Annotated in this window: 145 protein-coding genes and 1 tRNA gene; 72 read left to right on the forward strand and 74 right to left on the reverse strand. The window is 38.6% G+C overall.

The window, feature by feature from the left end; translation table 11 throughout:
* Positions 1–46 precede the first annotated feature (46 nt).
* The 5 genes from A7A78_RS11985 to A7A78_RS12005 all read left to right on the forward strand — a co-directional run bounded on the left by A7A78_RS11985 (position 47) and on the right by A7A78_RS12005 (position 3,653).
* A complete protein-coding gene (locus A7A78_RS11985; RefSeq protein ID WP_068762703.1) occupies positions 47–1,105 on the forward strand; it encodes an endonuclease/exonuclease/phosphatase family protein in 1,059 nt (352 codons plus the stop codon).
* Between the two features lie 148 nt (positions 1,106–1,253).
* Positions 1,254–1,556, forward strand: coding sequence for a hypothetical protein (locus tag A7A78_RS11990; protein WP_131811145.1), 303 nt, complete (start codon positions 1,254–1,256; stop codon positions 1,554–1,556).
* Between the two features lie 68 nt (positions 1,557–1,624).
* Entirely contained in the window at positions 1,625–2,077 is a 453-nt protein-coding gene (locus A7A78_RS11995; RefSeq protein WP_068762705.1) for a PepSY-like domain-containing protein, read from the forward strand.
* Positions 2,078–2,135: 58 nt separating this feature from the next.
* Positions 2,136–2,900, forward strand: coding sequence for a phosphatase PAP2 family protein (locus A7A78_RS12000; protein ID WP_068762706.1), 765 nt, complete (start codon positions 2,136–2,138; stop codon positions 2,898–2,900).
* Between the two features lie 9 nt (positions 2,901–2,909).
* Complete coding sequence (locus tag A7A78_RS12005) at positions 2,910–3,653, forward strand: COG4705 family protein (protein ID WP_068762707.1); 744 nt, start codon at positions 2,910–2,912, stop codon at positions 3,651–3,653.
* Positions 3,654–3,717: 64 nt separating this feature from the next.
* Here A7A78_RS12005 and A7A78_RS12010 read toward each other — a convergent pair whose 3' ends face one another.
* The 10 genes from A7A78_RS12010 to uvrC all read right to left on the reverse strand — a co-directional run bounded on the left by A7A78_RS12010 (position 3,718) and on the right by uvrC (position 16,300).
* Complete coding sequence (locus A7A78_RS12010) at positions 3,718–4,158, reverse strand: COX15/CtaA family protein (RefSeq protein WP_068762708.1); 441 nt, start codon at positions 4,156–4,158, stop codon at positions 3,718–3,720.
* Between the two features lie 96 nt (positions 4,159–4,254).
* Positions 4,255–6,879, reverse strand: coding sequence for a TonB-dependent receptor (locus A7A78_RS12015; RefSeq protein ID WP_068762709.1), 2,625 nt, complete (start codon positions 6,877–6,879; stop codon positions 4,255–4,257).
* 187 nt (positions 6,880–7,066) lie between these two features.
* Positions 7,067–8,290: a M23 family metallopeptidase gene (locus tag A7A78_RS12020; RefSeq protein ID WP_068762710.1), complete on the reverse strand. Its 1,224-nt coding sequence runs from the start codon at positions 8,288–8,290 to the stop codon at positions 7,067–7,069.
* A 27-nt stretch (positions 8,291–8,317) separates the two neighbouring features.
* The gene (locus tag A7A78_RS12025) at positions 8,318–9,094 is read right to left on the reverse strand and encodes a DUF3108 domain-containing protein (protein ID WP_068762711.1); all 777 of its coding nucleotides are present in this window, start codon (positions 9,092–9,094) and stop codon (positions 8,318–8,320) included.
* A 106-nt stretch (positions 9,095–9,200) separates the two neighbouring features.
* Complete coding sequence (gene hppD, locus A7A78_RS12030) at positions 9,201–10,361, reverse strand: 4-hydroxyphenylpyruvate dioxygenase (RefSeq protein WP_068762712.1); 1,161 nt, start codon at positions 10,359–10,361, stop codon at positions 9,201–9,203.
* Between the two features lie 130 nt (positions 10,362–10,491).
* Positions 10,492–10,668 carry a hypothetical protein gene (locus tag A7A78_RS15155; protein ID WP_165593569.1) on the reverse strand — a complete coding sequence of 59 codons (177 nt, stop codon included), beginning with the start codon at positions 10,666–10,668 and terminating at the stop codon, positions 10,492–10,494.
* Positions 10,638–10,880 carry a hypothetical protein gene (locus A7A78_RS12035; RefSeq protein WP_068762713.1) on the reverse strand — a complete coding sequence of 81 codons (243 nt, stop codon included), beginning with the start codon at positions 10,878–10,880 and terminating at the stop codon, positions 10,638–10,640. The genes A7A78_RS15155 and A7A78_RS12035 overlap by 31 nt, the downstream gene beginning before the upstream one ends.
* A gap of 24 nt (positions 10,881–10,904) precedes the next feature.
* Positions 10,905–12,065, reverse strand: a complete 1,161-nt coding sequence (locus A7A78_RS12040; RefSeq protein WP_068762714.1) for a homogentisate 1,2-dioxygenase — start codon at positions 12,063–12,065, stop codon at positions 10,905–10,907.
* Positions 12,066–12,210: 145 nt separating this feature from the next.
* Positions 12,211–14,445 (reverse strand): patatin-like phospholipase family protein, encoded by a 2,235-nt coding sequence (locus A7A78_RS12045; RefSeq protein ID WP_068762715.1) that lies wholly within the window; start codon positions 14,443–14,445, stop codon positions 12,211–12,213.
* A 58-nt stretch (positions 14,446–14,503) separates the two neighbouring features.
* Positions 14,504–16,300 (reverse strand): excinuclease ABC subunit UvrC, encoded by a 1,797-nt coding sequence (uvrC, locus tag A7A78_RS12050; RefSeq protein WP_068762831.1) that lies wholly within the window; start codon positions 16,298–16,300, stop codon positions 14,504–14,506.
* Positions 16,301–16,436: 136 nt separating this feature from the next.
* On the opposite strand from uvrC, the gene A7A78_RS12055 reads away from it, so the two are divergent.
* The 9 genes from A7A78_RS12055 to A7A78_RS15380 all read left to right on the forward strand — a co-directional run bounded on the left by A7A78_RS12055 (position 16,437) and on the right by A7A78_RS15380 (position 23,887).
* Positions 16,437–16,853 (forward strand): hypothetical protein, encoded by a 417-nt coding sequence (locus A7A78_RS12055; RefSeq protein ID WP_068762716.1) that lies wholly within the window; start codon positions 16,437–16,439, stop codon positions 16,851–16,853.
* A gap of 155 nt (positions 16,854–17,008) precedes the next feature.
* Complete coding sequence (locus A7A78_RS12060) at positions 17,009–19,231, forward strand: TonB-dependent receptor (RefSeq protein WP_068762717.1); 2,223 nt, start codon at positions 17,009–17,011, stop codon at positions 19,229–19,231.
* A 57-nt stretch (positions 19,232–19,288) separates the two neighbouring features.
* Entirely contained in the window at positions 19,289–20,158 is an 870-nt protein-coding gene (locus tag A7A78_RS12065) for an ATP-grasp domain-containing protein (RefSeq protein WP_068762718.1), read from the forward strand.
* 122 nt (positions 20,159–20,280) lie between these two features.
* Positions 20,281–20,706 (forward strand): ATP-dependent zinc protease family protein, encoded by a 426-nt coding sequence (locus A7A78_RS12070; protein WP_068762832.1) that lies wholly within the window; start codon positions 20,281–20,283, stop codon positions 20,704–20,706.
* Positions 20,703–21,575, forward strand: a complete 873-nt coding sequence (rimK, locus tag A7A78_RS12075) for a 30S ribosomal protein S6--L-glutamate ligase (RefSeq protein WP_068762719.1) — start codon at positions 20,703–20,705, stop codon at positions 21,573–21,575. Before A7A78_RS12070 ends, rimK begins: the two co-directional genes overlap by 4 nt.
* 2 nt (positions 21,576–21,577) lie before the next feature.
* Complete coding sequence (locus A7A78_RS12080) at positions 21,578–22,579, forward strand: succinylglutamate desuccinylase/aspartoacylase family protein (protein ID WP_068762720.1); 1,002 nt, start codon at positions 21,578–21,580, stop codon at positions 22,577–22,579.
* A 4-nt stretch (positions 22,580–22,583) separates the two neighbouring features.
* Positions 22,584–23,144 carry a 5-formyltetrahydrofolate cyclo-ligase gene (locus A7A78_RS12085; RefSeq protein WP_068762721.1) on the forward strand — a complete coding sequence of 187 codons (561 nt, stop codon included), beginning with the start codon at positions 22,584–22,586 and terminating at the stop codon, positions 23,142–23,144.
* Positions 23,145–23,199: 55 nt separating this feature from the next.
* Positions 23,200–23,487, forward strand: coding sequence for a CD225/dispanin family protein (locus A7A78_RS12090; RefSeq protein ID WP_068762722.1), 288 nt, complete (start codon positions 23,200–23,202; stop codon positions 23,485–23,487).
* 46 nt (positions 23,488–23,533) lie between these two features.
* Positions 23,534–23,887 carry a DUF2752 domain-containing protein gene (locus A7A78_RS15380; RefSeq protein ID WP_068762833.1) on the forward strand — a complete coding sequence of 118 codons (354 nt, stop codon included), beginning with the start codon at positions 23,534–23,536 and terminating at the stop codon, positions 23,885–23,887.
* Positions 23,888–23,889: 2 nt separating this feature from the next.
* On the opposite strand, the gene A7A78_RS12100 is transcribed toward A7A78_RS15380, so the two are convergent.
* From A7A78_RS12100 to ileS, 4 genes are all read right to left on the reverse strand, one after another.
* A complete protein-coding gene (locus A7A78_RS12100) occupies positions 23,890–24,543 on the reverse strand; it encodes a lipoprotein signal peptidase (RefSeq protein ID WP_068762723.1) in 654 nt (217 codons plus the stop codon).
* 63 nt (positions 24,544–24,606) lie between these two features.
* Positions 24,607–25,236, reverse strand: coding sequence for a DUF4097 family beta strand repeat-containing protein (locus A7A78_RS12105; protein ID WP_131811146.1), 630 nt, complete (start codon positions 25,234–25,236; stop codon positions 24,607–24,609).
* 114 nt (positions 25,237–25,350) lie between these two features.
* Positions 25,351–25,734 (reverse strand): TraR/DksA family transcriptional regulator, encoded by a 384-nt coding sequence (locus A7A78_RS12110; protein ID WP_068762725.1) that lies wholly within the window; start codon positions 25,732–25,734, stop codon positions 25,351–25,353.
* A gap of 3 nt (positions 25,735–25,737) precedes the next feature.
* Entirely contained in the window at positions 25,738–29,142 is a 3,405-nt protein-coding gene (ileS, locus tag A7A78_RS12115; RefSeq protein WP_068762726.1) for an isoleucine--tRNA ligase, read from the reverse strand.
* A gap of 232 nt (positions 29,143–29,374) precedes the next feature.
* On the opposite strand from ileS, the gene A7A78_RS12120 reads away from it, so the two are divergent.
* From A7A78_RS12120 to A7A78_RS12140, 5 genes are all read left to right on the forward strand, one after another.
* Complete coding sequence (locus A7A78_RS12120; protein WP_068762727.1) at positions 29,375–31,459, forward strand: protein-disulfide reductase DsbD family protein; 2,085 nt, start codon at positions 29,375–29,377, stop codon at positions 31,457–31,459.
* 65 nt (positions 31,460–31,524) lie between these two features.
* Positions 31,525–33,015, forward strand: a complete 1,491-nt coding sequence (locus A7A78_RS12125) for an aminotransferase class V-fold PLP-dependent enzyme (RefSeq protein ID WP_068762728.1) — start codon at positions 31,525–31,527, stop codon at positions 33,013–33,015.
* A gap of 27 nt (positions 33,016–33,042) precedes the next feature.
* Entirely contained in the window at positions 33,043–33,966 is a 924-nt protein-coding gene (locus A7A78_RS12130; RefSeq protein ID WP_068762729.1) for a DUF6268 family outer membrane beta-barrel protein, read from the forward strand.
* 82 nt (positions 33,967–34,048) lie between these two features.
* A complete protein-coding gene (locus tag A7A78_RS12135; protein ID WP_068762730.1) occupies positions 34,049–34,402 on the forward strand; it encodes a DNA gyrase inhibitor YacG in 354 nt (117 codons plus the stop codon).
* 147 nt (positions 34,403–34,549) lie between these two features.
* The gene (locus A7A78_RS12140; RefSeq protein WP_068762731.1) at positions 34,550–35,083 is read left to right on the forward strand and encodes a lipid-binding SYLF domain-containing protein; all 534 of its coding nucleotides are present in this window, start codon (positions 34,550–34,552) and stop codon (positions 35,081–35,083) included.
* 128 nt (positions 35,084–35,211) lie between these two features.
* Here the strand turns inward: A7A78_RS12140 and A7A78_RS12145 are convergent, their stop codons facing one another.
* From A7A78_RS12145 to A7A78_RS12155, 3 genes are all read right to left on the reverse strand, one after another.
* Positions 35,212–40,506, reverse strand: coding sequence for an HYR domain-containing protein (locus A7A78_RS12145; protein ID WP_068762732.1), 5,295 nt, complete (start codon positions 40,504–40,506; stop codon positions 35,212–35,214).
* Between the two features lie 64 nt (positions 40,507–40,570).
* A complete protein-coding gene (locus A7A78_RS12150) occupies positions 40,571–41,083 on the reverse strand; it encodes a phage tail protein (protein ID WP_207489372.1) in 513 nt (170 codons plus the stop codon).
* 23 nt (positions 41,084–41,106) lie between these two features.
* Positions 41,107–41,658 (reverse strand): peptidase associated/transthyretin-like domain-containing protein, encoded by a 552-nt coding sequence (locus A7A78_RS12155; RefSeq protein WP_131811147.1) that lies wholly within the window; start codon positions 41,656–41,658, stop codon positions 41,107–41,109.
* Between the two features lie 239 nt (positions 41,659–41,897).
* Here A7A78_RS12155 and A7A78_RS12160 point away from each other — a divergent pair, with 239 nt between their 5' ends.
* From A7A78_RS12160 to A7A78_RS12195, 9 genes are all read left to right on the forward strand, one after another.
* The gene (locus A7A78_RS12160; protein WP_068762735.1) at positions 41,898–42,986 is read left to right on the forward strand and encodes a sensor histidine kinase; all 1,089 of its coding nucleotides are present in this window, start codon (positions 41,898–41,900) and stop codon (positions 42,984–42,986) included.
* A 5-nt stretch (positions 42,987–42,991) separates the two neighbouring features.
* Positions 42,992–44,308, forward strand: coding sequence for a sigma-54-dependent transcriptional regulator (locus tag A7A78_RS12165; RefSeq protein ID WP_068762736.1), 1,317 nt, complete (start codon positions 42,992–42,994; stop codon positions 44,306–44,308).
* Between the two features lie 233 nt (positions 44,309–44,541).
* Positions 44,542–44,715, forward strand: a complete 174-nt coding sequence (locus tag A7A78_RS15160) for a hypothetical protein (RefSeq protein ID WP_165593570.1) — start codon at positions 44,542–44,544, stop codon at positions 44,713–44,715.
* 14 nt (positions 44,716–44,729) lie between these two features.
* Positions 44,730–46,025 (forward strand): Glu/Leu/Phe/Val family dehydrogenase, encoded by a 1,296-nt coding sequence (locus A7A78_RS12170; RefSeq protein WP_068762737.1) that lies wholly within the window; start codon positions 44,730–44,732, stop codon positions 46,023–46,025.
* Between the two features lie 93 nt (positions 46,026–46,118).
* A complete protein-coding gene (locus A7A78_RS12175) occupies positions 46,119–46,535 on the forward strand; it encodes a GreA/GreB family elongation factor (RefSeq protein ID WP_068762738.1) in 417 nt (138 codons plus the stop codon).
* A gap of 60 nt (positions 46,536–46,595) precedes the next feature.
* Positions 46,596–46,976: a hypothetical protein gene (locus A7A78_RS12180; RefSeq protein ID WP_068762739.1), complete on the forward strand. Its 381-nt coding sequence runs from the start codon at positions 46,596–46,598 to the stop codon at positions 46,974–46,976.
* 28 nt (positions 46,977–47,004) lie between these two features.
* On the forward strand, positions 47,005–48,138 hold the full coding sequence (locus A7A78_RS12185; protein ID WP_068762740.1) for an NAD(P) transhydrogenase subunit alpha: 1,134 nt from the start codon (positions 47,005–47,007) through the stop codon (positions 48,136–48,138).
* Positions 48,096–48,437 carry an NAD(P) transhydrogenase subunit alpha part 2 gene (locus A7A78_RS12190; RefSeq protein ID WP_278184091.1) on the forward strand — a complete coding sequence of 114 codons (342 nt, stop codon included), beginning with the start codon at positions 48,096–48,098 and terminating at the stop codon, positions 48,435–48,437. Before A7A78_RS12185 ends, A7A78_RS12190 begins: the two co-directional genes overlap by 43 nt.
* A 6-nt stretch (positions 48,438–48,443) precedes the next feature.
* On the forward strand, positions 48,444–49,832 hold the full coding sequence (locus A7A78_RS12195) for an NAD(P)(+) transhydrogenase (Re/Si-specific) subunit beta (RefSeq protein WP_068762742.1): 1,389 nt from the start codon (positions 48,444–48,446) through the stop codon (positions 49,830–49,832).
* A gap of 13 nt (positions 49,833–49,845) precedes the next feature.
* On the opposite strand, the gene A7A78_RS12200 is transcribed toward A7A78_RS12195, so the two are convergent.
* From A7A78_RS12200 to A7A78_RS12210, 3 genes are all read right to left on the reverse strand, one after another.
* The gene (locus A7A78_RS12200) at positions 49,846–50,466 is read right to left on the reverse strand and encodes a hypothetical protein (RefSeq protein ID WP_068762743.1); all 621 of its coding nucleotides are present in this window, start codon (positions 50,464–50,466) and stop codon (positions 49,846–49,848) included.
* A gap of 152 nt (positions 50,467–50,618) precedes the next feature.
* On the reverse strand, positions 50,619–51,560 hold the full coding sequence (locus tag A7A78_RS12205) for a YeiH family protein (protein ID WP_068762744.1): 942 nt from the start codon (positions 51,558–51,560) through the stop codon (positions 50,619–50,621).
* Positions 51,561–51,565: 5 nt separating this feature from the next.
* A complete protein-coding gene (locus A7A78_RS12210) occupies positions 51,566–52,672 on the reverse strand; it encodes a mechanosensitive ion channel family protein (RefSeq protein WP_068762745.1) in 1,107 nt (368 codons plus the stop codon).
* A 267-nt stretch (positions 52,673–52,939) separates the two neighbouring features.
* Between A7A78_RS12210 and A7A78_RS12215 the strand changes: the two genes are divergently transcribed.
* The gene (locus A7A78_RS12215; RefSeq protein ID WP_068762746.1) at positions 52,940–54,508 is read left to right on the forward strand and encodes a serine hydrolase; all 1,569 of its coding nucleotides are present in this window, start codon (positions 52,940–52,942) and stop codon (positions 54,506–54,508) included.
* Positions 54,509–54,572: 64 nt separating this feature from the next.
* Here A7A78_RS12215 and A7A78_RS12220 read toward each other — a convergent pair whose 3' ends face one another.
* The 4 genes from A7A78_RS12220 to A7A78_RS12235 all read right to left on the reverse strand — a co-directional run bounded on the left by A7A78_RS12220 (position 54,573) and on the right by A7A78_RS12235 (position 57,641).
* A complete protein-coding gene (locus tag A7A78_RS12220) occupies positions 54,573–55,274 on the reverse strand; it encodes a tetratricopeptide repeat protein (RefSeq protein WP_068762747.1) in 702 nt (233 codons plus the stop codon).
* 139 nt (positions 55,275–55,413) lie between these two features.
* Positions 55,414–55,953, reverse strand: coding sequence for a GNAT family N-acetyltransferase (locus A7A78_RS12225; RefSeq protein ID WP_068762748.1), 540 nt, complete (start codon positions 55,951–55,953; stop codon positions 55,414–55,416).
* 167 nt (positions 55,954–56,120) lie between these two features.
* Positions 56,121–56,684 carry a hypothetical protein gene (locus A7A78_RS12230; protein ID WP_131811148.1) on the reverse strand — a complete coding sequence of 188 codons (564 nt, stop codon included), beginning with the start codon at positions 56,682–56,684 and terminating at the stop codon, positions 56,121–56,123.
* 222 nt (positions 56,685–56,906) lie between these two features.
* Positions 56,907–57,641, reverse strand: coding sequence for a GTP pyrophosphokinase (locus A7A78_RS12235; protein ID WP_068762750.1), 735 nt, complete (start codon positions 57,639–57,641; stop codon positions 56,907–56,909).
* A gap of 458 nt (positions 57,642–58,099) precedes the next feature.
* Between A7A78_RS12235 and A7A78_RS12240 the strand changes: the two genes are divergently transcribed.
* Positions 58,100–58,552 (forward strand): Na(+)-translocating NADH-quinone reductase subunit F, encoded by a 453-nt coding sequence (locus tag A7A78_RS12240; RefSeq protein WP_068762834.1) that lies wholly within the window; start codon positions 58,100–58,102, stop codon positions 58,550–58,552.
* A 59-nt stretch (positions 58,553–58,611) separates the two neighbouring features.
* Here the strand turns inward: A7A78_RS12240 and A7A78_RS12245 are convergent, their stop codons facing one another.
* Both A7A78_RS12245 and A7A78_RS12250 read right to left on the reverse strand, forming a co-directional pair.
* Positions 58,612–59,112 (reverse strand): pyridoxamine 5'-phosphate oxidase family protein, encoded by a 501-nt coding sequence (locus A7A78_RS12245; RefSeq protein ID WP_068762751.1) that lies wholly within the window; start codon positions 59,110–59,112, stop codon positions 58,612–58,614.
* Between the two features lie 94 nt (positions 59,113–59,206).
* Positions 59,207–60,484 carry a PQQ-dependent sugar dehydrogenase gene (locus tag A7A78_RS12250; protein ID WP_068762752.1) on the reverse strand — a complete coding sequence of 426 codons (1,278 nt, stop codon included), beginning with the start codon at positions 60,482–60,484 and terminating at the stop codon, positions 59,207–59,209.
* Between the two features lie 86 nt (positions 60,485–60,570).
* Between A7A78_RS12250 and A7A78_RS12255 the strand changes: the two genes are divergently transcribed.
* Positions 60,571–61,149 (forward strand): GNAT family N-acetyltransferase, encoded by a 579-nt coding sequence (locus A7A78_RS12255; protein WP_068762753.1) that lies wholly within the window; start codon positions 60,571–60,573, stop codon positions 61,147–61,149.
* Positions 61,150–61,152: 3 nt separating this feature from the next.
* On the opposite strand, the gene A7A78_RS12260 is transcribed toward A7A78_RS12255, so the two are convergent.
* The 4 genes from A7A78_RS12260 to gdhA form a co-directional block, all read right to left on the reverse strand.
* Complete coding sequence (locus A7A78_RS12260) at positions 61,153–61,704, reverse strand: ferritin (protein ID WP_068762754.1); 552 nt, start codon at positions 61,702–61,704, stop codon at positions 61,153–61,155.
* Positions 61,705–61,779: 75 nt separating this feature from the next.
* Positions 61,780–62,499 (reverse strand): DNA repair protein RecO, encoded by a 720-nt coding sequence (gene recO / locus A7A78_RS12265; RefSeq protein WP_068762755.1) that lies wholly within the window; start codon positions 62,497–62,499, stop codon positions 61,780–61,782.
* Complete coding sequence (gene porZ / locus A7A78_RS12270) at positions 62,499–64,811, reverse strand: type IX secretion system anionic LPS delivery protein PorZ (protein ID WP_068762835.1); 2,313 nt, start codon at positions 64,809–64,811, stop codon at positions 62,499–62,501. Before porZ ends, recO begins: the two co-directional genes overlap by 1 nt.
* A gap of 136 nt (positions 64,812–64,947) precedes the next feature.
* Positions 64,948–66,291: an NADP-specific glutamate dehydrogenase gene (gdhA, locus tag A7A78_RS12275; RefSeq protein ID WP_068762756.1), complete on the reverse strand. Its 1,344-nt coding sequence runs from the start codon at positions 66,289–66,291 to the stop codon at positions 64,948–64,950.
* 257 nt (positions 66,292–66,548) lie between these two features.
* On the opposite strand from gdhA, the gene A7A78_RS12280 reads away from it, so the two are divergent.
* Positions 66,549–67,349 (forward strand): THC0290_0291 family protein, encoded by an 801-nt coding sequence (locus tag A7A78_RS12280; protein WP_068762757.1) that lies wholly within the window; start codon positions 66,549–66,551, stop codon positions 67,347–67,349.
* Positions 67,350–67,424: 75 nt separating this feature from the next.
* Here A7A78_RS12280 and A7A78_RS12285 read toward each other — a convergent pair whose 3' ends face one another.
* Positions 67,425–68,567: a cystathionine gamma-synthase gene (locus A7A78_RS12285; protein WP_068762758.1), complete on the reverse strand. Its 1,143-nt coding sequence runs from the start codon at positions 68,565–68,567 to the stop codon at positions 67,425–67,427.
* Positions 68,568–68,726: 159 nt separating this feature from the next.
* On the opposite strand from A7A78_RS12285, the gene A7A78_RS12290 reads away from it, so the two are divergent.
* Genes A7A78_RS12290 through A7A78_RS12300 form a run of 3 tightly spaced genes read left to right on the forward strand, consistent with a single transcriptional unit; the run spans position 68,727 to position 70,750 of the window.
* Positions 68,727–69,485, forward strand: a complete 759-nt coding sequence (locus A7A78_RS12290) for a DUF3298 and DUF4163 domain-containing protein (RefSeq protein WP_068762759.1) — start codon at positions 68,727–68,729, stop codon at positions 69,483–69,485.
* A 9-nt stretch (positions 69,486–69,494) separates the two neighbouring features.
* Positions 69,495–69,851: an arsenate reductase family protein gene (locus A7A78_RS12295; protein WP_068762760.1), complete on the forward strand. Its 357-nt coding sequence runs from the start codon at positions 69,495–69,497 to the stop codon at positions 69,849–69,851.
* On the forward strand, positions 69,848–70,750 hold the full coding sequence (locus tag A7A78_RS12300) for a DMT family transporter (protein WP_068762761.1): 903 nt from the start codon (positions 69,848–69,850) through the stop codon (positions 70,748–70,750). Before A7A78_RS12295 ends, A7A78_RS12300 begins: the two co-directional genes overlap by 4 nt.
* Here A7A78_RS12300 and A7A78_RS12305 read toward each other — a convergent pair.
* Positions 70,747–71,220 carry an acyl-CoA thioesterase gene (locus A7A78_RS12305; protein WP_068762762.1) on the reverse strand — a complete coding sequence of 158 codons (474 nt, stop codon included), beginning with the start codon at positions 71,218–71,220 and terminating at the stop codon, positions 70,747–70,749. The two genes, A7A78_RS12300 and A7A78_RS12305, sit on opposite strands and share 4 nt — an antisense overlap.
* An 86-nt stretch (positions 71,221–71,306) precedes the next feature.
* Here A7A78_RS12305 and A7A78_RS12310 point away from each other — a divergent pair, with 86 nt between their 5' ends.
* The 5 genes from A7A78_RS12310 to A7A78_RS12330 all read left to right on the forward strand — a co-directional run bounded on the left by A7A78_RS12310 (position 71,307) and on the right by A7A78_RS12330 (position 75,685).
* Positions 71,307–72,272, forward strand: a complete 966-nt coding sequence (locus A7A78_RS12310) for a YheT family hydrolase (RefSeq protein WP_068762763.1) — start codon at positions 71,307–71,309, stop codon at positions 72,270–72,272.
* 61 nt (positions 72,273–72,333) lie between these two features.
* Positions 72,334–73,191, forward strand: coding sequence for a YicC/YloC family endoribonuclease (locus tag A7A78_RS12315; RefSeq protein ID WP_068762764.1), 858 nt, complete (start codon positions 72,334–72,336; stop codon positions 73,189–73,191).
* Positions 73,192–73,815 carry a guanylate kinase gene (gene gmk, locus A7A78_RS12320; RefSeq protein ID WP_068762765.1) on the forward strand — a complete coding sequence of 208 codons (624 nt, stop codon included), beginning with the start codon at positions 73,192–73,194 and terminating at the stop codon, positions 73,813–73,815.
* Between the two features lie 58 nt (positions 73,816–73,873).
* Entirely contained in the window at positions 73,874–74,467 is a 594-nt protein-coding gene (gene nadD, locus A7A78_RS12325) for a nicotinate (nicotinamide) nucleotide adenylyltransferase (RefSeq protein WP_068762766.1), read from the forward strand.
* Positions 74,468–74,680: 213 nt separating this feature from the next.
* Positions 74,681–75,685, forward strand: a complete 1,005-nt coding sequence (locus A7A78_RS12330; RefSeq protein WP_068762767.1) for an NAD(P)H-dependent glycerol-3-phosphate dehydrogenase — start codon at positions 74,681–74,683, stop codon at positions 75,683–75,685.
* Positions 75,686–75,725: 40 nt separating this feature from the next.
* Here the strand turns inward: A7A78_RS12330 and A7A78_RS12335 are convergent, their stop codons facing one another.
* The 6 genes from A7A78_RS12335 to A7A78_RS12360 all read right to left on the reverse strand — a co-directional run bounded on the left by A7A78_RS12335 (position 75,726) and on the right by A7A78_RS12360 (position 81,859).
* Complete coding sequence (locus tag A7A78_RS12335; RefSeq protein ID WP_068762768.1) at positions 75,726–77,870, reverse strand: prolyl oligopeptidase family serine peptidase; 2,145 nt, start codon at positions 77,868–77,870, stop codon at positions 75,726–75,728.
* 115 nt (positions 77,871–77,985) lie between these two features.
* A complete protein-coding gene (locus A7A78_RS12340; protein ID WP_068762769.1) occupies positions 77,986–78,366 on the reverse strand; it encodes a DoxX protein in 381 nt (126 codons plus the stop codon).
* A gap of 118 nt (positions 78,367–78,484) precedes the next feature.
* Positions 78,485–79,474, reverse strand: a complete 990-nt coding sequence (locus A7A78_RS12345) for an aspartate-semialdehyde dehydrogenase (protein WP_068762770.1) — start codon at positions 79,472–79,474, stop codon at positions 78,485–78,487.
* 133 nt (positions 79,475–79,607) lie between these two features.
* Positions 79,608–80,018: a large conductance mechanosensitive channel protein MscL gene (gene mscL / locus A7A78_RS12350; RefSeq protein ID WP_068762771.1), complete on the reverse strand. Its 411-nt coding sequence runs from the start codon at positions 80,016–80,018 to the stop codon at positions 79,608–79,610.
* A 70-nt stretch (positions 80,019–80,088) separates the two neighbouring features.
* Positions 80,089–81,198 carry an alanine racemase gene (gene alr, locus A7A78_RS12355; protein WP_068762772.1) on the reverse strand — a complete coding sequence of 370 codons (1,110 nt, stop codon included), beginning with the start codon at positions 81,196–81,198 and terminating at the stop codon, positions 80,089–80,091.
* 1 nt (position 81,199) lies between these two features.
* Positions 81,200–81,859 (reverse strand): thymidine kinase, encoded by a 660-nt coding sequence (locus A7A78_RS12360; RefSeq protein WP_068762773.1) that lies wholly within the window; start codon positions 81,857–81,859, stop codon positions 81,200–81,202.
* A 184-nt stretch (positions 81,860–82,043) separates the two neighbouring features.
* Here A7A78_RS12360 and A7A78_RS12365 point away from each other — a divergent pair, with 184 nt between their 5' ends.
* Genes A7A78_RS12365 through rsmI form a run of 3 tightly spaced genes read left to right on the forward strand, consistent with a single transcriptional unit; the run spans position 82,044 to position 83,885 of the window.
* Positions 82,044–82,835 carry a hypothetical protein gene (locus A7A78_RS12365; RefSeq protein ID WP_068762774.1) on the forward strand — a complete coding sequence of 264 codons (792 nt, stop codon included), beginning with the start codon at positions 82,044–82,046 and terminating at the stop codon, positions 82,833–82,835.
* 12 nt (positions 82,836–82,847) lie between these two features.
* Complete coding sequence (locus A7A78_RS12370) at positions 82,848–83,204, forward strand: DoxX family protein (RefSeq protein WP_068762775.1); 357 nt, start codon at positions 82,848–82,850, stop codon at positions 83,202–83,204.
* Between the two features lie 3 nt (positions 83,205–83,207).
* A complete protein-coding gene (gene rsmI / locus A7A78_RS12375) occupies positions 83,208–83,885 on the forward strand; it encodes a 16S rRNA (cytidine(1402)-2'-O)-methyltransferase (RefSeq protein WP_068762776.1) in 678 nt (225 codons plus the stop codon).
* Here rsmI and A7A78_RS12380 read toward each other — a convergent pair.
* Entirely contained in the window at positions 83,882–84,472 is a 591-nt protein-coding gene (locus A7A78_RS12380) for a carboxymuconolactone decarboxylase family protein (RefSeq protein ID WP_068762777.1), read from the reverse strand. The two genes, rsmI and A7A78_RS12380, sit on opposite strands and share 4 nt — an antisense overlap.
* A 139-nt stretch (positions 84,473–84,611) precedes the next feature.
* On the opposite strand from A7A78_RS12380, the gene recJ reads away from it, so the two are divergent.
* The gene (gene recJ / locus A7A78_RS12385; protein ID WP_068762836.1) at positions 84,612–86,303 is read left to right on the forward strand and encodes a single-stranded-DNA-specific exonuclease RecJ; all 1,692 of its coding nucleotides are present in this window, start codon (positions 84,612–84,614) and stop codon (positions 86,301–86,303) included.
* A 30-nt stretch (positions 86,304–86,333) separates the two neighbouring features.
* On the opposite strand, the gene A7A78_RS12390 is transcribed toward recJ, so the two are convergent.
* Positions 86,334–87,095: a UDP-2,3-diacylglucosamine diphosphatase gene (locus tag A7A78_RS12390; RefSeq protein WP_068762778.1), complete on the reverse strand. Its 762-nt coding sequence runs from the start codon at positions 87,093–87,095 to the stop codon at positions 86,334–86,336.
* A 26-nt stretch (positions 87,096–87,121) separates the two neighbouring features.
* The gene (locus tag A7A78_RS12395; RefSeq protein WP_068762779.1) at positions 87,122–87,571 is read right to left on the reverse strand and encodes a 6-pyruvoyl trahydropterin synthase family protein; all 450 of its coding nucleotides are present in this window, start codon (positions 87,569–87,571) and stop codon (positions 87,122–87,124) included.
* A 213-nt stretch (positions 87,572–87,784) separates the two neighbouring features.
* On the opposite strand from A7A78_RS12395, the gene A7A78_RS12400 reads away from it, so the two are divergent.
* Positions 87,785–88,420 carry a 2OG-Fe(II) oxygenase gene (locus A7A78_RS12400; protein ID WP_068762837.1) on the forward strand — a complete coding sequence of 212 codons (636 nt, stop codon included), beginning with the start codon at positions 87,785–87,787 and terminating at the stop codon, positions 88,418–88,420.
* Positions 88,421–88,567: 147 nt separating this feature from the next.
* Here A7A78_RS12400 and A7A78_RS12405 read toward each other — a convergent pair whose 3' ends face one another.
* Positions 88,568–89,902 carry an MATE family efflux transporter gene (locus A7A78_RS12405; RefSeq protein ID WP_068762780.1) on the reverse strand — a complete coding sequence of 445 codons (1,335 nt, stop codon included), beginning with the start codon at positions 89,900–89,902 and terminating at the stop codon, positions 88,568–88,570.
* Between the two features lie 149 nt (positions 89,903–90,051).
* On the opposite strand from A7A78_RS12405, the gene A7A78_RS12410 reads away from it, so the two are divergent.
* The gene (locus tag A7A78_RS12410; protein ID WP_068762781.1) at positions 90,052–90,846 is read left to right on the forward strand and encodes a universal stress protein; all 795 of its coding nucleotides are present in this window, start codon (positions 90,052–90,054) and stop codon (positions 90,844–90,846) included.
* Positions 90,847–90,880: 34 nt separating this feature from the next.
* Here the strand turns inward: A7A78_RS12410 and A7A78_RS12415 are convergent.
* From A7A78_RS12415 to A7A78_RS12440, 6 genes are all read right to left on the reverse strand, one after another.
* Positions 90,881–90,954 (reverse strand) — tRNA-Ala (locus tag A7A78_RS12415).
* Positions 90,955–91,035: 81 nt separating this feature from the next.
* Positions 91,036–91,875, reverse strand: coding sequence for an alpha/beta hydrolase family protein (locus A7A78_RS12420; RefSeq protein ID WP_068762782.1), 840 nt, complete (start codon positions 91,873–91,875; stop codon positions 91,036–91,038).
* Positions 91,875–94,601: a PD-(D/E)XK nuclease family protein gene (locus A7A78_RS12425; RefSeq protein ID WP_068762783.1), complete on the reverse strand. Its 2,727-nt coding sequence runs from the start codon at positions 94,599–94,601 to the stop codon at positions 91,875–91,877. The genes A7A78_RS12420 and A7A78_RS12425 overlap by 1 nt, the downstream gene beginning before the upstream one ends.
* Before the next feature lie 73 nt (positions 94,602–94,674).
* A complete protein-coding gene (locus A7A78_RS12430) occupies positions 94,675–96,057 on the reverse strand; it encodes an OmpA family protein (RefSeq protein ID WP_068762784.1) in 1,383 nt (460 codons plus the stop codon).
* A gap of 122 nt (positions 96,058–96,179) precedes the next feature.
* On the reverse strand, positions 96,180–97,379 hold the full coding sequence (gene kbl, locus A7A78_RS12435; RefSeq protein ID WP_068762785.1) for a glycine C-acetyltransferase: 1,200 nt from the start codon (positions 97,377–97,379) through the stop codon (positions 96,180–96,182).
* A gap of 27 nt (positions 97,380–97,406) precedes the next feature.
* Positions 97,407–100,547, reverse strand: a complete 3,141-nt coding sequence (locus A7A78_RS12440; RefSeq protein ID WP_068762838.1) for a UvrD-helicase domain-containing protein — start codon at positions 100,545–100,547, stop codon at positions 97,407–97,409.
* A 158-nt stretch (positions 100,548–100,705) separates the two neighbouring features.
* Between A7A78_RS12440 and A7A78_RS12445 the strand changes: the two genes are divergently transcribed.
* Positions 100,706–101,314: a superoxide dismutase gene (locus A7A78_RS12445; RefSeq protein WP_068762786.1), complete on the forward strand. Its 609-nt coding sequence runs from the start codon at positions 100,706–100,708 to the stop codon at positions 101,312–101,314.
* Between the two features lie 753 nt (positions 101,315–102,067).
* On the opposite strand, the gene A7A78_RS12450 is transcribed toward A7A78_RS12445, so the two are convergent.
* From A7A78_RS12450 to purN, 5 genes are all read right to left on the reverse strand, one after another.
* Positions 102,068–103,966 carry an amidophosphoribosyltransferase gene (locus tag A7A78_RS12450; protein WP_068762787.1) on the reverse strand — a complete coding sequence of 633 codons (1,899 nt, stop codon included), beginning with the start codon at positions 103,964–103,966 and terminating at the stop codon, positions 102,068–102,070.
* Between the two features lie 58 nt (positions 103,967–104,024).
* Positions 104,025–104,948 carry a PfkB family carbohydrate kinase gene (locus A7A78_RS12455; RefSeq protein WP_068762788.1) on the reverse strand — a complete coding sequence of 308 codons (924 nt, stop codon included), beginning with the start codon at positions 104,946–104,948 and terminating at the stop codon, positions 104,025–104,027.
* Between the two features lie 89 nt (positions 104,949–105,037).
* Positions 105,038–105,670, reverse strand: coding sequence for a ribonuclease H1 domain-containing protein (locus tag A7A78_RS12460; RefSeq protein WP_068762789.1), 633 nt, complete (start codon positions 105,668–105,670; stop codon positions 105,038–105,040).
* Between the two features lie 40 nt (positions 105,671–105,710).
* On the reverse strand, positions 105,711–106,268 hold the full coding sequence (locus A7A78_RS12465) for a hypothetical protein (RefSeq protein ID WP_068762790.1): 558 nt from the start codon (positions 106,266–106,268) through the stop codon (positions 105,711–105,713).
* Between the two features lie 34 nt (positions 106,269–106,302).
* Complete coding sequence (purN, locus tag A7A78_RS12470; protein ID WP_068762839.1) at positions 106,303–106,872, reverse strand: phosphoribosylglycinamide formyltransferase; 570 nt, start codon at positions 106,870–106,872, stop codon at positions 106,303–106,305.
* 222 nt (positions 106,873–107,094) lie between these two features.
* Here purN and A7A78_RS12475 point away from each other — a divergent pair, with 222 nt between their 5' ends.
* From A7A78_RS12475 to pyk, 5 genes are all read left to right on the forward strand, one after another.
* On the forward strand, positions 107,095–107,328 hold the full coding sequence (locus tag A7A78_RS12475; protein ID WP_014781833.1) for an acyl carrier protein: 234 nt from the start codon (positions 107,095–107,097) through the stop codon (positions 107,326–107,328).
* A 10-nt stretch (positions 107,329–107,338) separates the two neighbouring features.
* Positions 107,339–108,592, forward strand: coding sequence for a beta-ketoacyl-ACP synthase II (gene fabF / locus A7A78_RS12480; RefSeq protein WP_068762791.1), 1,254 nt, complete (start codon positions 107,339–107,341; stop codon positions 108,590–108,592).
* Positions 108,593–108,600: 8 nt separating this feature from the next.
* Positions 108,601–109,344 (forward strand): ribonuclease III, encoded by a 744-nt coding sequence (gene rnc / locus A7A78_RS12485; RefSeq protein WP_068762792.1) that lies wholly within the window; start codon positions 108,601–108,603, stop codon positions 109,342–109,344.
* Positions 109,345–109,493: 149 nt separating this feature from the next.
* A complete protein-coding gene (locus A7A78_RS12490) occupies positions 109,494–109,985 on the forward strand; it encodes an IPExxxVDY family protein (RefSeq protein WP_068762793.1) in 492 nt (163 codons plus the stop codon).
* Complete coding sequence (gene pyk, locus A7A78_RS12495; protein ID WP_068762794.1) at positions 109,986–111,416, forward strand: pyruvate kinase; 1,431 nt, start codon at positions 109,986–109,988, stop codon at positions 111,414–111,416.
* On the opposite strand, the gene A7A78_RS12500 is transcribed toward pyk, so the two are convergent.
* Together A7A78_RS12500 and dinB are read right to left on the reverse strand one after the other, a co-directional pair.
* On the reverse strand, positions 111,417–112,178 hold the full coding sequence (locus A7A78_RS12500) for an SH3 domain-containing protein (RefSeq protein ID WP_068762795.1): 762 nt from the start codon (positions 112,176–112,178) through the stop codon (positions 111,417–111,419).
* 110 nt (positions 112,179–112,288) lie between these two features.
* Positions 112,289–113,392, reverse strand: a complete 1,104-nt coding sequence (dinB, locus tag A7A78_RS12505) for a DNA polymerase IV (RefSeq protein ID WP_068762796.1) — start codon at positions 113,390–113,392, stop codon at positions 112,289–112,291.
* Positions 113,393–113,462: 70 nt separating this feature from the next.
* On the opposite strand from dinB, the gene A7A78_RS12510 reads away from it, so the two are divergent.
* From A7A78_RS12510 to A7A78_RS12520, 3 genes are read left to right on the forward strand one after another with little or no spacing between them, the layout of a single operon-like run.
* Positions 113,463–114,128, forward strand: coding sequence for an NAD(P)H-binding protein (locus A7A78_RS12510; RefSeq protein WP_068762840.1), 666 nt, complete (start codon positions 113,463–113,465; stop codon positions 114,126–114,128).
* The gene (locus A7A78_RS12515) at positions 114,109–114,588 is read left to right on the forward strand and encodes a CYTH domain-containing protein (RefSeq protein WP_068762797.1); all 480 of its coding nucleotides are present in this window, start codon (positions 114,109–114,111) and stop codon (positions 114,586–114,588) included. Before A7A78_RS12510 ends, A7A78_RS12515 begins: the two co-directional genes overlap by 20 nt.
* Positions 114,578–115,072, forward strand: coding sequence for a YciI family protein (locus A7A78_RS12520; protein WP_068762798.1), 495 nt, complete (start codon positions 114,578–114,580; stop codon positions 115,070–115,072). The genes A7A78_RS12515 and A7A78_RS12520 overlap by 11 nt, the downstream gene beginning before the upstream one ends.
* Here A7A78_RS12520 and A7A78_RS12525 read toward each other — a convergent pair.
* From A7A78_RS12525 to A7A78_RS12580, 12 genes are all read right to left on the reverse strand, one after another.
* Entirely contained in the window at positions 115,064–115,789 is a 726-nt protein-coding gene (locus tag A7A78_RS12525) for a copper homeostasis protein CutC (protein ID WP_068762799.1), read from the reverse strand. The two genes, A7A78_RS12520 and A7A78_RS12525, sit on opposite strands and share 9 nt — an antisense overlap.
* Entirely contained in the window at positions 115,786–118,089 is a 2,304-nt protein-coding gene (locus A7A78_RS12530) for a beta-N-acetylhexosaminidase (protein ID WP_068762800.1), read from the reverse strand. Before A7A78_RS12530 ends, A7A78_RS12525 begins: the two co-directional genes overlap by 4 nt.
* 2 nt (positions 118,090–118,091) lie before the next feature.
* On the reverse strand, positions 118,092–120,575 hold the full coding sequence (locus A7A78_RS12535) for a beta-mannosidase (protein ID WP_068762841.1): 2,484 nt from the start codon (positions 120,573–120,575) through the stop codon (positions 118,092–118,094).
* Positions 120,576–120,672: 97 nt separating this feature from the next.
* On the reverse strand, positions 120,673–122,067 hold the full coding sequence (locus A7A78_RS12540) for an efflux transporter outer membrane subunit (protein ID WP_068762801.1): 1,395 nt from the start codon (positions 122,065–122,067) through the stop codon (positions 120,673–120,675).
* Complete coding sequence (locus tag A7A78_RS12545; protein WP_068762802.1) at positions 122,054–125,218, reverse strand: efflux RND transporter permease subunit; 3,165 nt, start codon at positions 125,216–125,218, stop codon at positions 122,054–122,056. The genes A7A78_RS12540 and A7A78_RS12545 overlap by 14 nt, the downstream gene beginning before the upstream one ends.
* Before the next feature lie 20 nt (positions 125,219–125,238).
* Positions 125,239–126,375, reverse strand: coding sequence for an efflux RND transporter periplasmic adaptor subunit (locus A7A78_RS12550; protein ID WP_068762803.1), 1,137 nt, complete (start codon positions 126,373–126,375; stop codon positions 125,239–125,241).
* An 11-nt stretch (positions 126,376–126,386) separates the two neighbouring features.
* Positions 126,387–126,875, reverse strand: a complete 489-nt coding sequence (locus tag A7A78_RS12555; RefSeq protein WP_094746141.1) for a GbsR/MarR family transcriptional regulator — start codon at positions 126,873–126,875, stop codon at positions 126,387–126,389.
* 91 nt (positions 126,876–126,966) lie between these two features.
* Positions 126,967–129,342 (reverse strand): penicillin-binding protein 1C, encoded by a 2,376-nt coding sequence (gene pbpC, locus A7A78_RS12560; RefSeq protein WP_068762804.1) that lies wholly within the window; start codon positions 129,340–129,342, stop codon positions 126,967–126,969.
* 87 nt (positions 129,343–129,429) lie between these two features.
* Positions 129,430–129,936, reverse strand: a complete 507-nt coding sequence (locus A7A78_RS12565; protein WP_068762805.1) for a hypothetical protein — start codon at positions 129,934–129,936, stop codon at positions 129,430–129,432.
* A 3-nt stretch (positions 129,937–129,939) separates the two neighbouring features.
* Positions 129,940–135,528 carry an alpha-2-macroglobulin family protein gene (locus A7A78_RS12570; protein WP_068762806.1) on the reverse strand — a complete coding sequence of 1,863 codons (5,589 nt, stop codon included), beginning with the start codon at positions 135,526–135,528 and terminating at the stop codon, positions 129,940–129,942.
* Between the two features lie 202 nt (positions 135,529–135,730).
* The gene (locus A7A78_RS12575) at positions 135,731–136,030 is read right to left on the reverse strand and encodes an antibiotic biosynthesis monooxygenase family protein (RefSeq protein WP_068762807.1); all 300 of its coding nucleotides are present in this window, start codon (positions 136,028–136,030) and stop codon (positions 135,731–135,733) included.
* Positions 136,031–137,095 carry an isoaspartyl peptidase/L-asparaginase family protein gene (locus A7A78_RS12580; RefSeq protein WP_068762808.1) on the reverse strand — a complete coding sequence of 355 codons (1,065 nt, stop codon included), beginning with the start codon at positions 137,093–137,095 and terminating at the stop codon, positions 136,031–136,033.
* A gap of 205 nt (positions 137,096–137,300) precedes the next feature.
* On the opposite strand from A7A78_RS12580, the gene A7A78_RS12585 reads away from it, so the two are divergent.
* The 3 genes from A7A78_RS12585 (at position 137,301) to amaB (ending at position 140,063) form a co-directional block, all read left to right on the forward strand.
* Entirely contained in the window at positions 137,301–137,810 is a 510-nt protein-coding gene (locus tag A7A78_RS12585) for a CAP domain-containing protein (RefSeq protein WP_068762809.1), read from the forward strand.
* Between the two features lie 64 nt (positions 137,811–137,874).
* On the forward strand, positions 137,875–138,411 hold the full coding sequence (locus A7A78_RS12590) for a 3-hydroxyanthranilate 3,4-dioxygenase (RefSeq protein WP_068762810.1): 537 nt from the start codon (positions 137,875–137,877) through the stop codon (positions 138,409–138,411).
* A 98-nt stretch (positions 138,412–138,509) separates the two neighbouring features.
* On the forward strand, positions 138,510–140,063 hold the full coding sequence (gene amaB, locus A7A78_RS12595; RefSeq protein WP_068762843.1) for an L-piperidine-6-carboxylate dehydrogenase: 1,554 nt from the start codon (positions 138,510–138,512) through the stop codon (positions 140,061–140,063).
* Between the two features lie 146 nt (positions 140,064–140,209).
* On the opposite strand, the gene A7A78_RS12600 is transcribed toward amaB, so the two are convergent.
* The 6 genes from A7A78_RS12600 to A7A78_RS12625 all read right to left on the reverse strand — a co-directional run bounded on the left by A7A78_RS12600 (position 140,210) and on the right by A7A78_RS12625 (position 146,317).
* Positions 140,210–141,199, reverse strand: a complete 990-nt coding sequence (locus A7A78_RS12600) for an acyl-ACP desaturase (RefSeq protein WP_068762811.1) — start codon at positions 141,197–141,199, stop codon at positions 140,210–140,212.
* A gap of 64 nt (positions 141,200–141,263) precedes the next feature.
* Positions 141,264–141,989 (reverse strand): metallophosphoesterase family protein, encoded by a 726-nt coding sequence (locus A7A78_RS12605; protein ID WP_094746145.1) that lies wholly within the window; start codon positions 141,987–141,989, stop codon positions 141,264–141,266.
* Between the two features lie 5 nt (positions 141,990–141,994).
* Positions 141,995–143,086 carry a TFIIB-type zinc ribbon-containing protein gene (locus tag A7A78_RS12610; RefSeq protein ID WP_068762813.1) on the reverse strand — a complete coding sequence of 364 codons (1,092 nt, stop codon included), beginning with the start codon at positions 143,084–143,086 and terminating at the stop codon, positions 141,995–141,997.
* A 50-nt stretch (positions 143,087–143,136) separates the two neighbouring features.
* Positions 143,137–144,273 (reverse strand): SPFH domain-containing protein, encoded by a 1,137-nt coding sequence (locus tag A7A78_RS12615; RefSeq protein ID WP_068762814.1) that lies wholly within the window; start codon positions 144,271–144,273, stop codon positions 143,137–143,139.
* A 56-nt stretch (positions 144,274–144,329) separates the two neighbouring features.
* Complete coding sequence (locus A7A78_RS12620; protein WP_068762815.1) at positions 144,330–145,466, reverse strand: ATP-binding protein; 1,137 nt, start codon at positions 145,464–145,466, stop codon at positions 144,330–144,332.
* Between the two features lie 95 nt (positions 145,467–145,561).
* A complete protein-coding gene (locus A7A78_RS12625; RefSeq protein ID WP_068762816.1) occupies positions 145,562–146,317 on the reverse strand; it encodes an SDR family NAD(P)-dependent oxidoreductase in 756 nt (251 codons plus the stop codon).
* Positions 146,318–146,460: 143 nt separating this feature from the next.
* Here A7A78_RS12625 and A7A78_RS12630 point away from each other — a divergent pair, with 143 nt between their 5' ends.
* The 12 genes from A7A78_RS12630 (at position 146,461) to A7A78_RS12685 (ending at position 159,499) form a co-directional block, all read left to right on the forward strand.
* Positions 146,461–147,246: a DUF4382 domain-containing protein gene (locus A7A78_RS12630; protein WP_068762817.1), complete on the forward strand. Its 786-nt coding sequence runs from the start codon at positions 146,461–146,463 to the stop codon at positions 147,244–147,246.
* Positions 147,247–147,396: 150 nt separating this feature from the next.
* Positions 147,397–148,401 carry an AAA family ATPase gene (locus A7A78_RS12635; RefSeq protein ID WP_068762818.1) on the forward strand — a complete coding sequence of 335 codons (1,005 nt, stop codon included), beginning with the start codon at positions 147,397–147,399 and terminating at the stop codon, positions 148,399–148,401.
* Positions 148,402–148,483: 82 nt separating this feature from the next.
* Positions 148,484–149,347, forward strand: coding sequence for a DUF58 domain-containing protein (locus tag A7A78_RS12640; protein WP_068762819.1), 864 nt, complete (start codon positions 148,484–148,486; stop codon positions 149,345–149,347).
* A gap of 42 nt (positions 149,348–149,389) precedes the next feature.
* Complete coding sequence (locus A7A78_RS12645; RefSeq protein WP_068762820.1) at positions 149,390–151,063, forward strand: cytochrome c-type biogenesis protein; 1,674 nt, start codon at positions 149,390–149,392, stop codon at positions 151,061–151,063.
* On the forward strand, positions 151,053–152,057 hold the full coding sequence (locus A7A78_RS12650; RefSeq protein ID WP_068762844.1) for a vWA domain-containing protein: 1,005 nt from the start codon (positions 151,053–151,055) through the stop codon (positions 152,055–152,057). The genes A7A78_RS12645 and A7A78_RS12650 overlap by 11 nt, the downstream gene beginning before the upstream one ends.
* 2 nt (positions 152,058–152,059) lie before the next feature.
* Positions 152,060–153,103, forward strand: a complete 1,044-nt coding sequence (locus A7A78_RS12655) for a VWA domain-containing protein (RefSeq protein ID WP_068762821.1) — start codon at positions 152,060–152,062, stop codon at positions 153,101–153,103.
* Between the two features lie 127 nt (positions 153,104–153,230).
* Positions 153,231–153,974 carry a tetratricopeptide repeat protein gene (locus A7A78_RS12660; RefSeq protein ID WP_242649277.1) on the forward strand — a complete coding sequence of 248 codons (744 nt, stop codon included), beginning with the start codon at positions 153,231–153,233 and terminating at the stop codon, positions 153,972–153,974.
* A 3-nt stretch (positions 153,975–153,977) separates the two neighbouring features.
* Complete coding sequence (locus A7A78_RS12665) at positions 153,978–155,750, forward strand: BatD family protein (RefSeq protein WP_068762823.1); 1,773 nt, start codon at positions 153,978–153,980, stop codon at positions 155,748–155,750.
* Between the two features lie 11 nt (positions 155,751–155,761).
* Positions 155,762–156,511, forward strand: a complete 750-nt coding sequence (locus A7A78_RS12670; protein WP_068762824.1) for a tetratricopeptide repeat protein — start codon at positions 155,762–155,764, stop codon at positions 156,509–156,511.
* 68 nt (positions 156,512–156,579) lie between these two features.
* Positions 156,580–156,873: a hypothetical protein gene (locus tag A7A78_RS12675; protein WP_131811149.1), complete on the forward strand. Its 294-nt coding sequence runs from the start codon at positions 156,580–156,582 to the stop codon at positions 156,871–156,873.
* A 130-nt stretch (positions 156,874–157,003) separates the two neighbouring features.
* Entirely contained in the window at positions 157,004–157,636 is a 633-nt protein-coding gene (locus tag A7A78_RS12680; RefSeq protein WP_068762826.1) for a carbonic anhydrase family protein, read from the forward strand.
* Between the two features lie 12 nt (positions 157,637–157,648).
* Positions 157,649–159,499 (forward strand): SulP family inorganic anion transporter, encoded by a 1,851-nt coding sequence (locus A7A78_RS12685; protein WP_068762827.1) that lies wholly within the window; start codon positions 157,649–157,651, stop codon positions 159,497–159,499.
* A gap of 11 nt (positions 159,500–159,510) precedes the next feature.
* Here A7A78_RS12685 and A7A78_RS12690 read toward each other — a convergent pair whose 3' ends face one another.
* On the reverse strand, positions 159,511–160,074 hold the full coding sequence (locus A7A78_RS12690) for a CvpA family protein (RefSeq protein WP_068762845.1): 564 nt from the start codon (positions 160,072–160,074) through the stop codon (positions 159,511–159,513).
* Positions 160,075–160,292: 218 nt separating this feature from the next.
* Between A7A78_RS12690 and A7A78_RS12700 the strand changes: the two genes are divergently transcribed.
* Positions 160,293–160,649, forward strand: coding sequence for a hypothetical protein (locus tag A7A78_RS12700; RefSeq protein ID WP_068762829.1), 357 nt, complete (start codon positions 160,293–160,295; stop codon positions 160,647–160,649).
* A gap of 78 nt (positions 160,650–160,727) precedes the next feature.
* Entirely contained in the window at positions 160,728–161,705 is a 978-nt protein-coding gene (locus A7A78_RS12705; RefSeq protein WP_068762830.1) for a bacteriophage abortive infection AbiH family protein, read from the forward strand.
* Positions 161,706–161,815 lie beyond the last annotated feature (110 nt).

Raw genomic sequence — 161,815 nt, forward strand, 5'->3', positions numbered from 1 at the left:
ACTATAAATATTGTTAACTTTTTACCATTAAAGTTTTGTTTTAATCATGTTGAAGCTTTTTCGATATTCTATTTTTCTATCCTTATTTTGGAGCACATTTTTATTTTCCCAAACAGAAAAAGAGTATAAAATAAATACGATTGCCTTTTACAATCTTGAAAATCTTTTCGATTACGAAGACGACCCAATAACTTTTGATGATGACCGAACGCCAGAAGGTAAAGACCATTGGACCCAGGAAATTTATGAAGCGAAATTGGCAAATATGGCAAAAGTTATTTCTGAAATTGGGGCAGACGTTACGGGAACTTCTCCTGCAATTATTGGGGTTAGTGAAATTGAAAATCGCCGCGTATTGGAAGATTTGCTGAACCAAAAACCATTGGTAAATAAAAATTATGGAATAGTACATTTTGACAGCCCGGATAGGCGCGGAATTGATGTGGCTTTGCTTTATGAAAAGAAAGTATTTACTCCTACAAATTCCAAAGCCTATGAATTGTTTTTATATGACGACGATGACAAAACAAAACGGATTTATACTAGGGACCAACTTTTGGTGAGCGGCATGTTTGATGGCGAAAAAATACATATAATTGTTAATCACTGGCCGTCCCGAAGCGGTGGCGAAGCACTTAGCCGAACCAAACGCTTGAAAGCCGCACAACTCAATAAACACATAATGGATTCCTTGTTTAGTGAAAACCCATATGCGAAAATCATAACGATGGGTGATTTGAACGATGATCCCACCAGTGCAAGCGTAAAGGAGATTTTGAAAGCCAAGGATGAACGCGAGGATATGGAACTGAAAGAACTTTACAATCCAATGGAAGCTATGTTTAAAAACGGCTTGGGAACCTTGGCCTATCGGGATGCTTGGAACCTTTTTGACCAAATAATCCTTTCAACGGAATTGACCAAAAAAGACTATTCTTCCTATCGTTTTTATAAAGCGGGGATTTTCAACAAGAGTTATTTGGAAACTCCGCGCGGACAATACAAAGGCTACCCTTTCCGAAGTTTTGTAAACGGATTTACGGGCGGGTATAGTGACCATTTTCCAGTGTATATTTATTTGATAAAGGAAAAGACTAAAAACTAATTATTATTTCACTTATCCAATAAAAACTGTTTATAAACGTTAAAGACTCGTGTTAAAAACGCTAAAAATTTTCTTCATTTCTTTTTATACATTGGGGACTTTTTGTTTGCCAATGGGGAATTTCTCCGTACTGCCTAATCTCCCCGAAATGTATAGTCACTGTAGGGCACAAGAGGACAAAGATTTGACGCCCTTCGATTTTGTGACAGACCATCTTTTAAATTTTGACGGAATGTTTGACAAACACGATAACGGCGACGAACAAAAACCGCATACGCCGCTGCAAACGCAGAACCATTCACAAATAACTTTATTCCAATTTATAAGTCCGTTTAACTTTAAAACGACTACTTTTCAAAATATTGAACCAAAAGAAATCATTTATTCTTCTGAAAATCTTTTAGCTTCCAATTTCACTTCCAAAGTTTTTCACCCTCCCATAATTGCTTAATTTATGTTTTTATGACCTCGTTTGAAATTCGAACGAAGCAATCAATTCTAATTTAAAAAAGCAAAAAAATGAAAAATATATTTTTCGTTGCCCTGGCAATTTTATGTGCCGTTGCAACAGGCTGTGCACAGAAAAAAGTGCCTGCTGCGGTAGATTCCGTATTCAAAACAAAATTTACAAACGCCACAAATGTTTCTTGGGACAAGGAAAATTCACTTGAATATGAAGCCGAGTTTACAATGAAGGGCGTAAAATATTCTGCAAATTTTTCCAACACTGGAAAATGGTTAGAGACCGAACAAGGGATTCCTTATGAGGAATTACCAGAATTAGTAAAGCAAAGTTTTACAAATTCCCATAAAGACGATAAACTGAAAACTATTGCAAAAATTGAAACTTCCGAAGGCAAAATGTACTATGAAATTGAAGTGAAAAAGCTTTTAAGCTCAGAAGAGTTTTTTTATGATGCAAACGGAAAAGAGCTACAGGATGACGATACCGATAATGATGCAGAGGATTGAGTTAAACAAAAAGGCAGTACATTTATCTGTGCTGCCTTTTTTTAAAACTTCTGAAACCATGAAAACCAAACACTTAATGCTTTTGCTTTTTCTTTGTGTCAATACAGTCTTTTCACAGGAAATCACGAAAACGGACAGTATTTTTCACATAAATAAAAAAGGTGTAAAATTTGACTATAAAGCGTTGATCATCCCTTCCGCATTGTTGGCTTATGGTATTATTGGTATTGAGAGTGATGGGTTAAAAGGATTTAATGCCAATATTCGGGAAGAGGTAACAGAAGATATAGATGATAAATTCACTATAGACGATTTTTCGCAATACGCTCCAGCGGCAGCAGTTTATGGCCTAAATCTTTTTGGTGTTGAAGGCAAAAACAATTTTAAGGACCGAACCATTATTTTAGGAACTTCCTATTTGTTAATGGGGACTTGGGTTACCGTTATGAAGAAAACAACCAGCATTGAGCGACCCGATAAAAGTGGTTTTAATTCTTTTCCATCCGGACATACTGCCACCGCCTTTGCAAGTGCAGAATTTTTGTGGCAGGAGTATAAAGATGTTTCCTTTTGGTATGGAATCTCGGGATATTTTGTTGCTGCGGGAACGGGGTTTTTCAGAATTTACAACGATAAGCATTGGCTTACTGATGTGGCGATGGGTGCTGGCATTGGAATTCTAACTACAAAAATTGCATACTGGGTTTTCCCGCTTATGGATAAATATATATTTACTAGTAAAGAAAACCGAACAACTGCCATGGCTGCTCCTTTTTATAATGGAAAACAATTGGGGGCAGGAATTCTATTAAACTTTAATTAAAAATTAAAAATGAAAAACATAAATAAAGTAGCAGAAATAACGCTGATTTTCTGGTTAATGAAAATCATTGCGACCACTCTAGGTGAAACTTTGGGTGATTTTTTATCAATGACCCTCAACTTGGGTTATGCGGTGGGCATCGGTATAACCGCCGCTTTCTTTTTGACTGTTCTTTTAATTCAACTTTATTCAAAAAGATATATACCCGTTTTTTATTGGCTGGTCATTATAGCGACCACAACATTGGGAACGGAGATTTCAGATTTTATGGATCGGAGCTTGAATTTAGGATATACCCTTGGCAGTATTATTCTTTTTGCTTGTTTGTTAACAACACTATTTCTTTGGCGTAAAAAATTTAAAAGCTTGAGTGTGTTCCCGATTTTTGAAAGGGAAAAGGAAATTCTTTACTGGATTGCAATTTTGTTTTCAAACAGTTTGGGAACTGCCTTTGGAGATTATTTAAGTGACGTTGTGGGAATGAGCTATTTGAACGGGGCGTTAGTTACGGCAAGTATTATTCTAATTGTAGTCTTGCTGCACTATTTCACTAAAATAAATCAAATTGTACTGTTTTGGATTGCCTTTATATTCACGCGTCCTTTTGGGGCGACCTTTGGTGATTTTTTGACCAAGCCCATAACAAAAGGCGGATTGGATCTTGGTACACTGAACGCTTCCATTGTTTCAATTATACTTATCAGTATCTTGATTTTTGTTTCACACAAGCGTTTAAAAACAAAAACAGCATAGTCGGTTTCCTATTAAAAAAAATCCTGCTGAAAAATAGCAGGATTTTTTTTGAAAAAGCTAAATTTTAAAACCATTGGCTCCAAGGAATTCTACTGAGCATAAGGATTAAGGCAATGCTATAGAAAATAGCCAGGGTTTTAAATTTTCCGCTGGAAAGCAGTTTCTTTTTGTGTTTTGAATAGCCGATGGTTATAAAAATCACGGTCAAAATCATAACCATTGGATGCTCTACAGCGTAAAGACGGGCAGTAGAATCTTTCATCACTGCACCCATTCCGCTGTTTGAAATATTTTGCAAACCCAATGGCGAAACAAAATATAAAATTAGCCCGATCAATAATTGAATGTGTGTAACGATAAGCGCAAATAATGAAATTCTAAAATCCTTTGCGCCGTATTCCCTTTTTGAGAAAAACCCAGCAAGAGCATTCAAGGTTGCAAGAACAACAATAAGAAGCACTAAATAAGCCCAATAGGAATGGATAAATTGAATGGTTGTATACATCTTTAATTATTTTTTGAAGTGTTTCAAAGATAAGGTTTATAAACAAAAAAAATGCCCCAAAAGTTCGGGGCATTTTTAAAAACAATCGAGTTTTTATTAGAAATCGTAGCGAAGACTTGCATTCCAAGTTCTTCCGTTACCGTAGAAGTAACCGAATGAATCTTTTTGGCTCAAGTACATTTCGTTAGTAGCGTTGTAGCAGTTTGCACGAATTGTGAAATCATTACCGCCAAGGCCAAACTTATAAGTAATACCAGCATCTAAAACACTGTATGCAGGCAAACGCTCAGCTTGGTAAACCTCACCAGCGATTGAAGCATCAACAACATCACCAGAATCCACAAAACCGTAAAGATCTGTATAGATGTTATAATCTGCATCTACACTAAGACCGCCAATAACATTGTATTTGAAACCAAAACCAAAAGAAGTTTGTGGCGCATTGCCCACTTTTGTTCCACTTAAATCAACAGAACCTTCTTCCAATAATGCATTAGTTTCATCATCTCTGGTTTGGAAAGGTGTTTTTCCATCGTATTTCCAGTTACCGATACTTCCGAAAGCTCTAAACATAAAAGCGCTGGAATAACGATATTTACCTTCAAATTCAAACCCCTTGTGAACTTGTGTAATATCTGTGAACTTTTGGTAACGATCTACTTGTTCAACTGGATTTGACGAAGTTGGATCTCCTTCAATAAAACCTCCTCTTAGGAATCTATTACCCCAGCTAGTGTAGTAACCATTTAAGTCTAAACTAAAGGCTCCCGCACGGAGTCTATAGCCTACTTCAACTCCTAAAATTTCTTCATTATCAATTTCGTTATCGCCTTCAAGAATATAGTTTGAGTTTCTGATATCATCAAAAATATTATCCAAATAAGGTTGTCTTGAATAGTACCCAGCATTTGCAAAAACAGTATTGTTTTCAATGAAGGTATAACCCATTCCTCCTTTAATATTATAACCAAGTTTGTTTACCTTTTCAGATTTTCCAAGACCGTTTACACCTTCAATTTCAGTTCCTTGTGCACGACCTTCTCTTTGATAGCTCTGTGTAGAAACTGCTCCTTGAACAAAAGCAGAAAAACTGTCTGTTTTATATTCAGCTTGACCGAAACCACCTATGTAATTGATGTATTCTGAATAGTCATAGTTGAAACGTTGCCCTTCATCTGCAGAATTAAATAAAGCTGCCCAAGGATTTGCCTCAAAAGTTTCGCTTATAACATAGTCGCTTGGTCTTTGATCACCGTAGCCAAAGTTATCTGCATAGCCTTGAAGACCCAAAAGATTGTTCATTTGGTACCAGTGGCTTCCTTTGTAGAAACGTGTATCTGCTCCAATATTAAATGTAAAGTTATCGCTTACCGCACTTTCAAGATTAGTAAGGAAACCATACCAGTTGTGGTTGTTAACAGACATTCTTCTTGCAAGTGATCCAGCTCCATAGCTTCCTATTCCGTTTTCGGCGGTTTCTATGTTATTGTCAATAATAGCGTTGAAATCTATTTCGCCATTGTCTTCACGAATTATGTTTCTTGAGCTACCTGCAGGGCCTGTTCCACCTCCGCGGCCAAAAGAAGCATAGGCAACAGAAGATAAGTTTGTTTTATCGCTAATGGTCCAATCCCAGTTAAGGTTTATGATTGGCTTATGGTAGTAGTTTCTTCTTAAGGTATAACGCTCTCCATCCAAAAATCCAGAGTTGTTATTATAACGTTTTCCGTAACGTGCATAATCTTCCAAAGATTTTGAGAAGTTCTGGTCGTGATACTGTGGTGCTCCAGTCAATAAAAAGTTTAAAGAGTGCTTATCATTTGGCACAAAACCAATACCTATAAAATAGTTTTGCCCTTGACCAGCAGTACCGTCTGAATATTTTCTGTGTGCTTGCCAGTGGTCAAACATAAATGAGTAAGCCCATTTTCCTTTTAAACCAGAGTCGTAGCTTAAGGTTCCTTTGAAATAACTGTCATTACCAGTCATAAAACGTGCAAAACCACCTTCTTTTCTACCAGCAGCGCGAGACACAATGTTTATAGTACCACCCACTGAAGAAATAGCTAGTTTTGAAGAACCTAAACCACGTTGAACCTGCACAGCGTTTGCAACGTCTGACATACCGGACCAATTAGACCAGTACATTTTACCGTCTTCCATTCCGTTGATTGGCTGACCGTTTAAAAGGAAAGCAGTGTTTGTTTGGTCAAAACCACGTAAAAACATTTGTGAATCTCCAAAACCACCCGCTTGGTTAGAAACGTAAACACTTGGAGTACTTTTTATAGCTTCGGGAAATTCTACGTTACCTACAGCCTTAGCTTGAATTTCAGCAGCAGTAACCGTTGAAACGGCAATAGGGGTTTGTCTATCCCTTGCCATATCTATAATCCCTCTACCAACAATAACAACCTCTTCAAGTGCATCAGCATCTACAGTAATTTCAACATTACCAAGGTTTGCTGATCCTTTAAAAGGAACTTTTTGGATTGTGTAACCAACATATGATATGGTAAGTGTACCCGTTTTTCCAGAAGTTTCCAATGTGAAATTTCCATCGAAATCGGTAATGGCACCATTTGTAGTACCCGTTTCAATAACATTTGCGCCAGATAAAGGAGCTTTTGATTCAGAATCGATTACAGTTCCTGTAACCGTTGCTTGTGAAAAAGCGGCAAAACCGCCCAATAAAAAAACAAAGAGTAAGAGTTTTCTCATGAGTTTGAGTTTAGATTTAAAAATTTCGGCAAAAATACAATCTTAAATAGGTTCTGACCAATAAAATTGGTTAAGAAATCTTTAAGAAAAATACCGTTGAATAAATATAAAATTTAAAGTCTAAAGCCCTGACAAACTGAATGTTATTTAATAACAAGGTTATTAACATGTTATGCTTAGGAAAAATTTAAAAAGAAATGCAATCCAGTTTTTCCTTGATTGGAAGCAGATTTGCAAAATATTGGTCGCGTAATTCGTTAGGAAGTGGTTGCGAAAAAGGAGTATCATCCTTAAATGGATCTACCTCTTTTCCATTTTTCCAAAATCGGTAACACACATGCGGGCCACTTGTATTTCCGGTCATTCCAATCCACCCAATAACATCGCCTTGGCTAACGTGTTGACCCGCTTTTACATTTCGAGCTTTCATGTGCAAATATTGGGTTTCATAAGTGCCATTGTGCTGTATTTTTACATAATTTCCGTTACCTCCTCTGTATTCTGATTTTGTTACTACCCCATCGGCCGTAGCCAAAATTGGAGTGCCCACGGGAGCCGCAAAGTCTGTTCCGCGGTGTGGACGAAGTTTGAAACCGTAATATTTTATTCTTCTGTTTAAGTTATAGCGGGAAGATATTCTGCTAAATTTTACTGGAGCCTTCAAAAAGGCGCGTTTCAAATTGTTGGCCTGTTCATCATAATACCCTGAAATTTTTCCCAATGAATCAGATGTAAATTTGAAGGCATACAATGGCTTACCGCGGTGTTCAAAATATGCAGCTTTTATTTCCTGAAGACCTCCGGGAATGGTATCATCTATAAATTTTTCTGTATAAACTACTTTAAACCTATCGCCTGGCTGAAGTTTAAAAAAGTTAACTGTCCAAGCATAAATACTGGCAAGCTGATCCGTCATATAAGGACTCAGATTTTGCTCCTCCATGGTTGCGGAAAGGGAACTGGTTATTATTCCAGATGCTTCGCGTTCTTCATAACGAACTGGCTTTTGGCTGTTATAAATGGACAAGGTGTCCCGAAAATCTACGACAGCATAATCAATAGGATTGGTTTCGTAAATAAAAACCTGTGTTTTGTTCAAAGAATCTTTACTGTTAAGTAGCACGTATGGTTTACCTACACCAATTTTACGCACATCAAAACTGTCGCGGAATTTTGTAGCCACCTCCATTATTTTTTCCTGTGAAACACCATTGGCAAAAAGGATGTCGCCAAAAGTATCTCCCGAACGTATTGTGTCTCGGATTACGTTGAAGTCATTAAGAATATAACCGTATTGTTCAATTATTGGTTCTTCAACCATTTTATTGGCGTCGGTTATTTCTTCTTTGTTATTTTCACAAGCTGTGGTAAGTAGGGTTAGTGTTAATGCTGCTAAAATTAAATTCTTCAATGTTGGGAGTTTTCGGTATTATCGGTTTTATTTATTTGCAATTATTTTGAATGAATGCTGCAAGCCTTTAAATTCAGTTAATGTTGCTTTTAAAGATCCAACGGCCAAATCTGCTTTAATAAGAAGCGGGATTTTGTTATTATCATCACTAATCCAGACGGTAAGGCTTTCCTTTTCCTTAAAAACACGGCCAGACTGAACATACGGTCTAAAAATTAAAGTGCGAACATAACCAAAATTAGTTTCTAATGTTTCCCTTCCCAGAAATTTTAGCTTGAATTTGTAATTTTCCTTATCAAAAAACATATTCATTTCAACAACTTCTCCTTCCTTAATGTTTTCAGTATCCAATTTATTTCGCAGATAATAAAATGCCGAAATCATATCCTGCGTTTCTTTGGGGAAAGAAAACTCAGTCTTTTCATTATGCTTTTTATCGTTTACAATGGCCTTACTGGTAGCATGGTTAAAGTCAATCTGAATATCTTTGGTATAACCGCCTTCATCAATTTTACGTATGAAACGATATGGAATATTTTTATCCTTATCAATATAGGATTGATAGTCATCTTCAACCTTAAAAAACCATTTTGAAACACCAACCGTTTCACCAAAACCCCGAACATGAAAAACATCCTTTCCATTTATGGAAGCATTTTTCACATTCAGCGTTGCATAACCGGCTGTTACAAAACCATAATGCACGCGGAATTTAAAATACTCACCATCGCCGTAAGCCCTTTCCTGGGCAGAAATTAAAAATATATTGCAAAAAAGAAATAAAAGCGCAAGTAGCTTTTTCATAGATTATTTACTTAGTGAGTTTATGGTTTCAAAAATTACAACTACCGTTCCAAAAAAAATAAACCCCACCTTCTTAAGACGATGGGGTTTTGCAAATGTTACATTTTTATAAGGTCCCTCGTTGCTCCTGTTCGCGCTCTATAGATTCAAAAAGTGCCTTGAAATTTCCGGCTCCAAAACCTTTTGCTCCCATACGCTGAATGATTTCAAAAAATAAGGTTGGACGGTCTTCCAAAGGCTTTGTGAATATTTGAAGCAAGTAGCCCTCTTCATCCGCATCTATCATAATAGATAAATTTTTAAGCTCGTTGATGTCTTCCTTCATCATTTTCATGTGTTCTCCCAAACGACGGGGAATGTCATCATAATAGGCCTGCGGTGGCGGTGGCAAAAATTCTATGCCGCGCTCTTTCAATTGGCTCACTGTTTTAATAATATCGTCCGTTGCAACGGCTAAATGCTGTACCCCAGAATCTTCGTAAAAATCCAGATATTCTTCAATTTGTGATTTTTTTATTCCTTTGGCAGGTTCGTTTATTGGGAATTTAATCCGTCCGTTGCCATTGCTCATCACTTTACTCATCAAAGCTGAATATTCGGTGTGAATCTGCTTGTCATCAAATGAAAGGAAATTTACAAAACCCATAACATCTTCATACCATTTCACCCATTTATCCATTTGGCCCCAGCCCACATTGCCAACCATATGGTCAATATATTTTAAGCCAGTTGGGGTTGGGTTGTAATCACTTTTCCATTCGCGAAAACCAGGAAGAAATGTTCCGTTATAGTTTTTGCGTTCCACGAACATATGCACGGTTTCACCATACGTATAAATCCCGCTGCGAACCACTTCGCCGTGCTCATCCTTTTCAACGGTAGGTTCCAAATAGGGTTTTGCTCCGCGTTTGGTGGTTTCTTCAAAAGCACTGCGCGCATCATCAACCCAAAGGGCGATTACTTTTACACCGTCACCGTGTTTTACGATATGATCATTTATTGGCGATTTACTGTTCAAAGGCGTAGTAAGAACCAGCCTGATTTTATCCTGCTTCAAAACATAACTCACAGAATCGCGTGAACCAGTTTCCAGTCCTTTATAGGCGTAGGATTGAAACCCGAAAGCTGTTTTATAAAAATGTGCGGATTGTTTTGCGTTGCCTACATAAAACTCTACATAATCGGTTCCCAATAAAGGTAGAAAATCTTCTGCACCTTCAAATATTTTTTCCAGTCCGTAATCGACTGATTTTACTTCTTTGCTCATAATTTTAATCTTTAATATTTAAAGTTCTTCGGATTTTGCCTTGTGTCCCAAATGGCAAGAACTTCCAATATGTTTTCTTTTATTCTATAAACTATTTTAAAATCTTTTATAATTTGAATTCTCACATTAATTACTTCGGTTTTAATTCCTGCAGAAGGATAAATTGCTGCAATTTTATAACTTCATTGAAAAGTTTTTCCAACTTCTGCGCATATAATATAGATTTATTTCTATTTGTCCAATATTCATAAATGGCCAATTTATCTTGTGTCGCCCTTATAGTCCAACGGATTTCTCTTGAAGCCATTGGGCAACCAATTTTTCTGATTCTTTTTGGGAAAAATATCTATTATTGTCTGCATCTTCAATAGCTTCATTCACTTGCTGCAGTTCCGAAGGAGAGAATTTATAAGTCTCTTCAAAAAAGAATTCAGCAGAAATCAAACTGAAAATTTCATTAAGAATGTTTTCGTCTTCTATAGAATTTATTTGCGCAATAATTTTTTGTTTTACAGTCATAATTTTAAATTGATAATTGTAAGCCTATTTTTCTAACCAGCTTTGATAATAGCTACCGTCCGAAAGTTTCAAGCCATCCTCGGTAACCTGTAATGGTTTAAAGGTATCTACCATAACGGCCAATTCTTCGGTTTCTGTTTTACCGATACTTCTTTCTGCAGCCCCCGGGTGTGGCCCGTGTGGAATTCCTGCTGGGTGAAGCGTTATTTGGCCTGCTTCAATATCGTTTCGGCTCATAAAATCACCATCTACATAATACAACACCTCATCGCTATCAATATTGCTGTGGTTGTATGGAGCGGGAATACTGTCAGGGTGATAATCATAAAGTCTTGGCACGAAACTACAAACTACAAACGCATCTGTTTCAAATGTTTGATGCACTGGCGGTGGTTGGTGAATTCGACCGGTAATAGGTTCAAAATCGTGGATTGAAAAGGCGTATGGAAAATTATAGCCGTCATAGCCAACCACATCAAAAGGATGTGTGGCGTAAACCATTTCAAAAATTTCGTCCCTTTTTTTCACTTTTACCAAAAATTCACCTTTTTCATCATGGCTTTCCAGTTCCTGCGGTTTGCGAATATCGCGTTCACAATAAGGCGAATGTTCCAACAATTGTCCAAACCAGTTTCTGTATCTTTTAGGTGTATAGATTGGTCTTCGTGATTCAACGATAAAAAGACGGTTATCTTCCGTGTCAAAATCTATTTGATAAATTATTCCGCGAGGCACTACAAGGTAATCGCCGTATTTAAAATCGAGATTTCCTAAAAAAGTTCTAAGTTTTCCGCTGCCTTTATGGATGAAAATTAATTCATCGGCATCTGTGTTTTTATAAAAATAATCTTTTAGGGATTCCTGCGGAGCGGCAAGAATTATACTGCAATCGCTATTTGTAAGTACTGTTTTTCGGCTGCTGAGATAGTCTTTTTCAGGTTTTACATCAAAACCCTTCAGCCGTAAAGATTCCATATTATTTGCACGTGCAATCTTGGGCGCAACATTGTATTGCTTTTTTATTTCCTTAACCTGTGTAGGTCTGTATTCGTGATAAATATTACTATACATCCCATCAAAACCTATTGTTCCAAAAAGTTGTTCAGAATAAAGGGTTCCGTCAGGTTTTCGAAATTGTGTATGGCGTTTGGGCGGTATTTTGCCCAGTTTATGATAGAAAGGCATCTTTTTAAGTTAACAGGTTATTGAGTTATTGGTTGATAGTTATTTGTTTATTGAAAGTTTTCCAAATAACATAATAACCATTTAAACTAGTAACTCTTCTCCACAAATATCGGAAAAATATTGGAGCTAAACGTTTAAGTTTTTGCTAAAACCTATAGCCTAAAGCCACATACCATTCACTTTTATCTAGTTCAGGAGAATAGGAGTATTTAATTTCCATGGGACCCAAAACTGTTTCCAAACCATAGCCGGCTGAAAAACCTGAGTAATCCACCCCATCTATCCACTGTCCGTTTTCAAAAAGGTCATTACCCACATTGGCAATATTTGCCGAAATATTTATGTGGTTCTTTCTGAATATTTCATAATCAAAGCTAAGTGTAGATTTAAGATATGTATTTCCGCGAAGCGAAATTGCTTCATAGCCCAAAAAAGGAATGATGTTATTCATTTCTTTAAAACCATAACCGCCCAATGCAAAATCAAGAGTGGTGGTTTCTGGTCCACCCCATTTAAAACCTCCTTCTGTGGTTAAATTAACCGAAATTGTATTGAAAAAGGTATGGGCATATCCCAACTTTGCTTTTGCCAACGAAAATGGCTCAAAGTTCTTGTTTCTGCCATGGGCCAAAAGATACCAGTGGAAATCGCCCGAAAAATAAGCCCCATTTTTTGGGAAAAAGCTATTATCATAGGTATCATATTTCAAAAAGCCGAAAGCGCTATAATAATTTGTGCTTTCAAAAATGGTGCGCGGAAGGTTATTTTCATCAGTACCAATAGTTTCCGATAGATAGCGCAGGTATTTGTGTTCTCCCCCCAAACCAAAAATAAATGTTCTTTTAAAAAGGGTTTCAAAATACAACTGGTTCGTAAAATCGCTATATTTTATAGACAAGTTATTGATTGGTAAGGAAAGTTCGGTATTCAAATCTGCTCCAACAAAACTCAAGGGCACATCGGTTTCGAAAAAGTGGTATTTTGAATTGAAGCCAACGCTCCAGTAAAAGCCTTTGTCTATATAGTATTCAAAATTATAGCGAAGGTTATCACCAGCAATCAAATCTAATGAAGCAATATCGTTATTTGTGAAAAGTCGCTTTTTTGTAATATTCACCAAGGCAGCCGTTCGGAACAAATCGTCATAATGTGCCGCAAAACGCAGCATCATGGACGATTTGCTTTCCCGTAATTGCAAAAGCAAAGTGTTTTCATTGTTTTCATCTTCAATAAAGGTGTAATTGATGTCCTGAAAATTGCCCGTGGCCGAAAGGTTGTTGATTCCTTCACTAAAATCTTCATAAGTAATTTTATCTGGGGTTCGCAGTTTCAGTTTTCCCAAAACATAGCTGCGGGTGTATTTTTCAATTCCCTCAATTTTCACTTCCTTTATAAAAATAGTGTCTTGGTTTTCAAACTTGATTTTCTTCTTTTCAATGTGTTTCTGCTGCGAAGCCAGTTTTTTTAATTCCTCCCTAAAAGATTCAGCAGCCTCCACGCCGGATGCTACTATATTTTTTCCTTCGTCAAAAGAAACTACAGAAAAATTCTCAATATTTGGGTGAATATAGATATCTGTTTTTTTTCGTTTATCAATCATGTCACGAATGGTGCGATAGTTATTTATCTGAACCAAAACATCAAAAGCAGATTTCAAGTCGTTGCGGTTTTTAAGGCTGTCCTGCACATCAACGCCAATAATAATATCCATGCCTTTGGCACGCACTTCATTTACTGGATAATTATTCACAACACCCCCGTCAATTAACACCATATCATCAATCATCACAGGGCTAAAAAGCGAAGGCAAAGCTCCACTAGCCGTTACGGCACGGGGAAGATAGCCATGATCCAAAATTACTTCCTTACCCGTTTCCACATTTGTTGCTACACAGAAAAAAGGAATAGGAAGTTTGCTAAAATCGGAAGTAGTACTAACGTGGCTGGTCAATTTTGAAAGTAGGTTATACACATTTTGGCCTTTTGAAAGCCCTGATGGAAAACCAACCTTAAATTTATCAAAAGGCAGTACCAAGGCATATTTTTCGGCTTCCTGTTTTTCGTAAAAAGTTTTTGCGCTTCGGGGAATGTCGTCCTGTATCAAAGTGCTGAAATTTGTTTGGCTAAAAATACTGTCCAGTTGTTTTGCAGAATATCCCGAGGCATAAAGCGCTCCAATAATGGCACCCATACTCGTGCCGCCAATATAATCAATACGAATTCCTGATTCCTCAATTACTTTTAAAGCCCCAATATGCGCAAGTCCTTTTGCACCACCGCCACTCAATACAAGACCTACTTTTATATCCTGCTCACTTTTTTCCTGAGAAAAGGAAAGGCACGAAATTAGTAGGAATGCTATGAGGAGTAGGTGTTTCATTAATGGATTATTGGACTTTTAGATTTTTGGATTGTTAGAAAAAGTTATTGTTTATTGTTTATTGTTCATTGCTGAAATATTCTAAAAGTTTCTTAGCTCTGCTTGCGCCAATTACTTTTGAAAGTTCTTCAAAACTGGCTGAAGAAATCCGTTTTGTGCTTTTAAAATGCTTTAAAAGTTCAACAACCGTTTTTTCTCCTATTCCGGGAATGGTTTCCAGTTCCGTGTTCAGCGCTTGTTTGCTGCGTTTGCTTCGGTGGAATGTTATTCCAAAACGGTGCGCCTCGTTCCGCAATTGCTGTATTATTTTTAAAGTCTCGCTCTTTTTATCTAAATAAAGCGGAATGGGGTCGTTGGGATAAAACAACTCTTCCAAACGTTTTGCAATTCCTATTATAGCGATTTTTCCGCGCAATTCCAACTTGTCCAAACTTTTCAAAGCGGAAGAAAGTTGCCCCTTTCCCCCATCTATGATGATTAGTTGCGGCAATGGTTGCTCCTCTTCTAGCAATCTTTTGTAACGTCTATAAACAACTTCTTCCATTGAGGCAAAATCATCAGGCCCTTCAACCGTTTTAATATTGAATTTGCGATAGTCCTTTTTGCTCGGTTTTCCATTTTTAAAAACCACGCAGGCCGCAACCGGGTTTGTACCTTGAATATTACTATTGTCAAAACACTCTATATGTCGCGGTTCCTCACTTAACCTTAAATCTTTTTTCATCTGCGCCATAATGCGCTTTTCATGACGATCCGGATCAACTATTTTGGCTTGCTTGAAACGCTCCATTCGGTAATATTTCGCGTTTCTTTCGGAAAGGTCGAGGATTGCTTTTTTATCGCCCAGTTTGGGAACATGCGTTTTTATGTCTTCGCCCAATTCCACCTCAAATGGAACGTAAATTTCTTTTGAAAGTGAATTGAAACGTTGTCGAATTTCAACAATGGCAAGTTGAAGCAATTCTTCATCGGTTTCATCCAATTTTTTTTTGATTTCCAAAGTATGCGAGCGGATAATCGCGCCGTGCGAAAGCTGCAGAAAATTCACATATGCATAGCTTTCATCAGAAATTATCGAAAACACATCAACGTTATTAATCTTCGGATTTACAACGGTGCTTTTACTTTGATAATTCTCCAAAATATCAATCTTTTCCTTTACCCGCTGTGCCTGCTCAAACTTTAAATCGGTCGCCAAATCTTTCATCTGACTTTTAAATTTATGCAGTGAATCCTTAAAATTTCCTTTCACAATATTTCGGATTGCCTCAATATTTTCGTGATATTCCTTTTCGGAATAAAGCCCTTCGCAAGGCCCAGCACAGTTTCCCAGATGAAATTCCAAACACACTTTATACTTGCCAGCCCTAATTTTTTCTTCGGAAAGATCATAATTGCAGGTGCGCAACGGATACAGGCCTTTTATCAAATCCAGCAGCGTGTGCACGGTTTTCATACTCGTGTACGGGCCGTAATATTCCGATCCATCCTTTATCATCCTTCGCGTTGGGAAAACTCGCGGAAAACGTTCGTTTTTAATACAGATCCACGGATAGCTTTTATCGTCTTTCAGCATCACGTTGTAGCGTGGCTGATAGTTTTTGATCAAATTGTTTTCCAGCAAAAGCGCATCAGTTTCGGTTTTAACAACGATGTGCTTTATGGTTTCAATTTTTTTTACAAGAATTCTGGTTTTACCATTGTCCTGCGTTTTGTTGAAATAAGACGAAACACGTTTTTTCAGGTTTTTCGCTTTGCCAACATACAGCAGTTTTCCATCTTTATCGTAATATTGATAAACGCCCGGTGAATCTGGAAGGGTTGAAATTTGAAGTGTTACCGAAGCATTGGCCATAGCCTCAAAGATACTTGCTATTTTATTTTTAAGGAATTTTTCTTGAACCAAAAATAGTTAAGAAACGGTTAAATGAGGATTTCAAAAATCCAAACTCCCTAATCTTGCGTATCTATTACAACCAACTAAATTAAAAATGCCCAAAAGCAATTTTCATATTTCTTTTAAAAAGTATTTTGTGCTTTCCCTGTCGATTTTTTATCTGCTCAACCCGATGCAGAAACAGCTTTCGGAGGGAATGCACATTTTTTCGCACGTAATGACGCATACCGATTATGGGCATCACGAGGAAGACCATTTGTTGGGCCACGAACACACGCACGAACACAAACTGATTACATTTTTCTCCAAAATATTTTCTTCGGAAGAAAAAACTAGCGATCACGACGGCGTGTTTTTCAATTATACGTTGGACAAACATTTTGCGCAGGAATATCCAAGTATCGATTTTAAATTCAAACCTTTTGTAAAACATATATATTTCTACACTTTTCAAATTCAGAAAAGCATAAAAACCATTCCCAGTCCGCCTCCGGAAACATTCTTTTCATAAAACATTGAGATTTTCTAAAATCAACTTTTACTGTCCGTTCGAGCGCAGTCGAGAACTCATATTCTTACTGTAAATAGGTCTCGACTGCGCTCGACCAGACAATTCATTATAGGGAATCATACAAAATCAAAATTAATTTTTTAAACCAATCACCTATGAAAAGAATATTCTTAATGGGGCTACTGCTATGCTTTGGAATTGCGCAATCGCAATCGCTAAAAGGAAAAGTAGTTGACCCAAATAATAATCCGCTGGAAAACGTAGCGGTTTTTGACCGGAATTCCGGCAATCACACGCACACCGATTCCTCGGGAAAATTTTCACTTGAAAATGTGAAAGAAAACGACAATATCAGTTTCTCTATTTTAGGTTTTACGAATTTTGACTATTCGGTTTCTGCCGTAAGTTTTTCTGAACCGATAAATATTACTTTAGATGAAGCCGCTGTTTCTTTGGAACAAGTAACCATTACACCCGAAGTCAACACACTCAGCCAAATTGTGGCTGTAGATTTAAAGACCGCTCCCGTAAAATCATCGCAGGAAATCCTTCGAAAAGTCCCGGGACTTTTTATTGGCCAACACGCCGGCGGCGGAAAAGCTGAACAAATATTTCTGCGCGGTTTTGATATTGACCACGGAACCGATATTAACCTTTCCGTAGACGGAATGCCAGTAAATATGGTTTCGCACGCGCACGGACAAGGTTACAGCGATTTGCACTTTGTAATTCCAGAAACCATTGAGAAAATTTCCTTTGGAAAAGGGCCATATAATGCTGAATACGGCGATTTTGCTACCGCCGGTTACGTAGCTTTTAAAACTTTGGACAAGTTAGACAAAAGCTCCGTTTCTGTGGAATACGGACAATTTGATGCTTTTAGAACCGTTGGTCTTTTCAATCTTTTGGATAATCAAAACAGCCATGCGTATGTTGCCGCTTCGCTAAATTCATTCAATGGCCCTTTTGAATCGCCACAGAATTTCAACCGTTTCAATATGATGGCAAAATACAATCTTAATTTGCCCGACAATCAAAAATTGAAACTTACCGCTTCGCATTTTCAGAGTAAATGGGATGCTTCGGGACAAATTCCTCAACGATCAATCGATAATGGTTCAATTGGTCGTTTTGGCGCCATTGACGATACGGAAGGCGGAAATACAAGCCGAACAAATTTCCTGATTAATCATTCAAAATTGCTTTTGGACAATAAAAAATTGACGACCAACGCATATTTTTCGCACTATGAATTTGAATTGTTTTCAAACTTCACCTTCTTTTTGGAAGACCCAGTGAACGGCGATCAAATTGCGCAGCGCGAAAAGCGAAATATTCTAGGTTTCCAAACCGCGTTTTCAGATAAAATAAATAGTGAAAGTTTCGATTTTGCATACACCGCCGGAATTGGCGTTCGTTATGACGATGTGAATAATGACGAGCTTTCACACGTGAAAAATCGTTATGGAATTTTGGACAGACTTGCTTACGGAAACGTGGATCAAATAAACAGCTTTGCATTTTTGAATACGGAATTTGGTTTTGGTGATTTCAAAATAAATCCAGCAGTTCGACTTGATTATTTCAAATTTGATTACGAAAACAAACTTTCCCCAACCTATGATAATCGTAGTGAAAGCAAAGTTTTCGCCAGTCCGAAGTTGAATTTTATTTACAGCCCAAACCGTGATTTCCAATTGTTTTTGAAAACGGGGATTGGTTTTCATTCCAACGATTCGCGAGTAGTTACTGCAAATAGCGGCGAAGATATTTTGCCCGCAGCTTATGGCGCAGATTTGGGCGGAATTTACAAACTGACGGATAATCTAATTTTTAACACAGCCTTTTGGGCGCTCTTTTTGGAACAGGAATTTGTGTACGTGGGCGATGCCGGAATTGTGGAGCCCAGCGGAAAAACCCGCCGATTGGGCGTTGACTTTGGCCTGCGTTATGAAGCAACGGACTGGCTGTATTTTTATGGCGATGCTAATTACACCTACGCCCGAAGCACTGAGGAAGCCAAAGGCGAGGATTACATTCCGCTGGCGCCGGATTTTACCTCAACAGGTGGAATTGCAATTGAAAATCTTGCAAATTTTTCTGGCGGACTTAATTATCGTTATATAAAAGACAGACCCGCAAACGAAGACAATAGCATTATTGCCGAAGGGTATTTGGTGACTGATTTCAACATAAATTATACGTTTAGAAACTTTGTTTTCGGAATTGCAGTGGAAAATCTTTTTGATACAGATTGGAACGAAACCCAGTTTGCAACCGAAAGTAGATTGTTTGACGAACCGGAATCTGTGGAAGAAATACATTTTACGCCCGGAACGCCATTTTTCCTAAGAGGAAAGGTAACCGTTAATTTTTAACTAATGATTTTATAGGCAATGTTCTTTTTGGTTAAATTGCACGCAGAATAACCAACTATGAACATTGCCATTTTATCGCGTGGGGAAGCGCTTTATTCCACCAAAAGCCTTTTAAATGCTGGGGAAGCGCGCAACCACACCATGGAGGTTTTGGATCCTTCTTATTGCAATCTTGCCGTAGAAAACGGAAAGGCAGCGCTCTATTTTCAGAATGAATTGGTTGACGACCTGCACGCAATCATTCCGCGCATTGGCGCTTCAAACACCTATTTTGGAACGAATGTAGTCCGCCATTTTGAGGCGATGGGCGTATTTAGCGTGGTTTCGTCCGAAGGAATTACGAACAGTCGCGACAAATGGACTTGCTTTCAAATATTGGCGAAAAATCAAATTCCCGTTCCAAGAACCATGTATGCTTCGTTTTTTGAATTTGAGGAACAACTCAAAACCTTCAACGGCAAGCCAATAATCATCAAACTTTTGGAAGGAACGCACGGTGAAGGTGTAATTCTTTCGGAAAGCCCACAAAATGCCCTTTCAACCATTGAAACTTTAAACGCTGCTGGCGTAAAATTTCTTTTACAGGAATACATTGAAGAAGCAAATGGCGCTGACGTTCGTGCAATTGTGGTTGATGGCGTTGTGGTTGCTGCAATGAAACGGAAATGTAAAGTTGGCGATTTTAGAAGCAATCTGCATCGTGGCGGTTCTTCGGAAATGATTTCCCTTTCTTCCGCAGAGGAAAAAATTGCCATAAAAGCTGCAAAAGCAATGAATTTGGGTTTTTGTGGGGTTGATATTCTACAATCCAAAAACGGGCCGTTGGTTTTGGAAATAAACAGCACGCCCGGACTGGAAGGCATCGAGAATACTTCCGGAAAAAATGTTTCGAAAAGTGTGATTGGGTTTATTGAAAGGAATAGGTAGGAGTTCTCAGTCGCAGTCGCAGTCGCAGTTTTCAGTAGTTAGTTTTTATTTTTTTGATTTTCGATTTCAATTTCGTTTTCGTTTTCGTTTTCTTACCTTGCAATTACAAAACCCCCAATACTTTGAAAAGAAACATAGGCAGAATAGACAAAGCAGATTTTCCATTGCTGAATCTCTTCGATATTGAAGTGAAAATTGACACGGGCGCCTACACTTCTTCCATACATTGCAAAAACATGAAGGTGGAAGATTGCTATTTAAAATGCAATTTTTTGGACGAAGAGCATCCCAGCTATCACGAAAAGGAAATCGTTTTTGATGAATATGACGTGAAAGTGGTGAAAAGTAGCAACGGTCAATCTGAAGCCAGATACAGAATAAAAACCGAAATTTTACTTTTTGGCAAAACACAGGAAATATTTTTAACCCTAAGCGACCGCGAAGAGATGCGTTTTCCCGTACTTTTAGGAAGAAATTTCCTTAGCAATAAATATGTGGTAGATATAAATAAAACCAACCTTTCCTTCAAACTAAAAAACAAAAAATGAACATCAAGATATTATCGGCGAACGCAAATTTATATTCCACCAAACGTCTTGTGGAAGCGGCAAAAGCCAGAAAACACGAAGTTGAGGTTATAAACCACGCGAAGTGCGATATTGTTATCGAAAAGAAAAATCCGGTAATAATCTACAAAGGCCACAAGTTAGACCACACCGATGCTATCATTCCAAGAATTGGGGCCTCGGTAACTTTTTATGGCACAGCCGTAGTGCGTCAATTTGAGATGATGCGTGTTTTCACAACCACCGAATCGCAGGCCTTGGTTCGTTCACGCGATAAATTGAGAAGCCTTCAAATACTTTCCCGCGCGGGGTTGGGATTGCCGAAAACCGTTTTTACAAATTATTCCAAAAACGTAAAAGAAATCGTGGACCAAGCCGGCGGGGCGCCTGTGATCATTAAATTATTGGAAGGTACTCAGGGCATTGGCGTTATTTTGGTTGAAAGCAGAAAAGCTGCAGAATCCGTAATTGAAGCTTTCAACAATTTACAGGCCCGCGTTATCGTTCAAGAGTTTATAAAAGAAGCTGGGGGCGCAGACATTCGCGCATTTATTGTGGACGGACAAGTGGTTGGCGCGATGAAGCGACAGGGAAAGGAAGGCGAATTCCGAAGCAATCTGCACCGCGGCGGAACGGCTTCAGTAATAAAACTTACTGATGAAGAAGAGACCGCCGCACTAAAAGCCGCAAAAGCCATGGGTCTTGGAATTGCTGGGGTTGATATGCTTCAATCTGCTCGAGGACCTCTTATTTTGGAAGTAAATTCATCACCCGGTCTGGAAGGAATTGAACAAGCTACAGGCAAGGATATTGCAAACTCAATCATAAAATACATTGAACGCAACGTTTAATTATGGCCAAAAAGGAAGAACGAGATATTGTAATTTTAAATGAACGGATTGCATTGGGTGAAAGCAGAACGGTGGATTTCAGTATCGCCAAGCTTTATACTTCCACCAAAGTTGAAATTCCAATTATTATTGAACGTTCCAAAATTCCTGGGCCAACAGTATTGATTACCGCCGCCATTCACGGTGACGAAATAAACGGAGTGGAAATTGTACGCCAGCTCATTGCCCGAAAATTAAACAAACCAAAACGCGGCACTATTATTTGTATTCCTATCTTGAATGTTTTTGGGTTTTTAAATGGCGACCGTTCTTTCCCAGATGGACGAGACTTGAACAGGGTTTTTCCCGGAACAAAAACAGGTTCATTGGCAAGTCGGGTTGCATACCATTTCACCAAAAAAGTTTTACCGCATGCAGATTATTGCCTCGATTTTCATACAGGCGGCGCCAGCCGTTTTAATGCGGCACAGATTCGTATAAAACCTGGCGATGAAAAATTGTTGGAACTCGCGAAGGTTTTCAATGCCCCATTTACGGTTTATTCAAATACAATTGAAAAATCATACCGAAATACCTGTCAAAAAATGGGCATTCCCACTTTGCTTTTTGAAGGAGGGAAAAGTCGCGAAAGCAATAAACACATTGCAAAGGAAGGCGTTGATGGCATATTGCGCGTTTTGGAACATTTAGATATGTTGGGCAAAAGGCACGTTGCACCAGAGCCAAGTGCCAAAACGGTTATTATTGAAAAAAGCAAATGGATTCGCGCTTATCGAAGTGGTTTGTTGCACGTAAAAATTGACTGTAACAAACACGTGGAAAAAGGGGAATTTTTGGCAACAATCACAGACCCGTACGGAAAAATGAGGTTTAAGGTTACTTCGCCCAACGAAGGTTATATAATTAATGTGAACCAATCTCCAATTGTAAATCAAGGCGACGCAATTTTTCATATTTCAACCGTAAATACTGCAAATATGGAAACTGAGGAAATGGAAGATTAATGTAATGGAAAAAAAAGCGCTCCGTTTAAAATATAAAAAACTTAGGAAAAACCTTTCCGAAGAATCTATTGAGGAAATGAGCCTTCAGATTGCGAATCAAGCTTTAAAGCTTCCAATTTGGGACAAAACCTATTACCATATTTTCCTTCCCATTTTGGCAAAAAAAGAAGTGAATACCGAATACTTATTGCACATTCTCCAAGGAAAGGACAAAAGCATTATCGTTTCAAAAACCGATTTTGATTCGGGAGAAATGAAGCATTTTTTGTTGCAGGAAAACACGGTTTTAAAAACTTCGGAATACGGAATTCCCGAACCCGTTTCGGGCCTAGAAATTTCACCGGAAATGATAGACGTTATTTTTGTCCCTCTTTTGGCATTTGACCAAAAAGGCCACCGCGTTGGCTACGGAAAAGGTTTTTACGATCGTTTTTTGGAAAAATGCGGTTCAAATGCAGTTTTTGTGGGACTTTCTTTTTTTGAACCAGAACCTGAAATAGATTTTGAACCTAGAGATATTCCACTAAATTTTTGCATCACACCAAAAAAAATAATGGCTTTTTAAAAATATCCTCTTATCTTTATGAGATATAAACCATTATTAACCAATTAAATAAAAAATGGAAACAACTAATCAACCTATGGAAACCCCACCAGACAACAACCTTGTATGGGCAATTCTATGTACCGTTTTATGCTGCCTGCCATTGGGCATCGTATCAATTATCAAAGCAACAAAAGTGAAGGAACTCTGGGCAATGGGCGATACCATTGGGGCTCAAAAAGCCGCGGACGACGCCAAAAAATATGCAATATGGGGCGCAGCGGCAGCAGCTATCGTTTGGGTACTTTATGTAATATTTTTTATAGTTATTGGTGTTGGTGGAGCTTTCGCGGGAAACTACTAAATTTTTAAAAATAGCCCTCATTGCTATTGTATTTGGGGGCTTTTTTATGCTTTATTTTTCTTATAATCCTTCGCATTCTTCTTTTTTCATTCCCTGTCCGTTACATTATATATCTGGGTTTTACTGCCCGGGATGTGGCTCACAGCGCGCTATTCATCTTTTGTTGCACGGGGATTTTATTGGAGCTTTTAGGTTTAATCCGTTAATGGTTTTAACGTTGCCTATTTTAATTTACGGTTTGGGAATTACAATTTCCAATTGGATTTTTGGAACCAAATACAGGTTTATGCTTTTTTATAGCAATCTGTTCATTTTTGGATATTTCGGACTAGCTATTATTTACTGGGTTTTACGGAATTTACCATATTACCCCTTCAACTTGCTTGCGCCAACTGGATAATTTTACGAAGCTTTTTCTTCTCCTAAATCATTTTGAGCCAATATTTTAGTTTTTGGCTCCCGATTCGGAAATGCTTTTTTATTAAAAATAAGCAATAAAATTACTCCAACACTGATGGATGAATCAGCTATGTTGAAAACTGGATCAAAAAATGTGAAATATTCTCCACCCCAAAAAGGAAACCATTCCGGCAAAGTGCCTCCGTAAAGCGGAAAGTAAAGCATATCTACAACTTTTCCGTGGAATAGGGTGCCGTAGCCTCCAGCTTCAGGAAACAAGGTGGCAACTTGGTGATGGCTATCATTAAAAATAATGCCGTAAAAAACAGAATCGATGATGTTTCCAAAAGCTCCCGCAAAAATCAAGGCAACACAAAAAATCAAGATTCGAGGTGCGTTTTTCCGAACGGAGTCCCAGAGCCAATAACCAATCCCGCCAATGGCAACAATCCTGAAAAGTGTCAAAATAAGTTTTCCGTATTCTCCGGGGATTTTTGCGCCCCAAGCCATCCCTTCATTTTCAACAAAAAGGATTCTGAACCAATCGAACACAGGTATTTCTTCGCCTAAAAAGAAGTGTGTTTTGATATAAAATTTTGAAATCTGATCTATCAATAAAATCAGAACGATGATGAATGTGGCTTTTTTTAGGCTCATAGTTTTTCCGACGAAGGTTCTCCTTCGCTAAAGCTTCGGAGTGCGGAGGCAAAAATAACAATATTATTCGGTTTGCAGTAACGAAATATTGCCATTGATGCTTTCCGCTTCAACAAAGAATTTTCCCTTGTTCAAAAGATTATTTTCAACAGTTCCATTTTTTGAGATTGCTTTTCCCGAAACATTCTTTTGGGCGTAAACAGTTATATTTCCAGCTATTGTTTTAAGTTGGGCATTTCCAAAAAAATTATTTAAAATACAGTTTCCATTTTCCAAGGAAATGCTGAGGCTTTTAAAAGTTCCAGTGGCAATTACAGATGCCAACTTCGATTTGATTTCAACTGCCAATTTCTTGGGAACGGTTAATTCCACTTCAATGGCCATAACTTTATGTGCCGCAAGTTTGTCATTTTCCAAAGTGAAAAATGGTGCAAATCCAGTTTTCAGGAAAAGGGTGCCGTCAACAATTTTTTCTTCAATAATTATACTTTCAAAATGTTCACCGGAAATATGTGCCGAAACTTTGATGACAGTTTCTTCGGAAGATTGGACGGTTATTTTAAAAATGCCATCATCTGCTATGGAAAGCTTCTGTACTCCTTCTGAATCGAATTCCTTTTGAATGGTTTTTTGGGCCATGCCGCAATAGCTTCCGAAGAACAAAATGACGATTATGAAGAATATTTGGCGCATAATTTAACCACAAAGGTCGCGAAGAATTTGATACAATAAAAAAGCCCCGAAAAATTTCAGGGCAATAATTTTGCGAATCAACTCCCTTCCCTTTGGGAAGGGCTGGGGATGGGCCTATTTCTGCAAATTCTTCGCCTCAATACTCAAAGTTGCGTGCGGAACTAGTTTCAAACGCTCTTTATTGATGAGTTTTCCCGTTACGCGGCAAACGCCGTAAGTTTTGTTTTCAATACGTACCAACGCATTTTTAAGGTCGCGAATAAATTTTTCCTGACGAATGGCCAACTGCGAATTTGCTTCCTTGCTCATTACCTCACTGCCTTCATCAAAAGCTTTGAAAGTAGGCGAAGTATCGTCCGTACCGTTGTTGCTATCGTTTTTATAAGAACTTTGGATCAACTCCAACTGTTCCATTGCCTTCTTTATTTTATCTGTAATCAAGGTTTTAAATTCTTCCAGCTCGGCATCGCTATATCTGGTTTTTTCTGTGTCTGTCATGATCTAATGTTTTTTAATGCTTATACGTGTTTCAATTTCGTCAAATTCAATTTCTGTTCCGTTACTGATTTCTGGCTGAAATTGCAAAACCTCTGTCAATGTTTCTTCTTTAATATAACTTAGGTTTTGGTTTACCGCCTCAATCAGTTTGTCATTATTTTGAAGCAGTACCTCAATTCGGTCTGTTACTTCAAAACCACTATCTTTTCGCAAGTTTTGGATTCTGTTTACCAATTCTCGGGCAATTCCCTCGTTTTTCAAATCTGGTGTTATTGTAACATCCAGTGCTACAGTAACTCCATCTGAATTTGCAACCAACCAGCCCTCAATATCCTGCGAACTTATGATTACGTCATCGAGCGCCAAAGTAGTATTTTTTTCATTAATAGAAACAGTTATTTCACCATCTTTTTCAAGAGTTGCAATTTGTTTCTGATCAAAGCCCGAAATGGCTGTAGCCACTGCTTTCATGTCTTTTCCAAAACGTGGGCCGAGAGTTTTGAAATCGGGTTTTATTTGTTTAACCAACATTCCCGAACCTTCATCAATCAGTTCAATTTCCTTTACGTTCACTTCGCTTTTGATCAAATCTGAAACTGCAAGGATTTCCGCTTTTTCAGCATCTTCCAAAACCGGGATCATTATTTTTTGAAGCGGCTGGCGCACTTTTATCTTTTCTCTTTGTCTTAACGAAAGTACCAACGATGAAATTGTCTGCGCTTTCTGCATTTTATGCTCCAATTTTTTATCAATGAACGAAGTATCTGCTTTTGGAAAATCGGTCAAATGTACAGAGCTCTTTTTATCTTTTATTGTTCCTTGGGTTAAGTCTATGTAAAGTCTGTCCATAAAGAACGGAGCTACGGGAGCGCCCAGTTTTGCTACAGTTTCCAAACAAGTGTAAAGCGTTTGGTAAGCCGAAATTTTATCGTCGTTATAGCTTCCTTTCCAATATCTTCTTCGGCTTAAACGCACAAACCAATTGCTCAAATTTTCCTGAACAAATTCTGAAATAGCTCGCGTTGCCTTCGTTGGTTCGTAATCTGCGTAATAATCGTCCACTTTTTGGATGAGCGTGTGCAATTCTGAAAGTATCCAACGGTCAATTTCAGGGCGTTTTTCCAAGGGAAGATCTTTTTCAAGATACTCAAAATTATCGAGATTGGCGTAAAGGCTGAAAAAACTGTACGTATTGTAAAGCGTTCCAAAGAATTTATTACGAACTTCCGAAATTCCGTCTTGGTCAAATTTCAAGTTATCCCACGGATTTGCGTTACTTATCATATACCAACGCGTAGCATCGGGACCGAAAACATCCAACGTTTCAAAAGGATCTACGGCATTGCCGAGACGTTTGCTCATTTTCTGTCCGTTTTTGTCCAAAACAAGTCCGTTTGAAACTACGTTTTTGTAAGCAACATCGTCAAAAATCATGGTTGCAATTGCGTGCAATGTGTAAAACCAACCACGGGTTTGATCCACGCCTTCTGCGATAAAGTCTGCTTTGCGCCACGTATTTTCAACCTTTTCCTTATTTTCAAAAGGATAATGCCATTGTGCGTAAGGCATGCTTCCACTGTCAAACCAAACGTCTATCAAATCGGCTTCGCGCTTCATTCGTTTTCCGCTTGGGGAAAGGAGGATTATTTCGTCAACAATATTTTTGTGAAGATCAACTTTTGCATAGTTTTCTTCGGAAAGATCTCCTGTTTTAAAATCTTCAAAAATGTCTCTTTGCATCAATCCGGCTGATAAGGATTTATGCATTTCGGCTTTCAGTTCTTCAATAGAACCGATGATGATTTCTTCCTTCCCATCTTCAGTCCTCCAAATTGGCAACGGAATTCCCCAATAACGAGAGCGCGAAAGGTTCCAATCGTTGGCATTTGCAAGCCAATTACCAAAACGACCTTCGCCGGTGGCTTTCGGTTTCCAGTTTATTTCTTTGTTCAACTCGAACATTCTATCGCGGAAATCGGTCACTTTTATAAACCAAGAATCCAACGGATAGTATAATATCGGTTTGTCCGTACGCCAGCAATTTGGGTAGCTGTGAACGTATTTTTCAACTTTAAAAGCTTTGTTTTCTGTCTTAAGTTTTATGGCAATTTCTACGTCAACTGATTTTTCTGGAACATCAGCATCGTCGTAATATTCGTTCTTTACATATTTGCCAGCGAGTTCCTTCATTTCCGGGCGGAATTTTCCTTGTAAATCAACAAGAGGAACTAGATTGCCGTTTTCGTCTTTCACCAACATTGGCGGCACTTCCGGCACTGCTTCTTTTGCAACTTTGGCATCATCTGCACCAAAAGTTGGCGCTGTGTGCACTATTCCGGTTCCATCTTCCGTGGTTACAAAATCGCCCGCGATAATTCTAAAAGCATTTTCGGGATTATCATGAGGATGCGCGTAATCCAACAATTGCTCGTAACGGATTCCCAATAAATCTGATCCTTTAAATTCCTTTGCAATAAAATATGGAATCATTTTATCACCCTGTTTGTAGGCTTCCAGAATATCTTCGTTCGGTTTTTCCTCGTAGTTTTTTGCGAATTGGCTCGCGACCAAATTCTTCGCTAAAACCACATTTATGGGCTGAAAAGTGTATTGGTTGAAAGTTTTCACTAAAACATAATCAATCTTCGCACCCACGGTCAAAGCGGTATTGCTTGGAAGCGTCCAAGGTGTGGTTGTCCAAGCCAAAAACCAAATGTTGTTTGATTCTTCGCCAAGAAAATCCGGCAAGGTTTCAGCCATCGCCTTAAATTGGGCAACAACTGTTGTGTCTGTAATATCTTGATAGGTTCCCGGCTGGTTAAGTTCGTGCGAGCTCAAACCGGTACCCGCTTTCGGGGAATACGGCTGGATTGTATAGCCTTTATAAAGCAAGTTCTTGTTGTAAATTTCCTTCAGCAACCACCAAACGGTTTCCATATATTTTGGCTCGTAGGTAACGTATGGATCGCTCATATCTACCCAATAGCCGTAGCTTTCGGTTACTTTGTTCCACACATCGGTGTAACGCATTACTGCTTTTTTGCAAGCTGCGTTGTAATCTTCAACTGAAATCTTTTTGCCAATATCTTCTTTAGTAATCCCCAACTCTTTTTCTACGCCCAGTTCAATGGGAAGACCATGCGTGTCCCATCCTGCTTTCCGGTCAACTTTAAATCCTTTTTGGGTTTTGTAACGACAAAAAATATCCTTTATAGCGCGCGCCATAACGTGATGGATTCCCGGAAGCCCGTTTGCAGATGGCGGTCCTTCAAAAAACACAAATGGCTTCGCTCCTTCGCGAATGGAAATACTCTGCTCAAAAATGTTTTCTTCTTTCCAGAAATCGAGTATATCTTCCGCCAGTTTAGGAAGGTCCAGCCCTTTGTATTCTTTAAATTTTGTGCTCATAATGTGCGTCTTGCAATAAAGTTTGCAAAAGTAATCATTTTTGAAGAAATGGATACAGGTTTTTAGAATAGAAAAGAGCAGTACAAATCGCTAATCATTTCAGCTGTTTACAGTTAATTTTGAAATATTTTTTAAGGGTTTTTTTCAATAATGGTCTCATAATTTTGAATACTGCATTTTTTCCCCCAAATTTGGTGTCCTTTAAAGATTCTATTTTAAATATTATTCCCTAATGAAAAAGATATACCTCTTTCTCCTCCTCGCCACGGTTTCTCTTGCATCAGTTCAATCTCAAGTTCTTGACCCAGTAAAATGGTCCACAAGCATTAAAAAAATATCTGAAACCGAATACGATTTAATTTCCAAAGCCACTATTGAAGACAAATGGCACCTTTATTCACAAGTAGTTCCAGACAATGGACCCCTACCAACAAATCTTACTTTCGAAGAAAACAGTGCTTATAAATTAGTGGGAAAGGCGAAAGAAAGCAAAGGTCACACCGTCCACGATCCTGTTTTTGACATGGTAATTACCTTTTTTGAGCACACCGCAACATTTACCCAACGTGTAAAATTAACAGGCGACAAAGGTACCACTGTAAAAGGAGAAGTTGAATTTATGGTGTGTGATGATACGCGCTGTTTACCGCCGAGTTATGTAGATCTGGTCTTTAAAATTCCCGCTCCCGAAAAAAGTGAAGAACCTGCTGTAACTCCTGAAAACACAGACAATACTGAAACGACCGAAGCAATCACCGAAAACATTGAAAATACTGCTGCGGTTGATACTACAAAAAATGAAATTGTAAAAGACACCGTTCAAACTTCCTCAGAAAAAACACTTTCCGCTGCTGAACAGAACAAAAAACAAGACGAAAAAGGCCTTTGGACCATCTTTTTCTTTGCCTTTCTTTCAGGTTTTGCGGCATTGCTAACCCCTTGTGTGTTCCCGATGATTCCTATGACCGTAAGCTTTTTTACCAAGCAAAGCAAAACGCGTTCTGCCGGGATAAGAAACGCTATAATTTATGGTATTTCAATAATTGTTATTTATGTATTATTAGGAATTCTGGTAAGTTTAATATTTGGGCCGCAAGCACTCAATGCCCTATCAACCAATGTTTGGTTTAATATTATCTTCTTTGTTTTATTAGTTGTATTTGCAGTATCCTTTTTAGGCGCTTTCGAAATTATGCTTCCTAATTCATGGGCAAACAAGGTGGATTCGCAAGCTGATAGAGGCGGTTTAATTGGCATCTTTTTTATGGCGCTGGCTTTGGCCATTGTATCGTTTTCGTGCACTGGGCCTATTGTTGGAACGCTATTGGTTCAAGCTGCTGCTGGTGGAAGTCAAGTAGGCCCTATTATTGGAATGTTTGGATTTTCTTTAGCTATAGCTTTACCTTTCGCATTATTTGCAGCATTTCCGGGATGGATGAATTCGTTGCCAAAATCTGGAGGTTGGTTAAACACCGTAAAAGTAGTATTGGGCTTTTTGGAATTAGCCTTGGCATTTAAATTTCTTTCAAATGCAGATCTTGTGCTTCAGTTGCACTGGTTGGAACGCGAGGTTTTCCTAGCTATTTGGATTGCCATTTTTGGGGCTTTGGCGCTCTATCTCTTTGGAAAGATACAGTTGCCACATGATTCGCCATTGACTCATATATCGGTTGGCCGACTTAGCCTTGGGCTACTGGTATTAGCATTTACCGTTTATATGATTCCCGGACTGTGGGGTGCGCCCTTAAATCTAATTAGTGCTTTTCCACCACCATTAGATTACGCAGAATCGCCTTATGGCGTTGGTAATTCCAAAGTTGGAGGAGGGATAGTTTCGAACGAACACCAAGAGGTACCTGAAGGCGCGCACCTATTGGCACCCCATCAAATTTTAGCATTTAATGATTATGACAAGGGTCTTGCATATGCAAAAACAGTAGGTAAACCTGTAATGATTGATTTTACGGGTTGGGCCTGCGTTAATTGCCGAAAAATGGAGCAGAACGTTTGGGTAGATGACAAGGTATTAAATATGTTGAAAAACGAAGTAGTACTTATATCACTATATGTTGATGACAAACGCAAACTTGAAGATGACGAAATTGTTGAATCACAATTAAAACCCGGTAAAAAACTCAAGTATATCGGTCAAAAATGGAGTGAGTTACAAACCATAAAATACAAAACCAATTCGCAACCTTTTTATGTTTTGATGGATCATAATGAAGAAAACCTTATTGAGCCCGTAGGCTACACACCTGATATTGAAGAATATTACGGCTGGCTTCAAAAAGGAGTTGGCGCTTTTAAGAAATAGAACGACATAAACAGCTCATTTTTAGCAATATTGATTAAATTTAAGTAATTTTTAAAAATCGAAAGATGATTTCTTCGGAAGAAAAAGTAAAAACCACCGCATTGGAAAAGTATTTTGAACCTTTCCGAAAGAATATCGTGGGAATTAATCAAGAGTTTGTTTCTCCCTTCGGAAGAAAAAAAATTATTTATACTGATTGGACAGCAAGTGGCCGTTTGTACGCTCCCATTGAAGAAAAAATGCTGAAGGATTTTGGCCCTTTTGTGGCAAACACCCACACCGAAACTTCGGTAACTGGAACTGCGATGACGAAGGCATACCACGAAGCCCGAAAAATCATTAAAAAACACGTTAACGCTAATGACCACGACGTGCTGATTACCTGTGAAAGCGGAATGACTGGTGTGATAAACAAGTTTCAACGTATTTTGGGGCTGAAAATTCCGGAAAACATAAAACCATACACAAATATTCCCGACGCGATTAGGCCTGTAGTTTTTGTAACACACATGGAACATCACAGCAACCAAACCTCTTGGCTGGAAACCATTGCAAAAGTTGTTGTAATTCCGCCGAATGACGATGTTTTGGTCTGTATGAAAACCTTTGCCGAAACTGTTGAAAAATATAAAGACCATCCCATAAAAATCGCTGCTGTTACAGGCTGTTCAAACGTAACGGGAATTCAAACTCCATATCACGAAATAGCAAAATTGATGCACAAAAATGATGGTCTATGTTTTGTTGATTTTGCCTGTTCGGCGCCCTATATTTCAATAAACATGCATCCCAAAGAAGAAGGTGCGCATTTGGACGCAATATTCTTTTCACCCCATAAATTTTTGGGAGGCCCTGGTTCCAGTGGCGTGCTTATTTTCAATAATAATCTTTATAAAAATACAATCCCGGACAATCCAGGAGGCGGTACTGTTTCGTGGACAAACCCTTGGGGAAACCACAAATATATTGACGATATTGAAACCCGTGAAGACGGCGGAACGCCAGGTTTTCTTCAAACAATCCGTACGGCGCTATCCATTCGTTTAAAGGAAAAAATGGGGATTGAAAACATTTTGAAACGCGAACACGAGCTTTTGGATATTGTTTTTGAGAAGCTCAGTAAAATTCCAAACTTAAAAATTCTTGCACCAAATACCGAAGATAGACTTGCAGTAATCAGTTTTTATATTGACAATCTGCATTTCAATCTCGGGGTAAAAATCCTTAATGACCGTTTCGGAATACAAACCCGAGGCGGATGCTCTTGTGCAGGAACTTACGGCCATTACTTGCTTCACGTAGATCAGGAAACCTCAAACCGTGTAACTTGCGAAATTGACCATGGCGATTTAACCCATAAACCGGGATGGATCAGAATGTCCATTCATCCCACAACCACTGATGCTGAAGTTGAGTTTGTGTGCGATTCCATAAAAAAACTGGCCGAAAATTTTCCGGAATGGAGCAAAGAGTATCAATATAATTCCAAAAGCAATGAATATATGCACCGGGAAGAAATAGCTGATGACAAAATGAATGATTGGTTTACCTTTTAAGAATAACTTAAATCAGATTCAAACAATTTGAAAAAACTTTTACTTCTAATTTTTCTTTTTCCCTTTTTCAGTTCCGCACAGGAATATGTTGATATTTTTCGAATTGGCTACGGCCAAACAATTAATAATAACTTTGAAGGAGTTGACAGCAGTACAAATGTGAAGTTTTTTGACGCTGGGCTTACCTTTCCCGTAGTTCTCAATGAAAATCAAGCTATAATTACCGGGGCAGACATTAGCATAAACAACGTCCAGCTTTTTCCAGAAGCTGAATATACCAGCCTTTACAGTACAAATCTTAAACTGGGATTGGCTTCAACTTGGTCAGAAAAATGGAGCACTACCATTGTTCTACTTCCTAAAATTGCCTCGGATTATAAAAACCTTTCTGGTAATGATTTTTACTTTGGTGGTTTTGCACTTTTAAAATTAAAAAAGAACGAAAACCTTAAATACCGCTTTGGGATTTATGCTTCACAGGAAGCATTTGGTCTTTTTACAACTCCTATTTTGGGTTGGTACTACTTAAGCCCGAACAAAAGGTTTGAAATGGATATGAGTTTACCTATTTCAGCAGATGTTAGCTACAAATTTGGCTGTACCACTGTAGGGATGGATTATTTCGGAATTGGAAGAAGTTATAACGTGCATTATGAAAATCGCCCAACGCTTTACGCCGACCTCAGCTCTTTGGAGTTTGCAGGATATTTGCAGTTCAATGCGTTAGAGGAAAGTGTTTTGCTGCGAGCGAAAGTTGGTTATTCCAGCAATAATTATGAAATGTATGCCGAAGGTGACAAAATTGATCTTGGTGTTTCGGCCTTTAGTTTTGGCGATGCACGCACACAATTGAACCCTTCATTGAATGGCGGAATTTTTCTGAAATTCGAAGCTATTTATAGATTTCATATTCGTGAAAATCCCAAAGAAGAAATTCCAAATTCCAAATAATACAAATTACAATTCACAAACTTTTGGAATTTGTGATTTGTATTTTTTGGGATTTATTTTGAAAAAATTCTATCTTTAAAAGATGGAAAGAACCTGTCCGGAGTGTGGGGATAAATTGATAGGGCGTGCTGACAAAAAATTCTGCAGCGATGCGTGCCGTAATGCACATAACAATTCGCTTAATAAGGACAATAAAAACTTGGTTCGAAACATCAACAATAGGCTTCGGAAAAATTACAGAATTCTTGAAACCCTAAATTCTGAAGATAAAACTAAAACCACTAAAGACAAGCTACTGCGAATGGGTTTCAGTTTTGATTATTTTACAGGGATTTACACTACAAAATCTGGTTCTACCTATTATTATTTATACGATCAGGGTTATCTTCCCTTGGATAATGATTTTTACCTTTTGGTGAAAAAAGATCTTAAATAATTACTTTAAATTCTTTCCGAAAATTGCTTTTTCAAAAGAATTTCCTTTCGCAATTTGGGAAATTCTTATGCATAATCTAACACTCCTTTAACCCGTAAAGCTCTCTTTATAAGGTATCTTTAAAATTCAAACAAAAAAACTTAAATTATGAAGACGAAAAATTTTTTAATGATGGCGATGCTGTTTTTCAGCATTACATTGTTTGCGCAAAATGCAGATGACAAAAAAGTGATCGCCGATGCCCAAAAAGCAAAAGCTGCTTTTTTAGAGGCTAATCCAAAACTACAAGGTTATTTTGATGATGCAAAAGCCTATGTAATTTTTCCAAATGTTGGTAAAGGAGCTTTAATTATTGGTGCCGCATCTGGTAATGGTGCTGTTTACGAAAGAGGCGTTCTTGTGGGAATGGCAAATCTAAAACAAGTAGATGTAGGTGCCCAAATAGGCGGAAAAGCCTTTAGTGAAATAGTGTTTTTTAAAACCGATAAAGCGGTTCAGGAATTTATGGATGACAATTTAAAGTTTGGATCAAATCTTTCTGCAATTGCTGCAAATCAAGCCCCACCATCTTTTGACATTACCTATAATGATGGAATTGCGGTCTTTACATTGCCAAAAGAAGGGTTGATGGCTGAAGTATCAATTGGCGGACAACATTTTGATTTTGAGAATTTTGATTAATATTTTTTTTTAATCATCTTAAATTTTAAAATACTGAAAATATAAAGTGGTTTAGTCAGTTTTATAGAAAAATCGCCCGAGGAAATTCCACGGGCGATCTTCTTTTAACTATCAACAATTATGAAAAACTATTCCTTGAGAAGGCGCTTTGTAATCTGTCCGTCCTTCCCTATTATTTTCACATAATAGGTTGCTGCGGCCAGTTGTTGTACGTCTATCGATTTAACCGAGCCCATTCCTTGAAGGTCTGCTTTTTGAACCAATCTACCTCTTAGGTCGTAAATCTCCAGTGTTTGTAAATCAATCCCTTGTGGGTTGCTTATGTTCAACATGTTCTTAGTTGGAACAGGATACATCGCTATACTTCCAAAATCTTGGGAATAATTTCCTATACCCAGAATACTCTCTACGATAAGCTCAAACTCACAGGTGCCAGTGTTTCCGTATTCATCTGTCGCCGTGAGCGTGATGGTATATGTACCGTCTGATAATGGCGTACCCGCTGCAGGATCTTGGGTGGTAATGGTTACCGGATCTGTACAGTTGTCTATTGCTGTAGCTTCACCAGTTCCGAAGTAATCCGGAACGATGTAGAACAGATTACCAGCTCCCGGATCAACAGTTTGGTCAGCTGGGCAAGTAATTACGGGTGCCAGGAGATCAACTGCTGTTACTACTGCCGTACAGGTGGATAGGTTACCGTTATTATCCTGGCTGAATACCTGAACAGTAACCGGAGTTCCTATATCTGCACATGTAAATTCGGTAATATCAACCGCGACTGTTAAGATACCACAGGCATCATCGTTGGAAGCTATCACATCACTTGGGTTAAGAGTTGCAGTTCCATCTGACCCGATTTCAATAGTGAAATCTTGGCAGACAAGCACTGGGCTTGTATTGTCCTCTACCGTTACAATAGCGGTACAAGTTTCAGAGTTTCCGTTCACATCCGTTACGGTAAGTACAACTGTGTTGTCGCCTATGTTCGAGCAGTCGAAAGTGTCGATGTCAAGGCTATAGCTTGCAATGCCGCAGGCATCTGTGCTACCGTTGTCTATATCCGTTCCAAGAATAGTTACCGTTCCCGTTACGGGGTCAAGTTCCACGGTTATGTTTTGGCAAGCTACTACAGGTGCGGTCACGTCTTCAACCGTTACTATGGCGGTACAGGTGGAAACGTTGCCGTTTATATCTGTAACTGTCAAGATCACGTTGTTGTCCCCAACATTGGAACAGTCGAAGGTATCGATGTCAATTGATATACTCGCCACACCACATTGGTCGGTGCTGCCGCCGTCCACATCACTCGCAACAATACTTGCATTACCAAATTCATCCAATTGGATGGTTATGTTTTGGCAGACCGCCACGGGAGCTTCGTTGTCAACCACCGTAATGATAAAGCTGCACGTATTGGTGTTTCCGTTTACATCTGTTGCGGTGAACTCAATGGTGGTCGCCCCCACTGGGAACATACTTCCGCTTGGATCGCCCATAGTCTGTGCTACCGTTGCCACCCCACAGTTATCCGAAGTAATCGGCATTGGGAAGTTTACTATCGCGGAGCAGAAACCTGCGTCGGTGTTCACTGTAATGTTCGCGGGACAGGCTATAGCTGGTGGGATGCTGTCCTCAACCGTTACTATAGTAGTACAGGTGGAAACATTGCCGTTTACATCGGTTACTGTTAGGGTAACTGTGTTCGGGCCAACATCACTACAATCAAAATCAGTAATATCTATTGTAGTGCTTGCAATTCCGCAAGCATCCGTACTTCCATTTTCAATATCTGCAACTGTAATACTTGCCATTCCGTTTGCATCCAGTTGGATGGTAAAAGGAGCGGCACAGTTTGCAACAGGTGGAATATTGTCCTCAACAGTTACAATGGTTGTACAGGTTGAAGTATTTCCATTTACATCGGTTACCGTTAAAGTCACTGTATTTTGACCTACGTCTGCACAGGTGAAATCTGTAATGTCTATCGATGTGTTTGCAATTCCACAGGCATCTGTGCTTCCGTTCTCGATATCTGCAACTGTGATGCTTGCCATTCCGTTTGCATCCAGTTGGATGGTGAAAGGAGCGGCACAGTTTGCAACAGGTGGCACATTGTCCTCAACAGTTACAAGGGTTGTACAGGTTGAAGTATTTCCATTTACATCGGTTACCGTTAGAGTCACTGTATTTGGACCTACGTCTGCACAGGTGAAATCTGTAATGTCTATCGATGTGTTTGCAATTCCACAGGCATCCGTGCTTCCGTTCTCGATATCTGCAACCGTGATGTTTGCCGTTCCGTTTGCATCCAGTTGGATGGTGAACGGTGCGGCACAGTTTGCGATAGGTGGCACATTGTCCTCAACAGTTACAATGGTTGTACAGGTTGAAGTATTTCCATTTACATCGGTGACCGTTAAAGTCACTGTATTTGGACCTACGTCTGCACAGGTGAAATCTGTAATGTCTATCGATGTGTTTGCAATTCCACAGGCATCCGTGCTTCCGTTCTCGATATCTGCAACTGTGATGCTTGCCATTCCATTGGCATCCAGTTGGATGGTGAAAGGAGCGGCACAGTTTGCCACGGGAGGTGTACTATCAACCACGGTAATCGTAGTATTACATGTATCCGTCAGTGTTCCGTCACTAACAGTTAATGTAACATTGGTAACCCCAACAGGGTATGGACCGGCGGGACTAACGCTAAAAGTAAGTGGGTCGCCATCGGGATCGCTGGAGCCTCCATCAAAATCTGAAGCAACCGCATTGCCTTGGCAGTTTCCGTCTGCATTTACAGTTACGGACTGACAAACTGCTACAGGGGGTTGATTACAAACTCCAAGAGGGTCTGTTACCGTAATTGTAACAGTACAGAAGGTTTGGTTTCCACTTAAATCTCGCGCACCAAATATTCTGGTTACTGTGCCTAAATCGTTACAGGTTAATGTTTGAGAACCTCCACCATATAATACAACAGACATGTCTACAGCACAATTATCTGTTATTGGACTAATATTGTTAAATACAAAATTACCATCAATAAAAAATTCACCGTTTACGTCTAAAGCTACTGTTGGGTCATTACAAGTTAAAATAGGTCCAATATTATCTGAAACGGTAACCGTAGAAGTACAGGTAGAAGAATTCCCGTTTACATCTGTAACCGTAAGCGTAACCGTATTAGGCCCTATATCTGCACACGTAAAGCTGCTTGGCGAAACTGAAACTGACGCAACACCACAATTATCTGTAGAACCATTATTTATATCTGCTGCTGTAATACTTGCATTACCGGAAGCGTCCAAAAACACCGTAGCATTCTGGCAAGTAGCAGTGGGTGGAATATTATCCTCAACAGTTACTGTTGTTGTGCAGGTAGATGTGTTTCCATTCACATCGGTTACAGTTAATGTAACTGTGTTAGGCCCTATATTGGAGCAATTGAATATTGCAGGCGAACTAGATAATCCAGCAATCCCACAATTATCTGTAGAACCATTATCTATATCTGTTACAAAAACAATTGCAGATCCATTAGCATCTAACTGAACGGTGAATGGGGCCGCACAATTGGCTACGGGCGCTATATTATCTTCAACCGTTACCGTAGCGGTACAGGTATCAGAATTACCAGCTGCATCAGTTACCGTAAGTGTTACTGTATTAGTGCCCACATTAGCACAAGTGAATGTATTGGGGGAAACACTTAATGTAAACGATCCTGAATCATCACTTGAACCTCCATCTACATCTGCAGGATTTAGTATAGCGTTGCCCGATGCATCTAATTGAATTGTAGCATTCATACAAACTGCTATAGGCGGAGTTAAATCAGGAGGCAATACGCTGTAGCTACAACCAGATTTTGCAGTAGGCACAAATTCTACAGTATCACTGTTTATCCAATATTGTATATCATTAATAATTGCTGACAATTCAATGGCAGTTCCCGTAATTGGAAATCCGCCAGGCACTGCACTACAATCAAACTGCCAGTTATCAACCTCTGTATCTGGAGTTCCAGCAACATAAAGTCTAATGGCGTTTACACCATTGGTTAATTGATCTGGCAACGCAGTTGTTGAATTTGAAGTATTTGCTCCATCCCAATCGCCATCTGTTGTAACACCTGGATCAACATTACTATGTATTGCGGTAATAAAGTTAGGAGAAGCAGCTGTTCCTTGATAAGCAAATAGTTGATCTCCAATAGAAGATAACACACTTGCCGACATGAAACTTCCGGGCAAAGTAACAATATCTCCTGCGCTCATTGCAGAAGAAGCGTACCAAGTTGCACTACCTTCACCGCCTGAACCTACGCAGGTTATTGTATTGGGGTTTGAAACACCGCAATCTGTAAATTTTATATTTGTACCAGCAATTATATCTTTTAAAATTATAAATGCAAAGCCGTCATTTCCATCTAGATTAAAACCCACAAAAGCAATATCGCCAGAGCTTAAAGTTGTGGAAGGTGGTTCGTTTATTGTTACAACTATAGTACACGTTGCGTTATTACCTGCTTCATCTGTTGCCGTTAAAACCACATTATAAACACCAACGCCAACCATAGTTCCAGCGGTTGGCGATTGTGTAATTGTTATGTTTGCAGGTATCGAAACATCATCTGTTGCAGAAGTACCGCTTACCAAATCCGGAATAGCAGCCATTCCATTAATCCCTGCTGTAATCGGTGCAGGTGTGGGAGCACAGGTAATTACAGGGGGAGTTGTATCTCCTCCTCCACTAATTGTAAATCCACAACCGGCTTCCAGTACAGGATTATAAGGTGTAGTATCACTGCTCACCCAGTTTGCTCTATTATTTACAATAGCACGTATTTGGGCAGGGGTTCCCGAAACAGCTCCTCCAGCAAGAACACAACTAAACTGCCAGTTGTCAGACTCAGGCACCAGTCTTACGGCAGTTGATCCTGTAACCAAAGCATTTGGAAGTGCTGAAGTAGAATTGGAAGTTGCCGATCCGTCCCAATTCGCATCATCACCTGAAGTATCATTATACTGCAACCCAGCAATAAAAGTTGGAGCTGCGGTTGAGCCTTGAATTGCAAAAAGTTGATCGCCAATAGAACTATAGGCAGCCGGAAATAACGGCCCCATATCAATAGTAACAACATCACCAGCAGTTCTAGCCAAACCTGAAGTCCATGTAAATTCGCCATCACCAGTTGTTGCAAAAAAACCGGTTCCATCATTCCAACCCATATCGGTAAAAATGATTGTGGTTGCAGCGTCTATATCTTTTAAAAGTACAAAGGCCACTGTATCGTCCGCATTTGTTGCTCCATCTGAATTACTTCCAACAAAGGCAATATCTCCAGCTGTTAAAGCTGTTTGGCTATTCCCAATAATTGTTGCCAAAAGCATTGTTATTAGTAGGGTAATTTTTTTCATAATTATTTTTTTATATTAAGTTCAATCTGGGGAGATTTTCTTTTAAAATAAGGGGTTTCTATTATTAATTTCTTGAAGGAAAAATACCTACCAATGCAATACAATAATTAATACATAAATAAGGGTTCTTTACCGCGAAGGGCTGATTTCCTCCCGCAGGCGCTACGCTATTTGTAGCCATAAGGACATCTGATGAAGCCGAAAAGCTATTTGTACCATTTCCGGCCACATATGTCCCTGATGGAGAGTCTGTTGTTCCTTCTTCGGCAGCCTGTAGTTGATACTGATGGGTATGGGCAGGCATATTTGTAGTAAGAAGGGTCACACTGTCTGAACCAGACATCTGCCCTTGTTGATAATTTGGTAAGCCTGGTCCTTGACCTGTATGTAGCGGAAAACGTCCACGAAGATCTGGCAAGCCAAAAGTGGTTTGTCCATTGCCTCCATACATAGTTCCCAATAGTGAAAAAAGCGCTGTGTTTTGGGAAATAGCCAATAATTGTCCATTACATTGAGCCCAGCCGCGTGGTGCAAAATTAAATCCGAATGCTTGAATTTGTCCGATAAATGGTTCCATGATATTTTAAGTTTTAGATAAGGTTATATTGAAATATTAAATTGAATGTTTGAATAGCCCAAAAAGTTTTCTTTTTTTGGAAATAATTTTTCTCCGAGTTGTTGGTTTTTTTTCCAATGTTCACAAGTAATGTGCGCCCCTGCATTATTCAAGATCAATTCCGTAAAATTGATTTTTTCAAAATTTGATATCTTAAAATAAATTCGCGCATTTTTACCTTCTTCCCTATTGGGAAAATCGGTTATAAACTCATACTCTCCTTGTTCATCAGTCTGCAATTTTGCCCGGTGTCTGTATTTTGAAGAATTGGGGGAAAGATGCCAAACTTCCACGACCGCATTCCTTATGGGAGTAGCACCATCATTTTCATATATAATTCCTTTTACTGCAACAGAGTTGTCACTAAAAATTCCAGTTCTTAAATCATTCTTGTCCTCAGCATAAGGATTATAACCCAAATAAGGATTTTCGGAGAAATTAAAAGCATTTGTAAGTGTGGGGGTCAATACAGCTAGCCCCGTTATGGCAAAAGCAGAATTGCGCATAAAGAGCCTTCGCGAAGTAGAGTTTTTCATGATTTGGTTGGTTAGGTTTTAAGAATCAATATTAAAATAGCTGATTCCTAAATATTTGTTAACGCAAGTTAAAAGTTATTAATGGAAACTTTATACGTAGTACTACGTAAATTGAAATTAGATATTCCTATATAAATTTCATAATTAAAACGAGTATCCAAATATCCACACTTAAAACACTGGACCAGCGTTTTGGCACTTTATTTTGATACCTTTGAAAAAACATTGAGAGTGCTTTTATGACTTTAGAAAAAAACCTTAAGGAGCGTATCAAAGAACTTACATGTTTGTATGAAGTTTCTTCCATTATCGTAAATAACGATTATAAAGAACTGGACAAAACACTCTTTTCCATCGCGTTAAGTCTTCGGAAATCATTACAATTTAGCAAACATGCCACAGTTGAAATCAGTTCGGAACCGTTCCATCTCCTCTCTTCTACACTTCCGAAAAAAACCGTTTTTATTGAAAGCGTTATTACTATTTTCAATGAGCCGAAAGGATATATAAAAATCCATTATCCCGCAGATAAATTCACCAAAAAGGATTTTTTAAAAGAAGAAAAAAAACTGCTGAAAAACGTGGTAATCAACGTTGGTGATTTGTTGGAACGCGTCGCCATCCGCGAAAACGAAGCCATCGTAAAACGAAAAATGGAGCACGCGGACCGCTTGAGTATTTTGGGCGAAATAACCGCGGGAATAGCCCACGAGCTCAACACGCCGCTCGCCAATATTTTGGGCTTTGCCGAACTCTTAAAAAGCAAGGAATCAGAAAACACACAAAGTTGCCAAGACCTCGATAAGATTATAAACAGTGCCATTTTTTCACGCGAAGTAGTAAAAAAGCTGATGTTCTTCGCCTGCGAAATGCCACAGAATTTGGGGCAGACAGACATCATTCCCGTGATAAACGAAGCGATGAATTTGCTGGACCCAACGTTTAAAAAGAACGAAGTAAAATACAAAGTAATTCTCCCGAAAAGTCCCGTTTTATTGAAAGCGGATACAATTCAATTGACGCAGGTAATCTTCAATTTGGCACTGAACGCAATTTACTTTTCCCCAAAAGATGGTTTGATAAAAATCATTTTGGAAGAAACAAAAAAGAAAATTGTACTTAAGATTTCCGATGAAGGACCGGGAATTTCGGCTGAAAACGTGCAGAAAATATTTCAACCTTTTTTTACAACAAAAACCGTTGGCGATGGTTCCGGTTTGGGATTGAGCGTTGTTCACGGAATTATCCGCGCCCACCGTGGAACCATAGATTATCAACCAAATATTCCTAAGGGCGCCACTTTTATTATTACTTTTCCAAAACAATAAAGCCAATGCTGCAAAAGGAAAACATACTGATAGTAGATGACGATATCAACATTTTGGAGCTGCTTCAGCGGCATCTACATTCGTTGGATTATCACACTTATAAAGCAATATCCGTAAAGGAAGCCGTCACCATTTTGCGCGACACCGAAATAGATTTATTGATTACCGATCTAAAAATGCCCGAAGTGGACGGTTTCCAGCTCATTCAATTTGCTTCGGAACATTACCCGAATATGCCAAAATTGGTGGTTACGGGTTATCCTTCGGTACAGGATGCGCTTTCTGCCATAAAATCGGGCGCTGTGGATTATTTGGTGAAACCATTTACGAAAGAGGAATTGAAACAGGGCGTTTTAAAATCGCTTTCCACAAAAACAAAACGAAAAACCGCAATCGAAACTTCCGATGTAAAAAAATACAACGAAATAATTGGTGAAAGCGAAGCCATTAAAAACGTAACCCAAATAATTGAACGTGTAAAAGACAATAAAGCCACCATTTTCATAAGCGGTGAAAGCGGTACGGGAAAAGAGCTTGTGGCGCGTTCCATTCATTACAACGGAAAATTTTCGCGTGCGCCCTTTATTGCGGTGAACTGCGGTGGAATTCCCGAAAATCTATTGGAATCGGAACTTTTTGGGTACGTAAAAGGCGCCTTTACTGGAGCCAACGACAATCGCGAAGGATTTTTCCAAGCGGCCGAAGGCGGAACTATTTTCCTCGATGAAATTGGGAATGCTTCCCTTTCGGTGCAATCCAGACTTTTACGGGTTTTGCAGGAAAAGGAAGTGGTTAAAGTTGGCTCGCGAAAAACTGAAAAAATAGATGTCCGCGTTATTGCTGCAACCAATAGCAATCTGAAAGAAATGATTGCAAAGGAAACATTTCGGGAAGACCTTTTTTACAGATTGACGGTCGTGGAAATTGATGTACCGCCTCTTCGGGAGCGAAAGGAAGATATTCCGTTGTTAGCTGATAAATTCCTTTTTAAATATGGCAACGAATACAAAGACCGATACATAACTATTGACACTGAAGCGCAAGCCCTTTTGCAGCGTTATGATTGGCCGGGCAATATTCGGGAATTGGAAAATGTAATTCAGCGCGCCGTGATAATGTGTGACAGAACAATAGGCATAAAAGATTTGCCCGAGACCTTAAAATACCAAATAAACTTTCCTGAAGATGGACTCCTTTCCTTAAAGGAAATGGAGAAGAAATACATCCAAAAAGTACTTGCCGCAACTGACAACAACCAAACCAAAGCTGCAGAAATACTTAAAATAGACCGCAAAACACTACGCGGGAAAACGAAAGAATAAATACAAAAAACACCAAAATTCAAATTCCAAATTCCAAAGAAGTCTTTTTGGAATTTCATTTCACTGGGTAATTTCTCCCCAATGCGGAATATATTCCCCAACTGCTTCATTAAGAATATTACATCTGCAAAAATATAATGTACTTTTAATCAATTGTTTGCAGATTATTTTCAAAATAATTCCAGTTAATGGCATACAGGTTGCCAAATAGGAATTGCAAATAATAAGTAACTATGAATACAAACCCAATAAATCTTTGCAACGGATGTGCACACGCAAGCTATTGTGTGTTAACGCACAACCAAAGCGTGGTGTTTTCCTGTTCAGAATTTGATGAGCTACAGCATCACGAACCCAAACCTTTACTGAAAATAACCAAAAGAAAGCCTGAAATGGCTACTATTTAAAAACAAGTATTAAAATGACAAATACACAAACAGTGGAAAAACCGCAACCTGTAAAAAGAGGAATGTTAGACAACGTGTTGGAACAATTCAACCACGCTGCAGACAAAATAGATCTGAACCCAAACGTTCGCAAAATTCTTAGTATTACAAATACCGAAATTATTATTCATTTCCCAGTCCGAATGGACAATGGCGATGTGGAAATATTCACCGGTTACCGCGTGCAGCACAATAACGCACTCGGACCTTACAAAGGCGGTCTTCGTTACCACCCAACCGTTGATATTGACGCCGCACGCGCCTTGGCAATGTGGATGACTTGGAAAACATCTTTGGCAGGTTTGCCCTACGGTGGCGCAAAGGGAGGAATACAGATTGATCCTTCAAAATATTCAAAAAGTGAATTGGAGCGCATTACCCGAAGATTTACCTATGCTTTAGGCGAAAACATTGGCCCAGAACACGATATTCCAGCGCCAGACGTAAATACAAATGACCAAACAATGGCGTGGATTGCTGATACGTATATGAGTACCAAAAATACCAGTGAGCGTTCCAAAAACCAGCACGTTGTTACAGGAAAACCCGTGGGCAGCGGTGGTTTGGAAGGTCGTGATCGTGCAACCGGTTATGGTGTGTTTTTGACCATTAAATTTTGGGCAGAAAAAAACAACGAAAGCCTAAAAGGAAAAACATTTATTGTTCAAGGTTTTGGAAACGTAGGCTATTGGGCCGCACATTTCCTTGAAAACGAAGGTGCAAAAATGGTTGGCGTTCAAGATGCTTTCGGAAGTGTTCAAAACAAAGAAGGAATTACTGTTGAAGATCTTTTCAACTATGGAAAAGCGAATAATGGCAGCATTGTAGGCTTTCCAGAAGCTACCGCTATGGATGGCAAGGAATTTTTCGGCTTGGATTGCGACATCTGTATTCCAGCCGCATTGGGCAACCAAATTACGGCTCAGAATGCAGCTTCCATAAAAGCAACTTTAATTGCGGAAGGCGCCAATGGCCCAACAGATGTTGAAGGTGAAAAAATATTGATGGAACGCGGCATCACTATCATTCCAGACATCATGTGTAATTCTGGCGGGGTTATAGGAAGTTATTTTGAATGGCTTCAAAACCGTAACGGGGAGCTTTGGCAGATGGACGAGATTTTGGAGAAATTGGAGAAAAAACTTAAATCCACTTTCAAAAAAGTAACCGCCTATTCCGAAGAAAACGGAGTGGATATGCGTACCGCAGCTTTTGCAATTGCCATAGAGCGAATTGAAAAAGCATACATTTTAAGAGGGATTTTCCCATAATAAATAAGAACCTGGATAGATGGAACATCCAAGCAGTTTCGTGGCCGATGATGATGTTTTTAGGATGTTCCATTTCACCAAAATAATTAGAATATGAAATACGGAAATTTGATATTGGAAAAAAAGGAATACGTTTTTTTAAAGCGCCTTTTGAATGTTACTGGCTATTACAAGGATCAGAACACGAAAGATTCATTAAAAAAATTAAGCGGGGAATTAACAACTGCCATTATTTACGACAATGAGGAAATGCCAGAAGATATCATCCGTTTCAACAGCGTTGTCACTGTAAAATCTGGCACTTGGGGAACAGAATTTCAATTGGTAATACCAACCGCGCGGGATATTTCAGCAAATAAAATTTCAATCTTGGCCCCGATGGGTTCGGCTGTTATGGGATATGCGGAAGGCGATTCAGTAATTTGGAATTTTCCAAACGGTGCTAAAGAACTTCAAATAACAAGCGTGAAACAGGCCGAAAGACCTATTGATATAGATGTACTTTTATAAGTATTGAGAATTGAAAAGAAAATTGAAAAGAAAATTGAGAAATCAGTAATATTTTAAGTTATGCAGATTTACGATCACGACAGTCCGGAAACAATCACATTTAAAAATAATAGCATTGAGCTGGATAATTGGATTAACCACCTTGAATATATTGAAAAGGAGATAAGCAATTTGTTAAACCTTAGCAAAGCCGAACTTCTTAATGCGATGGACCAGAAACCTGTCCTTATGAGACTTTCCATTAAAAAAGAAGAAAATCGCAACAATCTGAATGCCTTCAGAAGATATAAAGATGGTTTGCCCCAGGCAGCAGAATGTGAAGATGTGGATTGTGATATGTTTTACGTAACCGAACACGAAAGATACCGAAAAGTATATATGTACCATTTGGAAAAATACAGAAGGGTAAAAGAAGAATACTTTAGTATTCTGAGTAAATAATTCATAAAAACAGTTTCAAGAAAAAGTTATGAGCGAACAGTCGCAGCCCAAGACAATAGGAATCCTAAAAACCCCAAACGATCCGCGGGTTTGTTTGTTACCCAAAGAAGTGAAACGTCTTACCGGGGAGTTAGCGCTCAACATTCTTTTTGAGCCCGGGCTGGGCAGTTCGCTACAAATTGACGATGAGGAATATTTAGAGGCTGGTGCAACTTGCCAATCTCGGGAATTAATTTTTAAAAATTCGGATACCATAGTATCCATTAACCATACTTTTAGCGAAGTGGAAATGAAGGGGGGTTGTTGCTTCATTGGTATTTTCAACCCCCTCTTTCATGATTCCAAACTCGCTATTTACCAAAAACACGGAGCTACAGTTTACAGTCTGGACCTTCTGCCACGAACTACTCTGGCACAATCCATGGATGTGCTTTCATCTATGGCTTCACTGGCTGGATACAGGGCAGTAATTAAAGCTTCGGAAATATACAACGGTGTTTTCCCGATGTTTACAACCGCTGCCGGAACGCTTACACCTGTAAAAATTTTAGTGCTTGGCGCAGGTGTTGCAGGTTTACAAGCCATTGCCACGGCTCGTCGTTTGGGCGCAATAGTAGAGGCTTTTGATGTGCGCAAATCTGCTGGGGAAGAAGTGCGAAGTCTTGGCGCAACCTTTATTGAAGTGGAAGGTTATACTGAATCTTCAAATGCAGGTGGTTATGCCGTGGAGCAAAGTGAAGAATACCAAAGAAAGCAGAAAGAGCTAATTCACAACCATATTAAAACGGCAAACATCGTAATAAGCACCGCAAACATTCCCGGAAGAAAAGCGCCTTTGCTTATTGAAACCCGTTCCGTGGAAGCCATGCAACCCGGTAGCGTAATCATCGATTTAGCAGCCGAACAAGGCGGAAACTGCGAACTTTCAAAAAATAAAGAAACAATCAATCACAACGGAGTTACCATTTTAGGAAATTCAAGCCTTTCGGCTGAAATTCCCGCTGCGGCTTCAAAATTGCTTTCCAACAATTATTTCTCCTTTTTAAAATACAAGCAAAAGGCAGAAAACCAAGAAAACGATCCATTGCTATCCGCCAGCCAAATAATAAACGCAGGCGAATGGGCGCATCCACATTTCATCAAACAACTACAACCAGCCTAACCATGGATTTTATAAATCAACACATTCAAGAAATTTACTTTGTTCTCTTTTGTGTCTTCATCGGCATCGAAGTAATTGCAAATGTTCCCGCCATTTTGCACACGCCACTTATGAGCGGTGCAAACGCCATTAGTGGTGTTATTTTGGTGGGCGCCATCATTGTAATGCTTCGGGTGCCGGGAGACGATTACCTCAACCTCACTTTTGGGGGAATCGCAGTTTTTCTAGGCACCCTTAATATTTCCGGCGGTTTCTTCGTTACGGGACGAATGCTGAAAATGTTCAGCCAAAAAAAATAATTACAGATGTACGCAATTATTGAAGTAGGCTATTTATTGGCCACCCTTTCCTTTTTGGGAGGATTGAAGTTTATGAGTTCCCCCAAAAGTGCAAAAACTGGAAACCTAATAGCCGCCTTTGGGATGGTTTTGGCTGTAGTGCTTACGTTTGTGGCCGCAGTTACAGCCACAGTTCCCTATACAAATTTAATAATCATGCTTCTGGCAATTGCCGTTGGAACCATTATTGGCAAACGACTTTCCGATAAAGTGGAAATGACGGGAATGCCACAATTGGTATCACTTTTCAACGCAACGGGCGGTGGCTGTGCCATGCTTTTAGGGTTGGTGGAAGCCAATCAAATGGATGTTTCCACTGCAATTTTGGGCAATAAAATTTTACTGATTGCTGGTTTAATTACGGGTGCAATCGCCTTAACGGGAAGTATTATTGCTGAACGCAAACTCGCCGGAAAAGTGAAGGATAGACGCAGCAAAATCGTAATCTTTTCGGCAAGAATACTTTTAGCATTGATGGTTTTATTGCCAACGCTCTATTTCTTCGGAATCATTCCAATGGATTTTACCGTTTTTATGTATGTTTTGGCAACGCTGGCAATGGTTTATGGGGTGCTTTTCGTGCTTCCAATTGGCGGTGCGGATATGCCTGTGGTGATTTCACTTTTGAACAGTATTACAGGTATAGCTACGGCTTTCGCAGGTTTTGTTTACAGCAACAAAGCGATGATTGCTGGTGGAATTTTTGTAGGTGCTGCGGGAATTTTGCTTACACTTTTAATGTGTAAAGCAATGAATCGGTCGTTGCTAAAAGTGCTTGCTGGAACTTTCAAAAAGAGCAAAAACGGCACAGTTGAAGTGGAACAGGATATAAAGGAAATCAGCATTTCAGAAACTGCTTTATCACTTTCCTTTGCACAAAAAGTAGCCATCGTTCCCGGCTACGGACTTGCAGTTGCACAGGCACAGCACATTTGCGGCCAACTTCAACAATTGTTAGAAAAACGCAATGTGGAAGTAGATTACATTATCCATCCGGTTGCAGGAAGAATGCCTGGCCATATGAATGTTTTGTTAGCCGAAGCTAATGTGGATTATTCCCGTTTAAAGGAAATGGACGAGGGAAATGAAAACATGGAACAATATGATACCGTCTTGGTTTTGGGCGCAAATGACGTTGTTAACCCAGCAGCAGAAAATAATCCCGACAGCCCAGTTTACGGTATGCCAATCATACGTGTTTACGAAAGCAAGCAGGTAATTGTGATTAAACGAAGCATGAACAAAGGCTACGCCGGCGTGCAAAACGATCTATTTGGACTGGACAATTGCAGTATTCTTTTTGGTGATGCGAAAGCTTCTTTGCAGGAAATCGTGAACCAGTTGAAGCTGATTTAAACAAATTAACCATCTACTCAAAACTATTAAGGCAAACTTCAAGCATTTCCAAATCGAAGAATTCATCTTCAAGATTTGCGTTGTGGGTAAAGAACAGACAATTTATTTTTTCGGCAACAAAACGCTCACCCCATAACTCTTCAAAAATTGTTAAAAAGGCATTTTCTAAATCACTGTCGTCAACCTTTGCAAGATTTAAAGGAAGCAGCAAAAGAAGATCGAAAATATCTTTTTCAGGATCCCATGAATAAACTGTAAAGCGGATATCTTTTGGTATTATGCTAAAACCATCACATTTAAATGGTTCCATCAGCATTTTCGGATCTGTTTCAATTTTCCCCTCAACTAAAGCTTTTATTTCCCAATATTCAATTTCGGGTGCTTCATCTACCAAACGATTCACATATAATAACAAATCTCTATTCCCGGAACAGGAAATAGTAAAAACAAATTTTTTGTTTGAACCCTTTTCTGGAGATAAAATATTTGGGGTTAGTCCGGGACAATAATCTTCCAATTGGGCACAGAGATATGAAAAAGTCTTGTAATTTTTTTCTTCTGCCATAGAATCTAAATCGAGACGAAGTGCTTCCTCGAGATTTTTAAAATCTTCCCAAAACTCCTTTGCAGTCATGATAAACGATTTTATTAATCCTGATTGTTGAATCTTACAGATTAGTTCTCCATAAATTTAATAAATAGCTGGGGAAAATAAACCATTTTTAAAATTCAACGGAATACCCTCTTCTATTTTTGAGAAAAAATTAAGGAGCTTTTACTTCGGTTTTATAGATTCAGAATCACCAAAATTGAAGCAATTGAAATAAAAATCCACAACGAAACCCCGAGAATCATCGGTTTCCAGCCTGCAGATTTTATTTTTTTCATGGAAAGTCCGGCGCCAATCAAAAATAAGGTTAGTACCAATAATGATTTTGAAACACGCGTAATTCCATTTGTCAATTCATCGGGAATGGCGAGATAACTATTCAAAACAATGGCTAAAATAAAGAGGAAGATAAAATAGGGAACTTTCACGCTTTTACCCTTTCCTTTAAAAAGAAATACCGAAAGCAATGAAAGCGGAATAATCCAAAGTGCCCGAGCAAGTTTCACTGTTGTTGCTACTTTTAATGCTTCGTCCCCAAAGGTGTAAGCTGCCCCAACAACTGAACTGGTATCGTGAATAGCGATGGCGCACCAAAGCCCAAATTGATGTTGGGTCATTTCAAGCAAATGCCCAATGGGCGGAAAAACAATCAACGCAATAGAATTCAGCAGAAAAATTACGCCCAGCGAAATTGAAATATCTTTTTCCGAAGCATTTATAACCGGAGAAACGGCGGCAATGGCACTTCCGCCACAAATGGCTGTTCCCGAACTGATGAGATGGCTGCTTTTTCGATTCATTTTTAAGGCTCTTCCCAAAAAATAACCCAATATCAAAGTAATGGAAATTGAAAAAACAGTAAGTAAAAAACCATCCTGCCCAGCGGCAAGTGTTTCTTTTAAATTCATTCCAAAACCTAAACCTACAACTGCTATTTTCAATAACCAGTTTACCGCCTTGCTGTTCAACGTTAAAAAAGGGTGGCCTAAAAAATAGGAAAACAAAAATCCGCCAACCAACGCCACCGGACTACTGACATAACCCAAAATGCAAAGTACCATACATATTACAAAAAGTACTTTTATTAATGTTTCATTTTTTTGGGAAATTTCTTTCATTTCAATTAATTGCTTTGCTTTTCTTCGCTTTCTTTTTCCTTTTTTAAAACCACGGTTCTGTAGGGGAACGGTATTTCAATCCCTTCTTTATCGAAACGTTTTTTGATGCTTTCCAACAAATCACAGCGCATATCAAAAGCGTCTGAAAAATTTCGGGCCCAAACCCATGCTCGGATAGTAACGGAAGAATCATTTAGCGAGATTAGTGCAACTCTTACCACAGGATGGCCATCTTTGATTTCAATTGGGGTACGATTGTCCATAACATGCGGGTGCTTTTCGCTTTCTTCTTGCATTATTTTTTTTGCCAAATCCACGTCGCTGTCGTATGAAATTCCAATTTCTATACGTTCGCAGACTTTCATCTCTCCCAAATCGTAATTTATAAGTTTTTCTTTATTGATAATCGCATTTGGAATAACAATCATTTTGTTTTCAAAATTTCGGATTACTGTGTGCCGAAGTGTGATATCTACAACGGTTCCGACCATAGTGTCCGTAACTTTAACAACATCGCCAATTTTAAAGGGTTTGAATGAAATAATAAAAATTCCGCCCACCAGATTTGACAGGGCTTCCTGCGAAGCAACCCCTGCAATAATCGCGATAACCCCAGCTCCGCCAAGAGCGGTTTTCGCAATGCCTTCCAAGGAAGGGAAGGCCAAAAGCGCAAAAAGAATTCCCGTGATATAAATTCCGATAACGGCTACATACCGCAAGAATTTAAAACTGGTGGGATCCTGTGCGTTTAAAATTTTCCGCTGAATACTTCTGCGAAACCACATATTTGCTGAAGCCGCGCTTACTATGGTTACAACAGCCAGAATTCCCAAATACAATATGAGCTTAAAATTATGCCTTAACGCGCTGTACTTTTCCTCATTCACAAAAAGAAAACTTATGGCTATAAGCCCTAAAACTAACCACAACGCATTCAGAATCCGTTTTACCCAATTTACTGCATTGGGTTGCTCAGTAGGATATTTTTTTTGCTCTTGCCTCAGTAACCATTTGTGGAGTTGGTTGGTAAGAAACCGCAGAAAAAATACCGAAACAATTACGACCAGCGCATAAATAAGCTGGGATTTGTATGCTTCAAAAAAATCTGTCATAAAAATTAAAACTCTTTACAAGTTCAATTTATAAAAATTGTTACAGCAGAGGGGGTTTTGAGTCATTACTTCACAAAAAAATCTCCGTTGTTCCAAGTAAAACACCAAAAGTACTAAATGAAAACCTGTGAAACTTCAAAATGACTTTTAATCTTTTCATCTGTTTTTATAAAATTGGCTCAATGTAAAATTTGAATTCATTGTTTTTTCCCAACCGAGTACTTCAAAAGATTTAATACCTTTAAACACCAATTAAAAACCCTGTTTATGAGAACTTTTTCTGCCAAAATTTTAATCCTCTCAATTGCACTTCTTTTTTTAAATTTTTCTGTAAAAGCTCAGGCTTTGAGCGGTTCCCAAATTGATAGTTTGGTAGAGAAAACAATGAAAACCTTTGACGTGCCCGGAATGGCGGTTGCGGTTTTGAAAGATGGCAAGATTTATCATAAAAATACCTACGGCGTTCGTTCGCTTAAAACAAATGCCGAAGTAAACGAAAATACACTTTTCGGTGTGGCTTCAAACACCAAAGCTTTTACCACGGCGGCTTTGGGGCAACTCGTTGACCAAGGAAAACTTACTTGGGACACCAAAGTAACTGACGTTATTCCCGAATTTCAACTTTCAGATTCCTATGTAACGCGCGAATTTACAGTGCGCGATTTGGTAACACACCGAAGCGGTTTGGGGCTCGGCGCTGGAGATTTGATGATTTTTCCCGCAAATAATACCACAACAAAAGCCGAAATGATCCACAACCTTCGGTATTTAAAACCTGTTTCATCTTTTAGAAGCAAGTTTGATTATGACAATTTGCTATACATTGTTGCTGGCGAAGTAGTTGCAAGAATTTCTGGAAAAAGCTATGACGATTATATTGCAGAAAACTTTTTTAAACCCATGGGAATGAACCGTTCCTTTCTTTCCATTCCAAAAATTAAAGCAGACGATAACAGAATTGACGGCCACGCCCCAGTAAACGGAAAGCTGGAATTGACTGGTGATACTTTCACACAAATAGCTACGCCCGCCGGTGGAATTTTCGCTTCCATAAACGATATGAGCACTTGGGTGCAGGCGCAACTGAACGATGGAAAATACGGTGAGAAATTACAGGACAGCCTTTTCAGTAGTAAAGTGCACAACGAAATGTGGACGCCACAAACCATTTTAAGAAGTGGAAAAGGTCCGTACAACACACATTTTTCGGCTTATGGTTTGGGTTGGTTTTTAAGTGATGTGAATGGTTATTTCCAGGTTACCCATACGGGCGGATTGAATGGAATCGTGAGTCAAGTTACCCTTATTCCAGAGATGGATCTTGGGATTATTGTGCTTACCAACCAGCAAAGCGGTTCTGCGTTTACGGCAATTACCAATTCAATAAAAGATGGATATTTCGGCATAAAAGGTGAAGACAGAATTAAGCAATACAACGACCGCAGATTGGCGGGCGAAAAAGAAGAGGAAAAAATTGTTTCTGAAGTTGAAAAAAGTATTGAGGCACAATTAAAAAGCAAAGCGCCAAAACCCAATCCAGTAGATTACACAGGAACATATAAAGATGTTTGGTTTGGCAATGTTGCCATCAGCAATCAAAACGGAAGCCTTTATTTTAAAGCTGAAAAATCGAAAGATTTAACTGGGTCAATGACTTTTTACAAAGGAACAACTTACGCAGTGCGTTGGAACGACGCCTCCTTAAAAGCGGATGCTTTTGTTACTTTTAGTTTGGATACGGAAGGAAAAGCGAACGGTTTTACAATGAGCCCAATCTCGCCGTTGACTGATTTTAGTTATGATTTTCAGGATTTGGAGTTTGGGAGGGTGGAATAAACGCAACACTTCTGAAAGAACGGGATTAGTGCTTTTCATAGGAGCCGTTGTTGTGCATAGTTTTTTATCCACATTTTTGTTTTAGTTCGGCTTTAAATTCCTCGGTTATATTTGGGTTTTTCATTTTATCAGCTTTATCTAAATATTTGTTGGCTTTTTTACAATCTCCCAAATACATATTGATAATTGAAAGTTTGTAAATAGTGTCTGAATTTTTTTCGTCAATCGAATAAGCTTTTTCAAGATATTTTACTGAATTATTGAGATTTTCCGCAGCCTTTTCTGGGTTTGTATTGACCGAGTTGTAGTAATCTCCTAAATAAGTTGTTCCATAATCGGTCAGCATTTTAGAATGATTTGGATTTATTAAAAGTCCTTTATCAAACTGTTCTCTGGCGCTTTCCATTGCACCCAGATTAAAGTAGATTGTTCCATACCCGTAATATATATCCGCATTTTTTGGTTCCAATAAATAAGCTTGGTTAAATCTTTTCATTGCAGTTTGTAAATCTCTTCGCTCGTATATATATTGAAATCCTAATTCAGTCATTTTTTTGCTCGCGTCCTGTTTATTATCATAATGCTTAAGAATTTCCTCAATAAAGTCGTTATCGGCTTTTATTTGACTTTCGTTTTTTTCTAAGTCACCAAATTCGGGTTGAAGGTTAATATCGTTATTTGCTAATTCTTGCCACTTTTCAAAATTTGGGTTTTGTGCAGAAACATTGATTGCAAAAAGTAAAATTATAGCTGTTAATATTTTCATTTCGGGTATTTTTTAAATGTTGCACAATGTGTTTGTATAATATTAGTTGCTGGTTTAAGTACGAGGATTTTCCGCAGGAAAATCAGACGTAGTAAACTTGCAACGACCTTTAGTTAAGACCAAAATTGAGCAATTATTTTTATACATTGTTGGCAACTGGCTTTTTTTCATTCAGGTTGAGTTTCATCATTATGTCCGTTTGTTCATCGTTTCCGAGTTTGAAAACGTGTTTGTCGAACGCTTTAAATCCATTTTTTTCATAGAATCTAATTGCTCTTGGATTTTGTTCCCAAACTCCCAACCAAACATAATCCACATTTTTCTCTTTAGCCAATTCAATCGCCTTGTCGTAAAGTATTTGCCCAACTTTTTTTCCGTGAAATTCCTTTAGCACGTATATTCGTTCAATTTCAAGTGCGTTTTTGTCCTTTATTTCGGTTTGCGACTGTCCAACGTTTATTTTTAAATATCCGATTGTTTTTCCGTCAAGTTCCGCAAAGTAAAATTCAGCGTTTTGGTCGGTCAGTTCCGTAGTCAGTTTTTCCGTTGAAAATCCGTTTTCCAAATATTCTTTCATATTCTCCTCGCTGTTTTCCGAGGAAAAAGTTTCGGCAAAAGTCAGTTTTCCGATTTCTTTTAGTTTTTCAATATCTTGAATATTTACTTTTCTGATTTTCATTTTTTATCGTTCATTTTTTCAGCTTGCAGCTAACGGTTATGTATATGAGCTGTGGCGTGTTTTGGCACGAACCTCTCCAAATAAAAACTGGCTTTGGAAAATCCGCAGGATTTTCCAAGTAGGTGAGGACAAGCCATAGCTTATATACTGTGTTGTGCATAGTGTTTTCACGCCATCCATAGGTTTATTTCCGTCACAATTTTCCATTTTCCGTCAACCTTTTCAAAGATAACAATGTTTCCAGCTCCACATAATCCTCCACAGTGAATTGCATAGTAAGTTGACGCAAATTGTCCGCAATAATTGACTTGAGAAAACTCTACAACTTTATCAGTTCCGTATTTTCTTTTTATTCCATTCCATCCTCGATTTATCAATCTAAATTTTTTGAAATATCCGTTGTATTTTTTGTCCGTTATTGTTTCAATTCCGATTGTTGGTTTTCGCAATAATTCCGCTTTAATTTTTGGATGTTCACTTTTGTCCGAAGTCAGTTTTACAACCACATTTCTTAAATCCTTTTCTTTAATCAATCTTTTTAAAAACGTTGTGTCTTTATAAGTCATACTGTAAAGCAAACTCAAATCAGATTTGGTGATTGTATCATTCTCGTGATTGAAGACGTGATAAGTTCCATCAAATTCGTCCATAAATTGCTCAATCAATACAAACTTATCTTTTTCCGCACTTTTTCCTAATTCCAAACGCTCGGACAAAATCAGAGAATACATTTCGTAATCATCTTTTTCCGATTGAGAAAATGACAATTGAGAAATCAATATTATTAATATGAGCAGTTTTTTCAACATTATGCACAACGTATTTGTGTATGATTAGTGGCGCGTTTAAGCACCTAGTTTAGTAAATAAAAACCGAATAGAAAATCCGCGAGGATTTTCGTAAGTAGGCGAGAACCAGCCATTAATTATACACGGTGTTGGCGGTAGTTTTTATTATTCCTCGTCTTTAAATCCTTCTCTTTTTCCTTTTTTCAGTTTATCGTCAGCAAGACTTTGATAAACGTCTCTAAATTTGATAAGAGTCCTATCCTCTTGTAATAATCTGTCAGAAATATCAGATAAAAAGTTTTCTAAATTATCATCATTAACTCCCAAGTGTTTAGCCTTATAATGAAATTCGTGAGTTATATCTCCCCAAGCATCTTGTAATTTAGTTCTGATTTGAATTTCTGTAATCATCTCTTCGGGTACAACTGATATTTCCCCAGATTCAGTTCTTTGTACGCTATCATAACTTACACTTGCAAGAATGTGAATTCCTCTATAACCTGATTTCTTCGGATTTTGAATATAATCTTCTATCGATTCATTAGAAATACTGAAATGACTTGATTTATTAATGTAATCTAAAACTCGTGAGCAATCATCTAAAAACCAACTTGTAATTCGAGCGCCAATTAAATCGGTAATTATTTCAGTTGGAAAATAAAATTGAGGCCAACCTTTTTTTTCTAATTTTTTCAAAAAACTTTTTAATGTTTTTGTTCTCGCTGTTACAATTAAGGCTTCAGGTGGAAGTCTATTTTCAATAGTATAAGCAAGACAGATTTGTTTAAGTTTTATTTCTAATAAGTCTTTTATTTGCTCAATTTCTTTTTCATATCTATCAAAAAATCTAACTGCCCTTTCTTTAAGTTCCTCTTTAGTCAATATTTTCCTTTCCTTCATATTTGTTTCCTTTTTTTAAATTACCGCCAACATGTGTATAAACGCACCTTTCAAATGTAAACATTTGTAAGCATTTGTAACATTTATAAAAACATGCTCTTTAATTTCGCTTGGCCTTGCTAATATACAAATTTACCCTTCCATATACGTCCACCACCCCAACGTTAGGGTCCTGAACCCTAAAATATACGTCCGCCAACCCTAACGTTAGGGTCCTGAACCCCAAAATATACGTCCGCCAACCCCAACGTTAGGGTCCTGAACCCCAAAATATACGTCCACCAACCCCATCGTTTGGGTCCTAGACCCTAAAATATAGGTTTACCAACCCTAACGTATATATCTTGAACCCTAACGGGATGGTTTAAGGACATTAAAAGGTGCTGCCAAAAAAAACAAAAAACAATTTGCCTTCTTAGCTATATTTATTAATTTCATAGAACGCTAAGTTGATGATTATGAAAACCACAAAAAGACTGGACGCAGCACTGGAAAAACTCTACACCGCTTTCCACAACAACACTTTAAATCCGGAGTGTTGTAATAACTGCGCAGTAGGGAATATTTGTAACAATACCGATAGCTGGAAACACCTCAGCGATGATCACGGTTCGTTGCAATTGAATTATGTGGGGCTGGTCCATGAAAATTTAGGGCGTAAATTTCACGGGTATTCCCCTTCGGAACTCCTAAAAATTGAAGCTGCATTTTTAAAAGGCTGTGGCTATACGCTGCCTTTGAACCACAGAAATGCAAAACCAAAAAACCTTACTTCCAAAGAAACATTGTTTAATGGCTTATGCGCCGCTGTAGCCTTTTTATGTACCCTTGACGGAATACAAAACGTGATGGATTTTTATCCGTTATTTCAAAAAGAAACCGAAATGCCCTTTTTGGAAACTGCCCAATAAAAAACCCCTTCTATCAGCTTCGCCAATAAAAGAGGTTTAGTAACAATTTTCTTTTTCAATTATACTTTTAAATCACCATGTTCGCCCAAATCTGGTTCGTTTCCGGTGATTGCGCCTTTGGCCATTTTCAAAAGCGAAATCACTTTTCCGTTTTTGGTGTCCCAATAATGGGCATCATCCGGTTGAATTTTAATGGCGGTAATATTTGGGTCATCAACGCCATCAAACCAAGCGTCGTCACCGCTTCCATATAGTTCTTTAATTCGGTTGCGGTCTGTGCTGATAGTAGCGCGGCCATACACGCTTAAAAACTCAAAGTTTCCTTTGTCGGCATAAATCAATTGGGTTCGGTTTTCCCTCTCAATATTTTTATTGTGCTCGCTGTTTTTGTTGCTGAGGAACCAAATGTTTCCGGCATCGTCCACTTCCTTCGTGCTCATTGGTACTACGTGAAAGGGTTGTTGTTTTAAATTTGTGGCCATCATTGTGAAATCAATACCTTCTGCCAGTTCCTTAATTTTCTTTTTTGCGTCTTCGTTTGTAAGGTTTTTTGTGCTCATAGTTTTTATTTTGAAGATACTAAAGATTTGAGCGGAGCACTTTTAAGAAAATCATAAAGTTTATCAATTTTATAAAAAGATTAAACAATGCGGTTTATTTATTATAAGAAACCCTCCAAATATGGTTGGTAGTGTCATCTGTTATCAGCATAGAACCATCGGGCAATAAAACTGCGCCAACCGGTCTTCCGCGAACCTCATCTTTTTCCGAATCAACTATAAACCCAGTCAAAAAATCCTCTGGTTTGCCGCTTGGCTTTCCATTTTCAAAAGGAATAAAAACCACACGATAACCCGAAAGAATATCACGGTTCCAAGACCCATGCTGCACTACAAATGCTCCGTTTTTATACTTCTTGGGGAAAGCGTCTGCCGTATAAAAAACCAAACCCAAAGAAGCGGTGTGAGAACCCAAATCTACCTCGGGTACAATGGGTTCTTTCAACCTAACATTTGGCGGAACGGGAATTCTGGGGTCGTAGTGATTGCCCCAATACATATAGGGCCATCCGTAAAAGCCGCCTTCTTTCACCGAAGTTAAATAGTCCGGTACCAAATTATCGCCCAACTCATCGCGTTCGTTTACTGAGGTCCAAAGTGTTTGCGTAGTTGGTTCCCAATCCATCCCCACTGGATTTCTAAGTCCGGAAGCATACACCTGAAGGTCGCTGCCGTCAGGGTTCATTACTAGAATATTGGCTTTCATCACTTCGTGTTCCATTCCTTTTTCACCTGCATTATCGCCACTTCCAACGGCAATGTATATCTTAGAGTTATCTGCATTGGCTATAATATTCCGCGTCCAGTGGCGGTTCACTTTTCCCGCCGGCAGATCAGCAATTTTCTCTCCCATCACCGTGATTTTGATTTGTCCCGCTTTGTAGGGATAACGCATAACCGCGTCCGTATTCGCTACATACAGCCAATCATCAATAATGAGCATACCCAAAGGTTGGTTAAGACCTTCCTTTGCTGTAAGCAATGTTTCGCGAATGTCTGGAAAACCGTTATTATCGGTATCGCGCAAGAGTGTTATTACGTCGGCACTGTGCTTTAAATTGTTTGAACCCCCAGCCCCGATAATTGTAGCTCCAATTTGTTTGGGAATACTGTAATTGCTATTGCTCTCGGCAACCAAAACATCGCCGTTTGGTGTAACGTACATCCAGCGTGGGTTTTGAAAACCATCGGCATATTTTGTTACCGTAAATCCTTCGGGAGCTTTTGGGGTTTCGCCTTCTTTCCAACCTATTACATTCGAATAATTTGAAGTTGATTTTGTGGCAAAAGGCTCTGGTAATTCTTTTTCATTTTCTACTTGCGAAAAAATAGAAAAAGGAAGTAATAATAAAAGTAAAACGTAGCTTTTCATAATTTTGTTTTTATTAAAATTATTGTTTTGAATGAAATGTCACTCTTAAGAAACTGTTATACTTTCCCATATAATTTTTTATAAATATGAATTTCTATTTAGATTCCCACATTCGTGCTGCCCGAAAATCAGATTATAAAAAAGTAGCGCCTTTAATAATTCAGGCTATGGAAGACTTGGCTTGCACCTTTGCCAATACTGAAGATCCACAAATGGCCATTCCACTTTTTGAGTATTTTTTTCAGCAAAAAGCCAATCAATACAGTTTTGAACATACGTTGGTATATGAAGAAAAAGACGAGGTTATGGGTTCCATTACTTTTTATGACGGCACATTGTTACGACAATACCGAAAACCATTTTTAGAATATATAGCCGAAAAGTATAAGGTTACCGGTTTAGTAATTGAAGATGAAACCGCACCGAATGAAATATATATTGACACAGTAAGTGTTTCCCCTAAACATCAAGGAAAAGGGATTGGCAAAAAATTATTGGCATCGGCAATAAGTCAGGCAAGGAAGAGCAGCCAAGAAAAAATTGGCCTTTTAGTGGATTTTAAAAACCCCAATGCCAAAAAATTATATTCGGCATTGGGGTTTGAGACTGTGGGTAAAAAACAACTTGGCAACAGTGTTTACGAACATTTGCAGCTCAAGTTGTAGTTTTTAAGGGTTATCAACACTTGCATCTCGGGCAAGATCTGCATCGTCTTCTTGTTTTCCAATTTTGCTATCCAAATAAAGCAGTGACTCGCTGCTTGCTTTTGGGCCGCCTGCAATTTTCAGTTTGTCCAAAAGATCCATTATCAATGTTTCTTCTTCAATCTGTTCTTTTACAAACCATTGGCCAAAATTCCAAGTGGCCCAATCTTTTTCTTTTTGGGCGAGGTTTACAATTTCATAAATAGCCGTAGTGTTATCTACTTCGTGCTGAAAGGTTTTTTCAAAACATTCCTGTAAATTTTTGGGATCTTTTGGCGGCGCGGCAAGTGCAGAAATTTTTGCCCTTCCGCCGCGTTCCTGAATGTATTCAATAACCTTCATCATATGGTTTCGCTCTTCTCCGGAATGTCTGAAAAACAAATTCGCAACGCCAGCATAACCTTCACTGTCGGCCCAAACGGCATAGGAAAGATAAATCTGTGCGGCATTAGCTTCCTTTGTTACTTGTTTATTTAAAATGTCTTCAATTGATTTTGATAGTCTGTTGGTATCCATAATAATAGTTTTCCCCTAAATTACTTAATGTTGTGGAAACTGCCTTTTCCCTTAACATTCCGTTAGCGCAATTTTTTAGGAAAACAATTGGTTGAGCACCGCGAGTGATTTTGGTTTTTGATAACCCTGCACGTGAAAGCTGTAATAAGACAAAACCAGTTCCAAGAGCGCTTGACGATCTTTTTTTGAAAGTTTGATGGTGTTTAAAGTCTGAAAATCAATTTCGAAGAATTTTTTTAGATTTTCTATTTGTGGGCCTTCCAAACAATAATTACTCGAGTTTACAGCTTGAAAATTTCCCTCCATTATATTGAAATATTTTGCTCCACTATTTGAAGCATCCGGATAAAAGCCCAAATGCATGCTCAATTGCAGCAAAAAGTGAATATGAAAATTAGCTATTTCAGTATGCCTATCAAGCCATTGGATTGAATGTTCCAAAAAGATGTAAAGTTCTGTATTTGCTTCTTCCTCACGGATGCAGTTTTTCAACATTTCTGACAAAAACATAACCAAGCCAGATTTTACAATATCTGTGTGCAAGGTTTGATTAGGCTGAAAAATTTTTGCTTCCTTAATATATTCCAGCGTGCCTTTGTTTTTGTGGTCCGCAATTAGTTCCAAATGTGTTAGCGGCTGAAAATAGGATGCTTTCAGCTTGCCTTTTTTCGATTTGAGTATATTGCGCAACAAATAGCTTTTTACCCCTGAAACTTCTGTAAAACAAGAAACTATAAGATCTGCTTCGGAATATTTTATGGCTGAAAAAACAATGGCTTTGGTGGCGACAACCATCAGCGGATAATCATTATTTTTGAGACTTTGGTCTCAACATTGTCCTCCGTGGTTACGAGCACCAAATAAACTCCAGAACGAACTTTGTATTTTCCAAAAGCGGTGGTGTCCCATAATACGCTTCCTCCTTCTGAGGTTTCCTCAAAAACAAGGTTGCCTGTTATATCGGTGATTTTCACATTGGCTTGAGCGGTAAGTCCGTCAATAGTAACATTGCCATTAAATCCAGGACGCACCGGATTGGGAAAAGCGTGAACGTTTTCAAGATTATCACTTGGTGCTGTAGCAGTTCCTTTATAAGCAACCAGACCTTGCGTTGTAGCGAAATAAACAACCCCAGTAAAAGGATCAATCGCTATATCTTGTACATTATTGGTGGGCAATGGTGAATTATCCTTTGTAAATCTAAGTAAGGTTTCCTGCCCGTTTGGAGACAAATAGAAAACCCCGGAGGTAGCGGTGGAAATCCATTTATTGTTAGACCCATCTACTTCAATGTCTGTAATAGATTGCTCAAAGAGAAGCTCTTGTGCCACCCCATTTTCAAGAATTATAATTGCTTGTGCTTCTGGCACCGTTCCATCTTCAAAAATACTTCCAGGACTATATAAAACCCGGAGTCCCTTAAGTGTGCCTATCCACAATCTGTTCTGACTGTCAAATGCCAATGCCCTTACACTTGAGGAAGGTAAGTTACCGTTACCTGAATCTTCCCCTATTTTATTAAACTTATTGGTAGTTGCGTTATAACCTATCACTCCATTTTTATAAGTTCCGAAGAAAATATAATTTTCTCGGCTCAAGGCTAACTTGGTCAAAGCCAAATCACTTGCTGGATTGAAAAGTACTGAAACATCTGTTTTTTGAAATTGTCCGTTTGGAGTCAATTTAATAAGCCCTTCATCTATCTTACTTTGCACAAACCAAAGGTTTCCTTGATTGTCAAATTCAGATCCATAAATCCTAACCCCAGCATCATCACTTCCAATTATTACTCTTTCCAAAGGACTGTTGGAATCGTCATACAAGATTGTTGGCACATCATCTACAATTTTTAGCAATCCCCCTTGAAAGGAACTCATATATACCTCATTAGGTGCTTGTGGATTTATTGTTGCTTTTAATAAATCTGTTGGTTCGCCACCAACGCTGGCATTTAAATCTTCGTATGAAATATTTGACCAAAGCGTATCTTTTAAATGGCTAACACCATATCTACTCAAAACGCCATCTGGAAAAAATGGATTAAAATCACGATCCACTTCGCCAAAAGTCACCCATAATTGGCCCGGTGTAGCATCAAGTGCAAAAGATTTGTTTCTGATAGGCCCGTTCGGCAAAACCTGTGTTGCTTGCATGGTTCCAAAAGGAACAATTAAAAGTCCGTCCTCTGCCGTACCTATATAAAAATTATTTCCAAATCCGTACCCAGAAAGCAGGTTTAAATCAAAACCGAGAACATTGTTTACCGCTGCCTGTTGTACAAAACCTTCTGAATAAGCGTAAATGGAATTCTTTGTGGTAATGGTCAATAGACCATCCGCCAACCTAAATTTGAGCACTTCAGTACTAAAAGTATTTACAGGATTTGTAGCTCCTTGAGGCGTAAAACGTAAAATGGTATTAGACCTATTTGAAGCATAGAGTTCATTTCCTAATTTTTCAGCAGCCCTAAATCCGCCATTTATGATTGTTGTCCAGTTTTGGTAATCAATCAAATTATCATCGGCTACAAGTGCCCTTCGCATTCCATTTGCAGCACTGGCTGCAAAAATATAAGGTTCCTGCACTACGGTTTGCACAATTTCTATCTGGCTTCCCCCATCGCCAATAAAATAGGTGTCGCCAAATTCCAATCTTTCAAGGTTATATACAGAAATTCCGTATTGGGTAGCAATGTAAATTTTTCCGTTGTATTCGTTGAAATTGTTTATTCGTTTTCTATCCGGCGGAATAGTTTGCTTCTCTAAAATATCTACAACTTTCAGCACATTTTCTTCGCCGTCCTTTACTATTTCAATTAATCCATTTTCATAGCCAATTATTAAAAGTCCGTATTCTTCGCTATAATGAATTGTTGTAATAAAATCGCCCGAAAGGCCATTTACGGTTGATAATGTTTTTATTTCCTGGGTGGAAAGGTCATAGGTAAATACAGCATTTTCTGCCCCAACAAATACCTTGTTATCTCCTTGCGAAATATCTTTTATGGAAACATAGGAAAAATGCCCCGTCCAGCGATCTTCAAAATTCTGGGCAATTGCCAGAAAAGGAAATAATAATAAAAGGAAAGCAATGGCCCACCGTTTCATAGAAAAACTGGTTTTGTTTATTAACACGCTAAAATAGTATTTATTGCGGTATATAAATGAAAAAGCCTTTCCACATCTTTTTTATTGTACAGAGATACTGGGAAAGGCTTTTGCCTTATTTTAAATTTAGAAGTAATTATACTACTCCTTGAGCCAGCATTGCTTCGGCTACTTTTACGAAACCAGCAATGTTTGCACCTTTTACGTAATCTACATATCCATCTCCATCCTTTCCATACTGAACACAAGCCGCGTGAATGTCATTCATAATACCGTGAAGTTTTTCATCAACCTCAGCAGCAGTCCAGCTTAAGCGCAATGAGTTTTGGGACATTTCCAAACCAGAAGTTGCAACCCCGCCAGCGTTTGATGCTTTTCCTGGAGAAAACAAAATCTTAGCTTTTTGGAATTCGGTAATTGCTTCTGGCGTACAAGGCATGTTTGCGCCTTCGCCTACACAAATACATCCGTTACTTAAAAGCATTTTAGCTTCTTCGCCGTTCAATTCGTTTTGGGTTGCACAAGGAAGAGCGATATCACATTTCACTTCCCAAGGGCGTTTTCCTTCCACATATTTTGCTCCGGTATATTTTTTAGTGTATTCTGAAATTCGGCCACGTTTCTCGTTTTTCAATTCCATAACGAACGCAAGCTTTTCTTCATTGATGCCTTCTGAATCATAAATATATCCAGCAGAATCTGAAAAAGTAACTACTTTTCCTCCAAATTCCATTGCTTTTTCAGCAGCGTACTGGGCAACGTTACCTGAACCTGAAACAACTACTGTTTTTCCTTTAAAGCTTTCGCCTTTGGTTGCAAGCATGTTTTTTGCGAAGTAAACGTTTCCATATCCTGTAGCTTCCGGACGAATAAGCGATCCGCCATAAGAGCGGCCTTTGCCTGTTAGCACGCCCGTAAATTCATTCTGAATTCGTTTGTATTGGCCAAACATATAACCAACTTCACGACCACCAACACCTATATCGCCAGCTGGAACGTCCGTATCTGGACCAATGTGTTTGCAAAGTTCCGTCATAAAGCTTTGGCAAAAACGCATTACTTCATTATCGCTCTTTCCTTTTGGGTCAAAGTTAGAGCCTCCTTTACCACCGCCCATTGGAAGTGTGGTCAAGCTATTTTTAAAAGTTTGTTCAAACCCTAAAAACTTAAGAATACTAAGGTTTACGGAAGGGTGAAAACGCAAGCCACCTTTATACGGCCCAATAGCTGAATTAAACTGAATCCTGTACCCTTTGTTTACCTGTATTTCACCTTTATCATCAGTCCAAGGCACACGGAAAAGGATAGTGCGCTCTGGCTCTACCATGCGTTCCAACAGTTTTTTGTTGGCGTATTTTTCGTTCTCTTCAATAAAAGGAATTACGGTTTCAGCAACTTCGGTTACTGCCTGTAGAAATTCAGGTTCGTTTGGATTGAGTTTTTCAACTTCAGAAATGAAATCTTTTATACTTTGCTTCATTGTTTAAATTTTTATTTTACTTTTAGCGAATTCCGTTGGTATCTGTTTGTTACAATGTTTATAATTAAGCAATTTTCAATCAAATTTGACAAAAAAGAAACATTAAATAAGCATTTACATATGGAAGGCACAAATATAAGCGTTATGATAAAAACTGTGCGTCAATTTTTTACAAATTAGCTAAATAGCATTATTAATTTCACTGTTAAACATGTTTTTATATATTTGTTGTGTCTCAATCTAAACCCATATTTATAATGAATACCAGATTTTTGTTATTGGTATTTTTCTTGTTGGTTTTTGCAAAACAAGAAGCTTACAGTCAATTTGGCTTTTCTCACGAGGTGGGTTTAATCACCGGACCCGTAGTTTTCTACTCAGATTTTGGCCAGCGTAACAATTTTGAAACCAATGCAAAAAACACTGGTTTTGGAATAGGTCTGATCCATTACCTTAACTTTTCCTACCGCGCAGATTGTAATTGCTACACTCGCGATAAATATTTCAATGACCACTTTAAGGTTCGTAATGAGATAGATTACCACAAAACCAATTTGGAACATTTTGGACGTTGGGTAGATCCAGACCAAACTTCATTATTTGCAGATCAACTTCGCGCTATGAGCGGTTCGGTTTCAGTTTTTGAAATTGGTTCACAGCTTGAATATTTTCCGTTGAGTATCCGTGATTTTGCTGCGGGTGCCTATAAAATTGCGCCATTTATAAGTGTTGGCGTTCACTATGTTAATTTTGACCCAGAAGTAAAATCGTCTTTTGGCCCATTGAACAGTCCCGTTTCTACGCCAGATAAATATTATAATGCCTTTCAGCAGGATCCGGCATCCACTTGGGGTGTTGTAGCCAGCGTTGGTATTCGTTATAAATTATCACCTTTAAGTGACTTAATGCTTGATAGCCGTTGGGAACATTATTTTTCTGATTGGGTGGACGGTCTTAATCCAAGCTTGGAAAACAACGGTACGAGAGCCGTTCCCGAGAACAAGGCCAATGAATGGATTTATTGGTTGAACATTGGATATATTTATTATATAGATTAAAGAATTTTATAACATAAAAAAAGGGTTGGATTTCAAAAAAATCCAACCCTTTTTCTTTTATAGTAAGTAATTTAATTAACCAATCGCCTGCTTCAAATCTGCAATCAAATCATCCACATCTTCAATTCCCACAGAAAGACGAATTAACGAATCTACAATCCCGGTTTTCTCACGTTCCTCTTTTGGAATGCTGGCGTGTGTCATGCTCGCTGGATGTCCCGCAAGACTTTCAACACCGCCCAAGCTTTCTGCCAGGGTGAAGATTTTCAGGTTTTCAACTATTTTAATGGCTTCATTGTAGTTATTCCCTTTGGCTACAAAAGAAATCATTCCTCCAAAATCCTTCATTTGTTCTTTTGCAATTGCATGGTTTGGATGGCTTTCAAAACCAGGCCAATATACTTTCTCAATTTTTGGATGTTTAGCCAAATATTCAGCAACCGCTTTTCCGTTTTCGCAATGGCGCTGCATACGTATGTGAAGCGTTTTCAAACCACGTAAAACCAAAAAACAATCCTGTGGCCCACAAATGGCACCACTGGCGTTTTGGATGAAATATAACTTTTCTGCAAGCATTTTGTCTTTTACTACCAACGCTCCCATAACCACATCGCTATGGCCGCCAAGGTATTTTGTGGCGCTGTGCATTAAAATATCTGCACCCATTTCCAACGGTTGTTGCAAATATGGCGTTGCAAACGTATTGTCAACTGCAAGTAGAACTTTATGCTTTTTAGCTATTGAAGCTGCCTTTTTAATGTCAATAATATTCATCATTGGGTTGGTTGGTGTTTCCACCCAAATGAGTTTGGTTTTATCATTTACATATTCTTCAATTTTATCGGCGTTTTCCATTCCGATGAAATGGAACTTGATACCAAAACCTTCAAAAATTTTGGTGAATAAACGGTAGGTTCCGCCATAGAGATCGTTGGTTGAAATTACCTCATCGCCAGGTTTTAAAAGCTTCATTACCGCATCAATTGCTGCGAGACCACTTCCGAAAGCTAATCCGAACTCGCCATTTTCAATACTTGCAAAAGCGCGTTCCAAAGTAGCACGCGTCGGGTTTCCGCTTCGCGAATATTGAAATCCTTTGTGTCCACCGGGCGTTGTTTGTGAATAAGTTGAGGTTTGATAAATGGGAGGCATCACCGAACCATAAGCTGGATCTACATTATGCTGACCGCCGTGTATTGTTTTTGTGTTGAATTTCATAAGAAAAAGGTGTTTTTTTAAAGTAAGGATCCCAAACGCCAAAACTATATTTCAGGTTTTAATATAACTTTTGCAATAGCTGATTTTAAAGTTATTACTTTTGAATAGCAAATGTAAGAGTTTCGTTTGCTATAGCTAACCATCTATTCCTTTTAATATATGAACAACAAAATTTCGGTCGTGGCTTTGATTGCGCTCATAACAGTGGGCTGCAACCAAGAAAAAAATATTGAATTTTCTTCAGAAAGTTTCACCGAAAAGGAGCTTTCCATTTGTAAAAACAGCAAGTGTCCCGAAGTTACCATCAATTATGTGGAAGTTTTTGGCGATGATGAAGTTTCCGAAAAAATAAATAAAAAAATTAAAAATTTTATCTTCACTTCACTTTTAATGGGCGAAGACACTATCCCAACCGCAAAAAGCATTCAAGAAGCTGCAACTGGTTTTATTGAAGTTTACAATGCCGATAAAGCACAATTTCCAGATATGGCTGGGGAGTATTTTGCGGAAATTTCGGTGAATGAAATTTTCACTTCAAAAGAGCATCTCTGTTTTGAAATGCGCCAATACCTTTTCACAGGAGGCGCGCACGGTTATGGCACAACTTCATTTTTGAACATTGACCCAAAAACGGGGGAAGAACTTACTTCAAAAGAGCTTTTTAAAAACAAGGAAGATTTTACAGCTTTCGCAGAAAAGAAATTTCGTGGACAGCAAAAAATAGCAAAAGACCAATCCATTAACGAAAACGGTTTCTGGTTTGAAAATGATGAATTCTACCTTCCCGAAAGTGTCGGTTTCACGCAGGATAGCCTTATTTTCGTTTACAACCAATACGATATTGCAAGTTATGCAGACGGCCCCATAGAATTAAAAATAGCGATGAAAGAAGCAGAGCCTTTCCTCAGTATTGATTAATTTTGAACTATGCAAAAAGTATATTATTTATCAAGTTGTGATACCTGCAAACGTGTGATGGACGAGATTGAAATCCCTTCATCGTTCATAAAACAGGACATAAAAGTACAGGGAATTACCGAAGAAGAATTAGACGAACTGTTCAACCTTACGGATAGCTACGAAGATCTCTTCAGCCGAAGGGCGAAGCTATACCAAGAGCGAAATTTAAAAGATGAAAATCTTTTGGAAGAAGATTATAAAGGACTCATTTTGGAGCATTACACTTTTTTGAAGCGTCCCGTAATTGTAAATAATGACAAAATTTTTATAGGAAGCAGCCCCAAAACCGTTGCCGCAGCTAAAAAATCCATTCATAACAATTGACCAACCAACGCATTTTTGCGCTTTTGGCAGCAACCACTGCAAGTACAATTTATGGTATAAACCATACCATTGCCAAAGGATTGATGCCAGATGTAATCCAACCATTTGGCTTTATTTTATTGCGGGTTTCTGGAGCAGCATTGATCTTTTGGATTATAAGTTTCTTCCTTCCTCCAGAAAAAATTGAACGTCGCGATTGGTTTCGGTTTGTAATCTGCGCTTTCTTCGGAATGGCTCTGAATATGCTTGCTTTTTTTAAAGGGTTGAGTCTTTCCACGCCAATAAATAGTTCGGTTATAATTACACTTTCGCCAGTTTTACTATTGGTACTTTCCGCTTTTATTTTAAGGGAACGGATAACTTGGATAAAAAGTCTCGGAATCTTTTTAGGACTTGGAGGCGCATTGGTTTTAATACTTTTTGGTTTAAAAGAACAACCTAATGCACCCAACATTCCACTGGGAAACCTACTATTTATAATAAACGCGAGTTCCTATTCTGTCTATTTAATTTTAGTAAAACCTTTGGTTTCAAAATACAGTTCCATCTCTTTGATGAAGTTTCTTTTCCTTTTTGCGTTCTTAATAAATCTGCCAATCGGAATTTCAGAATTTACCGAAGTGTCTTGGGCCAGCCTTGCATTTGATGATATTTGGAAAATGGTCTTTGTAGTCGTCTGCACCACGTTTATGACCTATATGTTGAATATTTATGCGCTGAAACAACTAAGCCCATCTACCCTTGGTGCATTTATTTATTTACAACCTGTAATAGCTGTACTTTTCGCAGTAATAGTTGGCGCAGATAGCTTAACCGCTTTAAGAATTGGTGCGGCGGTTTTAATATTTTTAGGGGTTTATCTTTCTACAATTAAGCGTGCAAGGAAATTTAGAGATTAAAGATCCTTCGGACGTTGACTGTATTTTCGGGTATTCTCTTTGGTAAGAATCCTGAAATCATCTGTTTTTTCCAAGGAATCCATTTTCTCCCAAAATTTCTTGGGAAGCTCAACCAGCTTTCTTTCAGACAGGTCAATCCACGCGCCCATCATTTCACAGCGGGCACAGTTTTTTCCCTTTTCATCATAAAAATTGTGGAGAAATTCAAAATACATCCCATCTTCCGAAAGACCTTTTAATTGCAACGAAACCGTAACGGGTTGCCCAGGAAAAAACTCACTGAAGTAGTACATATGCTCATAAAATGCCACGGGACCCAAATTATATTCGGCCAAATGCCGCTGGTCCATGCCGTTCTCTAGCATAAAGCTCATTCGGGTGTGGCTCATGTAATCTATATAGGCACTATTTCGTAAATGCCGGTTTGCATCTACATCGCTCCAGCGTATTTCAAATTGTTTTGTGTACATCTTCAAATTTTTATACAAATTTAAGCTACTTTTGTTATGCAAGCATAGTAAATATGTTTAGTTTCTGTTAAAACTTTTCTGTACAAATGCCTCTGATAAAAAACCATTACAAACCTTCTTTTCCTTTTAAAAACGGACACTTTTCAACGATTTATTCCGCTAAACTTCGGCCATCGCCTCATTTGATTCAACAACGCGAGCGCCTGCAATTGCCCGATGGCGATTTTATGGACATCGATTGGTCTTTTGCGGAAAAGTCTTTGCACAAAGTTGCAATACTGCTTCACGGTCTTGAAGGAAATGCCCAACGAACCTATATGAAAGGGCAAGCAAAAATCCTAAACCAAAACGGTTGGGACGCAGCGGCGGTAAACTTTCGCGGTTGCAGTGGCGAAGCAAATCTTTCCTATCAATCCTACAACGCAGGTAAAACCGATGATTTGGAAGCGGTGGTCAATTCTATTCTGAAAAAAGATAAATACAGTGAAATAGCGCTCGTAGGTTTCAGTCTGGGTGGAAATCTACTTTTGAAATATTTAGGCGAACGCGAATCTTTTCCAAAGGAAATAAAAAAAGCCGTCGCCATTTCAACCCCTTTAAGTTTAAAAGGTTCTTTGGAATCCTTGAACCAATTTTACAATTGGGTTTACAGAAACTCTTTTTTAATAAATCTTCGGAAAAAATACAAAACCAAAATGAAGGATTTCCCAGAAAAAATGACGGCTTCCGATTATAAAAAAATTACTTCACTGCTTGAATTTGACAATATTTATACCGCGCCAGCCCACGGTTTTAAGGATGCTTTGGATTATTATGAAAAGAACAGCAGCCTACAGTTTCTCCCTAATATTCAAATTCCCGTTTATATTTTAAATTCAGCAAACGACAGTTTTCTTTCTTCGGAATGTTATCCAACGGAATTGGCTTCAAAAATGAAAAACCTTCATCTCGAAATCCCAAAATACGGCGGGCACGTAGGTTTTCACCAAACCAATAAATTGTATTACAGTGAAATCAGAAGTTTGGATTTTTTAAACGACAATTCGTTATAATTCTGAATTCAGAATTAAGAATTCAGAATTAATTACCTTTGCCCTTCAATAAAACAGGAATATGATCCAATCCATGACGGGCTACGGCAAAGAAGTTGTTCAGTTGCCATCGAAAACCATTACCATTGAAATCAAATCGTTAAACAGCAAAGGGCTTGACCTGAACACACGTGTGCCTTCTGCCTATCGTGAAAAGGAACTTGAAATTCGCGATTTGCTTGCAAAATCATTGCAAAGAGGAAAAGTTGATTTTTCGCTTTACATTGAAGTTACGGGCGAAGAAGTTACAACCCAGCTTAACGAAAGCGTTGTAAAACAATATATGAAACAGCTTTCAAATGTGGTAAATGGCGACCCCGTAGAGCTTTTAAAAATGGCGGTGCGCATGCCAGATGCCTTGAAAACCGAACGGGAGGAAATTGACGAAACGGAGTATGCAGCAATTTTAAAAGGAATAGACCAAGGCTTGGAAGCCATCAATAAATACAGAACCGACGAAGGTTTGGTACTGGAAAATGACTTTTTGGAACGCTCCAAAACCATTTCAAAATTGCTGGATGATGTTATTGCTTTAGATCCCGAAAGGATTGATGGCGTAAAGGAAAGACTTCGCAAAGCAGTGGCAGATTTAAAGGAAAAGGTTGACGAAAACCGTTTTGAGCAGGAATTGATTTATTACCTCGAAAAATACGACATCACCGAAGAAAAGGTTCGTCTTAAAAATCATTTGGATTATTTTGAACAATCGCTGAATTCACACGATTCAAACGGAAAAAAATTGGGTTTCATCACACAGGAAATTGGTCGTGAAATCAACACCATTGGCAGCAAGGCAAACTATGCGCCAATGCAGCAAGTAGTGGTGCAAATGAAGGACGAGCTTGAAAAAATTAAGGAACAAGCTTTAAACGTTTTATAGATGGAAGGAGGAAAATTAATAGTATTCTCGGCACCTTCCGGAAGTGGAAAAACTACCATCGTACAGCATTTACTTAAACAGGAAGACTTGAATCTTGAATTTTCGGTTTCCTGTACTTCGCGTGAAGCCCGGGGCGATGAAAAACACGGCGAGAATTACTATTTCATTTCATTGAAAGAATTTAAGCAGCACATTAAAAATGATGATTTTTTGGAGTGGGAAGAAGTGTATCGCGACAATTTTTACGGCACTTTGAAAAGTGAAGTGGAACGTATATGGAGCCACGGAAAAAACGTGATTTTTGATATTGACGTTGCCGGCGGACTTCGGATTAAAAAGAAATTTCCGGAGAAAACATTGGCAGTCTTCGTAAAACCACCAAGCATCGACGAGCTAAAAATTCGACTTAAAAAGCGTAAAACCGAAAGCGACGAGCGCATCAATATGCGCATTGCAAAAGCTTCGGTAGAATTGGCAACAGCACCACAGTTCGATAAAATTATTAAAAACTACGATTTGAAAATTGCGCTGAACGAAGCGCACGATTTGGTTGAAGGTTTTATAAATTCCAAAGAAGAAAATCCCAAGTCCCATCCCGAAGTTTCGGGACCAAATCCCAAATAAGTTTCAAAATAAAAAAATTCCAAAAGTTTTATATTTAAACCTCTAAACTTCATAACCCATCGACTCATCGACTAAAAAGATAGGACTCTACTTTGGCACTTTCAACCCAATTCACGTTGGCCATTTGATTATTGCCAACCACATGGTGGAATTCAGCGATTTGGATGAAGTTTGGTTTGTGGTTACGCCACACAATCCACATAAAAAGAAAAAAACGCTTTTGGAAGACCACCACCGTTTGGCGATGGTTCGGATTGCAGTTGAAGAGTATCCAAATTTGAAGACGAGCAATGTGGAATTTGACTTGCCGCAGCCCAATTATACCGTGAATACCTTGGCTTATTTGGAAGAAAAATATCCCAAAAAGAATTTCTGTTTGATTATGGGGGAAGACAATTTGAAAAGTTTTCCGAAGTGGAAAAATTATGAGGTTATTTTAGAACGTTATTCAATCTACATATATCCAAGAATTTCCGAAGGAATTGTGGAAACACAATTTGACAATCACGAAAAGATAAAAAAGGTTGACGCCCCCATTATTGAACTTTCTTCAACATTTATTCGTAAAGGAATAAAATCTGGTAAAAATATTCGTCCTATGCTTTCAGCAGAGGTTTGGAAGTATTTGGATGAGATGAATTTCTACAAATAAAAAACCGCCCACCAAATTAACACTTGGGGAGCGGCCTCAACTAAATAACCAACCAAAATCATTGAAACTTCTTTCTGAAGCGAAAAATCAATTTCAATAATCAAAAGCAATAACGCACAGAAAGAATGAAAGATTGCCCAACCATTCTTAAGCAACTGTTAAATGTTTCTGTACGGTAAGAATTGCTTACTTTTGAATTAAGAAATAAAATCAATGTCAGAAAAACCGAAATTTGCAGTCTTTGGCGGCGGAAGCTGGGCCACGGCAATTGTAAAAATGCTTTGCGAAAACCTGGACGAAGTTGGTTGGTATATGCGCAGCAAATCTTCCGTGGATTTTATAAAAAAACACAGCCACAACCCCAATTATCTAAGTTCTGTAGAATTCAATTTAAAGCAATTAAAGCTCAGCAATGATATAAATGAAACCGTTTCTAATGCGGATTGTCTTATTTTTGTGATTCCTTCGGCATTTCTTCATCAAGAACTTGAGAAATTGACGGTTTCCTTGGAAGACAAAATTGTTTTTTCAGCCATTAAAGGAATTGTTCCAGAAACCAGCTTGATTGTCGGTGACCATTTTAATACGCATTACAAAGTTCCTTTCAATAATATTGGCGTTATTTCTGGCCCCTGCCATGCGGAGGAAGTAGCCTTGGAAAGGCTTTCCTACCTAACAATCGCTAGCGCTGATGATGAAAAAGCAAAAATGGTGGCCAATGTTTTGAGTAGCGATTACATAAAATGCACCACCAGTGATGATGTTCTGGGAACCGAATATGCTGCGATGCTTAAAAATATTTACGCGGTTGCAGCAGGAATTGCGCACGGACTTGGTTATGGCGACAATTTTCAAAGTGTGCTGATGAGCAACGCCATCCGCGAAATGAAAAAATATGTGAAAAAGGTTCACAAAATGAAGCGTGACATCAATGATTCTGCTTATTTGGGAGATTTATTGGTTACGGGTTATTCGGTTTTTAGCCGAAACCGTTTATTCGGAACAATGATTGGTAAAGGCTATACCGTAAAAAGTGCCCAATTGGAAATGAGTATGATTGCCGAAGGTTATTACGCTACCAAAAGCGCCTACAATCTCAACCAGCAAAAGGGAAAGAAAAAAGCCAAAACACCAATAATTGATAGTGTTTACGAAATTCTTTACGAAAATAAAGACCCAAAGAAAATCTTTAAAAAGTTAACGGAAAAGTTAGATTAGAAAAAAGCCCCGTCATAAATAACGGGGCTTTTTTTAGTCTCTAAATTTTTACAGGCAATTTCTTAAAACCCATATTGAAAAGCGTAAACCCAAAAATATCGGCATATTGCTCGATTGTTTTGCTTACTGGGGTTCCAGCACCGTGGCCGGCATCGGTTTCTATTCGGATTAAAACTGGGTTGTTTCCAATTTGCTTCGCCTGAAGTTCAGCAGCAAATTTAAAACTGTGAGCCGGCACTACCCTATCGTCGTGATCGCCAGTGGTAATCAAAGTTGCGGGATATGTAACACTTTCCTTCACATTGTGCAATGGCGAATAGCCTTTTAAATATTCGAACATTTCTTTGCTGTCTTCCGCAGTTCCATAATCATAAGCCCAACCTGCGCCCGCTGTAAAAGTGTGATAACGCAGCATATCCAAAACCCCAACTGCGGGAAGAGCTACTTTCATTAAATCTGGCCTTTGCGTCATTGTTGCGCCAACTAACAAACCTCCGTTTGAACCTCCACGAATCGCGAGATAATCATGAGATGTGTAATTGTTATTTATCAAATATTCAGCAGCCGCAATAAAATCATCAAACACGTTTTGCTTTTTCATTTGCGTGCCGGCATCGTGCCATTTTTTTCCGTATTCGCCGCCGCCGCGAAGGTTTGGTACTGCATAAATTCCGCCCTGCTCCATCCATACAGCGTTTGCAATACTAAAACCTGGTGTAAGACTAATATTAAATCCGCCATAACCGTATAGAATTGTTGGATTTTTACCGTCCATTTTCAATCCTTTTTTATGCGTAATAATCATCGGAATTTTTGTTCCATCCTTTGAAGGATAGAAAACCTGATGGCTTTCATAATTTTCTGGGCTGAAATCTATTTCAGGTTTGATAAACAATTCTGAATTACCGCTTGCAATTTCATATTTGTAAATACTTCCGGGTGTTACATAATTTGTAAAGGAATAATAAAGTTCCTTTTCTTCTTTCTTCGTTCCAAAACCTCCTGCGGAACCTACTCCGGGAAGTTTAATTTCACGGATGAGTTTTCCTGCATAATCATATTGCATCACTTTTGAAACGGCATCAACCATATAATTCGCAAAAATATAACCGCCACCAGTGCTCGGCGAAAGTACATTTTCGGTTTCGGGAAGAAAATCCTTCCAGTTATTTGGGGTTGGATTGCTTGCGTCAACGGTTACAATTTTTTTATTTGGAGCATTCTTATTTGTAACGATATAAAGTTTGGAACCTACATTTTCAATTACATAGGTATCTGTATCAGTATTATCCAAAATGGTTATGAACTTGCTGTCTTTCTTTGTAAGATCTTTTATAAAAAGTTTATTCCCTGAAGTAGAAGTGCTTGCCCTAACAATTAAATAATTGTTGTCTTCGGTAACGCTTCCGTTAATATAACGGTGCTTTTCTTCGGGCGTTGCTCCAAAAATCACTTTATCATCACTTTGCGGCGTTCCCATTTTATGGTAATATACTTTGTGTTGATCTGTTTTTGCTGATAGTTCGCTGCCCTCTGGCTTGTCATAACTGGAATAGTAAAATCCATCCTCTCCCAGCCACGAAAGACCACTGAATTTAATATCTTTTAAAGTATCGCCAACTAGCTTTTTTGTTTCGGTATTCATCACAAGTACTTTTCGCCAGTCACTACCGCCTTCGGAAATACTATAGGCAAGTTTACTGCCGTCTTTGGAAAAACTTGTTTCACCCAAAGAAATAGTGCCATCTTCCTTAAATGTGTTTGGGTCTAAAAAAACTTCGGCAGATTTTGGATCGCTTCCAGTTTTGTAGCGATAAATAACATATTGGTTTTGCAACCCGTCATTTTTATAGAAATAGGTATAATTTCCTTCGTGAAAAGGAGCTCCCACTTTTTCATAATTCCAAAGATTGGAAAGACGTTTTTTCAAATCATCACGGAAAGGTATTTTTTCCAAATAACCAAAGGTTACTTTATTTTCAGCTTTTACCCAAGCTGCGGTTTCTTCGCTTCTATCATCTTCCAACCAGCGATATGGGTCTTTCACTTCAACACCAAAATAGGTGTCCACTTTATCTGTTTTTTTGGTTTGCGGATAGGTCACTGGGATTACTTCATTTTTAGACTGTGCTTTACCACTAAACATAGAAAGCACCACGATTACGGAAACAATTGAAAATTTCATGGAATTTAAATTTTTAGGAATTGTAAATGTAATGTTTTCCCATTAAAGAAAGTATTTGAAAAATAGAAAAAGGCTTCCTTTCGGAAGCCTTTTATTTAATTAAAAACATTCAATTTCAATGAAATAGCGGTCTGTAAACTTTCCAATGTTTGTAAATTAGAATAGCATTTAAAACTATAACTACCATAGCCAAGATTAGACCGGGTGTATCCATAAATAAATGGAACAGAAATATATTCACAGAAATGGGCGCGAGCAAAATTAAAGCAAATGACACCCATTTGTTAATAACCAAAAGCAGCCCTATCAGTACTTCAAAAGTTCCCACTACTTTTAGAATATAGCCTGTATTACTGAGTGAATCAATAAAAATTGCCGCATCTCCAGTATAGATATGCATTGGCATAAAGTTGAAATTAAGCAGCTTGCTCAGTCCAAAAAAGAGTAATCCTAAGCCTAAAATAATTCTCAGGATTTTAGTAAAAGTTGAATTCATAGGCTTTACGTTTAAGGGTTAATCCTTAAAGATAACGAAAAATAAAAAACGTACCTTTATTAAAAGTGCATTTTTTTAACAAATTTTTAAATCTTTTTTGTCTTTTCTTCTTAAAAACCTAAAGCAGGTGGTTTTTTACCAAGTATTCCGCTATTTGAACGGCATTGGTAGCGGCGCCTTTACGGAGGTTATCGCTCACAATCCACATATTCAATGTATTGGGTTGCGTTTCATCACGACGAATGCGCCCTACAAAAACATCATCTTTTTCGTGGGCGTAAATTGGCATTGGGTAGGTGTTGGTATCTGGATTGTCCTGAACGGTGATCCCTGAAGTTTCGTGTAGAATTCTGCGGATATCTCCCAATTCAAAATCATATTCAAACTGCACGTTTACCGCTTCACTATGGCCGCCGGCGGTAGGAATTCGAACAGCGGTTGCAGTTACTGAAAAAGTACGATCGTCCAATATTTTTTGGGGCTCCCGTGCCAATTTCATTTCTTCTTTGGTATATCCGTTTGCTTCAAAAACATCGCAATGTGGCAATGCGTTTTTATGAATTGGGTAAGGGTAGGCCATTTCGCCTTTTATTCCAGCCATTTCATTCTCCATTTGCTGAACAGCTTTAAGGCCAGTTCCCGAAACAGATTGGTATGTGGAAACCACAACCCTTTTCATTTTATATTTCTTGTGAAGTGGCGCCAAAGCCATTACCAATTGAATGGTAGAACAATTGGGGTTAGCTATTATTTTATCGTCTTTGGTCAACAAATGTGCGTTAATTTCGGGAACGATGAGTTTTTTACCGGGTTCCATTCTCCATGCGGAAGAATTATCGATTACGGTAGTTCCAATAGCAGCAAATTTTGGGGCCCACTCCAAGGAAGTGTTTCCCCCAGCAGAAAAAATTGCGATGTTCGGTTTTGCGGCAACGGCTTCTTCTAAACCTATTACTTTATGGTTTTTTCCCTTAAAGGAAATTTCCTTTCCAACAGATTTTTCCGAAGCTACCAAAAGCAGTTCGTCTATTGGGAAATTTCGTTCCTGCAACACTTTCAACATTACTTCGCCAACCATTCCGGTGGCACCGACCAAAGCTAATTTCATTTTTCGTCTAATTTTCTGCAAAAGTAGGTTATAGCAATTTATTTTTTCTGAATAAAAGCAAAAAAGAACCCTCCTTCGCGTAAAGCTTCGGAGGGTTTAGGTTTAGAATACGTACTGCAGCGGTGGCTGTAAATTATTTTTTTCTAAGTTCGTCACGAATTTCCATCAATAAATCTATTTCTGATGGGCCTGGAGGTGGTGCTGGAGCTTCTTCTTTTTTGGCTCTAACTTTTGCATAAGCTTTTACTATTAAAAACAATACAAAGCCAACAATCACCAAGTTTATCAAGGCATTGATCCAACGACCATACATAATTGCATTTTCTGGTTTGGCTACTTCTCCGTCTAGACCAATTACAGCAGGATCCAAGACATATTTTAGATCGGCAAAATCCATTCCGCCAGTAAAATGGCCAACGAGCGGCATAATCATATCATTGGTAAATCCTGTAACAACAAGCCCCACGGCGCCTGCCAAAATTACAGCAACGGCAAGGTCTACCACATTGCCGGTCATAATAAAATCCCTAAATTCTTTTAACATGTTGATTGGTTTTTAGAAGTTAATAAACACTAATTTACTTAAAACTATTTATTTTTTTACCATCCACTGGTTAATTCCTACAAATAATCCGTTTTACTCTTTGTGAAACCGCTGTTATCAATTCATAGGAAATAGAATTTATTGCTGCCGATAATTCTTCAGCAGTTGTGGAAGGACCAAAAATTATAGCTTCGTCACCTTCCTGGCAATCAATACTGGTTACATCTACCATTATCATATCCATACAAACGTTGCCGAGAATATGCGCCTTTTTTCCGTTTATAGTTACCCAACCCTTGCCTTTTCCATAGGAACGCGGAATTCCATCAGCGTGGCCAATGGGAAGTGTTGCAGAAAGTGTAGCTTTTTCAGCTATAAACCCTCTATTGTAACCTACACTTTCGCCATTCTCAACTTTATGGATTTGCGATATAACAGTTTTTAAAGTGCCTACGGGTTTTAAATGTTTGTTTTCCTCTTTATCATTTCCGAAGCCGTACAGGCCGATTCCCGTGCGGACCATATCAAAATGTGCTTCGGGGTAATTTATGATTCCTGAAGTATTTGCACAGTGAAGCAATGGCTTATAACCGATTTTGGAAATCAATTCTTCTGAAATTTTTCTGAAATTTTCAATCTGGCCAAGCGTGAAATCTTTCAGTTTTAAATCTTCGCTCGCAGCAAGATGCGAAAAAGCTGATTTCACTTTTACGCTTTGGGTTTTTGAAAGTGTTTCAGCAATAAAAGCAACATCACTTTCAACGAAACCCAAACGGTTCAAACCCGTGTTGAATTTTAGATGGATTGGATAATTGGTCTGTTTTTTTTCTTCCGCAAAAGCGATAAATTCCTCCAACATTTTTCGGGAATAGATACTAGGCTCCAAACAGCGGTTCAATATTACTTCAAAATTAACGGGAAGCGGATGCAATACCAAAATTGGGGTTTCGATCTGTGAATTTCTGAGCGTTTCCCCTTCGTTGGCATAAGCAACTGCGAAATAATCAACGCCCAAATCAACCAATTCCTTTGCAATCACCACGGAATCGCTTCCGTAGGCAAAGGCTTTCACAACTGCCAAAACTTTAGTGGCGGGCTTTAATTTTGAGGTAAGATACTTGTAATTATTGTCGAGCGCGTTAAGGTCAATCTCCAATAAGGTTTCGGTGGCTTTGGGCATATTATGCTTGTTTTCCAGTTTTTTCGGAAGCTTTGTTTTCGCTTAAATTTTCGGCATCTTTTACCTCCAGTTTCACTACTTTATCGCGAAGCTGTGCTTTATAAAATGCAGCGCGGCTCAACGGTTCATATTCCTCAGTCTCGCCCAACAAAACAAGGGCTTCGCTTTTCGCTTTTCGGTAACTGTAGTTGGCAAGATTTCCGGTGCGGGTACAAACGGCGTGGACTTTGGTGACATATTCTGCAGTAGCCATTAACGCAGGCATTGGGCCAAAAGGGTTGCCTTTGTAATCCATATCCAAACCTGCAACAATTACCCGAACCCCGCGATTGGCAAGGTCATTACAAACTTTTACTATTTCGTCATCAAAAAATTGGGCCTCATCAATGCCAACCACATCACAGTTATCAGCCAAAATTGGGATGTTTGCCGCAGCCGGAACGGGCGTTGAGCGAATTTGGTTGCTATCGTGGCTGGTTACGGCGTCTTCAGCATAACGCGTATCGATTGAAGGGGTGAAAATCTCAACTTTTTGACGTGCAAATTTGGCGCGTTTCAGCCGTCGGATAAGCTCTTCGGTCTTTCCTGAAAACATAGAACCGGAGATTACTTCAATCCAGCCAAATTGTTCTTTCTGATTTACTGTATTTTCAAGAAACATAGTTTAAATTTACGCGAAACATTGCCCATTAATTAACTTTCCAAACGATTGTTCAACTTGAAGATTGCTTGAAACCATCATTAATTGCAGGATTTAAACAAGAAAACAAAAATAGTTGACGTTTACATAAAGGATGCGTAAATTTATAAAAACAAAATAGAAATTCGGTTTAATTTAAAAAGATATGAAGAAGAAACTCCGCGAGCAACTTACAGTGCTGGCAAAGCAATTAATTGAAGAAGAAAAAACGTTTAAAACCGCTTCCGTTAAGGGATTGGTGGGCGAACTCTATGAAAAGTTGACAGTGCTCGAATATCTTGAAAATCAACTGGAAGACAATGCTGAAAAACCAATTGCAGCGGCTTTAGACTCTAAAAGTTTCCGTGAGGAAAATTGGTTTACCGAGCCCGAGCCTGTGCCGCAGCCCGAACACAAGGAAGATCTTATTGAACCTTTGATGGAAAAAATTAAAGATATCGTTGCACAAATGCCGGAGGAAAGCGAGCGCATTGATGAATTGTTGGATGAATTGCTTCCTAAAAACCAAGAAACCGCTTCCGTTGAAGCGCCGCAAAAAGCTGAAGTAAAATTCACGAAAAACGATTTAGAGGAATTTGCTTCAAACTATCAGCAAATGCCCGAGTTTGAACGAAAAACTATGGAGCTTTTTCCAAAATCCGTTGAAGGAACCCAAGCCAGTAAAACAATGACCGAGTCACGGGCAAAATCGTTGAATGATACTATTAACAAAGGTTTGAACATAGGCCTAAACGACCGTTTAGCTTTTATAAAACATCTTTTTGAAGGACAGGCCGAAGACTATACCCGCGTGCTTTCACAGATAAATACCATGGAAAATTTTGAGGAAGCCCAAAGCTTTATAAAAGGCAAGGTGAAACCAGATTACAATTATTGGCTCAACAAAGAAGAATATTCAGAACGATTTATGAATATTATTGAAAAGAGTTTTAATTAAATTCCACATTTTATGACAGCCCAAAAAACCATCTACTGGATAGCCACAGGGCTGCTCAGCGCTTTGTTTTTGTACTCCGCATTTATGTATTTAACAGATACGGCGGTAATTGAAGGTTATTATCAGGATTACCAATATCCATCCTATTTAGTAATACCAATGGCACTTGCAAAAATTTTGGCAATCGTTTTCATCCTTTTACGAAAACCGAAATGGGTCATGGAATGGGCCTATGCTGGATTATTTTTTGATATGGTCTTGGCTAGTTTTGTTCACTACCGCGTTGATGATCCAGGTATAACGCTTCCTTTACTTGGAATTCTATTTTTGTTAATTTCTTATTTCTTCGGAAAAACGGTACGTCCATAAATTATGACGGGAAAACTTTACTTGGTCCCCACGCCCATTGGCAATCTAAAAGATATGACCTTTCGCGCTATTGAAGTGTTGAAGGAAGTAGATTTAATTCTCGCTGAAGATACCCGAAATAGTGGAAAACTGCTGAAGCATTTTGAAATAGGCACCCAAATGCATTCCCACCACATGCACAACGAGCACAAAACCGTGGAGGGTATTGTAAAACGAATTCAAAATGGTGAAAATATTGCCTTGATAAGCGATGCCGGAACCCCGGCAATTAGCGATCCCGGATTTTTACTTACGCGTGCCTGTGTGGAAGTTGGTATAGAAGTGGATTGCCTTCCCGGCGCCACCGCTTTTGTGCCAGCGCTTGTAAATAGTGGGTTTCCGAATGACAAATTTGTTTTTGAAGGTTTTCTTCCCGTAAAAAAAGGAAGGCAAACCCGACTCGAACTTTTGGCCGAAGAAACCCGAACCATTATTTTTTACGAATCGCCCCACAAGCTGCTGAAAACACTTGCTCAATTTGTGGAATATTTTGGCGCTGACAGACAAGTTTCCGTTTCACGAGAATTGACAAAACTGCACGAAGAAACCGTTCGTGGTTCTGCTGAAGAAGTTTTAAAGCATTTTGAAAACAAGCCACCTAAAGGAGAAATTGTAATTGTTGTGAAAGGAAAAGTTGATTAAACGTGCTTCCCTTTATCCCACCCATGCTTCCCAAGATACTGCTCCCCGCTTTCCACAGCGCCCTCTTCAATAGAAGTTCCCATAGAATCGTTCCAACGGTTTAAATAGCCAAATAGCGAAATAACGCCGAGCATTTCCACAATTTCGCCTTCATTCCAATATTTGTAGAGTCTCTCTTTAATTTTATCATCAACAGTATTTGGTACTTGGCTCGCGGCCAATGAAAAATCGAGTGCAGCGCGTTCCGCTTCTGAAAATGCTGAATGGGTTCTATATTCCCAAATATTATCAAGCTGTTCCTGCTCTGCCCCGTAGCGTTCGGCAGCGCGGATGGCATGCGCTTGGCAATAGCGGCAACCCGTGGCATTGCTGCTCACCCAAGCAATCATACGTTTTAAAGCTGAAGTTACACGCCCCTCATTTGCCATTACGGCTTTATTCAAGTTTATAAAAGCTTTGCTGATTGCCGGACGGTGCTGCATGGTGAGCACGCTGTTTGGGCAAAAGCCAAGCGTTTCGTTGAAAAATTCTGCCAATTGTTTTGTTTCGGCATCGTGGTTTGGGGAAAGTGGGGTTACTAATGGCATTTTTAACTATTTTTGAAATTCCAAAATACAAAATAGAATTTGTAATTTTACAACTCTCCCCGTTATTTAATAATCACACCCAATCCGAATTTTGGAATTTTGGAATTTGTAATTTTGAACTTTGGAATTTACAAAATATATGCGCTGGACCCTAAAACCAAAACCCGATCCCGAAAAAGTAAATTCACTTTCAAAAACCTTGAAAGTTGAACCAATACTTGCTTCACTTTTAATTCAGCGTGGTGTGGAAACTTTTGAGGAAGCTGAAAAATTTTTTCGGCCAAGTTTGGAAGATTTGCACGACCCCTTTTTAATGATGGATATGGGAAAAGCCGTATCCCGAATTGAAAAAGCAATTGAAAACGAAGAAAATATTTTGATCTACGGAGATTATGATGTGGACGGAACTACAAGCGTAGCGCTGCTTTCTTCCTATTTAAAAAGTTTTTATTTAAACATTTCAACCTACATTCCAGATAGGTATGATGAAGGCTACGGAGTTTCCTTTAAAGGAATTGATTATGCCGAGGACAATGGTTTTTCGCTGATTATCGCTTTGGATTGTGGCATAAAAGCCATCGACAAAGTTGCATATGCTTCCGAAAAAAATATCGATTTTATAATCTGTGATCACCACCGCCCAGGGAAGGAAATTCCAAAAGCTGTCGCGGTGCTGGATCCAAAAAGGGAAGATTGCGAATATCCGTACAAAGAACTCTGCGGTTGCGGCGTTGGCTTTAAATTGATTCAGGCTTTAGCCGAAAAAAGAGGATTACAGCTTGAGGATTTACTGCTTTATTTAGATTTGGTCGCCACCGCAATTGCTGCGGATATTGTACCAATAACTGGCGAAAACAGAATTCTTGCACATTACGGATTGAAAGTGATAAACAGCAATCCGCGAACGGGAATTCAGGCAATTTTGAAGCAAGTGAAAAAAGAAATCCTTACAATCACTGATGTGGTTTTTATCATTGCCCCGCGAATAAATGCCGCTGGACGGATGAAACACGGAAACCACGCTGTTACTTTGCTTACTGAAAACGATTTTGAAAAAGCGGAAACCTACGCAGCTGAAATTGAAAGCTTCAACAGGGATCGCAGGGAAGCTGACAAACAAATTACCGAGGAAGCCCTTCAGCAAATTATTCAAAATAAGGAGGAAGAACGAAAAACCACAGTGGTTTATCAAGAAAACTGGCACAAAGGCGTTATCGGTATCGTGGCTTCCCGCTTGACGGAAACCTATTATCGTCCTACTTTGGTTTTTACAAAAAGTGGTGAGAAGCTTGCCGCTTCCGCGCGTTCCGTAAAAGGATTTGATGTTTATAATGCATTGGAAAGTTGTTCGGAACACATTGAGCAATTCGGCGGACATATGTATGCTGCGGGATTGACCTTGTTTGAAAAAGATTTTGAAAATTTCAAAAATGCATTTGAACGTGTGGTTTCCGAAACCATCGAGCCGCATTTGCTAACACCTGAAATAAAGATTGATGCTGAAATAGATTTGGAAGACATCACTCCAAAATTTTTCAGAATATTGAAACAATTTGCACCCTTCGGCCCAGGAAATATGACTCCAACATTTATGACCCAAAACCTAAAAGACACTGGCTGGGGAAAATGTGTGGGCGAAGATAAAACGCATCTCCGCGTTGTAGTGAAACAGGGGAATTCAAATCAATTTACGGGAATAGGTTTTGGGCTGGCTGAAAAAAGCGATATCGCCTGCAACGGAAAACCCTTTAAAGCGGCTTATTGCATTGATGAAAATGAATGGCAGGGAAATGTGAGTTTACAGCTTCGCTTAAAAGATATTTTGGAATAAATGACAGGTCGAGCGCAGTCGAGACCTCTCTTAAGAAGTTTGAAATGTTTTCATCTCAAAGGTTTCCCCATCAAAAACACCGTAGGTATAATGGTTAATCCAATCGCCAAGATTATAATAGGTGGAATTTTCGCCTACCTTAATTTCCATCGGCAAATGGCGGTGCCCGAAAACAAAGTAATCAAAATGCTTGCTTTCCAGTTTTCGTTTTGAGTATTGCGCAAGCCATTCTTTTTCCTCGCCCAAAAATTCTTTGTCCTCATCGCCGGAAATCAACTTGTTTTTTACTGAAAGGTGCTGTGCCACACGCACCCCAATATCCGGATGCAACCATCGAAAAAGCCATTTTGAAAACGGATTGGTAAAAACTTTCTTCATCCGCTTGTACCCTTTGTCGCCCGGCCCTTTACCATCGCCGTGGCCAATAAAAAAATGCTTGTTGTTGAAAACAAATTCCTTTGGGTCGTGATAAACCGGAATGTTCAATTCCTTTTCAAAATAATCGTGCATCCACAAATCGTGGTTGCCCACAAAAAAGTGGATTTGAATGCCATTGTCGCGAAGTTCTGCAAGTTTGCCCAAAGTTCGCACAAAGCCTTTCGGCACCACGGTTCTGTATTCAAACCAAAAATCAAAAAGGTCGCCGAGGAGAAAAATCACTTCGGCATCGTACTTAATGCTGTCCAGCCATTTCACAAAAATCTTTTCGCGCGGCAAGCTTTCCGCCTGTGTGGGCGCGCCAAGGTGGTTATCGCTAGAAAAGTATATTTTTTTGCCCTGTGGGATTTGCATATTCAAAGATAGGAAACTGTTTCGGTTTAATTATCTCCAGCAAACCACTCTGCATAGCTGCTATCGGTTTCCTGTAGCCGTAAGGAGTGAAGCATTATATTTTTAGGAAGACGTTTTTTTATTTTTTCAGAAAAATCAATCACCATCATTTCGCTGGTGGGCTGGTAATCCACGAGCAATACACTGTGCCCACGATCGCTCAATTCCTTTGCCAATTCAACGTGGGGCGTGTTCTTGTTGAAAACCGTGGCGTGGTCAAAAACATCCACAATTTCTTCTTTTACAATTTTTTTTAGGTCGCCAAAATCGATTACCATCCCAAATTTCACGTTGTCGATATCTTCAATGGGCGTGCCGATAACGGTTACCGAAAGCTTATAACTGTGGCCGTGTACATTTCTGCATTTGCCGTCGTAGCCGTAAAGCGCGTGTCCGGTTTCAAAAGAAAAAATCTTGGTAATGCGTATCTGCTCCATTGTATAAAGTTGGGCAACAAAGATACAATTTTATACGCCCACGTTTTAAAATATGGCTTTTGAAAAAAGCAGACGTTGTTTTCTCTAAAACCGCACGTGGTTTTGTTTAAAAGTACACGTGGTTTCTTCCTAAAGAAGCTTATCTTTTTAACTTATGAAAAAAACCAATCGATTTCTGCACTATATTTGCCCACTTTTTTAAAGAATCCAAAAATGACCGAAGAACTTTTTGAGCAACTGGAATTTGTTGAAAATCCGTTGTTTGAAACTATTATTGACGACTTGCTGCAGCAGCAATACAGTATTGTAAACGACTTTTTTTCTTCGGAAGAAGTGGAAGTTTTGCGCAATTCGCTGCTTGCAAAATACGAAGCGGATCGTTTTAAAAAATCAGCTATCGGCAATCGTACCAATGAAGAAATTGACAAAGCCATTCGCGGTGATTTTATTCTTTGGATGGATGAAAAGAATGCCAATGAAGCTGAAAATGTTTTCTTCAGAAAAATAAATGAGTTGGTGGATTACCTAAACAAAACCTGCTTTTTAGGAATTCTTCAAAAAGAATTTCACTATGCAGTATATCCAACTGGAACTTTTTACAAGCGGCATTTAGACACGTTTCAAAACGATGATCGAAGAAAATTGTCTATTGTTTGTTATTTAAACGAAGATAATTGGCTGCGCGAAAATGGCGGTGAGCTTACCATTTATACCGAAAAAGAAGATCTGGATATTTTACCACTTCCGGGTCGCGTGGTTATTTTTGAAAGCCAAGTTTTGGAACACGAAGTGAAAGTAGTAAAGGCTTCGGAACGTATGAGTATTACCGGTTGGCTAAAAACACGTTAATGTAAAATATGCTACTTTTTCTTGATTTTTTGATATACCACAACGGCAATAACCAAAATTGCCAATATTAAAAAAAGGCCGGGGCCGCCGAGAAATTCTAACCAATCCATAGTTGAGTATTGAGTATTGAGTATTGAGTAAATATATTTAATTTCCGATTAGCGGAATGTATTTTCTTCGGAATTTAATAAGCAACGCAACCGCCCGATAAGCAACCCAAACAATAAGCGCCGCCCAAATTCCAATCAAGCCCCAGTGCATATATTTTGAAAAATATAGCACGGGGATGAACCCAAAAACAGTGGCACCTAAAAGTACATTTCGCAAATAGCCCATTTCGCCCAAACCTTTAAAAATGGAATCTAAAGTGAAAGCCAAAGCATTAAATGGCAAACAAATGAGAACCATAAAAAACATTCCGTAAAAAATGGAAAGCACCTTTTCATCTTTGTTGAAAAGGAAACCGAGCGGTTCATAAAGCAGCAGTCCAATTAAAACCAGCATTGCGGCGACGCCTAAATTATAAAGGTTTACTTTTTTGGTGAGTTTCCAAAGCGAGCTATAATTGCGTTCACCCAAGAGTTTTCCGCCAAGAATATTTCCGGCAGCGCCGTAGCCGTCAATAAAAAAAGCGGTGAAAATCCAAATATTAAATGCAATGGTGTGTGCGGCAATATATTCTTTTCCCAAATCAGCAGCTTCGCGGGTTGCAAGAATTAAAGCCGTGTTTAAAGCAACCGAACGCAAAAAGAGATTGAAACTCATGTTTACCAATCGTTTTATTTCGGGATGCAACGGGAATTTCAATTTTAAGGAAATTTCGGTTTTTTTCAAAAGGAAAATCAAAGCCATAATCGCCATTACCGCCTGTGAAACAAGGCTCGCCCAAGCTGCGCCTTTTATTCCCATCGGCAAAATATAGCCTTCAATTCCATAAACCAAAGCAAAGTCGAGCCCAATGTTTAATGCAGCGCCAATAGTTGCAATAATCATAGGCCAAAACGTATTTTGAAGTCCGCGAAATAGTCCAAAAACCGCAAAAGTGAAGAGCGTAAGCGGAAAACCCCAAACGCGAATGTTGTAATAATCTATGCTGAAAGTGAGAATCAGACCTTCCGCATTCAGCAATTTGAAGATTTCTTCCACAAAAAAATAGGTGGAAAAAAGTACGATTATGCTCAATGCGATATTGAAATAGATTGCCTGCGCCGGAAAATTATTCAAATCCTTCAGCTTGCCAGCTCCCAAATTTTGTGAAACAATTGCTGAAATAGCGCTTCGGGTTTGTCCCAAAATCCAAATTAAAGCAGAAAGAAAGGAACCCACAATCCCAACGGCGGCTAGTGATTCAATTCCAAATTCTTTTATATTTCCAACAACTGCCGCATCGGTAGCAGAAAGCACAGGCTCTGCAATTCCGGAAATTATAGCAGGAATGGCGAGTTGCTGGATTCGTTTGAATGAGATGTCGGTTTGCAGCATTTTAGAAAAAACAAAACTACGGAAAAGCCAAAATTCAATGGTTTGGTTTCTCTTTAAATCTTTAAAATTTATTTGAAATGTTAAAGAAGTGTGGATTGAATGATTTTAAAAGTTAATTTTGCATTCAATTAAAGAAGAAGTTTCGCACTATGAAAAATATTTTGGTTCCCATTGGGTCTTCAGAAAATTCGGCAAGCAACCTGCAGTATGCCATTGATTTGGCTAAAGAAGTAAATGCAAATGTATATGTAGTTTCAGTTTTTCAGGAACTTTCAAAGGTGGGTGGCCTTTCAAAAGTCAATACCATTTTAAAGGAAGAATCTGAAAATCGTTTGGACGAAGTGCTTTCGCTAGTAGATATGAAAGGTGTACAAGTAATTGCGCACCCAATAAAAGGTGAAGTGCTGGAAGGCATTGGCCGTATAAGCAAACAAGTGCCGATAGATTTAATGGTGCTTGCCCCAAGAAGCAATTCCATTAAAGAAGAAGTTTACCTCGGAAAAACTTCGGGCAAATTATTAAAACAGACAAATATTCCAATTTTGGTTGTTCCCGAAGGAGCTAAATTTCAGCCACCGAAAACCATGTTAATGGCTTTCAAAAACGGAACTTTTGAACACGATTATTTATTGGAAGCTGTACGGAAGTTTAAGCAAATTTTTGGCACCGAAGTTCATATACTTCACGTTGAAACCCCAGAAACCACAGAAGAAATGAAGGAAGTGACTGAAAATTTAAAATCATTGCAAACTTCCTATACACAGGTGGAAGCTGCTACTACATTTCAAGCGGTTATTGAATATTTCCAGCATTTTAACCCAGACATGCTTTGCGTGATTAGAAGAAAAAGAGGCTTCTTCAAAAAGCTTTGGGAAAAGAACGAGATTCATAAAAGAGAGTTTCACACCAGCAAACCTTTATTGGTTTTGCCAGTTCAGGAATAAAACAAAAAACCACCGAAAAACGGTGGTTTTTTTGTGGAGAATACCGGAGTCGAACCGGTGACCTCTTGCCTGCCAGGCAAGCGCTCTAGCCAGCTGAGCTAATCCCCCCCTTTATGTTCCATAGCTCACAGAGCGCAGGAACATTTGCTGATTAGGTTGCCAAAAATAGTAAATTTTTCCATATAAGCTTCATTTTAAAAACTCAATTGTTCTTTCTACAACAGTTTTTAATTGATTGGGCAAAGCAGCTTCCTCCCAAGGATGTTTAGCGTTAAAAACATGGTCTGCCCCAGGAATGATTAACAATTCACTTTTTGGATTCCAAGAATGGATTGCCTTTGCCTCTTTTACAGAAACTGTTGGGTCATCACTTCCATGAATAACGAGTAGAGGGATAGTTAAATTTTTAACTGCCCTACTGATGGTCAATCGTTTTTCATTATTCTTAAAATCTTCATAGAACTGAAAATTATTGGGCATCATTTGTTTGGTGCGGCTATTTTCAACATAAGCAACACCTGTTTCTTTCCACATTTCAAACTCAGTTGTGCCTTCCTGAAACCGTGCTTTAAAATCGCTTACGCTGGCCCAAGCAGCAACTTTGCTTATTCGTGTATCTTCTTCGGCTTTAATTAAGACAATTCCGCCACCGCGACTGTGGCCAATCAAGGAAATGGTTGAAATTTTCTTTGGAAAGTTTTCGTTTCTGCTTTCAATTTCCTTTAAAACCCTATCTAAATCATCCAGCTCCAAACTGAAATTATTTTCAGCAAAAGCTTCCAAATCTGGGAAATCTATGGGGTCTTCCATCGTGCCCCCGTTGTGTGAAAAATTGAATTTTAAAAAACAGAAATCTTTTTCTGCAAAAGCTTCCGCTACCAAATGCCACGCGCCCCAATCCTTATAACCTTTATATCCATGACAGAAAATTACGATTGGCTGTGGTTTTTCCGTCTCAGTATAATAAACATCGTAAAGAATTGGTTTTTTGTCTTTTGAATGGATAATCCTGTTTTTTTTAAAAATCATTATGCTATTTCTTTTTCAATGAAAGGAATGCTGGGATCGCAAATTTCCAAAATTATTTTTTTAAGTTCTGCCGTGAAATTTTCCAATGTTTCTGATGTAATTTGCTGCTCCCTTTTACTGTATGCTGAAGTTTTTGTTCCAAATTTTAAAAATCCACTGCTCAGATTTTTGAACGAAATAATTCCCGCTTCGGCGTTATCTATCGGTATTTCTTTGTTCATCATCAGTGCATAGGCCAATATTTGGAATGCTTTGCTGTATTTATAATCTTGGGTCAAAGCTTCCCATTCAATTATTTCAACATCACCCTGATTAACCAATCCGGTTTTGTAATCAATTATTCTAACTTGGCCGTTGTATTCATCCACCCTATCCACTTTTCCGTGGATTTTTACAGGAAAATCAAGCTCAGGAATTGGAATTTCTAACGTAAGATCTGTTTCAATTTTACTAATTTTTATAGTGTTTCCAGCTTCAACTTCAACAATTTCGCGGTCGATGAAGTTTGAAATATAGCGCTTTGTAACTTCAAAAACGATTAGGTTTTTTCCTTTTGTAAATGTTCCTCCTTTAAAGGTTTTTTTGAATTCAGAAGTCACCTGTTCGTGAATTCTATCTTTCATTTCCGAAAGCTTTTCAATTGAAAGAAATGAACCTTCCAACGGCTTGTAAAAAGTCTCTAAAGTATCGTGAACAATGGTTCCAAGGGTATTTGCCGCAACGGTTTCCTCTACTTCCTCAAAATCGTTCAATCTCAAAATTTTCTGAAAATAGAAATCCAACGGATTGCGGATGTAACTTGTCAATGTCGAAGGCGAAAAGCCTTTTTCGGCAATCTCCCGAAGCCGCTGAACAACCGCTTCAGATTTCTTTATTTGCTTTAAAGCTCGTGATTTTATTTGGACTTTTGGCGAAAGGATGCGTTTTTCAACAGTGTGATTTGGATGTTTTTCAATTTCTAATTGCCTTATAAAACGACTTTTTTCGCCTGTATTAATACCTTCGGAATGATTGTTATAAAGCAAGGTTATGCTTTTTGCGCGGTGCAATAATCTATAGAAGTGGTAGGTATAAATTGCATCTTTTTCAGTGTAAAGCGGCAGATTAAATTGCTGTTTTAAATCATAAGTTATAAACGAAGCATTCGACTTTCCAGAGGGAAATATCCCTTCATTTACAGAGGTGATAATTACGTTTTCAAAATCCAGTACTCGCGTTTCCAAAACTCCCATAATTTGGAGACCTTTATATGCATCCCCTTCAAAATCCAGTGATGCGGAAGCTGCCAATTCAGAGAATATTGTGAGGGTTGATTTAACCGATTTTAGGTAGGGATATTTTTCATTAAGCGCCTCAATCTTACTGAAAATAAGTGTTAGTTGATGGAGCACAACCTGCTCAATTGAAGCAGTTTTCTTTTTTCTCTGAAGTTCTGCAAGGATTTGTAAAGCTGTTTTTACAACAGTTTTACTATCGTTTTTCCAATCCTGAAAAAGAAGTTGAAACATTCCATTATCCTCCATTTTTGAAAACTCAAAAAGGTTGTTTGGGGCAATATGAGTGATGTTCTCTTTTGCCAATTTTTCAGCAATAGTATGTGCCTGAGGCAATAAATCATTTCCTAAAGGATGATTTAATATTGAAAGGATATCTTTATAATACAGGGTTTCAGCATTGCGAAGATGAATACCGAAAAGCAATTCAAAAAAAACAACCGCTGGGAAGTTCTTTAAGTAAACACCCATTGTGATATTCACATTTTTTAAATTGTAAGGAAGTGAATATAGCAAAGGTACGAGCAGATTTTCATCTCCCAACACAATAGCGGTTTTGTTGATTTCTTCTTCCGAAAGTTGTGAAAGCAATTCGCCTACATATTTTGCTTGCCCAACATTTTTTTGGACCTCAACAAATTGAAAATGTTTGGGTTTCTCAAAATTGTCTGCAATAAACTTAGGTTCCTTATTTTTAAAATAATTCCATTCCTTTATATATTTTCTTATGAAATGTGAAGCACTATGTTTAGCATCCTGAAAAAAAGATTGGTCTGTATCCCAGTAAACCGCTGTGTTTCCAGTTTCCAGTAATTCTTGGATAATGTGTTGTTCCGCAGTATTTAAAGCGTTAAACCCAATAAAAATATGCGTTTTGTTTCCGTTTGTATGAATGTAATGTTCAAGATTGGAAATAGCTTCACGATAAACCATTCCTTGATAGCCTATATTTTCATTTAGTAAAATAGATTGGATGTTTTCATAAAAAGAGGGAAGGCTTTCCCAAAAGCGTAAGTAATTAAGAATTAGCTCAGTTTGCTCATCCTGTACTCCCCATCTTTCCAGCGTTTTAATGTTAGCCAAATAACTAAAGAATGGTTTTGGCTCAACCAAATAGCGGTCTATTTCGTTAAAATCATTTAACAGGGTGGTTGCCCAAGTGGAAAAAGTTTCAAAATCGTCTTTTTCATCAATGCTATTAATTCTTGAATATGCTTCATAACTTTTGAATAGTAGCTCCGTATTGTCCACTATTGAAAGATTGGAAAGTTCTTCAACAAATTCCTCTATGCTGACAATTCGTGGTGCAAAATGAGTTTTTGAAGATTCCCTTTTTAACTCATTCATCAAAAAACCCCCGGCTCTTTTACTGGGAAGAATGAAGGTTATTTCGGAAATATCTGAATACTTTTTTTGTATTTCGGCCAGAGTTTCTTGAAGGAATGTTACCATAGCCTAAAAATAAGAAACGCCTCCGATTTTCGGAGGCGTTTCAAAATTATTTATTTAAAACTTTCGTTTGAAATTATTTCTTTAAAGAAATTTCAACACGACGGTTTTGTTGTCTTCCTGCTTTAGTAGCATTGGTTGCAATTGGTCTTGATTCACCGTAACCAACTGAAGTCAATCTGTTACCATCCATACCGATAGTTGTCAAGTAATCTTTTACTGAAGCAGCTCTATCGTTAGATAGTTTTTGGTTAAGTGCATCACTACCTTGGCTATCTGTGTGACCTTCAATTTCAAATCTCGCGTTTGGATATTCTTTCATAATATCAGCGATGTTTTGAAGCACAGCATAAGACTCTTTACGGATAGTAGATTTACCTAAGTCAAACAAGATAGTTTTAGAGTAATCATTCAATTGCTTGATGATTTCTACAGAAACTTCTGGACAACCTTTGTTAGCTACAGTACCAGCAACATCTGGACACTGATCGTCTTTGTCAAGAACGCCATCACCGTCTCTGTCTTGGTAAGGACAACCGTTGTTAGCTTTTGGACCAGCTTCATTAGGACAAGCATCATCTTTATCAGCGATACCATCACCGTCAGCATCAGGACATCCGTTAAGTGCAGCTAAACCAGCAACAGTAGGACATTCATCCTGTGGATCAGCAATACCGTCACCGTCAGTATCAGGACAACCGTTAAATTCAGCTAGACCTGGAGTGTTAGGACAAGCGTCGTTTCTATCTTCGATCCCATCACCGTCAGTATCAGGACAACCGTTGAATTCAGCTAGACCTGGAGTTTCTGGACATTCGTCATCTTTGTCATAAATTCCATCACCATCAGTATCTTTTCCACCAAATTGGAATACGATACCAGCAGAGTGCTGGAAGTGAGTGATACCGTAAGTATCCTCAAATGAGCGCTTATAAGTTGACTGAAGGTTAAGTGCTAAATAGTCGTTAAACCAAAATTTAACACCAGCAAGTGCGTTAGCAGTACCAAACCCGATATCATCTACCCAAGTATAACCACCACCAACACCAATAGATGGGTCAAACCAGCTACTTCCTAGTGCTTTTTTGAAACTGTATTTAATTTCACCATCAGCTCCATAGTAGCTAAGGTCATCTACAGCAACATCACCTAGTTTATCAATACGGTTGATTGAACCTGCAGCAGTAAATACAAAACCACTACCAATATATCTACTGATAGCTAGTCTTGAAACCGAAGGAAGGATGTTCCAGTGGTCGTTCGCATTAAAATACTCATCAAAAATATCCCCTCTGATAGAAGCTGGGACACGTCCTTCTTCGCTAGTTCCGGTTGGATAAACGTCAACAGCGTTTGCACCAACCTCAATAGCCCAAGGATTGTTTTCGTCTTGCGCGTTCGCTACTCCTATTCCTAAGAAAAGAATGGCAGCAACTAATAATCTGTTAAGATGTTTCATATTCGATTGTTTAATTTTTAAGTGTTAATTAAGAGCAAAAGTAAGTTGTTAAATTTTATAAACAAAAGCAAATCTAATAAAATTTTCCTAAAGTCGTTGCTATTGATACGTAAATAAAGGTTTTACTGGTCAATAACCCCTAATTTTTTTCCAATCTTAATAAAGGCTTTTATCGCTTTGTCCAAATGCTCTGTAGTATGTGCTGCTGAAAGCTGTACACGGATTCTTGCTTTTCCTTTTGGCACTACAGGAAAGAAGAATCCAATTACATATATTCCTTCTTCCAATAACATATCAGCCATTTGTTGGGAAAGTTTGGCATCGTACAACATTACAGGCACAATTGCAGAATCACCATCTATAATATCAAAACCCGCTTCTTTCATCCCTTTTTTAAAATAAGCAGTATTTTCTGCAAGTTTGTCACGTAGTGAAGTGTCCTCAGAAAGCATTTCGAACACCTTAATAGATGCACCAACAATTGCCGGCGCCAAAGAGTTTGAAAACAAATAAGGTCGCGAGCGCTGGCGAAGCATTTCAATAATTTCTTTTTTTCCTGTGGTATAACCACCCATTGCGCCGCCCAAAGCTTTTCCAAGTGTTCCGGTAATAATGTCAATTCTGCCCATTACACCTTTTTCTTCCAAAGTTCCTCTTCCGGTATCACCAATGAAACCAGCAGCATGACATTCATCAATCATTACCATAGCGTCATATTTATCTGCTAAATCACAGATTTTATCAAGTGGAGCTACTAAACCGTCCATTGAGAATACACCGTCCGTAACTATAATTTTAAACCTTGCCCCTTTTTCATTTGCGGCAATAAGTTGTTTTTCCAAATCTTCCATATTGCTATTTTCATAGCGATAGCGTGCCGCTTTACACAAACGAACTCCGTCTATGATGGAAGCGTGGTTCAAAGAATCAGAAATAATTGCATCCTCTTCTCCCAAAAGTGGTTCAAAAACACCGCCATTAGCGTCAAAAGCTGCTGCATATAATATGGTGTCTTCTGTTTCATAAAAATCTGCGATTTTTTGCTCCAGTTTTTTATGAATATCCTGCGTACCGCAAATAAATCGGACAGACGACATTCCAAAACCATGGGTGTCCATTGCGTCTTTTGCAGCCTGAATTATTTCTTTGTTTGAAGAAAGGCCCAAATAATTGTTTGCACAAAAATTTATAACAGTTTCACCTGTGGAGATAGTAATTTCCGCATCTTGGGGCGAAGTGATAATTCGCTCTTTTTTATAAAGCCCGTTATCCTTTATTTCCTCTAATTCATTCTGTAAGTGTTCCTTTATTTTTCCGTACATAATTGTGCTTTATTTTAAACTTCAAAATTAAACTTTATTTATCACTATTTCATCCTCATTGCTATAGATAAGCATTTTTTCCGAAACTATAAAACCCATATCCTGCAACGCATTTACATAATCAATTAATTGGTCGTTGTGGTAAATTTTGGGGCTACCCGTTTTATAATCAATTATGGTTGAGACGTTTTCAGAATTAATATTTATTCTATCAGGCCTCAAAACCAAACCGTCCTTCGTGATTATGCTTCGTTCATTATAAACTTTATCAGTTCCATCAAATAACTTTTTTAAATCGGGATGTTGCACGATTTGATGAATGGTATTCGTCAAAATATCAAATTCCTCTTTCGGAACAATCGCCCGCTCTTCCAATTCCATCAAAACACGTTCTGCATCGGCTTCCGAATAAATCTTGGCCATAGTGTCGTGAAGCAGATTTCCCGCAGTAATGGCCGCAACGGTTTCCGTCTCCAGAAACATTTCTTCGGAAGCAACTATTTTCAAACCGTGTGTTTTGGGATTGCTGGAAAGATATTTCGGCTCCATTTGCGAAACGACATGTTTTTCCTTTGAAATTTTTTCTGAATTTTTTCCGAATTCATAAACCATTTGATCGGCGTTCCACAAACCTTTCTGTTTCAAAAACTCCATAAAAAGATGGTTGTATGTTGAAGGAATTCCATCTTTTGGTTCAGTGGGCATTTCTGCAAAAACAAACAGCTTTTCAACTGCGCGCGTTAATGTAACATACAACAAGTTAATAGTGTCCAATTCCAACTGGCTTCGATGCTCATTGTACATTTGTTCACCAATTTCGCTATAATTTGCAACTTCAGATTTGTAATTTATTTGTGCTTCCTTAAAACTGAAATCCTCGTTTTCTAGCGGATACCAAAGCTTGTCATATTTTCCATCGTACAATTGCATATCGGCAAACGGAAAAATAACCACCGGAAATTCCAGTCCTTTTGCTTTGTGAATGGTCATTAACTGCACCGCATTCGTACCCTCGCTGGCGGGAATGGAAGCATTTTCTTTTTTCGTTTCCCAATGATCCAAAAATGAAATTTTATCGGCTTGCGGCTGCTGTTCAAATTCATAAACCAAATCCATAAAACCGAAAAGATATGCATCCGCAGCTTCAGCGATTTTGAATTTTTCAATACAATATTCAAAAGCTTCATAAAGCGAAACCGTGCGCATTTCCGCAAAGGAAAAATCAACGCCGTATTCCCTTAAATTTTCTGAAAATCTTTCTTCTGAAATATTTAAAAATTTGGTAAAAAAAGTATGTTTTTCTTCAGAAATATTAAGCTGATCGTACAACAAATCCAACAATTGTATTTTGGCTTCGTCGTTGTTTGGATACAGACAAACTTGCAAAGAAAATACGAGAATTTGAACCAAATTTGAAGATTGCAAAAGCAAGGTTTCCGAAGAGATTACAGGCACGCCCTGCTCCATCAAAAAGGCGCCAAGGGCAATTCCATCCGCCTTTTTTCGGGTTAAAATACAAATATCACTTTCTGAAAAACCCTTGTTTTTTACATCGCGAATAGTCTCTAAAACCAAATTTGAATAGGTTTCCTCTTTTTCGGCTTTGTTCTGCTTTTCAATGAATTCAAATTTCACATAGCCGCCTTCCTTTGCATTCAGCTTTTGTTTGTTCCCGTCCTCATATAGTTTTCCGTGATCTACGTTTGCAAAATAAGATGAAATCTTTGTGAAAAATTCATTGTTGAATTTTACAATTTCTGCACAACTTCGAAAGTTGGTATCTAAAGGAAATACCTCCTTTTCGCGTTGGAATGGATTGTAATTTCCGTACAAATCCATAAACTGTTCGGGCAGACCGCCACGCCAACGATAAATGGATTGTTTGGCATCGCCTACCAACAACAGACTCCCGGAGGTTGGCTCTAATTGTTGCGAAAGTGCATTATCGATAAGCGGAATTAAATTTTCCCACTGCAATTTTGAAGTATCCTGAAATTCATCAATAAAAAAATGTCGATATTTTTCGCCCAAACGCTCGTATATAAAAGGTGCCGGTTGGTTTTTTATTTCCTTATTTATAAGCGAATTGAATTCTGAAATCGGCAACACATTTTTTTCTTCTTTAATAGTTTCAATTTCGTGATTTACCAAATTGATTACTGAGAGCGGAGTTATGTTTTTCAGCATATTTTCAATTAAGAACAATTGAAAAACCAACTCTTTTGTTTGCTGAAAATTTGCAATAAAATTTGGGGTCAGCTCATCAATTATAGCTCCAATTTCCGCTGAAACCCTACCAGGATATAATGGTTTCTCTCCCATAGTTTCCTGCCATTTTGTGCCAAAATTCAAATCATATCTTCCTGCTTCAAGATTTTGAAAATGTTTCGGCAAATAACTACCGCTGAAATCGTCAAACTGCAAACCACTTTCGGCAATAAGTTGAAGCGTTTCCGAAGCAATCGTTTCAATTTCCTCGGAAAGAATCTTCTTTTTTTGAAGTAATTGCTTTTTGAATTCCAGAAAATCTTCCAAAGATTTTTGCTTCAAAATTGAAACGTGGTCCGAATCGTTTTCATTGTAAAGCAATTTTGCAGCATTGGCAATGTCACGGGAAATATCCCACGATTTATCGTCGTCCGTTTTTTCCAATGCAAAATCGAGTAATACTTTTGTAATTTCCCTGTTTTCTCCGGCTTTGCTCAATAATAAATCCACTGCCTCGGCCAAAAGTTCATTTGTTTCCAGCGTAACCTCAAAATTGGTTGCAAGTTTTAAATCGCGCGCAAACGTTCGTATTAAACGATGGTTGAACCTATCAATGGTTTCTACACTGAAAGCTGCGTAATTATGAAGAAGGTTCTTTAGGATTTTTCGGGATTGGGTTTGAATTTCACTTAAATTTTTCCCTGTTTCTTCTGCAATTTTCAGCATCATTGGCAGTGGCTCTAAAACGCTTTTTTCTTCACCGAAATTCACCAAAGTTTCCACAATACGCTGCTTCATTTCAGCGACAGCTTTATTGGTGAATGTGATTGCCAAAAGGTGTTTAAAGTAATCTTCGCTTTTTGAAGAAAGAATTTGTTTCAAATATTCTTTTACGAGCGTAAAAGTTTTTCCGCTTCCGGCCGCGGCATCGTAAATTGAAAAGGAGAACTGTTTTTCCAAGGAAATATCATTTTGCACTAAAATACTGCTTTTATGGCTTTGGAATCAAAATAAATTATAACTGAATAGAAATCTTATAAAATCTATAACACTTTAAAGAGGTGAGAATGTCTAAATTTGAGTGAATTTAGTAATAACCAATAAAAAACGATATAATTATGTCTTTCGAATTACCAAAATTACCGTATGCATTTGATGCTTTGGAACCGAACATCGACGCAAAAACGATGGAAATACACCACGACAAGCACCACCAAGGTTATACCAACAATTTGAACGATGCCATTAAAGGCACCGACATGGAAGGTAAAACCATTGAAAATATTCTGACCAATCTTGATATGGAAAATAAAGCCGTCCGTAATAATGGTGGCGGATTTTATAACCACAGCCTTTTTTGGAAAGTAATGTCTCCAAATGGCGGCGGAAAACCTTCGGGTGAACTTGCAGAAGCTATTAATAGTGCCTTTGGAAGTTTTGAGGATTTTAAAGAAAAATTTTCCACCGCTGCTAAAACGCAGTTTGGCTCTGGTTGGGCTTGGCTTTGCGTACACAAAGGTGGAAAAGTTGAAATTTGTGCCACGCCAAACCAAGATAATCCATTGATGCCAAAAGTTGGTTGCGGTGGAACTCCAATTTTAGGATTGGATGTTTGGGAGCACGCATATTATTTGAAATATCAAAACAAACGCCCCGATTATGTTGGTGCATTTTGGAATGTAATTAACTGGGAAGAAGTTTCTGCTAATTACGCAAAGAACAAATAAGGTTTAAATCAGATAACTGAAATTATGAATCCGCAGGTATAACTATGCCTGCGGATTTTTTATGCAAAAAAATCAAGTGGGAGAGAGGAAAATGAAAGGAAAAACTACTCGCAATAAAATTCAGAAAAGAAAATTTATAATTCCGAAGGTTTTCCACCCCGTTCAGATTTGGGCATAAAAAAAGGTAAACTAGCGTTTACCTTTTTTTGCCCCAAATCTACCATGAACTTAACCTACTTATGCTAATGGTATGTTCAAATATATACCAATAAAGTATTCAAAATTATGGTTTTAGATGAATTGCTTATTTTCTCGTTGAAAAACATATTTTATTGTTTTTCAGTCAAAAAATCATTCTTTAATTCCAAATTTTAACATTTAAAATATTAGAGTTTATTTGAAGAAGATTTGTTATAAAATTTCTTCATTGAGCTCGAGTCACCCCTGAGAGATTCGTAATTTTAAAAAAGGCAGGCTTTCGTAAAGGGAAAAACAAAACGGCTCGCAATAAAATTCTAAATAGATTATAGATGTTCCCAAGGCTCGCCACCCCAAATTTGGGGCATGAAAAAAGGCAGGCTTTCGCCTACCTTTTTTGCCCCAAATCTTACCATAGACCTAACCTACTTACGCCTTATGGTAAGCTCAAATATAATTTAAGTTTATACACTAATATAGTGTTAATCAACAATTTCGATTAAGTGGATTGGGTTTCCGATAAACGGTAAAGGCTGTGTTAAAATTTAAAGACTTTTAATAAGCACGTTCTGGATTGCCTTCATAAAAATTGATGTAGGCCCTGTTCACAACCCTGTTTCCGCCTGCTGTTGGGTAGTTTCCGGTGAAATACCAATCGCCAAGATTTTTAGGGCATGCTTTGTGAAGATCATCAACAGATTGAAAGATAATTTTCACCTTTGCGTTTATGTTTTCGTTGCTTATTATTTCAGAAATTTTATCTGAAATCTCTTCATCAGTAAAAGGAGCATAAAGCTTTTTAACATGATTAATTACCGAAACATCTTCCATTGTAACTTGCTCCTTACATTTATGGTAGATCTCTTCAACAATTCCATAGGTTCCGCGATCTTTATGAAGTTCCAAAGCTGCTTGAAAAGCCACTAAATGCTCTAAACGCGCCATATCAATTCCATAGCAATCCGGATAACGAATTTGAGGGGCTGAAGAAACTACAACAATCTGTTTTGGATGAAGCCTATCCAGCATTTTCAATATACTCTTTTTCAAAGTAGTTCCGCGAACGATGCTATCGTCAATAATAACCAAATTGTCATCTGGTTTTACAACGCCGTATGTAACGTCATAAACGTGTGCTACCAGATCATCTCGACTACTATCGTCTGTAATAAACGTTCTAAGTTTTACGTCTTTTATTGCAATTTTCTCCGTGCGGATTTTATGCGCTTGTATTTGCTGAAGTCTTTCGGGAGTCAAGCTTTCCTTTTCTTTCAGGATTGCCTCATTTTTCTGTTTGTTGAGCTCGTCTTGAGCCGCTTCCAGCATTCCGTAAAAAGAAGTTTCGGCAGTATTCGGTATAAAAGAGAAAACTGAATTTTCCGTATCAAAATCGATTGCCTTTAAAATTTTCGGCATTATCAATTTTCCGAGCATTTTTCGCTCTTGATAGATTTCCGCATCACTTCCGCGGGAAAAATAAATTCTTTCAAAAGAACAGGATCTTCGCTCTAAAGGAGCAAGTATTTCCGAAAGTTTCTTGCTCCCGTCTTTCTTTATAATAAGGGCATGTCCAGGATCTAATTCTTTCACTTCCTCAAAAGGAACGTTGAAAACGGTTTGGATTGCAGGTCTTTCCGAAGCAACCACAATCACCTCATCATCTTGATAAAAATATGCGGGACGAATTCCTGCCGGATCTCGCAACACAAATGAGTCTCCGTGGCCCAAAAGACCGGCCATGGCGTAACCTCCGTCCCAATTTGCGGCAGATTTCCGAAGTATTTTCGCCAAATTAAGGTGTTCTGCAATAAAGGGTGATGCCTCTTGTTTGGTCATTCCTTTTGCCTTTGCCTTTTTATAGAGTTTTCGAACCGCATCATCTAAAAAATGGCCAATTTTTTCCATAACCGTTACGGTATCGGCCTTCTCTTTAGGGTGCATTCCGAGTTTTATGAGGTTGTCAAAAAGCTCGTTGGTATTGGTCATATTGAAATTCCCCGCAATTATAAGATTACGGTGCATCCAATTGTTTTGACGCAGAAAAGGATGGACGTTTTCAACGCTATTTATTCCGAAAGTACCGTAACGAACATGACCGAGGAATAATTCACCTATATATGGAATGTTTTTTTTCTGTGCTGCAACATCGTCTTTATATTCTGGATGCTGAGAAAATTCAAGATTTATACGTTCGTTTATTTGTGCAAAAATATCCTGAATAGGTTGCGCGGCATTGGAGCGAACACGACTTATATAGCGCTCTCCTGGATTTACGTCCAATTTAATGCTGGCAAAACCGGCACCGTCCTGTCCACGGTTGTGCTGTTTCTCCATCATTAAATACATTTTGTTTACACCGTAAAAAGCGGTTCCGTATTTTTCCTTGTAATATTCCAAGGGCTTCAACAGTCTTACCAGTGCAATTCCACATTCGTGTTTTAACGCGTCGCTCATATTTTTTCTGAAACTATATAAATGTACAAAAAACGCCCTGAAATTTCAGGGCGCGTATTTAGGTTAATTTGATGTCAAATTGTGTCAAGCTTTTAAATTGCTGTAAGCGCTGATGCACTTCGCTATTTGAAAGTTTGAGTAATCTTTCGGGGCCAAATTTTTCTACGCAAAATGAAGCCAGGGCCGAACCATTTATAATGGCATTCTTCATATTATTATAACTGTAATCTCCCGTTTTTGCCAGATAGCCGGTAAACCCTCCTGCAAAAGTATCGCCAGCTCCAGTTGGATCAAAAACTTCTTCCAGCGGAAGTGCGGGTGCAAAGAAAACATCATCATCACTAAAAAGCAATGCGCCATGCTCTCCTTTCTTTATAACCACATATTTTGGACCCATTTCCATAATTTTATGAGCAGCTTTCACTAATGAATATTCGCCAGAAAGCTGTCTTGCTTCTTCGTCATTTATTGTGATTACATCAACTTTAGCAATCACGCTCATTAACTCTTCCAAAGCACTGTCCATCCAAAAATTCATAGTATCCAAAACAATCAATTTTGGCGAATCCATCTGTTCAATTACGCTCAGTTGGACGAGCGGATGTAGATTTCCTAACATAACCACTTCGGCATCGCGATAATTTTCGGGAACTTTCGGATTGAAATCTGCAAGCACATTCAAATCGGTTATCAAAGTGTCGCGGGTATTCATATCGTTATGATATTTTCCGCTCCAAAAGAAGGTTTTTCCATCTTCAACAACCTCAAGTCCGGAAATATCCATCCCTTTTTCTTCAAGCATTTTAAGATCATCCTTTGGAAAATCACCCCCAACAATTGAAACTATAGCGCCATCCACATTAAATTGTGAAGCTGCCAAACCAATGAAGGTTGCGGCACCACCAAGAATTTTATCGGTTTTTCCGAAAGGAGTTTCAATAGCATCAAAGGCAACGGTGCCAACAATTACGAGTTTGCTCATAAAGGGTTTTTAAAGAGGGTGCAAATTTAATCAAATTAATTATAATGGAATTGTCTTTTAACAGCTTTAAAAAAATATTGTTGAGCGTTTTATTTCCGCCCAAAATCCGCAGGAATTTCACCCCAGGCTTTTGTTTCCCACTTTGCGATTTTTGTTTCGTATTTATTAGTCTTTAGCCAGTTCTCGGCGCGAGCAACCAATTCAAAAAGCGTTTTGTTTTTTGCAGATTGCTTTAGTTTTGTGTTGCATTTTTTCTTTTTCACCCAACCCATTGCAATTCGTGAATCACTGTAAATAATGCGGTCGCTGTTGTTTTTTTTCAGAAATGCCAAGCCGTGTACAAGCGCCAAAAACTCCCCAATATTATTAGTTCCCTGCTGAAAAGGACCTTGGTGAAATAATTGTTTGTGCGTTTGCGTGTCCACCCCGCGATATTCCATTTTTCCGGGGTTGCCGCTGGAAGCTGCATCAACAGCAATGGAATACAGATTTGGCTCGCCAATTTTTTGAAGTTGTTCTTTGGAAAGTGTTTTTTTTACAGTTTTCCCTTTATAATCTGCATATTCTTTATTGTAAGCTTCTTTAGCTTCGTCAAAAGTTTCGAAGCTTTTGTATTGTGCACCTTTTACTCCGTCTATAGAGCGTTTGCATTCCTTCCAACTGTCAAAAATTCCAGCAGGATTTCCGAACCAAACCACGTAAAATTTTTGCTTTTTAGACATTTCGAAATAATTTCAAATACCAGTAAAGTTTTAAGTCATTTTAATTTAATTCTTGTTCAAGATATTTTTCCATCTTCATTAATCCTATACTTAATTCATTCGTTTTTATTTCGTTGAATTTATCCCATTCTTTCTCAAAAAGTGCATAATATAATTCTTCATATTTTGTAATACTATCAGTATTTATGCTTTCAATGTTTTGTTTATTTAAAGAAGTTATTTTCAATTCCATTTTTCTCCGATATAATTCACACAGGTCAAAACGAGCTTGTGCAATTCTTAAAATAAGTGAATCATTTTTATTTGTTATGAATGATTCTTTAGGCATAAAAATAGTTGTCGAGCGATGAGTTATTTTTTTAGAAATATCATGAACAGATATAATTCCGACTGTCACAGCAACATTATCCATTTGAATTTTTTCAGGTTCGTAATTAAAGTCGCTAAATTTTAACTTCTTTTCAGAACTCCAAACTATGGAATTATTTAGGACTCTAAATTCTTGATAATTGTTATAAAGACGCTTTAAATCCTTTCTATATACTAATGAACAAACTAAAACCGAAAATAATATTATGATAAATATTTTCTTTTTCATACAGTTCAAAATTATCTAAATCATTTTAAGATTATCAGATTAATAATACCTCTTCAATTATCTTAGGAAACCATTCGTGTTCCAATTTATGGATTTTTTCAGCGACGGTTTCAGCCGTTTCAGTTTTTGAAAGCTTCACCTTTTTTTGTGAAATAATGGCACCCTCATCATAATTTTCATTCACATAATGAATGGTTATTCCAGTTTCAGCTTCGTTATTTTCCACAACCGCTTGGTGAACAAAATTTCCATACATACCTTTTCCGCCATATTTTGGCAGCAAAGCTGGATGAACATTTATCACTTTATTTGGAAATTCTTTCAAGATAATTTCAGGAAATTTTAATAGAAAACCCGCTAAGACAATAAGATCTGGCTGCATTTTCTTTAAAGTTTTCAAAATACCTTCCTCAGAAAACAATTCATCTTTTGTGAAAGAATCTGCTTTAACTTTAAGTTTTTCAGCACGTTCCAAAACTTTGGCATCTTTCTTGTTTGAAAGCACTCGAACGACCTCGGCAAATTGGGTTCGTTGAAAGTATTTAATAATGTTCTCGGCATTGGTACCGCTACCCGACGCAAAAATTACAATCCGCTTCTTCATTCCCGTTTCCAAAAGTTTTTCCAGAAGTAATAAATTAAAATAAATAACAAAAGTAAGGTAATAGGGTTTTACTTCGCCCAAAATTGTTTAAATTGGTTTTCCCAATTTTGTTCAAATGTGAAAATTCAAAATTATCAAATCCACATTTTTAACATTAAATGGTGTTTTCAATTAAAATATTTTATTTTTGCCACTTATAATTAAATTTAAAAATCAAGAATTATGTCAGACATTGCATCACGAGTAAAAGCGATTATCGTAGACAAATTAGGTGTAGACGAAAACGAAGTTGTAAACGAAGCCAGCTTCACTAACGACTTAGGAGCAGACTCCCTAGATACGGTAGAGCTTATTATGGAATTTGAAAAAGAATTTGATATCCAGATTCCAGACGACCAAGCTGAAAACATTGCCACTGTTGGTCAAGCAATTTCCTATATAGAAGCAGCAAAATAACAATTCTTCTATGGAATTAAAGCGAGTTGTAGTTACTGGCCTTGGTGCCCTTACCCCTATTGGCAACAATATTCAAGAATATTGGAACGCCCTTGTAAGCGGGAAAAGTGGCTGTGCGCCTATAACATATTTTGATACTGAAAAGTTCAAAACAAAATTCGCTTGCGAATTGAAGAATTTCAACGCAGAAGATCATTTTGACAGGAAAGAAGCCCGAAAACTTGACCGTTTTGCCCAATATGCCCTTGTATCTTCCGATGAAGCGATACAAGATGCCGGAATAAACCTCGATGAGGTTGACAAATTCCGCGTTGGTGTAATTTGGGGAGCCGGAATTGGTGGGTTGGAAACTTTTCAAGATGAAGTAATAAACTTTGCAGAAGGGGATGGAACACCACGTTTCAACCCCTTCTTTATTCCAAAAATGATTGCGGACATTGCGCCCGGAAACATTTCCATAAAACACGGTTTTATGGGACCCAACTACACTACTGTTTCTGCCTGCGCTTCTGCTGCCAATGCAATGATAGATGCACTCAACTATATACGTTTGGGGCATTGTGATATTATTGTGACTGGCGGAAGTGAAGCTGCTGTTACCAAAGCAGGAATGGGTGGTTTCAACGCAATGCACGCTTTATCAACCCGTAACGATAGTCCTGAAACGGCATCACGTCCTTTTGACGCGACCCGCGATGGTTTTGTTTTGGGGGAAGGAGCCGGTGCCTTGATCCTTGAGGAATACGAACACGCAAAAAAACGTGGCGCAAAAATTTATGCTGAAGTTGTGGGCGGCGGTATGAGCAGTGATGCTTACCATATGACGGCACCCCATCCAGACGGTATTGGTGTGGAACGCGTTATGCTGAACACCCTGCGCGATGCCAATATGAGTCCGAATGAAGTGGATGCCATAAACACCCATGGAACCTCAACCCCACTTGGCGACGTTGCCGAATTGAAAGCTATTGTAAATGTTTTTGGCGAACACGCTAAAGACATCAATATCAATTCAACAAAATCTATGACCGGACACCTTTTGGGAGCTGCCGGCGCTATTGAAGCAATTGCCTCTATTTTGGCAATGAAACACGGGATTGTTCCACCTACCATAAACCATACTACGGTAGATGAAAATATAGATCCTTCCTTAAACCTTACTCTTAATAAAGCTCAAAAACGTGACATAAAAGTGGCGATGAGCAATACTTTTGGGTTTGGCGGGCACAATGCTTGTGTGCTCTTTAAAAAACTTGATGCCTAAAACAATTAATGGCTTCCATTAAAAACATATTTTCTTCCCGTTCAGACAAAAACGGGGAATTTTCCAATTCCCTAAAAAAAATATTGGGGTTTAAACCCAAAGACCTTTCCATTTACGAAACCGCTTTCACACATCGTTCCACCAACGAAAAAAACACCAGCGGCCAACCGCAAAATTATGAACGGCTCGAATTTTTGGGCGATGCCATGCTGGGAGCCGTTATTGCGGCACATCTATTTAAAAAAGTACCTGGAGGCAACGAAGGTTATTTAACAAAAATGCGGAGCAAAGTGGTAAGTCGCGAACATTTGAACGAACTGGGCCGTGATTTGAACCTCATCAAATTTTTAAAAACTACTATTCCAACGCAACAATTCAGCGGTAATATTTACGGAAACGTTTTTGAAGCCTTGGTCGGGGCTATTTATCTGGACCGCGGATTTAAATACTGCGAAAAATTCATTCAAAAGAGAGTTATAAAACCATATGTTGACATCAAAAAATTGGAAGGAAAAGTAATTAGCTACAAAAGTCTTTTCATTGAATGGTGCCAAAAAAACAAAAAGCAATTCAACTTTGAAGTTTATGAAGACAATGGCAAAGACGAATTGAAACATTTCGCCGTTCGCCTAAAACTTGAAGACGAAATAGTAACAAAAGCCCGCGCAACTTCAAAAAAGAAAGCAGAGGAACGCGCTGCGAAAAGAGCTTTTTACAAGCTTCAGATTAAGGTAGATTCGGAAAAACCTTAAAAAGCAGAAGTTATTTTTCTGTCAAATTTAACGTTAGCAACCAAGTTGTTTCGTTAATCCCTTTAAAGTTGCCTATTTTTGTGTAATAACATTCGGAAGCACGAACAATAGCTTCCATAGAATCTATAGAATCAACAGCATCAAAAAATATGGCAAATCACAAATTAATATTTGATGAAGATTTTGAAGAGCCTTATACGCTCATTGCCATTCATTGCAGTGAAGAAGCCTATAAAATGGCTTTTTTGATGAATCAACATCTCAGTCTAAAATTAAAAAGAAAACAGACTGATCTCGATTTTTCAACCGAAGGATTACTCATTACTTTTCCGCTGTATAATTTTGAGGACGTGCACAAGTACACCCACTTTTATTTGGTAGCCAACAAATGTAAATCGGTTGAAGCGAGTTTACAGAGTTCCGGCGGCTTGTTTGCTGAAATGGTCTCCGAAAAATCCACGGTTCATTACCTGCTTCCCGAATTCAAAAAAGTAGATTATTTTCTGAAAATTTATTCAGATTTTGAAACAGTTCCGCTTCGAAGAATTCTTTCACAAATAAATGAGATAAAACAAGTCATTTCTGCATATACGCTAGAAATGGACACAATAAAGTCAAAGAACAATTTAATTTTCGATTAAATGTCAAACCAAAAAAGAACAAAAATAGTCGCCACCCTTGGCCCTGCAACTTCCAGCAAAGAAATCTTGAAACATATGATTTTGGAAGGCGTAGATGTTTTTAGGGTGAATTTTTCCCATGCAGACTATGCAACTGTAAAAAAAACTATTAAAACCATTAGAAACCTTTCCGAAGAACTTGACACGCACGTAGCCATTTTGGGCGATCTGCAGGGACCAAAACTTCGGGTTGGGGTTATGAAGGAAGAAGTTATAGTGCAACCGGGCGATGAACTTTCCTTTGTAACTGGGGCAGAATTTGAAGGCACCAAGAAGAAGGTGTATATGAACTATAACAATTTTCCAAAAGATGTGAACCCCGGCGAACGCGTTCTTTTGGATGACGGCAAACTTATTTTTGAAGTGCTTGAAACCAATAAAAAAGATGAAGTGAAAGTTATGGTAATTCAAGGCGGGCCCCTTCGTTCCAAAAAAGGAGTGAACCTGCCAAACACCAAAATTTCACTTCCGGCACTTACCGCAAAAGATAAAGAAGATGCTGTTTTTGCCATTCAGCAAAAAGTAGATTGGCTCGCACTATCCTTTGTGCGCCACGCTGAAGATTTAAAGGAACTACAGGCGTTAATTGAAGCACATTCAGAATATAAAATTCCTATCATCGCTAAAATTGAAAAACCCGAGGCGGTCGAAAATATTGACAGAATCATTGCATATTGTGATGGCTTGATGGTGGCCCGTGGCGATTTGGGAGTAGAAGTTCCCGCAGAGGAAGTTCCGTTGATTCAAAAAGAATTGGTACTTACCGCAAAGCGTGCCCGAATTCCAGTAATCATCGCCACCCAAATGATGGAGACGATGATAACTTCACTAACGCCAACCCGCGCCGAAGTGAATGACGTTGCAAACTCCGTAATGGACGGTGCTGATGCGGTGATGCTTTCCGGGGAAACTTCCGTGGGAAATTATCCCGTAGCGGTTATAAAAACAATGGCAAAAATCCTTAAAAGTGTAGAAAATTCTGAATTGATCCGAGTTCCACAAGAGCCGCCACAGATTAAAACCAACCGTTACGTTACCAAATCCATCTGTTATCACGCAGCACATATGGCAAATGAAATTGAAGCACAAGCTATATGCACGTTGACCAATAGTGGTTACACCGCTTTCCAAATTTCGGCTTGGCGGCCGTCAGCTTTTATTTTGGCATTTACCAGCAACAAACGCATTCTCGCCCGTTTGAATTTATTATGGGGCGTAAAAGCATTTTATTACGACAAATACGTAAGTACAGATGAAACTGTGGATGATGTAAATAGAATTGCCTGTGAAAAAGGCTTCGTGCACAAAGGCGATTATTTAATCAATCTTGCGGCAATGCCAATTGTGGATAAAGGCATGGTAAATACGTTGCGGGTTACGCAGGTGAAATAATTAGTCAGCTACTTCGGTCTTTTCAAGTTTCATTCCATCCGCTTCCTTGGTAATAGTAACCGTATATCCAAAACCAGTTGTTTTGTAGTTATAAACTATTTTCTGAAGTTCGTTGCTATTTCGTGAAACCTGTAGCTCGCTGATAAAATCGGTTTTCTTTTTCTCGTTGTTTTGTTGCGTTTCGTTATTGGAGCCCTTAGGATTTGGAAACGCAAACGATTTCGGAATTGCAAAAAGTTGTTGGGCCGTAAAAAATGCTTCGTGCCATTTATCTGTTGGCAGAATCAAAGTTTCAGTTTTGGTGGGCTTGCTTGCTGTGCCGCCCGTTGCTTCGGAATAATTCACCTTTGGAAAATCCTTTTTTAATTCCTCAGCATAGTTTTTTGCGGCAGTATCTTCTTCAGGTGGATAAAACTTTGACAGAAAACCATTAAAGGCGAAACCCTTTTTATTATTGTATTCAACCTCATCCATCGCGCCATCAATTCCACCCACGTTCATCGTGGTTTTTCCTTCGGCATTCAAAATTTTCACTTTCGTGCCCAAAGGCATCACGGCAAGTTTTGCACTTTGCAAGTTTGGAAATTCACGTAAAGTCAACCCACTAACGGCAGTAACATACATAGCATCCGGCGCAGTTTCCGCAGGAATGGAATCTGTTACAACGGTTTGGGTTTCTTCGTTGGTTTTGGCGTCATTTTTACAGGAAAAAAGAAAAGTGAAACCTGCAAGGGCAAGGATGGAAAAAGCTACGGTCTTCATAAATCTGGAGTTTTAAATTAGTTTAAAGATACGTAGCTTTCTATCATATTTAAAATTTTTACAATCTTCCTCCCCCTTTTTCAGGAGGAGGTGCCGAAGACGGAGGAGGCTTAAAATTCAAGTTTCAATTGCACGTCTATTGATTCCTTCGGAACCTCCTTTTTCTTTGGGGTTTCGTTGTTTAGGTGTGAAATTGAAATTCCCAACAACCGTACCGATTCCTTCATCTTTTCCTGAAATAACAATTCTTTAACTACATCCAAAATCAATTCCTTGGAAGCGATAAACAGCGGAAGTGTTTTGCTGCGGGTTTGCAGTGTAAAATCGCGATATTTAATTTTCAGCGTAACAGTTTTTCCCGCCAGTTTTTTGCTCTTTAACCTGTTTTCAACTTCTGCTGCGATTTCCTCAAGCCGTTCCATCATAAAAATTTCAGAAGAAATATTTTCAGAAAAAGTATGCTCTGCTGCCAACGATTTCTGCGTTCGCGAAGGCTTTACTTTGCTATTGTGGATGCCACGGACCACCTTGTAATAAAAACCACCGCTCTTTCCGAAGTGTTCCTCTAAAAATTCAAGCGATTTACTTTTCAAATCCTTTCCCGTAAAAATGCCCAAACGGTACATTTTCTCTTTTGTAACCTTCCCAACGCCATAAAATTTCTTTACATCCAGCGTTTCCAAAAAAGGAACCACTTCCTCGGGACCGATAGTTTTTTGTCCGTTAGGCTTATTAATATCGCTGGCAATTTTGGCCACAAATTTATTCACCGAAATCCCTGCGGAAGCGTTCAACCCTGTCTTTTCTTTTATCTTTTTCCGAATCTCGGTCGCAATCAGCGTGGCGCTGGGATTGCCTTTTTTGTTTTCGGTAACGTCCAAATAAGCTTCGTCCAGCGAAAGTGGCTCCACCAAATCTGTATATTCAAAAAATATTTTCCGAATCTGTTTTGAAACCTCTTTATAACGGTCAAAATTGGTTCGCACAAAAATAAGTTCGGGGCAAAGTTTTCTTGCCATTGCGCCACTCATCGCACTGCGAACGCCAAACTTCCGAGCTTCATAACTCGCCGCGCTCACGACGCCACGGGCTGAGCTACCGCCCACGGCAATCGGCTTTCCGCGAAGATCGGGATTGTCCAACTGCTCCACGGACGCATAAAAAGCGTCCATATCTACGTGAATTATTTTGCGGATGGGCATTTCGTCCTGCATCTTACAAATTTAATATCTTTAATGTCTGGTTGAGCGCAGTCGAAACCTATTTTTAATGGAAACATATTCAATGAAAAAAACAGCAATCATTTTAGGCGCTACGGGCTTAACGGGAAGTATCCTGCTTAAAAAACTTTTGAAAAACCCTTCTTTTGAAAAGATAAAACTCTTTTCGCGCAGCACTGCTGAAATGAATTCCCCAAAAATCGAGGAGCATTTGATAGGTATGTTCCAACTGGAAAAACATTCCGAAGCATTTAAAGCCGATGTGGTTTTCTGCTGCATTGGCACTACAAAATCCAAAACGCCTAATAAGGAAACCTATAAAAAGATTGATTACGGCATTCCCGTGACTGCCGCAAAGCTTGCAAAAAAGAACGGAATTAAAACTTTCATTGTAATTTCAGCAATGGGTGCGGACGAAAACAGTAGTATTTTTTATAACAAAACAAAAGGTGAAATGCAACGCGATGTTTTAAATCAGCATATTGAAAATACATACATCCTGCAACCTTCACTAATTGTTGGCGATCGTGAAGAAAACCGTTTTGGTGAAAAAATGGCAACCATTTTTATGAAGAGTTTCGGATTTTTGGTTCCGAAGAAATACAAAATGATAAAAGCTGAAACCATTGCTGAAGCAATGCTGGTTTTGGTGAAAAAAGAATTTCCAAAACAACAAATAACTTCCGATGAAATTAAACATATAGCCCAAAATGCAGGAAATAGAACGTAAATTTTTGGTAACATCCGAAGTTTTTAAAAACGAAGCCCACAAACGAACACGTATTGTACAGGGGTTTTTAAACACAAATCCCGAACGCACTGTGCGCATTCGCATTCAAGGAAATGATGGATTTTTGACCATTAAAGGGAAGTCCAATAAATCCGGTCTTTCGCGCTTTGAATGGGAAAAACAAATTTCACAGGCAGAAGCTGAGGAGTTGCTACATCTCTGTGAACCGGGAATTATTGAAAAAACCCGTTATGAAATTTTCTTTGACGACCATACTTTTGAAGTGGATGATTTTATGGGCGAAAACGAAGGTTTAATCATTGCCGAAATAGAACTTAATTCAGAAACCGAGCCCTTTTCAAAACCCGAATGGCTGGGAAAGGAAGTTACGGGTGATGTGAAATATTACAATTCAAATTTGAGTAAAAACCCTTTTAAAAACTGGAGAAATGAAAGCTAAATTACTTGTTGCAATTATAGGAATTACACTTTATGGTTGTGAAACCAAAGTTGAAAAAGAATATATAACCGAACCATGCCCAGAGGAAGTTAAAATTCCAATGGCGCAATTGAAAAAGGAACTAAACGAGAAGGGTTTTCAAACTTTCGATTACGTTGACGACAAATCTGGTGATACTATTTTGATGCAACAATATTTTATTGCATTCCTGAAAAGTGGCCCAACCCGTTCGCAAACCAAGGAAGAAGCAGATAGTCTTCAAAAGTTACATTTAGCACACTTGGGCCGGATGTATGAAGAAGGTTTTGCAGACATTTCAGGCCCGTTTGGCGATGATGGCGACATTCGAGGTATCACTATTTATAATGTTCCCACCCAAAAAATGGCGGACAGCTTAGCCAATATGGACCCAATGGTAAAATCAGGAAGATTGGTGATTGAAATCCACCCGTGGTGGGCTGCCAAAGGATTTCCGTTACGGTAAAAGGGCTTTTATTTTTTGAATGGTTTCGGCATTTGAGGTCGCAATAATTCCTTCTTCAAAAAAAGAATCACTGTGCATTGAAACGATGGGCTTTTTTGAAAGAACTTGCTTTTTCGTTGTTGCCGAAAAGTGAATGCTTTTAAATCCAGCTTTCTTAAATTTCAAGGCATTTTCAATGTTAATCCCGCCTCCCGGCATAAGCTCTATTTTCCCCTTTGAAATATTTTGAAGTTCTTTTAAAAGAGAAATTCCTTCGATTGCAGTTGGTTTTTGACCCGAAGAAAGCAATCTGCTTACTTCTAAATCAATCAATTTTTGAAGTTCTTCAATTGGGTTTTCAACCCAATCAAAAGCGCGGTGAAAAGTAAACTCCATATCTTCGGAAGCGGCAATTAATTCTTTTGTTTTTTCTAAATCGATTTTATTTTCCGAAGTCAAAATTCCGCTTACAATTCCTGCGCAACCTAACTTTTTGCAAAATGCAATATCGCGAAGCATTACATCAACTTCTTCTTTAGAATAAGTAAAATTTCCACTTCGCGGGCGGATTAAAACGTGAGTGGGAATATTCAATTCCGAAACCACTTTTTCAATCAAGCCGTGACTTGGCGTGAGCCCGCCAACCGAAAGTTCGGTGCAAAGCTCTATTCGGTTTGCTCCAGCAATTTGGGCGGCTTGAGCACTTTCAAAACTGTTGGCGCAGATTTCTATAATCATTCTATAATAATTTCGTCAATAAATGTCCAGGCTTTGTTTCCAGCTCCTTGTTGGCCTTCGGGAATGATTCCATAATTTGGGATTATTAAAACAATCTTTGACCCATCGATCATTTTTCCTGCAAGGATTGGTATTATAGGAATATATCCTTCAATAATATTTTCATTATTATCATCGGGGGAAAAAGTTGGAATCGATATCGTATCTGTAGTTCCGTCAACAAAGGGTCTTATCATTTTTATAATCTTTGGTGCGTGAATCCATTGTCCCGGCGCATTATAAAAACGAGTGGTTACGGAATTGATGTCTGTTGGAGTCCCAAAATCAATTGTAATTTCCAAATCATCTCCCCAAAAGCCCAGCCATTCCTTATCACCGTAACGTTTATCACTTCCTGAAATTCCATTAATCAAAGCTTCTTTTCCACCAGCGGCATACGCAGGATTTGGCGGAACGCTCAATGAAATTTTAGCTGTAATTCCTTTGTGATACATAATTTCTTCGAAAAAATCGCGCCCCACTTTTTCGCCATTTTTAAAAACATTGGCTGAAATCTTCGAATTTTCTTCAATCAAAATCGGTTTTGAATAGGCTTTAGTTTCAGAATTATTTATAGAGTAGCGGATTTCCTTTCCCTTTGTTGGCGTTGTCAGCTCGTAAAAAACCTTGCCGTCCTCTTTCAAAATCTTGCCTTCAAGTTCGTATAAATGATTGGCATAATTAATATTCAAAGAATCCAAACGCGGCATAAACGCTTCAACGCGAGTAACGAAATCTGGGTAATCCTTTTCCAAATTTTCTGAAGGACCGCTCCACGTAACTTCACTCATAGCAAGGATTCTTGGAAAAACCATATATTCAACTTGCTTTTCATTCGGAATGTACTCCGTCCACAGATTGGCCTGCGCACCGAGTATATATTTTGACTCCTCTGCATTTAATTCTTTAGAAATTGGATTGAAAGAATACACTTTTTTTAAGGGAACAAAACCTCCAATTGCCAAGGGCTCATCTGGGTTATCGCTTTGATAATAATCAAAATAAGAATGTGAGGTTGGCGTCATGATCACGTCGTGTTTTTCTTTTGCAGCATCAATTCCGCCCTGCATCCCACGCCACGACATTACGGTTGCGTTTGGCGCTAGGCCGCCTTCCAAAATCTCATCCCAGCCTATTATTTTTTTCCCTTTGCTGTTTACAAATTTTTCTATTCGCTGAATGAAATAACTCTGCAAACCGTGCTCATCTTTTAAATTTTTATCCTTTATCAATTTTTGGCAATGAGCACAATTCTTCCATTGTAATTTTGGGGCTTCATCGCCGCCGATGTGAATATATTCACTTGGAAATAAAGGAATAACTTCACTTAACACATTTTCCAAAAAAGTAAAAGTTTCTTCTTTCGGACAAAAAATATCTTCAAAAACACCCCAAGTTGTAGCAACGGGAATTTGTGTGCCTGTGCAGCCCAACTCAGGATAGGCACTGATTGCAGCCTGGGCGTGGCCAGGCATTTCAATTTCGGGAATTATGGTAACGTTGTGTTTTGCAGCAAAAGCTACTACTTCTTTTATGTCTTCTTGGGTGTAAAAACCGCCGTAACGCTTGCCGTCAAATTTTTGTGGGGTATCGTTATAATGGCCAATTAACGTTTCTTCCCGAAATGCGCCTTTTGCAGTAAGCTCGGGGTATTTTTTTATTTCAATGCGCCAACCCTGATCGTCTGTGAGATGCCAATGAAATGTATTCATTTTCAACAACGCGAGATTTGCTATATATTTTTTTACAAATTCAATATCGAAAAAATGCCGTGCACAATCCAAATGCATTCCTCGGTATTGAAATTTTGGGTAATCTGTAATCGTTAATTGTGGTATTGAAAATGATTGTTTTTTAGTTGGATTTTTTGTCTCAGCCTGGGGCGGAAGTAATTGCCGCAAGGTTTGAACCGCATAAAAAGCACCGCTCGCATCAGAAGCTTTTATTGTAATTTTTGAATTTGATATTTCTAAAATATAGCCTTCGGAAGGTTGGGACACATCTTTTTTGAAAATTAAATCTGCTTCTTTTTCCGAAGTTTTTTTAAGCTGAAATCCCGCTCCATTTTGAAGAAAATCATTTAAAAAATTTCCTGCAATTTCAAATTCTGGTTCAAAATAAAGGGTAATGTTTTCATCAATTTTGAAAGTTCCTTTTTTTAATTCCAAAGACTGCGGTTTTGGAATCAGTGCAATTTGATCGCTCTGCGAAAACATTCCAGCGGACATTATAATTATGAATAAGAAAAGGATTTTTCGCATCGTTATTTTATGAATTGATTTAAGGTTTTATATTCCAGTTTTGGCGGTGATTTGCTTTCGGTTGAAAAAAGAATTGTTTTAGGCTCATTCGGCAAAAGATCAAAATAATTATCTTCAAAAGTTCCTTTTTCATTGGCAATTAAAAATACATTTTTCTGAAGTGTTTTGGAAGATAGCTTTAGTAAAAAACCACCTTTCGCCATTTCGATTTCGATTTGGGTTTCGCTTTCGCTCAGTTTCAAATCCTTCGGTTTTACAAAATAATGAAAGTATTCACTTTTACCGAAATTGATATTTAAAACATAAAATGCTTTGTCAAATTTCAAAGTTTTCAACGGAAGTGAAAATAGCACTTTACTTCTATTTTCAGCACTTTCAACCAAAAGCTGGTTTTCATAAATTATAGCTCCATCAAAATCAATCAACTTTATTGAAAGCTTATCTGAAATCGTTTCAAAAGTATCATTCACTACAAAAATATGGAGAGAATCATTCTTTTCTTCCGTGGAGATCAAAACGTTTTCAAAAGCCTTTTTTGCTTGATAATGCAAGGCTTTCCAATTGCCCAAATAATCTATACTAGACCACGAAACAGCGGGCCAGCAATCATTCAATTGCCAATAAAGCGTACCCATATTGTAGGGTTTTGCTCGGCGTTGGGCGTGGATTCCTTTTGTAATTCCATAGGCTTGCAAAAGTTGGCTCATGTAAACATAATCTTCAGCATTTTTTGGAACGGGAAAATCTCGCGCCATATAATCATCAATAATTTTAAAGCCTCTTGAATGCTTTTGATGGTTTGCAAAAAACGGATCATTCAATAAAACAGAATCTCTTTTTGTGGCATATTTTAAAGTTTCAATACTTGGAAATGATTGGAAACCAAATTCGCTCATAAATCGTGGAACTTCCTCTTCAAAATGCTCAAAAGGATAGCCATCGTGCCAAACCCACCAATCGTGGGTATCCCCTTCAAATTGGTAGCGTTTGTCGCCTCGGCCATATTTTGGAGAGCTTTCCCAATAATTGATATTCGGACTTAAACTGTCCACCGCTCGCGGTAAAATATGGTTGAAAACAGCGTAATAATTTTTCCAGATTTCCTGCTTTTGTGCTTCGGTTTTACCGTCCTGCCAGCCCCACCGTTGCCAACCTTCGCTGTTTTCGTTATTGCCGCACCACAGCGCCAAACTTGGATGGCCGCGCAAACGTTTTATATTTATTATTGCTTCCTGCTTTACATTCTCTAAAAATGCGGCATCGCCGGGATACATGGCACATGCGAACATAAAATCCTGCCAAACTAAAACCCCTTTTTCATCACATAATTCGTAGAAATAATCATCTTCATAAATTCCACCGCCCCAAACGCGGAGCATATTCATATTTGCTGCCACCACATCATCAATCAATCTTACATATTTTTCTTGATCAATTTGTGCTTCCAACATTTGTTGTGGAACATAGTTGGCGCCTTTCATATAAACTGGTTTTCCGTTCAGTTTGAAATAAAATGTTTCACCTTTGGAATCCTTTTCGGTGATTAATTCTATGGAGCGAACACCAAGTTTTTTTGAATAGGTTTCCAAAACATTTTTGTTGTGAATCAATTCAACTTGAATGTTATAAAGAAATGGTTCTCCCAAATTATGCGTCCACCAAAGTTTTGGGTTTTTGATGTTGAAAGGTATTTGATATTCACTTTCACCCGCTTTGGTTTTAAAGTTTGAAGAAAAAGTTTCGGAAGTGTTTTTATTGGTAATTTTCAGCGTGATTTCTTCTTCTTTTTCCGTTTCAATTTCAAATTTTGCAACGATTTCAGCAAGTGAATCTGAAATGGATTTTGTTTCAAGAAAAACATCTTTTAGTCGCGCAACATTGTAATTTATTAATGAAATATTTTTCCAAATTCCGATGGTTTTAATTTTAGGCGCCCAGTCCCAACCGTATTGATATTGCGGCTTTCTGGTGAAAACACGACTTCCGCCGGGAAGCTCATAATTTAAATTTTCAGCTTCACTTTTTTCGATTGAATCTGGGCTTTTGAAAATTATCAAAATTTCGTTTTCTGATTTTAGAGCATCACTTACATCCACTTCCCAACCCCGAAAAGCGTTGTTCGCGAAAAGGATTAAACTGTCGTTCAAAAAAACTTCGGCATAGGTATTCAAACCTTCAAAATTCAAAAAATGTTTCGTTCTTTTTAAGATTTCTTCGGATACCGAAAATTGCTTTTTATACTGCCAATTTCTTTCCGAAATCCACTGAATGGAGTCTTCGTTATTTTTTAAAAAGGGGTCTGGAATTTCTCCCAATCGCAGCAAATCTGCTTGCACGGTTCCGGGAACTTCCGCAGTTTTCCAATCATTTTTTCCATCTTCAGAAAACTGCCAATCGCCATTCAACGAAATAGTTTCATTTGGAACTTCTTCACAGGAAATAAAGGCGAAAACAAGTAAAAAAATGATGAAGTGAAATTTTCCCATTGCACTAAAATAGCTGTTTTCGAAATAGGATATAAAAAAATCTGCCCTGAAAAAATTCAAGACAGATTTACAATCAACAATAAAAATTATGAAAAAACTATCGCCAACCACCGCCCAAGGCTTCGTATAAATCTACGATGGCCTGAAGCTGGTTATTCTTTGTGTTTATAAGGTTTAAGCTTGAATTAAGCGCATTTTCCTGTGCGTTCAAAACTTCCAAATAGTTTGCAAAACCGTTGTCCAAAAGTTCTTCGGAATAGCCCGTCGCCAAATTATAAGCCTCAAATTCCTTTTGGTTTACCTCAATTTTTTCGGTTGCAGACTGATAATTATAAAGCGCATCCGAAACTTCTTTACTGGCAGTGATAACAGCCAATCTAAAATCCAAATAGGCCTGTTCCTGATGTGCTTGTGAAACTTCATACTGCGTGCGGATTTGACGTTTGTTGAAAATAGGTTGCGTCAACCCTCCAATAATAGTTGCAAATAGCGAATTGGCATTGAAAAGTTTATCAATCTCAATATTCTGAAAACCTCCCGTCGCCGAAAGCGTCAATGAGGGATAGAAACTTGCGCGCGCAGCATTTGTAAGTTCAAAAGCATTCATCAAACTGTATTCTGCGGCCATAACATCGGGTCTATTTCTGAGCAATTGTGACGGAATTCCAGTTTTCAACGGTATTTCAATATCTTGATTTTCCAAGCTTCCACGGGTTATTTCGTGCGGAGCGCTTCCCAATAAAATAGACATTGTATTTTCCAACAGGCGGGCTTGGTTTTTTAAATCGATTAAAATTCCTTGAGCGGTATAAAGCTGCGCTTCCGTTTGTTTTACGCCTACTTCTGTAACATTTCCGGCCTCCTTTAAAGCTTGGGTTGTTTCCAAACCTTTGGAACGCGTCTCGATGGTTTCCTGGGTAACACGAATTTGTTCATCCAACGCCAACAATTGGTAATAAACCGAAGCAATATTGGCAATCAACCTACTTTTTACGGCTTGGTGTGCCGCAACAGTTTGAAGGTATGAAGCTTGAAAAGCCCTTTCATTGCTACGAATTTTTCCCCAAATATCTGCTTCCCACGAAAGACTCGCGCTCAACTCGTATTGACTGATGGAAGAAATATCGCCAAACTGGTTTTGGGCTGGCAATTCCTGATGGGTGTATTTTGCATTTCCACTCAAGGAAGGAAAATACCCCGCCTTGCCCTGTTTTACATACGCTTCGGCTATACGTATTTGCTGAAGCGCCACCCGAATGTCCATATTGTTTTTTAAGCCTTCTTCAATATAACCTTGTAGTGTCGGGTCTGTAAATAATTCCTTCCACGAAAGGGTTGCAATGCTCAACGTATCCTGCGGAAGGTTTTCGGTTCGGTAATTTGCTTCATTTACAACTTGTGGCCGTTCATAATCTTTTGCGGCAAAGCAGGAAACGAGTAGAAATGGCAAACTTGCCAATATCAAAATTTTATATATGCTATTCTTTTTCATGAGAAGTGTTTTCTTCAATAGTTTCTAATTTTTCAGTCGGTGCACCGGTAATTTTTTCTTGTAACCATTGGAAAAGGATGAACAAAATTGGTATAACGAAAACCCCGATAATTGTTCCGATAAGTAATCCTCCAACAGCTCCAGTCCCGATTGAACGGTTTCCTGCTGCGCCCACACCGTTGGAAAGCACCAACGGCATCAATCCTAAAATAAAAGCAAAGGAAGTCATCAAAATTGGGCGTAATCGAGCTTCGGCGCCATCAATTGCGGCATCCAAAATAGATTCGCCGTGCTTTCTTCGCTGTAGCGCAAATTCAACAATTAGAATTGCATTTTTCGCGAGCAGACCGATAAGCATTATGAGCGCAATCTGAAAATAGATATTATTTTGCAATCCCATAAATTGTGTTGAAATATAGGCTCCAAAAACCCCAACTGGCAATGAAAACAGAACCGAAAATGGCAATAAATAGCTTTCATATTGAGCTGCGAGCAAAAAGTAAACGAATACCAATGACAAAATGAAAATCATCGTTGTTTGGTTGCCTGCGCTTTTTTCTTCCAAGGTTAAACCTGAGTAAGCGATATCAAAATTGCTCGGTAGAGTTTTGCTCACGTCTTCAACAGCTGCAATAACATCACCCGAGCTATAGCCCGGTGCTGGTGCAGCAGTAACTTTTGTGGAATTGAACAAATTGAAACGCGTAACCGATTGTGGCCCATAAACCCGTTTCAGCGTAACGAATTGGGTAATTGGTGTCATTTCACCACTGGCAGTGCGCACATAAATATTGTTCAAATCGCTTTCACTTGCCCTGTCTTCCGGCAATGCTTGAACATACACGCGATATTGTTTTCCGAATCGGGAAAAATCTGCTGCGAAAATACTTCCTATATATCCCTGCAAAGTATTGAAAATAGTTTGAACCGAAACCCCCACTTCTTTTGCTAAAGGCACATTTAGCGTCATTTCATATTGCGGATAACGCGTGTTGAAGGATGATTGCGCATACTGAATTTCAGGTCGCTGACTCAATTTTGCAATAAACTCCTGATTGGTTTGATCCAAATCTGTAAAGCTTCCACCGGAGCGATCCAAAAGATTCACTTCGGCTCCAGCGGAGTTTCCGAAACCGGGAATACTTGGTGGCGAGAAAAATATAATTTGCGCATCTGGGATTTGTGCGGCAATTCCGAAAAGTTGCCCCGTTATTGCTTGTACGGAAAGCGATTCATCTTTTCTGTCTTTCCAGTCGTCAAGCCTAATAAATCCAAGTCCGTAGTTGCTTCCCGCACCGCTGATCAAACTTCGTCCATCAATCACTGATGCACCTTGCACACCGGGAAGATTTTTAATTTTTGAATAAAGAATTTGGTTTACCTCGTGTGTTCTATCAATGGACGAACCTGCTGGAAGTTCTACGTTCATAAAGATAATTCCACGGTCTTCATCGGGAACAAAGCCTGTTTTCAAAGTTGCGGATGACCACCAAATTCCCAAAACTGCCAAAAGCAGAATAATTCCCGTAATCCATTTATGTCTGTATAGGAAATGGACAGATCTTCCATAACGGTTTACTGTAGCTTTAAAACCTCTGTTGAAACCATTAAAAAATTTCTGAATAAAACCTGGCTTTTTGCTGTTCTGTTTTTCATCATGACCTTTTAAGAAAAGTGCACTCAGCGCGGGTGTTAAAGTCAAAGCGTTAATTGCAGAAATAATAATTGCAACAATAAGCGTAACTCCAAACTGCTCATAAAATACTCCCGTAGGGCCTTTTATAAAAGTTACGGGAATAAACACTGCAGACATCACCAAAGTAATGGAAACAATAGCTCCGGAGATTTCGTGCATGGCTTTAAGCGATGCCTTTTTCGGACTTTTCTCTCCTTCGTCAATCTTTGAATGGACTGCCTCGACGACCACAATGGCATCATCCACCACAATACCAATAGCCAATACCAAAGCGAAAAGCGTCAATAAGTTAATAGAATATCCAAATAAGTTCAAGAAGAAAAACGTCCCAATAATAGATACAGGAACCGCAATTGCAGGAATTAAAGTGGAACGAAAATCCTGTAAAAATATAAATACAACAAGGAAAACCAAGAGAAAAGCTTCAACCAAAGTGCTTACCACTTTTTCAATAGAAGCATTTAAGAAATTGTTCGTGTCATAAGGAATATAATAGGTAACTCCCTCTGGTAAATCACGCTCTACATTCTTTAATTCTTCTTTTATGGCATCAATAATTTCCTGTGCATTTGAACCTTTCGTTTGAAAAATACCCATATTTACCGCAGGATTTCCATTGGTAACAGATCCACCTGCATAAGATTGTGCGCCAAGTTCTATTTTTGCGACATCGCTCAATCTTAAAAATTCGCCGTTGCCCAAAGCCTTAATTACAATATCACTGTATTGCTGCTCAGTTTTGTAACGGCCGGGATATTTAATGGTATATGAAAAGGCTTCGCCATTATTTTCACCCAAAGAACCTGCCGCGGCTTCCAAACTCTGTTCTTTTAAAGCTGCCACAACGTCTGAAGGCATCAAGCTATAGGCTGCAAGTTTTTGAGGATTTAGCCAAATGCGCATGGAGTAATCTTTTCCTCCAAATACACTCACGTCACCAACCCCGTTTACCCTTTGTAATTCAGGAATTACGTTTATCTTTAAATAATTCTGAAGAAACGTATCATCATAATCTTTGTTGGTGCTGTAAAAGGAAAGAAACATCAACGCACTGGTTTGTTGTTTTGAAGTTGTAACCCCAGTTTGAATTACAGCTTGCGGCAACAATGAATTTGCACGTGCCACGCGGTTTTGAACGTTTACAGCGGCAATGTCCGGATCTACATCCTGATCAAAAAACACGCTGATGGAAGCCGTTCCGTTGTTGGTGGCGGTAGAAGTTAGATAGGTCATTCCTTCCACTCCGTTTATTTGCTCTTCAAGCGGAATAATAACGCTTTCAAGAATGGTTTCGGCGTTCGCCCCTGGATACGTTGCATTCACCTGAATGGTCGGCGGGGCAATATCGGGGTATTGGGTAATGGGCAAATTGGAAAGCCCCAAAATTCCCAAAATCACAATAATTATTGAGATAACCGTAGAGAGTACGGGTCTGTCTATAAATGTTTTTAACATGATTGGTTTTTCTTAAACGGTTATCTGAAAACTTTTTCAATAGGTTTGGCAATGCTGTCAAAAGGCATTTCTTGTGGATTTATTTTGGAATTTCCACGTAGTTTGTTTGCACCTTTTGCAACAATTTTATCGCCTTTCTGCAAGCCGGAAGCTACCACGTAAAGGTTTCCAACTTCTGCCGTTGTCTCAATTTTGGTTGAAGTGGCCATACCATCTTCACCAACTTTATAAACATAAATACTGCCTTGTTGCTCATAGGTAGCTTCCTGCGGAACAACTATAGCATCGGTATAAACTTTCGGAATTTTTATTTTTCCGCTGTTACCGTTTGTTAAAATTCTTGAAGGATTATTAAAAACAGCCCTGAAAGAAATAGAACCCGTATTCGCATTTACTTGTGAGTTAATAGTTTCAATGGTTCCTTCTTCTTCGTAAAGGCTTCCGTTTGCCAATAACAATTGCACTTTCGGAAGTTTTTTTATTTTTTCTTCAATATCTTTTCCTTCTGCATTTTGAATAAAATCCAAATATTCCTTTTCATTCATTGAGAAATAAGCATACACTTTGCTAATGTCTGAAACAGTCGTCATAGGGACTTGTGATGATGGACTCACCAAAGCACCTTTCCGAAGATTGATGGAACCCACATAACCATCAACTGGGCTTTTTATGTTTCCGTAATCTATATTTGCCGCAATGCTGTTATAGCCACTTTTTGCTTGTTGGAGTTTTGCTTTGGCAGTTTCAAGTTGCACATTGCTGATAATATTTTTTTCAACCAAAGGCTTCAGTTTATCAACCTCAACCTGTGCAGCATTTACATTTGCGCGAGCGGCAGCTGCATCTTGGCTCAAAGTCTGGGTCTCCAGTCTAAATAACGTTTGTCCCTTTCTTACTTTTTGACCTTCATCAACCAAAACATCAGTAATATATCCTGAAATTTTTGCATTTACCTGACTGTTCACAATCCCTTCAATACTTGCGGGATAGGTTGTAAATGCTGTAACAGTTTTCGTTGGAATTGATACAACCGGTAAAGTTGGGGCTTGTTGTGCCATTTGTGCCTGTTGTGCACTTTTGTCTTCGCCACAAGAAGAAAACAATAGCAGAATGCCTATAGCTATGGGAAGTGAATGAATAAAATTTTTCTTTTTCATTGTTGATTTAATTAGTCGTTTTTATGTTTTTCAGTAAGCTTTTTTTGAATTTTTTCCATGGAAGCACTTGCTTGTGCAAGGAATTCCAAATAATCTTTATGAAATTCCAAGTCGAAAATTTCTGAACAATCCTCAGGAAGTTCTGCATTTATTTCTTTTTTATATTCCATTATTTCAAGATGCAGATCGCGTTCGCTTTTCCAGTTTTTGAGCATTTCATTCATGGAATTTATCATCACATCTGGAACAAGTGTGAAGTACTTTTTTCGATCACCACATTTTGTGTGATAGGTAATTCGGTTTGCGGCCTGCAAAGTGGTTAAATGTGTTGAAATTGTACTTTTACTGGCGCTGAGTTCACATACCAAAGATTCAAAAGTGCTTCCTTTTTTTCCACTTAAAATCAAGGTTGCAAGAATTCGCGCTGCCAGAGGAGCAAGTTGATCCTTGCTCTCAATGTGAACTCCCAATTTCTCAATTAAGTTTTCTTTCTTAGTCAAAATATACTTATGATTTAAAATGAAGATGCAAAAGTACGCTTGGTTCGTAATATTCCGAACCAATCAGTATTAATGTTTTGTTAAATAATTTTTAAGGGTTTTCTGAAGCGGATTTTATTTCAATCTGCTCACGAAGTTCATTGCCGTCCTGATCTACCGTGGTCAATAAATATGTTCCCGGTTTTGGCGAAATTGCCAATTCGTGAAAGGTTTCGGTCTTGCCGATATATTTTGAATCCAAGTACCAAAAAACAGTAGTTTCCGGTGAACGATGTGCCAGCTTAAAAATTACTTCGTTTACATTTTCATCAAAATTCTTTGGAAGCAAAACCTCTTCATTTCTTTTTGGATAAATAAAGGCCATCAACTTTTCACCTTCTTGCAAGCAATTGGGCGCAAAGGGCGGCAGGATTTTGTATTCCGGGTGAAGCTGTGCGTAATAATATTCCATCACAGGTGGCAGCACGAACCAGTTCTTTTGAACCATTTCCGAAAGTGGATAACATGAAGAATTAACCCGAAAATTTTCCGTCCCGACGCCTCGGGATAGAAATACAGTTTGATGGTACGGACAAGCTTCGGTTCGTGTTCCGTTTTTTGGAATCCATTCCATTTTTGTTTCCTCGCAAAAAAGTCCAGCAAGATGGCCGCTTTTGGTACAGATTTCAACCTCAACCAATTCATCGTACGGAATTTTAAACCAACCGCTTTGCGGTAAAACATTCAAAACATCAAACAAAACTGGCGCTGCAGCTTGAATTCCCGTGAGTCCGGGTCGGCCTTCACCATCTGCATTTCCGACCCACACGCCGATTGCATATTTCGGTGTAACCCCAACGGCCCACGCATCCTTAAACCCGTAGCTCGTTCCTGTTTTCCAAGCTAACGGCTGACTGCTCGTGAAAAATTCCCAATTTTCCTCGCCGCTGGGGCGGTTTACTTTTTCCATCGCTTCAAAGGTTTCGTAAATAGCGCCGGCATTCCAAACAGAGGGTTTTTGCTGAATTTCCCCGAAGGATATTTCCTCGTGATCTTTCATATAAACGGGTTCCACAAATTCATTTTTACGGTATACGCTGGAAGAATTGTTGAAGTAATTTAAGGTGGAAGCCATTCCCGCATACGCTTTCGTAATATCCCACAAACTGCTCTCCGCGCCGCCGAGAATTAACGATAAGCCGTAATAATCCGCAGGTTTATCGATTGCTTTTTGATTGGTCTTTTTTAAAACATTATAAAACCGCTGAAACCCAAAATCCCGCAACATCCGCACCGCAGGTATGTTCAGAGAACGTGATAGCGCGACACTTGCCGGAACTGCACCGTTGAATTTTTTGTCGAAATTTTCTGGTGTGTACCCATTCACTGTCGTGGGAATATCAGCTACCAATGTATTTGGAAGAATTTCGCCCGCATCCAACATCGAAGTAAAAAGAAAAGGTTTTAAAATACTCCCCGTGCTTCGGGGCTTTTCAATTATATCCACAAAATTATTGTGTTCCCGAGTTGTTGGAGAATTGCCTACATACGCCAAAACCTCGCGGGTGTTTACATCCAAAACCAAAACGGCGAGGTTATGGATTTGGTTTTGCGCCAACATATAATGTTGCTCTTTTACAATATTGTTCACTTTTTGTTGAAGCGAAAAATCAATCGTGGTTTCAATGCGTTTTCCATGATGTTCCTTTCTTATTTTTTCAGTTAAATGAGGTGCAAATTCGGGTAATGGCAAAGGTTTTCCCGGCAATTTTTCATCCAAAGCCAATTGATAGGTTGTTTCATCAATCACTTCATTTTGAAAAAGTTTCAGTAATAATGCATCTCTTTTTTGTTTTAAAATTTCTTCATTTTTCCCAGGGAAAATAAGCGCCGGCGCATTCGGAAGTACCGCCAAAGCTGCAGATTGCCCCCAACTCAATTCACTCGCAGGAATCCCGAAATACCGCCACGAAGCGGTTTCCAAACCAACCACATTTCCACCGAAAGGGGCGTATGAAGCGTATAAATTTAAGATTGAATTCTTTTTATAACCCGCTTCCAAACGCGTGGCTTGAAAAATTTCTATTAGTTTTTCAAAATAAGTACGTCCTTTATTTTCTCGGGAAAGTCGGATTACTTGCTGTGTAATCGTACTTCCTCCGCGACGGGAATCGCTGGTTAGATTATTCCAAAGCGCATTTGAAATTGAAACCGGATTAAAGCCAGGATGCCAATAAAAATGCTCATCCTCAAAATAAAGAATACATTTTTCAAAGCGTTCCGGGACCGAATCCATTTTTGGAAATCGCCATTGGCCGTCATCGGCAATTCGTGCGCCCAGCATTTGTCCGCTGCTGCTTTCGGCAACGGTTGCGGTGGGAACGTTGAATAATGGTGACGGAAGACAGAAAAGCCAAACCAAAAATAAAATCAGCAGGACACTGAGTTTTATTTTATGTTTTTTTAAAATGGGATCAATGTTTTTCATTAACTAATTCCAATCATATTCCCAAACGCCTTGAACATTCTTGACTTTTGGTGGAGGAGTCCATAAGCATGTACTTCCAGATGATATCTAAAACAAACCATTCTTCAAATTTTTATCGAAAATTGGTTTATTGAAAGAACAGATATTTGGATAAGTATTAATAAAAATTTCTAATTCTTTATCATATTCGTATTTTATAAATAGAGAATCATATTTTCTATTTATAGAATCATATTCTCTATTCGAAATAACCTTTATTGCTTGTGTAATTAAATAAGGATTTAATGTTAGCTTTTCCTTAAACCCATAGAGGCTATCAATTTCAGCAACGTTTTTTAAACTAAGTTTTTTTACAATATAATCTTCAAATTCAAAAGCTGGCACTTCACTCTTGTAAATTTCTGCCATCGAACTATTATTAGGTTCTAATATGCAATCACAAATATGGTTTCCTTCATCTTTCAATAAATCATTTATCAATTCAGCAGTTTTTTCAGAATAAATTTCGGAACGAGTTTTTTGTTTTGTTTCACTACAACCATAAGTGAAATTTATAATAACCGCAAATACAAATATTCTGAAGAGCTTTTTCATAATCTATAATTCAACAGTCACCCACATCCCTTTGTTCCGCGCATAATAAGAATTGTCATACATCGCCTCAACCTGCGTTCCGGGCAAATAATACGTTCCCAAATAGGAAGCGTTTAATTTTACACTGAAGGTCTTCGTTTGTCCAGCAGTTAAATCGAAAAAGAAATTTACTCTGTCGTCGCGAATGTCCGTATATCGTGCATTTCCACTTGCGCCACCGCCCAATTCGGAGAAACTGGTGTTTACTATTTCCCAACCGCTTGGAAAGATTTTTGCCAAAGCCACGTTGTTTATCCAATTGTTGGAAGTGTTGGCAACACTCACTTTCGCGATGATTTCCGTGCCCTGTCGCAATTTTGTAACGTCTATCGGTTTTCCATCGCCTCCCAAATATTCAGATTTTATGGAGAGATTGCGTCTTTCGGCAAGTTCTTCCCCTAAAGGCAATTTCCCACGTTGCGAAAGTGTAACGTAAACCACATTCCCTTTTTTGTTTGTTACGGAAACGGAATTGCTTCCCATTACAAAAGAAAGATCGCGCTGCGCAATTGCTCGGTCGGTTTTCACTTCAACCGATTTTCCGCCATTCGTAAATGTAAGTTCCATCGCCTTTCCGCCGTTTTTGGCAACCATTTTTGCCATTGCCATCAATGCATACGAAGTTTCTTGGGTGCTATACCAATTTCCCGAAGACAAATCCTTAGCCACGGAAATTGCTAAATCGCGTTGCTTCGAATCACCCAATAAAACCAAAGTTTCCAAAGCCATCGCCCTATTTCTGAAAGGCGAGCCGTAAGTATAATAATCATATTTCTGTGGCACGAAGTTGATATTGGCCGTTTGTGCAATTTGTTGTGCGCCTTCCTTTTTGCCCGCCAAAGCATATGCCGCGGCCAGTCGCCATTTGGCATCATTGCTCAGCTCCTTGCTTTCGCGAAGGCGGTTCATTGCAGCGAGCTCCGGTTTTCCGGCCAACGCCAAGGTATAAAGTCTGTAAGCCTGTGTTAAACTTGTATTATAGACTTTATGACTATTTCGCCATTGGCGCGCTGTGTTTTGCTGATACAGCAACCAATTGCTCATAAAACTGATTGGCAAAGCGTATCCTTTTTGCTTCGCTTCCAGCATAAAATGACCGGCATAGTTGGTTGCCCATTCGTCGGCTTCGCGCTCTCCGGGCCAATATGCAAGTCCGCCGTTTGCGATTTGGAATCTGCCCAATCGCTCAATTGCTGCTTTTACGTTTTTCTCAATATCCTTCTTTTTATCAAAAGTTATATCGAAAACATCTGCCAAATACAACTGCGGAAATGCCGAAGAAGTAGTCTGCTCAATGCATCCGTACGGATAATGGATTAAATATTCCATTCGTTTTCCAAAATCCATCGGTGGCAAGGTTGAAAATTCAAGCATCGCCGCATTGCTTCCCGGAACGCCAAAAGTTTCAAAATTGATGGTTTGTGTTCCATTTTCAGCAATAGTATATTGTGTAGATTTTTGTGAAATTGGGTTGGGATTTTCCACGTCGATTTCCACTTTATAACTTGCTTTTTCCCCATTTCCAGCGGCGGTTACTTCAATGGTTTGGAATTCCTGCGTCGGCAAAACTTCGAATTCGAAATTCACAATCTGTTCGCCCGGTCCGTTGAAAGTAACCGTTTTGGAAGCACCGTTTTTTGGTTTCAAAGCATCGCCTGTTTTTACGGTAATCGTGGCGGTTTTCACTTTATTCTCCATCGCGAAAACAGTAACTGGAAGTGTAACAGTTTCTCCCGGCGATAATTTCCGCGGAAGCGAAGCCAGCACCATTAAAGGCGTACGGACGGGCGTAGTTTTTTCGACACTGCCATACGCACTTTTGGTTTTATCACCCGCAATTACCATCGTGCGAACGGAGCCGATGTAATTTGGCATCATAATAGTATGGGTTGCGGTTTTTCCAACGGCGAGTTCAAATGGTCCTAAATATTTTACAACAGGTTTAAATCTGTCGGCTTTTCGGTTTTTTGCACCCAAAGCCGCATCGCCACCACCGATTGCGTAAATATTGTCCACACTGCCGGAATAGGCACCAATCACGTAATCGAACATATCAAAAGTTTTTACCCCCAAAGCCTCTCGACTGTAAAAAGCTTCGTGGATATCGGGTGTGGAGAAGCGCGTTAAATCCAGCAAACCTTCATCAACAACCGCCAAAGTATAGGTCATTGGTTTGCCTTTTTCTTCGGAAACTTTTACGGTGAATTGTTTCTCAGGTTTTAAAACTTCCGGCATCGAAATTTTTGGATGTAGCACCGTTGAAGGGTCTTCCACCGAAAGCGGAATAACGCCGTAAAGTCGAATCGGCAAATCGTTTTTCGTTTGGCTGTGCGGTTGGAGCAGCGAAATATTCACATAAATATTCGGCGCCATTTCCTTGGTGATTTTTATCGCAGCTTTGGTTTCGCCTTTTTTGGTTTCAATCCAGTGCGTTGCCAAAACCTCGGTGCCGTTTTCAACGCTAATCAACGCGTGGCCGTCGCTTCCCGAAGGAAAAGTGATAAACGCTTCCTCGCCCACATTGTATTTTTCCTTATCTGCTGAAAAGAGCAACATGCGCGCACTTTCCCCATCGCCGTCACTTGGGCGTTGCCACCAATTTCTGTAGAAATATGTTATGCGCCCGGTTGCGTGGCCGGATTGTTTATCGATGACGCGAATTAAATATCTTCCGCCTTCCTCCTCAGGAATATTTACGGTGAATTTTCCCTTTCCGCTGCCATCGGTTTTTACGGTGAATTCTTTTACAGGACGGTGCACGGTTGAATTTTCATAGGTTGAAAGATTGTCCGAACCGCGGTTCCACCACCAACGCCATTCAATTTGAAAAACTTTCACTTCCATCTCGCGGTTGGCGGCAGCTTTGCCCTGCGCATCCACGGAAACTACATCAAAAGTTGTGTTTTCATCCGTAAAATAGGAACCGTAACGCCCAGCTTCGGGAGATTTTAAACCGACAAAATGTGAGAAGGGCGCCAAATCCTTTGAAAAAATATCCATTGAAAAATCGCCGCCGCCTTCATACACTTTTGTCAAAAATGTTGCTTTCAACATTCCGGGCGCGTTCTTTCCAACCTCCAGATTTTGGCTGAAAGAAGTGCTTCCTTCCGAAGAAAGTTGCGCATCCAAGACGGGAATTTCCACTTCGGAAAAAGTTCGGATTGGGTCGATGAAATTGTATTTTGGAAACTTCGGAAAAGCTGAATTGCTCGCGCGAAGTGTTGCCGTCATATCAACCTTCAAATTCCGCGCAGGCGAGCCGTGAAGCCACATGGCGCTTGCCGTTCCTTTTAAGGGTTTTGTGGCGTCGAGAATTTCATCTTCAAAATCGAGTTTAATTTTTAAACGGTTTGGTTTAATTGTCGCCACCTTCAAAGTGTGTGAAAATTGTGCGCCACCAACGGTTACTGTAGCGTTCCAATTCCCCGTTGGTGCTGAAGCATCAGTGTTAATTGGGAAATAATAAAATCCATCTTTTGAAGAATTTGTTTGCTGAACCGTGCGATAAACAAGTTTTCCTCGTGCATCAGTCACTGAGAGAGTAACTGGATGATTTTTTGGAAGGAGATTTGCATTGTCGTTCAACACAAAAGTTAGGTGAATGCTATCTCCGGGACGATAAACGCCGCGTTCTGTATAGGTATAACCTTTTAAACCTTTTTGAAGTTCTTTTCCCGAAATGTCGAAATTACTCATTGAAAGGGCATTTCCGTCTTCCAGTTTTACGTAGGCAAAATTATTTCCTTTCTGTGCCACTGCAAAAGCTGCATTTTTAGTGCCATCATAAAGCGTCATTCCATCGCTTTCTGTGGTTACGGTTTCAATAAGCTGCTGCTGATAGTTGAAAAGTTTCACTTTTACGCCACCTTCCGGCTTTGCGGTTATCAAATTTGTGGCAATAAAGTGGTACGAACGGTTGTTTCCTTTTTTTACAATCAAGCCCAAATCTGAGCCCAGAATATTTGCGGTAACTACGCGCTCTTCGTTATAATATGCGGGATGGCAGGGATTGTCTTGCTGTTCCCAATTGTAGGTATAATTTCGCCAACGGTAAATTTCGTTATCCCAATAGCGTTCTTCGCGAAGTTCTTCGTCTTCGGAGGAATCGTTCGTGTAATATGAATCTTCTTCGTAGTAATCATCGTAATATTCATCTCCTTCCTCAGCGTTTTCATCTGAAATTTCTTCGGAAGTGGTTTCGCTACAATCATAAGTAATATAATCTTTTTTAAAGCTGAACTCCAATTGATAAATGGCGCCGGGATCTACTTTAAAATATTCCGAAAGGTTGATGGCGTAGGCTTTCCAACTGCCGTTATCGCCCAAATCGGTATTTTTTAGTTCGATGGTTTTTTTGGCAATTCTTCGTCCGACCCTTTTAATATCGTAGGTGTTATTATCATTCAAATTATAATTTTGAAGAAATTGCAGCACATTGCTTTCATAAATTTTGATGACTCGGACATCAACTTTTGAAAGATTAACGGCCTCAAAATAAACGGGCGTTGAAGCGGAATTTGGAAGAATTACGCCTTTTGAAACCATACGCACCGCAGGTTTCAACTGTTCAAAGGAAACCAATTCTGAAAATTCCTTTTTTAATCCGAAGCCCTCAGTATTTTTTATTCCCGTAAAAACGGTGACTTTTACATTGCCTAAAACTCGGTTTGGCGGATATACGTTTAACACATTTCCGTTTACTTCGTAGCGCAAATCCTGAGTGTTTTCAATAGTAACCAATCCTGCAAAATCCTGATTTTCCATCAACGGATCTGAAAAATTGATACTCAAAAGTGCTGCGGGCGCCAATGTGCTGCTGATGTCAACGATCGTAAAATTATTTTGGCCTGGAATTGCAAATGTATTTTCACCTTTGTTTTTGGCTCCGATTGGTTTTCCATCCCATTTAATGAGAATTTCAGAGTCGTTTATTTTTCGGCTGATGCTGTCAATTGTAAAATTGAAATAACGTCCTTCAGTTGCTTCCGATGGCCATTTTAATTTCAGTTTTTTACCGTCTTGGGAAACTGAAACCAATTGTTTCGCTTTTTCCAAAGAAATTACATCCGATGCTTCAACGGAAGCTTCAACATATTGCCATTGCTTGCTGTAGCTTTGAAGTTTTCCCAAGTCAACTTTGAAATTCGGTGTAATTGTGTGAAAACTGAAAGTGTAGGTTTTGAATTCTTTGGAAATGTCTTCGTAAAATTTATCCAGTTTTACAGTAACAGTATATTCTGTGTCGGGTTTTAAATATTCCGAAGGTTGAAAAATCAAGGTTTTGCCGTTTTCGACAACCAATTTTCCTTTTGTGGATGGAGAGATTTTTAAATAATCATCAGCTGAAAGTTCTTGGGTCAACTCAAATTGTTCCAAGGGTTTTGCAAGTTCAACACGAATATCCGTGGTGATGGATTGGTTACCGTAGGTATTATACGAAATGTATTCCTTGAACTTGAAAAGATTGTCGGTTTCGGAATGCTTGTCTTTGTCTTTGCAGGAAAAAACAAATAGCAATAAAAGGACAGGCAGGAACTTGAGATGAGTTTTCATAAGCGATGGTTAAAAGCATTTAAAAATAAGGCAAAATGATTGGGCTGCAAAGCAAAAACCAAATCGTTTTGTTTGAAATAATTACTTAAATACGTTTTATGGGTGGGGAGGTTAAATCTGTAACGTTTAACTATTTTACAATCGTATTTTAGAATTTAACATTTGGGAGATAATTAACAGGTTGGCAACAATTTAGCGTTTGTTACCGCTCAAATTCATACTCCCTTTCCACTTTACAAATCCGCACTTTATAATAGGAATACCATTGTTCGCGTCCTTTTTTCTGTGCAATTAAATGATCAAGATTCGCTTTCCAGTTTTTAATACTTTCAAGGCTTTGCCAATAACTTACTGTTATGCCAATATCGTTTCGGGCGCTTTCAATTCCTAAAAATCCGGGTTGTTGTTTTGCCAAAGCTTCCATTAAATCTGCCATTTCAGCATAGCCTTCAATATTTTCGGTTTGAACTGAAGTGAAGATTACAGCGTAATACGGTTCCATTTATTCTTCTTTATAGATTTTAATAATTAATTCACCTTCGGAATTCATCGTGGCGCGATACATGCCCGCAGTGTTGAATTCCATCGCTACATTTCCATCCTTATCAATTGCAACAATACCGCCGTCGCCGCCCAATGCCGGAACTTTTTTCTGGATAACTTCTGAAGCAGCTTCCTGCAAAGTCATCCCTTTATATTCCATCAACGCAGAAATATCATAGGCAACAACGGATCGAATAAAATACTCGCCCCAACCTGTTGATGAAACGGCGCAAGTTTTATTGTTGGCATATGTTCCTGCGCCAATAATCGGCGCATCGCCAATTCGGTTCCAGCGTTTGTTGGTCATTCCGCCTGTTGAGGTTCCAGCGGCGAGGTTTCCGTGTTTGTCCAAGGCTGCACAACCCACGGTTCCGAATTTTGAGTTTTTTATGTAGGAATCTTCAAAGGAAACCTTCTTTTCATTTTTACTTTTTTCCTTTTCCAAAACCTTTTGCAAAGACTCATATCTTTTTTGGGTATAGAAATAGGAAGTGTCCATCATTTTATAACCCAAATTTTGGGCAAATTCTTCCGCACCAGCACCGTAAAGCATTACGTGCTCACTTTTCTGCATTACATCCCGGGCTAAATCTATTGGGTTTTTTATGTGTTTTATTCCGGCAACAGCGCCAGCATTCAAAGTGGCACCATCCATTATGGACGCGTCAAGTTCATTTGAACCTTCGTGTGTAAATACCGCACCCTTTCCCGCATTGAAAAGTGGCGAATCCTCCATAACATTAATAGTATTTGTAACTGCTTCCAAAGAAGTGCCGCCATTTTTTAAAATTTCATAACCTGCGGAAATAGCTTCTTTAAGTTTTGCTTTATAGGCCGTTTCCAAAGAATCACTCATATTTTCTTTGAGAATTGTTCCAGCTCCTCCGTGAATGACAATTCCGAAGTTTTCTTCTATTTTAATTGAATTTTCTGAAGCATTTAAGGTTTCGTTAGAAGATTTTTCTTCGTTTTTACACCCGAATAGAAGAAAAATAGCAAAAAAATATGTTAAAATTTTAACCATACTAATAGTTTTAATTATACGACCAATATACGTGAAATATATAACGTTTACTGTGCCTAAGCATCATTTTAAATTTTCAACGACAATGAAAAAATTGTTGTTTATCCGATAAAGTGCAACATTTTTTCGATTAAAAGCATTTTCGTGTCATTTTTTTTATATATTTGACTCGACATCAAGCCCCAAATCTGGTGTCCCCCAAATTATGCATCTACTTAAAAGCAACCTACTTGCAATGGCATTGCTATGCCTAGTCATCACCTCTTGTTCAAAAGAGGATTCAGCTGAAGTTGAAGCCGCTAAATATGATATTGATTTAGCTTTGGTTCAAAAAAATGATAGCGATATGTCTGCCCGCATTTTAGAGCTGGTAAACATTCATCGTGATTCGTTGGGTCTTTCCATACTTAAAATGGATACTCAATATGCTTCTGCATTCGCTGTAGACCATACCCAATATATGATCGATAAAGAACAAATCAATCACGACAATTTTGGTTATCGTTCCGAAGGAATAAAATTCCACGATGGTGCTGAAGTGGTTGGCGAAAATGTAGCCTATGGTTATGATACAGCAGAAAAAGTAATGAACGCTTGGCTAAAAAGCCCGGGCCACAGAGCTATAATTGAAGGTAACTTTACACATACAGGTTTTGGCGTTATGAAATGTTCCAAAGGCAGAAGCTACTACACTGAACTCTTTTATAGAAAGTAACCTCACATCCCTTTTCTATTAGACCATTTTGCCGTATTTTTACGTAACAGTTAAAAATACGGCAATGGCTATTAAAAAACCTTTCAATTTAAATAAGTGGGTAGAAGAAAACCGCGACCTGCTAAAACCACCAGTTGGTAATAAGAATTTATATGTTGAATCTGACGACTATATTGTAATGATTGTCGCTGGTCCCAATGCCCGAAAGGATTATCACTATAACGAAACCGAGGAGCTTTTTTATCAACTTGAGGGAAATATTCAAGTTGCAGTCCAAGAAAATGGGGAGAAAAAAGTGATGGAACTTGGTCCAGGCGATATGTATCTTCATCCCGGAAAAGTGCCTCATTCTCCAGGCAGAAGTGAAGGTTCCATAGGTTTGGTTATTGAAAGAAAACGAACCGATCTTGAAGGAAAAGATGGATTGCTTTGGTTTTGCGACAATTGCAACAATAAATTATATGAAGTTTACTTCCCGTTAAGCGATATTGAAACCGATTTTCTAAAGCACTTCAAACATTTCTACGGGAGCAAAGAACTGCGAACTTGTAACAAATGCGGAACTGTGATGGAAGCCGACCCACGTTTCACACAAGATTAACAGCGTATTTCCCAAACAGATACCGTTTCGTTTTACTTTCTTCAGCGCATTGTGTACCTTTGCGCTTCATAAATTTTCAAATAAAAAACTATAAATATATGCAAGCAACAACCACTAGCTTCGGTATTGAAGAAGCATTGGAAAAGTTAGGAATTAAAGATTTAAACCACGGAACTTCTACTGGAAACAAATGGTTTCCGGGTGGCGAAGAAATTGCTTCGTATTCTCCTGTAAATGGCGAATTAATCGGTAAAGTTACCACTACTACAAAAGAAGAATATGAGCAAGTAATTGTTTCTGCCCAAAAAGCCTTTTTATCTTTTAGAGCTATGCCAGCACCACAACGTGGAGAGATTGTACGCCAATTTGGAAATAAGCTTCGCGAATTAAAACAACCATTAGGGAAACTGGTTTCTTATGAAATGGGTAAATCCTTGCAAGAAGGCTACGGCGAAGTTCAAGAAATGATTGATATCTGTGACTTCGCAGTTGGTTTATCCCGACAACTTAACGGTCAAACAATACCCTCTGAGCGTCCGGGTCACGTAATGCGCGAACAATGGCACTCTCTTGGAATTGTGGGAATTATTTCAGCATTTAATTTTCCGGTTGCAGTTTGGGCTTGGAATACAGCATTAGCTTGGGTTTGTGGAGATGTTTGTGTGTGGAAGGCAAGTGAAAAAGCGCCATTGTGCTCCGTAGCATGTCAAAATATAATTGCAGGCGTTTTAAAAGAAAATAATCTTCCCGAAGGCATTTCCTCAATCATCAACGGTGATTATAAAGTGGGCGAAATGATGACGACAGATACCAGAATTCCATTAATTTCTGCAACAGGTTCTACAAGAATGGGACGTACTGTTGGCGCTAAAGTAGCTGAGCGTTTTGGAAAATCTTTATTGGAATTAGGCGGAAACAACGCTATAATCATTACACCAACAGCAGATTTAAAAGTAGTTGTGCCGGGCGCAGTATTTGGTGCCGTTGGAACTTGCGGGCAACGTTGTACCTCAACACGAAGATTGATTATTCACGAAAGTGTTTACGATAAAGTTAGGGATGCAATTGTTGGTGCTTATAAGCAAATTGTTATCGGAAATCCGCTAGATGAAAAAAATCACGTTGGGCCATTAATCGATAAAGATTCTGTTGATACCTATTTAAAAGCAATTGAAAAAGCAAAAGCCGAAGGCGGAAAAGTTCTCGTTGAAGGGGGTGTTTTAGAAGGCGAAGGCTATGAAAGTGGATGCTACGTAAAACCAGCAATCATTGAAGCTGAAAATAGTTTTGAAATTGTACAGCACGAAACATTTGCGCCTATTTTATATTTACTGAAATACAGCGGCGATGTAGAAAATGCAATCGATTTGCAAAACGGCGTTGCACAAGGTTTATCATCTGCAATAATGACTAATGAAATGAAAGAGGCTGAAAAATTCCTATCATTTGCAGGATCAGATTGCGGTATTGCCAATGTAAATATTGGTACTTCGGGAGCAGAAATTGGTGGAGCTTTTGGTGGTGAAAAAGAAACAGGTGGCGGACGTGAGTCTGGATCTGATGCTTGGAAAGTATATATGAGAAGACAGACCAATACCGTTAATTATAGCGATGAATTGCCGTTAGCGCAGGGAATTAAATTTGATTTGTAAAAAAGCCCCCTGACCCCCGAAGGGGGAACTCTGGTGAAAAGAAAAAAACCTCAAAAGTCTCAGAGACTTTTGAGATTTTTTTGATTATAACTCCTTCCCTTTGGGGAGGCCGGGAGGGGCTTTTCTCCCTTCGGGGGCTAGGGGGCTTATACAACCCCGTTCGCCTCAACCCATTTAAAATGGTTGGCATCCTGCGGGATTTTAATGCGTTCGGCAATTCTCGTCATTCTTGAAGGTAATTTAAGAAGGTAATCGCGAGCTTTTTCAGCTTCGTCAGTCAAGCCGCTGATTTTTGAAATTTCCCAATGTGCGTTTAATTTTTCTAGAATGTCTATGTAATCAAAAGTGGTATAAACACCCAAACGCTGTGCCGCGTTGCTGAAATCATCAAAAGCAGAAGCCATTTTTCCACCGCTTTGGCGAAGATTTTGTGCTGGCATAATGATTTTTTTCTGCATCATATCTTGAAACGCAATCATCATTTCGCTGGCGTCGTATTCAAAAATGGTTTTTACAAATTCTCGATAGGCCAAGTGGTGGCGCATTTCATCACCTGCAATAATGTTGCACATTCTCGCGAGCATTTTATTACCTTTTTTCTTCGCTATTTTTCCAACCCTATTGTGCGATACATTGGTTGCAAGTTCTTGAAAACTGGTGTAAATAAAATTTCTGTAGGGATCGCGACCGGTTCCAACTTCAAACCCATCGTTTATTAAATGTTGCGTAGTTTTTTCGACTTCTTTCATATTTACCCTTCCCGATAAATAAAGGTATTTATTCAAAGTATCACCGTGACGATTTTCCTCTCCGGTCCAATGGCGAATCCATTTGCTCCAACCGTTGCGGCCGTGTTGATCAACTCCTTCCATATCCATCAACCAACTTTCGTAGGTTGGCAGCGCTTCTTCCGTAACCATATCGCCCACCAAAACAATCCAAAAATCGTAACCAAGTTCTTTGGCTTCTTCACGAAGTTGGGTCACTTCATCCATATAATTTTCTTTTTGAAAATTTGGCAAAAGATCCGTGGGTTGCCAAATTTCATCAACAGGGATTAAATATTGGTCAATATAACTGTCGATTTTCTTTTCAACAGTCTGCATTACTTCAAGCCGGATATTTTTGAGTGCCATTGTATTATTTTAGAGGTAACTACAAAGATATAAAGTGTGGGGCTTAATTTGTAATAAAGAAATACTAATTCCTGCCTTTTTCGTCAGGATACAATTTGAAAACAGGCTCGCTCTGCCAAATTTCCTTCGAATCTACATCGAGCATCGAAATTTTTCCTTTGAAAGCCGCGCCCGTATCTACATTCCAAACATTGGCGAAATTTGCGGGTTTGTCAAACCCAACACGGGTTACAGGTGTGTGGCCGATATAAATTTCTTTAAAAAGTTTCAGCCGTTTTGGGTATTTATCGTCTTCTTTGGAAATGGAGGAATCCATCGCGCAGACCATTTCCCAAAGGGTTCGGTCCCAATAGACCAAGTTTGGGTAATACTCACTTTGCGGCCCATGCTGATTGGTAAAACCCGCATGAACGAAAAGTCTGTTTTCGGAATCTACGTGAAAATTCACCAAATTTTCAAAAAATTGAAGATGCTTTTTCTTTTCCTCTTCGGAAATTTTCGAATAGCTTTCCACGCTACTCTCCCCGCCCTGACTGAGCCACATCGGGTTCTTTTCCCCGAATTTCAAAAATTTATAAAGCAATTCATCGTGATTTCCGCGGATGAAGATGCAATCATTTTTTTTTGAAAAATCAATTAAATATGAAACCACTTCAGCAGATTCGCTCCAACCATCCACATAATCGCCTACAAAAATATATTGAGTGTCTTTGGAAAGGTTTGCACTTTCAAGTAACTGCTTCAAAGCTCTAAAACCTCCGTGAATATCACCAATTACAACTGTCCTCACTGTCCTCATTTTGAAGAAAATAAATAAATCACTACAATTACACAAATAATTGCAAGTACGAAAAAGAATATTTTCCAAAACGAATACGGTCTTTGCCCAGAAATTGTTCCGCTCTGCCCATTCACGAAAAAGTTGTAGCGTTTTCCTTTAAATTTATAAGTGCTTATATAAACTGGCAACAAAATATGTTTAAAAGTTTCATCAGAAAGCTTCATATTTATTGACGAAACTTGCTGGGTGTCACCGCCAATATCCCTTCGCGCCCAGCTATCTGCAATACTTTCGGCAACTTTATTGCTTTCGTTATGTCCATCCAAAAGTGGAATGGTGTATTTTTCGGTAACAAATCCAGATAAATATCCGCTGTCAAAAGGTTTTAGCATTTTTAAATTCCATCGTGCCACATTTTGTGGAATTATTCCCGTTTTTTGATTGGAAGCTTTAATTAAAGTGTCGTCCACAAATCCCGAAACACTTCCCGAGGCAGGATACCAGTGCGTTCTTCTTTCTTGTACGGTTCTTTTATTTTTCCCGCTGCCCACCGTTTTGGTTACGTAATAATATTCGCCACGCTGCCCTATATAATCTGCATAAAGTTGGGCGTCAAACGTCCAATATGGCGCATAAAGTCCTCGCGTCTTTTCGGGATCGATGGCTGCTTTTTTTAGATTGTTCGGCGCAAACCAAAGTCCGTCAACCCATTTTTTAAAAATCTGAAATGCTTTTTTTTGATCAATTTGAAAGGGTAAAACCGCACCGGGAAGTATCCATTCTTCTTTATAGGCATCTTCAATGATCAAGGGCGAGCCGCAATAAATACAGGAAAGCGATTTGTAATTTTCTTCAATGTGTTGGTTGGCACCGCAATTTTTACAGTGGAGCATCGTGATTTCCTCGCTATGTTTTTGCGAGCCCATTTTTTCGAGATAGGGTTTCAATTCCAATTCCTCAAAACCATTTTCGGAAGGAGCAATCGTTTCGGTATGGCCGCAATAATCGCATTTCAGCTCAGTTGTTCCCGGCGCATAAGTAAGTTCTGCACCACAATTGACACAGGATTTTTTGAGTTCAGATTTTTTTTGTGAAATTTCTTCCATGAAGTTTCTCTTCCAAAGGAATTAGTATTTCAGAATTGTTTCAAAATCAATTATTGCGGTGGAAGTGGCGGCGGGGTATTTCCACCCAAAAATGATTTCAATTCCTCAATTTGCTGAAGTGGTGTCCATTCTGCCAAACCGGCTTTCCAAACTAAAGTGTCTTTGTTCACCGTTCTGCTTGCGAATAAAGATTGCAATTGCTCAAAACTCACCGGACCGGCCTGTGTGCCATTGGCAGCGTAAAAATATTGGACTGCGGCAGGCATTGGCGGCGGCATCATTCCGCCCTGTGGCTGTTGTTGCATTTGCTGTTGGCCCATTTGTGGGTTCATCATGCCGCCCATTTGTTGCGCGAGTACGAAACCCATGCCCATGCCCATTCCGGCTCCAGCTGTTCCACCCTCATTGGCCGCGGCAGCTTCAATAGCTTTTGCAGTTTTGAATTTGGTAAGTTTGTCAAGATCCAACTTGTCAATTCGGCTGTATTCGAAGATTTCCTTTTTAAGATCTTCGGGCATGGAAACGTTTTCAATAAAGAATTTCTCCAAGGAAATTCCCACGCTATTGAACTCTGGCTGCATCACATCTTTGCAAGTTTCAGAAAGCTCTGTGGTGTTTGCAGCATATAATTCTATAGGTAATTCCGCTTCGCCAACGGTGTCAGTAAATCGAGTGGCAATCAGACTTTTTAAATGTTCGTTGATTTCGAAATTGGTGAAATTATTGTCCGTTCCAACAATGTCAATTATGAATTTTCCGGCATCGTTAATCCTGTAAGCATAACTTCCAAAAGCACGAATTTCAACCAAACCAAAGCGATCATCACTCAACGTTATCGGGTTTTTTGTTCCCCACTTTTCATCTGTAAAAAGATGTGTGTTCACAAAATAAACCTCAGCTTTAAAGGGACTGTTGAAACCGTATTTCCAGCCTTTCAGAGTAGTTAAAATCGGCATGTTTTGGGTGTTCAAAGTATAAGTTCCGGGTTTAAAAACGTCTGCCAATTGGCCTTCATTAATAAGAACCGCAGTCTGCCCTTCACGAACGATGAGTTTTGCGTTGTTTTTTATTTCATTTTGGTAGCGTTCAAATCGGTGGCAAATGGTGTCTGGTGTGTAATCCAGCCATTCTATAATGTCTATAAATTCGTTGCTTAGTTTTTCTTTTATTGTGTCGAAAATGCCCATAATTTCATTGGTTTTAAATTGAAGTTTAAAGATATAAAAATAGGTTTAAATCAAGGTTAATTATAACTCACCTTCCTCAAAATACGCAGCGATTCTTTTGAAAGTTGGTAGGCTTCAGCGTCATAATCTCTCAAAAATTCCTTCGCTTCCTGCAATTTTTCCTTTGCTTCTTCAAAATCATTCAAATAGCAAATAAGATATGTGGAAGGAAGACTGTGCAAATCTTTTTCTTCGGAAGCGTTCAGCGGAATATTCTTTTTCAGCTTTTCCAAAACTGCATTGTTTGAATTATAAATATGAAAAAGCGTTTTTTTGTTGAATTTGGGTGCTTCAAAAATAAGTTTTGAATCCATACTGTAAGAGCCATTTTCTTTGAAATGAATCGTCACTTCCTCCAACGGATAATATTTAAATTGTTCATTCAATCCCAAATGAACATACTCTACGGTTTTAAAATAATCATCATTATAAGTAATGCTTATTTCGTCCAAAGCCGAATAAAAAAGTCGAACCTGTTCGTTTATCAATTCAATATCGACTCGTGAATAATATAAATTTTCCTTTACCCTTTTGGGGTTTCCTGCCCAACAAACCACAAACTGTTCCTTAAAAACTTTGTAGTGGCTTTCCAAATCTTTGTGGCGATTGTTGGTAAAATCCATTACCCCGTCCAGCGTGAGCTCTATATTGTTTTTGGCGGCGTTTTCTATGGATTTCACGATTTCGGAATTCACGTCTTTTATCTCAATATCAAAATCCTTCGGCATCGAAATACTGCCATCTCGAAGAAAAATAGAACCGCCCCAATATTTCCAAATGTTTTTGCGAAGCGAAGTGATTTTGCCATTGGGACGAATGGTTACCAGCCCCACAACTTTATCCGAGGGTAAGTTTGGGAAAGCAACGTTTTCATAAATAATCAACGGCGCATTCGTGAGATATGCGTTTACAAGATTTTGGATTTTGCTGTCGTCAAAAAAATCAACGCCCGTTATTTCGTTGGTTTCATCTTCAACGCCAATAACGATAAAAGAATTATTTGCAGGATTGCTATTGCTGAGCGCACAAATATGTTTCAGAAATTTCGCTTTTCCTTCTTTGGTACCCAAATCAATTTTTCGCTTTTTATCATAAAAACTGCTCTCGTCGTTGTGGGCGAGTAAATTTTTGATTAAAAGACGTTTGTTGATCATTTAGTTCAATGTCTGGTCGAGCGCAGTCCAGACCTATTTTAAAAAAAATAAATTGTAACTATTAAGAAACCCCTCGACTGCGCTCGGGGAGACATTTAATTTTTATTTACGATAGTACTGCTAGCCTGATCCAAACACATAACAGTCAAATCTGCAATATTTACATGTGGTGGCCTCGTTATCGAAAACCAAATTATATCAGCAATATCATCTGCTTTTAATGGTGTAAACCCTTGATACACTTTTTCTGCTCTTTCGGAATCTCCTTTAAAACGAACTTCGCTGAATTCCGTCTCCACCATTCCTGGGTTTATCGCGCCCACTTTTATTCCCTTTCCATTCAAATCAATCCGCATTCCTTGATTTATGGCATCTACAGCATGTTTGCTAGCGCAATAAACGTTTCCTTTTGGATAGACTTCTTTTCCAGCGGTGCTTCCAATATTTATTATGTGACCACTTTTCCGTTCAATCATTTTTGGGATAATTGCTTTGGAAACATAAAGCAATCCTTTCACATTAATATCCAGCATTGCGTCCCAATCTTCTATATTTCCTTCATCAATTGGGTCCATTCCGTGAGCGTTACCAGCATTATTTATTAAAATATCAATCTCTGAAAAGTGCTTCGGAAGTAATTGTATTGCTTTAAAAACTTCGTCTCTATTCCGAATGTCAAAAGTCAAAGTATGGATATCGGTCAACGCGGAAAGCTCTTCCGAAAGTTTTTTCAATCGATCTTCCCTTCTTCCGCAAAGAATCAATTTCACACCATTTTTGGCGAAAAGTTTCGCTGTTGCCATCCCAATTCCAGAGGTTGCTCCGGTTATAAATGCTGTTTTGTTTTCCATTTTAAACTTTTTTTAAAAATACCATTTCTGAAGAATTTAAACAGGTTAAATTGCCGTTAATTATATGGTTAATTGATGTTAAATAAATATTTGTTTCAATTGAAGAAAAATATGTTTGTTGCACTAATTCTAAAACCATACATATGAAATCCCTTTTAAAATTAAGTTTAATTACATTATTGGTTATTGGATTTTCGTCCTGTAGTAGTGACGATGATTCCAATAATAATGAAGGAAATGCAAAATTGGCTATAAGGCTGACAGACGCTCCCGGCGATTATGACGCTGTGTTTATTGATGTTCAAGAAGTAGTAATAAAATATAATGGCGGCCAAGATGATGTTACTTTAGGCATTAACGCCGGTATTTATGATCTATTGGAATTAACCGCTGGCGTCAATGTTCTATTGTTCAACGATGAAGTTCCCGCTGGAAATATTAGCCAGATACGCCTAGTTCTTGGGGATCAAAACACAATCGTTGTAGATGGCCAAACATTGCCACTAGACACTCCTAGTGCACAACAATCTGGATTAAAAATTCAAGTAAATGAGACCTTAGAGCCTGGAATTTTATATGAATTTATGCTCGATTTTGATGTAGATAAATCGATCGTTGCTCAAGGAAATGGAGGCTATAGCCTTAAACCCGTTATTAGAGCAACAACCGCAGCTGAAAGTGGTGCCATTTCAGGAACCATTATTCCTCCTGGAATCATTACTATGATTACAGCTGAGAATGGAACTACACAAATTTCAACCTACGCAAACCCTGCTGGCGAATTTTTAGTAAGCGGTGTTCCAGATGGAACTTATACAATTACTATTCAAGCAGATATTGCTTTGGGCATTCCACCTGTTGTAATTGACAACGTAATTGTTGTTCAAGGTGAAATTACGAATATGGGCCAAATTGATTTAGAGCCTTAAAAACCATAAAAACAAATATTTTAAAAAAGAGGAAAAACTTTAAGTTTTCCTCTTTTTTAATTTAACCAATTGTTAACAGGCTTTTAGTCAATAAATTTTCAATTTGCACCGTCTTTTTAAAAAGGCTTTAATATTGAATCTAAATATATTATGGAAAATACAGAAACTGCCTTTGACATTGGTGCTTTAAATGAAAAAATTGAAAGAGAAAGTGCCTTTGTAGATGTTCTTTCAATGGAAATGAACAAAGTTATTGTAGGCCAAAAACATATGGTGGAACGGCTTTTGATCGGGCTTTTAGGTCAAGGACACATTCTATTGGAAGGTGTTCCGGGTCTTGCAAAAACGCTTGCCATCAATACGCTTTCGAAAGCGGTTCATGGAACTTTTAGCCGTATACAGTTTACACCAGATTTGCTTCCTGCAGATGTTGTGGGAACGCTTATTTACAATATGAAGTTGAATGACTTCAGTATAAAAAAGGGACCCATCTTTGCAAATTTCGTGCTTGCGGACGAGATTAACCGTGCTCCCGCAAAAGTACAATCCGCACTTTTGGAGGCGATGCAGGAAAAGCAGGTTACCATTGGTGAAACCACTTTTAAATTAGACAAGCCGTTTTTAGTAATGGCCACCCAAAACCCAATTGAGCAAGAAGGAACCTACCCGTTGCCCGAAGCACAAATGGACCGTTTTATGTTGAAAACGGTAATAAAATATCCACAAATTGCAGAGGAACAACTTATTATTCGCCAAAATCTTAAAGGGGAATATGACCAAGTAAATCCAGTTGCAACCGTTGATCAAATAATTAGAGCACAAGCAGCAGTTCGTGAAGTTTATATGGATGAAAAAATTGAGAAATACATTCTCGATATCATCTTCGCTACAAGAACTCCAGAGAATTTTGGGCTTGCAGACATAAAGCCACTTATCAATTTTGGTGCTTCGCCCCGTGGAAGTATCAACCTTGCCATTGCCGCTAAATGTTACGCCTTCATCCGCCGTCGCGGTTATGTAGTGCCCGAAGACGTTCGCGCCGTAGTGCACGATGTTCTTCGTCACCGTATCGGCATCACTTACGAAGCGGAGGCCGAAAACATCACTTCCGAAGACATCATCAACAAGATTGTGAATGTAATTGAAGTACCTTAAAAAGTTCAAAGTTGCAAGTTGAAGGTTCCAAGTAAAAAAACTTGAACCTGAAACTTGAAACCTTAAACCTGAAACTACTACAGTGGATACTAAAGAACTTCTTAAAAAAGTACGTAAAATCGAGATCAAAACGCGACGCTTGAGCGATCATGTGTTTGGTGGCGAGTATCATAGTACTTTCAAAGGTCGCGGGATGACGTTCAGCGAAGTGCGTCAATACCAGTTTGGCGACGACGTTCGTAATATAGATTGGAACGTTACCGCCCGTTATAACGAACCTTTTATTAAAGTTTTTGAAGAAGAGCGTGAGCTAACGCTGATGTTGATGGTTGATATTAGCGGTTCCGAATTTTTCGGAACGCAGGAACAGTTCAAAAATGAAATCATTACAGAAATTGCTGCAACGCTTGCTTTTTCAGCGATGCAGAATAACGACAAAACGGGCTTGATTCTTTTTTCAGATGAAATTGAACTTTACATTCCCCCGAAAAAAGGAAAATCACACGTACTTCGAATTATTCGTGAATTGATTGAATTCGAACCAAAAAGCAAAAAAACGGATATTGCGAACGCGCTGAAATTTTTGAGCAATGTGATGAAAAAGAAAGCCATCGTTTTTGTGCTTTCAGATTTTATTGCAGACAATTACCGAGATACTTTGAAGATTGCAGCCAGAAAACACGACGTTACAGGAATTCGTATTTATGATAAAGCTGAAGAAACCATTCCAAACCTCGGAATGGTTGAAATGCAAGACCAGGAAACTGGAGAATTACTTTTGGTAAACACGGGCTCTAAAAGTGTTCGCAATCAATACTATAGCTATCATCGCGAACGGGTGGATTATTTTACCGAATCATTTACAAAAAGTGGCGCAGGTGCTTTAAGTTGTAGAGTAGACGAAAGTTATGTGAAAAAATTGTTGGGTTATTTTAAGAGAAGGTAAAAGCCCCCTAACCCCGGAAGGGGGAACTTTTGACGAAAAAAAATGTTGAAAAAAAATATAATATTGATTGAATTTCCTGCAAGGTTTCACAAACCTTGTAGGTCTACCCGCATCGCTCTTTTTTCTTTATTCTTTTCTCTTTTTTCTTTTACCTCCTTTTCACAAGTAAATTCTACAATCGATTCCACAAAAATCAGGATTGGCGAGGAAATTCTCTACACAATTAACGTAAACGCAGATTCTACCGATGTTGTTGTTTTTCCCGAAGAGCAAACTTTTACGCCTTTGGAAATGATTGAATCCTATAAAACGGACACCACTTTTGAAGGTGCAAAATATCGCCTCATCAAAAAATACGGTCTAACGCAGTTTGATAGTGGCCACTACACCATTCCGCAACAGCGAATTTTGATAAACAACAAACCGTTTTTAACAGATTCCATAAAAGTGGAAGTTAACGATGTAATTGTTGATACCACAAAGCAGAAAATGTTCGACATAAAACCAGCGGTGGAAGTTAAAAGTCCGCCATTTGATTGGTTGTCGCTACTGTATTGGTTGGTGCCGATTCTTTTAATTATTGGGCTCGCCATTTATCTCTTCCGAAGAAAACAACGAAAAGACGCTGCCCAAAAGCAACTACCGCCTTACGAGGAAGCAATCGTTGCATTAAAAACATTGGATAATAGCCAGCTTTTAAAAGAAAACAAAAGCAAAGAATATTACAGCAGTTTAACTGAGATTGTAAAGCGCTATTTAGATCGTGAGGTTGATGAAGCTGCTTTGGAAAGCACCAGTGACGAGCTTATCACTCGTTTGATGATGCACAAAGACGCGGGAAGTTTTGATTTCGATTTGGAAACAATTCGAAAGTTGGATTCAATTTTTAAACGTGCAGATTTGGTGAAGTTTGCAAAAATGAACCAACAGGCCGGTCAAGCGGAAGTTGACAGAAAAACCATTGAGGAAATCATCAACGAAACCCACGAAGCAGTTCCGGAACCTACTGAGGAAGAGTTGTTGGAAGATGAAGCTTATAAAGAAAAATTAAAAAAGAAACAGAAACGCGCCAAAATTAAAAAGACTATCGGTGTAGCAATTTCGGTAGCTGCAATGGTGATTTTGGTAAATGGTTTTACGCAAGGTTTTGATAATTTATGGTATAATCTGTTCGGCAATGATATGCGCGAGCTTGCAGAAGGCAGATGGATAAAAAGTGAATACGGAAATCCGGCAGTAATTTTGGAAACGCCCGAAGTGCTTTTAAGAGCGGAAGCTCCCGTAACCAATGCCGATAAAAGCGCGGTAATGGGTAAAGATTTTTTCACTTTTGGAGAGATGAATTCCCCGTTATATATTTTGGTTTCTACTACGCAGTTTACTCAAAAACAGGACATTGCATTGGAAACGGCACTGGATGCAGTTTTAGACGATTTGGAACAGAGCGGCGCCAAAAATATGATTGTAAAACGCGATGATTTTGAAACCGAAAAAGGAATAAAAGGTTTGAAAGCCTACGGAGAATTTAATGTGCAGGTTTCAGATAATAAAGTGCTGAAAGAGAAAAGCACCTATGAACTGTTGCTTTTCGCACAGGAAAATGGTTTGCAGGAAGTTTTGATAGTCTATCAAAACGATGGCAAATACGCCGAAGAAATAAAAAAACGAATTGAAGCTTCCATAGAGCTTGAAATTTCAGAAAAAAATGGGCAGTAATTTCGAATTTGTAAATCCGCAGTCTTTCTGGTTGTTCCTTATACTTCCAGTGCTCGTGCTATGGTATTTATGGAAACGGAAACAGCAAACGGCTTCCCTAAAAATTTCGAGTGTGAGCGGTTTTAAATCTGGCAGAAATTGGTTGGCACGATTAAAATCATTGCTTTTTGTGCTTCGCCTTTTGGCTCTTTCGGCAATTATTATTGCAATGGCTCGCCCAAGAACCGTTGACGAATCCACAAAAACAAAAACAACCCGCGGGATTGATATCGTGATGGCAATAGACGTTTCGGCAAGTATGCTTGCGCGCGATTTAAAACCAAACCGTTTGGAAGCATTGAAGACGGTGGCGGCAAGATTTATTAATGGTCGCCCGAATGACAGGATTGGTTTGGTGGAATATGCTGGTGAAAGCTATACCCGCACGCCGTTAACAAGTGATAAAACAATCGTGCTTTCTTCGCTAAAAAATATAACCTATAACACAACCATTGAAGGCGGAACTGCAATTGGTTCCGGTCTTGCAACCGCCGTGAACCGTTTAAAGGAAAGTCGTGCAAAAAGCAAAGTGATTATTTTGCTTACGGACGGTGTGAACAATTCAGGTTTTATCGACCCAAAAATAGCGAGCGAACTTGCCGTAGAATTCGGCATTAAGGTTTACACTATAGGAATTGGAAGCAATGGAATGGCTATGTCTCCAATTGGAATTCGTCCCGACGGCGGTTTTCAATATGGAAACGTACAAGTGGAAATTGACGAAGCCCTGCTGAAAGAAATTGCCGCAAAAACCGGCGGACAATATTTCCGGGCAACGAGTACTACCAAACTGGAGCAGATTTACGAAGAAATAAACAAACTGGAAAAAACAGACATTGAAGAATTCAAATACACAAACTATAACGAAATGTTTCGTCCGTGGGCCATTTTCGCTTTAGTTTTAATTGCATTTGAATTTTTATTGCGAATCACCATATTTAAAGGATTTTTATAAAAATGTTCCAATTAGAGCAACCCATATATTTCTATATTCTCTTCGCCATTCCGGTGATAGTGGTGGTTTTTCTATTGCTTTTAGTTTGGAAAAAAAGAACTCAAAATAGGTTTGTTGACAAAGAATTGCTAAAAAAACTTAGTCCAAATCGTTCGCTTTTTAAAGCTGTTTTAAAAGTATTCGTGCTTTGTTTGGCTATTGCCTGTTTAAGTTTTGCATTGGTAAACCCAAAAATCGGAACTAAAATAGAAAACGTAAAAAGGGAAGGTGTAGATATTGTTTTTGCTTTGGATGTTTCAAAAAGTATGCTGGCGGAAGATATTGCGCCAAACCGTTTGGAAAAATCGAAGCAGTTAATTACCCAAATAATAAACAGCCTAACTGGCGATAGAATTGGCATCATTGGTTATGCGGGCAGTGCTTTTCCGCAAGTGCCAATAACAACAGATTTTTCTTCCGCAAAATTATTTTTAAGCGGAATGAATACCGATATGGTTTCTTCACAGGGAACCGCAATTACCGAAGCCATACAAATGGCAGAAACTTTTTATGATGATGAAGGGCAGACCAACAGGGTGCTTTTCATTATTTCAGACGGGGAAGACCACGAAGGCAACATTGCTGATATTGCTGAGGAAGCCGCAAAAAAGGGAATCCGTATTTTTACAATTGGCGTGGGGACTTTGGAAGGTGGCCCAATTCCTATAAAGGAAAACGGCGTGCTGCAATATTACAAACGCGACCAAAATAACGAACAGGTTATCACGCGTTTGGGCGAAGAAACTCTAAAACAAATTGCTGAAACCACTAAAGGTCAGTATATTGACGGCTCAAACACAAAAGCGGTGATTGAAAAAGTGACTGCCATTTTAAACGGAATGGACAAAAAAGAATTTGAGTCGAAACAATTTACCGATTTTAAAGACCAATTTCAATGGTTTTTGGCTGGGGCATTGTTTTTGCTGGTTTTGGATGTGTTCTTTTTGGAACGAAAAACAGCCTGGCTGAAAAAATTGAATTTATTTAACGAAAAGGAAAAAGGATAAAATGATGTTTGGAGCTAAAACATTTTTTCAGAAAAAAACGCTGCTGAGAATTTCAATGGTTCTTTGCACACTTACTTTTTCATTGAATTCATTTGCGCAACAATTAGCCAAAGAACAAAAAAAAGAAATGAAGGCCGCACAAAATTATTTGAGCGAAGCCCAGCAATCACTTCAGAAAAATGAATTTGCCCCCGCGGAAGCCGATTACCGCAAAGCCATTTCGCTAAATCCAAAAAGCGAGGTTGCAAAATACAATTTGGGAACCGCTTACTACGGAAAAGAAAAAAATGCGGAGGCGATGCTTCGCTTTAAACAAGCTGCCCAAACCGCAACGGATAAAGCAGAAAAACACAAAGCATTTCACAATTTGGGAAATACTTTTATGAACGAAAAAAAATACACCGAAGCTGTGGAAGCATATAAAAATGCACTTCGGAACAATCCAAATGATGATGAAACCCGCTATAATTTAGCTTTGGCAAAAGATATGCTTGACAAAAATCCGCCGCCGCCACAGGATAAAGACGATAAGGATAAGGACAAAAAAGATCAGGATAAAAAGGATCAACAAGACCAGCAGGACAAAAAAGACCAAGGCGATAAAGGCGATCAGAAAGACGATAAGGATAAAGGCGACCAAAAAGAGGATAAAAAAGAAGGCGATAAAGACAAAGACGAAAAGCAGCCGGACAAACCAAAAGAAGGAGAGGGAGATAAACCTCAGCAGCAACAGCCCGTACCCGGGCAATTATCGCCACAGCAGGTGAAAAGTCTTTTGGAAGCGATGAACAATGAAGAGAAAAAGACGCAGGATAAAATAAATGCTGAAAAGCAAAAAGGTGCAAAAGTAAGAACGGATAAAGATTGGTAGGTTATGAAGACGAAAAATTTTTTATTCCTTTTAGGGTTTGTGTTGTGCAGTATCGCTGCTACGGCACAGGTTCAATTTGATGCCAAAGTGAGCAAGAAAACGCTGGGTATAAACGAGCGTTTGCGAATTGATTTTGAAATGAATCAAGATGGCGACAATTTTAGACCGCCAACATTTGAGGGTTTCCGCGTTGTGGGCGGGCCCAACCAGTCCATCAGCAATGCTTATATTAACGGAAAGCGGAGTTTTTCAAAAACCTATTCCTATTTTTTGTCGCCACAAAAACGGGGAAGAGTAACTATTGGCCAAGCCACCATCGAGATACAAGGCGAAACCTATAAAACCCTTCCCATTGAAGTGGATGTTACCGCTGCCGTTGAAGTTCCAAAAGATGGCAACAATGCAGATTATGTGGCCAGTGAAAATGTACATTTGGTCGCGGAAGTTTCAAATGCCAATCCGTATTTGAACGAAGCGATTACGGTTACATACAAATTATATGTTTCGCACGACGTTAGTATTCAAAGTCAATGGCGAGAGATTGATACTCCAAAATACGCCGATTTTTGGAGCCAAAATATTGACAATCAAAACAATTTTAAGGTTTACGAAGGAAAGTACAACGGACAAGATTACCGTTACGTTGTGTTGCGGACTACGGTTCTTTATCCACAGAAAACCGGAAAACTAGATATTGAACCATTAACGCTCGATATTCCTATTGACGTTCAAGGCAATCGCCGCGATATTTTTGGTCGCCGTTTGATGGAACGTGTAAATAGAACCATTTCTGCGGGAAATAGAACAATTGATGTGAAACCACTTCCGTTGGAAGGAAAACCGGACGGTTTTAACGGCGCGGTGGGCGATTTCACTTTTGATGTAGCTACAAATAAAACTTCGCTAAACGCAAATGAATCTTTACAATTGGACATAAAGATTTCAGGAAAAGGAAATCTGAAACTCTTTACTGCACCCACCGTGAAACTTCCGAATACACTTGAAGTTTATGAGCCCGAACACAACGAAAGCGTAAACACAACAATTGCTGGAATGCAGGGTTCCATTACAGATTCATATACTGTTGTGCCACAATTTAAAGGTACGTATCCCGTAAACCCAATCACCTTTTCTTTTTTCGACCCGAATACTGAAAAATATAAAACCCTTACTTCAAAAGAGTTCACGATTGAGGTTGAAAACGGACCAATCAGTTCGGCAAATCCAAATGCCAATTCCAACGATGCCAAAAAACAGGTGGTTCTTTCAAAAGACAATTTTAAATACATAAAATTAGACGCCAATTTACAACCCATAGCACAGGAATCTTTTTTCAAATCTGGATTGTTCTGGTCGCTTTTGGGCGGGCCATTTTTGTTGATTCCGTTATTTATTCTCGCTGGGAAAAAACGCAAAGAGCGTTTAAATGATGTGGAAGGAAACAAATTGCGCCGCGCAAACAAGCTTGCCAAAAAATACCTTTCGGAAGCAAAACGAAATATTCAAAACCCAATTGCATTTTATGAATCTTTGGAACGCGCGCTTCACAATTATTTGAAAGCAAAGCTGAATATTGAAACTTCGGAAATGGAAAAAAGCCATATTTCAAAGCTTTTATTGGAGCGAAAAGTTGAAACCCCCGTGGTTGAAAATTTCATCGGCTTGCTGAAAAGTTGCGAATATGCACGCTATGCCTCAACTTCCACAGCTTCGGTGCAACAGGATTACAACAAAGCCGCAGAAATTATTTCAACCATTGACAAACAAATACAGTAAAATTGAAGAAGATGAAAAAGCTGCTGTACATATTGATTTTACTAATTTCTTTCTCAAGTATTGGGCAAAGCGAAAAGCTTTTTGACCAAGGAAAAGAGCTTTACAAAAATGGAAAATACCAACAAGCCATAAATGCTTGGATGCAAATTTTAGACAAAGGCGAACATTCAGCCGAGCTTTATTTCAATTTGGGAAATGCGCAATACAAGCTGAACCACATTGGGCCAAGTATTTATTATTACGAAAAAGCTTTGCAACTTTCACCTAACGATTCCGATATAAAAAATAATCTCGCCTTTGCGGAAAACGCACGGATTGATTCCATTGAGCCTTTGCCAAAAACTGTTTTTTCAAAGTGGTATAATAGCATTTCCAGCATTTTTACTTTTGAAGGGTGGGCGGTTGTAGCAGTTGCTTTTTCAGTATTTTTTGTAGCATTATTTCTTTTTTACTACTTCGCTTTTTCAGAGAGAAGAAAACGGTTGCTTTTCGTCAGCGCTATGTTTGCCGGAATTTTATTGATTACTTCGCTTACAATGGCATTTTTAACCTATGGCGATTTCACCAAAAACCAACCTGCCATTATTTTTGCAAGTGAAATTGAGGTAAAAACGGCACCCACTATGGGCAGCGACATCGCGTTTACGCTTCACGAAGGAACCAAAGTGCAAATTTCTGCGCAAGACGGCAATTGGTTCCGCATTACTTTAGCAGACGGAAAAGATGGTTGGATACCCGCCACAGATTTAAAACAACTTTAGGAATTAATATTTAGTTAACAGGAAATTAAGCAAATTCTGTTATTTTTGTGATTCTTAAAAAAAAACACTTGAAATTTACCAGTATTTTATTGTTGATAGTTTTTACAAGTTTTCTTGTAACTCCTGCTATTATTAGTATTTCTGGCAATCAAGCCGATGTTTCTACTTTTTTTTCAATGAACGAGGAGGAAAACTCGAACAAAATGCCCAAGCCTAATTTTGTTTTCGTTTTTGAAAAAATTCAATCCAATTATGAAAGCTTAGCATTTCTGAAAAAACAGAAAAACAAAGACGGTTTTCAAATTGACAAATATTCCAAAGTCTTTATAGACGTTGTTTCACCGCCTCCGCGTGTGGAATAGTTTTCTCAAAAAACATATTTAACCATTTTTCCAAACACATCTCCATGGCATTGGTCATTGGGAAATGATGTGCCAATTTTATTGGCTTTGGATATAATTCATATAACTTACTTAAAAATATTTTCATATTATGAAAGCACATACCTTAGAAACACAGGCAACTATGACGCCTGAAAAAGCCCTTCAATATTTAAAAGAAGGCAATATTCGATTTCAAAACAACTTAAAGGCAAACCGTAACCTTTTGGAACAAGTAAACGATACCAGTGATGGGCAATTTCCGTTCGCAACTATTTTAAGCTGCATAGATAGCAGGGTTTCCGCCGAACTTATTTTTGATCAAGGTCTTGGCGATATTTTTAGCGTGCGCATTGCGGGCAATTTTATAAACGAGGACATTTTAGGAAGCTTGGAATTTGCCTGCAAATTGGCGGGTTCAAAAATTGTTTTGGTTTTGGGCCACACAGCTTGTGGCGCAATAAAAGGAGCTTGCGATGATGCAAAAATGGGCAACCTGACCACAATGATAAGCAAAATTAAACCTGCCGTAAAAGCTGTGGAAGAACCTAGAGATGAAAGTCTGCGAAATTCTGCTAATAGTGAATTTGTAGATGCTGTTTCTGAAACAAATGTCCATATGGCCATTGCCAATATCCGTTCCAAAAGCCCTATTTTAAAGGAAATGGAAGATAATGATGAAATACAGATTTATGGCGGAATGTATGATATTAACAACGGTGAAGTAACCTTTTTTCACGAATAAAATCACTTAAACATGACAAAAAATATATTTTCAAATTTTAGGGGCAATCTTTTCGGGGGAATTACCGCCGGGATTGTTGCCCTTCCATTGGCACTGGCTTTCGGGGTGCAATCGGGCCTTGGGCCTGATGCCGGATTGTATGGCGCTATTTTTATTGGGTTTTTTGCTTCGCTATTTGGAGGAACCAATACCCAAATTTCTGGCCCAACAGCACCTATGACGGCTGTTTCCATGGTTTTAATAGCAGGAATTATTGCGGCCAATAACGGCGATGTTGAGCAAGCCCTTCCTTACATTCTACTTGTTTTTTTAATGGCAGGTTTGATGCAGATATTATTGGGAATAACAGGTGTGGGAAAGTATATAAAATACATTCCATATCCCGTGGTTTCAGGGTTTATGACGGCAATTGGCGTTATCATTTTAATCACTCAGTTGTTGCCTGTTTTGGGTTATTATACCGAAGAAGACACGGCTTTCATTGAGACTTTCAAGCCAAAGGCTGAAGAAGTAATGATGAGCAAAATTCTGCAAGACGAAGCCGGGGAAGGAATTCTGGTTCTTGAAGATTTCAAGGAAACCATAACCCGTTCTGAACAAATTTCAGAGGAAGAAATTCTTCGGGAAGCGAAAATTCTCGCAAAAGCTGAAAACTCTGGGGTGGCTGGAGCCATAAAAGCGCTTCCCCGGGCAATTTCATCTATAAATTGGCTGGAATTTATTTTGGCTTCGCTGACCATTTTTATTATTTACGGTTTCAAAAGAATAACTACAAAAGTGCCCAGTACGTTGGTAGCATTGCTTTTGGTTTCGGTTGGAGCGTATCTTCTGAAATTGAACTATCAGCCTATTGACCAGATTCCGGGTGGTTTCCCTATTCCGAATTTGGATATGTTCAGCCAGTTTCAATTCGGACAAATTTCACCCTATGTGTTTACCGCATTAACCTTGGCGTTCTTGGGAAGTATTGACTCACTTTTGACTTCCGTGGTTGCAGACAATATGACAAAAACAAAACACAACCCAAACCGAGAACTGATGGGGCAAGGAATTGGAAACAGTGTTGCCGCAATTTTTGGCGGAATTCCAGGTGCCGGTGCAACTATTCGCACGGTTGTAAATATAAAATCTGGCGGAACGACCAGACTTTCTGGGATGATCGCGGCAGTATTGTTGCTCGTTATATTATTGGCTTTAGGGCCCGTAGCATCTCAGATTCCAGCAGCTGTTCTTGCGGGAATTTTGATAACCGTTGGTATTGGCGTAATGGATTATAAAGGCTTAAAAGCAATCCCAAAAATGCAGAAAGCCGAAGTAACCATTATGATTGTGGTTTTACTTCTTTCAGTGTTTTGGAACTTGGTTTATGCGGTTGGAATAGGCTTGGTTTTGGCAGCTATCATTTTTATGAAGAAAATTGGGGATCTCACCGCGGACCAATCCAAGGTTGTTCCCTTAAAAATTGCCGATGAACTTTCAATGGCGTGGAGCGACGAGATGAACTTTCCAGAAAAATTAAAAGAGGAAGTCTTCATAAAACGTTTGGAAGGTCCATTGTTTTTTGGGTACACATCAGATTTTCAACAATTGGCAAATCAAATTCCCGATACAGCGACCCACGTAATAATACGGATGGGAAAAACGCCATATATAGACCAATCCGGACTTTATGCCATGGAAGAAGTGTTGATGAATATTTCAAAAAAAGGAATCAAACCTATTTTTGAAGACCTTCAGGCGCAACCGCGTGTTATGATGGAAAAGATTGATATTATTCCCGATTTAGTGCCGAAAGAATTAATTTTCAATGATTTTAACTCGGCTTTGAAATACATAAAAGGAAATGTAGAAAACGTAGTATAACTTATTCTTTTTCAATCATTATTTTCAGAATTAAGCTCCGTTTCCGCGGGGCTTTTTTCGTCTAAAATCTCTTCATCGGTATCATTATATTCATCAACTTCCTTCATAATTGCGGGAAGAATTGCAGGCGCAATCATTGCAACCGGGCCATATAAAACTGAAGCCTCCCGTTGTTCCTCAGTAAGTATCCTGTAATTTTCAGAAGCATTTACAAACATAAAAACCACACTTATCAAAAAGGCGAATTTCAGCACATTAAAAATTCCACCAAACAATTTGTTGAAAATGCCAAGCATCGCAAAATCGGCCACCTTCGTTAAAAGCCTTCCCAAGAGACTGAACAAAAGCATTATCAGTAAAAAGGTGATTACAAACGCCGCCACTTGTGTAGTATCTGCGCTCCAATTAAACCAATTTTCCAAATAAACCCTTACATAGCCAGAAAAAAACATCGCGCAATAAACGCCAACCACAATTCCAATTAAAGAAGCGAGCGAGCGCAACAACCCTTTGCTAAAGCCTACAAAAAAAGCGATGATGAAAATGATGCCTATAACAATGTCGATGGTATTCATAATTCCAAATTTTTCATAAATATACCAATTTATAAGTTTCAAGTTTCAGCTTCCAAGTTGCAAGTTCTGAATTCTTACTTGAGATTTGTGATTTGATTTTGATATTTTTTTGGGATTTGGAATTTGTTTTTTGGAATTTAAACCCATCACGTTTGCCTATTAAGCAACACAATTTTAAATTTATAAACCCATATATTTGCAAAAACTAAATCCATAAAATGGCGCGCGACGAACAATTAAAAGAACGATGGGAAGCAGTAGTAAAAATGCTGGGCGACCGTTTTGCCGATGGACAGACTTTAGATTTGGATGCCATCATTTATTTAATAGGAATTCAGGAATTGGGCCAATTGCACCGAAAGTTTAAAAAAGACGAAAAGCTAAACCTGATGCACATTGCCATCTGCCGTGTTTTGGAACCTTACGGATATTATACATTTGATTACGTTGACGAAGAAGGCTGGCCACATTACCACGTTTTGGAACAATTGCCGCCACTAAAAGCTGGTGAACAAAGCGTTTTGATGAAGGAAGCTATTGTGCAGTATTTTTTGGAGAAGGAAGTTATTGTTTAATTTTTATAAGTCTATGCAGAAAATTATTTTATATTTTTTAGATTATAAAAACCTTTTTTAAATATTAAAAAAATTAATTTGAAGATACTTTACATATTAGGGAACGGATTCGATTTAAGTCTTGACATAAAAACAAGCTATACAGACTTTTATAATTATTATAAATTGATAGAATCAACAAACGAAAATGTAAACAAATTAAAGAAAGAGATATCTATTAATTATAAAAATTGGTCAGATCTAGAATTTTCACTTGGGCAGTATACACAAGAATTAAAAACTGTGAAAGAATTCGATGAGGTTTTTGACGATATCGGTGAGCACCTTGCGGAATATTTAAAAAAAGAAGAGGATAAATTTGATCCAAAAAAAATAAATCGCGAGAAATTTTTCAAAGACCTGGTTAGGGTTGAAGAGTATTTACCAACCGCTGACAGGAATATTTTAAATGCTTACAAGAATAAATTTCTTAGCAGTACTTGGAATATTGAAATCTTCACATTCAATTATACGAGAACAATTGAAAAAATTATTGGTGAAAAAAGAAATGTTGAAATAGGTCATCATCCTAATGGAACCGCTTCAGTAATTTTAAAAGGAGTAGAGCATATTCACGGATATGTAGATAAGAGAATGGTTTTGGGTATTAACGATATATCACAACTAAAAAATAAAGAATTCCATAATAATGTAGATATACTTGAAGCAATTGTAAAAGAAAAGTGTAATAAAGCTTATAGACACACAATAGACGATTTATTTACAACAAAAATTAAGCAAGCCAATCTAATATGCATTTTTGGGTCTTCTATCGGAGATACAGATAATATGTGGTGGGAACAAATAGGACAAAAACTTATTAATGAGATTCCTATAATTATTTTTTCAAAAGGAGAAGAAGTAATATCAGCAAGAAACGGTTATAAAAATAATAGGACTGAAAGAAAAATACGCCAATATTTTTTGAAAAAAACAAAGCTAACAGATGAAGAAAAAGAAAAGTTCGGAAATAATGTTTTTGTCGTGCTTGATTCTCCAATATTTAAAGAGATTTAATTAATAAAAGAACAGTTGCTTAAGATTTTAAAAAATTATTAGTCTTTTCCTGGCAAAAAAGAATTAAAATGATAGAAACAATAAAAAAACACATAGCTGAAGTTCAAGCC

Origin of the sequence: Aequorivita soesokkakensis (assembly GCF_001641085.1) — a bacterium.
GTDB lineage: Bacteria > Bacteroidota > Bacteroidia > Flavobacteriales > Flavobacteriaceae > Aequorivita > Aequorivita soesokkakensis.

Bases quoted from the DNA above. Each gene is read 5' to 3' on its own strand.
- A7A78_RS11985 (WP_068762703.1), top strand. From the start codon at position 47: ATGTTGAAGCTTTTTCGATATTCTATTTTTCTATCCTTATTTTGGAGC.
- A7A78_RS11990 (WP_131811145.1), top strand. From the start codon at position 1,254: ATGTATAGTCACTGTAGGGCACAAGAGGACAAAGATTTGACGCCCTTC.
- A7A78_RS11995 (WP_068762705.1), top strand. From the start codon at position 1,625: ATGAAAAATATATTTTTCGTTGCCCTGGCAATTTTATGTGCCGTTGCA.
- A7A78_RS12000 (WP_068762706.1), top strand. From the start codon at position 2,136: ATGAAAACCAAACACTTAATGCTTTTGCTTTTTCTTTGTGTCAATACA.
- A7A78_RS12005 (WP_068762707.1), top strand. From the start codon at position 2,910: ATGAAAAACATAAATAAAGTAGCAGAAATAACGCTGATTTTCTGGTTA.
- A7A78_RS12010 (WP_068762708.1), bottom strand. From the start codon at position 4,158: ATGTATACAACCATTCAATTTATCCATTCCTATTGGGCTTATTTAGTG.
- A7A78_RS12015 (WP_068762709.1), bottom strand. From the start codon at position 6,879: ATGAGAAAACTCTTACTCTTTGTTTTTTTATTGGGCGGTTTTGCCGCT.
- A7A78_RS12025 (WP_068762711.1), bottom strand. From the start codon at position 9,094: ATGAAAAAGCTACTTGCGCTTTTATTTCTTTTTTGCAATATATTTTTA.
- hppD (WP_068762712.1), bottom strand. From the start codon at position 10,361: ATGAGCAAAGAAGTAAAATCAGTCGATTACGGACTGGAAAAAATATTT.
- A7A78_RS15155 (WP_165593569.1), bottom strand. From the start codon at position 10,668: ATGGCTTCAAGAGAAATCCGTTGGACTATAAGGGCGACACAAGATAAA.
- A7A78_RS12035 (WP_068762713.1), bottom strand. From the start codon at position 10,880: ATGACTGTAAAACAAAAAATTATTGCGCAAATAAATTCTATAGAAGAC.
- A7A78_RS12040 (WP_068762714.1), bottom strand. From the start codon at position 12,065: ATGCCTTTCTATCATAAACTGGGCAAAATACCGCCCAAACGCCATACA.
- A7A78_RS12045 (WP_068762715.1), bottom strand. From the start codon at position 14,445: ATGAAACACCTACTCCTCATAGCATTCCTACTAATTTCGTGCCTTTCC.
- uvrC (WP_068762831.1), bottom strand. From the start codon at position 16,300: ATGGCCAATGCTTCGGTAACACTTCAAATTTCAACCCTTCCAGATTCA.
- A7A78_RS12055 (WP_068762716.1), top strand. From the start codon at position 16,437: ATGCCCAAAAGCAATTTTCATATTTCTTTTAAAAAGTATTTTGTGCTT.
- A7A78_RS12060 (WP_068762717.1), top strand. From the start codon at position 17,009: ATGAAAAGAATATTCTTAATGGGGCTACTGCTATGCTTTGGAATTGCG.
- A7A78_RS12065 (WP_068762718.1), top strand. From the start codon at position 19,289: ATGAACATTGCCATTTTATCGCGTGGGGAAGCGCTTTATTCCACCAAA.
- rimK (WP_068762719.1), top strand. From the start codon at position 20,703: ATGAACATCAAGATATTATCGGCGAACGCAAATTTATATTCCACCAAA.
- A7A78_RS12080 (WP_068762720.1), top strand. From the start codon at position 21,578: ATGGCCAAAAAGGAAGAACGAGATATTGTAATTTTAAATGAACGGATT.
- A7A78_RS12085 (WP_068762721.1), top strand. From the start codon at position 22,584: ATGGAAAAAAAAGCGCTCCGTTTAAAATATAAAAAACTTAGGAAAAAC.
- A7A78_RS12090 (WP_068762722.1), top strand. From the start codon at position 23,200: ATGGAAACAACTAATCAACCTATGGAAACCCCACCAGACAACAACCTT.
- A7A78_RS15380 (WP_068762833.1), top strand. From the start codon at position 23,534: ATGCTTTATTTTTCTTATAATCCTTCGCATTCTTCTTTTTTCATTCCC.
- A7A78_RS12100 (WP_068762723.1), bottom strand. From the start codon at position 24,543: ATGAGCCTAAAAAAAGCCACATTCATCATCGTTCTGATTTTATTGATA.
- A7A78_RS12105 (WP_131811146.1), bottom strand. From the start codon at position 25,236: ATGCGCCAAATATTCTTCATAATCGTCATTTTGTTCTTCGGAAGCTAT.
- A7A78_RS12110 (WP_068762725.1), bottom strand. From the start codon at position 25,734: ATGACAGACACAGAAAAAACCAGATATAGCGATGCCGAGCTGGAAGAA.
- ileS (WP_068762726.1), bottom strand. From the start codon at position 29,142: ATGAGCACAAAATTTAAAGAATACAAAGGGCTGGACCTTCCTAAACTG.
- A7A78_RS12120 (WP_068762727.1), top strand. From the start codon at position 29,375: ATGAAAAAGATATACCTCTTTCTCCTCCTCGCCACGGTTTCTCTTGCA.
- A7A78_RS12125 (WP_068762728.1), top strand. From the start codon at position 31,525: ATGATTTCTTCGGAAGAAAAAGTAAAAACCACCGCATTGGAAAAGTAT.
- A7A78_RS12135 (WP_068762730.1), top strand. From the start codon at position 34,049: ATGGAAAGAACCTGTCCGGAGTGTGGGGATAAATTGATAGGGCGTGCT.
- A7A78_RS12140 (WP_068762731.1), top strand. From the start codon at position 34,550: ATGAAGACGAAAAATTTTTTAATGATGGCGATGCTGTTTTTCAGCATT.
- A7A78_RS12145 (WP_068762732.1), bottom strand. From the start codon at position 40,506: ATGAAAAAAATTACCCTACTAATAACAATGCTTTTGGCAACAATTATT.
- A7A78_RS12150 (WP_207489372.1), bottom strand. From the start codon at position 41,083: ATGGAACCATTTATCGGACAAATTCAAGCATTCGGATTTAATTTTGCA.
- A7A78_RS12155 (WP_131811147.1), bottom strand. From the start codon at position 41,658: ATGAAAAACTCTACTTCGCGAAGGCTCTTTATGCGCAATTCTGCTTTT.
- A7A78_RS12160 (WP_068762735.1), top strand. From the start codon at position 41,898: ATGACTTTAGAAAAAAACCTTAAGGAGCGTATCAAAGAACTTACATGT.
- A7A78_RS12165 (WP_068762736.1), top strand. From the start codon at position 42,992: ATGCTGCAAAAGGAAAACATACTGATAGTAGATGACGATATCAACATT.
- A7A78_RS15160 (WP_165593570.1), top strand. From the start codon at position 44,542: ATGAATACAAACCCAATAAATCTTTGCAACGGATGTGCACACGCAAGC.
- A7A78_RS12170 (WP_068762737.1), top strand. From the start codon at position 44,730: ATGACAAATACACAAACAGTGGAAAAACCGCAACCTGTAAAAAGAGGA.
- A7A78_RS12175 (WP_068762738.1), top strand. From the start codon at position 46,119: ATGAAATACGGAAATTTGATATTGGAAAAAAAGGAATACGTTTTTTTA.
- A7A78_RS12180 (WP_068762739.1), top strand. From the start codon at position 46,596: ATGCAGATTTACGATCACGACAGTCCGGAAACAATCACATTTAAAAAT.
- A7A78_RS12185 (WP_068762740.1), top strand. From the start codon at position 47,005: ATGAGCGAACAGTCGCAGCCCAAGACAATAGGAATCCTAAAAACCCCA.
- A7A78_RS12190 (WP_278184091.1), top strand. From the start codon at position 48,096: ATGGGCGCATCCACATTTCATCAAACAACTACAACCAGCCTAACCATG.
- A7A78_RS12195 (WP_068762742.1), top strand. From the start codon at position 48,444: ATGTACGCAATTATTGAAGTAGGCTATTTATTGGCCACCCTTTCCTTT.
- A7A78_RS12200 (WP_068762743.1), bottom strand. From the start codon at position 50,466: ATGACTGCAAAGGAGTTTTGGGAAGATTTTAAAAATCTCGAGGAAGCA.
- A7A78_RS12205 (WP_068762744.1), bottom strand. From the start codon at position 51,560: ATGAAAGAAATTTCCCAAAAAAATGAAACATTAATAAAAGTACTTTTT.
- A7A78_RS12210 (WP_068762745.1), bottom strand. From the start codon at position 52,672: ATGACAGATTTTTTTGAAGCATACAAATCCCAGCTTATTTATGCGCTG.
- A7A78_RS12215 (WP_068762746.1), top strand. From the start codon at position 52,940: ATGAGAACTTTTTCTGCCAAAATTTTAATCCTCTCAATTGCACTTCTT.
- A7A78_RS12220 (WP_068762747.1), bottom strand. From the start codon at position 55,274: ATGAAAATATTAACAGCTATAATTTTACTTTTTGCAATCAATGTTTCT.
- A7A78_RS12225 (WP_068762748.1), bottom strand. From the start codon at position 55,953: ATGAAAATCAGAAAAGTAAATATTCAAGATATTGAAAAACTAAAAGAA.
- A7A78_RS12230 (WP_131811148.1), bottom strand. From the start codon at position 56,684: ATGTATTCTCTGATTTTGTCCGAGCGTTTGGAATTAGGAAAAAGTGCG.
- A7A78_RS12235 (WP_068762750.1), bottom strand. From the start codon at position 57,641: ATGAAGGAAAGGAAAATATTGACTAAAGAGGAACTTAAAGAAAGGGCA.
- A7A78_RS12240 (WP_068762834.1), top strand. From the start codon at position 58,100: ATGAAAACCACAAAAAGACTGGACGCAGCACTGGAAAAACTCTACACC.
- A7A78_RS12245 (WP_068762751.1), bottom strand. From the start codon at position 59,112: ATGAGCACAAAAAACCTTACAAACGAAGACGCAAAAAAGAAAATTAAG.
- A7A78_RS12250 (WP_068762752.1), bottom strand. From the start codon at position 60,484: ATGAAAAGCTACGTTTTACTTTTATTATTACTTCCTTTTTCTATTTTT.
- A7A78_RS12255 (WP_068762753.1), top strand. From the start codon at position 60,571: ATGAATTTCTATTTAGATTCCCACATTCGTGCTGCCCGAAAATCAGAT.
- A7A78_RS12260 (WP_068762754.1), bottom strand. From the start codon at position 61,704: ATGGATACCAACAGACTATCAAAATCAATTGAAGACATTTTAAATAAA.
- recO (WP_068762755.1), bottom strand. From the start codon at position 62,499: ATGGTTGTCGCCACCAAAGCCATTGTTTTTTCAGCCATAAAATATTCC.
- porZ (WP_068762835.1), bottom strand. From the start codon at position 64,811: ATGAAACGGTGGGCCATTGCTTTCCTTTTATTATTATTTCCTTTTCTG.
- gdhA (WP_068762756.1), bottom strand. From the start codon at position 66,291: ATGAAGCAAAGTATAAAAGATTTCATTTCTGAAGTTGAAAAACTCAAT.
- A7A78_RS12280 (WP_068762757.1), top strand. From the start codon at position 66,549: ATGAATACCAGATTTTTGTTATTGGTATTTTTCTTGTTGGTTTTTGCA.
- A7A78_RS12285 (WP_068762758.1), bottom strand. From the start codon at position 68,567: ATGAAATTCAACACAAAAACAATACACGGCGGTCAGCATAATGTAGAT.
- A7A78_RS12290 (WP_068762759.1), top strand. From the start codon at position 68,727: ATGAACAACAAAATTTCGGTCGTGGCTTTGATTGCGCTCATAACAGTG.
- A7A78_RS12295 (WP_068762760.1), top strand. From the start codon at position 69,495: ATGCAAAAAGTATATTATTTATCAAGTTGTGATACCTGCAAACGTGTG.
- A7A78_RS12305 (WP_068762762.1), bottom strand. From the start codon at position 71,220: ATGTACACAAAACAATTTGAAATACGCTGGAGCGATGTAGATGCAAAC.
- A7A78_RS12310 (WP_068762763.1), top strand. From the start codon at position 71,307: ATGCCTCTGATAAAAAACCATTACAAACCTTCTTTTCCTTTTAAAAAC.
- A7A78_RS12315 (WP_068762764.1), top strand. From the start codon at position 72,334: ATGATCCAATCCATGACGGGCTACGGCAAAGAAGTTGTTCAGTTGCCA.
- gmk (WP_068762765.1), top strand. From the start codon at position 73,192: ATGGAAGGAGGAAAATTAATAGTATTCTCGGCACCTTCCGGAAGTGGA.
- A7A78_RS12330 (WP_068762767.1), top strand. From the start codon at position 74,681: ATGTCAGAAAAACCGAAATTTGCAGTCTTTGGCGGCGGAAGCTGGGCC.
- A7A78_RS12335 (WP_068762768.1), bottom strand. From the start codon at position 77,870: ATGAAATTTTCAATTGTTTCCGTAATCGTGGTGCTTTCTATGTTTAGT.
- A7A78_RS12340 (WP_068762769.1), bottom strand. From the start codon at position 78,366: ATGAATTCAACTTTTACTAAAATCCTGAGAATTATTTTAGGCTTAGGA.
- A7A78_RS12345 (WP_068762770.1), bottom strand. From the start codon at position 79,474: ATGAAATTAGCTTTGGTCGGTGCCACCGGAATGGTTGGCGAAGTAATG.
- mscL (WP_068762771.1), bottom strand. From the start codon at position 80,018: ATGTTAAAAGAATTTAGGGATTTTATTATGACCGGCAATGTGGTAGAC.
- alr (WP_068762772.1), bottom strand. From the start codon at position 81,198: ATGCCCAAAGCCACCGAAACCTTATTGGAGATTGACCTTAACGCGCTC.
- A7A78_RS12360 (WP_068762773.1), bottom strand. From the start codon at position 81,859: ATGTTTCTTGAAAATACAGTAAATCAGAAAGAACAATTTGGCTGGATT.
- A7A78_RS12365 (WP_068762774.1), top strand. From the start codon at position 82,044: ATGAAGAAGAAACTCCGCGAGCAACTTACAGTGCTGGCAAAGCAATTA.
- A7A78_RS12370 (WP_068762775.1), top strand. From the start codon at position 82,848: ATGACAGCCCAAAAAACCATCTACTGGATAGCCACAGGGCTGCTCAGC.
- rsmI (WP_068762776.1), top strand. From the start codon at position 83,208: ATGACGGGAAAACTTTACTTGGTCCCCACGCCCATTGGCAATCTAAAA.
- A7A78_RS12380 (WP_068762777.1), bottom strand. From the start codon at position 84,472: ATGCCATTAGTAACCCCACTTTCCCCAAACCACGATGCCGAAACAAAA.
- recJ (WP_068762836.1), top strand. From the start codon at position 84,612: ATGCGCTGGACCCTAAAACCAAAACCCGATCCCGAAAAAGTAAATTCA.
- A7A78_RS12390 (WP_068762778.1), bottom strand. From the start codon at position 87,095: ATGCAAATCCCACAGGGCAAAAAAATATACTTTTCTAGCGATAACCAC.
- A7A78_RS12395 (WP_068762779.1), bottom strand. From the start codon at position 87,571: ATGGAGCAGATACGCATTACCAAGATTTTTTCTTTTGAAACCGGACAC.
- A7A78_RS12400 (WP_068762837.1), top strand. From the start codon at position 87,785: ATGACCGAAGAACTTTTTGAGCAACTGGAATTTGTTGAAAATCCGTTG.
- A7A78_RS12405 (WP_068762780.1), bottom strand. From the start codon at position 89,902: ATGCTGCAAACCGACATCTCATTCAAACGAATCCAGCAACTCGCCATT.
- A7A78_RS12410 (WP_068762781.1), top strand. From the start codon at position 90,052: ATGAAAAATATTTTGGTTCCCATTGGGTCTTCAGAAAATTCGGCAAGC.
- A7A78_RS12420 (WP_068762782.1), bottom strand. From the start codon at position 91,875: ATGATTTTTAAAAAAAACAGGATTATCCATTCAAAAGACAAAAAACCA.
- A7A78_RS12425 (WP_068762783.1), bottom strand. From the start codon at position 94,601: ATGGTAACATTCCTTCAAGAAACTCTGGCCGAAATACAAAAAAAGTAT.
- A7A78_RS12430 (WP_068762784.1), bottom strand. From the start codon at position 96,057: ATGAAACATCTTAACAGATTATTAGTTGCTGCCATTCTTTTCTTAGGA.
- kbl (WP_068762785.1), bottom strand. From the start codon at position 97,379: ATGTACGGAAAAATAAAGGAACACTTACAGAATGAATTAGAGGAAATA.
- A7A78_RS12445 (WP_068762786.1), top strand. From the start codon at position 100,706: ATGTCTTTCGAATTACCAAAATTACCGTATGCATTTGATGCTTTGGAA.
- A7A78_RS12450 (WP_068762787.1), bottom strand. From the start codon at position 103,966: ATGAGCGACGCGTTAAAACACGAATGTGGAATTGCACTGGTAAGACTG.
- A7A78_RS12455 (WP_068762788.1), bottom strand. From the start codon at position 104,948: ATGAGCAAACTCGTAATTGTTGGCACCGTTGCCTTTGATGCTATTGAA.
- A7A78_RS12460 (WP_068762789.1), bottom strand. From the start codon at position 105,670: ATGTCTAAAAAGCAAAAATTTTACGTGGTTTGGTTCGGAAATCCTGCT.
- A7A78_RS12465 (WP_068762790.1), bottom strand. From the start codon at position 106,268: ATGAAAAAGAAAATATTTATCATAATATTATTTTCGGTTTTAGTTTGT.
- purN (WP_068762839.1), bottom strand. From the start codon at position 106,872: ATGAAGAAGCGGATTGTAATTTTTGCGTCGGGTAGCGGTACCAATGCC.
- A7A78_RS12475 (WP_014781833.1), top strand. From the start codon at position 107,095: ATGTCAGACATTGCATCACGAGTAAAAGCGATTATCGTAGACAAATTA.
- fabF (WP_068762791.1), top strand. From the start codon at position 107,339: ATGGAATTAAAGCGAGTTGTAGTTACTGGCCTTGGTGCCCTTACCCCT.
- rnc (WP_068762792.1), top strand. From the start codon at position 108,601: ATGGCTTCCATTAAAAACATATTTTCTTCCCGTTCAGACAAAAACGGG.
- A7A78_RS12490 (WP_068762793.1), top strand. From the start codon at position 109,494: ATGGCAAATCACAAATTAATATTTGATGAAGATTTTGAAGAGCCTTAT.
- pyk (WP_068762794.1), top strand. From the start codon at position 109,986: ATGTCAAACCAAAAAAGAACAAAAATAGTCGCCACCCTTGGCCCTGCA.
- A7A78_RS12500 (WP_068762795.1), bottom strand. From the start codon at position 112,178: ATGAAGACCGTAGCTTTTTCCATCCTTGCCCTTGCAGGTTTCACTTTT.
- dinB (WP_068762796.1), bottom strand. From the start codon at position 113,392: ATGCAGGACGAAATGCCCATCCGCAAAATAATTCACGTAGATATGGAC.
- A7A78_RS12510 (WP_068762840.1), top strand. From the start codon at position 113,463: ATGAAAAAAACAGCAATCATTTTAGGCGCTACGGGCTTAACGGGAAGT.
- A7A78_RS12515 (WP_068762797.1), top strand. From the start codon at position 114,109: ATGCAGGAAATAGAACGTAAATTTTTGGTAACATCCGAAGTTTTTAAA.
- A7A78_RS12520 (WP_068762798.1), top strand. From the start codon at position 114,578: ATGAAAGCTAAATTACTTGTTGCAATTATAGGAATTACACTTTATGGT.
- A7A78_RS12525 (WP_068762799.1), bottom strand. From the start codon at position 115,789: ATGATTATAGAAATCTGCGCCAACAGTTTTGAAAGTGCTCAAGCCGCC.
- A7A78_RS12530 (WP_068762800.1), bottom strand. From the start codon at position 118,089: ATGCGAAAAATCCTTTTCTTATTCATAATTATAATGTCCGCTGGAATG.
- A7A78_RS12535 (WP_068762841.1), bottom strand. From the start codon at position 120,575: ATGGGAAAATTTCACTTCATCATTTTTTTACTTGTTTTCGCCTTTATT.
- A7A78_RS12540 (WP_068762801.1), bottom strand. From the start codon at position 122,067: ATGAAAAAGAATAGCATATATAAAATTTTGATATTGGCAAGTTTGCCA.
- A7A78_RS12545 (WP_068762802.1), bottom strand. From the start codon at position 125,218: ATGTTAAAAACATTTATAGACAGACCCGTACTCTCTACGGTTATCTCA.
- A7A78_RS12550 (WP_068762803.1), bottom strand. From the start codon at position 126,375: ATGAAAAAGAAAAATTTTATTCATTCACTTCCCATAGCTATAGGCATT.
- pbpC (WP_068762804.1), bottom strand. From the start codon at position 129,342: ATGAAAAACATTGATCCCATTTTAAAAAAACATAAAATAAAACTCAGT.
- A7A78_RS12565 (WP_068762805.1), bottom strand. From the start codon at position 129,936: ATGAAAAAGCTCTTCAGAATATTTGTATTTGCGGTTATTATAAATTTC.
- A7A78_RS12570 (WP_068762806.1), bottom strand. From the start codon at position 135,528: ATGAAAACTCATCTCAAGTTCCTGCCTGTCCTTTTATTGCTATTTGTT.
- A7A78_RS12575 (WP_068762807.1), bottom strand. From the start codon at position 136,030: ATGGAACCGTATTACGCTGTAATCTTCACTTCAGTTCAAACCGAAAAT.
- A7A78_RS12580 (WP_068762808.1), bottom strand. From the start codon at position 137,095: ATGGTTAAAATTTTAACATATTTTTTTGCTATTTTTCTTCTATTCGGG.
- A7A78_RS12585 (WP_068762809.1), top strand. From the start codon at position 137,301: ATGCATCTACTTAAAAGCAACCTACTTGCAATGGCATTGCTATGCCTA.
- A7A78_RS12590 (WP_068762810.1), top strand. From the start codon at position 137,875: ATGGCTATTAAAAAACCTTTCAATTTAAATAAGTGGGTAGAAGAAAAC.
- amaB (WP_068762843.1), top strand. From the start codon at position 138,510: ATGCAAGCAACAACCACTAGCTTCGGTATTGAAGAAGCATTGGAAAAG.
- A7A78_RS12600 (WP_068762811.1), bottom strand. From the start codon at position 141,199: ATGGCACTCAAAAATATCCGGCTTGAAGTAATGCAGACTGTTGAAAAG.
- A7A78_RS12610 (WP_068762813.1), bottom strand. From the start codon at position 143,086: ATGGAAGAAATTTCACAAAAAAAATCTGAACTCAAAAAATCCTGTGTC.
- A7A78_RS12615 (WP_068762814.1), bottom strand. From the start codon at position 144,273: ATGGGCATTTTCGACACAATAAAAGAAAAACTAAGCAACGAATTTATA.
- A7A78_RS12620 (WP_068762815.1), bottom strand. From the start codon at position 145,466: ATGATCAACAAACGTCTTTTAATCAAAAATTTACTCGCCCACAACGAC.
- A7A78_RS12625 (WP_068762816.1), bottom strand. From the start codon at position 146,317: ATGGAAAACAAAACAGCATTTATAACCGGAGCAACCTCTGGAATTGGG.
- A7A78_RS12630 (WP_068762817.1), top strand. From the start codon at position 146,461: ATGAAATCCCTTTTAAAATTAAGTTTAATTACATTATTGGTTATTGGA.
- A7A78_RS12635 (WP_068762818.1), top strand. From the start codon at position 147,397: ATGGAAAATACAGAAACTGCCTTTGACATTGGTGCTTTAAATGAAAAA.
- A7A78_RS12645 (WP_068762820.1), top strand. From the start codon at position 149,390: ATGTTGAAAAAAAATATAATATTGATTGAATTTCCTGCAAGGTTTCAC.
- A7A78_RS12650 (WP_068762844.1), top strand. From the start codon at position 151,053: ATGGGCAGTAATTTCGAATTTGTAAATCCGCAGTCTTTCTGGTTGTTC.
- A7A78_RS12655 (WP_068762821.1), top strand. From the start codon at position 152,060: ATGTTCCAATTAGAGCAACCCATATATTTCTATATTCTCTTCGCCATT.
- A7A78_RS12660 (WP_242649277.1), top strand. From the start codon at position 153,231: ATGAAGGCCGCACAAAATTATTTGAGCGAAGCCCAGCAATCACTTCAG.
- A7A78_RS12665 (WP_068762823.1), top strand. From the start codon at position 153,978: ATGAAGACGAAAAATTTTTTATTCCTTTTAGGGTTTGTGTTGTGCAGT.
- A7A78_RS12670 (WP_068762824.1), top strand. From the start codon at position 155,762: ATGAAAAAGCTGCTGTACATATTGATTTTACTAATTTCTTTCTCAAGT.
- A7A78_RS12680 (WP_068762826.1), top strand. From the start codon at position 157,004: ATGAAAGCACATACCTTAGAAACACAGGCAACTATGACGCCTGAAAAA.
- A7A78_RS12685 (WP_068762827.1), top strand. From the start codon at position 157,649: ATGACAAAAAATATATTTTCAAATTTTAGGGGCAATCTTTTCGGGGGA.
- A7A78_RS12690 (WP_068762845.1), bottom strand. From the start codon at position 160,074: ATGAATACCATCGACATTGTTATAGGCATCATTTTCATCATCGCTTTT.
- A7A78_RS12700 (WP_068762829.1), top strand. From the start codon at position 160,293: ATGGCGCGCGACGAACAATTAAAAGAACGATGGGAAGCAGTAGTAAAA.